General features: G+C 50.3%; 227 protein-coding genes, 9 tRNA genes, 1 other RNA gene, 1 pseudogene and 1 other annotated feature (2 of these 239 running past the window's edge). Of the genes and pseudogenes, 58 read left to right on the top strand and 180 right to left on the bottom strand.

Annotation, left to right across the window (positions count from 1 at the left end; all coding sequences use genetic code 11):
* The 45 genes from rsgA to BN6471_RS08870 all read right to left on the bottom strand — a co-directional run.
* Nucleotides 1–264 carry the start of a ribosome small subunit-dependent GTPase A gene (gene rsgA, locus BN6471_RS09090; RefSeq protein ID WP_082903418.1) on the bottom strand. The gene continues 606 nt to the left of window position 1, outside the view, so the window shows 264 of its 870 coding nt (coding positions 1–264); the start codon lies at nucleotides 262–264; its stop codon lies beyond the left edge, outside the window.
* Nucleotides 261–2165 carry a Stk1 family PASTA domain-containing Ser/Thr kinase gene (gene pknB / locus BN6471_RS09085; RefSeq protein ID WP_066648007.1) on the bottom strand — a complete coding sequence of 635 codons (1905 nt, stop codon included), beginning with the start codon at nucleotides 2163–2165 and terminating at the stop codon, nucleotides 261–263. The genes rsgA and pknB overlap by 4 nt, the downstream gene beginning before the upstream one ends.
* Entirely contained in the window at nucleotides 2162–2899 is a 738-nt protein-coding gene (locus BN6471_RS09080; RefSeq protein ID WP_066648004.1) for a Stp1/IreP family PP2C-type Ser/Thr phosphatase, read from the bottom strand. Before BN6471_RS09080 ends, pknB begins: the two co-directional genes overlap by 4 nt.
* Nucleotides 2900–2908: 9 nt before the next feature.
* A complete protein-coding gene (gene rlmN / locus BN6471_RS09075) occupies nucleotides 2909–3937 on the bottom strand; it encodes a dual-specificity RNA methyltransferase RlmN (RefSeq protein WP_066648001.1) in 1029 nt (342 codons plus the stop codon).
* Nucleotides 3934–5229 carry a 16S rRNA (cytosine(967)-C(5))-methyltransferase RsmB gene (gene rsmB, locus BN6471_RS09070; RefSeq protein ID WP_066647998.1) on the bottom strand — a complete coding sequence of 432 codons (1296 nt, stop codon included), beginning with the start codon at nucleotides 5227–5229 and terminating at the stop codon, nucleotides 3934–3936. The genes rlmN and rsmB overlap by 4 nt, the downstream gene beginning before the upstream one ends.
* Complete coding sequence (gene fmt / locus BN6471_RS09065; protein WP_066647996.1) at nucleotides 5226–6191, bottom strand: methionyl-tRNA formyltransferase; 966 nt, start codon at nucleotides 6189–6191, stop codon at nucleotides 5226–5228. Before fmt ends, rsmB begins: the two co-directional genes overlap by 4 nt.
* Nucleotides 6175–6669, bottom strand: coding sequence for a peptide deformylase (gene def / locus BN6471_RS09060; protein ID WP_066647993.1), 495 nt, complete (start codon nucleotides 6667–6669; stop codon nucleotides 6175–6177). Before def ends, fmt begins: the two co-directional genes overlap by 17 nt.
* Before the next feature lie 13 nt (nucleotides 6670–6682).
* Nucleotides 6683–8890 carry a replication restart helicase PriA gene (gene priA / locus BN6471_RS09055; protein WP_066647990.1) on the bottom strand — a complete coding sequence of 736 codons (2208 nt, stop codon included), beginning with the start codon at nucleotides 8888–8890 and terminating at the stop codon, nucleotides 6683–6685.
* Nucleotides 8891–8933: 43 nt separating this feature from the next.
* Nucleotides 8934–10127, bottom strand: coding sequence for a bifunctional phosphopantothenoylcysteine decarboxylase/phosphopantothenate--cysteine ligase CoaBC (coaBC, locus tag BN6471_RS09050; RefSeq protein ID WP_407919472.1), 1194 nt, complete (start codon nucleotides 10125–10127; stop codon nucleotides 8934–8936).
* Entirely contained in the window at nucleotides 10124–10330 is a 207-nt protein-coding gene (gene rpoZ, locus BN6471_RS09045) for a DNA-directed RNA polymerase subunit omega (protein ID WP_066647986.1), read from the bottom strand. The genes coaBC and rpoZ overlap by 4 nt, the downstream gene beginning before the upstream one ends.
* A 33-nt stretch (nucleotides 10331–10363) precedes the next feature.
* The gene (gene gmk / locus BN6471_RS09040; protein ID WP_066647984.1) at nucleotides 10364–10924 is read right to left on the bottom strand and encodes a guanylate kinase; all 561 of its coding nucleotides are present in this window, start codon (nucleotides 10922–10924) and stop codon (nucleotides 10364–10366) included.
* A gap of 35 nt (nucleotides 10925–10959) precedes the next feature.
* A complete protein-coding gene (remA, locus tag BN6471_RS09035) occupies nucleotides 10960–11223 on the bottom strand; it encodes an extracellular matrix/biofilm regulator RemA (RefSeq protein ID WP_066647979.1) in 264 nt (87 codons plus the stop codon).
* A gap of 13 nt (nucleotides 11224–11236) precedes the next feature.
* Nucleotides 11237–12103 carry a YicC/YloC family endoribonuclease gene (locus BN6471_RS09030; RefSeq protein ID WP_242861879.1) on the bottom strand — a complete coding sequence of 289 codons (867 nt, stop codon included), beginning with the start codon at nucleotides 12101–12103 and terminating at the stop codon, nucleotides 11237–11239.
* Between the two features lie 66 nt (nucleotides 12104–12169).
* Entirely contained in the window at nucleotides 12170–13168 is a 999-nt protein-coding gene (locus tag BN6471_RS09025; RefSeq protein WP_066647973.1) for an AIR synthase family protein, read from the bottom strand.
* Nucleotides 13165–14592, bottom strand: a complete 1428-nt coding sequence (gene gatB / locus BN6471_RS09020) for an Asp-tRNA(Asn)/Glu-tRNA(Gln) amidotransferase subunit GatB (protein ID WP_066647971.1) — start codon at nucleotides 14590–14592, stop codon at nucleotides 13165–13167. Before gatB ends, BN6471_RS09025 begins: the two co-directional genes overlap by 4 nt.
* Nucleotides 14593–14605: 13 nt before the next feature.
* The gene (gene gatA / locus BN6471_RS09015) at nucleotides 14606–16060 is read right to left on the bottom strand and encodes an Asp-tRNA(Asn)/Glu-tRNA(Gln) amidotransferase subunit GatA (protein WP_066647969.1); all 1455 of its coding nucleotides are present in this window, start codon (nucleotides 16058–16060) and stop codon (nucleotides 14606–14608) included.
* A 10-nt stretch (nucleotides 16061–16070) separates the two neighbouring features.
* Nucleotides 16071–16358 carry an Asp-tRNA(Asn)/Glu-tRNA(Gln) amidotransferase subunit GatC gene (gene gatC, locus BN6471_RS09010; RefSeq protein ID WP_066647967.1) on the bottom strand — a complete coding sequence of 96 codons (288 nt, stop codon included), beginning with the start codon at nucleotides 16356–16358 and terminating at the stop codon, nucleotides 16071–16073.
* Nucleotides 16359–16436: 78 nt separating this feature from the next.
* A complete protein-coding gene (gene ligA / locus BN6471_RS12920) occupies nucleotides 16437–18404 on the bottom strand; it encodes an NAD-dependent DNA ligase LigA (RefSeq protein WP_066647963.1) in 1968 nt (655 codons plus the stop codon).
* A gap of 9 nt (nucleotides 18405–18413) precedes the next feature.
* Nucleotides 18414–20594 (bottom strand): ATP-dependent helicase, encoded by a 2181-nt coding sequence (locus tag BN6471_RS13095; protein WP_187118774.1) that lies wholly within the window; start codon nucleotides 20592–20594, stop codon nucleotides 18414–18416.
* A 2-nt stretch (nucleotides 20595–20596) separates the two neighbouring features.
* Nucleotides 20597–20896 carry a YerC/YecD family TrpR-related protein gene (locus BN6471_RS08995; protein ID WP_066647958.1) on the bottom strand — a complete coding sequence of 100 codons (300 nt, stop codon included), beginning with the start codon at nucleotides 20894–20896 and terminating at the stop codon, nucleotides 20597–20599.
* Between the two features lie 92 nt (nucleotides 20897–20988).
* A complete protein-coding gene (gene gyrA / locus BN6471_RS08990; protein ID WP_066647955.1) occupies nucleotides 20989–23430 on the bottom strand; it encodes a DNA gyrase subunit A in 2442 nt (813 codons plus the stop codon).
* Nucleotides 23420–25384: a DNA gyrase/topoisomerase IV subunit B gene (locus BN6471_RS08985; RefSeq protein WP_066647953.1), complete on the bottom strand. Its 1965-nt coding sequence runs from the start codon at nucleotides 25382–25384 to the stop codon at nucleotides 23420–23422. The genes gyrA and BN6471_RS08985 overlap by 11 nt, the downstream gene beginning before the upstream one ends.
* Before the next feature lie 114 nt (nucleotides 25385–25498).
* Complete coding sequence (gene clpX, locus BN6471_RS08980; protein WP_066647950.1) at nucleotides 25499–26797, bottom strand: ATP-dependent Clp protease ATP-binding subunit ClpX; 1299 nt, start codon at nucleotides 26795–26797, stop codon at nucleotides 25499–25501.
* Between the two features lie 16 nt (nucleotides 26798–26813).
* Nucleotides 26814–27398: an ATP-dependent Clp endopeptidase proteolytic subunit ClpP gene (gene clpP, locus BN6471_RS08975; protein ID WP_066647948.1), complete on the bottom strand. Its 585-nt coding sequence runs from the start codon at nucleotides 27396–27398 to the stop codon at nucleotides 26814–26816.
* A gap of 47 nt (nucleotides 27399–27445) precedes the next feature.
* Entirely contained in the window at nucleotides 27446–28921 is a 1476-nt protein-coding gene (gene tig, locus BN6471_RS08970) for a trigger factor (protein ID WP_066647946.1), read from the bottom strand.
* A 107-nt stretch (nucleotides 28922–29028) separates the two neighbouring features.
* On the bottom strand, nucleotides 29029–30792 hold the full coding sequence (locus BN6471_RS08965; RefSeq protein WP_147554008.1) for a YgiQ family radical SAM protein: 1764 nt from the start codon (nucleotides 30790–30792) through the stop codon (nucleotides 29029–29031).
* A 58-nt stretch (nucleotides 30793–30850) separates the two neighbouring features.
* Nucleotides 30851–31186, bottom strand: an RNA gene (rnpB, locus tag BN6471_RS08960) — RNase P RNA component class A.
* A 5-nt stretch (nucleotides 31187–31191) separates the two neighbouring features.
* Nucleotides 31192–31920 (bottom strand): zinc ribbon domain-containing protein, encoded by a 729-nt coding sequence (locus tag BN6471_RS08955; protein ID WP_066647944.1) that lies wholly within the window; start codon nucleotides 31918–31920, stop codon nucleotides 31192–31194.
* Between the two features lie 12 nt (nucleotides 31921–31932).
* Nucleotides 31933–33042 (bottom strand): Nif3-like dinuclear metal center hexameric protein, encoded by a 1110-nt coding sequence (locus BN6471_RS08950; protein WP_066647942.1) that lies wholly within the window; start codon nucleotides 33040–33042, stop codon nucleotides 31933–31935.
* Nucleotides 33030–33722, bottom strand: coding sequence for a tRNA (adenine(22)-N(1))-methyltransferase (locus BN6471_RS08945; protein ID WP_066647939.1), 693 nt, complete (start codon nucleotides 33720–33722; stop codon nucleotides 33030–33032). Before BN6471_RS08945 ends, BN6471_RS08950 begins: the two co-directional genes overlap by 13 nt.
* A gap of 139 nt (nucleotides 33723–33861) precedes the next feature.
* Nucleotides 33862–35808, bottom strand: coding sequence for a sensor domain-containing diguanylate cyclase (locus tag BN6471_RS08940; protein ID WP_066647937.1), 1947 nt, complete (start codon nucleotides 35806–35808; stop codon nucleotides 33862–33864).
* Between the two features lie 149 nt (nucleotides 35809–35957).
* The gene (gene mutM, locus BN6471_RS08935; protein ID WP_066647934.1) at nucleotides 35958–36785 is read right to left on the bottom strand and encodes a DNA-formamidopyrimidine glycosylase; all 828 of its coding nucleotides are present in this window, start codon (nucleotides 36783–36785) and stop codon (nucleotides 35958–35960) included.
* A gap of 133 nt (nucleotides 36786–36918) precedes the next feature.
* On the bottom strand, nucleotides 36919–38010 hold the full coding sequence (rpoD, locus tag BN6471_RS08930; RefSeq protein WP_082903504.1) for an RNA polymerase sigma factor RpoD: 1092 nt from the start codon (nucleotides 38008–38010) through the stop codon (nucleotides 36919–36921).
* 61 nt (nucleotides 38011–38071) lie between these two features.
* Complete coding sequence (dnaG, locus tag BN6471_RS08925) at nucleotides 38072–39847, bottom strand: DNA primase (RefSeq protein WP_066647931.1); 1776 nt, start codon at nucleotides 39845–39847, stop codon at nucleotides 38072–38074.
* A 116-nt stretch (nucleotides 39848–39963) separates the two neighbouring features.
* On the bottom strand, nucleotides 39964–41706 hold the full coding sequence (locus BN6471_RS08920) for an NADH-dependent [FeFe] hydrogenase, group A6 (protein ID WP_066647928.1): 1743 nt from the start codon (nucleotides 41704–41706) through the stop codon (nucleotides 39964–39966).
* A gap of 18 nt (nucleotides 41707–41724) precedes the next feature.
* Entirely contained in the window at nucleotides 41725–43515 is a 1791-nt protein-coding gene (nuoF, locus tag BN6471_RS08915; RefSeq protein WP_066647924.1) for an NADH-quinone oxidoreductase subunit NuoF, read from the bottom strand.
* 31 nt (nucleotides 43516–43546) lie between these two features.
* Entirely contained in the window at nucleotides 43547–43924 is a 378-nt protein-coding gene (locus tag BN6471_RS08910) for a (2Fe-2S) ferredoxin domain-containing protein (RefSeq protein ID WP_066647920.1), read from the bottom strand.
* Nucleotides 43925–44217: 293 nt separating this feature from the next.
* Entirely contained in the window at nucleotides 44218–44769 is a 552-nt protein-coding gene (locus BN6471_RS08905; protein ID WP_066647918.1) for an ATP-binding protein, read from the bottom strand.
* A 21-nt stretch (nucleotides 44770–44790) separates the two neighbouring features.
* The gene (locus BN6471_RS08900) at nucleotides 44791–45276 is read right to left on the bottom strand and encodes an NADH-quinone oxidoreductase subunit NuoE family protein (protein ID WP_066647915.1); all 486 of its coding nucleotides are present in this window, start codon (nucleotides 45274–45276) and stop codon (nucleotides 44791–44793) included.
* A gap of 102 nt (nucleotides 45277–45378) precedes the next feature.
* On the bottom strand, nucleotides 45379–46071 hold the full coding sequence (locus BN6471_RS08895) for a PHP domain-containing protein (RefSeq protein ID WP_066647912.1): 693 nt from the start codon (nucleotides 46069–46071) through the stop codon (nucleotides 45379–45381).
* 4 nt (nucleotides 46072–46075) lie between these two features.
* Complete coding sequence (locus BN6471_RS08890; protein ID WP_066647909.1) at nucleotides 46076–46414, bottom strand: hypothetical protein; 339 nt, start codon at nucleotides 46412–46414, stop codon at nucleotides 46076–46078.
* Complete coding sequence (locus BN6471_RS08885; RefSeq protein WP_066647907.1) at nucleotides 46411–47739, bottom strand: [Fe-Fe] hydrogenase large subunit C-terminal domain-containing protein; 1329 nt, start codon at nucleotides 47737–47739, stop codon at nucleotides 46411–46413. Before BN6471_RS08885 ends, BN6471_RS08890 begins: the two co-directional genes overlap by 4 nt.
* A gap of 30 nt (nucleotides 47740–47769) precedes the next feature.
* Nucleotides 47770–48183, bottom strand: coding sequence for an ATP-binding protein (locus BN6471_RS08880; protein WP_066647905.1), 414 nt, complete (start codon nucleotides 48181–48183; stop codon nucleotides 47770–47772).
* 2 nt (nucleotides 48184–48185) lie between these two features.
* Nucleotides 48186–48539: a DRTGG domain-containing protein gene (locus BN6471_RS08875; protein WP_066647903.1), complete on the bottom strand. Its 354-nt coding sequence runs from the start codon at nucleotides 48537–48539 to the stop codon at nucleotides 48186–48188.
* Nucleotides 48540–48558: 19 nt separating this feature from the next.
* Complete coding sequence (locus BN6471_RS08870) at nucleotides 48559–49008, bottom strand: deoxycytidylate deaminase (RefSeq protein ID WP_242861855.1); 450 nt, start codon at nucleotides 49006–49008, stop codon at nucleotides 48559–48561.
* A 304-nt stretch (nucleotides 49009–49312) separates the two neighbouring features.
* Between BN6471_RS08870 and BN6471_RS08865 the strand changes: the two genes are divergently transcribed.
* Nucleotides 49313–49597: a co-chaperone GroES gene (locus BN6471_RS08865; protein WP_066647898.1), complete on the top strand. Its 285-nt coding sequence runs from the start codon at nucleotides 49313–49315 to the stop codon at nucleotides 49595–49597.
* Between the two features lie 18 nt (nucleotides 49598–49615).
* A complete protein-coding gene (gene groL, locus BN6471_RS08860; protein ID WP_066647891.1) occupies nucleotides 49616–51250 on the top strand; it encodes a chaperonin GroEL in 1635 nt (544 codons plus the stop codon).
* Nucleotides 51251–51310: 60 nt separating this feature from the next.
* Here the strand turns inward: groL and BN6471_RS08855 are convergent, their stop codons facing one another.
* Together BN6471_RS08855 and aroQ are read right to left on the bottom strand one after the other, a co-directional pair.
* Nucleotides 51311–52168: an aldo/keto reductase gene (locus BN6471_RS08855; RefSeq protein WP_066647888.1), complete on the bottom strand. Its 858-nt coding sequence runs from the start codon at nucleotides 52166–52168 to the stop codon at nucleotides 51311–51313.
* Entirely contained in the window at nucleotides 52165–52605 is a 441-nt protein-coding gene (gene aroQ / locus BN6471_RS08850) for a type II 3-dehydroquinate dehydratase (protein WP_066647885.1), read from the bottom strand. Before aroQ ends, BN6471_RS08855 begins: the two co-directional genes overlap by 4 nt.
* Nucleotides 52606–52686: 81 nt before the next feature.
* Between aroQ and BN6471_RS08845 the strand changes: the two genes are divergently transcribed.
* Nucleotides 52687–53511, top strand: coding sequence for a shikimate dehydrogenase family protein (locus BN6471_RS08845; RefSeq protein ID WP_066647882.1), 825 nt, complete (start codon nucleotides 52687–52689; stop codon nucleotides 53509–53511).
* Here the strand turns inward: BN6471_RS08845 and BN6471_RS08840 are convergent.
* The 18 genes from BN6471_RS08840 to pduL form a co-directional block, all read right to left on the bottom strand.
* Nucleotides 53485–53985, bottom strand: a complete 501-nt coding sequence (locus BN6471_RS08840; protein WP_066647879.1) for a shikimate kinase — start codon at nucleotides 53983–53985, stop codon at nucleotides 53485–53487. The genes BN6471_RS08845 and BN6471_RS08840 overlap by 27 nt on opposite strands.
* Nucleotides 53982–55106 (bottom strand): bifunctional chorismate mutase/prephenate dehydratase, encoded by a 1125-nt coding sequence (locus BN6471_RS08835; RefSeq protein ID WP_066647876.1) that lies wholly within the window; start codon nucleotides 55104–55106, stop codon nucleotides 53982–53984. Before BN6471_RS08835 ends, BN6471_RS08840 begins: the two co-directional genes overlap by 4 nt.
* A complete protein-coding gene (gene aroC, locus BN6471_RS08830) occupies nucleotides 55099–56175 on the bottom strand; it encodes a chorismate synthase (protein WP_066647873.1) in 1077 nt (358 codons plus the stop codon). The genes BN6471_RS08835 and aroC overlap by 8 nt, the downstream gene beginning before the upstream one ends.
* Entirely contained in the window at nucleotides 56172–57416 is a 1245-nt protein-coding gene (gene aroA / locus BN6471_RS08825; protein ID WP_066647870.1) for a 3-phosphoshikimate 1-carboxyvinyltransferase, read from the bottom strand. The genes aroC and aroA overlap by 4 nt, the downstream gene beginning before the upstream one ends.
* Nucleotides 57413–58432 (bottom strand): 3-dehydroquinate synthase, encoded by a 1020-nt coding sequence (gene aroB / locus BN6471_RS08820; RefSeq protein ID WP_066647867.1) that lies wholly within the window; start codon nucleotides 58430–58432, stop codon nucleotides 57413–57415. Before aroB ends, aroA begins: the two co-directional genes overlap by 4 nt.
* An 11-nt stretch (nucleotides 58433–58443) precedes the next feature.
* Nucleotides 58444–59445 (bottom strand): 3-deoxy-7-phosphoheptulonate synthase, encoded by a 1002-nt coding sequence (gene aroF, locus BN6471_RS08815; protein ID WP_066647864.1) that lies wholly within the window; start codon nucleotides 59443–59445, stop codon nucleotides 58444–58446.
* A gap of 448 nt (nucleotides 59446–59893) precedes the next feature.
* Nucleotides 59894–60163 carry a EutN/CcmL family microcompartment protein gene (locus BN6471_RS08810; protein ID WP_066647856.1) on the bottom strand — a complete coding sequence of 90 codons (270 nt, stop codon included), beginning with the start codon at nucleotides 60161–60163 and terminating at the stop codon, nucleotides 59894–59896.
* 17 nt (nucleotides 60164–60180) lie between these two features.
* Complete coding sequence (locus BN6471_RS08805) at nucleotides 60181–61578, bottom strand: aldehyde dehydrogenase family protein (RefSeq protein ID WP_066647853.1); 1398 nt, start codon at nucleotides 61576–61578, stop codon at nucleotides 60181–60183.
* A 250-nt stretch (nucleotides 61579–61828) separates the two neighbouring features.
* Nucleotides 61829–62128, bottom strand: a complete 300-nt coding sequence (locus BN6471_RS08800; RefSeq protein WP_066647850.1) for a EutN/CcmL family microcompartment protein — start codon at nucleotides 62126–62128, stop codon at nucleotides 61829–61831.
* Nucleotides 62129–62147: 19 nt separating this feature from the next.
* The gene (locus BN6471_RS08795) at nucleotides 62148–62426 is read right to left on the bottom strand and encodes a BMC domain-containing protein (protein WP_147554048.1); all 279 of its coding nucleotides are present in this window, start codon (nucleotides 62424–62426) and stop codon (nucleotides 62148–62150) included.
* Nucleotides 62427–62470: 44 nt separating this feature from the next.
* The gene (locus tag BN6471_RS08790; RefSeq protein WP_066647845.1) at nucleotides 62471–62749 is read right to left on the bottom strand and encodes a BMC domain-containing protein; all 279 of its coding nucleotides are present in this window, start codon (nucleotides 62747–62749) and stop codon (nucleotides 62471–62473) included.
* Between the two features lie 38 nt (nucleotides 62750–62787).
* Nucleotides 62788–63333, bottom strand: a complete 546-nt coding sequence (locus BN6471_RS08785; protein ID WP_066647842.1) for a BMC domain-containing protein — start codon at nucleotides 63331–63333, stop codon at nucleotides 62788–62790.
* Entirely contained in the window at nucleotides 63330–64664 is a 1335-nt protein-coding gene (locus BN6471_RS08780; RefSeq protein WP_066647838.1) for an SLBB domain-containing protein, read from the bottom strand. The genes BN6471_RS08785 and BN6471_RS08780 overlap by 4 nt, the downstream gene beginning before the upstream one ends.
* An 11-nt stretch (nucleotides 64665–64675) precedes the next feature.
* Nucleotides 64676–66103 carry an aldehyde dehydrogenase family protein gene (locus BN6471_RS08775; RefSeq protein ID WP_066647835.1) on the bottom strand — a complete coding sequence of 476 codons (1428 nt, stop codon included), beginning with the start codon at nucleotides 66101–66103 and terminating at the stop codon, nucleotides 64676–64678.
* A gap of 43 nt (nucleotides 66104–66146) precedes the next feature.
* Nucleotides 66147–66665: a EutN/CcmL family microcompartment protein gene (locus BN6471_RS08770; RefSeq protein WP_066647833.1), complete on the bottom strand. Its 519-nt coding sequence runs from the start codon at nucleotides 66663–66665 to the stop codon at nucleotides 66147–66149.
* Entirely contained in the window at nucleotides 66656–66994 is a 339-nt protein-coding gene (locus BN6471_RS08765; RefSeq protein ID WP_066647830.1) for a EutN/CcmL family microcompartment protein, read from the bottom strand. The genes BN6471_RS08770 and BN6471_RS08765 overlap by 10 nt, the downstream gene beginning before the upstream one ends.
* A 9-nt stretch (nucleotides 66995–67003) precedes the next feature.
* Nucleotides 67004–67690, bottom strand: coding sequence for a hypothetical protein (locus tag BN6471_RS08760; RefSeq protein WP_066647827.1), 687 nt, complete (start codon nucleotides 67688–67690; stop codon nucleotides 67004–67006).
* Nucleotides 67691–68275, bottom strand: a complete 585-nt coding sequence (pduL, locus tag BN6471_RS08755; RefSeq protein WP_066649996.1) for a phosphate propanoyltransferase — start codon at nucleotides 68273–68275, stop codon at nucleotides 67691–67693. It abuts the gene before it with no gap.
* 322 nt (nucleotides 68276–68597) lie between these two features.
* Here pduL and BN6471_RS08750 point away from each other — a divergent pair, with 322 nt between their 5' ends.
* The gene (locus BN6471_RS08750; RefSeq protein WP_066647824.1) at nucleotides 68598–69200 is read left to right on the top strand and encodes a hypothetical protein; all 603 of its coding nucleotides are present in this window, start codon (nucleotides 68598–68600) and stop codon (nucleotides 69198–69200) included.
* A gap of 55 nt (nucleotides 69201–69255) precedes the next feature.
* Here BN6471_RS08750 and BN6471_RS08745 read toward each other — a convergent pair whose 3' ends face one another.
* The 7 genes from BN6471_RS08745 to BN6471_RS08715 form a co-directional block, all read right to left on the bottom strand.
* A complete protein-coding gene (locus BN6471_RS08745; protein ID WP_066647821.1) occupies nucleotides 69256–70272 on the bottom strand; it encodes a sensor histidine kinase in 1017 nt (338 codons plus the stop codon).
* Nucleotides 70269–70928, bottom strand: coding sequence for a response regulator transcription factor (locus tag BN6471_RS08740; protein ID WP_066647819.1), 660 nt, complete (start codon nucleotides 70926–70928; stop codon nucleotides 70269–70271). Before BN6471_RS08740 ends, BN6471_RS08745 begins: the two co-directional genes overlap by 4 nt.
* A 63-nt stretch (nucleotides 70929–70991) precedes the next feature.
* On the bottom strand, nucleotides 70992–72380 hold the full coding sequence (locus tag BN6471_RS08735) for a sensor histidine kinase (RefSeq protein WP_330384470.1): 1389 nt from the start codon (nucleotides 72378–72380) through the stop codon (nucleotides 70992–70994).
* 55 nt (nucleotides 72381–72435) lie between these two features.
* Nucleotides 72436–73107 (bottom strand): response regulator transcription factor, encoded by a 672-nt coding sequence (locus tag BN6471_RS08730; protein WP_066647814.1) that lies wholly within the window; start codon nucleotides 73105–73107, stop codon nucleotides 72436–72438.
* A gap of 102 nt (nucleotides 73108–73209) precedes the next feature.
* A complete protein-coding gene (locus BN6471_RS08725; RefSeq protein ID WP_066647812.1) occupies nucleotides 73210–74691 on the bottom strand; it encodes a rhamnulokinase in 1482 nt (493 codons plus the stop codon).
* Between the two features lies 1 nt (nucleotide 74692).
* Nucleotides 74693–75325 carry a class II aldolase/adducin family protein gene (locus BN6471_RS08720; protein WP_066647810.1) on the bottom strand — a complete coding sequence of 211 codons (633 nt, stop codon included), beginning with the start codon at nucleotides 75323–75325 and terminating at the stop codon, nucleotides 74693–74695.
* Nucleotides 75326–75351: 26 nt separating this feature from the next.
* A complete protein-coding gene (locus BN6471_RS08715; protein WP_066647807.1) occupies nucleotides 75352–76278 on the bottom strand; it encodes a 1-phosphofructokinase family hexose kinase in 927 nt (308 codons plus the stop codon).
* Nucleotides 76279–76372: 94 nt separating this feature from the next.
* On the opposite strand from BN6471_RS08715, the gene BN6471_RS08710 reads away from it, so the two are divergent.
* Nucleotides 76373–76461, top strand: a tRNA-Leu gene (locus BN6471_RS08710).
* Nucleotides 76462–76602: 141 nt separating this feature from the next.
* On the opposite strand, the gene BN6471_RS08705 is transcribed toward BN6471_RS08710, so the two are convergent.
* The 4 genes from BN6471_RS08705 to BN6471_RS08690 all read right to left on the bottom strand — a co-directional run bounded on the left by BN6471_RS08705 (nucleotide 76603) and on the right by BN6471_RS08690 (nucleotide 80750).
* Entirely contained in the window at nucleotides 76603–77844 is a 1242-nt protein-coding gene (locus BN6471_RS08705; protein WP_066647805.1) for an oxidoreductase, read from the bottom strand.
* 78 nt (nucleotides 77845–77922) lie between these two features.
* Nucleotides 77923–78705, bottom strand: a complete 783-nt coding sequence (locus tag BN6471_RS08700) for a DeoR/GlpR family DNA-binding transcription regulator (protein ID WP_066647799.1) — start codon at nucleotides 78703–78705, stop codon at nucleotides 77923–77925.
* A gap of 120 nt (nucleotides 78706–78825) precedes the next feature.
* Nucleotides 78826–80397 (bottom strand): recombinase family protein, encoded by a 1572-nt coding sequence (locus BN6471_RS08695; protein WP_066647795.1) that lies wholly within the window; start codon nucleotides 80395–80397, stop codon nucleotides 78826–78828.
* The gene (locus BN6471_RS08690; protein WP_046444706.1) at nucleotides 80394–80750 is read right to left on the bottom strand and encodes a helix-turn-helix domain-containing protein; all 357 of its coding nucleotides are present in this window, start codon (nucleotides 80748–80750) and stop codon (nucleotides 80394–80396) included. The genes BN6471_RS08695 and BN6471_RS08690 overlap by 4 nt, the downstream gene beginning before the upstream one ends.
* A 98-nt stretch (nucleotides 80751–80848) precedes the next feature.
* On the opposite strand from BN6471_RS08690, the gene BN6471_RS12910 reads away from it, so the two are divergent.
* Nucleotides 80849–81154, top strand: coding sequence for a hypothetical protein (locus tag BN6471_RS12910; protein ID WP_147554007.1), 306 nt, complete (start codon nucleotides 80849–80851; stop codon nucleotides 81152–81154).
* Nucleotides 81155–81221: 67 nt separating this feature from the next.
* Here the strand turns inward: BN6471_RS12910 and BN6471_RS08685 are convergent, their stop codons facing one another.
* The 10 genes from BN6471_RS08685 to BN6471_RS08640 all read right to left on the bottom strand — a co-directional run bounded on the left by BN6471_RS08685 (nucleotide 81222) and on the right by BN6471_RS08640 (nucleotide 96309).
* Complete coding sequence (locus tag BN6471_RS08685; RefSeq protein ID WP_235843846.1) at nucleotides 81222–82004, bottom strand: ImmA/IrrE family metallo-endopeptidase; 783 nt, start codon at nucleotides 82002–82004, stop codon at nucleotides 81222–81224.
* On the bottom strand, nucleotides 82001–83641 hold the full coding sequence (locus tag BN6471_RS08680; protein WP_052740621.1) for a restriction endonuclease subunit S: 1641 nt from the start codon (nucleotides 83639–83641) through the stop codon (nucleotides 82001–82003). The genes BN6471_RS08685 and BN6471_RS08680 overlap by 4 nt, the downstream gene beginning before the upstream one ends.
* A complete protein-coding gene (locus BN6471_RS08675) occupies nucleotides 83638–84687 on the bottom strand; it encodes an HsdM family class I SAM-dependent methyltransferase (RefSeq protein WP_242861854.1) in 1050 nt (349 codons plus the stop codon). Before BN6471_RS08675 ends, BN6471_RS08680 begins: the two co-directional genes overlap by 4 nt.
* A gap of 83 nt (nucleotides 84688–84770) precedes the next feature.
* Nucleotides 84771–87122, bottom strand: coding sequence for a DUF262 domain-containing protein (locus BN6471_RS08670; RefSeq protein WP_066647792.1), 2352 nt, complete (start codon nucleotides 87120–87122; stop codon nucleotides 84771–84773).
* Nucleotides 87123–87149: 27 nt separating this feature from the next.
* Entirely contained in the window at nucleotides 87150–90290 is a 3141-nt protein-coding gene (locus BN6471_RS08665) for a type I restriction endonuclease subunit R (RefSeq protein WP_066647789.1), read from the bottom strand.
* A gap of 18 nt (nucleotides 90291–90308) precedes the next feature.
* Complete coding sequence (locus BN6471_RS08660) at nucleotides 90309–90866, bottom strand: restriction endonuclease subunit S (protein WP_242861878.1); 558 nt, start codon at nucleotides 90864–90866, stop codon at nucleotides 90309–90311.
* 13 nt (nucleotides 90867–90879) lie between these two features.
* A complete protein-coding gene (locus tag BN6471_RS08655) occupies nucleotides 90880–92127 on the bottom strand; it encodes a restriction endonuclease subunit S (RefSeq protein WP_066647783.1) in 1248 nt (415 codons plus the stop codon).
* Nucleotides 92120–93700 carry a type I restriction-modification system subunit M gene (locus tag BN6471_RS08650; RefSeq protein WP_066649993.1) on the bottom strand — a complete coding sequence of 527 codons (1581 nt, stop codon included), beginning with the start codon at nucleotides 93698–93700 and terminating at the stop codon, nucleotides 92120–92122. The genes BN6471_RS08655 and BN6471_RS08650 overlap by 8 nt, the downstream gene beginning before the upstream one ends.
* A 16-nt stretch (nucleotides 93701–93716) precedes the next feature.
* Nucleotides 93717–93923, bottom strand: coding sequence for a helix-turn-helix domain-containing protein (locus tag BN6471_RS08645; RefSeq protein WP_066649992.1), 207 nt, complete (start codon nucleotides 93921–93923; stop codon nucleotides 93717–93719).
* A 16-nt stretch (nucleotides 93924–93939) separates the two neighbouring features.
* Nucleotides 93940–96309, bottom strand: coding sequence for an NACHT domain-containing protein (locus BN6471_RS08640; protein ID WP_066647780.1), 2370 nt, complete (start codon nucleotides 96307–96309; stop codon nucleotides 93940–93942).
* A 491-nt stretch (nucleotides 96310–96800) separates the two neighbouring features.
* On the opposite strand from BN6471_RS08640, the gene BN6471_RS08635 reads away from it, so the two are divergent.
* The 36 genes from BN6471_RS08635 (at nucleotide 96801) to BN6471_RS08465 (ending at nucleotide 125533) form a co-directional block, all read left to right on the top strand.
* Nucleotides 96801–97436: an RNA polymerase sigma factor gene (locus BN6471_RS08635; protein ID WP_066647776.1), complete on the top strand. Its 636-nt coding sequence runs from the start codon at nucleotides 96801–96803 to the stop codon at nucleotides 97434–97436.
* A 70-nt stretch (nucleotides 97437–97506) separates the two neighbouring features.
* Complete coding sequence (locus BN6471_RS08630) at nucleotides 97507–97839, top strand: DUF7768 domain-containing protein (RefSeq protein WP_066647773.1); 333 nt, start codon at nucleotides 97507–97509, stop codon at nucleotides 97837–97839.
* On the top strand, nucleotides 97836–100187 hold the full coding sequence (locus tag BN6471_RS08625; RefSeq protein ID WP_066647770.1) for a virulence-associated E family protein: 2352 nt from the start codon (nucleotides 97836–97838) through the stop codon (nucleotides 100185–100187). Before BN6471_RS08630 ends, BN6471_RS08625 begins: the two co-directional genes overlap by 4 nt.
* A 263-nt stretch (nucleotides 100188–100450) precedes the next feature.
* The gene (locus tag BN6471_RS08620; RefSeq protein ID WP_066647767.1) at nucleotides 100451–100972 is read left to right on the top strand and encodes a hypothetical protein; all 522 of its coding nucleotides are present in this window, start codon (nucleotides 100451–100453) and stop codon (nucleotides 100970–100972) included.
* Nucleotides 100969–101259 (top strand): VRR-NUC domain-containing protein, encoded by a 291-nt coding sequence (locus tag BN6471_RS08615; protein ID WP_066647764.1) that lies wholly within the window; start codon nucleotides 100969–100971, stop codon nucleotides 101257–101259. Before BN6471_RS08620 ends, BN6471_RS08615 begins: the two co-directional genes overlap by 4 nt.
* On the top strand, nucleotides 101256–102626 hold the full coding sequence (locus BN6471_RS08610) for an SNF2-related protein (protein ID WP_066647762.1): 1371 nt from the start codon (nucleotides 101256–101258) through the stop codon (nucleotides 102624–102626). The genes BN6471_RS08615 and BN6471_RS08610 overlap by 4 nt, the downstream gene beginning before the upstream one ends.
* Nucleotides 102613–102831 (top strand): hypothetical protein, encoded by a 219-nt coding sequence (locus BN6471_RS08605; RefSeq protein WP_066647761.1) that lies wholly within the window; start codon nucleotides 102613–102615, stop codon nucleotides 102829–102831. Before BN6471_RS08610 ends, BN6471_RS08605 begins: the two co-directional genes overlap by 14 nt.
* Nucleotides 102828–103256: a sigma factor-like helix-turn-helix DNA-binding protein gene (locus BN6471_RS08600; protein ID WP_066647759.1), complete on the top strand. Its 429-nt coding sequence runs from the start codon at nucleotides 102828–102830 to the stop codon at nucleotides 103254–103256. The genes BN6471_RS08605 and BN6471_RS08600 overlap by 4 nt, the downstream gene beginning before the upstream one ends.
* A gap of 164 nt (nucleotides 103257–103420) precedes the next feature.
* Nucleotides 103421–103792 (top strand): HNH endonuclease, encoded by a 372-nt coding sequence (locus BN6471_RS08595; RefSeq protein ID WP_066647756.1) that lies wholly within the window; start codon nucleotides 103421–103423, stop codon nucleotides 103790–103792.
* A 108-nt stretch (nucleotides 103793–103900) separates the two neighbouring features.
* A complete protein-coding gene (locus BN6471_RS08590; protein ID WP_066647753.1) occupies nucleotides 103901–104482 on the top strand; it encodes a P27 family phage terminase small subunit in 582 nt (193 codons plus the stop codon).
* A complete protein-coding gene (locus tag BN6471_RS08585; RefSeq protein ID WP_066647750.1) occupies nucleotides 104483–105733 on the top strand; it encodes a site-specific DNA-methyltransferase in 1251 nt (416 codons plus the stop codon).
* Between the two features lie 111 nt (nucleotides 105734–105844).
* Nucleotides 105845–106594: a hypothetical protein gene (locus tag BN6471_RS08580; RefSeq protein ID WP_066647748.1), complete on the top strand. Its 750-nt coding sequence runs from the start codon at nucleotides 105845–105847 to the stop codon at nucleotides 106592–106594.
* Nucleotides 106591–106815, top strand: a complete 225-nt coding sequence (locus BN6471_RS08575; RefSeq protein WP_066647746.1) for a DUF4314 domain-containing protein — start codon at nucleotides 106591–106593, stop codon at nucleotides 106813–106815. The genes BN6471_RS08580 and BN6471_RS08575 overlap by 4 nt, the downstream gene beginning before the upstream one ends.
* Nucleotides 106815–106994, top strand: coding sequence for a DUF5049 domain-containing protein (locus BN6471_RS08570; protein ID WP_066647744.1), 180 nt, complete (start codon nucleotides 106815–106817; stop codon nucleotides 106992–106994). Before BN6471_RS08575 ends, BN6471_RS08570 begins: the two co-directional genes overlap by 1 nt.
* A gap of 134 nt (nucleotides 106995–107128) precedes the next feature.
* A complete protein-coding gene (locus BN6471_RS08565) occupies nucleotides 107129–107563 on the top strand; it encodes a DUF7698 family protein (protein ID WP_066647741.1) in 435 nt (144 codons plus the stop codon).
* Between the two features lie 179 nt (nucleotides 107564–107742).
* Nucleotides 107743–107970: a DUF7678 domain-containing protein gene (locus BN6471_RS08560; protein ID WP_066647739.1), complete on the top strand. Its 228-nt coding sequence runs from the start codon at nucleotides 107743–107745 to the stop codon at nucleotides 107968–107970.
* 132 nt (nucleotides 107971–108102) lie between these two features.
* Nucleotides 108103–109704, top strand: a complete 1602-nt coding sequence (locus tag BN6471_RS08555) for a terminase large subunit (RefSeq protein WP_187118781.1) — start codon at nucleotides 108103–108105, stop codon at nucleotides 109702–109704.
* Between the two features lie 17 nt (nucleotides 109705–109721).
* Entirely contained in the window at nucleotides 109722–111059 is a 1338-nt protein-coding gene (locus BN6471_RS08550) for a phage portal protein (protein WP_066647736.1), read from the top strand.
* Nucleotides 110983–111831: a head maturation protease, ClpP-related gene (locus BN6471_RS08545; RefSeq protein ID WP_074025767.1), complete on the top strand. Its 849-nt coding sequence runs from the start codon at nucleotides 110983–110985 to the stop codon at nucleotides 111829–111831. Before BN6471_RS08550 ends, BN6471_RS08545 begins: the two co-directional genes overlap by 77 nt.
* Before the next feature lie 13 nt (nucleotides 111832–111844).
* Nucleotides 111845–113041 (top strand): phage major capsid protein, encoded by a 1197-nt coding sequence (locus tag BN6471_RS08540; protein WP_066647731.1) that lies wholly within the window; start codon nucleotides 111845–111847, stop codon nucleotides 113039–113041.
* Between the two features lie 69 nt (nucleotides 113042–113110).
* Nucleotides 113111–113380: a head-tail connector protein gene (locus tag BN6471_RS08535; RefSeq protein ID WP_066647728.1), complete on the top strand. Its 270-nt coding sequence runs from the start codon at nucleotides 113111–113113 to the stop codon at nucleotides 113378–113380.
* The gene (locus BN6471_RS08530) at nucleotides 113380–113712 is read left to right on the top strand and encodes a phage head closure protein (RefSeq protein ID WP_066647726.1); all 333 of its coding nucleotides are present in this window, start codon (nucleotides 113380–113382) and stop codon (nucleotides 113710–113712) included. Before BN6471_RS08535 ends, BN6471_RS08530 begins: the two co-directional genes overlap by 1 nt.
* Nucleotides 113709–114080: an HK97 gp10 family phage protein gene (locus BN6471_RS08525; protein WP_066647723.1), complete on the top strand. Its 372-nt coding sequence runs from the start codon at nucleotides 113709–113711 to the stop codon at nucleotides 114078–114080. The genes BN6471_RS08530 and BN6471_RS08525 overlap by 4 nt, the downstream gene beginning before the upstream one ends.
* On the top strand, nucleotides 114080–114397 hold the full coding sequence (locus tag BN6471_RS08520; protein WP_066647722.1) for a hypothetical protein: 318 nt from the start codon (nucleotides 114080–114082) through the stop codon (nucleotides 114395–114397). Before BN6471_RS08525 ends, BN6471_RS08520 begins: the two co-directional genes overlap by 1 nt.
* 1 nt (nucleotide 114398) lies before the next feature.
* Nucleotides 114399–115034 carry a major tail protein gene (locus BN6471_RS08515; protein ID WP_066647720.1) on the top strand — a complete coding sequence of 212 codons (636 nt, stop codon included), beginning with the start codon at nucleotides 114399–114401 and terminating at the stop codon, nucleotides 115032–115034.
* A 15-nt stretch (nucleotides 115035–115049) separates the two neighbouring features.
* Complete coding sequence (locus BN6471_RS08510; RefSeq protein ID WP_066647718.1) at nucleotides 115050–115424, top strand: hypothetical protein; 375 nt, start codon at nucleotides 115050–115052, stop codon at nucleotides 115422–115424.
* A gap of 14 nt (nucleotides 115425–115438) precedes the next feature.
* A complete protein-coding gene (locus BN6471_RS13090) occupies nucleotides 115439–115591 on the top strand; it encodes a hypothetical protein (RefSeq protein ID WP_187118772.1) in 153 nt (50 codons plus the stop codon).
* A gap of 57 nt (nucleotides 115592–115648) precedes the next feature.
* The gene (locus BN6471_RS08505; protein ID WP_066647716.1) at nucleotides 115649–118300 is read left to right on the top strand and encodes a phage tail tape measure protein; all 2652 of its coding nucleotides are present in this window, start codon (nucleotides 115649–115651) and stop codon (nucleotides 118298–118300) included.
* Nucleotides 118301–118669 (top strand): hypothetical protein, encoded by a 369-nt coding sequence (locus BN6471_RS08500; RefSeq protein WP_066647714.1) that lies wholly within the window; start codon nucleotides 118301–118303, stop codon nucleotides 118667–118669.
* 15 nt (nucleotides 118670–118684) lie between these two features.
* Entirely contained in the window at nucleotides 118685–120814 is a 2130-nt protein-coding gene (locus tag BN6471_RS08495) for a hypothetical protein (RefSeq protein WP_066647712.1), read from the top strand.
* On the top strand, nucleotides 120811–122199 hold the full coding sequence (locus BN6471_RS08490; RefSeq protein ID WP_066647709.1) for a hypothetical protein: 1389 nt from the start codon (nucleotides 120811–120813) through the stop codon (nucleotides 122197–122199). The genes BN6471_RS08495 and BN6471_RS08490 overlap by 4 nt, the downstream gene beginning before the upstream one ends.
* Nucleotides 122196–122990, top strand: a complete 795-nt coding sequence (locus BN6471_RS08485) for a hypothetical protein (protein ID WP_066647706.1) — start codon at nucleotides 122196–122198, stop codon at nucleotides 122988–122990. Before BN6471_RS08490 ends, BN6471_RS08485 begins: the two co-directional genes overlap by 4 nt.
* Entirely contained in the window at nucleotides 122980–123840 is an 861-nt protein-coding gene (locus BN6471_RS08480; RefSeq protein ID WP_066647703.1) for a hypothetical protein, read from the top strand. The genes BN6471_RS08485 and BN6471_RS08480 overlap by 11 nt, the downstream gene beginning before the upstream one ends.
* Before the next feature lie 17 nt (nucleotides 123841–123857).
* Entirely contained in the window at nucleotides 123858–124184 is a 327-nt protein-coding gene (locus BN6471_RS08475; RefSeq protein ID WP_066647700.1) for a hypothetical protein, read from the top strand.
* Nucleotides 124185–124188: 4 nt separating this feature from the next.
* A complete protein-coding gene (locus BN6471_RS08470) occupies nucleotides 124189–124458 on the top strand; it encodes a phage holin family protein (protein WP_066647697.1) in 270 nt (89 codons plus the stop codon).
* Nucleotides 124459–124567: 109 nt separating this feature from the next.
* Nucleotides 124568–125533 (top strand): GH25 family lysozyme, encoded by a 966-nt coding sequence (locus BN6471_RS08465; RefSeq protein ID WP_066647695.1) that lies wholly within the window; start codon nucleotides 124568–124570, stop codon nucleotides 125531–125533.
* Between the two features lie 339 nt (nucleotides 125534–125872).
* On the opposite strand, the gene tet(40) is transcribed toward BN6471_RS08465, so the two are convergent.
* The gene (gene tet(40) / locus BN6471_RS08460; RefSeq protein WP_066647693.1) at nucleotides 125873–127093 is read right to left on the bottom strand and encodes a tetracycline efflux MFS transporter Tet(40); all 1221 of its coding nucleotides are present in this window, start codon (nucleotides 127091–127093) and stop codon (nucleotides 125873–125875) included.
* A gap of 38 nt (nucleotides 127094–127131) precedes the next feature.
* Between tet(40) and BN6471_RS12560 the strand changes: the two genes are divergently transcribed.
* Entirely contained in the window at nucleotides 127132–127269 is a 138-nt protein-coding gene (locus tag BN6471_RS12560) for a recombinase family protein (protein ID WP_242861853.1), read from the top strand.
* Here BN6471_RS12560 and BN6471_RS08455 read toward each other — a convergent pair.
* Nucleotides 127261–128028, bottom strand: a complete 768-nt coding sequence (locus BN6471_RS08455) for a class I SAM-dependent methyltransferase (RefSeq protein WP_002586626.1) — start codon at nucleotides 128026–128028, stop codon at nucleotides 127261–127263. The genes BN6471_RS12560 and BN6471_RS08455 overlap by 9 nt on opposite strands.
* A gap of 50 nt (nucleotides 128029–128078) precedes the next feature.
* On the bottom strand, nucleotides 128079–129998 hold the full coding sequence (tet(W), locus tag BN6471_RS08450; RefSeq protein WP_066647691.1) for a tetracycline resistance ribosomal protection protein Tet(W): 1920 nt from the start codon (nucleotides 129996–129998) through the stop codon (nucleotides 128079–128081).
* 874 nt (nucleotides 129999–130872) lie between these two features.
* Between tet(W) and BN6471_RS08445 the strand changes: the two genes are divergently transcribed.
* The 9 genes from BN6471_RS08445 to BN6471_RS08410 all read left to right on the top strand — a co-directional run bounded on the left by BN6471_RS08445 (nucleotide 130873) and on the right by BN6471_RS08410 (nucleotide 139295).
* On the top strand, nucleotides 130873–131190 hold the full coding sequence (locus BN6471_RS08445; protein WP_066647689.1) for a hypothetical protein: 318 nt from the start codon (nucleotides 130873–130875) through the stop codon (nucleotides 131188–131190).
* Nucleotides 131180–132313, top strand: coding sequence for a DUF2800 domain-containing protein (locus tag BN6471_RS08440; RefSeq protein ID WP_066647688.1), 1134 nt, complete (start codon nucleotides 131180–131182; stop codon nucleotides 132311–132313). The genes BN6471_RS08445 and BN6471_RS08440 overlap by 11 nt, the downstream gene beginning before the upstream one ends.
* Before the next feature lie 2 nt (nucleotides 132314–132315).
* Nucleotides 132316–132876: a DUF2815 family protein gene (locus BN6471_RS08435; RefSeq protein WP_066647687.1), complete on the top strand. Its 561-nt coding sequence runs from the start codon at nucleotides 132316–132318 to the stop codon at nucleotides 132874–132876.
* A gap of 18 nt (nucleotides 132877–132894) precedes the next feature.
* Nucleotides 132895–133158: a hypothetical protein gene (locus tag BN6471_RS08430; protein WP_066647686.1), complete on the top strand. Its 264-nt coding sequence runs from the start codon at nucleotides 132895–132897 to the stop codon at nucleotides 133156–133158.
* 74 nt (nucleotides 133159–133232) lie between these two features.
* Nucleotides 133233–135215 (top strand): DNA polymerase, encoded by a 1983-nt coding sequence (locus BN6471_RS08425; protein WP_066647683.1) that lies wholly within the window; start codon nucleotides 133233–133235, stop codon nucleotides 135213–135215.
* 90 nt (nucleotides 135216–135305) lie between these two features.
* The gene (locus BN6471_RS08420) at nucleotides 135306–135725 is read left to right on the top strand and encodes a helix-turn-helix domain-containing protein (RefSeq protein WP_066647680.1); all 420 of its coding nucleotides are present in this window, start codon (nucleotides 135306–135308) and stop codon (nucleotides 135723–135725) included.
* A complete protein-coding gene (locus tag BN6471_RS13085) occupies nucleotides 135722–135892 on the top strand; it encodes an SHOCT domain-containing protein (RefSeq protein WP_167836628.1) in 171 nt (56 codons plus the stop codon). The genes BN6471_RS08420 and BN6471_RS13085 overlap by 4 nt, the downstream gene beginning before the upstream one ends.
* A gap of 50 nt (nucleotides 135893–135942) precedes the next feature.
* Nucleotides 135943–137730 (top strand): recombinase family protein, encoded by a 1788-nt coding sequence (locus BN6471_RS08415; protein WP_066647678.1) that lies wholly within the window; start codon nucleotides 135943–135945, stop codon nucleotides 137728–137730.
* Nucleotides 137709–139295, top strand: coding sequence for a recombinase family protein (locus tag BN6471_RS08410; RefSeq protein WP_066647675.1), 1587 nt, complete (start codon nucleotides 137709–137711; stop codon nucleotides 139293–139295). Before BN6471_RS08415 ends, BN6471_RS08410 begins: the two co-directional genes overlap by 22 nt.
* Before the next feature lie 53 nt (nucleotides 139296–139348).
* On the opposite strand, the gene BN6471_RS08405 is transcribed toward BN6471_RS08410, so the two are convergent.
* The 3 genes from BN6471_RS08405 to BN6471_RS08395 form a co-directional block, all read right to left on the bottom strand.
* A complete protein-coding gene (locus BN6471_RS08405) occupies nucleotides 139349–139546 on the bottom strand; it encodes a SymE family type I addiction module toxin (RefSeq protein WP_066647670.1) in 198 nt (65 codons plus the stop codon).
* A gap of 170 nt (nucleotides 139547–139716) precedes the next feature.
* Entirely contained in the window at nucleotides 139717–139950 is a 234-nt protein-coding gene (locus BN6471_RS08400) for a cytochrome C (RefSeq protein WP_066647668.1), read from the bottom strand.
* A 54-nt stretch (nucleotides 139951–140004) separates the two neighbouring features.
* Nucleotides 140005–140718 (bottom strand): hypothetical protein, encoded by a 714-nt coding sequence (locus BN6471_RS08395; protein WP_082903413.1) that lies wholly within the window; start codon nucleotides 140716–140718, stop codon nucleotides 140005–140007.
* 614 nt (nucleotides 140719–141332) lie between these two features.
* On the opposite strand from BN6471_RS08395, the gene BN6471_RS08390 reads away from it, so the two are divergent.
* Together BN6471_RS08390 and BN6471_RS08385 are read left to right on the top strand one after the other, a co-directional pair.
* Nucleotides 141333–141569 carry a hypothetical protein gene (locus BN6471_RS08390; protein WP_014080336.1) on the top strand — a complete coding sequence of 79 codons (237 nt, stop codon included), beginning with the start codon at nucleotides 141333–141335 and terminating at the stop codon, nucleotides 141567–141569.
* Between the two features lie 375 nt (nucleotides 141570–141944).
* Nucleotides 141945–143165: an MFS transporter gene (locus BN6471_RS08385; RefSeq protein WP_002575857.1), complete on the top strand. Its 1221-nt coding sequence runs from the start codon at nucleotides 141945–141947 to the stop codon at nucleotides 143163–143165.
* Nucleotides 143166–143425: 260 nt separating this feature from the next.
* Here the strand turns inward: BN6471_RS08385 and BN6471_RS08375 are convergent, their stop codons facing one another.
* The 4 genes and pseudogenes from BN6471_RS08375 to hsdR all read right to left on the bottom strand — a co-directional run bounded on the left by BN6471_RS08375 (nucleotide 143426) and on the right by hsdR (nucleotide 148179).
* Nucleotides 143426–144502, bottom strand: coding sequence for a hypothetical protein (locus BN6471_RS08375; RefSeq protein ID WP_066647664.1), 1077 nt, complete (start codon nucleotides 144500–144502; stop codon nucleotides 143426–143428).
* The gene (locus tag BN6471_RS08370) at nucleotides 144502–145017 is read right to left on the bottom strand and encodes a helix-turn-helix domain-containing protein (RefSeq protein ID WP_066647661.1); all 516 of its coding nucleotides are present in this window, start codon (nucleotides 145015–145017) and stop codon (nucleotides 144502–144504) included. The genes BN6471_RS08375 and BN6471_RS08370 overlap by 1 nt, the downstream gene beginning before the upstream one ends.
* A 220-nt stretch (nucleotides 145018–145237) precedes the next feature.
* Nucleotides 145238–145801, bottom strand: a pseudogene (locus BN6471_RS08365) (type I restriction-modification system subunit M N-terminal domain-containing protein); the annotation flags it as partial.
* A 17-nt stretch (nucleotides 145802–145818) separates the two neighbouring features.
* Nucleotides 145819–148179, bottom strand: a complete 2361-nt coding sequence (hsdR, locus tag BN6471_RS08360; protein WP_046444704.1) for an EcoAI/FtnUII family type I restriction enzme subunit R — start codon at nucleotides 148177–148179, stop codon at nucleotides 145819–145821.
* A 224-nt stretch (nucleotides 148180–148403) separates the two neighbouring features.
* Here hsdR and BN6471_RS08355 point away from each other — a divergent pair, with 224 nt between their 5' ends.
* The 4 genes from BN6471_RS08355 (at nucleotide 148404) to BN6471_RS08340 (ending at nucleotide 151034) form a co-directional block, all read left to right on the top strand.
* Entirely contained in the window at nucleotides 148404–149258 is an 855-nt protein-coding gene (locus BN6471_RS08355; RefSeq protein ID WP_046444703.1) for an RNA polymerase sigma factor, read from the top strand.
* Nucleotides 149259–149324: 66 nt separating this feature from the next.
* Complete coding sequence (locus BN6471_RS08350; RefSeq protein WP_046444702.1) at nucleotides 149325–149756, top strand: cysteine-rich VLP protein; 432 nt, start codon at nucleotides 149325–149327, stop codon at nucleotides 149754–149756.
* A gap of 94 nt (nucleotides 149757–149850) precedes the next feature.
* On the top strand, nucleotides 149851–150807 hold the full coding sequence (gene mobV / locus BN6471_RS08345) for a MobV family relaxase (RefSeq protein ID WP_046444701.1): 957 nt from the start codon (nucleotides 149851–149853) through the stop codon (nucleotides 150805–150807).
* 47 nt (nucleotides 150808–150854) lie between these two features.
* Nucleotides 150855–151034, top strand: coding sequence for a hypothetical protein (locus tag BN6471_RS08340; protein WP_046444700.1), 180 nt, complete (start codon nucleotides 150855–150857; stop codon nucleotides 151032–151034).
* 206 nt (nucleotides 151035–151240) lie between these two features.
* Here the strand turns inward: BN6471_RS08340 and BN6471_RS08335 are convergent.
* The 84 genes from BN6471_RS08335 to murD form a co-directional block, all read right to left on the bottom strand.
* A tRNA-Leu gene (locus tag BN6471_RS08335) sits at nucleotides 151241–151327 on the bottom strand.
* A 32-nt stretch (nucleotides 151328–151359) separates the two neighbouring features.
* A tRNA-Tyr gene (locus BN6471_RS08330) sits at nucleotides 151360–151444 on the bottom strand.
* 206 nt (nucleotides 151445–151650) lie between these two features.
* The gene (locus tag BN6471_RS08325) at nucleotides 151651–151848 is read right to left on the bottom strand and encodes a hypothetical protein (protein WP_066647659.1); all 198 of its coding nucleotides are present in this window, start codon (nucleotides 151846–151848) and stop codon (nucleotides 151651–151653) included.
* Between the two features lie 16 nt (nucleotides 151849–151864).
* Nucleotides 151865–153154: a hypothetical protein gene (locus tag BN6471_RS08320; protein ID WP_066647657.1), complete on the bottom strand. Its 1290-nt coding sequence runs from the start codon at nucleotides 153152–153154 to the stop codon at nucleotides 151865–151867.
* Nucleotides 153155–153319: 165 nt separating this feature from the next.
* On the bottom strand, nucleotides 153320–153931 hold the full coding sequence (locus tag BN6471_RS08315; RefSeq protein WP_066647655.1) for an SOS response-associated peptidase family protein: 612 nt from the start codon (nucleotides 153929–153931) through the stop codon (nucleotides 153320–153322).
* 352 nt (nucleotides 153932–154283) lie between these two features.
* Nucleotides 154284–154359: transfer RNA gene (locus BN6471_RS08310), tRNA-Thr, on the bottom strand.
* Between the two features lie 8 nt (nucleotides 154360–154367).
* Nucleotides 154368–154443: transfer RNA gene (locus tag BN6471_RS08305), tRNA-Phe, on the bottom strand.
* Between the two features lie 3 nt (nucleotides 154444–154446).
* A tRNA-Asp gene (locus tag BN6471_RS08300) sits at nucleotides 154447–154523 on the bottom strand.
* Between the two features lie 62 nt (nucleotides 154524–154585).
* Nucleotides 154586–154662: transfer RNA gene (locus BN6471_RS08295), tRNA-Ile, on the bottom strand.
* 37 nt (nucleotides 154663–154699) lie between these two features.
* A tRNA-Glu gene (locus tag BN6471_RS08290) sits at nucleotides 154700–154774 on the bottom strand.
* Nucleotides 154775–154801: 27 nt separating this feature from the next.
* Nucleotides 154802–154878 (bottom strand) — tRNA-Pro (locus BN6471_RS08285).
* A gap of 167 nt (nucleotides 154879–155045) precedes the next feature.
* Complete coding sequence (locus BN6471_RS08280) at nucleotides 155046–157139, bottom strand: bifunctional 4-hydroxy-3-methylbut-2-enyl diphosphate reductase/30S ribosomal protein S1 (protein WP_066647653.1); 2094 nt, start codon at nucleotides 157137–157139, stop codon at nucleotides 155046–155048.
* Complete coding sequence (locus BN6471_RS08275) at nucleotides 157127–157723, bottom strand: lysophospholipid acyltransferase family protein (protein WP_066647651.1); 597 nt, start codon at nucleotides 157721–157723, stop codon at nucleotides 157127–157129. The genes BN6471_RS08280 and BN6471_RS08275 overlap by 13 nt, the downstream gene beginning before the upstream one ends.
* Complete coding sequence (gene cmk, locus BN6471_RS08270) at nucleotides 157724–158386, bottom strand: (d)CMP kinase (RefSeq protein WP_066647649.1); 663 nt, start codon at nucleotides 158384–158386, stop codon at nucleotides 157724–157726.
* Nucleotides 158386–159267: a polyprenyl synthetase family protein gene (locus BN6471_RS08265; protein WP_066647646.1), complete on the bottom strand. Its 882-nt coding sequence runs from the start codon at nucleotides 159265–159267 to the stop codon at nucleotides 158386–158388. The genes cmk and BN6471_RS08265 overlap by 1 nt, the downstream gene beginning before the upstream one ends.
* 2 nt (nucleotides 159268–159269) lie before the next feature.
* Nucleotides 159270–159464, bottom strand: coding sequence for an exodeoxyribonuclease VII small subunit (gene xseB / locus BN6471_RS08260; protein WP_066647644.1), 195 nt, complete (start codon nucleotides 159462–159464; stop codon nucleotides 159270–159272).
* Nucleotides 159464–160666: an exodeoxyribonuclease VII large subunit gene (xseA, locus tag BN6471_RS08255; protein WP_066647641.1), complete on the bottom strand. Its 1203-nt coding sequence runs from the start codon at nucleotides 160664–160666 to the stop codon at nucleotides 159464–159466. Before xseA ends, xseB begins: the two co-directional genes overlap by 1 nt.
* Nucleotides 160659–161507, bottom strand: coding sequence for a bifunctional methylenetetrahydrofolate dehydrogenase/methenyltetrahydrofolate cyclohydrolase FolD (gene folD / locus BN6471_RS08250; RefSeq protein WP_066647638.1), 849 nt, complete (start codon nucleotides 161505–161507; stop codon nucleotides 160659–160661). The genes xseA and folD overlap by 8 nt, the downstream gene beginning before the upstream one ends.
* Complete coding sequence (locus BN6471_RS08245) at nucleotides 161504–162433, bottom strand: tRNA (adenosine(37)-N6)-threonylcarbamoyltransferase complex transferase subunit TsaD (RefSeq protein WP_082903411.1); 930 nt, start codon at nucleotides 162431–162433, stop codon at nucleotides 161504–161506. The genes folD and BN6471_RS08245 overlap by 4 nt, the downstream gene beginning before the upstream one ends.
* Nucleotides 162433–162843: a transcription antitermination factor NusB gene (nusB, locus tag BN6471_RS08240; RefSeq protein WP_066647632.1), complete on the bottom strand. Its 411-nt coding sequence runs from the start codon at nucleotides 162841–162843 to the stop codon at nucleotides 162433–162435. Before nusB ends, BN6471_RS08245 begins: the two co-directional genes overlap by 1 nt.
* Nucleotides 162844–162868: 25 nt before the next feature.
* Nucleotides 162869–163087 carry a DUF2273 domain-containing protein gene (locus BN6471_RS08235; protein ID WP_066647631.1) on the bottom strand — a complete coding sequence of 73 codons (219 nt, stop codon included), beginning with the start codon at nucleotides 163085–163087 and terminating at the stop codon, nucleotides 162869–162871.
* A gap of 18 nt (nucleotides 163088–163105) precedes the next feature.
* Nucleotides 163106–163651, bottom strand: coding sequence for an alkaline shock response membrane anchor protein AmaP (amaP, locus tag BN6471_RS08230; protein ID WP_162270197.1), 546 nt, complete (start codon nucleotides 163649–163651; stop codon nucleotides 163106–163108).
* A 122-nt stretch (nucleotides 163652–163773) separates the two neighbouring features.
* Nucleotides 163774–164235 (bottom strand): Asp23/Gls24 family envelope stress response protein, encoded by a 462-nt coding sequence (locus BN6471_RS08225; RefSeq protein ID WP_066647629.1) that lies wholly within the window; start codon nucleotides 164233–164235, stop codon nucleotides 163774–163776.
* 80 nt (nucleotides 164236–164315) lie between these two features.
* The gene (efp, locus tag BN6471_RS08220; RefSeq protein WP_066647627.1) at nucleotides 164316–164873 is read right to left on the bottom strand and encodes an elongation factor P; all 558 of its coding nucleotides are present in this window, start codon (nucleotides 164871–164873) and stop codon (nucleotides 164316–164318) included.
* Between the two features lie 21 nt (nucleotides 164874–164894).
* Nucleotides 164895–165938: a M24 family metallopeptidase gene (locus BN6471_RS08215; protein WP_066647624.1), complete on the bottom strand. Its 1044-nt coding sequence runs from the start codon at nucleotides 165936–165938 to the stop codon at nucleotides 164895–164897.
* The gene (locus BN6471_RS08210; RefSeq protein ID WP_066647621.1) at nucleotides 165935–166786 is read right to left on the bottom strand and encodes a TIM barrel protein; all 852 of its coding nucleotides are present in this window, start codon (nucleotides 166784–166786) and stop codon (nucleotides 165935–165937) included. The genes BN6471_RS08215 and BN6471_RS08210 overlap by 4 nt, the downstream gene beginning before the upstream one ends.
* Before the next feature lie 18 nt (nucleotides 166787–166804).
* A complete protein-coding gene (locus BN6471_RS08205) occupies nucleotides 166805–168025 on the bottom strand; it encodes a peptidase U32 family protein (RefSeq protein WP_066647618.1) in 1221 nt (406 codons plus the stop codon).
* Nucleotides 168022–169275, bottom strand: coding sequence for an endolytic transglycosylase MltG (gene mltG, locus BN6471_RS08200; protein ID WP_066647616.1), 1254 nt, complete (start codon nucleotides 169273–169275; stop codon nucleotides 168022–168024). Before mltG ends, BN6471_RS08205 begins: the two co-directional genes overlap by 4 nt.
* 18 nt (nucleotides 169276–169293) lie before the next feature.
* Complete coding sequence (locus tag BN6471_RS08195; RefSeq protein WP_066647613.1) at nucleotides 169294–169647, bottom strand: YlbF/YmcA family competence regulator; 354 nt, start codon at nucleotides 169645–169647, stop codon at nucleotides 169294–169296.
* A gap of 13 nt (nucleotides 169648–169660) precedes the next feature.
* Nucleotides 169661–171412 (bottom strand): ribonuclease J, encoded by a 1752-nt coding sequence (locus BN6471_RS08190; protein WP_082903410.1) that lies wholly within the window; start codon nucleotides 171410–171412, stop codon nucleotides 169661–169663.
* A gap of 57 nt (nucleotides 171413–171469) precedes the next feature.
* Nucleotides 171470–172849 carry an ATP-dependent protease ATPase subunit HslU gene (hslU, locus tag BN6471_RS08185; RefSeq protein ID WP_066647611.1) on the bottom strand — a complete coding sequence of 460 codons (1380 nt, stop codon included), beginning with the start codon at nucleotides 172847–172849 and terminating at the stop codon, nucleotides 171470–171472.
* 8 nt (nucleotides 172850–172857) lie between these two features.
* On the bottom strand, nucleotides 172858–173388 hold the full coding sequence (hslV, locus tag BN6471_RS08180) for an ATP-dependent protease subunit HslV (RefSeq protein WP_066647610.1): 531 nt from the start codon (nucleotides 173386–173388) through the stop codon (nucleotides 172858–172860).
* A 13-nt stretch (nucleotides 173389–173401) separates the two neighbouring features.
* Nucleotides 173402–174727 (bottom strand): methylenetetrahydrofolate--tRNA-(uracil(54)-C(5))-methyltransferase (FADH(2)-oxidizing) TrmFO, encoded by a 1326-nt coding sequence (gene trmFO / locus BN6471_RS08175; RefSeq protein ID WP_066647608.1) that lies wholly within the window; start codon nucleotides 174725–174727, stop codon nucleotides 173402–173404.
* Entirely contained in the window at nucleotides 174708–176900 is a 2193-nt protein-coding gene (gene topA / locus BN6471_RS08170) for a type I DNA topoisomerase (protein WP_082903409.1), read from the bottom strand. The genes trmFO and topA overlap by 20 nt, the downstream gene beginning before the upstream one ends.
* Nucleotides 176901–176959: 59 nt before the next feature.
* On the bottom strand, nucleotides 176960–178066 hold the full coding sequence (gene dprA / locus BN6471_RS08165) for a DNA-processing protein DprA (RefSeq protein ID WP_066647606.1): 1107 nt from the start codon (nucleotides 178064–178066) through the stop codon (nucleotides 176960–176962).
* On the bottom strand, nucleotides 178059–179603 hold the full coding sequence (locus tag BN6471_RS08160) for a YifB family Mg chelatase-like AAA ATPase (protein ID WP_066647604.1): 1545 nt from the start codon (nucleotides 179601–179603) through the stop codon (nucleotides 178059–178061). Before BN6471_RS08160 ends, dprA begins: the two co-directional genes overlap by 8 nt.
* A 27-nt stretch (nucleotides 179604–179630) precedes the next feature.
* Nucleotides 179631–182840, bottom strand: a complete 3210-nt coding sequence (locus BN6471_RS08155) for a glycosyltransferase family 39 protein (protein WP_162270196.1) — start codon at nucleotides 182838–182840, stop codon at nucleotides 179631–179633.
* A gap of 16 nt (nucleotides 182841–182856) precedes the next feature.
* On the bottom strand, nucleotides 182857–183216 hold the full coding sequence (locus BN6471_RS08150; protein ID WP_204213239.1) for a YraN family protein: 360 nt from the start codon (nucleotides 183214–183216) through the stop codon (nucleotides 182857–182859).
* A complete protein-coding gene (locus BN6471_RS08145; protein WP_066647593.1) occupies nucleotides 183213–183848 on the bottom strand; it encodes a ribonuclease HII in 636 nt (211 codons plus the stop codon). The genes BN6471_RS08150 and BN6471_RS08145 overlap by 4 nt, the downstream gene beginning before the upstream one ends.
* Nucleotides 183849–184694 (bottom strand): ribosome biogenesis GTPase YlqF, encoded by an 846-nt coding sequence (gene ylqF, locus BN6471_RS08140; protein WP_066647590.1) that lies wholly within the window; start codon nucleotides 184692–184694, stop codon nucleotides 183849–183851.
* A 63-nt stretch (nucleotides 184695–184757) separates the two neighbouring features.
* Entirely contained in the window at nucleotides 184758–185099 is a 342-nt protein-coding gene (gene rplS / locus BN6471_RS08135) for a 50S ribosomal protein L19 (RefSeq protein ID WP_066647587.1), read from the bottom strand.
* 105 nt (nucleotides 185100–185204) lie between these two features.
* The gene (gene trmD, locus BN6471_RS08130) at nucleotides 185205–185945 is read right to left on the bottom strand and encodes a tRNA (guanosine(37)-N1)-methyltransferase TrmD (RefSeq protein ID WP_330384468.1); all 741 of its coding nucleotides are present in this window, start codon (nucleotides 185943–185945) and stop codon (nucleotides 185205–185207) included.
* Nucleotides 185932–186462, bottom strand: coding sequence for a ribosome maturation factor RimM (gene rimM, locus BN6471_RS08125; protein WP_066647585.1), 531 nt, complete (start codon nucleotides 186460–186462; stop codon nucleotides 185932–185934). Before rimM ends, trmD begins: the two co-directional genes overlap by 14 nt.
* The gene (locus BN6471_RS08120; protein WP_066647583.1) at nucleotides 186459–186686 is read right to left on the bottom strand and encodes a KH domain-containing protein; all 228 of its coding nucleotides are present in this window, start codon (nucleotides 186684–186686) and stop codon (nucleotides 186459–186461) included. The genes rimM and BN6471_RS08120 overlap by 4 nt, the downstream gene beginning before the upstream one ends.
* 15 nt (nucleotides 186687–186701) lie before the next feature.
* Nucleotides 186702–186941, bottom strand: a complete 240-nt coding sequence (rpsP, locus tag BN6471_RS08115; RefSeq protein ID WP_066647581.1) for a 30S ribosomal protein S16 — start codon at nucleotides 186939–186941, stop codon at nucleotides 186702–186704.
* Nucleotides 186942–187007: 66 nt separating this feature from the next.
* Complete coding sequence (gene ffh, locus BN6471_RS08110) at nucleotides 187008–188339, bottom strand: signal recognition particle protein (RefSeq protein ID WP_066647579.1); 1332 nt, start codon at nucleotides 188337–188339, stop codon at nucleotides 187008–187010.
* Nucleotides 188340–188585: a YlxM family DNA-binding protein gene (gene ylxM / locus BN6471_RS08105; RefSeq protein ID WP_066647577.1), complete on the bottom strand. Its 246-nt coding sequence runs from the start codon at nucleotides 188583–188585 to the stop codon at nucleotides 188340–188342.
* 218 nt (nucleotides 188586–188803) lie between these two features.
* Nucleotides 188804–189703 carry a signal recognition particle-docking protein FtsY gene (ftsY, locus tag BN6471_RS08100; protein WP_066647575.1) on the bottom strand — a complete coding sequence of 300 codons (900 nt, stop codon included), beginning with the start codon at nucleotides 189701–189703 and terminating at the stop codon, nucleotides 188804–188806.
* Between the two features lie 33 nt (nucleotides 189704–189736).
* Complete coding sequence (gene smc, locus BN6471_RS08095; protein WP_066647572.1) at nucleotides 189737–193288, bottom strand: chromosome segregation protein SMC; 3552 nt, start codon at nucleotides 193286–193288, stop codon at nucleotides 189737–189739.
* Complete coding sequence (locus BN6471_RS08090; protein WP_066647569.1) at nucleotides 193279–193725, bottom strand: SoxR reducing system RseC family protein; 447 nt, start codon at nucleotides 193723–193725, stop codon at nucleotides 193279–193281. The genes smc and BN6471_RS08090 overlap by 10 nt, the downstream gene beginning before the upstream one ends.
* Nucleotides 193722–194423 (bottom strand): tRNA threonylcarbamoyladenosine dehydratase, encoded by a 702-nt coding sequence (locus BN6471_RS08085; protein WP_066647567.1) that lies wholly within the window; start codon nucleotides 194421–194423, stop codon nucleotides 193722–193724. The genes BN6471_RS08090 and BN6471_RS08085 overlap by 4 nt, the downstream gene beginning before the upstream one ends.
* 1 nt (nucleotide 194424) lies before the next feature.
* Nucleotides 194425–196209 carry an aspartate--tRNA ligase gene (gene aspS / locus BN6471_RS08080; RefSeq protein WP_066647565.1) on the bottom strand — a complete coding sequence of 595 codons (1785 nt, stop codon included), beginning with the start codon at nucleotides 196207–196209 and terminating at the stop codon, nucleotides 194425–194427.
* A gap of 27 nt (nucleotides 196210–196236) precedes the next feature.
* Entirely contained in the window at nucleotides 196237–197490 is a 1254-nt protein-coding gene (hisS, locus tag BN6471_RS08075; RefSeq protein ID WP_066647563.1) for a histidine--tRNA ligase, read from the bottom strand.
* Between the two features lie 46 nt (nucleotides 197491–197536).
* Nucleotides 197537–197766 (bottom strand) — a binding site (T-box leader).
* 63 nt (nucleotides 197767–197829) lie between these two features.
* Nucleotides 197830–199302: a coproporphyrinogen dehydrogenase HemZ gene (hemZ, locus tag BN6471_RS08070; RefSeq protein ID WP_066647561.1), complete on the bottom strand. Its 1473-nt coding sequence runs from the start codon at nucleotides 199300–199302 to the stop codon at nucleotides 197830–197832.
* Nucleotides 199303–199305: 3 nt separating this feature from the next.
* On the bottom strand, nucleotides 199306–199935 hold the full coding sequence (locus BN6471_RS08065; protein ID WP_066647559.1) for an MBL fold metallo-hydrolase: 630 nt from the start codon (nucleotides 199933–199935) through the stop codon (nucleotides 199306–199308).
* A gap of 2 nt (nucleotides 199936–199937) precedes the next feature.
* A complete protein-coding gene (gene dtd, locus BN6471_RS08060; RefSeq protein WP_066647557.1) occupies nucleotides 199938–200387 on the bottom strand; it encodes a D-aminoacyl-tRNA deacylase in 450 nt (149 codons plus the stop codon).
* A gap of 7 nt (nucleotides 200388–200394) precedes the next feature.
* A complete protein-coding gene (locus BN6471_RS08055; protein ID WP_074025763.1) occupies nucleotides 200395–202539 on the bottom strand; it encodes a RelA/SpoT family protein in 2145 nt (714 codons plus the stop codon).
* A 24-nt stretch (nucleotides 202540–202563) separates the two neighbouring features.
* A complete protein-coding gene (locus BN6471_RS08050; protein ID WP_066647555.1) occupies nucleotides 202564–203076 on the bottom strand; it encodes an adenine phosphoribosyltransferase in 513 nt (170 codons plus the stop codon).
* A 16-nt stretch (nucleotides 203077–203092) separates the two neighbouring features.
* The gene (gene recJ / locus BN6471_RS08045; protein ID WP_066647553.1) at nucleotides 203093–205123 is read right to left on the bottom strand and encodes a single-stranded-DNA-specific exonuclease RecJ; all 2031 of its coding nucleotides are present in this window, start codon (nucleotides 205121–205123) and stop codon (nucleotides 203093–203095) included.
* Between the two features lie 36 nt (nucleotides 205124–205159).
* Entirely contained in the window at nucleotides 205160–206110 is a 951-nt protein-coding gene (secF, locus tag BN6471_RS08040) for a protein translocase subunit SecF (RefSeq protein WP_066647550.1), read from the bottom strand.
* The gene (gene secD, locus BN6471_RS08035; protein ID WP_066647543.1) at nucleotides 206110–207420 is read right to left on the bottom strand and encodes a protein translocase subunit SecD; all 1311 of its coding nucleotides are present in this window, start codon (nucleotides 207418–207420) and stop codon (nucleotides 206110–206112) included. The genes secF and secD overlap by 1 nt, the downstream gene beginning before the upstream one ends.
* A gap of 173 nt (nucleotides 207421–207593) precedes the next feature.
* Nucleotides 207594–211928 (bottom strand): PolC-type DNA polymerase III, encoded by a 4335-nt coding sequence (locus tag BN6471_RS08030; protein ID WP_066647539.1) that lies wholly within the window; start codon nucleotides 211926–211928, stop codon nucleotides 207594–207596.
* The gene (ispG, locus tag BN6471_RS08025; RefSeq protein WP_066647534.1) at nucleotides 211925–212998 is read right to left on the bottom strand and encodes a flavodoxin-dependent (E)-4-hydroxy-3-methylbut-2-enyl-diphosphate synthase; all 1074 of its coding nucleotides are present in this window, start codon (nucleotides 212996–212998) and stop codon (nucleotides 211925–211927) included. The genes BN6471_RS08030 and ispG overlap by 4 nt, the downstream gene beginning before the upstream one ends.
* A 2-nt stretch (nucleotides 212999–213000) precedes the next feature.
* Nucleotides 213001–214047, bottom strand: a complete 1047-nt coding sequence (locus BN6471_RS08020) for a M50 family metallopeptidase (protein WP_066647532.1) — start codon at nucleotides 214045–214047, stop codon at nucleotides 213001–213003.
* A 25-nt stretch (nucleotides 214048–214072) separates the two neighbouring features.
* Entirely contained in the window at nucleotides 214073–215215 is a 1143-nt protein-coding gene (dxr, locus tag BN6471_RS08015) for a 1-deoxy-D-xylulose-5-phosphate reductoisomerase (protein ID WP_066647529.1), read from the bottom strand.
* 13 nt (nucleotides 215216–215228) lie between these two features.
* On the bottom strand, nucleotides 215229–216152 hold the full coding sequence (locus BN6471_RS08010) for a phosphatidate cytidylyltransferase (protein ID WP_066647527.1): 924 nt from the start codon (nucleotides 216150–216152) through the stop codon (nucleotides 215229–215231).
* Between the two features lie 3 nt (nucleotides 216153–216155).
* Entirely contained in the window at nucleotides 216156–216911 is a 756-nt protein-coding gene (locus tag BN6471_RS08005; protein ID WP_278287582.1) for an isoprenyl transferase, read from the bottom strand.
* 46 nt (nucleotides 216912–216957) lie between these two features.
* Nucleotides 216958–217167 (bottom strand): hypothetical protein, encoded by a 210-nt coding sequence (locus tag BN6471_RS08000; RefSeq protein WP_066647525.1) that lies wholly within the window; start codon nucleotides 217165–217167, stop codon nucleotides 216958–216960.
* Nucleotides 217164–217727: a ribosome recycling factor gene (gene frr / locus BN6471_RS07995; protein WP_066649967.1), complete on the bottom strand. Its 564-nt coding sequence runs from the start codon at nucleotides 217725–217727 to the stop codon at nucleotides 217164–217166. The genes BN6471_RS08000 and frr overlap by 4 nt, the downstream gene beginning before the upstream one ends.
* A 123-nt stretch (nucleotides 217728–217850) precedes the next feature.
* Nucleotides 217851–218558: a UMP kinase gene (pyrH, locus tag BN6471_RS07990; RefSeq protein ID WP_066647523.1), complete on the bottom strand. Its 708-nt coding sequence runs from the start codon at nucleotides 218556–218558 to the stop codon at nucleotides 217851–217853.
* A gap of 65 nt (nucleotides 218559–218623) precedes the next feature.
* Nucleotides 218624–219271, bottom strand: coding sequence for a translation elongation factor Ts (tsf, locus tag BN6471_RS07985; protein ID WP_066647520.1), 648 nt, complete (start codon nucleotides 219269–219271; stop codon nucleotides 218624–218626).
* Between the two features lie 30 nt (nucleotides 219272–219301).
* Nucleotides 219302–220171, bottom strand: a complete 870-nt coding sequence (gene rpsB, locus BN6471_RS07980) for a 30S ribosomal protein S2 (protein WP_066647518.1) — start codon at nucleotides 220169–220171, stop codon at nucleotides 219302–219304.
* Between the two features lie 138 nt (nucleotides 220172–220309).
* The gene (locus BN6471_RS07975) at nucleotides 220310–220600 is read right to left on the bottom strand and encodes a DUF1292 domain-containing protein (RefSeq protein ID WP_162270195.1); all 291 of its coding nucleotides are present in this window, start codon (nucleotides 220598–220600) and stop codon (nucleotides 220310–220312) included.
* A 29-nt stretch (nucleotides 220601–220629) separates the two neighbouring features.
* On the bottom strand, nucleotides 220630–220983 hold the full coding sequence (ruvX, locus tag BN6471_RS07970) for a Holliday junction resolvase RuvX (RefSeq protein WP_407919471.1): 354 nt from the start codon (nucleotides 220981–220983) through the stop codon (nucleotides 220630–220632).
* 124 nt (nucleotides 220984–221107) lie between these two features.
* Complete coding sequence (locus BN6471_RS07965) at nucleotides 221108–221362, bottom strand: IreB family regulatory phosphoprotein (protein ID WP_066647511.1); 255 nt, start codon at nucleotides 221360–221362, stop codon at nucleotides 221108–221110.
* Between the two features lie 105 nt (nucleotides 221363–221467).
* Nucleotides 221468–222622 (bottom strand): cysteine desulfurase family protein, encoded by a 1155-nt coding sequence (locus BN6471_RS07960; protein ID WP_066649965.1) that lies wholly within the window; start codon nucleotides 222620–222622, stop codon nucleotides 221468–221470.
* A gap of 7 nt (nucleotides 222623–222629) precedes the next feature.
* Nucleotides 222630–223460 (bottom strand): peptidoglycan editing factor PgeF, encoded by an 831-nt coding sequence (gene pgeF / locus BN6471_RS07955; RefSeq protein ID WP_066647508.1) that lies wholly within the window; start codon nucleotides 223458–223460, stop codon nucleotides 222630–222632.
* Nucleotides 223461–223916: a transcriptional regulator NrdR gene (gene nrdR / locus BN6471_RS07950; protein WP_066647505.1), complete on the bottom strand. Its 456-nt coding sequence runs from the start codon at nucleotides 223914–223916 to the stop codon at nucleotides 223461–223463.
* Nucleotides 223917–224007: 91 nt separating this feature from the next.
* Complete coding sequence (locus BN6471_RS07945) at nucleotides 224008–224616, bottom strand: sigma-70 family RNA polymerase sigma factor (protein ID WP_066647496.1); 609 nt, start codon at nucleotides 224614–224616, stop codon at nucleotides 224008–224010.
* 214 nt (nucleotides 224617–224830) lie between these two features.
* Nucleotides 224831–226057 (bottom strand): cell division protein FtsZ, encoded by a 1227-nt coding sequence (gene ftsZ / locus BN6471_RS07940; protein ID WP_066647494.1) that lies wholly within the window; start codon nucleotides 226055–226057, stop codon nucleotides 224831–224833.
* Between the two features lie 27 nt (nucleotides 226058–226084).
* Nucleotides 226085–227266: a cell division protein FtsA gene (locus BN6471_RS07935; RefSeq protein ID WP_066647492.1), complete on the bottom strand. Its 1182-nt coding sequence runs from the start codon at nucleotides 227264–227266 to the stop codon at nucleotides 226085–226087.
* A gap of 179 nt (nucleotides 227267–227445) precedes the next feature.
* Complete coding sequence (locus BN6471_RS07930) at nucleotides 227446–228303, bottom strand: cell division protein FtsQ/DivIB (RefSeq protein WP_066647490.1); 858 nt, start codon at nucleotides 228301–228303, stop codon at nucleotides 227446–227448.
* Between the two features lie 13 nt (nucleotides 228304–228316).
* A complete protein-coding gene (gene ftsW, locus BN6471_RS07925; protein WP_082903406.1) occupies nucleotides 228317–229468 on the bottom strand; it encodes a putative lipid II flippase FtsW in 1152 nt (383 codons plus the stop codon).
* A gap of 1 nt (nucleotide 229469) precedes the next feature.
* Nucleotides 229470–230686, bottom strand: the 3' portion of a protein-coding gene (gene murD, locus BN6471_RS07920) for a UDP-N-acetylmuramoyl-L-alanine--D-glutamate ligase (protein WP_066647487.1). Its footprint extends 139 nt past the window's final position; only the last 1217 of its 1356 coding nucleotides appear in the window; its start codon lies beyond the right edge, outside the window; its stop codon occupies nucleotides 229470–229472.

The following is a 230686-nucleotide window of genomic DNA, read 5'->3' as shown; positions in this document are numbered from 1 at the left end:
CGGCTTGTCGGCAGATACCACGAGGATCACACTGTCGATGTTTGCGACAGCCGGACGAACCAGCTGGTTTTTGCGCGGCAATATCTCTTCGATCGCCCCGTAACTTTCGGACTGCGGCTCAAATTCCACATAGTCTCCCACACAGGGAACGATCCCCTGCTTGCGGAAACGGCCGCGCGCCTTACATTCGTATACGTTGCCTTTTGCGTCGCTGACATAATAGAATCCGCCGATTCCTTTTACAATCCTGCCCTGAATGATCAATTGCCTCCCTCGGCCCTGTTAAACGTCACGCTTTGGGCTGTCGCCTTGGTATCCAGCGTATCGTTTATGAATACGACCAGGTTCTTGTTCAGCGTATTATCCTTGGAATCAAAAGCTTTCGTTATATCGAGAGCAATTGACTGCATCCCTGCCGGAAGCGTCTGGTCGTATACAATATAATAAACCGAAATATCGTTGATCGAACCCTGGATTCCTATTTTTACGGAAGTATCGTCGCTGGGCACATTCACATCTATCATTCCCTGGTATGAATACATCGCGTAATCAAAACGCGATATCGCAAGGCTTACAGGGCGGCTGACAACCTGCTCTGTTCCCGGCTGTGGATTTTGCGTGAGGACGGTTCCGGCTTCCGTTTCGCTTTGTTCGTCATAGATAAAAAATTTTTCCAGTCCTTCCGCCTTCAGCTGTGTGAGCGCATCGTCGGCCGCTGCGCCCTGTACGTCCGGCAGTATGATCTTTAGCGTGTCCGGGGCTTTTTTAACTGTCAATACCACCCCGTTACTTTGTGAAACAGACTCCCCGGCTTTTGGTTCCTGGCTTACTACAGCGTTGATCGGGGCGTCGCCATCCGTTTGCTCCAATATCTGTTTTACCGTAATCCCCTGTTCTGCAAGCGCTTTTTTTGCCTGTTCGATATCCATTGTAAGGACATCCGGCATGACATCAGCGCCTGTCCCGTTGCTGACAATCAACGTCACGGGATCGCCTTTTTCGACCTCGGCTCCCGCTACCGGATCCTGACGAATCACGATATCTTTTTCAGCTTCTGAGGAATATTCGTAAGTAAAGGTGGGTGTGATATCAAAGTTACGCGCAGCTTCCAAAGCATTTTTCTGTGTCATGCCTACAAAATCGGGCAGCGGCTGCGGTTTTGAGCTGTTCATATTGATCAGGCCGCTCACCGCAAAAATGATCGCCACCACAATCGCTGCAGCGATTCCATAGGTGATCACCAGCTTTTTGAGGCTTTTCTTGGAACGGCGTGCGTGCATCTCCTCCATGTGTTGTTGGGTACGCTTGCTTTCAGTATATTTGATGTATGCACCATCCGGCTCACTTAAACAGCGCTGCAAATCCTCATACATGTTAAAAGCGGATTTATAGCGGAAATGCTTATCCTTTTGCGTCGCCTTCTGGATGATCTTATTAACGCTCTCCGGAACTCCCTGCACCATTTTGGTCACATCAGGCATCTCGTCGTTGATATGCTTTAATGCGATCGCGACAGAGCTGTCCGCGTCGAACGGGACTTTCCCGCACAGCATTTCGTAGATCAATATACCGAGCGAATAGATGTCCGAACGCTTGTCGGCACGTTCCCCGCGCGCCTGCTCCGGCGAAAAATAGTGCACGGAACCCATTACGCTGTTGTCTTCTACGGTAATCGTATTCTGGGCAAGGTTTTTTGCAATGCCAAAATCCGCGATATACGGTTCGCCAGTCATATCGATCATCACATTATGCGGCTTAATATCACGATGCACAAATCCTTTGACGTGGGCATATTCCAGCGCCAGGCAAAGCTTTTTTGCCACACTGATTACATACTTCAAAGGCAGCGGGCCATTGATATTGATCAGGTGCTTCAAGGTTTTGCCTTCGATCAGATCCATGACGATATAATAAGTACCCTGATCGTATCCCGCGTCATACGCACGGATAATATTGGCATGTCTCAATTTCAAGGAAGCTTGCACTTCTTTTTTAAAACGCTGGATGAATTCTTCGTTGTCCGTGAGCTCCGGCTTCAAAACCTTGACCGCAACCGTTTGCTTTGTCTTTTCATCGAACGCCTTATATATATAAGCGGAGCCGCCTGCATCGATCTGCTGGATCAGGCGGTACCTGCCCGCAAGTAGCATGTTCGGTTCAATCATACCGCATCCGCCCCTTCGTTGGTATATTGCGCGATAATGACGGAAATATTATCCTTCCCACCGCCGTCCAGCGCAAGATCTACAAGGTTATCCGTTTTATGCGCAAGCGTGGTGTTTGCGGAAAGAACTTGTTTTAAGATCGTTTCGTCCGTATAATTTGAAAGGCCGTCGGAGCAAAGCAACAGCATGTCGCCGCTCTTCCATTTGAATTCAAAGAAGTCGACCTTTAAATCCTTCATGCCGACCGCGCGGGTGATGATGTTCTTAAAAGGATATTCGGAAGCTGCCTTGCCCTTGATCACGCCGCTGTCGATCAGGTACTGCACATAGGTATGGTCGTCCGTTACTTTACGGACTGCATTGCCATTGAAATGATAGGCGCGGGAATCCCCAACCTGCGCGATAATGATTTCCTCGTCTTTTACCGCAGCGAATGTAAGCGTCGTACCCATTCCTTTGAGCAGCTCGTCTTTTTCCATCTCTGCACGCAGGGATGCATTGGCAAAGTCGATTGCACGCAGGATATCGTCCTTGCCAAGTTCTTCCAGATGGCGCTCGTCAATATAGCGGCGGATCGAATCACACGTGATCCTGCTGGCGACCTCGCCTGCCGCGTGGCCGCCCATTCCGTCTGCTACCATCATATAACACGGCTTCTGATCCGTATGTACAAATAGCGTATCTTCGTTGACCGTCCTGACTTTACCAACATGGCTTTTTGCTGCCGTTTTCATGGATACTCCTTATTTTTCCGATTGATATTGCTGCTTTAACTGACCGCATGCGCCTGCGATATCGCTGCCCATGGATTTGCGTACTGTTGCAGACAGTCCCGCTTTTGAAAGCATATCGCAAAAGGCATATACCCTGCGCTTAGCGGGCGCTTTCAGGGCGACGCCGCTGTTATCGTTGAGCGGAATCAGGTTGACGTGGCAATTGAGCCCCAAAAGAAGTTCCCTGAGCAGCTCCACATCTTCTGTCCCGTCGTTAAACCCATCGATCACTGCGTATTCTATTATAATACGTCTGCCGCTTTTTAAAAAGTAGTTATTTGCCGCAGAGATGATTTCCCGCAGGGAATATCGGTTGGCAACAGGCATAACCTGCGCGCGCTTCCCATCGCTTGCCGCATGCAACGAGATGGACAGCGTAACGGGAAGTCCCTCCTGTGCGAACCGATCGATTTTTCCTGCCAGGCCGCAGGTGGAAAGCGATATATTGCGCATACCGATATTAAGCCCGTCCCTGGCGTTTACAAGACGCAGGAATTTTACGACATTGTCGTAATTATCGAGCGGTTCCCCCATACCCATGAGCACGATATTAGTGATGGCGCGGCCTTCTCCATTATCCGCATTGACAGCAATTACCTGTGCCAGGATCTCGCCCGCAGTCAAATTCCTGACAAACCCGTTTGCGCCGGAGGCGCAAAACACACAGCCCATACGGCAGCCGACCTGTGTAGATACGCAAATGGTATTTCCATAATCCTTTTGCATAAAGACGCTTTCAACCATGCACCCATCTTCAAAAGCAAATAAATACTTCTTGGTACCGTCCTTTGAGGCCAACACCCTGACAATTTCCGCATACCCCTCCGTATAACGCCCTTTCAATTTCCGGCGCAGCGATAAAGACAGGTTTGTCATTTCGTCAAAACGTTTCCCCTGCACAAGCCACTGCATCACCTGCTTGGCGCGAAATGGTTTTTCGCCGGTATCTTCCAGTAACGTTTTTAGCTCGTCAAGGCTGTAATCAAGCAGTTTTCTCATATTCTTTCCATTCTTGCCATAAAAAAGCCGTCGATCCCATCCCGGTGCGGGAAAAGCTGCAAGGTGCATCCCTTAGCATACTGCGCCAGTTTTCCAGGCAGGTATGATTTTAAATCCGCCTCACGGAATTCCTTATTTTCTTTCAGGAACCAACGGATATTATCTTCATTTTCGTTTTGATCGATCGTGCAGGTGGAGTATAGGAGGACGCCGCCGCTTTTCACATACTTTGCGCACGCTTTCAGGATTTTCCGCTGCAAAACCACAAGGGTTTCAATGTCATCTTCATTCTTGGATATTTTGATATCCGCTTTACGGTACAAAAGGCCCAGCGCAGAACACGGCGCATCCACAAGCACCACGTCGTATTCGCCCAACGAACGATCGTACCTGGAAGCGTCGGCAACGCGGATATCGGCGTTTTCCGTATGCAGCCGCGCAAACGTCTTGCCGATCAGCTGCGCCCGGTGTTCATGGATATCCAGCGCGCTGACATGTCCGTCCGAAGCGATCTTTGCCGCATAGGCGCTCTTTCCGCCCGGCGCAGCGCACGTATCGAGTACCCGATCCTGCTGCGCGATCCCTGCCGCGCGCACGCATAACATGGAAGCCTCTCCCTGTACAGTGATAATGCCGTCCAAAAACATAGGCATATTTTCGATGTTAGAAGCGTTTTTGATATAATAGGCATCGTCGCAATACCTGCCCGGCAGATATTGATCCGTCACTGCAAAGCTTTCCCGCTCCTGTACGCGAATACAGGTAAGAGAATTGTCCGCGCGGTAAGAAAGCATCTGTTCCGTGAAATCGACGCCATATTCGTTCATATATTTTTCGCACAGCCATTTAGGGTAGCTGTAGAATACATGCAGGAACCCAGCCGGGTCTTTTTTCCTGTCCGGATAATCGATCTTGCCGAGATTTTTGGATATATTGCGCAGCACCGCATTGACAAAGCCTTTAAGCTGCGGTTTACTGCTCCTTTTAACCAGCTTGACGCTCTCGTTCACCGCCGCCGAAACGGGTACTGATTCAAAAAACGCGAGCTGGCACACGCCCAGCCGCAAAATATTACGGATCACCGTATGCAGGCGTTTTCCCTGCGTAAACTGCTGCAAAATGTAATCGATGCGGTATAGGTTCTCGATCGTCGTATTGACGAGCGCAGTAATAAACCGCCTGTCCTCGATCGTCCATGACGGTTTTAAAGTGTGTTTTAATTCCAGATTCAGATAACTTTGGTTTTTCAGTACATTGGATAGGATATCCAGTGAAACCTGCCGTGCATTCAATTAACGCCCTCTTCTTCTTTTTGGAAAATGTATCCTGCATCGATCTTTTTCCCGCGCAAGCTGTCTTTAGCGGGCATACGCTTAGCGCCCTGCCGCTGCATCTCCTCGACCCAGACCAATCCGTCTTTCGTTTTGATGCCCAATCCCTGCCTGTCGTTGGCGACAACAACGCTGCCGCAGGGTTCCTCTCCTCGGTATTCGTCGGCACATACACGGAACACCTTGATTTTTTCGCCGTGGTAACGCATATATGCCCCGGGCGCAGGATTTGTTCCCCGGACAAAATCCACGATAGTATGGGATGGCTTGCAAAAATCGATTTCGCCAAATCCTTTCTTGAACATCGGAAAATAGGTCGCTTCTTCTTCGTTTTGCGGCTTGCGCCTGAGCGTCCCGTCCGCCAGCTTTTCCAGCGTGCGCTTTAGTACCCGGGCGCCCATTTCACTCAACACATTATATAGCTCCCCCGCCGTCATATCGGCAGGGATACCTGTTTCCTCCTGTTCCAAAATATCGCCGGCGTCAAGAGCGCGCACCGTGTACATCGTCGTTACGCCTGTTCTTTTCTCGCCATTGATGATCGCCCACTGGATGGGCGCCGCGCCGCGCAGCCTGGGAAGCAGCGACGCATGTACGTTGATACACCCATACTGCGGGATAGCCAGTACCTCCTCCGACAAGATATGCCCATATGCCGCCGTAACCATAAGATCCGGCTCCAATTCCTTCAAGGCAGCCACCCCGTCGGGTTTGCTTACCTTTTCAAACTGAAAAACCGGGATCCCGTATTGCTCCGCCAGGACCTTGACAGGCGGCGGGGATTCCTTATGCCCTCTGCCGGCCTTCCGGTCGGGCTGCGTGAACACTGCCGCAACATCATATTTCTCATCAATCAGCATCTTAAGAACGGGAACGGCGAAATCCGGCGTTCCCATAAATACGATCTTAAAGTTCCGTTTCATGTTCGTCCTGTTCCCCGTCATGGTCGTCGTCCGTGATACGTTCCACCATTTTGTCCGTAAATAAAACGCCGTCCAAATGGTCGATCTCATGGGCGAATGCGCGCGCCAAAAGACCTTCGCCTGTGTATTCCTGCGTATCGCCATTGCGGTCGAGTGCGCGCACGACGACTTTTGCCGGACGGATCACATATCCATTGTCCTCCGGCAGCGAAAGACAGCCTTCCTCTTCCCGCTGCGTCCCCTCGGTTTTTATGATCTCCGGGTTGATGAGCTCCACAAGACCGTCGCCTACGTCGATCACGACTACGCGCCTCAAAACGCCTACCTGCGGCGCCGCAAGTCCCACGCCGCGCGCCTCATACATCGTCTGCGCCATATCGTCGAGCAGGTCGATGATTCTCTTGTTGATCGCCCCGACCGGCCTTGAAATTTTCCGTAACCTGGGATTATCCCCCTCTAATATTGTCCTTGTAGCCACGTTTGTCCTCCGTTTAAGCCATATTGACCGGATTGATGTCGATACCGGTCAGTACATTTTGATAATGGAATTGGTTGAATACCTGATAGATCGAATAGATCAGTCCATCTTCCCCATTTTTCAGATGGATCAGTATGTTATAACGTTCCATATTCCTGATCCGCCTGATCGCGGCTTCCGCCGCCCGTATACTTATTATATCATGTTTATGCGGCAATAACACGGTTTTTAATCGCCTGATAAATTCTTTTACCGCCAATACGACCTGCCCGTTTTCCTCTCCTGAAAACTGTATCTGCACATAAGTGGAAAAAGGTGGGAGCATGGCCATCTCCCGCATCCTGATCTCATATTCATAAAAGCCGTCATAATCATGCCTGCTCGCGTATTGTACGGCGTAATGCTCCGGATTATATGTCTGCAGGATCACCTTTCCGGCTTCTTTGCGCCCCGCGCGCCCGGCGATCTGTGTAATATGCGAAAAGGTGCGCTCCGCACTGCGGTAATCCGGGATGTTGAGCATCGTGTCCGCCGCCAGAACCGCCGACAGCGTTACGCCCTCAAAATCCAGTCCCTTGGTGATCATCTGCGTACCGATCAGGATATCCGCTTCATGCGCGGCAAACTGCCTGAATATCTTCAAATGTGCATCCTTCGTTCCTGTCGTATCCAGATCCATCCGCAATATCCGCGCCTGCGGGAACAAGTCCCGGAGCTGTTCCTCGATCTGCTGCGTACCTACGCCAAAATACTTCAGATGCGGCTTGCCGCACTCCGGGCAGATATGCTCGGGCGTCTTTGTACGGCCGCAATAGTGGCATTTCAGCATATCCTGCGATTTATGGTAGGTCATCGTCACGTCGCAGCTGTCGCATTTGACCACATATCCGCACGAACGGCACATGACAAAGGTCGAATATCCCCTGCGGTTCAAAAAGAGCATAGCCTGCTTGCCCCGCGCAAGCGTATCGTCCAGTGCTTCGTAAAGGCTTCCGCTGATGGCGCTGCGGTTCCCTTTGCTCAATTCGGCGCGCAGGTCGACAACCTCCACAGTCGGAAGGGAGAGGCCAAACAGCCGCTGCGGCATTTTCAATATCTGCATTTCCCCCTGCCGCGCCTTGTAATACGTTTCGACCTGCGGGGTAGCGCTGCCGAGGATCAATATCGCGCCGCTTAATTCACATCGCTTTTTTGCAATTTCATGCGCAGTGTATTTAGGGTAATTATCCGCCTTGTAGCTCGTTTCGTGTTCTTCGTCAATGATGACGACGCCAAGGTTTTCAAGCGGCGCAAATACGGCGCTGCGCGCCCCTAAGACGATCTTTGCCTGTCCACGCTTCACCTTCATCCATTCGTCGTAACGCTCGCCGGCCGAAAGCCCTGAATGGAAAACGGCGATTTCTTCTGTAAACCTCTGCTTTAAGAACAGGTATGTCTGCGGCGTCAGGGAAATTTCCGGAACAAGCATCAATGCCGTTCTTCCTTGTTCCAATGCATCGCGGATCACGCGGATATAGATTTCTGTTTTTCCGCTGCCCGTCACGCCATGCAGCAGGAAAGACCTTTGATCCGAAGTGCGGATCGTATCCAGTATCTTTTGCTGTGTATCCGTGAGTGTATAATCTTCGATCTTTCCGACAGGCTGCTTAAAAGGGATGCGCGATACTTCTTCTTTTCCCGTTGAAACAATCCCCTTGCGCTGCAGAGACTTTACGGCAGATGCATTGAGCGCGCTTGCGGGAAGCGCTCCTTCCTTTTCCAGCCTTTCAATAACTTCCAGCTGCCTGTGGAACCTGACTTCCCCGTTTTGCTTAAGCATCGCTTTTTTCGCTTCACACAGCGCTCTGCCGGAAACGGCAAGCCGCACTATGCTTTGCGTTTTTGCCCCAACTTTGCCCCCCCTAAGCTGCGCGGGGATCATGAATCGCAAGGCAGAGGCAAGCGTTGTATTGTATTTCTCCTTGATGAAGCACGCAAGGTCGATCTGTTCCTGCGTAAGCGCACAAAAATCTTCCAGCGCCGAGAGGATAGGCTTAATCTTCTCCGGCGGGAATTCAGGCGTCTGCGCCAGGCCGATCACGATACCTTCCGTCTCTTTGCTTTTGCCAAAAGGTACGCTGACGCGCATACCGGGCTCGATATGCAGTTCCTGTGGGATACGGTACTCAAACACCCGGTCGACCTGGGTATGTGTGATATCCACGATCACTTTTGCGTACAAATGAACCTCCGTGTTCTAAGAAAAAAGCGTACTATGTACGCTTTTAGCCGATGCTTTTGATGATTTCCCGTATGATCGATACCGCGATATCGGCTTTGCGCCCTTTTGGAAGGTGCACCACGCTGCCGTCGCGCCGGTATACGGAAACCGCATTGTAGTCGCTGTCAAAGCCCGTTTCTGTCCCGGATACGTCATTGGCGACGATCATATCCAGGTTCTTTTTTTCAAGCTTCCCCTTTGCATATTGCTCTATGTTCTGCGTTTCCGCGGCAAAACCGACCAGATACGCCTTTTTTTCTTTGCCCACTTCCGACAGGATATCGTGCGTTTTCACCAGCTCCAAGCTAAGGGTATCCTGTTTTTTCATCTTGTGCTCTTCACGCAGCTTCGGGCTGTAATCTGCCACCGCCGCGCACATGATGATAATATCCGCGCTGTCTTTGAGCTCCATGACCTGCTTATACATCTGATGCGCGCTTTCCACAGGGTACAAACTGGCACCCTGCGGAGGCGAGATACTCACCGGCCCGCTCACAAGCATGACCTCTGCCCCTTCGCCCAGCGCACCCGCCGCAAGCGCATAGCCCATCTTACCGGACGAACGGTTCGTGATATAGCGTACCGGATCGATGGCTTCACGCGTAGGGCCCGCCGTGATCAGGACTTTTTTACCTGCAAGGCCGTTCCCCTTTTCCATTGGGAGCTCCTGCAAAAAATCAATGATCTCCTGCGGTTCGCGCATGCGCCCCGCACCCGATGTCCCGCAAGCAAGCGCCCCTTCCGCCGGGTTCATTACGATGAATCCCCGATCCTTCAAAATTTGCAGGTTGACCTGTGTCGCGATATTTTCGTACATCGCCGTATTCATTGCCGGAACGACCACAACCGGGCATGTACACGCGAGAATGGTCGTGGCGAGCATATTGTCCGCAATACCGCAGGCAAGTTTGGCGATCGTATTCGCCGTTGCCGGGGCGATCACCGCCAGGTCAGCTTTTTGTGCCAAGGCAATGTGTTCCACTTCCCACGGTTTTTCGCGCGAAAACATATCTGTCGTTACCGGAGCCGCGCTCAACGTTTCAAACGTCAGGGGCGTAACAAATTTTGCGGCGGCTTGTGTCATGACCACATCCACCGCAGCGCCGGCTTTTTTGAGGCCGCTTGCAAGATATGCGCTTTTATATGCGGCAATCCCGCCCGTTACACCAAGCAGTACATTTTTCCCGTTCAGCATTATTTGATACCGTCTGTCACCCTGATGTATGTTACTTTGTCGTTCAGCACTTCGTTTACAGCCTGCGAAACAGGGTTGGGGTCGACCTTTTCCGTCAGCGGCTGCGCCCCGTCGATCAGCTGCCTTGCACGCTTCGCCGTTTCCACGATCAGCGTATATCTGCAGTCGACTTTTTTCAATAGATCATTCAATTCCAAATGTATCATTTGCTTCCTCCTGCGCCCATTGGGCGTTATTCATTATGATGCGTGGTCTATAATATTTTTCACTTCCGCAACAGCCGTGTCAAGATCGTCGTTCACGACCCTGTAACCATACTGCTGCGCATATTCCATTTCCGCTTTCGCTTTGCCAAAGCGTTTCATGATCTGTTCTTCCGTTTCGGTGCCGCGGCCTTTGAGTCGGCCGAGCAAGACTTCCTCCGAAGGCGGCAGGATGAAGATCGTCACTGCCTCCGGATAATTTTTGATCACCTGCATAGCGCCCTGTACGTCAATCTCAAGGATAACATTTTTGCCCTGCTTAAGCTTGCCGAGCACATACTCTTTGGGCGTTCCGTAATATTTCCCAAATACATCCGCATATTCCAAAAAGGCCTGGTCTCGTATCATCTGTTCAAACTCTTCCTCCGATTTGAAGAAGTAGTTCACACCGTTTTCCTCCGTGCCGCGCGGCATACGCGTCGTGGCCGAGATGGATAGCTGCAGCGAGCCGTCCTGCTGGAGCAGCTTATCGACGATCGTACCTTTACCGCACCCGGAAGGGCCTGAAATAACGATTAATTTTCCTTTTGTGTCCATGCGCCTTATTTTTACCCCCACTGGCTATTTTTATCTTAGTCGTCCTGTTCGTCGTTATCCTTGGATACGATCCTGTGCGCTACCGTTTCCGGCTGCACTGCCGACAAAATCACGTGATCGCTGTCCATAATGACCACGGCACGCGTACGGCGTCCGTAAGTTGCGTCGATCAGCATGCCCTTTGCACGCGCTTCCGAAATAATACGCTTGATGGGCGCAGATTCCGGACTGACGATCGCGATCAGCCTGTTGGCTGAAACAATATTACCAAAACCAATATTGATCAATTTGATAGCCATTCTTTCCTCCTGTTTATTCGATGTTCTGTATCTGCTCCCGTATCTTTTCCACTTCACCTTTTCCGGCAATCACCATTTTCAGTATCTCGCCATCCTGTGTTTTGGAGCCGATCGTGTTAAATTCGCGGTTCAATTCCTGTACGATGAAATCCATATTGCGCCCCTGCGGCGTCGTTTCCTCCCCGCTTGCCTTCATCTGCTTGACATGGCTTTTAAGGCGCACCAGTTCCTCCGTGATGTTGCAGCGGTCGGCGTAAAAAGCAACTTCCTGCGCGAGCTTTTGCTCGTCGACCTCCGCGCCGTCCAAAATATCCTCGATCCTGTCTTGCAGCTTTTTCTTATATTCTTCAACGATCACATGTTCTTTTCCCGCAATCGTTTCCACATAAGAAAGGATCATATCCAGCCTTGCATCGATATCCTTTTTCAACTGCGCGCCTTCTTTTTCGCGTGCCGCTGATAATTCCCTGAGCGCCGCTTCGAGGTTTGTGAACAACAGTTCACGCAATGCATCCTGATCGGAATTCTCATCTTCATAGGTGACCGCGTCCGGCAGCCTCATCAGCTGCGAAACCGTAAGGTCGTCCGCAACGCCCGTTTTGGCGCAGATTTCCCTGGCCGCATTGAGGTAAGCGTGCAGCAGCGGCATATCCGCGATCACTTTTTTAGCATCCAGGCGCTCCGACGAATAATTGATGAACACCTCCACCCGGCCGCGGCTCAAGGATTGCTTCAAAAATTTGCGGGCATCCTCTTCCAAAAACATCATGAAGCGCGGCTGGCGGATGTTGATATCCAGAAAACGGTGGTTCACCGTCTTGATCTCCACACGCATCCTTCTGCCATCGATCGCAATTTCGCTTTTTCCAAAGCCTGTCATGCTTTTCAAAATGATAATCCCTCTTCCCTAAATCGCTGCCCTATAGTATATCATAAAACGGCCCGTTTAAAAAGCCCGTCTTTTCAAGACCTCATATAATTCGTCCGCCCGGTAAGGGGTGAGTTCCCTGCGTTTCCCGCCGGATATATCGAAAACCCCTCGCGTGGTCACCTTGCCGATCACAGCCGCTCCTACGCCCGCTTTTGCAAGCGCTTTCACGACTTCTTCGCCGTTTTGGGCAGTGATCAGCATACTGCCGCTCGATATCAGCCCAAAGACGTCGATCCCGTAGTGTCCGCATATTTTACGTGTCACAGGGTATATAGGAATCTTCCCAAAATCAACGTCCGCACCCGTACCAGAGGCGCCGCACATTTCGCACAGCGCACCGATCACGCCCCCCTCGGTCACATCGTGCATCGCAGAAACCCCTGCGACGCTCGCCGCAACTGTCCCATCCGTGACAACGCTTAAGGAATCCTTGATCTGCGCAAGCTGCTCTTGATCTTCCTGTGTCAGGAGCCCATCCAGCTCGCTGGCAAAATCACTGGCAATGATGCTCGTTCCCTCCAGCCCCGCGTACTTGGTCAGGATAATATCTTCCCCCATCTTCATATCTGCGGTTTTGAATATCCTGCCTGGCGCCACCGGCTTACCGATCATCGTGACGGAAACGATCAGGCGGTTTACGCTGTCCGTTACCTCCGTATGCCCGCCGATGATATCGATCCCGAGCCCCTCGGCCGTCTGGATCAGTTGCTGCATTACCTTGGAAACACGTTCTTCTGTCGCTGACGGCGGGATCAGCAGCGTTACCAACGCCGCAAGGGGTCTCGCCCCTGCGGCAGCGATATCGTTTGCGTTGATATGGATCGCCAGCGTTCCTGTTTGCTCACTCGCAGCAGTGATCGGGTCGGTCGATACGATACACAACCCGCCTTCCAGGCGCACCGCACAGCAATCTTCGCCCACGCCTGCACCAACTACGGTTTCTGCGTTCCTGGGCGTAATTTGATCGATGATGAATTCCTGCAGTTTCTCGTTGGTCAATTTTCCCTGCTTCATGCCTTTTCCAGTTCTGCCTTTACCAGCTCGTTTACCGTTTTGGGATTTGCTTTCCCTTTGGTCGCTTTCATGACCTGTCCTACAAAGAAGGTCATTGCCTTTGCGTTGCCGCCTTTATAATCCGCTACCGGTTTTGGATTGTCCTGAATGATCTGCTGGACAATTGAAAGGATCTCATCTGCATTATCGGTCTGCTTCAAATCCTTTTCTTCCACGATCTGTGCAGGCTTTTTGCCTGTTTTGAACATTTCTTCAAAGACCTGCTTACCCACGCTCGAATTGATCACGCCCTCGCTTACCAGCTTCAAAAGGTCTGTGAGATCCTGCGGGGATACCGGGATATCCTTGGCGTCCACATTGTTTTCCTTCAAAAGCCGCGCGAGGTCGACCATGATATAATTACTGACCGCCTTGGCTTCCGGATAGATCGCCACACAATCTTCAAAGAGCTTCGCCGTATATTTGGACATTGTCAACACGCCCGCATCATACTCCGGCAAACCAAATTCCGTCACATACCTTTCGCGCTTGGCGGCCGGAAGCTCCGGCAAGGAATCCTTAATTCGCGCGATCCGCTCATCTGTCAGATAGACGGGTACCAGGTCAGGATCAGGAAAATAGCGGTAATCATGCGCTTCTTCCTTATCACGCATAGGGAACGTTTTTCCTTTGCCATCGTCCCAGCGGCGTGTTTCCTGTACGATACTGCCGCCGTCCTCAATCACTTCGATGTGACGCCTAGACTCATACTCGATCGCCCGCTGCGCCGCGGAAATACTGTTGATGTTTTTAAGCTCGCTGCGCGTACCATATTCTGCAGAGCCTTCCGGACGCACGGAAATATTGATGTCACAGCGCATGGAACCCTCTTCCATCTTGCAATCCGAAACGCCGATATACTCCATGTTGGCGCGTACCGTATCCAAAAAGGCTTTGACCTGTGCAGCGTTGCGGAAATCCGGCTCCGTAACGATCTCCATCAGCGGAACCCCGCCGCGGTTATAATCGACAAGGCTCTCCGATCCCTGGTGTACAAGCTTGCCCGCATCCTCTTCAATATGGATACGCGTGATGCCGATCTTGTGCTTTTCCCCGTCGACGTCAAGCTCCACCTCCCCGTGTGAGCAAAGCGGATAGTCAAACTGCGAAATCTGGTATGCCTTGGCAAGGTCGGGATAAAAATAGCCTTTCCTGTCAAGCTTGGAAAAATTGGGGATCTCGCAATTGAGCGAAAGCCCCGCGCGCACGCCGTATTCCACCGCTTCCTCATTCAATACGGGCAGCGTCCCCGGCATGGAAAGGCATACCGGGCATACGTTTGTGTTGGGCGCACTGCCGAATTCATTCTTGCATGAACAAAATATTTTTGTTTTGGTAGCCATTTCAACATGGACTTCAAGGCCAATGACTGTTTCGTATCTCATCGTTTTCCTCTCATCATAACGTCGGTTTTTTATCAAATTTCACTGCCTGCTCGTAGTTCCAGGCCGCGCGGAACATCGTGTTTTCGTCAAACGCTTTTGCGATCATCTGCACGGAAACCGGAAGCCCTTCCTTCGTTGTGCCCGACGGCACGGAAATTGCCGCCATGCCCGCGATATTGACCGGAACCGTAAACAAGTCGTTCACATACATTTCCAGCGGCGTAGCCTTTGCGCCGATCGTAAAGGCCGGCGTCGGCGCCGTGGGAGACAATAAAACATCATATTTTTCAAACAGGCGGTCAAAATCGTTTTTGATCAGTGTCTTGACCTTGAGGGCTTTCAGATAATAAGCGTCGTAATAGCCGGAGCTAAGCACATAATTTCCCAGCATGATGCGGCGTTTTGTTTCGTCTCCGAAGCCCTCGCTGCGCGTATTTTTGTACATTTGCTTCAAATCGCCGCAGTGCTCGCTGCGATACCCATAGCGGATGCCGTCAAAGCGCGACAGGTTGGAGGCTACCTCCGCGGACGCGATCACATAATACGCGGAAAGCGCATAATCGAACGTAGGCAGCGAAGTTTCCTCCACGATCGCACCCATCTTTTCAAAGGTTTTGATCGCATCCAAGTAGGACTGTTTTACCTCAGGATCGATATCCTGCGCCAAATACTCCTTGGGGATACCCACTTTCATCCCCTTGATATCCTCTTTCATACCCTCGCCATAGTGCGGGTAGCCCATGATCGCCGATGTGGAATCCCGTTGATCGTTTCCTGCGATGATATCCATCACAAAAGCCGAATCTTCGACATTCTTTGTAAGCGGGCCGATCTGGTCAAGCGAAGAAGCAAAAGCCATCAGGCCATAACGCGAAACCGTCCCGTATGTGGGCTTTAAACCCACCACGCCGCAAAAGGCCGCCGGCTGGCGCACGCTGCCGCCCGTATCGGATCCCAAAGAGAATATCGCCTCATCTGCCGCAACGCACGCCGCGCTGCCGCCCGAAGAACCGCCGGGCACGCGGCTCGTATCCCATGGATTTTTTGTCACGCCAAAGTACGACGTTTCCGTAGAAGAACCCATGGCAAATTCATCCATGTTCGCCTTGGCCACCATGACATAATCTTCTGCCTTAAGCTTTTCTATTACAGTCGCGTCGTAAACGGGCTTGTAATTGTAAAGCATTTTCGAGGAAGCCGTCGATAGCACGCCTTTCGTACACATATTATCTTTGATGATCGCGGGGATTCCTGCCAGCCTGCCGAGCTTCTCACCTTTTGCACGCTTTTCGTCCACTTTTTTTGCTGCCGCCAGCGCTTCGTCCGCACACACGGTCACCAGCGCGTTGATCTTCGGTTCTACTGCCTCGATCCTGTCGATACACGCCTGGGTGAGCTCTTGCGAGGAGGCTTCCTTTGTTTCAAGCAGCTCTGATGCCTGCCTGATGCTTAATGAATTCAGTTCCATGGCTTCCTCCTCAGTCCATGACTTTGGGTACAACGAAGCACCCTTCGTCTGTTTCCGCTGCGTTTTTCAGCATATCGTCCCGATCCCAAACCTTGCCGGGCACATCCTCGCGCATGACGTTTTGCTGTTTCAAAATATAACTCGTCGGTTCGACGTCCTTTGTATCGAGCTCATTCAATTTTTCCGCATGCTCCAGGATATCGTCTAAATTCTTTTGCAGCATTTTCTTTTTGTCATCGTCTAAACTCAGCATCGAAAGCGATGCGATTTTTTCCACTTCTTCCATCGTTACACGCATATGCAATCCTCCATGTCCGTTTTAAAATTATGAATAATTCATTATATCATAAAACAGGTCTTTTCTGGGTATCCTCCATCAATTTTCGGAAGTCATTTTCTCGAATTCTTCTTCCGTCAATATCGTTACACCCAGCTTTTGGGCCTTAACGAGCTTGCTCCCCGCGTTGTCACCTGCGATCACATAGTCTGTTTTCGCGCTGACAGATGAATTTGCGCGCCCGCCCAGCTTTTCGATCAGCTCCTGCGCCTGCTTTCTCGTAAACCGTGTGAGCGTTCCCGTGAGCACAAAAGTCTTGCCTTCAAAGATACCGCCCTGCGGCATACCTTCGTCATCCATAGGCACGACACCCGCGTCGAACAGCTCCTGCACCACCCGCATATATGCCTCGTTGTGGAAGAAATCGATGATATCCTGCGCGACCACACCGCCGATATCGTCTATGGCAACCAGCTCGTCATAGGTCGCGTTCTTGATTCCTTCGTACGTGCGGAAGGTACGTGATAAGTCCTTCGCCGTTTTCTTCCCCACATTTTCGATCCCCAGCGCATAAATAAAATGGTTAAGCGGCGGTTTTTTACTCGCCTCGATCGCAGCCAAAATATTATCCGCACGTTTGTCCTTGAAGCCCTCCTGCTCCAAAAGCTGCTCGCGCGTCACCGTGTAGATGCCTGCAACATCCTTGATATCCAGCTTCTCGAACAGAAGCTCAATCGTCTTGTCGCTCAGGTGCTCGATATCCATCGCGTCGCGCGACGTAAAATGCACCATGCGCGAGGTAAGCTGCGGCTTGCAGCTCAAGGAATTGGGGCAAAACAGATTGGGGCCGATTTCTTCGAGCTTCGTGCCGCACGCCGGGCAAAATTCCGGCTTTTCGATCGGGATCAATTCCTTCTCCTGCAGCGGCGACGCCCCCAATATTTCAGGGATCACATCGTTGGAACGTCGAATGAACACCGTTGCGTGCAGCGCAACATTTTTGCGCTGGATATCCTCAAAATTATTGAGCGTCGCGCGGCGGATCGTCGCGCCAGCAAGCTCCACCGGCTCTACGTGCGCAAGCGGCGTCAGTTTGCCCGTCCTGCCGACGTCCCACGTTACGTCCAATATTTCCGTTGTCATTTCCTCCGCGGCAAATTTATAGGCGATCGCCCAGCGCGGGAATTTCTGCGTATACGAAAGCGCCTCGCGCGTCGCAAAATCCGTGATCTTGATCACCATCCCGTCGATCAGGAAATCGAGCTTACTGCGCGTTTCCTCGACCTCGTCAAGCGCGGCCTGGATTTCCGTCACATCCCGGAATACTTTTTCATAGTCGCTCACATGGAATTTGTTCTCCCGCAAAAAGGAGATCATTTCCATATGATCGGCAAACTCCCTGCCTTCAATATAACCGACATTGTAAATAAAGGCGTCCAGCCTGCGTTTTGCCGTCTGTGCCGGATCTAAGTTGCGTATGGCGCCCGCGGCGGCATTCCGCGCATTTTTCAGCGGTTCTTCCGCCGTTTTGTTATACTCCTCCAAAGTGGAGAGATGCATGATCGCTTCTCCCTGCACTTCCATTTTGCCCTTAAAATCAATTTTAAGTGGGATAGACTGTATCGTTCTGACTTGTTCTGTGACATCTTCCCCCACTTCACCATTTCCGCGCGTTGCCGCGCCTACAAACAGCCCGCCGTCATACGTCAGGTTGATGGTGAGGCCGTCAAATTTGTATTCCAACGAATAACTTGCCGGCTTGAGCCCGAGCTGCTCGATCTGTTTATTGGTACGCTGCTGCCACAAAGTCACTTCTTCCAGGCTCTGCGCCTTATCCAGGCTCCACAGCGGCGCGAGGTGCACATGCTTCGTAAACCCTTCCAGCAGCTTTCCGCCCACACGCTGCGTCGGCGAATCCGGCTCGATGTGCCCGCTTTCCTTTTCCAGCTGCACTAGCTCGTCATACAGCCTGTCATACTCCGCGTCCGCAACAGCGGGATCGTCCAGTACATAGTAGCGGTAGGCATAATCATTCAGTTGGTCGATCAATTCTCTCATGCGTTCCATACAAGACACCTATTTCAAAATTTTAAGGGAAGCAAAGGCAAGGAACATCTTTTTTTCGCCTACCTCGTAAAAATCAACGACCGCGACCTGCGCCTGCCCTGCGCCTGCAATGGATTTGATTTTCCCGCGTCCAAACGTTTTATGCTCCACGACCGTGCCGACCCGGTAATCCCCACTCACCTTTTGCGGCGCCTGCTTTTTACCCGGAAGGATACCGCTGAAAAGTGGTTTTACAGGGGAACGTTCCTGTTTATGCTCCGCGATCACAGGCCTTCTCCCCTTATTGACGTGGTTGATCATTTCTTCATCGATCTCGTCTAGGAAGCGCGAAGGTACGGAGGGCTGCGTACGGCCGTACAACGTACGCATTTGCGCATGTGTCAGGTAAAGGTTCTTTTTGGCGCGCGTCACCGCAACATAGCATAGCCGGCGCTCCTCTTCGATATTATCCTCGTCGATCGCACGCTGGCTGGGAAATATGCTTTCGTCCATGCCCGCCACAAAGACCACGTCAAATTCCAGTCCCTTGGCCGCATGCATGGTCATCAGCGTTACGCCGCCCTTATCGTCCATGCTGTCAAGGTCGGTGATCAGGGCGATGTTCTGCAAGAACCCTTCGAGGCTCGCCCCTTCTTCCTGGCCGTAGGTATAGGCCGAGTTGATCAGTTCGGCGATATTCTCCATCCGCGCTTCGCTTTCGGGCGACTGGTCGTCTTCCAGCATCGCTTTATACCCGGAGAGGTCGTATGCGCGCTCCAAAACCTCGTGCACCGGCAAATCGGCATAACCTTCGCTGATTTGCTCGTACATTTCATAAAACTCATTCGCTTTTTTATTGAGCGCCTTATCCGTCAGCAGCACATTGGCATTTTGTATCGCTTCCAGCATGGAAATACCGTTATACGCCGCCGCTTGCGCGATTGCCGTTACCTTGGCCTCGCCGATCGCACGTTTGGGCGTATTGATGATGCGCATAAGCTGCAAGTCCGCCGCCGGGTTGGCGATGATATTGAGATAGGCCACCATATCCTTGATTTCTTTGCGCTCGTAAAAGCTGATGCCGCCATAAATGCGGTATGGGACAGCGTACATGCGCAGCTTTTCTTCCAATATCCTCGAAAGCGTATGGATGCGGTACAGTATCGCCATATCCGCATAACGGACGCCCTCGTCCGATAAACGCTGTATCTCGCGGGCGATGGTTTCCGCTTCCTCAAATTCGCTGTTCGCCGTATAAAGAACGGGCTTATCCCCGCTCGTTATCTCGCTCCACAGTGTCTTCCCCTTGCGCCCCTCGTTGTTCTTGATCACGCAGTTCGCTACATCGAGGATTTTTTTATCCGAACGGTAATTCTGCTCGAGGCGTATGACCGTCGCCCCCGGAAAATCCTTTTCAAACTCCAAGATGTTGCGGATATTCGCACCGCGAAAAGCATAGATGGACTGGTCGTCGTCACCTACAACAAAGATATTGCCATAACCTTCCGATAATATCTTGACCAGTTTATACTGCACCATATTCGTATCCTGGTATTCGTCTACCAAAATGTAACGGAACTTGTTCTGGTAAAACGTACGCGCTTCCTCATCCGTTTCGAGCAGCGTCAATGTATTCAAAAGCAAATCGTCAAAATCCATCGCGTTCTGCTTTTTCAGCTCGCTATGGTATTTTTCATATATTTCCCCTGCATGTTCCGCGATAAAGGGATTTTTCATTTCCGCGTAAGTATCAAAATCCAGCGTCGTACTGTCGTTCTTATATTTGCTGATCAGGTTCTTCATGTAGCGGTCGGAATACATCTTGTCTTCCTTGAGCCCCATGTTTTCCAGTATCTTTTTGATAATGCGCAGCGAATCGTCCGTGTCATAGATCAAAAAACTGCTCGTATAACCGATCCTGTCCGCATATTTGCGCAGCATACGCATACACATCGCATGGAACGTGCTGATCCACATATCGCGCATATCCGCAACAATGATACCCGCGATCCGGTCTTTCATCTCCTGCGCAGCTTTGTTGGTAAAGGTGATCGCTAAAATCTGCCATGGCGCAACGCGTTTTTCATTGATCAAATGAGCGACGCGCTCCGTAAGTACCCTTGTTTTTCCGCTGCCCGCCCCCGCAAGTACCAGGACTGCACCCTCTGTTGTATTGACTGCCTTAAGCTGCTTATCGTTTAATCCCTGCAAAATCATTCTCCCCGTTTTTTGTCTCTTTCCAGTACCAGGTCATAACCGCCCGTCCCATAGTTGAGGCTGCGGTTGACGCGCGAGATCGTCGCGGTCGATGCTCCTGTTTTTTCCGCGATCGCGTGGCATGTCGTTTTGTCGCGCAGCATCTGGGCAACCTTATAACGCTGCCCGATCGCTGAAAGCTCGGCCACCGTGCACAGATCCTCAAAAAACATGTAACATTCTTCCTCGCTTTTGAGCGATAAAACCGCCTTGAAGAGCGTATCCAGTTCCCTTGATTTCAATTTCGATTCATACATCAATAAACACCTCTCAATGCAAAAATGCAGGTATTGTAATTATACCTACATTTTAACACATTACTACGCGAAAAAAAACTATCCCGCAACTGTTATTCAAATATATTCCTGTAAAGCTTCACCGCATCGTTGCCCATGATCGCCAGTACGACCTGTTCGCCCTTGGTGTTGCGCGCGTCCTGCGGTATGCTGTCAGTCTGCAGCTTGTGCATATCTCCGGATTTTTGCAGCACCGTCACCGTCGCGATATTGTTCAAAATCAAAGCCCCGACGACCGCCCTTCCGGTACTGTCGTTGAGCAGGTAGGCTTTCAAACCTTTCCCGTTCCTGCCCTGCTCGTCAAATTCGCTGACCGGCGTACGCTTTGCGTAGCCCTTGTCCGTCATCAGCAGCACTTCGCCATCCTGTCCGTTTTCAATTTGTTCTGTAAAAATGACTTTAGCGTTTTTGCCCAGCTTGATCGCTCCCACGCCTTTCCCGCTGCGGCCCATCGTGGAAATCTCATCCTTTTTGATATTGATGGACATCCCGTCCGAGGTGATGAACAGCATATTGCGCGCCGACGGATCATCCGGCTTTGCATAGATCAGCTCATCCCCGTCCTTTAAGCCACAGGCCATGATCTTGGATTTTTTCACGTCAAATTCGTTCATATCCGTCGCTTTGACCAATCCTCCCGACGTTGCAAAGTACATCAGCTTCTTCTCAAAATCAGTTTTGGTGATGATATTCAAAATCTCTTCGCCTGCATCGATGCCGCTCATCAGCGCATTCAAAGATTTGCCCGCTTCCTTCATACGCGCCTCCGGCACGCTTACCGTTGGCATCATCATCATATTGCCCTTGTTGGTAAAGATATACAGTTTGCTTGCCGTATCCGTTTGCAGCAGCGTGACGGGCTGCAGCTTCTCTTCCAACTCTCCCGCTTCGATCCCCTTTTGCAGGGCTTTGGGAGACATACGCTTCAGGTTCCCGCCGCGCGTCAAAACGATCGCACAGTCCTCCACGACCATGAATTCGCTTTCATCCACCTCGATATTCGCATGTTCCTCGTTCATCAGCTGCGTACGGCGCTTATCGGCATATTTATCGCCGATCGCAACGAGCTCGTCCTTGATGACCTCCAGAAGCTTTGCCTCGGAGCCGAGGATGGAACGCAGGTACTTGATGAGCGCGACCACTTCCTTGTATTCGTTTTCCAAAAGCTCCACTTCAAGATTGGTAAGGCGCGCAAGACGCATATCGAGGATGGCCTGTGCCTGGATCCCGGTGAGGTTGAATTCCTGCATCAGGGACTTTTTCGCTTCCTCCGTATTTTTTGAGGCGCGGATGATCTTAATCACGCGATCGATGTTTTTCACGGCAATGATCAGGCCGAGAAGGATATGCTCGCGTTTTTCGGCTTTTTCCAAATCAAACTGCGTACGTCGCGTGACCACATTTTTCTGGTGTTTGATATAGTAGTCGATGATCGGCAAAAGCCCGAGCTGCCTTGGCGAACCGTCTGCAATGACCATCATATTGATACCGAAAGTCGTTTGCAGGTCCGTGTATTTATAAAGCAGGTTCAGTATCTTTTCGGGATCGTGTCCCTTTTTGATCTCGATGACCGCCCGGATGCCCTCCCTGTCGGATTCGTCACGGATATCGTCGATTCCCGCAAACAATTCCTTTTTGTTTTCGCTGACCGATAATATTTTCTCCAGCATTGCGGATTTCTTGACCTCGTACGGTATTTCCGTCACTACGATCAAACTCTTGCCGGAATTGGTTTTTTCGATATGTGTTTTCGCGCGGATCAATATCTTCCCGCGGCCTGTCTCATAAGCCTGCTGGAGTCCTTCCCCGCCCACAAGCGAGCCGCCTGTCGGAAAATCGGGCGCTTTGATATGCTTCATCACATCCTTTAGGCTGCATTCCGGATGATCGATACGCGTCACAACGCCTTTGATGACCTCTCCTAAATTATGCGGCGGTACATTTGTCGCAATGCCGACCGCGATCCCGGAGGCACCGTTTACAAGAAGGTTCGGGTAGCGTGCAGGAAGCATATCCGGCTCGCGTTCCGTATCGTCAAAGTTCGGCCGGAACGGTACCGTATCCTTATTCAAATCGCGCAGCATTTCGAGGGCAAGCGGAGAAAGCCGTGCTTCCGTATAACGCATAGCGGCGGCGCTGTCGCCGTCCATCGAACCAAAATTCCCGTGGCCGTCAACAAGGGGCATGCGCATCGCATATGGCTGCGCCAGCCTCACCATTGCGTCGTATACGCTGGTATCGCCATGCGGATGGTACTTGCCAAGCGCCTCCCCAACGATCCGTGCCGATTTTTTATACGGCTTGTCCGGCAAGATGCCAAGGTCGTACATCGTATACAAAATACGGCGCTGTACCGGCTTTAAACCATCCTCCACACGCGGCAGGGCGCGTTCCATCGTGACATACTCCGCATACGTCATAAAGGAGGTGTGCATCACCTCTTCCAGCGCTTCTTCTATGATCTCCTCGTTGAATACAATTTGCTTAGTCTTCATATTGCGCTACCTCAAAATTATCCTGTTTATTGAAATTCGCATATTCCGCGATATATTGCTTGCGCGGCTCGACATTGTCCCCCATCAGAGTGGTAACGATATTTTCCACGTCCGCAAGGTCTTCGATCGTTACGCGGATCAGCGAGCGCTTTTCAGGATCCATCGTCGTATCCCACAACTGCTCGGGATTCATCTCGCCGAGCCCTTTGTAACGCTGTACCGTGTAGCCCCGGCCGATTTTTGTCTTGGCCTTTTCCAGTTGTTCCTCATTATAGGCATAAAGGACTTTATTGCCCTTTGCGATCTTATAGAGCGGCGGGCGCCCGATATACAGGTGTCCGTCCGTGATCAGGTCTTTGAAATAGCGGTAGAAGAAAGTAATCAGGATCGTGCGGATGTGTCCGCCGTCCTGGTCTGCGTCGGCCAGAATAATAATTTTATTGTATTTCATGTTTTCGAGCACAAAGCTGTCGTCAAAGCCTGCGCCAAGGGCTGTAATGATCGAGCGGAATTCTTCATTCGCCAGCACCTGGTCAACACGCTTCTTTTCTACGTTGAGCGGCTTGCCGCGCAGTGGCAGGATCGCCTGGAAACGCCGGTCTCGTCCTTGCTTTGCGCTGCCGCCCGCGCTGTCGCCCTCCACGATAAACAGCTCGTTGAGCTCTGCTTTCCTGCCTGTGCAAGCGGAAAGCTTCCCTACCAGCGGCGCGCTTTCCAGCTTGTTCTTTGCGCGTTCCATTTTCTTGGCTTTACGCGCGGCGTCGCGCACCTTTGCAGCGGAGATCGCTTTTTCCAGTATCTTCGTACACATTTGCGTATTATTGAGATCCGACATGAATGCGGACAATTTTTCCGTTACCACCGACTCCACCGCCACACGCGCCTCTGCGTTGCCCAGCTTTGTTTTTGTCTGTCCCTCAAACTGTACGTCTTTCATTTTAATATTGACGACGGCGCAAAGCCCCTCACGAAAATCGTCCCCCGTGAGGTTCGCTTCTTTTTCCTTGAGCAGGTTATTGGTACGGGCATAGTCGTTCATCACCTTTGTGATCGCTGTCTTGAATCCCGTTTCGTGCATCCCGCCTTCGGTGGTAGGTATGTTGTTTACATAGGAAAAAATGCTCTCCGTGTAACTCGAATTGTACTGCATCGCAATGCTGACAAGGATATCCCCGCGCTGCCCCTCCAAAAGGATGGGCGCAGCGTGCAGCGGCGTCCTGTCCCTGTTCAGGTAGAGGACAAAGTCCACGATGCCGCCCGTATATTCAAATGTTTCCTTTTTGGGGCGGCCGCCTGTGAGCTCGCGCTCGTCGACCAGGATGATCTTGAGCCCCTTAGTCAAAAAAGCCAACTCGCGCAGCCTGCGCCGGACCGTATCATAGCTGAAATTTACTTCGTCAAAAATCGTATCATCCGGCAGGAAGGTAATCTTTGAACCGTGTTTCCTGGATTCGCCGATTTCCTTCAAAGGCGAGACAGCCTGCCCGGTGTGCAGCTTGCCCTTCGCGTCCACCTCGGTCACGTAGCGTTGGAAATATATTTTCCCATTCTGGTAGACCTCGACCTCCAGCCACTTGGAAAGCGCGTTCACGACCGAAGCGCCCACGCCGTGCAGCCCTCCCGAATAGGCATAGTTCTCATTGTTGAATTTGCCGCCTGCATGCAATTGTGTGAACACGACTTCAACGCCGGAAATTTTGAGCTCCGGATGCAGGCCAGTCGGAATCCCGCGGCCGTTATCCTCTACCGATATCGAATTATCAGGATGGATCGTGACCGTCAGCTTGTCCGCAAAACCGTTTGCGGCTTCGTCGATCCCGTTGTCCACGATCTCCCATAATAAGTGATGCAATCCCTTGATACTCGTCGTACCGATATACATACCCGGACGCCGGCGTACCGCGTCCAGCCCCTCTAAGACCTGTATATCTCCGGCGGTATATGATTTTGACATGTCCCATCCTCCGAAAGCACTATATTCTGTAATAAATCCTGTATAATTATATATCAAACCACAAAATATAGCAAACAAAAAGAGCGGATACTTGATCCGCCCTTTGTTTTTGGCTTAGGAAACCGATTCGTGCTCGCTGTCCGTATTGGTCATGGGCCCGAGTTTGTTTGGTTCCGGTTTGTCGCCCACCACGAGCATCGGTTTTTTATTGTCTATCGTGTCCTTGGTAATGACACATTTCAGGATATCGTTGCGCGATGGGATATCGTACATAATATCCATCATCGAACTTTCGATGATCGTCCGCAGCCCGCGCGCACCCGTCTTTCTTTCGATTGCCAGCTTCGCAACCTCCTCCAGCGCTTCATCGTCAAACTCAAGCTCTACGCCGTCGATCGCAAACAGCTTCTTAAACTGCTTGGTCAAAGCGTTTTTGGGCTTTTTCAGAATATCCACAAGCGCTTTCTGGTCGAGTGAATGCAGGTTGACTACCACCGGCAGCCGCCCTACGAACTCCGGAATCAGGCCGTAGTTGAGCAGGTCTTCCGACTCGATCAGCTCGAACAATTGCCCGACATTCTTATTTACCTTGCTCTGTATGTCCGCGCCAAAGCCCATCGATTTCTTGCCTGTCCTGCGTTCGATCACGCTGTCAAGGCCGTCAAATGCGCCCCCGCAGATAAACAGGATGTTCGTCGTATCGATCTGCAGGAAATCCTGATGCGGATGCTTTCTGCCTCCTTGCGGCGGCACGCTGGCAACCGTCCCCTCCAGGATCTTAAGCAGCGCCTGCTGCACGCCCTCGCCCGAAACATCGCGCGTGATAGACGGGTTATCGCTCTTACGGGCGATCTTGTCGATCTCGTCGACATAGATAATCCCTTTTTGCGCGCGCTCGATATCGAAATCCGCTGCCTGGATAAGCTTCAAAAGGATATTTTCCACATCCTCGCCCACATAACCGGCTTCCGTCAGCGACGTCGCGTCCGCCATGGCAAACGGTACGTCGAGGATACGCGCCAGCGTCTGCGCAAGCAGCGTTTTGCCGCTTCCGGTCGGCCCGAGCATCAGGATGTTGCTCTTTTGTATCTCCGTACCGTCTTCCTGCGTATCCGCATTGATCCTCTTGTAGTGGTTATACACCGCCACAGCGAGGTACTTTTTTGCTTTTTCCTGTCCGATGACATAATCGTCGAGCATCCTGACGATTTCCGGCGGCTTCGGAACGTCTTTCAGTTCAAATTTTGCCGCTTCTTTGAATTCTTCGTCAATGATCTCGCGGCAGAGCTCCACACACTCATCGCAGATGAACACGCCGGGCCCTGCGACCAAACGCTTTACCTCGTCCTGCGGCTTGCCGCAGAAAGAGCATTTGATCTGCTTCTTATCATCGTCATTAAAATTATCGTACATGTTTCACCTCTAAACCTTATCGTTTCGCAGGTATGATCTCGTCGATGATACCGTATGCGAGCGCTTCATCCGCCCCCATAAAGTAATCACGCTCCACGTCCTTCTGGACTTTTTTCAGAGACTGGCCTGTCCTTTCGCTTAAGATCTTGTTCATCTTGTCTTTGATGTCCAAAATCCGCTGCGCATGGATGGCAATATCCGTCGCCTGGCCCTGCGTACCGCCAAGGGGCTGATGGATCATGATCTCGCTGTTCGGCAGGGATTTACGCTTGCCTTTGGCGCCGGCCGCCATCAAAAATGCGCCCATGGACGCCGCCATCCCAATGCAGATCGTGCTGACGTCGCACTTGATGTACTGCATCGTATCATAAATTGCCATACCGGCCGTAATGGAACCACCGGGGCTGTTGATGTAAAGGTAAATATCCTTGTCAGGGTCTTCCGCTTCCAAAAAGATCATTTGCGCCACCACAAGGTTTGCGGTAACGTCGTCGATCTCGCCCGTCAAAAATATAATTCTATCTTTCAGCAACCTGGAAAAAATGTCATACGACCTTTCTCCCCTGTTTGTCTGTTCTATAACCATAGGTACTAAACTCATAAAGGATCCTCCCTTCGTAAAGCATGCACCCTTTTGCATACTTCACATTATGCTTTTTTTGTAGTTTCTTTCTTTGCCGCCGTCTTTTTAGCAGCGGGCTTCTTTTCCGCTGTTTTTTCAGCAGTCTTTGCTGTTTCCTTTTTGGCAGCAGGTTTTTTGGCCGTCGCTTTTTTGGTCTCCTTTTTTTCGGATTCCTTTTTCGCTTTTTCAGCCTGTTCTTTTTCCCATGCCTTCGCATCTACTTCCTGCACTTCGGCCTTGGAAACCAGATAATCAAACAACTGCTCCATAGCAACGCGGTCTTTGAAGTAATCAAGTTCCTGCGCGCCCATCATGTCCTTATATTCCTGGACTGTCTTATTCTCCGCTTTTGCAAGCTCTTCGTACTTTGCTTCGATGTCTTTTTCCGTCGGGTCGATCTTCAGCTTATCGAGCAGGGCTTCCACCGCAAGGCGCATTTTCACCTGCTGTGCGGAACCTTCGCGATACTCGTTGCGCAAATCATCCATCGTCATGCCGATATACTGGAGGTAATCTTCCAGCTTCATCCCCTGGTACATCAGCTGGTAAGACATCTGCTGAACCTGGTAATCGATCTGGTTTTCGATCATGACGTCCGGGATATCCGCTTTGATGTCGTCTGCGATCGCCGTCAGCAGCTGGTTTTCCATTTCAGCTTTCGCCTTCATATCGGCGCGCTCCTGCATCTTTTTCTTGATATCCTTTTTATATTCTGCCAGCGTATCGAATTCCGATACGTCCTGTGCAAAATCATCATCCAATTCCGGCAGTTCTTTTTCCTTTACCGTATGCATCGTGATCGCAAACACTGCGTCTTTCCCTGCAAGCTCCGGCGTATAACCTTCCGGGAACTTCACATTGATATCACGCTGCTCGCCGGCTTTCATGCCGACGATCTGTTCTTCAAACCCGGGGATGAAACGTCCTTCCCCCAAAACAAGCGACTGTTCTTTTGCCTCGCCGCCTTCAAACGGAACGCCGTCAACCGAGCCTAAAAAGTCCACGATAACTGTATCGCCGTCTTTGGCCGCACGATCGACTTCGACCCATCTTGCATTCTGTTCGCGTGTCTTCTCAACTTCCGCGTCCACATCCTTCGCCGCGATCTTCTCCACCGGCTTTTTGACCTTTAAGCCTTCATATTTACCAAGCTTTACTTCCGGTTTTACAAAAACCTCCGCCGTTAGCACGACGCCATCTTTCTTGTCGATGCTCAATACGTCATATTCCGGTCTTGAAACCACGTCCAGTTTATTCTCTTCGACCGCTGCACGGTAAGCTTCCGGGATGATCTCATCAAGCGCATCTTCGTAGAACACCTGCGGCCCGTAGAAGTTTTCAACGATCCCCCGCGGAGCCTTTCCTTTTCTGAATCCAGGGATGTTGAACTTCCCCTTCAATTTCTGATACGCCTTCTGAATACCTTCTTCAAACTGATCCCCAGAAACGGTGATTTCCAGTTTTACTTTATTGCCATCCAGCTTCTCCAGTTTTGCAGTCATATCTTTCCTCCTAAATTGCTACAATACTTACAAATTCGTAGAACAATACAGGAAACAGTATACTATATTTATACCCCGCACGCAACCATTATTAACACATTCCGCAATTATTCCCGCACCAGGGAATTCCTGGAGTTTCCAATCAAATCATCGCGTTCCGCCTGGCGCAAAGCCCTCTTTACGGCCGCCCTGTTTTTCGGGCTCTTATATTGGATAAGCGCCCTCTGCATTTCCTTTTCCGCCGGTGATTTCGGAATATATACTTTTTTCCCTGTGACCGGATCAAAGCCCGTGTAGTACATACAAGTCGCAAGCGTGCCCGGCGTTGGATAAAAATCCTGCGCCTGCTCCGGCATAAAACCCGTATCCCGTATGAATTCCGCAAGCTTTACCGCATCCATAAGCGTACTCCCCGGGTGGGACGACATAAAATAAGGAAGGATATACTGCTTTTTTCCCGCGCGCCTTGACGCCGCTTCAAACTTTTGGCAGAAGCGCGTATATTTTTCGATATCGGGTTTTCCCATACATTTCAACACGTCGGGGCTGACGTGCTCGGGCGCAAGCTTCAGCTGCCCGCTCACATGGTAAGCCGCCAGCTCCCGTATGAATTCACCGCTTTTATCGAGCAAGGCGTAATCGTGACGGATCCCCGAGCGGATAAATACCCTTTTGATGCCCTTTAACGAACGTAGCCGCCGTAAAAGATGCAGGTACTTTGTATGGTCTTCCTTTAAGAAGCGGCATTTTTCGGGCGTCAGGCAGCGACGGGTGTCGCACCGGCCTTTGGGATTGGTGCACGTAAGTCCATAGAAATTCGCAGTCGGCCCGCCTACGTCATGAATATACCCCTTGAAGTTCTTATCGTGCAGGAAGCTTTCCGCCTCGCGCACGATACTTTTTTCGCTGCGCCATGCAACATCCTTGCCCTGGTGGTAATAAAGCGCGCAAAAGGCGCAGGCCCCCGCGCATCCGCGTGTGGCGGTAATGCTGTATTCCACTTCAGATAAGGCGGGGATCGCCTGCGTATACACCGGATGCGCCTTCCTTGTATATGGCAGTGAATACACAAAGTCAAGCTCCTGCTGCCCAAGCGGGCGCGCCGGGATGTTTTGCACCACGTATTCTTCTCCGTGCCGTTGCACAAGCACGTGCTTCCTGTCGTGCATCTGTTTTAAAAAGGCCTTCGCATACGCTTCCTTATCTCCTTTTACCTGACGATAGGAAGGCAATGCTTCATATTCATAGACGCGTGAAAGGCTGGGGGCACGGTACATCGTTCCTTCCACATAAGTGATATCCCCTGCGGCAAGTCCGCCGTCTAGCGCCTCTGCAATCTCTACGATCGCACGTTCCCCCATTCCATAAACGAGGATATCCGCTCCGCTTTCCATGAGCAGCGACGGTTTTACATGATTATCCCAATAATCATAATGCGCAAACCGGCGCAGGCTGGCTTCGATACCTCCCACGATGACCGGGATATCCCCGTAAGCCTCGCGTATCTTCCTTGTATACACGATCGTTGAACGCTCCGGGCGTTTACCCGTCTTGCCGCCGGGCGTATATAGATCCTGTTTCCTCCGCCGCTTGTTCACCGTATACAGGTTGACCATACTGTCCATGTTTCCGGCGCTGATCAAAAAGCCGAGCCGTGGCCGCCCCAGCACCTCAAAAGCCGTCGTTTTTCGCCAGTCAGGCTGTGCGATAATACCTACGGAATAGCCATGTGCAACAAGGTAGCGTGAAATAATCGCATGGGCAAAAGAAGGATGGTCCACATAGGCGTCGCCCGTCACCAGCACAAAATCCAACTGCGCGATTCCCGCTTTTTTCATATCGCCCTTATTGATGGGCAGAAAACCTTCCATATTGCTCCTTATACGGTATTATGAGAAAAGCCTCCTGAAAAGAGGCTTTTCCGAAACGTTTTTGAGACAGGCCTGTAAGCCGGGTTCTGTCTTGATGGTCATCTATCTAGGCCATACGTTACCGCATGGCTCATGCGATTACAGAGGACTTGACGGGCCGCCATTAAATGTCCCCATATCAATCTTGCACCAGACGGGGTTTACATTGCACGGTAAGTTACCCTACCGCCGGTGAGCTCTTGCCTCGCCTTTTCACCCTTACGCCAGAAGGCGCGGTATATTTCTGTTGCACTTTCCTTGGAGTCGCCTCCACCGGGTGTTACCCGGCGCCCTGCCCTGTGGAGCCCGGACTTTCCTCACGCCCTTTCAGGCGCGCAACCATCCAGCCTGCTCAAAAAATTATTCTTCCACCACGTAAAGTATCCTGCCGCAGTTTTCACATTCCACGACATTGCCCTCCACTTTCAGGCTTTGCAGCACGCCGGAAGGCAGCTGCATCTTACATCCTTCGCAGCGGTCTCCTACGAGTTTTGCCATCGGGTTCGGCCTGTGCTGCTTGATCTGCTTATATTTTTCCATCAATGCGGCGTCAACACCTTTGGCAGCCTTCGCTACATTGGCACGCAGTTTTTCCAGATCGTCCTTGCCTGCTTCCAGCTCCTTGGTATGCGCTTCCTTCAACTGGTCGAAAAGCTTCTTTGCGTTGCTCATTTTTACGAGGGTTTCCTTAATTTCTCCCTCGGACTTTTCAAGCCGATGCATCACTTCCACAACCTTGCGCTTATTGAGCTCCACGGCGGATTTGATGTTTTCACATTCCTTGATCATTTCGCGGACGTCTTCCAAAAACAGGTCTTCCAAATCATAATCCGCGATCTCGGCGATCTCTTCCTTTTTGGATTTCATCTGCTTTTTCAGGATTTCAACCTGCCCTGCTGCTTCCGAAAGCTTATTCTGCAACAGCACAGACTCCTGCTCCAATTGCTTCAGCTTGTGCTGGTTGTTTTGGAAAATCTGCTGCTGCTGTACCAATTTTTTCCTTGTTTCCGTATTCCTAAGCGCTTTCTCGTAGTTTTCCAATTCTATCTCCGCGCCTTGGTAATCCCATAAAGCTTTTAAATTACTCAACAATAATCCTCCTCAAATGTTTACATACGGTCTATGTAAACTCGCAATATAAACAGCTACATTATAGTTTACATCATCAAGCAATTTTTGTAAACCTTCCGCATATAGTTTGCAAAAGCACTTTTCGGTGTCGTAATGCCCTGCTTCTATAAGCACCATGTCCTGCGCTTCCATATAAAAATTATGCTTGATTTCGCCTGTCAGGTAAAGCTGCGCGCCTTTTTCTTTGGCGAGTCCTTCCATATCTCCCGCAGCGCCGCCGCATACTGCTGCCCTGCTGATCTTGCGTCTTAAATCTCCCGCAGCCCGCACACAATCTAAATCCAGCTTCTCTTTGATTTTGAGGATTACGTCGGAAGCGGCCATCGTTTCTTCCAGATCGCCTACGATCCCCAATCCTGCATTTACCGACCTCGGCTCCGCAGCAACAAGTGCGCTGATGGCCGGTTCCTCATAAGGGTGTACGTTGCGTATTTCCTTAAGAACCGCCGCAAGCCGGTATTCCGGACATACGGCGCTCACGCGCACTTCATCCACGATTTCTAAACTACCGCTGCTGCCAATATAAGGGTTTGCCTGATCGTTTGGCCGAAAGGTTCCTTTGCCTGCAATATTATAAGTACATTCGCTGTAATCCCCAATATTTCCGGCGCCTGCCTTCGACATTGCACTCCTTATCTTGCCCACATGGCTTTCGGGTACGTGCACCGCTACCTCGAAATAACGCCCGACGTTCGTCTCTTCCAAATATTCCTGGTTCCTAAGCCCAAGCATATCCGCCAGATACCTGTTGATGCCTTGCGGCGCCGTATCCATACTGGTATGCGCGCAATAAAGGGAAATGCCGTGCTTGATAAGGCCACTTAAACATTGCCCCTGGTAGGTACCTGCATCGATGCATTTTACCGCATGAAACAGCAAGGGGTGATGGGAAATGATCAGGTTGCAATCCTTCTTTATCGCCTCGCCGATCACTTCGCCTGTTACATCGAGGCATACCATGATCCCTCTGACTTCTTGATTGTCCAGCTTTACATTAAAACCGCTGTTGTCCCAATCGTAAGCATATTCCGTGGGCGACAACTGCTCCAGAAGTTTTCCTATTTCTTTTAATTCCGGCATATAAGCACCTCCCTGATCCTCTCACGCAAAACGCTGAGCTCTTTCCTGTATGCTTCCGTGTTTTTACCTTGCCGCGCATTTTCAATGATATTTTTGAATTCGCTATCCCTGTTTTTGAGGTATTGCCTGAACAATGGTTCATTTTTTTCAAGCAATCGCCTGCCAAACATGAGCTGTAATTCATCACCACAGTATTCCCTTCCCTTTGCCGCGCAGATCAATTGATAATAATGATCGCCTTCCCTGACGATATCCTCATCCACGATCGTAAAACCATTGCCGAAAAGAAAGCTCCGAAGCTCGTATTCGCTGCCATGGGGAACCAATACCAGTTTTTTTGCAGATTGCGCCACCCTGATATTTTGCGCAAGGATTTGCCGGATCAATAAGCCGCCCATACCCGCAATGATGATCACATCCGCTTCGTCCTCGGTAAGGCGGGATAGGCCGTCCCCACAGCGGGCATCCAGTTGATCGCTCCAACCGTTTTGCCGCGCAAGGTCGATCGTTTTTTGCAGCGATTTTTCGCTGATATCGCAGGCGATCACCCGGTCTGCCAACCCCTCCCGGATCAGGGCCTGTGCAACCATGCCGTGGTCACAGCCAATATCAGCTGCCGTTTTCCCTTTGCCAGCCATCTCAATGATCGCGCGCATCCGCTGCGACAGTTTCTCTTTCATAACCTTAAACCAGACAAGGCGGCATGCGCCGCCTTGACCATATCTCCAGTACTTGATTTCTATCTATTGCTTTGTTTGTGCTATTATATCAAATTGCTATTTTCCTTTCAACATGATTTTACTTTCTCATCTTGTTTCGTCAGTGTTTCCCTTCTTCCATATCGTCATGATACAGCGTAAAACCACCCCTGCTGCGCTTCTTTGTCTCATATAGCGCGGTATCCGCGTGCCGGTAAAGCGTATCGAAATCAGCCCCGTCACGGGGCGCAAGCGCAATGCCAATGCTGGCTGATACATGCCAGCCCGTGCCGTTCCAAGTATGGGTATGACTAAGGGCAGCGCACAATTCACGCGCTTTCTTTTCCACGAACGCATACTCCCTGATTTGCATAAAGGCCGCGAATTCGTCGCCGCCGATCCTGCCGACAATATCCCCGTTGCGGAAATGTTCCTGCAGTGTTTTTGCAAACGCCTGAATCACCGAATCGCCATAAATATGTCCATATAAATCGTTCGCCTGCTTAAAATGATCGATATCGAAGATAAAGAAGGCGAAGGATTCTCCCGGCTCGTCCGCCAGCATCCTTTCAATGCGGCGTTGGGTCGCTGTTTTCGTCAGCAAACCTGTCATTTCATCCGTTTGGGCAAGTTGAAGCATTTTCTGCTCCTGCCGCTTTTCTGCATCTATATTCTGTCGATAGACCAGCATATGAAGCGTCTGGTCCGATTCCCATTTTACAAGCCGCGCAGTGATGCGCATCCAGTAATAATGTTTTCCGTCACGCGTGATCTGGAACTCATACTGCAGGCTCTCCTTGCCTTGTTCATACGCTTGCAGCACCTTTTCCGGCAGGAAAGTATCAATGTACCCCTGACGGAATTCTTCCTTGATCTGCTTTTCCGCGATAATGCGTAGAGCCTTATCGTAGAAGGTTCCGGGAGGCGCGCCGAGTTTTTCAAAGTATTCCTCCGTAGCGCGGTTGGCCGGACGATTGTGGGTAATATCCAGCTCATAGATATCTTCAAAAAGCTGTCCGGTCGCTTTCTCAAAAATACTCTGGCGTTCCTGTTCAACGGATTTCGCTAATTGAACGACCCGCATATTGAATCTGCGGATCACGCGGGTGATCAACAGCAAGATCAGGGCAAGGATCACTATGATGATCGCTACCGTGATGGCTAACTGTTTGTTCAGGCTTTCTATCAATGCGCCCGTATCCCGCTCCACCACCAAATGCCACTGAAGCTCCGGCAGATAGCGTGCGACAATATATTCCTGCTCCTGTCCACCTTGTCCTGAATTCCAAAAGCTAAGGGCGGATCCTTCTTCCTTCCAGCTCAATATCTGCTGCTTTTGCCCTTGTTCGTCACAGCCTATTTCAAACAAATTGACCTGCTCATATCCGGAATAGTCAGGAGAAACCTCGATTATTCCCGTGCTGTCGATCAGGTAAGCACTCATATTGAAATCATCCTGGTAGGTTTGCAAGATATCCTGCAGTGTCGTAAGCCGAACCCCCACACCGACGACGCCCAGCAGGCTTCCGCCGTCGTCCTTTATTTTGCAGTTCACAAAGACGGTGATGGCGTTTTGCGCGCCGTCCACTTCGTCATTGTCCACATTCATACTACATTCTTCCGCGGATTTCAGCATCCCGTCATAATACCAGAAATTTTCAGGGTCACCTTGCTCAAGCACCCGATCCAGTCCATTGAAATTATAATACCTGCTCGTAGCGGCAGAAACCAAAAAAACCGAATCGTATTGGTATTTTTCCTTATAGGTATTCAAATATTCCTGAAGCGTCTGCGTATATTCCTGATCGTCCAGATGGGAGTTCTCCCCAATCAGGAAGTCCTTGAGCAGACTGTCGTTTGCCATGGTAAGGGAAATGTTGACCGGCTTTGTCAGAATGGAGTTGATCTGGTAATAGATGTCTTCCGACGTGAGGGCGGATACCTGCTCTATATTTTCGATGGATGCACTGTAATTCGCCCGGTAACTAAGGACTGCAGTCATCAGGAAGCCGGCTACAATAACCAAACACACCAATAAATTTGTTTTTAGCAGAATCCGCTCTTTCATTCTATTTCACCGCGTTATAAAAAACAGCCGTTTCCTTTAATCCGGCTTTCCTTCCACTCTTCCTCAGATGTATCCAATGGTTACCTTCTACTACATCATTATAGCAAATTTTATTTTTAGCCACAATACAATACCTGACTTTTATGATTTTATTTATCTTGGCAATGTGCACAGAAGACACTGCTTCTTCCTGCAAGTACAATTTTTTGGAGCTCCCTCCCGCATATCGGGCACGGCTTCTTTTCCTTCCCATAAACCCTGAGATATGGGGTGTTACGATAGGTTTTACCTTTCCCGGCCAAATAATCCTCCGCCGGGATAACGTTTTTCTCAATAAAATATTCCATCGTTTCGTGTATTTGTTTTACCAATCTTTCATATTCACACATCGTCAGGTCTCCTGCGGGGCGCGCTGGATGTATCCCTGCCGCAAACAAAATTTCATCGCCATAAATATTGCCGATACCAGAGACTATACTCTGATCGAGCAGGCATTCCTTGATCGGTTTTTTTCTTTTTAACAAACGTTCCCGCAGATATTCTGCAGTCAGCGCCTCATCAAAAGGCTCCAGCCCCAGTTTGTCCATTCCTGTAACGTTGTCCTCTTCCCCCTTTTCCAGCAGCCAAAGCCTGCCGAATCTTCTGGCGTCGATGTATCGGAGCTCTTTGCCATCCCCCAGCGAAAACACGACATGCGTATGCTTCTCCTGCGGATATTCCGGCGGCGTGACAAGCAACGAACCCGTCATCCGCAAATGAACGACCATAGAGTCTCCGCCGGCAAAACAGAAAATCAAAAACTTTCCACGGCGTTCCATATGACTAAAAGCCTGTCCTATGATCCGGTCACAAAATAATTCTGCAGACGGATGCGCGATCACCTGCTTATGGGCGATACCGATCCCCATTATTTTTTGCCCTTTGATTTGCGGCGCAAGCACACGCCTTATGGTTTCAACTTCCGGCAATTCAGGCATACGTCAACCTTCCTTTTTCATATATCATTACCATAATATCATTTTTCAGCCTTATTTGCATGCTGTTTGTCCCTTTCGCAATAAAATAGCAGCACCCCTTTTTGGCATGCTGCTATTTTTGAAATCCAGTTATCTATTCGAGAAAATCCCTCAGCTTTTTACTTCTGCTGGGGTGGCGCAGTTTACGAAGCGCCTTTGCCTCGATCTGCCTGATGCGCTCGCGCGTCACCTGGAATTCCTTACCCACTTCTTCCAAAGTTCTCGCACGGCCGTCTTCCAGGCCGAAGCGAAGCTTCAAAACCTTTTCTTCCCGCGGCGTCAAGGTATCGAGCACGTCGATCAATTGTTCTTTTAAAAGAGTAAACGCCGCAGCCTCCGCCGGGGCGGGAGCATCGTCATCCGGGATAAAATCGCCGAGGTGGCTGTCTTCTTCTTCGCCGATCGGCGTTTCCAAAGACACCGGCTCCTGTGCGATCTTCAATATTTCCCTCACTTTTTCTTCGGGAATGTCCATTTCCTTGGCCAATTCCTCCGGCAGCGGATCGCGTCCATACTGCTGCAACAACTGGCGGGACACACGGATCAGCTTGTTGATCGTTTCCACCATATGCACGGGTATCCGGATCGTCCGCGCCTGGTCTGCAATGGCACGCGTGATCGCCTGCCTGATCCACCATGTCGCATAAGTACTGAACTTATACCCTTTTTCATAATCAAACTTTTCAACAGCCTTGATCAATCCCAGGTTCCCTTCCTGGATCAAATCGAGGAAAAGCATACCGCGCCCGACATAACGCTTGGCAATGCTGACAACAAGGCGCAGGTTGGCTTCCGCAAGTTTGCGCTTCGCCTCCTGGTCTCCCTCGCCCATGCGCTTTGCAAGCTCGACTTCCTCTGCCGCCGACAGCAGCGGAACCTTGCCGATCTCTTTCAAATACATACGGACTGGGTCGTCGATGTTGATGTTTTCCGGCATGGAAATATCAAAATCGCTGACTTCCTCTTCCGCTTTTTCCGTTTCTTTTTCCGTTTCTACTTCTTCGTCTATAACGTCGATATTCTGTTCTTCCAGCGTTTCGTACAGCTTTTCGATCTGATCCGGGCGTAATTGCACATCGTCCAAAGAGCCCATGATGTCCTGGTATTTCACCATGCCCTTCGCCTTGCCCATCTCGACGATCTTTGCAATACGCTCGTCCGCCTGTTTTGCCTGTGCCTGTGTCACGTCATTCGACGCTATGATTTCTTTTTTGTCTGCCAAATCAACTTCACCTACTATATAATTTTTAAAAACTGGTCTTGAGTTTATGTATCTCTTTCGTAAGCGCACTGATCTTTGTCACCAGCGCCTTCTTTTCTTCCGGGTCTGTCTCGCTTTCATATTTCACATTTGCGATTTTGAGATCCGCTTCCAGCCTGCCCAGCTGGATACGGTGCACGCAATCGTCAAAGAAGTCGTCAAAATTCTTTAGTTCTCCCAGCACCTCTTCCGGCATACTGAACAGCTCGGTCGCATGCCGTAAATCCTCTTCACTTTGCAGTACGGATAATATTTCGGCATTGGTGGGCGAAAACCCTTTTTTTGCACACAGTAAAGTATATGAAAATATTTTTTTGTTTGCCGGGTGCCTGAAATCCCCTTCATCCAGCTTACCATCCAGCTTGAGCGCGGTCTGCGGATTGGTCGCGAGCAGGCGTATCAGGCAATTTTCTGTCTTGAGGTCGGCGCTCTCCGTTTCCGTCTCCCTCGCAGGCAGTTTCCAGGAAATCTCCTGTCCCTGCTGCGCGCCCGCGTCCTGAGCGATCGCATTGACGGAAAAGCCGGTCAGCTCGGAAAGCTTTTTCATATACTTTTCCCGCACCATCGCGCTGGTAACCCCTTTTAAGAGATGGACACATTCTTTTGCAAACTTCTCTTTCTGGTAACTGTCGTTTAAATCATATTGCTCTGCCGTCACCCTGAATTTATAGTCCATCAGCGGCAGCGACGCTTTCATCAGCTTGATATATCCGTCTTTCCCATATTGCTTTAAAAACTCATCCGGATCCTGCCCTCCGGGGATGCTGACCACACGGGATTCGATCCCTTCACGCGCGAGGATATCGAGTGCGCGCAGCGTCGCTTTTTTACCTGCGCCATCGCCATCATAAGAGACGTACACATTGTTTACATAACGTTTCAAAAGCCGTGCCTGGTCCTGCGTGAGAGCTGTCCCAAGCGTAGCCACACATTCGGGGATCCCATAAGCATGCATCGCGATCACGTCCATATACCCCTCCACCAAAATCAGGCGCTTGAGGTTTTTCTGCTTACGGATCATGTTCAGGTTGTACAAGTTCTTACTCTTATTAAAAGCCGCCGTTTCCGGTGAATTCAAATATTTGGGCAAGCTGTCGTCCATCACCCGGCCGCCAAAACCGATCACGTTTGAAAACGTATTGATGATGGGCATCATGACGCGGTTACGAAACATATCGTAGCACTTTCCGTCGTTGATCTTTACAAGTCCTGCCAGCTGCATATCCTGCTTGGTAAAGCCTTCCTTGCCCAGAAGGTTTAAAAGGCTGTCCCACTTGTCCGGCGCGTACCCCATCCCGAATATTTTGATGATCCGGTCGTCAAGGCCCCTGCCATGCAGGTATGCAAGGGCATCCTTGCCTTGCGGTTCATACAGGCACTTATGGAAAAACTGCGCCGTGATTTTATTCATGGCAAAGATCTTTTCCCGCTGCTGCTTACGCTTTTCATAATTGGAATCATCTTTTATATCAGGCACAGGCAGCTTGACCTTATCCGCTAGGTAGCGGCACGCTTCCGGGAAGGTCATCTTCTCCTGTTCCATGACAAAATGGATCGCATTACCGCCCTTTCCGCAGCCAAAGCAATGGAAAAAGCCTTTTTCGGGCGTCACAGAAAAACTGGGCGTTTTTTCGTTATGAAAAGGACAACAAGCCCACCACCTGCCGGACTTGTTTTGCAATGTCACATATTCACCGATCAAATCCACAAGATTTACTTTTTGCAGTAACTCCTGTATCCATTCCTCCGAAAAATAAGGCATTCAGAACCCCTCGTAAAAACTTTCTTATATATAATATTACACACGCCAGCCTCAAAATCCTTTTATCCGAAGATGAAAAAGGCGGCTGCCATAAGCAACCGCCTCGTTTTTCCTGATTATTGTTCCCTGTATTTGGGCTTCTGTTCATAGAACGTGTGCAAAAGCGTATGCGCCTTATGGCTGTTCGGCTCCCCTAAGAAATCCTTATAAAGCATCTGGATATCCGGGTTTTCATGCGATTTCCGCAATGGCTTATCGCAATCTTCGTCGTACAGGCCCTGCGCCCGCACTACGCGCGGATCCAACACGTTCTTGATACGCGCCGATACGATAGGCTGTCCGCCGCCATTCACGCAGCCGCCCGGACAAGCCATGATCTCGATGAAGTGGTATTCCTTTTCGCCGCGGCGAACCGCTTCCAAAAGCTTCTTCGCATTGGCTGTACCGCTTGCGATCGCTACTTTCACCGCCAGGTCGCCGATCTTTACTTCCGCTTCCTTGATACCGGAAATACCGCGCACATCACAGAAATCAACATTCTGGAGCTCTTCGCCCGTCAGTACCTCCGCTACGGTACGCAGCGCAGCTTCCATAACGCCGCCCGTTGCGCCGAAGATAACGCCGGCGCCGGTAGAAGTCCCAAGCACCTCGTCAAAATCCTCGTCCGGCAAGTTGGCAAAATCGATATTCGCTTCCTTGATCATCTGCGCCATTTCACGCGTCGTCAGCACGGCGTCGACATCCTGGTAGCCTGTGCCTGCCTCGCCCGCACGGTCTTTTTCATATTTTTTCGCCGTACACGGCATGACGGAAACCGTGAAGATCTTCGCCGGATCGATCCCGTTCTGCTCCGCATAGTAGGATTTGATGATCGCGCCCAGCATCTGGTGGGGCGATTTACATGTGGAAAGGTTATCCAGCATGTCCGGGAAGAAATATTCCGCATACTTGATCCATCCCGGCGAACAGGACGTGATCATCGGCAGCGTCCCGCCGTTTTTCACACGGTTGATAAACTCGTACCCCTCTTCCATGATCGTAAGGTCTGCGCCGAAATCGGTATCGAATACTTTGTCAAAACCGATCTTACGCAGCGCAGCGGCCAGCTTGCCCGTTACGCGCGTGCCCATCGGCATACCGAATTCCTCGCCGATCGCCACGCGAACCGCCGGAGCCGGCTGTACTACAACGTGCAAATTGGGGTTATGCAGCGCAGCCCACACATTGTCGATCTCGCTTTTTTCCGTAAGCGCCCCCACCGGGCATGAAACGATGCATTGTCCGCAATTGATACACGGTACGTCCACTAAGGATTTGCCCCATACAGGCTCTATCATCGTCTTAAAGCCACGGTTTGTAGCGCTGATCACGCCAACGCCCTGCTGCTTTGCACAAGCGGCGACGCAGCGCTTACAGATCACGCATTTATTCGGATTGCGCACGACGGACACAGATTCCTCGTCCACGTCTTTTTTGATCTTTTCGCCTTCATAGCGAATGGTGCGCATGTTGAATTCTTCCGCCAGCGTCTGCAATTCACAATTTCCGTTACGCGCGCAGGTCAGGCATTCGCGGTCATGGTTGGAAAGCAACAGGTCAAGGCTGACCTTCCTTGCTTTCAATACCTTTTCCGACGAAGTCAGCACCTCCATGCCTTCCGAAACGGGCAGCACGCAAGCCGCCTGCAGGTTCGGGTTGCCTACTACCTCAACAAGGCAGATACGGCATGCGCCGATCGCATTTACGCCTTTCAAATAACAAAGCGTCGGAATATCAATATTTGCTTTTCTGGCAGCGTCAAGCACGGACGTATTGTCCGGCGCTTCCACTTTAATGCCATCTATTGTCAATGAAACCATATCACATTATCCCCTTTCTTATCTCTTGATCGCGGCAAACTTACATTTTTCCACGCACGCGCCGCATTTGATGCACTTATCCGGATCGATGTGATACGGCTGCTTCTTTTCTCCTGTGATAGCGTCTGCGGGGCATACCCTCGCGCACATTCCGCAGCCGATACATTTTTCAGGAATGATCTCGTATACGAGCAACTGCTGGCACTGGCCCGCAGGACAACGCTTATCATAAATATGCGCTTCATATTCATCCCTGAAATATTTGATCGTGGAAAGAACCGGGTTCGGCGCCGTCTTGCCAAGGCCGCACAATGCGCCTGCCTTGATACTTTCGCCAAGCTCGATCAGCTTTTCGATGTCGCCCGGTTTCCCCTTGCCATCCGTGATGCGCTCGAGGATCTCCAGCATGCGCTTCGTACCGATCCGGCACGGCGGGCATTTCCCGCACGATTCATCGACAGTGAAATCCAGGAAGAATTTCGCGACGTCTACCATACAGTTATCTTCGTCCATGACGATCAACCCGCCCGAGCCCATCATAGAGCCGATGGACATCAGCGTATCATAATCGATTTTCAGGTCGAGGTGCTCCGCCGGGATACAGCCGCCCGAAGGGCCGCCTGTCTGCGCCGCCTTGAACTTCTTGCCGTCCGGAATACCGCCGCCGATCTCGTAGATGACCTCGCGCAGCGTCGTCCCCATCGGGATCTCCACAAGGCCTGTATTGTTGATCTTGCCTCCTAGCGCAAATACTTTCGTCCCTTTGGATTTTTCCGTCCCCATCGAAGCAAACCATTCCGCACCCTTTAAGATGATCTGCGGGATATTTGCCAGTGTTTCCACGTTATTGATGATCGTCGGTTTGCCAAACAAGCCCTTGTTTGCCGGAAACGGCGGTTTGGGCCTCGGTTCGCCGCGGCGGCCTTCGATGGATTCCATCAACGCCGTTTCTTCCCCGCATACGAACGCGCCTGCGCCCAAGCGAATCTCAATATCAAAACTGAAATCCGTATCAAAAATCTTTTCTCCGAGCAGGCCATATTCTTTCGCCTGGTCGATCGCAATCTGTAAACGCTTTACAGCGATCGGATATTCTGCACGCACATACACATAACCGGTATCCGCTCCGATGGCATATCCTGCGATCGCCATCGCTTCAATAACGGCATGCGGGTCGCCCTCCAAAACGGAACGATCCATAAACGCGCCCGGGTCGCCCTCGTCCGCATTACAGATAACGTACTTCTTATCCCCCTTCGCATCGGCGCCAAACTGCCATTTGAGGCCGGTCGGGAACCCGCCGCCCCCACGGCCGCGCAGCCCGGACTGTTTGATGATGTCGATGACTTCCTGCGGTTTCTTTTCGGTCAGGCAGATGCCTAAGGCCTTATAACCGTCAAAAGCGATGTATTCGTCGATCACCTCCGGATCGATCACACCGCAATTCCTAAGGGCCACACGATTTTGTTTTTTATAGAACTCGATATCGTCAAGCGTCGTTGCCACGCCGCTCTCATCTTCTTCTTTATGCAAAAGACGTTCTACGATGCGCCCTTTTAAAAGGTGCTCCTCAACGATCTCTTCCACGTCGTCAGGCTTTACCCTGCTGTAAAAAGAGCCTTCCGGATAAACGATCACAATCGGGCCTGCCTCGCACAGCCCAAAACAACCGGTTCTGACTACTTTGACTTCCTTTTCCAATCCGTGTGCTTTCAGACCATTTTCAAACCTGTCAATGATCTCCCCCGATCCGGAAGAAGTACATCCGGTACCTCCGCACACGAGTACATGTGAGCGATAAAAATCCATTTACCTGTTAACCTCCCCAAAATTCTGTCGCTTAAGCGTTGTTCTGTTCCGCATACCCAATCGTATATTCCGTAACGATCCTGCCGTTAACGATATGCTCTGCAATGACTTTCTTGGCTTTTTCCGGCGTCATTTTTACATAGGTCACTTTCTCCTGTCCCGGCAGGAAAACCTCCGCGATCGGCTCCAAACGGCATACGCCGATACAGCCTGTCTGCGATACGGATACGTCGTTTAGGCCGCGCGTCGCGACTTCATCAACAAACGCCTGCAGTACCGGGCGCGCACCCGCCGCGATCCCGCATGTCGCCATACCGACGACGATACGTTTATCCGCATCATTTTTACGGACGTCGACCTTGTCCTGCATTTTCTTCCTGATTGCTTCCAATTCCTGAAGTGATTTCATTACCTCTCCCCTTTAGTAGCCTCTTTATGCCCGGATGGATATGCCGGCATATTTTCCGGCTGCCGCTTCTTTTTTCGGTGAACGGCGTACCGTAATAATTCAAAACATAAGCCGCTTGCGCGGCTTTTTAAGCGCTTTCCTTCTCACATAGTGAAAAAAAACACAAATTATACTTCTTTATTATATCAACATAATAAGGCCAGCGCAACTGCTTTTGTGAAAAATTAACCATATTATCAATTCCGAAAAACCAAGCAATAAAAAACAGGCCAAGAGCCTGTTTTTATTGCCATTCAAAAATCGATATATTCCGGTTTGAACATTTCATCCAGGTTTTCCTTCAGCCAGATCGATATATCCGGCGTGTCCAGCGGGACATCTGCGCCAAGCACCTGCTTTACTTCCCGCGTATCGAGCACATCCTCCGATTCATCCACCACGACCGCCACCAAAAAATCAATGTCAGGGTTGCTGACGATCAAAGTGTGCAGCGTGCCCGCAAAATCGCCGATCGGCGGCCTGTCCAGATGGTCAAGAGCATACACGGCGCGGACAACCGTTCCCACGCCTTCCGTAGAATCGATACTGAACTCCCCGCCGGTTGCCTGTGCCCCCGCCTGGAAAAGGGATATCCCCAAGCCTACCCTGCGGGTGGTGCGCGTCGTGACAAACGGGCTGGTCACATGCTCGAGCATTTCTTTGCTCATGCCGCGTCCATTGTCCCTGATCGTCACCGAAACTGTATTTTTTGCATATTGGATATCCAAACGGACTTCGACTAGCGTTGCATTGGCCGTGATCGAATTCTGGACGATATCCATGATATGCAGTGAAATCTCTTTCATTGCCGCGCCCGCAAAAAAGTATTATTGCTTCTTTCTGTAAATGTCCAATATCCCCGGGATATCTTCCGGTTTCAGCCTGCCATACACCTGGTCGTCGATCATGATGACCGGCGCTAACCCGCAGCATCCCAGGCAGCGTGTAGCTTCCAGCGTAAACAGTCCGTCCGGCGTCGTATTGCCGGGCGCGGTCTGTAAATCGTCTGCCAGTGCATTGAGAACGCCTTCCGCTTTCTTAACATAGCAAGCCGTACCCATGCATACGCCGATCACATGCTTGCCTTTCGGTTCAAGTGCGAACTGCGAGTAAAAAGTCGCCACGCCGTATACGTCCGTCATTGGGATGCCCATTTCTTCCGAGATAAAACGCTGGACATCGAACGACAAAGCGCCGAAAATATCCTGTGCTTTCTGCATGATCGGCATCAGCGGGCCCGGTTTTTCCATCATTTCACTGATATAAACCTTCAGTTCGTCATATTTTACCTGGTTCTCTGCTGTGTTGGTCATCAAAAAAGTGCCTCCTTCATCCATACCCTTAATTTATTGGTTGTTCTTCACACAAAAAATATTTTACCATATTATCAATCGCAATGCACGCCTTTTGTGAATTTATACACATAATTTTTTCAGGATCGCCCGGACGGAATTTCCTTCCGCCTCGATCGTATTCTCCGCCTCTGATATTTGCCACAGGTTATGCGCGTCTGATGAGTGGATCTGCTGGAATCCTGATATATCGTTTATGATTGCAAGCCCTTTGGTGACTTCAATGGTTTTAAAGCTCAGTTGGGGTGGAAAAAAGCCAAGGTTTGCAAGTATGGAATTTGCCCCTTTGTTGATATGCGCCGGAACAGAATAGCCGCCGTATTGCGCAATCAACGCGCAACATTCGTCCATACCGAACGGCAGCGCGGAAATGAGCAGCTTATCCAGGCGTCCCGTCACCTCGTCATTTTCATCCATCAGCAGCTGTTCCCCGAAAAAATCCGGTTTGTTGGGGATGTCAGGGAGTGCTTCATAAACCATATCGCCAAAGGCGAGCGCCGCAGGAACATCTTCAAAAAGAGCCAGCACATGTACTTCCTCTGCCGTCGTCATTTCCATTGCCGGCAAAAGGGTGATACCGGCTGCCTCGGCGACTTTGGCCACCGCAGGCAGGTTCTTCGTGCTGTTATGGTCGCATACCGCGATCGCATCAAGCCCCTTCAGCTTTGCCATGTTGACAATGTTGTTGGGGGTCATATCGTTTTCCGCACATGGCGAGAGCGCAGAATGGATATGGAAATCGTAGGCAAGCCGCATAAAGCTATTGTCCTATCCCAAGCTTACACAGCCCGCAGCACAAGTCATACGCCGTTTTCGCCGAAGAATAGATCGCGATCCCTTCCTCCGCCGCCTTATCGACCGTCGCTTGCGGCACCTCGATCCCTTCCGGGATGATCACACATGCAAAATCATGCAGGCAGGCGACGGCGACGACATTCAGGTGCGTTTGCACGGTGATCCATGCCATACCGGCTTCGCCGCGCGCCATCACCCAGCTAAGCAGGTCGCACACGCAACCGTCAGTCACTTCTGCCTTTTCGTCCACCCCTGCCGTAAGCAGTTTCAGTCCCAATTCCTGTGCCAATTGCGCATTTGTCATTCCTCTTCTCCGTCCCCTCTTACTTTATCCTTACTGGCGAGATCCACCATTTCCTCCGCCAGGTAACGCACCTTTTCTTTGAGCATGAAGACGCAATCCATCTCCGTTGCATGTCCCCTTACGATATCTTCCGCAAGCGCCCGGCAGCTCGGCGCGCCGCAGCTCCCGCAATCCATACCCGGCAGCTTTTCCAGCAGTTCGTCGATCTGCTGTATTTTTTTGAGTGCGACCATCCTGTCGTCGTCCAGCTTCATAACATCCAGCGGCTCGATCGTCTTGACCGTTGAAGCAACGCCTTCTTTTGCATACTCTTCGGCATGGTTTTCCACCCCCTGGTCAAGCCCTACGATATCGCATATCGTATTGACGCGGGATTGTGCGACAAATGAACTTTCAAATACCAGCGGGCCGCCGACGCAGCCGCCGATGCACGCCAGCCCTTCAAAATAATCCAGGTCTTTCAGTTTGTCGTTCTCGATATCCTCAAGGGCACGCGCGACATTTGCGATGCCGTCCACGGAAAGCGCGTTCTTTTCGCCGATCGCGAACGCCTCCCCGCCGCTATTTGCCCATCCGATACCTTTGGCGGAGGCTTTTTCGCCCTCAAAGCGTTTGGTTTCAACGGTTTTGAGCTGTCCCGCCAGCAAACCATATACTTCAAGGATGGAGATCGCGCCGTCGACGTCGCTTTTTTCCTTTGCCAAGGGTGATTTAATACTTGTCATCTTTGCCGGACACGGCGTAATGAAATAAGCCCCGATCTCCGAAATATCCACATTATTCTTTTCGGCAAATTCACGTTTTGCGACCTTAGCGGCTACTTCCACAGGCGCGTCCACGTTGACGACATTGTCAAGAAGCTCCGGAAAATTGACTTGTATCAAGCGCACCACGGCGGGACAGGCGGACGAGATCAGCGGCCGTTTGTTCCGCGTCCTCAATTCTTCCGCAATCGCCTTGGAGCAGATTTCCGCCCCGCGCGCCACTTCAAACACATCGTCAAAGCCCATTGATTTTAAGGCCGTCAGGATGCGCTCGACCCGGTCTCTGTTATCGAGCAGCTTGAACTGCGCATACAGAGCAGGAGCGGGCAGCGCAATTTTATATTTGTAATTATTGATACTGGAAAGCGGATCCGTCACCGCATTTTTAGCATGGTAAGGACAAACGCGGATACATTCGCCACAGTCGATGCAGCGCTCGGCCAATATCTTTGCCTTTCCTTTTTGTACCCTGATCGCTTCCGTCGGGCACCTTTTGATACAATTGGTACATCCGGAGCACTTTTCTTTTTCCAGACGCACCGAATGAAAATATTTTTCCATAACAACCCTCTTCTTCAGAGTATGTGCAAGCTACATCAGGAACTTGAGCGTCAGCTTTGTCCCTGCCGGGCTCGACTCGATGTTCATATGGTCGCTGTTCTTGTTGATGTTCGAGAGCCCCATACCTGCGCCAAAACCCATCTCACGCACCGTATCCGACGCCGTGGAATAGCCTTCCTTCATCGCAAGCTCGATGTCCGGGATGCCCGGGCCTGTGTCCTCGCATATGATCTCAATTCCATCGTCGTCGATGTTCAACTTCATCTGCCCGCCATAGCTGTGTATGATCATATTGATCTCCGCTTCATAACAGGCGATCGCTATTTTGCGGATCAGCATGGGATCGATGCCCATTTTTTTCAGCTTGCTCTTGATCCCCGCGGACACCTCGCCCGCTGCGACAAAATCATCTTTTGCCACATCGTATTCCTGGGAGTAGATCATAATTATACCTCCCGCATCCCGCCCTTGATACCGCTTGAATAAAGTACCCCGCAGGCCGAAAACATCGGCTTCTCTGTGGCCAGAAGAACCATATCACGATCCTTTGCCATATCTATGATCTCCTCCGGCGGTCGCTTTCCGCGTACAAACAGGACGCATTGGATATCCATCATTTCCGCTGTCCTGATCACATGGTTGTTGACGAGGCCCGTCAGCAAAATAGCATCGTGCTTTGTAAAAGCAAGCACATCGCTCATCATATCCGCCCCGCACGCGCATATGATCTCCATTCCAGCTTTATCTTCCCCACAAAGGAATTCAGCATCCAATAAGCCAGCAATTTCTTTTACGACCATAAAAACCTCCCTATATCCCCTAATCCTGATATTGCTCGATCTGCATATCCACCAGTTCAAATATTTTCTTTGCGAAGTCGTCCGGATAGGGATATTTATAAACGACACGGAGGATTCCCGCATTGACGATCATCTTGGCGCAAATCGAACACGGCTGGTGTGTACAATACATGGTCGCGCCGTCGATCGCAACGCCCAGCTTCGCTGCCTGGATGATCGCGTTCTGCTCCGCATGGATCGCATAGCAAAGCTCGTGACGCTCACCGGAGGCGATCCCCAGGTTGTTGCGCAGGCATTCGCCGCGTTCCTTACAGCTGTCGATTCCCGCAGGCGCACCATTGTACCCTGTCGTAACGATCCGCTTATTCTTCACGATGACCGCCCCTACGCTGCGGTTCGGCTTATAGCAGCTAGACCAGTGTGCGATCTCTCCCGCGAGATCCATAAAACGTTTATCCCACTTATCCATATTAATCCCCTTCATATTACATGATAAAAATAATAGTCGATATGATTTGCCGTTATACATTATTTTACATGGTTTCATCTTTTAACGTCGAAAGCATTTTCATAAGAAATAAAGAGATTTTAGCAGTATTCAAGAGATATACATCATTATTCTTCAATAACATTAAATTATGGTATTTTTGTTTTAATTTCGTTATTTGATTTATTTCATGATTATATATATCATAAGGATAGCAATATTAGCACTCACCAATTTCGAGTGCTAACAAGAATTTTAAAAAATATGATTTACAGGAGGCATGGATATGACTATTAAACCTTTAGGCGACAGAGTTGTCATCAAATCTGTCGAAGCGGAAGAAACAACAAAGAGCGGTATTGTATTGCCTGGTTCGGCACAGGAGAAGCCCCAGGTCGCAGAAGTGGTCGAAGTCGGCCCCGGCGGCGTTGTCGACGGGAAAGAGATCAAAATGGAAGTTAAAAAAGGCGACAAGGTTCTGTATTCCAAGTATGCCGGTACAGACGTGAAGCTAGATGGCGAAGAATTGGTGATCGTCCGCCAGTCTGACATTCTCGCTATTGTAAAATAAGAAGGAGGCAAAACAATTATGGCAAAGCAATTGAAATTTGGAGAAGAAGCGCGCCGTGCTCTTGAGAGCGGTGTCAATCAGCTTGCTGATACAGTCAAGGTAACATTAGGGCCAAAGGGAAGGAACGTCGTTCTCGATAAGAAGTTCGGTTCCCCGCTCATCACAAACGACGGCGTTACCATCGCAAAGGAAATCGAACTGGAAGATCCTTTTGAAAACATGGGCGCACAGCTCGTAAAAGAGGTTGCTACAAAAACAAACGACGTAGCCGGCGACGGCACGACGACAGCTACCCTGCTCGCACAGGCGATCATCCGCGAAGGACTTAAGAACGTCGCCGCAGGCGCAAACCCGATGGGCATCAAAAAAGGTATTTTGAAGGCTTCCGAAGCAGCTGTTGCGGGCCTCAAGGAGATGTCCAAGCCGATCGCGGACTCCAAGGCGATCTCGCAGGTTGCAAGCATTTCCGCTGCTGACGAAGAAATCGGTTCCCTGATTGCACAGGCAATGGAAAAGGTCGGAAACGACGGCGTCATCACTGTTGAAGAATCCAAAACGATGCAGACAGAGCTCGCAGTGGTCGAAGGTATGCAGTTTGACCGCGGTTATGCTTCCGCTTACATGGTAACGGATACAGATAAAATGGAAGCGGTTTTAGACGATCCGCTCATCCTCATCACAGATAAGAAAATTACGAATATCCAGGATCTGCTCCCCGTTCTGGAACAGATCGTACAGCAAGGCAAAAAGCTCCTCATCATCGCGGAAGATGTCGAGGGCGAAGCGCTTGCAACTTTGGTTGTCAACAAGCTGCGCGGCACATTTAACTGTGTTGCGGTCAAGGCTCCGGGCTTTGGCGACAGGAGAAAAGCAATGCTGCAGGATATCGCTATCCTGACAGGCGGCACGGTGATTTCCGAAGAAGTGGGCATCGACCTTAAGGATGCTACGGTCGATATGCTCGGCCATGCAAAACAGGTCAAGGTCGACAAGGAAAATACGGTTATCGTGGAAGGCATGGGCAACAAGGAAGACATCGCTGCACGCATCAAGTCCATCCGCTCACAGATCGAAGAAACGACTTCTGATTACGATAAGGAAAAATTGCAGGAAAGGCTTGCAAAGCTTGCCGGCGGCGTAGCGGTTATCCGCGTTGGCGCTGCGACGGAAACAGAGATGAAGGAAACGAAATTAAGAATCGAGGACGCGCTTGCGGCTACGCGTGCGGCTGTTGAGGAAGGGATCGTTCCCGGCGGCGGTACCGCCCTGCTGAAAGTGAGCGATAAGATTTCCGCATTGATCGACCAGCTCGAAGGCGACCAGAAGACAGGCGCTAGGATCGTGCTGCGCGCTTTGGAAGAACCTGTTCGCCAGATTGCTGCGAATGCGGGTCTTGAAGGCAGCATCATCGTTGAAAAAATCAATGCTGAAAAATCCAAAACATATGGCTTCGACGCTGCAAAGGGCGAATATGTCGACATGATCAAGGTCGGTATCATCGATCCTACCAAGGTAACGCGCAGCGCTGTCCAGAACGCTGCTTCCGTTTCCGCGATGCTGCTGACAACGGAAAGTGTGGTAACGGATATCCCTGCTCCGGAACCGGCTATGCCTGCCGGCGCTCCCGGCGGAATGCCCGGTGGAATGTATTAATTCCATTCCCAGACGCAAAACAAAAACTGCGGTGCATGAGCACCGCAGTTTTTTTATCGATTAGTTTTGTTTTGAACGTTCCGCGTCTACATCGCCGTCAAAGGATGTAGCGTCAAAAGAATAGCTTCCCTTTCCGTCCAGCGCGTCGATAGCGCGCATATCTTCATCAGAAATCGTGAAATCAAAAATATCCGCGTTTTGGATGATCCGCTCCCTTTTGACCGATTTTGGGATGATGACGATATCCTTTTGCAGCGCCCAGCGCAGCGTTGCCTGTGCCGCGCTTTTGCCATACTTTTCGCCGATCTCCGCCATGAGCGGTTCTTCGCTCAAATGCCCGTGGAACATAGGCCCCCATGCCGTCACGACGATCCCCCGCTCCTTACAATAACCGCACACCTCCCGCTGCTGATGCCACGGGTGAAATTCGATCTGGTTGTTCGCGGGTACCGTCCCTGTTTTTTCCTCCAGGCCCTTAAGATGCGGGACAAGGAAATTAGATACCCCTGCCGACCGGATATTTTGCTTCTCCACCTGACCCTGGATAAAGTCCCATGCCTTTAAACGCCGCGTTTCTTCTTTGCCCGGCCAGTGCAGCAAATACAGGTCAAGGTAGCCGCAGTCCAGCTTGCGCATGCTCAAATCGAAGGCCTGCTGCGGGTCGTCAAAATCTGTCGGCCATAACTTTGTCGTCAAAAATATCTCCTCACGCGGCAGGCCGCAGTCGCGTATCGCACGGCCCACATCCTGTTCGTTTCCATAAAGCGTGGCTGTGTCGATATGGCGGTAGCCCGCGTCAAGCGCATAGCGAACGGCGCGATAAACTTCCTCCCCTGCCGCATTGAATACCCCCAGCCCAAACCCGGGGATGCCCTGTCCATTGTTCATCCTTACCTTTTCTGCCAAATCATGTATCATTTTTCTTCCTCCAACAGGATTTTTAAGGCTTCGATATACCCTTTTACGCCCATACCGCAGATTTGCGCCAAACAAACTTCTTGGATGACGGAAACGTGACGAAATCCTTCCCTGGCGTGGATATCGGAAAGGTGCACCTCCACGCACGGGATCCCGATCGATGAAATCGCGTCCCGGATCGCATAGCTGTAATGGGTGTAGGCTCCGGCATTCAATACGATACCGTCTTTCCTGCCATAACATTCATGCAGCTTGTCGATCATTACCCCTTCATGGTTGGACTGGAAAAATTCCAGCTCAACATTATACGCCTGCTCCTTCGCTTGCGCCTGGATAAAATCGTTCATATCCCCAAGGGACATGCTTCCATATACGCCCGGTTCCCTGATGCCCAGCATATTCAGGTTCGGCCCGTTCATGATCAATATCTTTTTCATCTTTTTACCTGACTTCAAAATTGTGTTATAATTTTTTTGAATCGTTTTCATTATAGCATAACTGAAAGGATCATTGATAGTATGACAAAAAAATACTGCGTCATCGGCCAACCGATCGCACACAGTTTATCGCCCGCAATCCATAACGCATTGTATGAGCGTTACGGCCTGGACTGCAAATATGACGCCTACCCCGTCGACCATAACGGCCTTTCCGGGTTCCTTTCACAAATCCAGGAGCGCGGCATCTGCGGTTTTAATATCACCATGCCATTAAAGCAGGACATCCTGCCCCATTTGGCATATGTCTCACCGGAAGCGCGTACCGGCGTGAATACCGTCGTCGTAGGAGAAAACGGCCTTTCCGGATACTCTACGGATGCACAAGGGTTTTATTCCTCCCTGCAACAGCTGGGTGCAGGCTATAGTGGCCAAAACATCGTTTTCATCGGTGCGGGCGCTGTGACAGGCTTGCTGTGTGCAGACGCTGTGCAAAAAAACGCAAAAAGTATTTGTGTGGTAAACCGCACCCTTGAAAAGGCACAAGCTATGGCACGCCCTTACGGCGCTGCTTCCGACTCCCTTAGCAACATCAGCGAGTATATGCCACAATGCGGCCTGCTCGTCAACACGACGCCGCTCGGTATGAGCGGCGCCGGCCATGACTTTGAAACGCTTGATTTTATTGACCTGCTGCCCTCTTGCGCCGTGGTGTGCGACCTGATCTACAGCCCTCCCCAAACAACGTTGCTAAAACATGCAGGCGCGCGCGGCTTAAAGACAATGAATGGCCTTGGCATGCTGATCTGGCAGGCATTCTATGCTTTTGAAAAATTTTGCGGGATCATGCCCGGACAAAAAGACTATGCGGCTGTCCTCTCACAGCTTGAGCTGCGCGATCAATAGATCCGCAGCCTCTTCTATCGATGCGTTATTCAGGATACTGCGGTCGCAGGATGATTCATAGCGCTGCCGCCTTGATTCAAATACCCTTTTTATATTATCCCTATCCTGCCGCAAAACGGGCCTGTTTTTGATGCTGACGCTCCCCGCGATCTCTTCGATATCCCGCTCGATATAAATAATCACGCCGCTTTGCTTCATCAAATCGATATTCTCATCCGATAATATGATCCCACCGCCGCACGAAACAATGGCATCCTTTTCTTTCACGGCGATCCTGCGCAGCATATCCGTTTCCATTTTACGGAACGCCGCTTCCCCCAGGGTTTCAAAAACATGCGTGATCGTACTGCCCGTTTCTTTTTCGATGCATGCGTCAATATCTAGGAATTTTCTTCCGGTCTTGCGTGCTGTTTTGCGCCCTATCGCTGTTTTTCCGCAGCCCATCATTCCCGTCAGGTAGATATTTCCCATCATTCCTGCTCCCCGTTCTTATAGACGCCGAGCAGCCGCAGCTGCGCGCAATACGGCTTGATCTCCTCCAATGCATGGTCGAGCTGCTGCGCGATCCCCGCGCCCGCAAAGTCAACATAAAAACGGTATTCAAAATTCTTATCTCGCAGTGGTCGCGATTCGATCTTTACCATATTGAGGTGCAAATGTGCAAATGCGTTGAGTACGCGCGCAAGGGCGCCCGGCTTATGCTCCAATACAAAACCGATACTCGCCTTGTTTGCCGCGGCATCTTTCAGAAGCTGTGCCCCGATCACAATAAAACGCGTCGAATTTTCCCCGCTCGTACTGATGGAGGGCTCCAACACCTCCAGCCCATAAATTTGCCCGGCATATTTGCTCGCAATCGCCGCTTTTGCCTTGTCCCCGCATTCCGCTACATACCTTGCGCTTGCGGCGGTATTATAATAGGGTATCTGCTTCCAGTCCGGGTGGCGTTTCAAATATTCCGCACACTGCAAAAAGGGCTGGTCGTGTGAATATACTTCCCTGATCCCATCGATCGCCGCTCCCGGCACGCCCAGCAAAGCATTTTCGATGTGGATCATCTGCTCGCCAACGATTTTTACGTCATATTGGTTCAGAAGGTCGTAAACCTGCTGCACGCTGCCCGCATACGAATTTTCGATAGGCAGCACGCCATATTCGATTTCTCCATCCGTTACCGCTTGAAAAACGCCTTCAAAGGAAGGAAAGCTCCTGCTGCGCACACCATCCGCAAAGTAGCGGTGCTGCGCCAGATCGGAGTAGGCCCCGCGAACGCCCTGATAGCCGACAATACCTTTACAATCCACTTTGGATCGGGCAGGTTTTTGCTTTTGCATCTGTCTCGCCTGGTGTTCCCTGCTGATTTTCATCAGCAGCTCAAACAAGCGGTCAATATCCGTATCAAGCGACGCACCGTGCGCCATTTCACGCCTTTTTTTGAGCACGTCCCGCTCGCGTGAACGGTCAAGCACGGGCAAGCCCTGCCTGATTTTGTATTCCGCCACCCCCTGTGCAATGCCCAGTCGTTCTATGAACGCGTCAATGATCCTTTGATCTACCGCATCGATCTGCTTACGCAATTTTTCCAGTTCAGTCATGCTGCGCCTCCAAAAAAAGGTCGGCGGCCACCAAGGCTGCCGCGCATTTGACTGCTTCCACCGCGCGCAGTGCAATGCATGTATCATGTCGTCCATGTATTTGCAATGTTTCATTTTTCATCGTTTTGATGTTGAGGGTTTCCTGCGGTTTAAAGATAGAAGCGGTCGGCTTTACAGCCACGCGGAACACGATGGGCATACCGTTACTGATCCCGCCGTTTATCCCGCCGTTATGATTGCTTTGGAAGGTAACTTTTTCGTCTTCCATGGCCGGAACGTCATTGGCCTTGCTGCCGCGCATGACCGTGATGGCAAACCCATCGCCAAATTCAATTCCCTTGATTGCAGGAATGGAGAACATCATGTGCGCCATCCTGCTTTCCATACTGTCAAAAAACGGTTCCCCCAGTCCTGCCGGGACGCCGCCGATCACACATTCAAGCACGCCGCCAACAGAGTCGCCTTCAAGGCGCGTCTGCGCGATCACTTCACGCATTCGTTCTCCAGCCGTGTCGTCCACTACCGGGAAATCTTTTTTTTCAACTTGTTCAAACAAACCGGGCGCAAATTCTTTTTGATCCGCTACATCCGCAATGGAACGGATACGCACCCCCACCTTGATCCCTTTTTGATCCAGAAACTGCCGGGCGATGCTGCCTGCAAAAACGAGCGGCGCAGTCAGCCTGCCGGAAAAATGGCCGCCGCCGCGATAGTCGTTTGCGCCGTTATATTTTACGATTCCCGTATAGTCCGCGTGTCCCGGGCGCAGCAAGGCGGCGGTCTTTTCATAGTCTTGCGAACGCGTATCCTTGTTCCTGATGATCGCGCACAGCGGCGTTCCCGTCGCTTTGCCCTTGAAAAAACCGCTCACGATCTCATAGAGATCCGGCTCGCTTCGTTTAGTCGAAGCGTCGCTCTTATTGGGTGCACGCCGTCTCATCCCTTCCCGTACAAGCGCCTCGTCGATTTCCATCCCCGCCGGCAGTCCGTCGATCACCACGCCGATCGCCGCAGAATGAGATTCGCCAAAGACCGTCGTTTTTAATATCTTTCCAAAGGTAGCACTCATCGCACTTTTCCCCCCACGATTTTCCATTCTTCAAAGAAATCCGGCGCCGATTTGCTGACGCTGCCTGCACCGCCGAGGATAATATCGTCCCGCGCGATGCAAGAGGCCACGGTAAGCGCCATTGCGATCCTGTGGTCGTTGTGGCTGTCCACTTCGCCGCCGCTTAACTTTCCGCTTCCGTTGATGACAAGGCTGTCCTGGTATTCGATAATGTCCGCGCCCAGCTTCTCAAGCTCCGTTGTAATAGCATGCAGGCGGTCGCTTTCCTTATAACGAAGCCGGCCCGCATTGTATATCCTTGTTTTCCCCTCTATCGCGCAGCCTAAAACCGCGAGCACCGGCACCAGGTCCGGGATCTGTGATACATCGATTTCTATCGGCTTGAGCATGGCTTTTTCGATCGTGACCTCGTCTTCATTCTCCGAAATTTCCGCTCCCATACATTTCAGTATTCCCATGATTGCTTTATCGCCCTGCTTGGAATCCTGTTTGAGTCCCCGGATTGTTATTTTTCCGGTAATCGCTGCCGCCGCTGCGAAAAAAGCGGCATGGGAATAATCGCCTTCTATTTCCATGTCATTGGGGACATAACCCTGCCTTCCCGATATCTCGATACTGTTCCCCACCCAACGGCTTCGGATCTTGAAGTTGCTCTGTACATCCTGTGTAATATCGATGTACGGCCGCGATTCCGGCTCGGTCGTAATATGAATCCCGGAATCATCGAACAGGGTCGGGAGCTTGAACAAAAGGCCGGAAACAAACTGCGAGGATACGTCCCCCGGCAATGCATATTCCCCGCCCGATAATTCCCCGCAAATCTCGATCCTCTGTTCATTTTTTTCAAAAAGCACATGATTGCGCACAAAAATCTTGTCGTACCCGTCCATTGGGCGCCGCAAAAGGCGGCCATGCCCGGTAAAACAGTGTTTTTTTCCATCGAGGGCCAACGGCAGTAAAAAACGCAGCGTCGATCCGGATTCCCCGCAGTCGATCACCTCTTTACATTCCTTGTGCAGCCCGCCGGAAACGACACAAATATTGTCCACCACGTCGTATTCGCAAAACCCCATGTCGCAAAGGGCCTGTGCAGTTGCCTTGATATCGTCGGAAAAAGCAATATTTTTCAACGAGGATATCCCCGGGGCAAGCGCCGCACAAATGAGCGCGCGGTGAGATATGCTCTTGGAAGGGATCACCTTGATGCTGCCGGATAATACCGACGGTGTGATTTGCTTCATACTTTCATTTCCTTTATTGTTTTTTGTATCCATTCTGCCGGCAGTTTTTTCAGAACCGCATGTCCGATCTGATCGATCAGTACAAAACGGATATCCTTGCCCTCTGCCTTTTTGTCTTTTAACAAGATCTGTAACGCATGCTCCAAAAGTTCCTGTTTCAGCATAACAGGCAAATCGTATTTTCGCAACAGGGATATCGTATCGTGCATCAGGCCCTTGGGCGAAATGCCGAGCCGCTCTCCGAGGTAGGCCGCGCATACCATACCGATAGCGACAGCCTCGCCGTGTAAAAACGTACCATACCCGGCTACCGTTTCGATCGCATGGCCGATCGTGTGGCCATAATTGAGCTGCATACGGATCCCCGTATCGTACGGGTCTTCCTGTACATAATCCGTCTTGATCTCGCAGCAGCGCTTTACAACTGCGGTTACGTTTACCTTCTCCTGCAACAGCGTGCGGTGTAGTCCGGCATCTGCGATATACGCATATTTAATGACTTCGGACATTCCTGCCGCGTATTGCCTTCCATCGAGCGTATGCAGCGCGGCCGTATCGGCAAAGACGGCGCAAGGTTGGTAAAATGCCCCCACCATGTTCTTTCCGCTTTTCAAATTGACCGCGACCTTTCCGCCAACAGAGCTGTCTACCTGCGCAAGCAGCGTAGTCGGGTACTGTACGAAACGGACGCCCCGTTTGAAGGTTGCGGCCGCAAAACCGCAGATATCGCCCACCACACCGCCGCCTACTGCGGCAAGCACGCTGTTCCTGTCCAGTCCGAAATCCATAAGGCGGTCGTAGATCATCTCCAGATTCTGCATGCTTTTGGATTCTTCCCCTGCTTTCAGCACAATCACATCCGCGCCGGAAAAGCGCTCACCATATAAATCATAGACGACGTCGTCCGTAACGACGGCATATTTTTCAAATTGCTTCAGGTATTCGTCGTTTAAGACCCCATCGCCGATCAGGATATCATAGCTGCCGTTGTCGGCATGCACCTGTACCTTTTCCATATTCCCTCCGTTTACATTACACCTTTCAGTATATTGATTTTAGACATGATACCGTCGAACTGCTCCGGCGTCAAGGACTGCGCCCCATCGCACAAGGCGTGTTTGGGATCGTTGTGCACCTCGATCATAATACCGTCGGCTCCGGCGGCAACAGCCGCAAGCGCCAGAGGCTCCACCATGTAAGGCAGCCCTGTCGCATGGCTGGGATCTACGATGATCGGCAGGTGCGACATCTTCTTGATCGCTGGGATCGCGCTCAAATCAAGCGTGTTACGCGTATATGTTTCAAAGGTGCGGATGCCGCGTTCACACAAGATGACGTTTTCGTTTCCGCCCGCCATGATGTATTCCGCACTCATCAGCCATTCCTCTAGCGTGTTGGAAAGCCCGCGCTTCAAAAGAATGGGCTTGTTTGTCTGTCCGATCTCCTTCAGCAGGTCAAAATTCTGCATGTTGCGCGCGCCGATCTGTATCATATCCACCTTTTCCGCAAACAATTCCACATACCGGGGCGCCATGATCTCCGTTACGATCGGCATATGTACTTTATTGCGTACATCCACTAAGATATCCAGTCCCAACTCCCCCAGTCCCTGGAACGCATAGGGGGAAGTGCGGGGTTTAAACGCACCGCCGCGCAGGATCTGTGCCCCGGATTTCCGGATGCTTTGGGCGACGCTTGCCAGTTGATCCGCAGATTCCACCGAGCATGGCCCCGCGATCACCTTCACCTCCCCGTCGCCTATTTTCACGCCGTTGACGTCGATGATGCTGTCTTCCGGATGGAATTTCCTGTTTGCTTTTTTAAAAGGCTCCTGGACGGACACGACCCGCTCAACGCCGCCCATCAGGCCAATACGCTCCTTGTCTACCGTATAAGTATCTCCCAAGACGCCGAGCACCGTACAATCGACGCCATGGTTGATCTGCACCTGCATCCCTTTCTGCTCCAGCCTGTCCGATACCTTCACAATCTCCGCTTGTGTCGCATCACTTTTCATTACTACAATCATGACCTTAATACCTCTTCTCAAAATTTGCCGATAAAATAAAAATGCTGTAAACACTTGCCGGTGCTTACAGCATTCGATTTCGATTCTTTAAGAACACATACGCACACCGACAGATTAACACAAAAACAAGCCATAGCGGTAAAGGCCGCTAAAGCTAAATGTGCTAAAAAATCGTTTCGATGTATGCGCCATATTTGTACTCCTTTGTGGCATTACCTGTATTATAGGAGATTTTTCCTCTCATTTCAACTTATTTTTGAGTTTTTCAAAAAAAATATCACTTATTACGATAATATTACAAAAAAGACTTTACAAGCACTTTTTTGTATACCTTTTCGGTCATATTCGTTTAATTCCGAATACACTGTATTTGCACCCGAAAGGGTGTTTTTTTTTTGCCCTTTTTCCAGCGACCGAAAAGGTATTCCTAATCATTCGTAACGTATTACTACATTACCTCGTTATAATCATCTATAAAACCGACGATCGCCACATCGACGGGAGGTTCCGGTTTGATTCCAAACATCAATGCCGCTTCCTTACGGCCGATCATGTATACCAAATCGCCGATCCCCGCCTGCCTTGTTGCATCTCCCGCCACGATCAGGTTCTTATCCTCACCATTTTCTATCAGGCGCACGACTAAGAGTTTGATTCCTGTAAGCCGTTCATTCTTTACGGTAGACACCACCGTGCCTTCTACTCTGCCTGTATACATCTGACCAGATCCCCTCGCTAAATAAAATTCAAATCCCCATAGAGTACGCACCGACGCGCGCGGGTAAAGGATTTTGCGCTGGTAAGCCCTTCACCGGTGGGCGTTGCGATCGTGAATGTCGTATAACCTTCGCCGCCTACGCCGAAGCCAGCGGATGACGGCCCGTTTTTTACAAAAATCGTTGTGTTGAGCGCCTTTGCCGCCATACTCAAATGATGCACATTTGTCGAATGGATCATGGCGGAATGTTTGCAGCCAGCTTCCGCCCTCACTGCCTCACGGATCGCCTCGTCGATCGAATGAACCCTTACGATCCCCATTACAGGCATCAGCATCTCCACCGTCACAAACGGATGCTCCGCCGGAACGTCCGCAATAATCAGCCTGGGCTCCCCGCTGAAATCCACTCCGCTTGCTTTGAGGATCACCGATGCGTCTTTTCCCACCATTTTACGGTTGATCACATACTTACCGTCTTTGCACTGCAATGTCGCACCGACGATCTTTTGTATCTCTTCACCACGCGCCCGGAAAGCCCCGCCTTGCTCCATCGAGCCCATCAGCTGTTCCGCCACGTTGTCAAATACAAATACTTCCTTTTCAGCGACACACAATACGCAATTATCAAAGCTTGCTCCATCCACAATGTCTTTGGCCGCTTTTTCGATATCTGCCGTATCGTCTACAATCACCGGCGGATTTCCCGGCCCTGCGGCCACTACCTTTTTTCCGGTACCCATCGCTACTTTGACGACCGCTTCGCCGCCCGTAATAGACAACAACTTGACGTCCGGATGCTTCATCACCGCAAGGCTTCCTTCCATACTCGGTTCCTTTAAGGCGGCCACCAGCGAAGCCGGCCCTCCGGCCGCTACGATCGCTTCATGTATAATCCGCAATGTTTCCTGCGAACACTTTTTTGCCCCCGGATGCGGATTGAAAACCACCCCGTTCCCCGCGGCGACCATGCTGATCGCGTTATTGATAATCGAAGATGTCGGGTTTGTGGATGGTGTTACGGAACCGATCACGCCAAACGGCGCCTGTTCCACCAGTGTCAGGCCGTAATCCCCCGTATAAGCAACTGGCGTAAGGTCTTCCGTTCCCGGCGTCCGTACAGCTGCCACCGTATTCTTTACGATCTTATCCCGCACTTTGCCAAAGCCGGTTTCTTCCCACGCGAGCCTTGCCAAGTATTCCGCATTTTTCTTTGTTTCTTTTCTGATAAAATGGATTATTTTCTGCCGCTCTTCCAATGCCATTCCCGCCAGGATATGCTGCGCTTTTTTTACTGCCGCAACCGCCTGGTCTGCTGTGTCAAACAAGTAACCAGATAAAACGCCGTCTGGCTGCTGCCCGATTCCTGCAAGAACTTCCTTTACAATATATTCAATCGTTTTTGTATCTATATTCATGCGTAACCGCTTTCCTGTACAATTCTTACAAGTTCTGTCATTTTTTTATGCAGTTTTTGTTTATTTGTGTGGGTTTATGTGGTTTGTTAATTATATTGTAAGCGCAGACTTTCATTTTGTCAATCTTTAAAAACAAAATTATGATAAAAGTTTTTTGTTATCAAAACTCCCTTATTTAAGGGTAAAACAATACGGTATCCAAACAAACCGGATACCGTATTCTTACACATGTTTCAGGCAAAAGAAAAGATCAATACAAATCCTTTGCTGTTTTCGTACAGCCATCGACCGTATAGTAATCGATCACACCTGCAATCGTATCGTCAGCAATCAGCTCCTTGTCTTCCATGACCATGACCGCCGCTCCGCCGTCATTATTGGTCAGGACAATGTCTCCGATACCCGCATTTGCACCGTCAAGGGCAATATGGCGGACGCCCTGCGGTTTGCCGTCTAGATCAAGATACTCTACGATCATCAATTTGTAGCCCTTGAACCTTCTATCCTTGATCGTTGAAACTACATTACCGACAACCTTTGCGATTTTCAAAGCAATTTACCCTGTCTTTTTATTCCATATGCGGCAGGATACCCTCTACGTCGTTGTGCGGTCTCGGGATCACATGCACGCCGTACAGGTCTCCTACCCTCTTCGCTGCCGTCGCGCCAGCGTCTACTGCTGCTTTGACCGCGCCGACGTCGCCGCGTACCATGACCGTTACGAGTCCGCTGCCGATCTGCTGCTTGCCGATCAGCTTGACATTCGCTGCTTTTACCATCGCATCCGCCGCTTCGATCGCACCGATCAAACCTTTTGTTTCCACCATTCCCAAAGCTTCTTTTTCCATCATTTTTCTCCTTACACGTTTATACTGTACAATATTCTTGTTCGTTACCCAATGTGCGGCAGGATACCTTCCACATCATCATGCGGATGCGGGATCACATGCACGCCGTACAGGTCTCCTACCCTCTTTGCTGCCGTCGCGCCAGCGTCTACCGCAGCCTTGACCGCACCGACGTCGCCGCGTACCATAACCGTTACGAGTCCGCTGCCGATCTGCTCTTTGCCGATCAGCGTGACGTTGGCAGCTTTCACCATTGCGTCAGCCGCTTCGATCGAACCGATCAAGCCTTTTGTTTCCACCATTCCCAAAGCTTCTTTTGCCATTTTTCGTATCCTCCGTTTACTTAACTATTGATTACTTATTATACAATTGCATTTATGATATCAGGATGGGGCGAGGGGATCACGACGCTTTTCGACATCAGTCCCTGTACCTCATCCGGACTCTCGCCCGCCTTGACCGCCGCTTCCACGGCCGCCACTTCACCAGTCAGCAGCACAAACGATTTTCCACCCATACCACGTCCCAAACGAACTTCGATCAGCCGTACATCCGCTGCTTTCACGCTTGCGTCGGCAGCCATCACTGCCGCTGCCAAAGAAAACGTTTCCAATATCCCGATCGCACCTACGTTTCCGATGTCGCTGCACGCATTGATTGCCGTGAATACATCAGGATGTACATGCGGGATCACAATGCTGTCGACAAGCGTATCCTGCGCGCATACCGTACCAGCCTCCACACTTTCCTTTACCGCTGCAACTTCACCGCCCACAATGACAATAAACTTGCCGGCACATACCGTCTGCGCCGTAATGAGCTCTACCTGTGCCGCCTTCAGCATAGCATCGCCCGCCTCGATCCCCTGCGGGATGCTCAATACCTCCAGCATACCTAATGCATTCATCTTACTCCTCCGTTTAAGCGGATTTCAATATAAGTATCCGTAATATCCGTTACCGTACCACTGATACTTGCGTGGATCTTCGCCCCCAGCGCCCCTTCCGGGATGTCGGCGACCAATTGTCCCTTGCTCACTGCGCTGCCCTGTCCAACCACGGGAACAGACGGAGCGCCGATATGCATCTTCAACGGGATTTTAACGCTTCCTGCCCGTGTCACACCGCTTGCGAGCGGCGCAGGCACGTCGTATTGCTTGACGCCCATCCTGCTGATCATGCGCGAAACAGGAACTTTTTTTAAATCGAGTCCGGGATCCACCCGTCCGTATACTTCCTTTTTGGGCTTGACGCCCGCAGCACCCAGGGATTGCTTGAACATCCCCATCATTTTGGACGGCTTCAGACCAAAGTTACATGCAAAATAAGTACAAATACCGCAATCACAGCAAGAGAAAACGCCGTTGATATCCCCTAAGAGCGATCCTTGTGCGTTTGCCGCCGCCCGCATCGCCTTATGCGGTTCTACACGCAGTCCCAATGCGTTGCGCGGGCATAACTGTGTACACATCGAACATTGGCAGCAAACCGCCTGTGCCAGCTTGATATCTTCCTTGCTGTTATTCCCTTTTTTGGCGATCAGCGGATGGTCTTTTTTGAACACCAGCACGCCGCCCGTGGTCTTTGTAACCGGCGTTTCCCAGTCCTCCGACAACGCGCCCATACAAGGGCCGCCTAAAATCAAAATATATTCGCTTTTATCTGCCGGGCCGCCCGCAGCCGCGATGATCGCGCTGACCGGCGTCCCGATGGGCACACAGAACGTCGCTGGGTTTTCCACCTCGCCGCCCACCGTGACGAATTTATCCGTTACGGGTTCACCATACATCGCATGGGCGATATTGACAAGCGTACTCACATTGCATACCACAGTCCCAACATCGAGCGGCAGCCCGCCCGTAGGCACAACGCGCCCTGTAACCTCGTAAACCATTTGCTGTTCGTCCCCGGCAGGATAATAACTTTTCATCTGGTGCAGGCTGATCTTATCATCCCCCCGCAGCACAGCGCTCAAAGCGTTCACCGCCTCATGGTAATGGGATTTCAAACAGATAACGCCCTGTTGCGCCCCCGTCTGCTCCATGACCGCGCGCATCCCGTCAACCAGATCCTGCGCATACACCGCCATGACCTGCTGATCCACCCGCAGCAACGGCTCGCACTCTGCACCGTTGGCGATCACATATTCCGCTTTGCAATTGATTTTGACATGCGTCGGGAACCCAGCGCCACCCGCGCCGACGATCCCGGCATCACGTACTTTTTCAACGATATCCATTCAATTTATCCTTATACGATCCTGAAGTCTCCCTGGAGCACACACCGCCTGGAACGCGTAAACGATTTTGCGCTGGTCAGCCCTTCCCCTGTCGGCGTGGCGATCGTCAGTGTAGCATATCCCTCGCCGCCAAAACCCAGTCCTGCATAGGAGGGCGCGTTCTTTACAAAAATCGTGGTGTTCAGTACGGACGCCGCCTTCGACATATTATGCACATTTGTCGAGTGGATCAGCGCCGAATGCTGGCAGCCGCGTTCCGCGATAAACGCTTCCTCGATCGCTTCGTCAATATTTGACACACGTACCATGCCAAGGACAGGCATCAGCATTTCCACAACCACGAAAGGATGGTTTTTGTCCACCTCCGCAATGATCAGGCGCGGCTGTCCGCTGTAACTGATCCCGCTGTCCGTAAGGATGCGCGTCGCATTGCTTCCCACATATTTTCTATTGATCACATAACGACCGTCTTTGTTGACCAATACCGTATCGATGATTTTCCGGATATCGTCCCCCTGCGCCTTGTAGCAGCCAAGCGGCATCATAGCGGAAACCAGTGCGTCAAAAATGCCGTTCATCGCAAATACTTCCTTTTCCGCGACGCACAGTACATTGTTATCAAAGCTTGCCCCATCTACGATCGCCTGTGCGGCATGCTGGATGTCCGCCGTATCGTCAACGATAACCGGCGGATTTCCCGGCCCCGCCGCAATAACTTTTTTGCCAGTCTTCATTGCGACGCCGACAACAGCCTCCCCCCCTGTGATCGAAAGGATCGGAATATCCTTATGCTCCATGATGGTCTTACCCGATTCGAGCGACGGTTCGTTCACGGTCGCGATCAGCGCCGGAGGGCCGCCCGCACCGACGATTGCCTCGTTCAAAATACGCATCGTTTCCTGTGAAGCGTGCTTTGCCGACGGATGCGGGTTAAATACGACTGCATTTCCCGCAGCGACCATACTGATCGAATTGTTGATAACCGTAGAAGTCGGGTTCGTCGAGGGTGTGATTGAGCCGATCACTCCAAACGGCGCGCCTTCGATCAGCGTCATTCCATTGTCCCCCGTATAAGCAACCGGCCTTAAGTCTTCGATTCCGGGTGTCTTTTCTGCGGCCAGCCTGTTTTTGAGGATCTTATGTTCATATCTTCCATAACCGGTCTCTTCGTTCGCCAATTTCGCAAGATACTCCGCATTTTTCAGAGCTGCCTGGCGCATTGCCGCAATCAATAATCCCCGCTTTTCCAGCGTCATGCCCGCGAGCTGTTTCTGCGAAGCCTTCGCGGCGGCAACCGCCTGGTTTGCATCGTCAAACATCCACGCCGAACCAAAGCCGCTACCCGCACATCCACATGCAGGACTGGCTGCCGCGCCTTTCAAGGCGCGTTCCACCGCTTCCTTAATCATTTCCCTCAACTGAATATCCGAATATTCCATGCCTTCAACACCCTCTCTATCTTTTCAATCCCGATCGATTTATTCACTTGTTTTTCTTTTTGCTGCGTTCCTTGCGCGATCCCTGCACGCGTTCAAACCTGGATTCATTCCCGCTCCCAGGTTCTTGCGGCACCTCAGCGACAACGGTTGCGGCCGGTTCCACGAACTCCCGTACCATTTCTGCACCTTGTTTTTCTTCGATCTCCACCACAACCGTTTCTTCCTGCCCTGCGGCAATCCCCGGTTCTTCTTTCAGGCTGCCGGCGTCTTCGGCCTTGTCAAACAACCTTTTCCCCTGTACATCCACACTGTCGATGATCGCCACGATCGTATTATCGACCGGCTTGCCGTCTGTCAGGTCTGTCTGGCGCGAAGAGCTTCCTCCTACGCACATCACGACTTCCCCTTCGCCGGCGCCGATTGCGTCGATCGTCACAAAAGGCGCGCCTTTTTCTTCAAAAGTGTCCATATCCACAGGAACCGCTACCAATATTTTCATTCCCTGCAGCTTATCGGATTTCCTTGTGCTGACAAGACTGCCGACCACCCTCGCTAATTGCATGATTCCTTCTCCTTTTGTGCCGTACCATAATCGTCCTTCGCCTTATCATATGTCTGTTTCTCTTTGATCGTAATGTAATCCACGATCCCGTAAATGCTGTAATCGGACGCATACTTCTTTGAGGTATCCGTCTGCCGGGCGGAACTTCCGTAAGCGCACATCACGATATCTCCATCTCCCGCGCCCACATCGTCTATGCAGATCACATATTCGCCCTTTTCTTCAAAAGTTTCGATGTCGACGGGCTGGACGATCAGCAGCTTTGAACCCGTAAGTTTATTTACTTTGTTGGTACTGACAACCGTTCCTTTTACCCTGCCTATCAGCATCTTTGCCTCCTATCGGTCAATGGTGATGTTAAGCTCTGCCGCACGCTCGCGCGCCAGCGGCGTTATGATCGCGCCTGCGGCGCATAAAACGGAATGCTTCCCCGCTTTGCGCGCCTGTTCGATCTCATTTTCCGTCACCAGTGTGAGCACAGCTGTTTCCTTTTCCCCCGCGCAGTTATATTGCGCTACCTGTATCCCCATCGAGGTCAGGGAATCGATGATCGAAGCGATTTTTTCAAAAAACGTCCCCCGTTTGAACTTCGGTGTATCAAAATCCAGCAGGATACATACCTTTCTTCCCCACAAGAGCGAACGCAGCACCACATGCTCGATGAATCCTTCATCGTCACCGTCCGCAATCCGCTGCAAAAGATTAATCTTCGGCGTTACCAGTACGATCCTTCCCTTGGAAGCGGCTTTTTGCAGCAGCAGTTTCTCGTCCGTTTTATCCTCTATGCGCATGGACTCGAAGCCGAACGGCTCAAAATCCGCCTCTTCGCTCATAGCGCACTCAATATCTTCCCCATACAATGCAACCAACTTTTCATTCGCGGTCTTAGGCGAGGGGACATATGTCGTAAAAAGCGCAAGCGTCCCCACGACATGTTCATCGCGCGGCATCTCCCGCTCTATCCGATTCAATACGCTGTCCACAATACTGCGAACCAGCTCATCCCAGTTATCCGTCTGCGCCATTTATCCTATGATCTCCATATAGTCGCCATTTTTGACCAGGGCGGCGTTCGCTTCATCCATATCCAAATGCACTTCCAGTTCATGGCCGTCGCCTGCGCGCACCAGTACATCCTCAAAAACCATCGGGCGCGAACCACCAAAGCGCAATTTGACCGTATCGCCGTTTTTCAGGTGATATTGATCGGCCTGTGCAGCCGACATATGCAAATGGCGTTTGGATACCATCAATCCCTGCGCAAGCTCAACCGTCCCTTTGGGGCCGGAAATCCTGCATCCCGGCGTTCCCGCTACCTCGCCTGACATATGTACGACGATCGGCACACCCAACTTAAAAGAATCGGTAGCGGATATCTCGATCTGTGTATCAGGGCGCTCCGGCCCCAGCACCCTCACCTTCTCGATCGCTCCCTTGGGCCCCTGGATCGTCACCGTTTCTTCGCAGGCAAACTGTCCCGGCTGGGACAGCGGTTTGATTGGTGTAAGCTGGTATCCTGCTCCAAATAACCGCTCAACATGGCTGCGCGACAAATGGATATGGCGATTGGATACGGCAGCAGGCACAATACGCCTGCCGGTTTGTTCCATCAACCTAGATACCACTTCAGCTTCAACAATTTTCCTGATCGCGCTTTTATCCATTTGACCGATACCTTATTTTTATTCAAAAAAATTAATTTCCAAAAAATTCAAAAGATTCCACAACGTTACAGAATCAATAGTAAAACAGCATTGTTTGATACTTTTATATTAATCGTTTGCCGGGACGTTGTCAATTACTTTTTTGTGTTTTTGTTGTTTTATGTGGTTTCTTTCGTTGTTTTATTACAATTCATGAAATATTCATTTGTCTGGGGATATTCTATTTGTTATAATAATGCTAATCCTACAATAAGAAATGGAGCAAACCATGAAAAAAATCATTTTGTTTACAATACTATTCCTCATGTTTCCTGTATTGCTCATGGCAGCATGTGCCGCTCCTTCCGCTCCCTCTGCGCAGCCGTCTTCCCCGGAAACCACTTCTTCTGCTTCTGATAAGAACGTTGCAGTACAGATCGATTCTTCCCTGCTGGCCGATCCATGGAAGCTGGAAGATTTCAGCGATATTGCCGATATGAAGAATTATCTCTTTTATTATTCCAATCCCGATGCCAAAAACGCTTACATCACGATGACACAGGCCGATCATTACGACGACCGCAGCGACGACCTGAAACAGGAACTGGAACGCAATGTCGATACCTACATTAACCAAACGTTAAAAGGTTCCATGAAAGAATCCGCGGCAACTGAACCGTCTTATTATGAAATCGATGGGTATCCCGCCGTCGCCTTTGACGTAACAGGGAGGCTGCAGGACGGCAGCGAAACTTTCACTGCGCGGACGGTCTTTGTAGCGACCGACAAAAAGATTTATTGCTTGCAGTTGCAGGATAGCGCTGACCACTTTTCTCAGTCTGCCGGGCTGTTCGATCGGGTCAAGGACAGCTTGCACATCGCAGAAAGCTGACGAACATCAAAAAGGCCGTCCGTTATGGGCGGCCTTTTTCTGATCCTTTCAGGAGCTATAATACCATGGTCATAGAACTTTTAGGGAAAACAATCGTAACCGCCGTACCCCGGCCTTCTTCAGACTCAATGCGGATCCCGTGTCCCAGTTTTGCGCATAGTTTCTTGCAAAGGTAAAGCCCCAACCCGGTTGATTGCCCTTTTTTCCTTCCGTTGCTTCCCGTAAATCCCTTATCGAAAACGCGGCCTAGTTCGTGAACGGATATCCCCACGCCATTGTCAACGATTTTGAGCAGCACGCAATCTTTTTGCGTTTTTCCCGTCACACAGATACATGCATCCTTTTTATCGCTGTACTTGATCGCATTCACGATCAGCTGGTTTAAAATGAACTCGATCCATTTCGCATCCGTGAACACCTTCAGTCCTTCCACATCCGTTTCCAACCGGATATGCTTTTCAATAAAAAGCTGCGCATTTCTGCGGGCGACCGAGAATACGATTTCCTGCAAATCCGTTTTTCGCAGCATATAGTCCTTTTCCACAGTGTTACTACGGGAATAGAACAATACCTGCTCGACAAGATCCTCCATTTTATCAATGTCTTCTTCTATCCCTGCCGCGACATGCTCCCTGTGGTTTTCCACGGCAAGCTTGGACGCGGCAAGCGGTGTTTTGATTTCGTGTACCCACATTTCAATGTACTCACGGTACTCTTCCTGTGCATGGCGGTATTCCGCGATCTTTTCGAGCATCGCGCGGTTCGTCCCTTTCAGCAGGTCATAGAGGATCATCCCTTCCCGCAGGGAAACCGGCCGCTCCAGCACTTCAGCGATCAGGTTTTTATTCTCCAGCGAATCGAAAAGCGACAGCAGCCCGCTGTAAAAACGGTTGCGCTTCAGATAATCCAACACCAGCGGAAGTACGATGCCTATTGCCAGTACCGCTATAAAAAACAGGATCAGGGTAATGTCCGCCTGAAGTAAGCCGAGGATCAGCGGAAGCCCAAAGAGGATCAGGCAATCGCAAATCAAAAACCAAACCTTGTCCTTGAGGTAATCGCTCAGCTTCATCGCAGCAGGTACCCCTGTCCGCGTTTTGTTTCGATCACATTGATAAGTCCTTCTTCTTCCATCTTCCTGCGCAGCCTGTTGACATTGACGTTTAAGGTATTGTCGTCCACAAACATATTATCGTTCCAAAGGTCTTTCATCAGCTCTTCACGCGTCACAATGGTTCCGCGGCGCGTTGCCAGCGTATTTAAGATACGCAGCTCGTTTTTGGTCAACTCGATTTCCTTTTCCGTAACCTCGATCACGCCGCGCGCCAGGTTCAGCGCGAAGGAGCCGCAGTCGATCCTGTCGACGCTCTTGTTCACACGCTTTAATACGGAATTGATGCGTGCGAGCAGGATCTGCGTATTATAAGGCTTGGTTACAAAATCATCCGCTCCCAGGTTGATGCTCATCAGTTCATCCATCTCCGTGTTCCTGCTTGTCACGATAATGATGGGCATATCCGATGTTTTCCTGATCTCACGGCAAACAGAATAGCCGTCCACCTCCGGGAGATTGATGTCTAAAAGCAGCAGGTCTCCCTTTTCTGCAATGATATCCTGCACGATCGTATCGAATCGCTCGATGCCTGCCGTCTGGTACCCGTACTTTTGCAAAAAACTCTGCAGTTCGTTTCTAATTTTGCAATTATCTTCCGCAATCACTATTTTCATACTCTTATTATAATCAAAAGGGACAGCCGCTACAATGCGAACTGCCCCCCTGTTTCTTAAAAATCACTTAATTTTCAGGATAAACCAGAATATACTGCCCTTGCCTTCTTCGCTGCTGACCCCATATTCCGTCCCATGCATATCCAGTATGCCTTTCACGATGGAAAGTCCGAGTCCCGTTCCCATTGCCGCACGTTTATGCGTTTTGCTTGCCTTATAGTAGCGCTCCCAGATATACGGGAGTTGCTCCCGCGGGATCCCTTCCCCATCGTCGCACACTTCGATTTTCACCTTATCATCGTATATCGTCTGCCTGACAATGATATTCTTCCCCTCTCCCGCATAGGTGAGCGCATTGTTGACCAGGTTATAGATGACCTGCCCGATGCGCGTTTCGTCCGCCTCTACCATGACATCTTTTTTATAATCAAAGGATATCCGGTACCCCTCCTGCTCCTTCAGCTTGGTATACCGCGTCAGGATGTCGCGTATCATCTGCGTCAGGTTAAAAGTTGACGTATTCAATTCCTGCGTTCCCGATTGCAGCTTGGAAATATCCATCACATCGTTTACAAGGGTCGTCAGCCTCCGTGCTTCGTCAATGACGATCTGCACATTTTCCGGCGTATTTTCACCCGGCAGGTCGCGCATGACCTCCGCATATCCTATGATCATCGTGAGCGGCGTACGCAGGTCGTGGGAGATATTCGCGATCAGCTCCTTGCGCAGATTATCCACCTTGGAAAGCTCATGCGCCGCATAATTGAGCGTCTCGGCCAGTTCCGCGATCTCACGGTAGCCTTCCCCATTAAACCGGACATCATACTGCGCTTTCGCCAGCTTTTTCGCCGCTTGATTGATCTGAATGATCGGGTTTGAAACACGCCGTGCAATCATGAGCGCGATAACAAGCGCGCAGGCAATCAGTATGACCGTAATATACAGAAGCTGTATACGCAGCGTTTCCACCGTAGAATTGACTGGCGTGATCACTGAATTCAAGGCCAGCAGCAACGTCTGTCCGTCAGCTGTCGTCAATGTACTGGTATAAATCATGCTTTCTGTGATTCCGTTGTCCGGCGGCGGCACATTTCCCATAAAATACCGCTCGTCGTATTCGGCTTCGGAAAATTTCTTTTGCGGCAGGATCCGAAGCATGCTTCCGCCGTTTTCCTGTGTATCCCTCGCGAGGATCGAGAATTCAAACGCCGGCATCTTATGGATCACACAGTCCGGCATGATATCCGAAGAATAGACGTTCTCCCCATCTACATCCGCAATACGCACGCACACGTCGTAACGGTGCGCGATCCGCTCGATCAGCGTATCGACATTCTCATTGTCGATATTCTGTTCAATCACCTGCGCTGCATCCCTGATCTCTCCTTGCTTGATCGCCCGATAAAAGTCATTGAGGAATACGATCTGAAGCAGCCATAACAATAAAATCATTACAGCCGCAAAAATCAGGATATAAATAAAAATTTTCCATTTGATGCTGAGCCCATCACGCTTCAAACCGGTATCCCACTCCCCTTAGCGTTACAATGTAATCACGGTAATTGCCGAGCGCGCTGCGCAGCAGTTTGATGTGCGTATCAAGCGTCCTGTCATCCCCATAGAAATCATATCCCCATACTTCGGTGATCAGCTTTTCACGTGTCAGTGCGATCCCTTTGTTTTTTGCCAAATAATACAGCAGCTCATACCCTTTTGGGGAAAGCTCCGCCTTTTGTCCATCCACATAAACGACCATGGCGGAAACATCGATCACCAGGCCGCCGAATTCCAGCAATTGCTTTTCCCGCTCGCCTTTTCCCGCCCGCGACAAAATTGCGCGTACGCGCATCATCAGTTCCTTGGGGGAAAACGGCTTCACAACATAATCGTCAACCCCCAGTTCAAATCCATGTATCTTGTCATATTCTTCGCCGCGCGCCGAAAGCATCAATACCGGCGTATTCTTTCCCGTTTCCCGTATTTTGGCGCAGGCAGAAAAACCGTCCAGTTCGGGCATCATTACATCCATGATAATAAAATCGAAATCATGCTTCCTGCATAACTCGACCGCCTCCATGCCGTTTGCCGCCTCCGCGATCTCATATCCTTCAAATTCGCCATATTTCCGGATCAGCGAGCGGATATTTTCTTCATCATCAACTACAAGGATTTTTTCCATAGCATTCCCGCCATTTTTTCTTTTATGATACTATAATAAAGCATGAATGTGAACATCAAGTGAAAAGGAATAAAAAAACAGCCTGCAAGCAGGCTGTTTCTATTATTTTAATTTGGTAGCTTGTAAGAACAGTTTGTACTGTGCGCCTGCATCCTGCTGGCAGGATGGGATATATTCCTTGATTTCACACGAACGCGCACATACCTCCCGCGCTTCCCGCAGATCCTTTAAATAACCGCGTCCGATCCACTGTGTCAGGATATTTCCGATCCCTGTCGCATCCGCGGGGCCCGCCCATATCCTCTTGCCGGTAAAATCAGCCGTCAGCTGGTTCAGGAACCCATTCTGGCTGCCGCCGCCGATCACATGTATCCCGTTATAGCAGCGCTTGGTCAGCATTTCGATCTTTTCGACCACATAACGGTATTTGCATGCCAGGCTTTGCGTGACAATGCGTACCAGCTCCGCGTCGCTTTGCGGGATATAGCCGTTTTCCCGGCACATCTGCACGATCACGGCCGGCATATCCGCCGGTTCAAAAAGCCTCTCGTCATCCGGATCGATGAACGCCCCGTCGCATCTCACCTTGCTCGCCATGTCCGCAAGTCCGGCAAAAGTATATTCCTTGCCCTGCTGCTTCCATACGCGCACACATTCCTGCAATATCCAAAGCCCCATTACGTTACGGATATACCGCACACGGTTTTGTACGCCGCCTTCATTTCCGAACCCAGCCTCCATGCTTTCTTTGGTCATAATCGGCTTTTTGAGCTCCGCGCCCACCAAAGACCATGTCCCGCTCGAAATAAACAGGAAATCATCGTCTCCCTGTACGGGCGTCGCCGCTACTGCCGAAGCCGTATCATGCGCACCTACCGCGTAAATATCGGCCGGCTCTGTATGCAGCTCCTCACATATCTCCCGGGAAACGCGTCCCACCTTGTCTCCCGGATGGACAATAGGCGAAAATAAGTCCTGCCGCAATCCATAAGCCTTAAAGATATCATCATCCCACTTGTTTTCGAGGATATTGTACAGGTTGGTTACACTGGCGATCGTATATTCCGTATACTTCTTAGCCCCCATCAGGTAAGACAGGTAGTCCGGTACAAACAGCAGATCGTGCGCAAGGGCAAGGATATCGCCATCCTGTTCCTTTTGCGCCAGAAGGTGATAACAGGTCTCGAAACGCGCAAACTGCTGCCCCGTCTTTTGGTAGACCTCAAACTTAGGTATCAGCTTGTCCGCACGCTCGATCCAGCCTTCCGTCCTGCTGTCTCGATAGTTGCGCGGCGTTTCCAGCATCGTACCGTTCTTCGTCAGCAGCGCATAATCATTGCACCACGCGTCGATCGCCATGGACTGGATTTGTCCGCCGAATTCCCGCTGCGCCGCTGCATATCCCATTTTGATCTCGTCGAAAAGATGCAGGAAATCCCAGTAAGCACGTCCCTTTACGGGCACGATACGATTTTTGAACTGGTAAACCGGCGTAAAGGTTGCTTTTCTATTTTCGAGCGAGCCGACAAACAGCTTTCCGCCGCTTCCCCCAAGGTCGACCGCTAGAGCCAGGCTGTTGTCCATCTTAGTCCTCTATTTTTGCTGCCGCCATCCGAACCGCGCTTTCAAAAATATTGGCCATCGCGTCACATTCTACGCGCTCCACGATGCTGTATGCCTTGTTCAGCGTCGGACCTGCCGCCACGATACCGTGCTGCGGCAAAATACCTTCCAGGCCCATTTTCTGCGCCCGTTCCCTGTTCGCCATAAAGTATTCGTTCGTCTTGATGGCGAGGTCTTCCGTATACGCCCATGCCTGGTGGATGACGCCGCAGTCGCCCATTTTCATCGTTGCTTCCGTTACAGACGGGATCGGCTTGCTGAATGCCGCAAAACACATCGTAAACTGCGGATGCGCATGGATAACCGCTCCGAATTCCGGGAAATTCCTGAGAAGCAGGGTATGCATCCTGCTTTCGCGCGAAAGCTTCTGCGTCCCCTCGATAATGTTGCAGTCATAATCGATGATCATCAGATCCTCCGGATTGATGCAGCAGCGGTGGTGCTCCGACATCATGGACGGTGTGATCAAGACCCTGTTGTCCGCAACGCGCATAGAGACGTTGCCTCCCGCAGCATTGGTGAGTTTGCGGTCGTACAGATATTTGATGATTTCCAGCATTTCTTTTCTCTGTTCCATATAAGACAATTCGCACATTTTGATTTCTCCTGTTCTAATAAAAATTATAATTCTTCAATCATGACGTCTTTTTGCAGTTCTTTGGCTTTTGCTATATCAAAGCCCACCGTCTGGTTGCTCATCGCGCACGTTGCCGACAGCGCCGTGGAGAATGCAAGCATTTCCAGCACCGGCATTTCAGTATATTCCAGGCAATAAACCAGCCCTGTCAGCAATGCGTCGCCGCAGCCTGCCGTATTTCCGACGGGTACTTTCAGTCCATGCCCGCGGTAAGTTTTTCCCTGATAACGGAATACCCAGCCATCGCCTCCCATGGAGACCATGATCGCCGGGATATCCGGCAGTTCATCCAATGCCGTTGTCACGCCTGCGACGTCGCAGATTTCCCGTCCGGCCAGTTCGGAAAGCTCTTCCAAATTCGGCTTGATCAGGTACGGATGGTACTCGATCCCTTTTTTCATGAATGCCCCTGAGCTATCCAGATAAAGCTTCAATCCCATTTTTTTTGCGATCTGCAGCAGCTTGACCTGTACTTCCTTATCTTCAACGTTGGAAGCGTCGCCCGCAATGACCAGAATATCGCCCTTCGCCATATTTTGTTCCATCATAGCAAGGAGCTCCTGCGTCATTTCTGCGGTCAGCGTCGTGCCGCGTTCCGCCATAAAAGTACAATTCCTGTCGTTATCGACCACCAAATAGTTGGTGCGCGATTCGGGGGTTTCATACCACAGGTATTTCGTTTCAACGCCCGATCCCTCCAGAATGTCGATAATCTCTTTGCCCGTACCGCCAAAAGCGACGCCGAACGTACGATTTTCTACGCCAAGCAGGGAAAAGTTGTACGCAAGGTGCGTTCCCTTTCCGCCCATACATTTTTCCGTTTTTTGTATCCGGTTCATACAATCGATGTTGAGCGCATCCAGATAAATGATTTTATCCATTGCCGGATTCAATGTCACTGTATTGATCATATTTGCTCCTAGTTCCCTGCAAAACTTTTGTTTCGCATATTGTATTGCGCCTGCCGATGTGATAAAATATGTAAGCAGTTTTTAATCAGGCTGCGCCGAAGTGGCGGAATTGGCAGACGCACAGGACTTAAAATCCTGCGGGAGTTAAACCCCGTACCGGTTCGATCCCGGTCTTCGGCACCACGTCGCAGCGCACTACGCTGTGCTCAAGCCCTCGCTGGTTGCGAGGGCTTTTTTGCATGCTCCTTCGCTTCGCGGTTCCTTTACGTTTCCGCTTTCCCCAAAAGCCCGATACATTTGCACCGGGCTTTCCTTGTTTTACTATCAGGTATGGTTCTGTGTCAGTCTGCCTTTTTCCTTACGCAAGTTTACCAGCACATCCGTATAATACTTATTGTAGGTGCAGCAGCCAATGCGTTCCTGCCTTATCAACAGCTCGAGGCAATTGTCGCACAGCGTGCAGAAGTGGATATCGTCCTCTTTGCCCTGTTCCAGCTTTTTGGGCAGGAGCGGATCAGCAAACGACTGGCGTCCAAGGCCGATCATGTCCACGATGCCGCTTTCAATGTTCTTAGCGCCAACCTTAAACATGGTGTTTTCCTTTGGATCAACCATCTGCAGGTTCTTATTCCCCTTTCCCCATACGGAATAATTGGAGCCAATCAGCACTGTCTCCGGCTTCAGGACTTTCTTGAATTCCTTCTGCCAGTACGGGTGCAGGTATGCGATATAGGGGAAGTTCTTTTCCGCCTGTGTCAGCGTGACTGTAATAGACGGGCTTCCCGCCGACTGCACGATAAATTGCGCCCCGCGTTCTTCAAGGCCCTTGATCAGGTCAAGCGGCTCTGTCAAATCCATGATCGGGGAATCCGGGCCTTCCGTACCAAAACCGCCCGGGAATCCTTCCCATGCAGATACCTTAGAACCGATCAGGAAGTTCTTATCATTGATTTCCTTTGCGATCCTCTCATAAAGATCGAACGCAAAACGCCTTCTGTTTTCCCAACTGCCGCCATATTTCCATTTGCGTGTGTTGAACGGACGCAGGATCTGGGAACCAAGGTAGCCGTGGCACAGCTTCATATCGATACCGTCTGCCCCTACGTCGTGCGCGATCTTTGCAGCCAGTACAAAGTCGTCCATGATCTTATCCACTTCTTCTTCGGAAAGCAGGTCTCCGCCGTATGTATAGGACGGACAAACCGTGACCCTCCTGGAAAAATTCGGGTTGCTCAGTTCACCCGAATGCGTCAGCTGGAACACGCACAAGGTATCTTTGTTTACTTCCTTTAACTTTTTCATGAAGTTTGTGAGCGCCGGAACGTTCTTCTCCATGATCATCAACTGGTTCGCCCGGGAGCGGCTCTCCTGTGTGATCGAGATCGCCTCAAGGTCAATGAGGCCCCAGTCGCCTTTGTACAGGTTCTCATACCTTTGGTATGTAAGGTCGGTCGGATTTCCGTCCGCATCCGCATCGGTACATTCCATAGCCTGTACGAAAAACCTGTTCTTACATTCTCTTTCGCCGATTTTGACAGGTGCCAGCAAGGTTTCCTTATAACTCATTTTTGATTCCTCCTATAATTGATCGTCACAACAACTTGCCTTTTGATTTTCATTGAAAATCAGTACCTTTTATATAAATTACTTTTTATAGTCGCAGCAAATGATATCCATCCCTTTATTTGCCTCGCATAACAGATCCAGATAGTGTGGATCGGGGATACGGTCACAAATCAGTACGTCGCATGTATCGAGCCCTGCAAGCTTCACAGGCCCGGTCTTTTCAAACTTGGAATGATCCACCACACAATACGTTTTCTGGCTGACGCGCATCATATTGCGCTTAAAGGCAGCCTCGTTCATGCTGCCGTCCGTCAGCCCGTATTCGACTGAAAGCCCATGGCACGATACGAACGCCTTGTCCGGGATGAATTCCATGCACATATGGTTTGCCAGAGACCCGGAAAGCGACATGTTTTTCTTATTGAAAGCCCCGCCGCTGCAAATCACCGTCACATTGTTATCGATCGACGCCGACAACTGTAATATACCAATGGAATTCGTAAGCAATGTGACATTCATATCTTTCTCGATGTAACGCATGATGTTGATCAGCGTGGAGCTGTTATCGATATAGATCGTATCGTTCTCTTCCACATACTGCGCAGCCTTTTTACAAAGTGCCAGCTTTGTCGTATAATTTTGCATTTCCCGGACGAAAACAGGATATTCGAGCTCCTTCTTCTCCCCCATGACCGCACCGCCGTGCGTACGTACCAAAAGCCCTTGCAGCTCAAGCTCACGCAGGTCACGCCGGATGGTTTCCGGTACAACGCAAAGCATGTCGGCAAGTTCATTCACTTCCGCTTTTCCATTGGATTCCAGGAAATCGATGATTCTGCTTTTCCGTTCTGCTGCCAGCATGCCTCTGCCTCCGCGCCAGGTTGAGATATCAATTCAGTAGTTTCAATCATTCGCCCGAAATTGTTTGTTTCGGTTTGTTTTTGCCCGTTTACATTATAATATTCTAAAAACAAAAAAATGTCAATAGGTTTTACACCTTTTCATCAATTCTTTTTTAAAAGAAACTGGAAATATAAAAAAGACAAAAGCATTGATTACTTTTGTCTTTTCTGGTGCCGTTAAGCAATCCAAATCCGAACCCATAATCTTCCCGTCCAGCGCCGCTTTTAGGTCGTCAAAGGTGATGGCGGTTGTCCCTTCCTTGTAGTTGAAGGTAATCACCATTTTATCGTCATAGAGGAAAATGGCGTTGACGAAAGTATCAATCAACATCTTGCGGTGGGACTTATGCCGCACGTCCAGCTTACGGAAGCGGTGGAGCCAGAAGGTCATAAACTCGGCGCTCACCTTGGGCTTCGCCAGCTTTTCACAGGCTATCCGGATTTCCAGTTCCTCCCTCGTGGCCTCCAATTCCTCCAGCCGTCCTTTGGTGGACTTGGTTAGAATACCCTGTTGGATGGCGTTGAGCAGGTTTTGAATGGCAGTGTCGGCCTCCCGTAGCTGTTGCTCATACAGCGGCAAGTTCACATTCTCCCTGTCCTGCAACTCCATCAGCATGGACACGATGGCCTCAATGGCGGTATCGTCCATCACCAGCTTCATGGTTTCGCTGACTACCAAATCCTCAACCCATCCCTTCTTGACGGACTTCTTGTGGCACTCGGTACGCTTCTTTTTCACAGATACGCACTTGTAATAGTGGTGCACATTCCCTGTGCGGCTGGTGCCGCTCTCGCCGCAGAGATACGCCCCGCAATAGCCGCAGAACAGCTTGGTTGTCAATAAGTAATCGTCCTCGGCCTTGTGACGGGCCGGGGCCTTTTTGTTCTTCGCCAGCTTTTCCTGCACCCGGTCAAAGAGGTCTTGGGGGACGATGGCGGGTATGCCCTCCGGGACTACTATTTCCCGGTAGGTATACTCCCCGATATAGCGGCGGTTGTTCAAAAGGTGCTGGACGCTATTATAGGTCAGCTTTTGGCCCCTCGTATTCTTCACGCCTTGCTCGTTGAGCCAGTCCCGGATTTGGGTCATGGTGTCCCCCTCGTCGTAACGCTGGAAGGCTTCCAGTATAAAAGGGGCGGTCAGCGGGTCAGGCTGGAAATGCCGCTCGCTGTCGATTAGATAGCCAATAGGGAGGGTGCCACCGTTGTACTTGGTCTTTAAGGCGTTCTCCGTCATGCCTCGGACTACCTTCTCGGACAGGTCGGCGGAGTAGTATTCGGCATACCCCTCCAACACGCTTTCCAAAATGATGCCCTCGGCCCCGTCTGAAATGACCTCGGTGGCGGACACGACTTTCACGCCGTTCTTTTTCAGTGTGGCCTTGTACCGGGCGCTGTCGTAGCGGTTCCGGGCGAACCTGTCCAGCTTCCAGACAATAACCATATCGAACAGGCGTTTGCCGCTGCCTTTTATCATGTTCTGAAACTCCGGGCGGTTGTCCGTCTTAGCGGAAAAGGCCCGGTCTATGTAGTGGCGCAGGATGGTGATGCCGTTCTTCTCGGCAAAGGCGGTACACTCCCGGATTTGGCCCTCGATACTTTCTTCCCGCTGGCTGTCGGAGGAATAGCGGGCGTATATCACAGCTTTCATTTCTTACCCTCCCGCAACATCGTCAACAGGGTTTTCTTCAAGCGGTCGTTCATGGGCGATTTAGGGTCAAAGCACATCTCCACAAACTTTTCCATCCCCGGGTCGCTTTCCTCAAACTTGGGCTTGCACTCGTACAGCTTGCCCTGTGGGTCATCGGTGCGCCCCATAATATAGTCCAGCGACACATCAAAATAATCTGCATAGCGCACAAGGGTTTCATAGCTGGGAGAGGACTGGTCTTGCTCGTAGCGGTTTAGGCTGGACTGCCTTACACCTACAATTTCCCCCATCTTTACCTGTGACAGCCTTGCACTTTCCCGCAGGCTTCGTATTCTTTCTGCAACTACTTTCAAGCAAATCGCCCCCTATCTGATACTATAATTATACCACAATACGACATATATTCCAACATCAAAATCGCATAAACAAAACGCATTTTTTGCGTCTCAAAGTGCAACCGCAATCCCTCGTCCCGGCCCGCAGGCCGAACAAAGAAGCGGCGCACATCGGCCCGTGGGGTGGGCTGATGTGCGCCGTTTCTTTGGGTTTTGGAGGGGTGGGGACACAGGCGCAGAGATGCGATCTGTGGCCACACGCCGACAAAACCGGGGTTTCCAAAGGGGTACCCTTTGGCACACGACTTTGCAAAGCAAAGTGTAGTGTGTTATACCTGCTGGCGCGGCTGACGAGGGAAACGGGGGTGTCGTGTATGGACACGCCCGTTTTCACCGGCAGGAAAGCGGACAGGTTTTTGTGAACGGAAGTGAACAAAAATCCTGTTCGGTTTCAGAGAGCGGCGGCAGGTATACTTGCTTGTGAGCCGCTTACCATCTCAAAATTGTCATCGCCACGCCGTGTTCCCAATCGCCCCTTGTCCACTCATAAAGTTGAATAGATGAGTTGGGCCTCAAGAACCATTTTGTAGAATCACTTACTTCAAAAGCATTTTGATTTCGCTTTGCTGTGATTGCCTCGTAGGACACAGTACCCGGCGGAACCTGTTTCAGTGCTGGCAATTTGCGGCGGGCCGCTGCGGAAGCTCTTATTTCTGTAATCAGATAGCCTTGACTGCGAATCACAATACAAGGCTCTTTTGTGAATTCAAGCAGACGATTACAGCAGGCGTGCTTTGAAACATAGAACTGTCGGGCAAGGTTGTTGATGAGGGTATAGTCTAAAACCGCGCCCGCCATGCTAAGGTAAAACTGTTCTTCCGGCATCAGTAAAGCCGATGCAAAACGATTGGCTTCTGTTTCTTTGGAATGAATGCCGGTTTGCATATCCTCCGGCGAACAGCGAAAACCTTGCTGCCCATCAGAGAAATAAGTTGGGGAATGCTGCAAAAAATGGTGCCCTAACTCATGGGCAAAAGTAAAATTGATGCGTCCTGTGTTATGGATAAATGTATTGATGAGTATGGCGCGCTTCTCGCCGCGAAACAACAGTAGACCGCTGAGATTCGGATCATCGGGAAGTTCTTTTTTGCCCACACGAATGTTTTGTGATTTTGCTATCTCATCTAAATGGAGGGCGGGTGGATCGGTGATTCCCATACTTGCCAAAACCTGTTCTACTTTTGCCGCAGGAGTTGGGACAACGTTCATCATCCATCCTCTCCAAACAAATCTTCAATCGCTTGCTTTGCCTGGTCGGACATACCCTCCACTTCCCCGCGAGCGGCCATCGCAATCGGTTCATCTTTTTCTTTTGGTACCTCTGGAAACGGTATCACATTATCATGGCAGATCGGCGGTTCGGCAACATGCTTTAATTCGTCGCACATAGCCATCAGCTCATTTACTTTGGCAACTATGCGTTGCTGTTCTGCAATCGGAGGAAGTGGATATAATGTATTTTTCAATATTTCATTATTGATGTTCGCAATGTTGGTTGTCTGAGTGGACGAAATATTGAAGGCTCCAGTAGCTTGCATATACTTAAAAGCATAATAAGAATAGGCAGCTATTATTTCGCCCAATGGACGGAGTGTGGTAAGAAATCCTCCAAAAGTTCTTTTCTTGTTTTCACGCCAAATACATGTTTTTCCGACAAGTTCTCTCGAATTTGCAGTCGACATAATAATGTCGTTTTCCTTTAGCCACTGGTCTTCACGCTTAACGTATTCGATTGGAATGAATACATCTGCGGCTTCATTGTATTCCTTTTGAACCGATCCCGTCGTTGCACAACGCGCCAATCCAGCACCGATTTGGTTATGTTTAGCAGCAGACGGAAAAGTTATACCTCGAATAATTTGATGAATGTCACCAATATGACACCACACCCATCCATCTGGCAGGTCATACGGTATTTCATCTTCCGAAATCGGTGGCAGGGGCTTTTCTTTTTTGAGTTTGCCCTCTTTGATAAGTATAGCCTTTTCAGCCTGTATCCGGTTGAGCAATTCGGATGCAGGCTCATCGTTTTTATCCTGCGGCACCAGCTTGCCTTGTACTGCCGCCTGCAAAATGGACTTTGGCAGATAGTCAAAAAAGTGTTCTTCCAGAGCATCCAATTCTTTTTCAGCGGCCTCTAACTCGTCACACATGGCCATTAACTCGTCAACTTTAGCGACAATGCGCTGCTGTTCGGCAAGAGGTGGAACGGAAAATGGAAACATTTTAAGATAGCTGGTAGGCACACGCTGCTGTCCAGCTGTGCCAGTCATGTTCTTGGCAGCGACCGTGATAAAAACTGGACTTTTCAAAAATAAAAGCAGATACTGAGAATCTACCAAGATACTTCTCAAAACATGAAGCTCTGTTGTGCCTGCTCCGTATCCAGATAAGAGATTATGTGCAATGCAAGATTTCCCGTTTTGAAAACATGGCGTAATCTTAGCAAGCAAAACATCGCCTTCCGCAAAATGAGAAAAATTACTTTTTACTTCTTCCCAAAATCTAATTTCCTGCTGATGCCCACCGAAGTATTCCTGAGAAATCAATGACATGGGGAGAAAGGAAACTTTTATCTCATCGCTTAAAGAATTTCTTGGATTAATTACCGTTATATCACCGACATGACACCATGTCCAGCCATTTGGCAAGTCATATGGAACTTCATCCTCTGTAATTGGCGGCAAAGGCTTTTCTTTTTTTAGCTTACCATTTTTAACAAGTGCAGCTTTTTCAACCTGTATCCGTTTGAGCAATTCGGATGCAGGCTCATCGTTTTTATCCTGTGGCACCAGCCTGCCCTGAACTGCCGCCTGTAAAATTGCCTTTCTCAAATCTGCGGCTTTCATAGCATGTCCTCCTGCGTCATGGCAGCAGAAATGCGCCCTAAGATTTCCTCAATGCGGGCGGAAAGAACGGCCTTTTCATTTAGATACTGCGGAATAAACTGCTCCGGCGGCAAGATTTCTTCTGTATCATGCGGGAAACCGCAGAAATCCAGATTATAGTCAGCGGCGGCGATATCTTCCGCTGGCACAAACTGCGACACATCGCTTTCCACTTTGTTTTTCCACCAATCACGTACCGGCTGGAAGTGCTCATCCAACATGGGGCGGGTTTTGGAAAAATGTTTATACCCCTTTGGCGTTTCCAGTCGGTAGTACCAGATGCCCTTTGTAGGAGTTCCCTTTGTGAAAAACAGCAAGTTAGTGTTGATGTTTGTATAGGGAGCAAATACGTCCTTGGGCAAGCGAACAATGGTGTGTAGATTGCATTCTTCCAGCAACTTCTTCTTGATGGCAGCTTTAACACCAGTCCCAAACAGAAAGCCATCTGGCAAAACGAGGCCACAGCGTCCACCGTCTTTTAGGAGTGCCATCATGTGCACCAAAAACAAATCGGCAGTTTCAGAGTTGCGCAGCTCTGCGGGAACAGACTGCGAAATCGCTTTTTCCTCTGCGCCGCCAAACGGCGGATTGGTGACAATAACATCCACCTTGTCCTTCGCTGTATAATCTGTCGTAGGGGTGCGCAGGGTATTATCGTGGCGAATATCGGGCACATCAATGCCGTGTGCAATCAGGTTGGTGACGCAAAGCAGATACGGAAAAGGCTTTTTCTCAATGCCCTTAATCGTGCGTTGCAAGGTTTTATATTCCTCGGTTGTGTTGACAGTAAAACGATCAATTACGCTGGTCAAAAATCCGCCTGTTCCACAGGCCGGGTCTATCTTCATACCGTCTTTGATACAATGCCTATCTGTGACAGTGCGGTCAAAAGTAGCCGGGAAAGCCTGAAATAAAGGCTTTTCTTCGGTTCCGGAAGCCCGGCTTGCGACATTCAGATACACAAAAAGAGGAAATGCTCCTCTCTGTAATGTTGCTGCTGTTCCCAAAGTGCACCCCCTCCTTTCTGTGAAATCCTGTAATCGTTAAAAAGTGTATATATCGTTAAAAGGTTTGATAGTCGTTAAATGGTTCAATTCTCCTCCTCGTAGCCAAAATGTTCTCTTACCCTATCGTGTGTGGTTTTATCGCTGAGCATATAGGCGACCAATGGAACACTGGTCATTCCCTTCTCCCAGTAGCCGTCTGCAGGGTCAGTGACATACTTCTTCCAAGCAATTCCTATAAAGACCTCTTTATTGGGATCCAGCTGTTTCTTGGCTTCTTCTGAAATCCACGGTGTATCGCTTATTGGTGTAGATACGCCGTCGACCTGAACCGTAAAGTTCTTCATAGGCACAGCTGTCGAAGTGCACTCACCGATACCGACAAAGCCAGATCCAGCAATATGGCAGAAAACCGTATCACCGACCTGTACGTTATAGATTGACTTTCCACTTCCACCAAGGTTAGCGGAGAGGAACCCGTACTTCAGAGCATCTGCCCAGCTCCGGTTCGCATAGCCTACAGTAAACTCACGGCCTTTGACATTTTTGAAGAGCTGCTTCTCTTCTTCGTCGGACCATCCTCCAGCCAGCTTTTTGATATCATCTGCGTTCCAGATGTCGCTGGCCATCTTCATATAGATTTCCGCACGGTCCGAGATACTTGTCTTGCTAAATACAGGAATTGAATGCATGCCATACTCGTTCGCAACCTCAAGGAACTTCGGATTATTGTGGTAGGCATTGTCGTTCAAGGCCTGTGCTAGCACATTGTCCCCGGCATACTTCTGCACTTTGTCAGAATAATTCATTGCTTGATAGCTGCGGTTCTTATCTCTGGTAAGGAGGATCAGGTTACCGATCTGATTCCTCGTCTCCTCAAAATCCTCATAATCGATAAAAGAATCCTTGTAGTCCTCATACTTGTCCGGAAGGATGTGCTCAATATCGTATGTATTACCCTGCCGCTTCCGATCTACATACTCCTCAAAATGTGACGGATTGCCCATCCTCACGTTGACGTAAGAGGTGAAGCGGGCAAGGATATGGAGCATATACCGTCCGGAGAACTGGTTCAGACTGAACTTTGTAATACCCTCCACACCGATATCCATCTGACGAAGTGTCCGCACAAAAAACATGCCAATCGTCTTGATATCCTCGTTACGGATAGCCTGCATCACATGGAAGAGCAGGTATTTATTGGTATTCCAATTGACCTTGCGGAAATTCAGAATACGGATCGTAGCAAAGTCATCCACGAATTTTGTGACCATCTGGATCTTTGTTTTCACGAGATCGTCGGTATCGTCATTCTTCACAGCCGCAATAACCAGCATCGTCTGCCACGAGAGATCACGGTTCGTGTTATAAAAAGCCTCTTCATATCCGGCAGTGAGCTTCTCTCCATACTGCTTCATCCGAAGGTAGAGATTTGTAACCCGCGTCATCTCCGTGAGCACAAACTCTTTGAAATCTTTCGGCTTCTCAAGCCCCATCTTCTGCTTGGCATTGTTTCTCACCCAGGTGTGAAACTTCTCACCTAGCAGCTCATAGTCCTCGTCTTTAGCGCCTTTCTTTGTCTCGCGGAGGGAGTTTGCATACTTGGCCCTAAGCCAGACTGAGATAAAGTCCACGTCCTCGGTATTCACTACTCCGCTGGTGTCATAGGACGAGGCATCCTTGATCCTGTTGATGTTATCCTGCCATACATGATTAACAGAAATTCTGTCTTCCTCTGCCACCTGCTGAATGATATAAGCCTTCAGCATCTCAGCGCTGTTCAGACTAAGGCCGCGATCATTCATTGTCAAAAAGATCGTGTGTGCTTCATCCTCAGAGGGTGTATCGATCTCAAGAAGCAGCACTTTCTCGATCAGCCAGTAGATAAAATATGGTAGAGCCTCTCCTTTCAGGTCATCCGGGAAGTAATCCACAATGTCCTGATAACGGTCGACCATGGTCTTGGTACTCTCATTTACAGGAGTATATGTCGAATCCTCCTGAAGAAGCGCCTGCATACAGGCCTCACGTTCCTTCACATCAACATTGAAGCTCTTCTTCCCGAAGTGGTCCGAATAGATCAGGGTATCCAACTTCACAATTCTGTCGGGGTCCGCTGCCGTCTTTTTCTGAAGATTATTCAAGTAAATCAGGAGCAGCGTCAATGACGTCAGTCGCTGCTGGCCATCAATGATTTTCTTTACAGAGCCACCAGTGCAAATGATGCAGCCCATGTAATAGAAGCCATACCGCATGACCTCTTCTGGTGTATCATGGTCATCCGGATTATAGAACTCCTCAAAGGTGCTCTGAAAATCGTCAAGCATCTGAGTGATCTGCTTCTGCCCCCAGCGGTACTCTCGCTGGAAATAGTCAACAGTATATTTTCGCTCATTCAGAATCGTCTTGAGCGTATCTGTTTTATCTATTTTCTGCATTGCTATACCTTTCTATCACAGCTCTTTCTACTGGTCCTGCTTGCTCTTAAACATTGTCCCAATACCGAAATACTTCTCAAAGAAGGTCTTCAGCTTATCGATAATGGTCTGCTTCTTCGCGTCACGATTTGAATTACCAAATCTGGAGATAGGCGGCATCAATTTATCAATGTCTGTTCCTGACGTCTTCACCTCGCCGTCACGGAATGCGTTCTCAATAAAGTCCCTAGTCTCCTGCGGCTTCAGTCTCTCGTCCTTAATGATTTGGGCTAGATCCTCCTCGCGCTGTTTGGAAACATACTCATTCCACTCATTCATCACGTCATCGACTTCGTTAAGGCCATCAATGAAGTTATCAATCAGCTGCTTTTTACTTCTGAGTTCAGGGCTAGAATCAATCGCCTTATTGATGGAAACCAGAATCTCTTTATCCTCACAATGTGTATCGTGATACTTTTTGACAAGCATCAGGATGTAATCGATATTGATTTCGATCTGCTTTACCAGCTCAATTTCAAAGACAATATCATCCGTGATGTCTGTACTCTTTTCATTTTTCCTACGTCTTTCCCACTCATCATGCAGGTCCTGATACCTTCCCAGATAGTCCTGCATGTCTCGCTCGGAAATAATCTCCTTGCCAGCGAAGTCATCAAAAGATGAAAGTAGGTTACGCATACGAAGGATTGCGCCAAAAAGACTAATAAAATCCTTCTGGTTTTGTTCGCCTTCAATTCTTGGCTCTTCGACTGGGAATTTGCTGGTCAGCTCCTCAATCATGTCCTTGTAACCCGGCATCTGCTTCCCATCTGTGGATTCATAGCCGAAGTAGTAATCTTTAAAACTGCGGAGCAGTACAATGCCACCTGCATTCTTATCTCCGAAAAGAGAAATAGCTGCGTCAACACGTTTCTGCAATGGCCGGAAACACACAATATTTCCGAATGTTTTAATGCTATTCAGAATTCTGTTTGTACGGCTGAATGCCTGAATCAAGCCGTGCATCTTCAGGTTCTTATCCACCCATAAAGTATTAAGCGTAGTGGCATCGAATCCGGTCAGGAACATATTCACTACAATGAGCATGTCAAGCTCTTTATTCTTCATCCGGAGGGATACATCCTTGTAGTAGTTCTGGAATTTATCGCTGGATGTATCATAGTTCGTATGGAACATCTTGTTGTAATCTGAGATAGCAGATTCCAAGAAGTCCCGCGATGACTTATCAAGATTGGATGTATCCTCGGAATTCTCCTCTCCAAGCAGGCCATCGATTTCCTCTTCATTTGCTGCATAACTATAGATAACGGCAATCTTCAGATTCTTCGTAGGATCCTTTTTCATGATCTTACGAAATTCTTCATAATACATTTTAGCCATCGGAACAGACGCAACTGCAAAAATGGAGTTAAATCCACTGAGCCTCTGCTTCTGTTTTATTTCCTCGACCTTCCCTCTGTCTGCAGATGCCACTTCGGAAATATTCATTAGCGAGTTATAGATGTAGGTTTTATTTCCTCTGTATGTCTTCTGGTCAAAATGATCAAGAATATAATTCGCAACAAGAGAAATCCTCTCCGGGGCCTCAAATGCCTTCTGTCTATCGATATCCCAGACTTCTTCATCATCAATGTCATCATCCTTATCCATCGTCTTGATATAATCCACTCGGAAGGGGAGGACATTTCTGTCATTGATGGCATCAACAATCGTATAGGTGTGCAGGCAATCGCCAAAGGTCTGTGCCGTTGTTGCGAACTTGGCATTCTTTACACTGTTTCCGGCATTCACTGGAAAAATTGGTGTCCCGGTAAATCCAAACATATAATACTTCTGGAAATAGCGTACTATGGCAGCATGCATATCGCCAAACTGACTGCGGTGGCACTCATCAAAGATGATGACGATCTGCTTATTGTAGACGTCGTGCTCTTTATTTCGCTTAATGAAGGTTGAGAGCTTCTGGATCGTCGTAATGATAATATGCGACTTCCTGTCAGAGAGCTGCCGTTCCAGAACCTTGGTGGACGTGTTACTGTTAGCGGCTCCTTTCTCGAAACGGTCATATTCCTTCATGGTCTGGTAGTCCAGATCCTTACGATCAACGACAAACAGCACCTTATCTATAAAAGGAAGCTGTGACGCAATTCGGGCAGTCTTAAAGGAAGTAAGAGTCTTACCCGACCCCGTCGTATGCCAGATGTATCCTCCGGCAGCGATATCGCCATATTTCTTATAGTTGTGCGCAATCTCGATTCTGTTGATGATACGCTCGGTAGCCGTGATCTGATATGGCCTCATGACCATCAGCATGTTCTCTGATGTGAAAATACAGTACTTGGTCAGGATGTTCAGAATGGTGTGCTTAGCAAAGAAGGTCTTAGCAAAATCAATCAGGTCCGTAATAGGCTTATTATTGGCATCAGCCCAGAAGGATGTGAACTCGAAGCTGTTGCTGGTTTTCTCCTTCTTCGTAGTTCCTGACTTGGCATCCTTAATGGCATTGAACCGGGTGCTATTAGAATAGTACTTGGTGTTCGTGCCATTTGAGATCACAAAGATCTGAGCGTACTCAAATAATCCACATCCTGCCCAGAAGGAATCTCTCTGATATCGGTTTATCTGATTGAACGCTTCCCGAATCGGAACTCCACGCCGTTTTAGCTCAATATGAACCAAAGGCAGACCATTCACCAAAACAGTCACATCATAACGGTTATCATGCCTTGCACCCTCTTCTGTGCTCACCTCATATTGATTGATTACCTGCAGGATATTGCTATGAACGTTCTTTTTATCGATGAGGGTAATGTTCTTTGACATACCATCATCGCGCTTTAGGACCTGAATATTATCTTCCTGTATCTTAGCAGTCTTCTCTACGATTCCTTCGTTCTTATTTGCAATGACATCATTGAAGAAACGATCCCACTCGCTGTCGCTGAACTTATATGAATTCAGTTCCTCCAGCTGCTTACGGACGTTCCTGATCAGATCCTCCTCTGTATGGATAGGAAGATATGTATATCCTTCCTCACAGAGAATTCGAATGAACTCCTTCTCAAGAGCGGCCTCGCTCTGATAAGCATCGGAACGCTGCCGTACTGGCTCATATTCTGTTACAACCGTGTTTTCATTTGTCTCGGCGACTATATTAAAGTACGGCATAATCATCACTCCTTTTCTTTACGCTTGTTTTTCTCTAAAGGTAAGCAGCTGATCCCTGTAATATTCGTATTGCTTCTGGCGAGCGCTTATCTCGGCAGGAAGGCCAGAAGAAAGATCGTTGCAAATTCTTTCAAAATCATCCAGTTTCTTCGAAATCTCCTTTTGTTTTCGAATAGGCGGAAGCGCTATAACAATACTCCCCATTACATTACTCATAAGCTTGGCGTTTCCCATTCCCGCACTCACATAAGATCGTGCTGTAACAGACAATGCATGGAACAAATAGTGAATATCTACCTTCGTTGTATCTGGTTGTAAAAGGCCACATACGTTCGTGATGTTAAATTTCCCATCTCTCAAAAATACCGTACCAGCATTTGCCCCATCTGTAGTCCATGTAAGATATTCTCCGTCATACATGTACGAATCAATCTTCCCTAATTCGCCATTGTTCTCTGTCTGTGAAGAATACACTGGATAATTTCCAGGATGTGCCTCTATATCCTTTTTTGAGATCACCTTTCCTCTAGCGATTTTACATATTTGATCTATCCTCATCGGTGCATAACCAAACACATACTGCAAAAGCTTAATCAGCGCCTGTCTGTCTGTCTGTCTGTCTGTCTGTCTGTCTGTCTGTCTGTCTGTCTGTCTGTCTGTCTGTCACGAGCGTGTTGCCGGTCTCAGCGAATGTCAAGAGCTGATCACGGTAATATTCATATTGCTTCTGACGGGCATCAATTTCAGTAGGCAAGCCTATGTTCAGATCTGTACAAATTGCCTCAAAATTATCCAGGACATTCACAAGCTTTCTCTGAACTTCCAACGGAGGAACCGGTACGGGAAAAGAATCTAGCATCGGACGCCTTATAGACGCAACAGAACCCTGGTACATCGTTTTTTCAATGTATGGTAAAAATGCTGACCTCATATAATGAAAATAATACCGAGGTATCACATCAGGCGACGTTATATGGATACGATATGCTCTTTGATGCAACGCATATTTACCTTCCACATAGTGATAGACCTTCCCTACACCAACACCATCACCTGCAGTTATTATCGCGGTCTCATCATATTCGTACTTGTTCATCCTAAGAGGTTCTTGAGACCGAACAAAGAAAGGATACTTGCCGTCTTCTACCGCTTCATTTGTGTTGCTGCTTCCAGTCCCGATTTCAGCAATATCCTTTAATTCAACAGTTCTTACATTATTACCAAATGTAAGAAGACCATTTCTATAGTATTCATACTGCTGTTTTCTCGCGGTAAGCTCCTCGGTAAGCTCCTCGGTAAGCTCCGTGAAATTGTCCAGAATACGGACAATTTCACGTTGTACCTCTATAGGAGGTATTGGAATCACAATATCGTTTAGCTTATCTGGAGTGACTTCTATCACCTTTGTACCATGAACAAGCTTAAGTTTCTGAGAATAAAACATTGAGGATCTAAAATAATATACTAAGTATTTAGTATCTAATGAGCTATGAATAATGGCCGAATGACCGCTCACTGCGATTTCGGTATTCCCAAGCCACGCTACACATTTACAAACATCCTCTATGTTTTCACTTGTCACAGCCATAATCACATCACCTGGTTGTGCTTTCTTCTGTTTTGATGCTTTTTCTTCGGTAATATATGTTAATGGCTTATACACAAACAAACCTAGTGTAGTGTATATCTGACCATAATGAATGCACGGAAAGCCATTGCTTATATAGTCCTTTTTTTGAAAATTTCCTCCACGACTTACATCTGCAACAGCGCCAAGTTTTTTATATTCTACGCCATTCGGGCAAAGTTCTTTGATAAGCTCATCTAACTTACTCATCTACTTTACCCCCTTCTATCTCAGCAACAATCTGGTCAATGGACTTTCTGAGTTCATCTTCCCTTTTCACAATGTCTGCAATCTCAGCATTCAGCTTATTGATATCAATCTTCTCCCTTGTATCAACTGGTTCAACATAAGTTGATACAGATAGGTTATAGTCATTTCCCTTGATTTCATCATATGTGGCAAGATGAGCGAAGTGCTCCTGCTCTTCACGACCTGTAAATGCCGCTACAATCTTGTCGATATTTTTATCTTCGAGCACATTATTATTCGTTGCCTTTTTATATTCATTCGATGCGTCAATAAAGAGAACCTTGTTGTCCTTCTTCCCCTTCTTCATGACCATGATGCAGGTAGCAATCGATGTTCCGAAAAATAAATTGCCCGGAAGCTGGATGATACAGTCTATGAAGTTATTATCGATCAGATATTTTCTGATTTTCTTCTCCGCGCCACCACGATACATGATGCCGGGGAAACAAACTATCGCCGCAGTCCCATTAGGTGCAAGCCAGGAGATGCTGTGCATGATAAAAGCCATATCAGCCTTACTCTTTGGTGCCAGCACTCCAGCTGGAGCAAAACGCGGATCATTGATCAGCAGCGGGTTATCATCTCCTGCCCATTTAATTGAGTATGGAGGATTTGAAACAATCAGCTCAAATGGTTCATCATCCCAGTGTTTGGGATTGGTAAGCGTATCCTCGCAGGCAATATCAAATTTGTCGAAATCAATATCATGAAGGAACATATTGATTCGACAAAGGTTATAGGTAGTGATGTTGATTTCCTGACCGAAGAAGCCAGTTACCACCCCATCTTGACCTAGCACCTGTACAGCCTTCAGTAATAGCGAACCACTTCCACATGCTGGGTCATAAACCTTATTCACCTTCGTCTTTCCAACCGTGCCAAGTCGCGTAAGAAGCATAGAAACCTGAGACGGAGTGAAGAATTCTCCTCCTGACTTACCAGCATTGGAGGCATACATTCCCATCAGGAATTCATATGCATCACCAAAAGCATCTATACTGTGGTCCTGTACTGGTCCAAGCTTCATCAAAGCAATACCGTCAAGAAGCTTTACCAGACGCTCATTACGCTTAGCAACTGTACTTCCCAACTTATTACTATTAACATCGAAGTCATCGAAGAGACCCTCGAAATCCTTCTCAGACTCGCTACCCTTTGCAGATTCCTCAATGTGACGGAAAACGCCTTCCAGTGTCTCATTCAAGTTTTCGTCATTCTTAGCTCTCGCCTGCACATTGCAGAATAATTCACTCGGAAGAATAAAGAAGCCTTTCTCCTGAACCAGTCCTTCACGGGCCGTTTCAGCTTCTTCGTCGGACATTTTTGCATAATCAAAGCCCTTGTTCCCGGCTTCCCATTCTCCCTCATTGATATAGTTCGTCAGATTCTCTGAGATATAACGATAAAACATGGTTCCCAAAACATAGTTCTTAAAGTCCCAGCCGTCCACGGCTCCACGGAGATCATCTGCAATGGCCCATATTGCGCGGTGAAGCTCCTCGCGTTCTCTATCATTACTTACATCTGCTGCCATGATTACATCCTCCGTTTCATTTATCTGCATCTGCACTTTTTCCGCTCTCAACCCAGGCATCTACCTCAGATAGGCGGAACTTATACTGGCGACCAATTCTGTGGTAAGGGATTGTTTTCTTTTTAATCCATAGCCTTATTGTATCTTTGCTGACACCAAGATGAGTTGAAATCTCTTCAAGGCTTACCCACCGCTCGGTCCCATTTACGATGTTGTTTTCCATGCTCATACCTCGCATCTTATCTGAAATCATTTTCTTTCTGCCGATCTAACATCCGTCTGTAGAAATCCTCTACCTTATTAAAAGCCTCTATAAGTCCAGATTCCCTTGCCATTCCCATAAATTCATCAAGCTGTTCCTGATCTGACAAGAGTGAGATTGGACTAACAGAGCAGACATAGCCAAGCACAATAGGCTTCCCACTATCGTTCAGAAGTGGCGTTCCGTTAACTTTCATATTACGGAAGAAACCCACATCGTCAATGTATCGAAGTTCATATGGAAAGGCCTTGATCACGTTTCCTTTTCCGGGATTATCATCATGCATACAGCCATCAAGGATACCGGCCAGAAAATGGGTCGCATTTTTATTCTGCCTTACAGCCTGCACATGGGCTTTGATTGTAAAAGTATTACCCAGATCAAGGGCTGAAAACACCAAAGCCATCACCACGTTCTTTACGCTATTTGAGTCCGGCAGCCAATCAAATTTGATTAACCTATTTCCTTGTATCGCTTCATTTATCTGCGTATCATCAAGGACGGTATAGGTTACATCTCCAAAACCGTTCTCCAGAAAACGTATGAATCCTTCCTCGGAATTTGCACCTGTAAAACCTGTAAAAATAGACCGTAGGTATGGAAGAAGGACGCATACTTCCACTTTATCAGCAGACATCCGGTACAGCATCTGAAGACCATCGAGATTCCTGAATGACCTTACCGATTTATGAGCAAGAACTTCTCCTATCTTCTTTGCCTCATCGGTGTCCGAGAAGTAGTAGTATTCTGCAAAGAAATAGTCCTGAAACCCGGGATCAATGTAATAAATCCCCGATTCCTGCTCATACATCATGCAGGCAGTAGCGCAAACGTCATATTGGAAATTCGCCAGTGTGAAAATCTTTGGATTCACTAAGGCAATGTCTTTCTGCACTTCTTTAAAATATTTTTCAAATGTGCGTCGGTCAAATTCATACACGCCATTCATATAGGTCTTGGCACAGAATTCTCTAAATACTTCTGTGAACTCGCTATCATCTGACACGCTATGGAAGAGTCGCTTAAAAGCTTCTTTCTCTTCATCGTGTCCTCTGATCAGCTCATCATAAAGCACCTCATAAAAGCGAGCCCTGTTATCGGCTGAATCTTTTAGCTCATTGTGTTTTCTGGCAATTACAGTCAGAAGCATTGGATTCGTCGCAATGAATCCGTCTTTCCTTGCATACCCGTTGGAACTGTCGAAGAACGATAGAATATCCGCTTTTGCTGTGGTATCACTTTCCAAAGCAGATAGCTTATCCAACAGACAATCTACCTGCTCCTCCTCAAGTGGATGCAGGTACAGCTGATTAAAGCCCGCAATCCCCTTAATGATTGGACTCTGTCTTGATGTCACAACGATCTGGATGTCGGGATATTTGTGCCATAGTTCCTTCAGGCGTTTCTGGAAATCAACTCCCTCGCTGGAGTTCAACTCATCCAACCCGTCAAGAAGTAGCTGAACCGTACCCTTGCGAAAAAGTTGTTTAGCCGAATCCGTAGAGAAGGAGTCGTCATACTCCTGAACTGTAGCGACAATAAATGACAGTAGGTCTTGCTCAGCAGGTGAATAATTCCTGAGCTCCGCAAAAATTGGAAGGCATCCTGTCTCATCCGTTTGCGCAGCGGCTTCGAGAAACAAATGTTGAAGCATCAGGGTCTTTCCATACCCACAGCCTCCAACCAATAAAATTCTTTTTGTCTCGCCACGTCTGTCATAAGTCCTCAATTTCTGTAAAGTAGCGTTCTCAATGACGTTACCAACAATCCTGTGCGGAAACACAGCTGCGGAGGTTCCTATATTATTGCAGACGTATACCTCGTCTAGTTGGCAATCTTCCTCTCCCGGAAGCTTGATCCATTTATATCTTTCTACAGCACCCCGGAGATAGGTTTTAAAGCCTATCGGTTCGGGGAGCTTTTTGTATTCTGCAGGAACAATATTTTCCGCTGAACCACATCCATGAACAATTGCTTCAAACTGGGCAGCGATTGCTCTGGCAAACGCTCTTTTATCAGTAGACTCGCCTATTGCAAGAGGAACCTCAAAGCTCTGAAGCATACTCCTTAGATTTCTCTCACTCAGCACAGACATCAGCTTTACTAACAAGTGATCCGTCGAAAGATGCTTTTCTGCTTCACTCCATATTTGACTTTCAGGTCTACGAGTTCCAGTCAGCCATTTCTCATAGGTGCTATCTGAGGGGCAGATGATATTAGCGTCATACATGCCGTCCAGTCCATTCTCAAAAAAGAAAAGCGCCGTTCTGCATTTTGACTTATATCCCTCAAGTCCTCCCCCAGATTTTGGCAGGTAGAACTTCTTTAAAAATTCACTGTATTCCAAGTCCTATCCTCCCTTCTACCGCTCATGTCCGAATGTGTCCGAACAATGTCCAAGTATGTCCGAACAATGTCCGTCTCCATGTCGGCGAATAAAAAAGCCCCAAAACCTATACTCATCTTAGATGATTGATAAAGCCATTTGCCTTCTGTATTTGCATTAATTTCGAACAATTCATAGCTATTCCTACTAATTATACAGATTTACAGATGGCGATACAAGAGAACATAGGCAATCCGTGAGTTCAATTTTCTGAGCTATCATTGATCGCCTTGTTCACTGATAGAGTGCTTTACCATCATCTCCCATCACATCCGTTCACCCGGTGCACAGAGTGGCTCGAGCGAATGTGATGGTCAACAAGTAAATATGTAAGTCCGGCTACGAGCATGGCGGACCAGCAGAACGAGTTTTTTACCCCGTTCCGATGGTACCGCCATGCTTTTTTCATGCCTCCGGTTCTCCTCGGCAACGGGAAGAACAGGAGGTTTTTTATGAAATTACACAAGACCAGACGCAGTCAGCGTGAGACCTACAAGTATTACGACGCCAACGGAAAGCTCGTAATCGAACTGAAGCCCGGAGAAAACGATGTGACTGTGGCAAACATTCGCACTCTTCACCTTCAGGACGACAGTGAAGTCAGAAGCAATCTTAAGTATCTGCACGGGGATCAGAAGGAACAGAAAGCCATGGTCGAGAAATGGAAAAAGGACTATGTCACATGGTTTGAATCCGCCTATCACCGCATGCCGACTGAAGACGAACTTGCCGTCGCCATGGAAGAAGCTGTACCGAAGAACTGGCTCGGCTCCATTGAAGAGATGATGGGTGACGGCGATGAGGACGGCGTCGGTGACAAGGCAAGATTCCTCTACACTCTCGATGAACATGACAGGGAGCTGCCTGCTGACGTTGAGAGGTTGAATGAGATTGCTGCCGCAATGCCTGAAAGCTGGCGGGAAATCTATAAAATGAAATTCATCGAAGGATACAACAACTGCGAAATTGCAGACAAGCGTGGTGTGTCCGAAAGCGCGATTCGAAAGACTCTGAGCAAAATCACTGAGACGATCAGTAAAGATCCCGTGCTGAGAAAAATATATAAGAAGGGTGCGATTTCGGACTGAAAACGAGGACGGAAGACCTGAGGAGAATTAACTCTCCCCAGGTCTTTCTTTACAGATTAAGGAGGTTTTTATGGAACACAGCTATATGCCTGTCATCTACATCTGCGCTCCTTATGCAGATGATCCAGAAGGCAATACGGAAAAAGCCAAAAAGTATGCCCGGTTTGCAACGGACAGCGGGTACATTCCGATCTCGCCTCATCTCCTGCTCTCCTTTATGGATGAAGCAACAGAGCGCAGGAAGGCGATGTTCATGGATTTGGTTTTGCTTGGCAAGTGCTCGGAAATCTGGTTCTTCGGAGACCGGATCACTTCCGGCATGGACATCGAACTGGAACGCGCCAGAAAGCGCCGCATGAAGATCAGGCACTTCACTGAGGACTGCCGGGAGGTGACGTTATGAGGGATCTTGCCATTGCTTACGGAAATTCCCGTCAGGCAAAAACATGGACCAATAAAACAACAACCTTTGATGACCTGAAGGCGCGTCTCAAGACACCGATCCGGACAACCGAGACTGTTGAGGAATATTCGAAAATGGCCAAGTCAGCCCGCGATGCTGCCAAGGACCACGGCGGCTTTGTCGGCGGCTCCCTGATCGGCGGACGCAGGAAGATCGACACGGTCGAGAAGCGTTCCATGGTGGCTCTGGACGGAGACCGCATCACGCCTGAGTTTCTCGATAACTATGAGAATCTATGCCCGTACACTTCTGCCCTCTACACCACACATAGCAGTACTCCCGACAATCCGAGAGTCCGTCTGGTTTTCCCTTTGACCCGCGATGTGGCTCCGGAGGAATATGTCGCGGTCGCAAGATACCTCGCTCAGTCCCTGAACATTGAGTACTTCGACGAGTGCAGCTATCAGCCTAATCAGCTGATGTACTGGCCTTCGTGCCCGTCAAACGGAACGTTCGTCTTCAAGGAGACGGACGGCGGATGGCTGGATCCGGATGTGATTCTCTCCGCTCACCCGGAGTGGCAGGATCCGACAAGACTGCCCACCTCATCGAGGGAAAGCAAGGCCAATACCACCCAGCAGAAAAAGGTGCAGGATCCGCTTACGAAGTCCGGCGTCGTCGGGCTTTTCAATCGTACCTACTACCCCATTACGAAGGCTCTGGAGACTTTTCTCTCAGATGTATATGAGCCGACGACAAATCCAGAACGCTGGCACTTAATCGAATCGAACTCCATGGCAGGCGTCGAGATCAAGGAGGACAAGTTCGTCTACTCCCACCACGCCAAGGATCCCGCCTACTTGCAGCTCTGTAATGCTTTCGACATTGTGCGGATTCACCGCTTCGGCGACCTGGATGAAAAGAAATCCTTCAGCGCGATGTGCGACTTTGCCATGCAGCAGGACGACGTAAAGCTGGCTGCTTCCGAGGAACGCATGAAGGATGCCCAGTCCGATTTTACCGATGCCGGGGATGAGAACAATGACTGGAAGAAAAAGCTCAAGTACATGTCCCGTTCCACGCTTCTCCAGAACACCGTGTACAACCTCAATCTGATTCTGGCCAATGATCCGGATTTCCAGAACTTTGCCTTCAACGAGATGGCAAACCGCATCCAGGTAACCGGGCCGCTGCCGTGGGACAGACCCGAAGGAAATGAGTTCTGGAGGGATGCCGATACGGCGCAGCTGAAGTCCATCATCGACATCCGCTATCTGCCCTTCTCCAGCAGAAACTACGATGTTTCCTTTACAAAGACTGCAGACGACCGCCACTTCCATCCCATCCGCGACTATCTGGACAGTCTGCCAGAGTGGGATGGGATCGAGCGCGTGGAGGATCTCTTCATCCGCTACCTTCTGGCTGATGATACGGAATATGTCCGGACCGTCACCAGAAAGACCTTCGCTGCTGCAGTCGCAAGAATCTATGAACCCGGAACGAAATTTGACTGCGTGCCTGTTCTGGACGGCGATCAGGGAATCGGAAAATCCTCCATCGTAAAAGATCTCGTGACTTCGGACTACTACAGCGAGACGCTCTCCCTCACTGATATGGACGACAAGTCCGGCGCAGAAAAGCTGCAAGGATTCTGGGTCGTCGAGATCGGAGAACTTGCCGGAATGAAGAAAGCCGACATCGAGAAGGTCAAGGCCTTCCTCTCAACATCCGACGACAAGTACCGTCCTTCTTACGGCAAGGTCGTAGAAAGCCATCCGAGGCAGTGCGTCATTATTGCGACCGTCAACGGCGAGCGCGGATACTTGCGTGATATCACCGGAAACCGTCGTTTCTGGATCATCAAATGCCATCAGAAAAAGCAGAGGAAGGCATGGAACTTCGACGAGAACTACCGTGCCCAGTTCTGGGCGGAGGCAAAAAAGATCTGGAAGGCTGGCGAAAAGCTGTACCTCGAGGGTGACGTACTGGAAGCCGCCGAGAAAGAGCAGCGCGGCGCTATGGAGGCGGATGAGCGTGTTGGCATGGTCGAGGAGTACCTGAATACCCCTGTTCCCGCCAACTGGGACGACATGGACCTTTATGCCAGAAAGAATTTTCTTCAGGGCTCTGAATTCGGAAATCCGGATCATGGGGAACTTCATCTTCGGAACGAAATCTCCAATGCGGAAATCTGGTGCGAGTGTTTCAACAAGAACCTGCCGGAACTCAAATCATCCGACAGCTATCTGATTGCCGCCCTCATGACACAGGTCGATGGCTGGGAACGCACCAATGACAGGAAAAAGCAGGCCTTCTACGGAAGGCAGAGGCTCTATCGCAGGATTTGATTGGGACAAGATACGTGGACAGGACAAGATTTCTATATATATTCGAAATCCTTGTAACAAAAAGGAGTAGGTAATAACAACACACGCGTAAGGGTATATAGGGAGTTCTTGTCCTTTCTGTCCCCTTGTCCAAAAGAAAATTTGAATCCCCTATGGCATGAAAACAATTGATTTTAGCGGCTTTCCGGACATTTGGCTCCCTATGAAAAGACTCCTTTTCACGGGGACAAGCTCCGGACAGGCTATGGAAAGGATGATTTTTTATGAAAGAACTTGATGAAAAGTATATCGCCCGGTGCCACCGAAAATTAAAAGAATATGGTGCGCCTCTCTCCGGTTGGTATTGCGTAGAGGTGATCGACATTGCAGATGAAATGGATGACGAGGATGCAACAACCGAATGTGAACTCTGCGGCTGCAAGAAAGTGCGCTACATCCATGTAATGCGCCATGACGACTACTTCGATGATTTCCGTGTTGGCTGTATCTGCGCCGGAATCATGGAAGGCGACATTCTTGAGGCCAAGGACCGTGAGCGCCGCTTCAAGAATCGTCAGAAACGGAAGCTGAACTTTCCGAGACGGAAATGGAGAACTCTCCGGAACGGAAATTACTACCTCAGCTATCACGATCATGCCGTGTTCATCAACAGAACAGGAAATGGCAGATTTTATGTCAGATGCGGAGATAACACAAGTTACCGCTACAAGGGAAGACCCATCGACAACTTCCTCTCCGCTGCTTATGCTGCCTTTGATCTGGCAGACCCGAAGGAGGCCTTATGAGAGAAAAAGATATCGAACAGAAACTGGTGCAGGCAGTGAGTGCTGCCGGCGGGAAGGCTTGGAAATTCACCTCTCCTGGTACGGCAGGCGTGCCTGACCGCATCCTGCTTTTCCCTTCCGGGCGGATGGCCTTTGCTGAACTGAAGGCACCGGGCAAACACCTCCGTCCGCTCCAGAAACGGAGAAAGATCCAGCTCGAACACCTTGGCTTTACCGTATTCGTCATTGACGACCCGGAACAGATCGGCGAGGTCCTCCGGAAGATGGAAGGAGGTACTGGCCATTGAAATTCGTACCGCATGACTACCAGAAATTCGCCATTCAATACATCATCGACCACCCCATTGCTGCGGTCCTGCTTGATATGGGTCTTGGCAAAACGGCGATCACGCTCACTGCCATCGAAGAGCTGATCCATGACCGCTTCGAAGTAAGATCCGCTCTCGTCGTAGCCCCTCTTCGGGTAGCCCGGGATACCTGGCCATCTGAGATTGAAAAGTGGGATCACCTGAAGGACCTCACCTTTACGGTTGCTGTCGGAAACGAGAAGCAACGACTCACCGCCCTGAAGAAATCTGCCGACATCCATATCATTAACCGCGAGAACGTTCCGTGGCTCATTGAGAAATCAGGCATTCCCTTTGACTACGACATGATCGTAATCGACGAGCTCTCCTCTTTCAAAAATCATCAGGCGAAACGCTTCCGTGCACTGATGAAGGTCCGTCCGAAAGCCAGCAGGATTGTCGGGCTGACCGGGACTCCTTCTTCCAATGGACTCATGGACCTGTGGGCCGAGTACCGGATTCTGGATTTCGGAGAGCGGCTCGGAAGATATATTTCCAGATATCGCCTTCAGTATTTTAGACCAGACAAATACAACGGCCCTGTGGTCTACTCCTACAAACCACTACCCGGAGCGGAAGAACAGATTTATAGCAAGATCTCCGATATCACGATTTCCATGAAGAGTACCGACTACCTGAAGATGCCGGCGAAGATCATGAACGAGGTCAAGGTGAAGCTCGATGAAAAGGAACAGAAGCTCTATGACACGATGAAGAAGGAGCTGACCATCTCTTTAAAGGACAAGGAGATTGATGCCGGAAATGCCGCTGCTCTCTCCGGAAAGCTGATCCAGATGGCTGACGGTGCTGTCTATGACAACGACGGCGGAGTCGTGAAGATCCATGACAGGAAGCTCGATGCGCTGGAAGATCTGATCGAAGGTGCTAATGGAAAGCCGGTGCTGGTGAGCTACTGGTACCGCCATGATCTGGACCGCATCAAAGAGCGCTTCTCTTCAGCAAGAGAACTGAAGAGTCACGAGGACTTTACAGAATGGAACAAGGGACAGATTCCCGTAGCCCTGATCCATCCGGCTTCCGCAGGACATGGGCTTAACCTTCAGTCCGGCGGCAGCACCATCGTATGGTTCACTCTGACCTGGAGTCTTGAGCTTTACGAACAGATGAACGCCCGCCTCTGGAGACAGGGACAGAAGTCCGAAACCGTGGTCATCCATCACATCATTACCGAGGGCACCATCGACGAGAACATCATGAAGGCGCTCCGGACTAAGGACAAGACGCAGTCCGCACTGATTAATGCAGTGAAGGCAAACCTGAAAGGAGATGCGAATGGATCCTTATGAAAAACTCGCCAACGCCATCGTCCTTCTGGCAGCGAAGGATTACCGGAGTGCTCTAAAGCGTCTGAAGAAAACTCCGAGGAACCGGGAAGCCAAGGCTGCTGCCTCTGATCTGGAGCGGTTCTTCCGCTCCGGATGGTATTCGGCTCTTACCTCTGTAGATGGAGAGTACCTGATAGAAAACATAAGAAAGGAGGTTCTCGAATGACCCCAGAAGAATATCTCCAGCAGGCATATCGCCTCGACCAGCGCATACGTCTGGACACCGAGGAAGTAAAACGAATCCGGGAGCTGTCCTGCAGCGTTTCTGCGATCTGCTATGACAAGGAACACGTGCAGGCCTCCCATCCATCGGATGCACCTTTCGTGCAGGCACTGGAACGGTTGGAAGAACTAGAAGGAAAGATTGCGGATGAACTGAATCTCCTTTCCAAGCTGAAAAAACAGATCGGCGAAATGATCCGTTCCCTTCCTTCCACGGACGAGCAGTTGATTCTCTCCTACCGCTATCTCTGCGGGATGACCTGGAAAGAGATCGGAACGGAACTTCACATCGACCGGACCACTGCCTGCCGTTGGCATGACAACGCACTCGATCACCTGAAGGTACCTGAAAATCCTGTAATGATTTAAAAGTTGCACGCAATACCACACGTTGCAACAAGACGCACACGCCCCTATATGTTATAGTAGAATCAGCAAAAATGAATGATACAAAGTCGCGCAGGCGGCTGAACCGAAGCCTCGAAGGAAGAATCCTCCGGGGCTTTTGTTATGCCAGAAAGGAGGCGACAGGCATGCCAAGGAAGCCCAAACGTCCCTGCCGGTATCCGGGATGCAGAGAGCTCTGTGAGGACGGCGAACAGTACTGCCCCACGCATAAGAGACTGATGGAGAAGCACTACGATGACTTCACCCGAGGCTACAACGGACACAAGCGTTACGGCAGCCAGTGGAGAAAGATCCGGACACGCTACGTTCACAAGCATCCTCTCTGCGAGGAGTGCTTAAAGCATGGGCGATTCGTTCCGGTCGAGGAAGTCCACCATATCGTTCCGATCTCCGAGGGAGGAACCAACGACGAGAGCAATCTCATGAGTCTTTGCCGGAGCTGTCACGAAAAAATCCACGAGAAACGTGGTGACAGGAAACCGGGAGGGGCGGTCTGAATCTCTAAAACCAAAAGGCTAAAAGACCGCCGCCCCCTCTCGTGTGCGTTTTTTCCGGTTCAAACAGGGGATAAAACCCAGCCGCCTGCAGGAAAGGAAGTGTAACCCATGGCAAAAGACGGAACATACCGTGGCGGCAGGCGAATTAAAGCCGGTGGCAAGCCCACTCCTGCTGCGGAAAAGATAGCAAATGGAAAGCCGGTTCAGATCATGAGAAATGACATTCCTGATCTGGAGCCGGATGAACTTGAGGCAGTGGATCTTCCGGAGGGAGCTGTGCTCGAAGGCGCAGATATGCCGAAGCCGGATGAATATCTCTCTGCCAAACAGAAGAACGGCAAGCCTCTCGGGGCCGACGTTATCTACAAGGAAACCTGGCTCTGGCTGAAGCGCCGCCACTGCGAAAATCTCGTAAACAAGCGTCTCATTGAATCCTACGCTCAGAACTTCGCTCGTTACATTCAGTGCGAGGATGCGATCAGTACCTACGGCCTTCTAGGCAAGCATCCGACGACCGGCGGTGTTGTGAGCTCTCCCTTCGTCCAGATGGCCAGCCAGTTTCAGAAGGCTGCCAATCTCATCTGGATGGAAATCTACGACATTGTGAAACAGAACTGCACCGAGGAGTTTGAGGATGGAAATCCGAATGACACGATGGAGCAGCTTCTTCGTTCAAGGAAAGGACGATAAATGGATACCGTAAAACTCGAGCAGGTACCAATTGATAAGCTGGTGCCTTATGCAAGGAATGCCAGAACACATTCCAAGGAACAGATCGCACAGCTAAGAGCAAGCCTTCGTGAATTTGGCTTTGTCTCCCCTGCCGTGATCGACAGTAAATACAACATCCTCGTCGGCCACGGACGTGTGCAGGCAGCACGCGAGGAAGGATATAAGACTATCCCCTGCGTCTTTGCCGAAAACCTGACCGACGCTCAGAAGCGTGCCTATATCCTTGCCGACAATCAGCTGGCTCTGAATGCAGGATGGGATGAAGAGATGCTCTCTGTGGAACTGTCCGATTTGAAAGATGAATCCTTTGATCTGTCACTCCTCGGCTTTGACGAAAAGGATCTGGAAAAGCTGATGGCAGGCCCAGACGATGGCGGCGCACAAGATGATGATTTTGATCTCTCCGCTGCCCTTGAGAAGGCATCCTTCGTCGAAAAAGGTGATCTCTGGACGGTCGGAAAGCACCGACTGCTCTGCGGCGATGCTACTTCTCCTGAAGACGTCGAGCGCCTGATGGGAGGCAAGACCGCAAACCTGATCCTTACAGATCCGCCTTATGGAGTTTCCTTCAAAGCATCCGACGGGCTCACGATTGAAAACGACAGCCTGAAGGGCGATGAATTCTATAAGTTCCTGCTTTCTGCATTTACCAACATGGCCGCTCACCTTGAGAAAGGTGGTGCGGCTTATGTTTTCCACGCAGATACCGAGGGGCTTAACTTCCGAAAAGCCTTCATTGATGCCGGCTTCCATCTGGCAGGAGTTTGTATCTGGGTAAAAAACTCTCTGGTTCTCGGTCGTTCCGATTACCAGTGGCAGCATGAACCGATCCTCTACGGCTTCCTTCAGAATGGAAAGCATCCATGGTATTCCGACCGAAAGCAAACGACCATCTGGAACTTCAATAAGCCGAAGCGTAACAAGGATCACCCGACCAGCAAGCCGCTCGATCTTCTCTCCTACCCGATCAAGAATTCCAGTCAGGAGAATGCCATCGTGCTTGATACATTCGGCGGATCCGGATCCACGATGATGGCCTGTGAACAGATGAACCGCATCTGCTACATGTCAGAACTTGATCCGAAATACGCCTCAGTTATCCTTCGACGATACGTTGAGGATACTGATGATGCCAATAATGTGTATGTAGAACGAGCCGGTAAGAAGATCCCCTACTCCGACCTCGTGAAGGAAGTAGAAACTACATAAATTGCTTCGTTTCAGGAGCCTTTCTTTGGTAGATATTTCACGCCGGATTTCCTTGCTATATTCCCGGCACAGAGTGATGTATGTACTACCAAAACAAAGGAGGTACATACCATGAAACTTACATTCAACGTTACCAAGGAAAACAAGAAGGCTTTCGCCAATGCGATCAGCGGGATCACCGGTGAAAAAGCCATCTACCAGTTCACACCAACCTACGCTTTTAAGATCGGCGATCTTACCGTAAATCGAGATGCCACCCTTACCGCTCCGGATGGCAAGGACCTCAGAGCCCTGCTCGAAGCTTTGAAAGCAGAAGGCTATGAGCTTCAGAATACGGATACCGAAAGCCCTGCAGCTGAAGAAACAACGGAGCAGAGCAAAGAAGCCCCTGCCACAGCGCAGGAAGAAGAACCTGCTGCAGACGAGCAGCCGGAAGCGGATGAGGAAGCGCCGGAGCTTACGGTAAGCCTCCCGCTTGATGCCGCAAACGTCGGAACACTCACGAACATCCTCTCCTCCAAGGGAGACCTGATCCGGCACGCCCTCGGGGTCACAGACCTTCGAATCAACGTCACCGACGACAAGATTGAATTCCCATGGTTTGACCGGGAGCTTACCGCAGACGAGGCCAAGGCCTACACCACTTTCCTTTCCCTGCTCTGCAAGTTCTCGAAGGAACTGAAGCACGCCAGCAGCAGGCCAGTGGAAACAGACAATGAAAAATACGCCTTCCGCTGCTTTCTCCTCCGCCTCGGCTTTATCGGACCGGACTACAAGGAAGCGAGAAAGATCCTGCTTCAGAACCTGACCGGAAGCGCAGCCTTCCGGAACGGCGCTCCGGCAAAGGAGGTCAAGGCATGAGAATGATAAGCGAAAAGGCGCTCAAGGCTCTGCGGGAGAATTACCCGCAGGGCACACGAATCGAACTGATCCAGATGGATGATATTCAGGCACCGCCTGTCGGAACCCTCGGAACCATTATCGGAGTCGATGATACAGGATCTCTTCTGGTGAACTGGGATAACGGCTCCGGCCTCAACGTGATCTACGGCGAAGATGTCGTGAGAAAGGTGGTGAGATGATGGATCCGAAGATCAGAGAGCAGATCCTTCTGATCCGCGATACGGGACTTACGAACATGTTCGATCTTCCGATGGTTCAGCGCCTTGCCTACGAGAGAGGCTACTTCGAGCTGGTCCTCTACCTCGAGGATCACCGCGATGAATATGCCCATTTCATCCTGCACGGCGATGCCAGATAATCACAGTAATTCCGGCGTATCTTTGTGCACATTATGAGTCTATTCTCCTTGCTATATATCCGGCACAGAGTGATATATGTACATGCCAAAGGGAAAGGCAAACAAGACAAGCACAAAGCAAGGAGGACAAAGCCATGACGAACATTTTTGAAGAAACCTACAACCGCATCGCAGAAGCAAAGAAAGCCTACAAGGCAGCCACCACCGCCGAGGGCAGGGACGCCGCAAGGGAAGCTGCAAAGGCAGCCGAGGACAAAATCGATGAGATGGGCGACATCGCCTGGAAGATCTGGAGAGCCTACGAGAAATCAAGGGACAATGAGAACGAGATCCTGGACTTCGACGACATCATCTGGGACCGGGATGTGGAAGCCCTCACCGCCTGCATGAGAGAGAACGGCATCAAAGCCTTCACCTACTCCTGCCAGGCAACGGACGCAATTGAAACCTTATGGCTTTTCAAACAGGCCGGCTGCACGATCGGCGAGATGGTCGAGGTCAACCTTCGGAAAGACCTCTGGGGCAAGGACTACGAAAAGGGTCATGCATTCAAGATGAACATCAACTGAAAAGACTCAGGGAGGAAGCCCCGAAGCGGGGCCTCTTCCTCGTACAAATATACACAGATCCTCCTGCTGATATTTGTGACATATATTCTCCGATTCTCCTTGCTATAAAACGGCTTCGGAGTGATATATGTACATGCCAAAGGAAAAGGGCGCAAAAAGAAAAACGGAGGATAAAAACCATGTGGAAAAACGGAAGCCTTAAGATTGGAAACCAGATTTTCACCTACTGCGCAAAGGTATACGGAGAGCCGAGCGAAGACTACGGCATCGAAGGCGGCAAGGTGAGTAAGCTCGAGATTCACCTGAGCGATTACCCGGTTGCAAGATACGACCGCGGCTGGGATATCGAGCCGGAGACAGAAAACGCACAGCTTGCGGTTGCCGCCATCCTGCACAGCCTGAACTAAACAGGAAAGCAACTTCCGGGAGGGAGCCGGGAACGGCTCCTTCTCTCGTACAGATACAACACATGATTACAAGGATCACTCCGGCGGTCCTTTTGTTTTGCAAACAATCAGGAAGGAGGACGCCAAATGGCAATGCGAAAACTGAAAAACTATAAGCCGACCCGATTTATGGCGGAGACCTCCCACTACAGCAAGGAGGCTGCCGATTATGCCGTGCTCTTTATCGAAAGCCTCCGACATACCAAAGGCAGCTGGTACCGGAAGCCCTTTGATCTGATTGACTGGCAGGAGCAGATCATCCGAGATCTTTTTGGTATTCTGAAGCCGAACGGATATCGTCAGTTCAACACCGCCTACATCGAGATCCCGAAGAAACAAGGCAAGTCCGAGCTTGCCGCTGCGGTCGCCCTGCTTCTTACCTGCGGTGACGGCGAGGAACGTGCAGAAGTCTACGGTTGTGCCGCAGACAGAAATCAGGCCAAGATCGTGTACGACGTGGCCGTTGATATGGTGCGGCTCTGCCCCGCTCTGGATAAACGAGTGAAGATTCTGGAATCCCAGAAGAAACTCATCTATCTTCCGACGAACAGTACCTATCAGGTGCTCTCTGCAGATGTCGCCAATAAACACGGTTTTAATACGAGCGGCGTGATCTTCGATGAGCTTCACACCCAGCCGAATCGGAAATTATACGACGTTATGACAAAAGGTTCCGGCGATGCCAGAACCCAGCCGCTTTACTTTCTGATCACGACTGCAGGAACGGATACGAATAGCATCTGCTACGAGGTCCACCAGAAGGCACTCGATATTATCGCCGGAAGAAAGATTGATCCGACCTTCTATCCTGTGATCTACGGCGCAGCGGAATCCGACGACTGGACAGATCCGGAGGTCTGGAAGAAAGCGAATCCGTCGCTTGGCATCACGGTCGGCATCGATAAGGTGCAAGATGCCTGCAACTCCGCCAAACAGAATCCCGGCGAAGAGAACGCCTTCCGGCAGCTGAGACTGAACCAATGGGTAAAACAGGCTGTCCGCTGGATGCCAATGGACAAATGGGACGCCTGTGCCTATCCTGTGGATCCGGATGAGCTGGAGGGCCGTGTCTGCTATGGCGGTCTCGACCTTTCGTCCACAACGGATATCACAGCCTTTGTCCTCGTCTTCCCGCCAAGGGATGAGACGGATAAATATGTGGTTCTCCCCTACTTCTGGATTCCGGAGGACAACGTTGATCTTCGTGTGAGGCGTGATCACGTTCCTTACGACCTCTGGGAGAAGGAAGGCTATCTCGAAACGACCGAAGGCAATGTCATTCATTACGGATTTATCGAGAAGTTCATCGAGAATCTCGGGAACCGGTTCAATATCCGTGAGATTGCCTTTGACCGCTGGGGAGCTGTCCAGATGGTACAGAACCTCGAGAGCATGGGCTTTACCGTTGTTCCTTTCGGCCAGGGATTTAAAGATATGTCTCCGCCTACCAAGGAGCTCATGAATCTGGTCCTTGAGAAACGGATTGCCCACGGCGGGCATCCGGTGCTCCGCTGGATGATGGATAACATCTTCATCCGTCGTGATCCGGCAGGAAACATCAAGGCAGACAAGGAAAAGTCCACAGAGAAGATCGATGGCGCGGTCGCTATGATCATGGGCCTCGACCGGGCAATCCGGTGCGGCAACGATAGCGGCGAATCCGTCTATGACAACCGCGGCATCCTCTTTCTCTGATCATGCAGGAGGTATGAATGAGCATCTTTTCAAAACTATTTAAATCCAGAGATAAGCCGCAGAACTCCACGAACGGGTCCGGCTATCGCTACTACTTCGGCGGCACGACTTCCGGCAATACCGTAACGGAACGATCTGCCATGCAGATCTCAGCAGTCTATGCCTGCGTCCGTGTTCTCTCGGAGGCCATCGCAAGCCTGCCGCTTCACCTCTATGAATACACAGAGGAAGGCAGCAAGGTGAAAGCTGTGAAACATCCGCTTTACCGGCTTTTACATGATGAGCCGAATCCGGAAATGACATCGTATATCTTCCGGGAAACTTTGATGACGCATCTGCTCCTCTGGGGCAACGCTTACGCACAGATCATAAGGAACGGACGCGGTGAAGTCGTAGGGCTATATCCTCTGATGGCAAACCGGATGCGTGTGGACCGTGATGAGAACGGCCACATCTACTATGAGTACCAGATGAATACCTCGGATGCTCCCACGATGAAAACCGGAACGGTCCGGCTCTCCCCGGAGGAAGTGCTGCATGTTCCCGGTCTTGGCTTTGACGGCCTTGTCGGTTACTCCCCTATCGCGATGGCGAAGAACTCCATCGGCATGGCAATGGCAACCGAAGAATACGGCGCGTCCTTCTTTAAGAACGGCGCGAATCCGTCCGGCGTGCTTTCCATGCCCGGGACGGTAAAGGATCCGGAGAAGATCCGCTCCTCTTGGGAAGCGGGCTTCGGAGGAAGCCACAAGGCCAACAAGGTCGCGATCTTAGAGGAGGGCATGACTTATACCCCGATCTCCATCTCGCCCGAACAGGCGCAGTTTCTGGAGACTCGGAAATTCCAGCTGGATGAGATTGCAAGGATCTTCCGGATTCCACCCCACCTCATCGGTGATCTGGAGCATGCAACCTTCTCAAACATTGAGGAGCAGTCACTGGAATTTGTCACTTATACGCTGGAGCCGTGGCTCGTCCGCTGGGAACAGTCGATGCAGCGCTCTCTCCTGCTTCCGCAGGAAAAGGAAAACTACTTCATCCGCTTCAACGTGGACGGCCTGCTTCGAGGAGATTACGGCAGCCGGATGAGCGGCTACGCCACCGGCATTCAGAACGGCATCTACTCCATCAATGATGTGAGAGAGCTTGAAAACATGGACCTGCTTTCTGATGAGGAAGGCGGCAACCTTCACGTCCTGAACGGAAATGTCGTAAAACTCGCTGACGCAGGATCCGCGTATGAGAAGAATACAGAATCAGAAAATAAGGAGGACTCAGATGAATCCACAGAAGAAGTTCTGGAAATGGGTAAGAAACAAAACGCCCGTACCGGAAAATCCAAGCGAAACAACTGAATCAAGAACCTTGTTCTTAAACGGAACAATCGCTGAAGAGTCGTGGTTTGACGATGACGTCACCCCGGCTCTTTTTCGTTCCGATCTTGAGAACGGAACCGGCGACATCACCGTCTGGGTAAACAGCCCCGGAGGCGACTGCTTCGCGGCAGCTCAGATCTACAACATGCTCCGTGACTACAAGGGAAAGGTCACCGTCAAGGTAGACGGTCTTGCTGCATCGGCAGCGTCCGTCATTGCAATGGCAGGCGATACGGTTCTCGTCTCTCCTGTCTCGATGATCATGATCCATAACCCGAGCACTGTTGCGATGGGTGACACGGCAGAAATGCAGAAAGCCATCCAGATGCTCTCCGAGGTGAAGGATTCCATCATCAATGCCTATCAGGCAAAGACCGGTCTTTCGAGAAACAAGCTCTCGAAACTCATGGATGAGGAGACCTGGATGGATGCCGGCAAGGCTGTGGAGCTTCACTTTGCAGACGGCATGATCGAGCGCGACGAACTCTACGGTACCAAAACAGTACCTGAGCCTGACGAAGAGGATGAGCCATCCGAGGGCGATGAGAAACCGGACGAGTCGTCAGAGGAGAATGAAGAGCAGCCTTCCGGCATGCTTTTCTCCCGCTACCAGGTGGCAGCAGCGATCAATAAGAAACTCTGCGACTACGCAAGGAACCACCCTGCAACCCCGCAGGCCAAAGATACCACTCACTTACACAGGGTCGATGACCTCGAAAAGAGACTCGATCTCATGAAACAGTTCATCTAAGGAGGAAAATATTATGACTTTACAGGAGCTTATGAACAAGAGAGCAAAGGCATGGGAAGCTGCAAAAGCCTTCCTTGACTCTCACAGAAACACCGACGGACTTCTCTCTCAGGAGGACGGTGAAACCTACGACCGCATGGAGAAGGAAATCACCGACTACACCAAGGAAATCGACCGTCTGAACAGACAGGCAGCTATTGAGGAGCAGATGGGAAAGCCGACCGCTTCTCCCCTCACTGGAAAGCCGGGAGCCGGCGTAAAGGACGAGCCGGAGAAAAAAGGCCGTGCTTCTCACGCATACGCCAAGGCAATGATCGCTGCCATGCGTACCGGATTCCACCAGGTATCCGATGTTCTGGAGGAAGGCAATGACGCGAACGGCGGCTACCTTGTTCCGGAGGAATGGGATTCCCGTCTCATCGATAAGCTGGAGGAAGAGAACATCTTCCGTGGACTTGCGACCACCATTACCACTTCCGGTGAGCACAAGATCAACATCGCAGCCACCAAACCTGCAGCAGCGTGGATTGAGGAAGGTCAGGAGCTTACCTTCGGTGATGCCACCTTCGATCAGGTGATCCTCGATGCCCACAAGCTGCACGTAGCCATCAAGGTAACGGAGGAGCTGCTCTACGACAACGCCTTCAATCTTGAGAACTACATCATCGATACCTTCGGAAAGGCCATCGGCAATGCCGAGGAAGATGCTTTCTTGAACGGTGACGGCAAGGGCAAGCCGACCGGCATCTTCGCTGAGACTGGCGGCGGTCAGACCGGCGTCACGCTTTCGGGAACCAAGCTTACTGCAGATGACATCATCTCCCTCATCTACGCTCTTAAGCGTCCGTACCGCAAGAATGCCCGCTTCATTTTAAACGATTCCACACTTGCAGTTCTCCGCAAGCTCAAGGATTCGAACGGCGCGTACATCTGGCAGCCTTCCTACACTGCCGGTGAACCGGATCGTCTCTGCGGATATTCCGTTCTAACCTCTGCTTATGCTCCGGCGCTGGAAGCTGGAAAGCCTGCCATCGCATTCGGCGACTTCTCCTACTACAACATCGGAGACCGTGGCACTCGTTCCGTTCAGGAACTCCGTGAGCTTTTCGCAGGCAACGGAATGATCGGCTACGTCGCCAAGGAGCGTGTTGACGGCAAGCTCGTGCTGCCGGAAGCCGTGCAGATTCTGAAGGCTGGAGCATCCGCCTGACGGATTCCCTCTTAACTAGTAACGGGGCCGGAGCCAATCACTCCGGTCCATATCATTATGGAGGTGCTTATGGTAAAGCTTGAGGACGCCAAGAAATATCTCCGGATTGATTATTCGGATGAAGATGCACTCCTGCAAAGCGAGATCTCCGCAGCAGAACGCCTGGTAGCTGATGTGCTGAGGAAGGACTCGCTCGACGACAGTGACAGCCCTCTCGTCATGGCTGCTGTTCTCTATGCCCTCGCTTACTTAAATGAGCACCGGGAGGAAGCAGACCATCACGCACTGATTCTTACCCTCCGCGCCATTCTGTTTGGAGAAAGGAGCCCTGGATTCTGATGAACATTGCAGGCATGAACATCCGCATCACGATTCAGAAAAATGAAATCGTGAAGGACAAGTACGGAAACCACACCAATGCGTGGACGGACTTTTTCACCTGCTGGGCAACGCCAGTTCAAAGCGACGGCTCAGAGAAACAGGAAGCTGGAACCACGAACAGTACGGAGGCACTTGATTTCACGGTCCGGTATGCGGAATGCCTCGAAGGGCTCGACTCCACGAAGCTCAGGATCCGACACGACGATGATCTCTACAACGTGACGGCGATAGACCCGATGGGATTCCATCACCGAAGTCTGAAATTCCGATGTGAGAAGGTGAAGCGATGAAGATAAAAGCAGACGATCTTGCTGCAACGGTTGAGAAGACACTCTCCGACTACGTGGAGGATGTGAACGATGTTGTAAAGCAGGAAATCAAGGATGCCGGCAAGGAAGCTGTAAAGGAACTGAAGGAAAAATCACCCAAGCGCAGAGGCAAGTACGCCAAGAGTTGGCGATCCACAGTTCAGAAGGAAACGGCTGTCGGCGCTGAAGTCGTCGTTCATAACAAGATCTATGGACTCACCCATCTTCTGGAAAAAGGTCATGCCAAGCGTGGCGGAGGTCGTGTTGATGGGATCCCGCATATCTCGACCGTGGAGGAAGACATCACCGGAAAGCTATCTGACGAGATTGAGAAGGAGTTGAAAAGCTGATGGACAAGATCATCACCATTCTGGAGGAGCTGGGTCTTCCCTTTGCCTACGATCACTTTACCGAGGGTGAAGGACCGGATCCACCTTTTCTCTGCTATCGCTGTCCGAACAGTGATAACTTCGTTGCGGATGGAACCGTGTATTTCCCGATTACCGAGATCGATATCGAGCTCTACACGGATAAGAAGGATCCAAAGATCGAAAAGAAACTGGAAGATCTGCTCGTGAAAAGCGGAATCTTCTTTGATAAAACAGAGACCTGGATAGAGTCGGAAAAGCTCTACGAGGTCCTGTATTCATTTGAACAGGAGGCCTGAAATGGCAAATAAAAAGAATAAGGTCAAGTACAACCTTAAAAATGTACATTATGCCATTGCGACAATCGCGGAAGACGGCACTGCCACTTTCGCAGACCCTGTAGCGTGGCCGGGTGCTGTATCCCTCTCTCTGGATGCTCAGGGAGACCAGACTATCTTCTGGGCAGACGGTGTGCAGTACTTCGTCACCACTGCAAACAGTGGATATAACGGGGACTTTGAGTCTGCAATGGTACCCGAGGACTTTCGGGAGAATGTGCTCGGAGAGATCAAGGACGGCAACGGTGTCCTGATTGAAGACGCGGATGCGCAGCCGATTCACTTTGCCCTGCTCTTTGAGTTTGACGGCGATGTGAATGAAATCCGTCACGTCATGTATAACTGCACGGCGACGAGACCTTCCGTAGCATCTTCCACGAAGGAGGATTCCATCGAGGTCCAGACCGAGAGTCTTACCATTAATGCCACCAGCATCAAGGATGCAACCCTTGGCAAGAACATCGTCAAGGCTAGGTCTGGAGCAGATACAGCCGATGCCACTTACCAGAACTGGTACAGCAAGGTGTACACGCCTGCCGCAGTAAAGGCAGCCAGCACAACGAGCACCACTACTTCGACATCTGGTTCCAGTAAGTAATAAGGAGGAACGATCATGTATCAGGAGATTTCGCTCCGGCTCAGTGATGGGTCGGAGCAGAATTTCCCGTTTCTCGCAACGGGAACAACAGCCTACCGCTTTAAGCAGGTATTCCATCAGGATCTGATGATCCTCTTGAACAAGATGGAAAACAGCGAGGATGATCAAACCGATATGACAGTCGGTGACAAACTCGCTTTCATCATGAATGCACAGGCAGAAAAGAAGGATATGAATCATCTGAGCGTAGATGCTTTCCTTACCTGGGCAGACCAGTTCGATGGCGCAGAACTCTTCCTTCACATGCAGGAGTTCGTTACTCTCTACCTTGGCTCCAGAAGGACAACCTCAAAGCCAAAAAAAGAAGTCGCCCAACTGAACGGGAAGTAAACACGGCTGTGTTTATGCTGCGTGCCAAACAGCTGGGCTTTTCCTTAGAGGAACTCGACAACGTGGAGGAAGGACTCGTGATGGATATGATCATTGAATCCGGAAATGATCTCTGTGATGACGAGTACAGGCAGGTTGCAACGCAGCAGGATTTCGATTCGTTTTAATCAGCATCGGTAAAAGCCGGTGCTATTTTCATGCCGTTTTTCAGGAGGTGATGAGCTATGGCAGATCGTATCAAGGGCATAACGATTGAGCTGGATGGCGATACTACCAAGCTCTCCAACGCCCTGAAAGGTGTAAACAAGGAAATCCGTGATACCCAGAGCAATCTGAAGGATGTAAACAAGCTCCTGAAGATGGATCCGGGTAATGCCGATCTTCTTGCACAGAAGCAGAAATATCTAACTGACGCCATCGATGCCACGAAGAGGAAGCTGGCTGAGGAGAAGGAAGCCTTAGCTCAGCTCAAGGCAGGGCCGCAGACCGAGGAGACGCAGAAACAGCAGGAAGCGCTCACCCGGGAGATCGAAGCGACAAAGCAGTCCCTCGAAGGTCTGGAGGACGAATATAAGAAGTTCGGCTCTGTCGCCAGTCAGCAGTTGCAGGTCGCCGGTGACAAGATGAAGGAAGTCGGCGGCAAGGTCAGTGATGTCGGGGAAGGACTTACCAAGGGCATCACGGTTCCGGTCGCTGCCGCTGCAGGCGCTTCGGTTGCAGCATGGAAAGAAGTCGATGAAGCTCTCGATACAGTCACCGAGAAAACCGGAGCTTCAGGTGCTGCCCTCGAGGACATGCAGAAACGCGCCAAGTCCATCGCCGAGACGATCCCGACTGATTTTCAGACTGCTGGTGATGCCATCGGCGAAGTGAACACGAGATTCGGGCTTACCGGAGATGCACTCGAGGAGCTCTCCACAAAGTTCGTAGAGTTCGCCACGCTGAATTCGACGGATGTATCCACCTCGGTCGATAACGTCTCGTCCGTCCTCAATGCTTTCGGGCAGGATTCTTCCGATGCCGGAAACCTTCTCGATGCTTTAAACCAGGTCGGGCAGGCAACTGGTGTATCGATGGATACACTCTCGCAGGATCTCTCGAAGAATGCCGGACAGTTTCAGGCGATGGGACTTTCGGCAGAACAGGCAGCAGGCTTCATGGGCGCCGTCGAGATGTCTGGTCTGGATACCTCGACAATGCTCACTGGCCTCACCAAAGCGCAGAAGGTTGCAACGAAGAACGGTCAATCCCTCAGTGATGCATTGAAGGACTTCTCCAAAACGATGAACAGCAATCAGAGTGACACGGAGAAGCTACAGGCAGCATACGACCTGTTCGGCTCTCGTGCTGGTGGTGCCATCTATAACGCTGTGCAGAGTGGCAAGCTCTCCCTCGATGACCTGTCCTCTACTCTCGGAGATTATGCAGGATCCGTAGAGAATACCTTCAACGAAACTCTGGATCCTCTGGATCAGATGACGGTTGTGATGAACAACCTGAAAGACCTCGGCGCAGAAATCGTCGATGCTTCTGCACCGATGATCACTGAAGCCATGACGCAGATCAAAGACGTGGTGACCGGACTCAAGGATGCATGGGACGGATTATCCCCGGGCATGCAGGAAGCCATCGTAAAAGCAGCGCTCATCGCTGCAGCTGTTGGTCCGGTCGTCGTCGGTGTCGGCAAGGTTGTCACCGCTGTGGGTTCCGTCACAAGTGTGGTCGGAAAGCTGGCCGGCTTTCTTTCCACAACAGCGATCCCGGCGATCACAGCAGTTTCCGTTCCGATTCTTCCGATCATTGGAATCATCGCGGCGGTGGTGGCTGCTGTAGTTGCGGTGATTGAGATTGTGAAGCACTGGGGAGAAATCTCTGAGTGGTTCGGCGGCGTCTGGTCTACCGTTTGCTCTGGTGTACAGAGCATTGGTGAAGGCCTCGGCGACTTCTTTTCCGGGCTCTGGGATGGAATCCAGTCTGTGACTGAGACTGTGTGGAATGGGATCAGCGGCTTCTTCACAGGACTCTGGGAAGGGATCAGCACGACAGCTACCACGGTCTTTACTGGCATTTCGGATTTTCTCGGAAATACCTGGACTACAATCAGTGGAGCAGCATCTTCTGCTTGGAGTGGAATTACCACTACCCTCTCCGGTGCATGGAACGGCATTAAATCAACAGCCAGCACTGCCTTTGAGAATGTCAAAACGACCATCAGCACTGCATGGGATACGGTAAAGACCAAAACCGGGACCACTTGGGATGCCATTCAGTCTTCCGTTGAATCACATGGCGGCGGCATCAAAGGCATCATCGGGACAGCTGTGGATGCTTATAAATCGATCTGGGAAGCAGGATTTTCCAAGATCAATGATCTGACTGGCGGCAAACTCGGTGATGCTTTATCTGCTGCCCGAGGCAAACTTGGCGATATCAAGGGAGCCTTCTCCTCGATGATTGAAAACGCCAAGGGCATCGTAAGCGGCGGTCTTGACCGAATCAAAGGATTCTTCGCCGGATGCCATCTCCAGCTTCCGCATATCAAACTTCCACATTTCTCCATCAGTGGCAGTCTCTCTTTGAATCCTCCTTCTGTGCCGCATCTGTCAGTTGACTGGTACAAGAAGGCCATGGACGATGCCTACATCTTAAACAGCCCCACCATCTTCGGCGCTGCAGGTGGCAGACTTCTCGGTGGTGGTGAAGCCGGGCAGGAAGCGGTCGTCGGTACTGACAAACTGGCTGAGATTGTGCAGGGAGCCCTTGTCGGAGCTGGCGGGGGAGATATCGTGATCCCGGTTTATATCGGGAATGAACGAATCGAGGAACTGGTCGTAAAAGCACAGCAGCGAGTGAACTACCGGTCAGGAGGGAGATAAATGCTGAGCGAATATCCGATTTATTTCGATGACGTTAAGCTCTTCACTCCGGAAAGCTGGGAAGAAAGCTACGCTGTTATCGAAAATACCAATCAAACCGAGGCAGGAACGGATCAGGTGATTGTCACAAGATATGACAAGCTCTCCGTTTCTGCTTCTTTTAAATGTTCCAGCCGCTGGGCTGCAAAGTTTGCTGAGTTCCGGGACAAGGATTCCATTCAGGTGAAGCTATATGACCTGAAAACACAGGACTATAAGACCCGGACAATGCGGATGCGAAATTTCAAAACCGGTCCTGAGAAGAACTCGGAAAAGACGAGAGGAACGAATGGACTCTACACCGTAAGCTTCGATCTGGAAGAGTTCTAAGAAAGGAGGCGCTTCATGTACGCTGTAAGTGAACAATACAAGACTGCCATGAAGCAGCCCGTTCAGAGATTCCGGATGACTGGAAAAGTCGGGAGGGTGTCCTTTACGGATGACAACATCCTATCCGGATCCTTCTCCATCACGAACCAGTGCTCGGATGATTCTTCCGTTCAGATCGGACAGGTCTACATCGGGGAACTAGATGTGACGCTCATGAACCTGCAGATTCCTCGGTATAGCTGGAAGGACCAGGAGATCGCACCGGTTTTCGGAATGCGGCTTGCAGACGGAAGCTTCGAGGATGTGCCGCTTGGCGTGTTCACCATAGACTCTGCGAAACATACTGCTTCCGGTGTGGTGATCAAAGCCTACGATCACATGGCAAAGTTCGATAAGAACTGCTCCGTCACGTCCATCAACGGTACCGCCTACAACCTGATGCTGACAGCCTGTACAGCCTGTGGTCTTTCTCTTGGAACTACCAGTGAAGCGTTTGCAGCAATGGCAAACGGCTCTGATGAGCTTTCCCTTTACAGCGAATCCGATATCGAAACCTGGCGGGACTTTGTTTCGTGGGTTGCTGCATCGATAGCTGCGAATGTTTATGCCGGACGGGATGGGAAGATCTATGTCAAATCTTATGGTCAGACTGTGATTGATGAGATCGACACCGAACATCGTTTTACCGGATGTGAGTTCTCCGATTTCTCAACCAGATACACCGGCCTCTCCGTTGTGAATATCGATGCGAAGAGCACATCCTACTATGCCCTCGATACGGATGACGGCCTTACCTACAACATCGGCTCGGATCCCTTCCTCCAGTATGGTGTGGAGGAGAAAAAGGACGCACAGAGAAGGGCAATCCTCACCGCACTTTCGAAGGTTGACTACGTGCCGTTTAAGGCGGAGCTGATCGGGAATCCCGCCTATGATCTCATGGACGTGTTCCGCTTTACCGATGGGCTTGCCGATAAAGACAAGCTCTTCTGCATGACAAAGTTCACGTTCCAGTACAACAAGTCCTTCACGATGCAGGGCGTGGGGCAGGATCCGGCTCTGGCATCGGCAAAGTCTAAGACGGACAAGAACCTGCAGGGCATCCTGTCCTCCAATGAGAATCAGGACTATATTCGCTACTACGATTACCAGAACGCCGCTGATTACGACATCGCGGATACAGCAAAAGCCAAGATCATTGATATCCGCTATGTCACGGTGAAGGATACCCACATCGACTTCCATGCGGAGATCAAGCTGACGCTCGACACGACAGAGACAGAAGCGGAAGAAATAATATCGGATACCGACGCGGTGATGGTCGTTACGTACTACCTGAACGGGGAGGAGGTCAAGGATTATGTTCCGGTGGAAATGCTGCCGGATGGGACGCACCTTCTGCATCTTCTCTTCACCTGGAACAGCACGGCAAACCTTACGGGGAACTTTGAAGTTTGGCTCTCAATGGCCGGTGGCAGCTGCCACATCGCACGTGGAGATGCAAGAGCCTACATGGCAGGACAGGGTCTTGCCGGAAGCGGCGCTTGGGACGGAACCATTTCCGTTTACGATACGGTTCCGGAGATGAACCTGTTTCCAGTGTATCGCAGTTTTGATGCCTCAGTAACCGTTGGCCTGCTCTCGCCTGAAACTACAGGCTATTCCGATATCGTTCCATCCATGCAGTTATCCAGTGTGCTGCAGCCGATCGCTGGGACCATCGGTACGGTGAAGTTCCTGCACCGGTTTGATACGGAGCATCTCGATACCGTCACCTACAGCAGCGATGAGATTGAGATGAAGGATGGCACATGGAAGTTAAAGGATGGTGTGACGATCGCGGAACTTGTGACATCTGACTGTACTGCAGATCAGATCCTCTCCGTTACTTCGAACTGCGACAGCAATAACGTGAACTTCCTCGCCTCCTTCGATCACGGCAGTACCTGGTGGGAATATGCAAATGGCTGGATCACGCCGGATACCACGAAGGAGTCCTATGGCATGTTTGCTCCGGCAATGAAGGAGATCACCAAAAAGCAGTGGGAAGAAAAGCTCAATGGCTCCATTCAGCTGAAGGCAATCATCCACGAGAAAGGAACACTTACGGACATCCAGATCTTTACGAAAGAGGTGGAAGAATGATCAAAGGACATACCACAATCGAGCTCTTTAATGCCAAGACCGGGGAGCGCGAATTTCAATATGAGAAAGACAACCTTGTCACCAATGCGGTGCAGGAGCTGATTGCTTTCCAGACCATGATCGGAAGATCAATGAACAACAATGTCTTTCCCATCGCAAAGAATGCGCTCGGCGGCATCCTGCTTTTTGATGGAAAGCTCACTGAGGACGTGAACAACACGAACTTCCCGACGGAGGCAAAACTGGTGGGCTACGCTTCCCGGGATACCAACACGGATGATGCGATGCGGGGATCCCTGAATGCGATTGAGACACATAAAACGGATACCGGCTATGTTTCCGTTTGGGACTTCGGCACTGCGCAGGCAAACGGAACCATCCAGTCGGTTGCCCTGACGAGTGCCTATGCCGGGGTGAATCCTTTCCAGAGACAGGTTTGCGGGGATTTCTACTGTGACATGGATACCATCGAGAACAAAGAGCATAACGGAAGACCATTCCTTGTTCAGGATGAGTTTGTCTACTGGCTGAATTCGGATGGTGTGACGGTGCAGCGCGGCAGATTTGATCCCTATGCAGTGAAGGTCGCAGACCAGACCTATGGTTCCTTTACTCTCCCGTATGAAACGGTGACGACGCTTAAGCTTCCGGATTACCAGAACTTTAGCAATATCGGCCCGGCAAAATACTGGATGCCCGGCACAGACGGCTACCTTTACCTCATCACGCAGAACAACCGGATCAGCAGCTACACCTCTTACGGGAACACCTACTACAACTATTATTACGATGAGGGGAACGAGAAGGACGATGCGAAGCTCTATCTCACGAAGTATAAGATGTCCGATCTTTCTTTTGAGAAACAGCCGGAGGAAGTGATCACATTAGCCGGGGTACATCTGGCCTCACGGAATGACTATTCGATTGTGGTCAACAAGGGCTATCTCTATGCCAAATCTTATGACGAGCACAGTATCTACATCGTGAACCTGTCCAATCCGGTGGACATCAAGACTTTTACCTTTGATAACAGCGGGACCTTCGATAGAATGACGCCGATGCTCTATAACGGAGGCATTCAGTACCAGTATCGATACGAGAAGGACGGGAACAGCTACTACAAGACAGGCTTTCTTTATCCTGATGCGTCTCACTCCGAGGAGGCGGTTGACGGAGCTGCAATCGAGATTCCACCGATCCTTCATTCTGATGGGAAACTCCTCGCCACCTATCACTACGATGGGTATTACGACAACGACCGGATCCGCACCGCACTCCGATGCGCCTATCTTGGCACGATCAACAACTTGTCGTCTCCCATCACAAAGAACGCCTCGCAGACCATGAAGATCACGTATACGCTGACAGACAAGGAGGACGCATGAAGAAGCAGTATGAACTCCCTTACAACTTTTCCTACGACTTTATTCCGAAGCTCTCGCGAAAACGGGAGCTTTTTTCGTACATCCGCTGCATTTATCTTCCGGCATGGAAGGAGGATGCTGTGAGCACACGACAGGGCATTGAGAACAGAGAGGAGTATCCAAAAACCTATGAGGAGTATGTTCTTCGCCTGAAATGCCTGCAGCAGTTGGGGCTTCCACTCTGCGTGCTGATGCAAAGAGATGCGACACTGGACGCTCTGGAGAAGTATTACAACCTTGGTATTCGGATCTTCACGATCAGCGAGGATGCGCTGGCGATTGCCGCAAAGAGCAGACATCCGGAGATCTCGGTCACACTTTCGATCACAAGTGTTCTTACAAAAGAAGACATTCAGAGCCGGGACCTCTCCATGTACGACCACATCGTGCTGTTCTACTGGTTCTCCCGCCACCTCGATGCGTTGAGGAATCTGCCAAAGAAGTACCGCTATATCCTGATTCCGAACACGGACTGCTACTGGAATTGCAAATGGCATGATGCACACTGGTTTGCCACAAGCCGGGAAGAAGAGAGGGCAGCCACGAGCCTGTGCCGGAAGTGCGTTCATGATATGCAGGACACTTCGTTTATCGAGCCGGAGAATCTTTCTTACTTTGATCCGTATATCGACAGTTACAAACTGGTGGACCGCCTCAATACTACGGACCAGATCCTCACTGATCTCGAGCGGTATGCCTCGCGGAACACCGGTGCACAGAAGCGGGAGGAGGCGTACTTCAATGTCGATTAAGAAGATTCAGTATGGTGGAGCGCACAAGGTGATCAAGCGGCTCTGCGAGGCAGTGAACCAGCTGATCGATGAGGTGAGACAAGTAGCGGAGTTCGATGCCGACGGAGACGGAGTTGTGGACAATGCTGCAAAGGTGAACGGACACACGGTGGCCTGCGACGTACCTGAGAATGCGGTCTTTACGGATACCGCTTATGACGATACGGAAATCAAAGCTGCCGTGAAGGAAAACACCGATGCCATCCAGAAAAATACAGAAGCTCTTGGCGGGCATACCGTAAAATCCGATGTCCCGGAAGGAGCCGTCTTTACGGATACGACCTACACCTTTGAACTAAGTGACGGCAAGCTCACCATCCGCTCCTCGGAAGGAACCAAACAGGTGCTGACTCTTCCGGTATCCGGATCTGGAGGATCTTCCGGGGAGGTCACGGAAGTAGGCAAGCCCTCCTTCGATCACATCAAGAACGTCGCTGCGGTGACAAAGCTTGCGCTGGACGTGGATGACGGGAGGGGCTTCATTACCTATCCCGCAAACAGCGCTGTGCATTTGAAGAGATCCTCAATCACGAAGAGTGATCCGGATATCCGCCTGAAAGTCGTGGAAGTACAGCTTTCGGACGGAACCCTATCAACGGACATGGATACCTATAACGGATTCCGGTTCTACGCCACAACAGGAAAGTGCATCATAGATAGCGAAGATAACGGAACAAGAAGTTATCCAGATGCGGATCAGATCGGGCATTTCAAGTTTGCCGATGGTGTTGCTAACGATGAGACAACTCTGATGGCTTATAACCAAGCAACGCTTAAGTACAAGTACCTGATGGTATATGTGGAGGATTAAGGAAGGAGGTGATTCCATTGATCGACTTTATCTTGAAATACTGGATTCAGGAGCTCTTTGCCCTGATCCTTGCCGTCCTCACGTGGCTTTGGCGGACGCTGCTCCGGCGAAAACAGGAGAACGATGAAATTAAAGAAGGAATGATGGCACTGCTGCACGACCGGATTTATCAGGCCTGCAGCTTTTTTATTGCTCGGGGATACTGCACTCCGGAAGATCGGAGCAATCTTGAGTACCTGTACAAACCATACAAGGCACTTGGCGGCAACGGAACCGGAGAAACCCTGTACAAAAAGTGTCAGGAACTGCCCCTCTCGGCAGACAGTAAAGAAAAGGAGGAATGAAGCTATGGACTTTGGAATCGCTAGTGTGGCAGCAATCACGGTGATCGCCTATCTCGTCGGTATCGGCTGCAAGGCGGCTGGCTCCGTGAAGGATGAGCTGATCCCGGTGATCTGCGGTTGCGTCGGTGCCGTGCTCGGAATCGCCGGGCTGTATCTCATGCCGGACTTCCCAGCCAAGGATATCATCAACGCCCTCGCAGTCGGCATCGTGTCTGGTCTTGCAGCGACTGGTGTGAACCAGATCTACAAGCAGCTGACAAAGACCAATCAGTGAGAGGAGGTGATCCTCACATCCCGGCTGTCCCTTCCGTAAATGGGACAAACGCTTTGAAGCTCTCCGGCTCATTACCGGAGGGCTTTCTTTATGAAGGAGGAATAACATTATGGAAGTCAGAGGAATTGACGTCAGTCACTGGCAGGGAGCCATTGACTGGGCAAAAGTAAAAGCGTCCGGTATTCAGTTTGCGATTATCAAGTCTGGTGGATCCGATGCTGGATTCTATACAGATCCCAGATGGGAAGAAAACTATAGAAACGCCAAGGCAAATGGAATCGCTGTCGGAGCATATTATTTTGTCGGGCCTGGCTGCACTTCCGCAGCAGACGGAAAGGCAGATGCAGAACGCTTCCTTGCACAGCTCAAGGGAAAGCAGCTCGAATATCCTGTCTTTATTGATCTGGAAGCCACTGCTCCTTCTGCCAAGGCAGGCGCTACGGAAGCTACGATTGCATTCTGCCGAGCACTGGAAGCGGCTGGATATTTTGCAGGGATTTACAGCTCCACCGATTCCGGCTTCCGTGAGAGACTGGATGATTCCAAGCTCACGCCATTCACACATTGGGTCGCTCAGTATGCTTCCAAATGTACCTATTGCGGGGCTTACGGGATCTGGCAGTATTCTTCCACCGGCTCAGTAAACGGCATCAGCGGAAACGTCGATATGGATATTTCCTACATCGACTATCCGTCCACTATTAAGACCGGTGGATTCAACGGGTTTGCAAAGCAGCAGGCTCCTGCTCCCACTCCGGCACCAGCGCCGGCAAGAAAGAGCGTGGATGAAATCGCGCATGAAGTTCTGAGCGGTTCATGGGGAAACGGAGACGACAGGAAGAACCGTCTTGCTGCCGCTGGATACAGCTATGACGCTGTTCAGACCAGAGTAAATGAGCTGATGGGGGCCCATAGCCAGCCGCAGGTGATCTATTACACCGTGCGTTCCGGTGATACGCTCTCTGCCATTGCAAGGAAGTACGGCACATCTGTCGGCACAATCCAGAAGCTCAATCCTACGCTGATCCGAAATGTGAACCTGATCCAGGTTGGATGGAAAATCCGCGTAAAGTAAGAAATGGCCAGAAGACGACTCTTATGAGCTATCCTCTGGCCTTATTTTTTTCTCTACAAACTGGAATTGGTCATTCTTCTTTTTCTTCAGGAGTATCTTCATTTGGCTTGGAACTGATTTTTGAAACAATAATACCTGTGCAAGTAACAACTACCACACAAAGATACATTCCTATTCCTAATGCTCATGTACGGTAAAGTATCACAAGAAAATTATGTCGAATTGACAGCCGCCTCCGCTATACCGAATAAGGAAATAAAGAGTCCTCAAATTTTGCGCTACTAAATGAAGACGAGCGGAAGTAATCTCCCGCTCGTCAGTAAACTTAACTATGCCATATCAATCCCGCTTCTTTCCCGCCACCGGCACTAAGAACAGCGCGGGCAACAGCAGGAAAGCGGTACAGACCAGCCCCCAGGGTATGGACACCTGCTGGGCTACCAGCCCCACAATAGGCCCGCCGATGATCTGCCCGAAAGAGTCCAGCTGTCCGCTGGTGGAAAAGACTGTGGCGCGCATTTTCTCATCCACATGGTCGTTCATCCAGGCGGCCAGCACAGGCTCCTTGATGGTGCGCATAAGCCCCGCCAGCAGGAACATCAACAACATGAACCAAAAGCTCCGCCCCACCGCGAAGAGAACCAGGCACAGGATATACCCGGCGCTGGTGGACATGACCACACTGGTTCGGCTGACAGTCCCTTTTTTCTCCATGCGGGCGATGAGCAACTGAGAAGCCAGAATACCTAAGCCGCTGCCGATAAGACTGATAACACCGAACCAAGTGACGCTGTTCAGCGGCCCGATAACGGGTATTACCGTGTCATCCAGAAAATGAGCGGTGGAGAGCCGGTCAAAGCCTTCACTGGCAAGTCCCCCGCATAGTGTGATTGCTAAGAGCGCCAGCAACACAGGTGAGCCTTTCACAAAGCCCAGGTTGAGCTTGAACAGGCAGACAAAGTCTTTAAGCAAGCCCTGCCGTTCCTCAATAGCAGGGGAGAAGTTGGTTTCTGGCATGATGCGAACCAACACCAGCCCCAACAACAAGCACAAACTGCCCCCCAAGATGACAGGCATTTGCAGGTTTATGTTTCCCAGCAGTGTGCCCAGCACCACGCCCAGAACGCCGCCGATTTGCCCCATTTGACTGCCCCGCAGGAACACCTTGTCTATGGGTTTGTCCTCTTCCTCCGAGGCAATCCACGCCTCCAGAGCGCCGGTGATGAAGGTATCACCGCAACCCCAGACAACCTGGGCCAGCAGAACCGGCGCGAACCACGGTAGCGCACCCTCCATCAGAAAGCCCAGGCCGTAGAGGAACATTCCAATCAGCACCGAGCGCCGACGGCTATACAAATCCGCCACCACACCGGTGGGTATCTCGAACAGAAAGCAGGAGGTCTCCAGAACCGTCCCTACCAGGACAAGCTGGAAAGCATCCAGCTGCACCACCTCCAGTTGGTACACGATGGAAAGCACTGTGGACATAGAAACCGCCAGGGAAAAGACAAATCGGAACAGCAGGTAGACAGAATATGCCTTTGAATTTTTAGCAAACATGAAGTTACATTCTCCTTTACGAATCAGTGGGTTGTTTTGTGAAACTCCAGCGGCCCGGCTTCACCGAGATGATGGACGCTGTGGAGAGCGGCGCGGTCAAGACGGTCGTGACGAAAGACCTCTCACGCCTGGGACGGAATTATCTGCAAGTGGGCCTATTTCTGAATTTATTTTAAGCTATCACGTTTTACCTTCTTAAGCCTTACTATCATTACCATAGGAATTTCTTTGTTGGTTTTAAAACATTCTTCATAAAATCCATCAATGACAAATCCAGCTCTAAAACAAAGGTTAAAAATATCTTGTATGGAACGATGATAATAAATCTGCTCTTTCGGTTGCCCTTCAATCGCTATATCATAGTAACTGTGCGGTGTCATATATTTTTCAGTCAACGTGACAAAACAAGGGTGTTGCGTTGCAAAGACAAAAATTCCGCTTTCCTGCAACAGTTCATAAACAGCCATAAGAAGTGGTTCAATGTCCGTAATATCCATAATTGCCATATTAGAAACTGCTTTCGTAAAGGCTCGATTTCTTTTTAATTCTAATATACTTTTTCTATCGGTCGCATCCGCCACACAAAATTCAATTTGTTTTGCATATTGTGATTGCCGTCTTTTAGCCAATTCTATCATTTTTTTGCTGTAATCAAAAGCGACAACCGAAGCGCCTCTTTGTGCAAGATACGAAGAATAATTTCCATTGCCACACGCAATATCCAAAATGTAATCCGCAGGATTAGGAGATAGAAGTTCCGTTACTTTGGGACGCACTACCTCTCTGTGAAATTCATTAGATTCGTCACCCATTGCATTATCCCAAAATTGTGCGTTCTCCTCCCAGATTTTTTTACTTTCCTCTGTTCCCATGTTCTCTCCCACTCCCCAAATTTGCTTTTTTGCTTCCATTAAATCTTCCTTACTATATTCCATTGTTACCCTCCATAACTTCTGATTGTTGCCGTCTTGACGATTATGTATCTTTACATTACCTTCTGAAACATATGGCGCACCTTGTCCAGGCGGCTGTTTGGACGGCGGGGCTGGATGACTGGCTTGCCGACAGCGGCCTGATACCCTTTCAGTTCTGTAAGGCATACGCTCTGCCCGTTGGTGTAAAAGGCCAGATCAGTACGGTATGCCTGTATACAGCGGGCGGGAATCTCGCCAGTAAAGACAACTTCATCCTTTTTTTCCTGGACCGTTTCGATGGTGGCACAGTATTTCGGTGCATCATGATAAGCCCTGGAAAGGTATTCCTGGGGCGCATAGAGGATGAAGGAGAGATAAGGTTCCAGCAGCTGCGTCCCCGATTCCTTCAATGCCTGTTCCAATACAATCGGGGCCAATGAGCGGAAGTCCGCCGGCGTGCTGACCGGACTGTAATAAAGCCCGTATTCAAAGCAAATCTTACAGTCCGTTACGTTCCAGCCGAACAAGCCCTGCTCCAGCCCGTAACGGATACCATCCCTGACAGCGTTTTGAAAACTCTGGTTCAAGTATCCCAGCGAAACCCGGCTCTCGTATTGTACACCGGAGCCAAGCGGGAGTGGTGTAACAGACAGTCCGATGGATGCCCAAAACGGGTTGGGCGGCACCTCGATATGGATGGTGTGGCTGGCTGCTTTGAGCGGCCGCTCCATATAAATGACGGTGGGTTCCTTTACCACTGTTTCAAGCTTGTATTTTTCCGACAGCAAAGCGGAAACAACCTCCAACTGCACCCGGCCCAAAAAAGAAAGAATGATCTCATGGGTGATGGAATCCACTTCGCAACGCAAAAGCGGGTCAGTATCCGCAAGTTGCGTAAGAGCGTCCAGCAGCCGTTCTCTTTGCGCTGCCGTTTTCGGCGCAATCGACGTCCGCAGCATGGGGAGGGGGTCCTCACGCCACCTTTTACGAGGGAGCCGGGTTGGGTCCCCTAATACATCGTTTAACCTCACGCTGTCGCTGGGAAGGATAACAATTTCACCCGGATAAGCGGTGTCTGTCCGAACAATTTCCCCTTTGGATGGAATACGCATCTCTGTGATTTTCAGCTTTTCTCTCCCGGCCAGGGCCACCGTATCCCGCAGGCGCAGCGTTCCGCTGTATAGCCGTAGATAGACACGCCGCTGGCCGCAATCTGTATACTCCACCTTGAAAACGCTGCCGCATAGGGCGGCGCTCCCCTGTTCCCCAATCGGTTGGAACAGCCCTGTCACCGCATCCATCAACGGTTGAATGCCAAGGCCCTTTTTGGCGCTGCCATAATAGACCGGGAACAGGGAGGCGTCTTGAACCCGCCGCTGTTCCTCCCGCACAAGTTTTTCCCGGCTGATTGGTTCTCCTGCGATATACTTTTCCAATAATTTATCGTTATTTTCGATGACCGCATCCCATGCTTCTATGTCGGTATTTTCCTCCAGGACTATTTCCGGGGACAGCGACACCGTCTGCTTGATGATAATATCGGCGGAGAGCTTATCCCGAACAGACTGAACCACGCTCTGCAAATCAACGCCAGCCTGGTCGATCTTGTTGATAAAGATAACGGTGGGAATGTTCATTTTCCGCAGGGCATGGAACAGAATACGGGTCTGGGCCTGCACGCCATCTTTAGCGGAGATCACCAAGATGGCCCCATCTAAAACAGCCAAAGAGCGGTACACCTCCGCCAAAAAATCCATGTGGCCGGGCGTATCCACAATGTTAACTTTACATCTGTGCCACTGGAAGGAAGTGACTGCCGCTTGAATGGTAATCCCACGCTGCCGCTCCAAAAACATGGTGTCCGTCCTCGTTGTCCCTTTTTCGACGCTCCCCGGTTCTGAAATGGCTCCGCTGGCATATAGCAGGCTCTCCGTCAAGGTCGTCTTTCCAGCGTCTACATGGGCAAGAATTCCAATATTGATTATTTTCATGTGATTGTCCTCCCTTTACAGCCCCAAAGGGCATAAAAATCCCCAGCAGTAAAATACTTTTACCACTGGGGATTATAAGTTGCGGACATACACATATACAGCATACACCTGTTTGTGATTGCTGTTTTTGGGGATATGTCAAAATTGATAAGGCAAAAGTATTCTTAAATTGGGTACAAAAAACTAAGCCCCTACAAAAGGAGCTATCATAATCCTTTGTTCCCACTATTTGATTATAGTTTTATTTAAGAATACCTTGCCGCATATTTTTTACTCCTTTTCTGGATTAAATCATTGTATCACATCAGTTTTAGGAAAGCAAGTACCTAAAAGAAATTTTTCTTCCCCTTATATGTAACAATCATACCGGCTTCCTAGCGTTCAGAATGTTTTCTGCTGTCTGCTGTGGTGTTTGGTTGGAATTGTCCAACCAAAAGCCGATCCGTGGTGTTGTCTGCATTTTACTAAATACAAACTCCGATTTGTTGTTCTCTAATCTGATTCTATACCACTCTGATCTATACCGTTCAATAAATATCTGTTCCTTGCCTGAAGGTATCCTCTTCGAATGCCCGCAGGCTTTTTTTTATTTTTTCTCATTCAGGGGTGCGTTTCTCCCCTCCTTTCGAGGACGGAAGACATGAAGGGAGAACAACAAAGAATCGAGGTGATGACATGAAACTCAGACACAGAATCCGCATCAACGTCACGGACAGCTCCGGACGCAGGACAAAGGTAGTAAGCGGCGGTGTCCGCCACCTTCCGATGAAACTCCTCACAGCTCTCTTCGGGGAAAACACGGAAGTACTAATCCTCTCTCCTGGTCAGAGCGTCCAGTCAGTAGAAATCCATGAAATGAAAGGAGGCGAAACAAATGACTCAGGAAGAACTGCTTAAGGCAATCGCAGAAGATTTCCGCAGAACAGCCGACCACATTGAAAAGCTCACAGGTATAGAAAGCCCCGCCGATCCTAAAGCGGAAACGGCCCCGTCTGCAGAAAACGTACCGGATGAAAAGCCGGTGACACTCGAGGAAGTTCGCACGGTTCTCTCTGCAAAGAGCAGCGAAGGCTATGGAAGCCAGGTCCGCGATCTCATCCACTCATTCGGTGCAGAGAAGCTCAGCGCGGTCGATCCCTCGCACTACAGGGAAATGCTGAAGAAAGCTGAGGTGATCGGGAATGCCGGTTAATCACGCAATGCTCTCTCCTTCCAGTGCACACAGGTGGCTTCACTGTACGCCTTCCGCACTGCTCGAGAAGTCCTTCAGTGATACCAGCTCTCCTGCTTCAGCGGAAGGAACTGCCGCTCATGCCCTTGCTGACCACAAAGTAAAGCGAGCTCTCAAGCGTCGCAGCAAACGTCCGGTGTCTGATTACAACACAGACGAGATGGAGGAATGCACTGACGATTACCGCGACTTTGTCATGGAGCAGCTTGGCAAGGAAAGACAGACCTGCAGTGATGCTCAGGCTTACACGGAGATCGAACTTGACCTTTCAGCTTACATTCCGCATGGCTTTGGGACCAGCGACTGCATCATTGTTTCCGATAACAAGATGCATGTCATTGATCTGAAGTACGGTCAGGGAGTGCTCGTGGAGTCAGAAGAAAACCCGCAGATGATGCTCTATGCACTCGGCGCACTGGATCTCTTCGGAGATCTGTATAACTTCGAGGAAGTATCGCTGACCATCTTCCAGCCGAGACGAGACAATATTTCGACCTGGAACACCACGGTATCACACCTCAGGGAATGGGCAGATGAAGTCTTAAAACCTAAAGTTGCTCTGGCCAATGAAGGACTCGGCGATTACTGCTCCGGCGACTGGTGCCGCTTTTGCAAAGCAGCAGTCAAGTGCCGTGCAAGAGCCGAAAAGCAGCTCGCTCTCGCAAAGTACGAATTCCAGAAGCCACCCCTCCTCTCGGATGAAGAGATTGATGAGATCCTTCCCGATCTCGATCCACTGATGAAATGGGCTGAAGATCTGATGCAGTATGCCACAGATGAAGCTGCCGAACATGGGAAGAAGTGGAAAACCTACAAACTTGTCGAGGGACGCTCAAAGAGAAAGTACACAGATGAGCAGGCTGTATCAGAGGCCGCGAAGAATGCCGGCTATACCGACATTTACAGGAGAAGCCTCATCCCCATCACGGAAATGGAACGCCTGATGGGTAAGAAAACGTTCCATGAAGTCCTTGGCGGACTTGTGATGAAGCCGCCGGGTAAACCAACGCTCGTACCGAGATCGGACGGGCGACCGGAAATAATGGCAAATGATGTTCATAACGAATTCAAGGAGGAAATTTAATTATGCCTACTAACAATCATTCTACAAAAGTCGTAACCGGTATCGTAAGACTCTCTTATGCAAATGTATGGGAACCGAAGTCCATCAACGGCGGCAAGGAAAAGTACAGCGTTTCGCTGATCATCCCGAAGTCCGACAAGAAGACGATTGACGCCATCAACAAGGCAGTCGATGCCGCTATCGAGGACGGCATCAGCAAGTTCGGCGGCAAGAAGCCGAACAAGGCTGCGATCAAGCTCCCTCTCCGCGACGGTGATATTGAGCGTGATGACGAGGCCTACAAGGACAGCTTCTTCGTCAATGCCAACAGCACCACTCCGCCCCAGATCGTTGATGCTCATGTTCAGCCGATTCTTGATCGCAGCGAAGTTTACAGCGGCTGCTATGCAAGGGTATCTGTCACTTTCTACGCTTTCAACTCCAACGGAAACAAGGGCGTGGCCTGCGGCCTTGGTAACATTCAGAAGATCAGGGACGGAGAGCCTCTCGGCGGTCATAGCAGTGCTGCTGATGATTTCTCCGACTTCTCCGATAACACCGGCGATGATGATTTTCTTGGCTGATAGCAGAAAGGCAACGATATGAAAGACATTCTTAATACAGTTCTCTACATCATCTACGCCCTCTTCGGGCTCGGCGGACTGGGCCTCACGATCTCCATGGTCGTGATCTCCATCCGGAATACCAAGCGCGATGATGCGTATGAGAAGGAACTGCACGATCAGAAGATGAAAAATCAGGCAGCCGCCGCAGAGCGTGACAAGGAATTCGCAGTGCAAAAGCAGCAGTGGGATAAAGAATACCACGAAAGACGCATGGCTGCTCTCGAAGATCTGAAGCACTGACAACTGAATAACGGCAACATGTAACGGCGGCGGGAGGCAGAATTCCCGCCGCTCATTTTTTATGGAGACACATTATGAAATCACTTAGTATCGATCTCGAAACATTCTCAGATGTCGATCTGAACAAGTCTGGTGTGTACCGGTACACGGAAAGTCCGGCCTTTGAGATTCTTCTCTTCGGATTTGCCAGAGATGATGATCCGGTAACCGTCCTGGATCTGACTGCCGGCGATACTGTTCCTGAAGATGTTCTGGATGCACTAACAGACGAAACAGTGACAAAGTGGGCATTTAATGCAAGCTTTGAACGCATCTGCCTGTCAGCATATCTCCGGAAATATTATCCGGAGCGCTTCGTTTCCTACAGCATCCCGGAAGACGCTGTCGGGAATTACCTGAATCCTGCGTCCTGGCGCTGTTCCATGATCTGGTCCGCCTATCTGGGGCTTCCGCTCTCCCTGAAAGGTGTCGGCGAAGCCCTCGCCCTTGAGGAGCAGAAAATGACTGAAGGCCGTGATCTCATTCGCTATTTCTGCATGCCATGCAAGCCGACGAAATCAAACGGCGGCAGGACACGGAATCTCCCCTCTGACGCACCGGATAAATGGGAGGTCTTTAAGAAATACAACCGCCGCGATGTCGAGGTGGAAATGTCCATCAAAAATCACCTGCGTAACTTCCCTGTCCCGGAATCGGTCTGGGAGGAATACCACATCGATCAGGAGATCAACGACAGGGGCATTCTTGTAGACCTTGAGATGGCAGAACAGGCCATTGCAATTGACAGCCGGTCAAGAGCCTCTCTTACCGAGAAGCTCAAGAAGCTGACCGGTCTTTCCAATCCGAACTCTGTCGTGCAGATGAAGGACTGGCTGAGTGCCCACGGCCTTAAGACAGATACCCTTGGCAAGAAGGCTGTGGCATCCCTTCTGGAAACTGCTCCGGATGATCTGAAGGAAGTGTTAAAGCTCCGTCAGCAGATTGCCAAATCCTCTGTAAAGAAGTATCAGGCCATGCAGAACGCTGCCTGCCGGGACCACAGAGCAAGAGGAATGTTCCAGTTCTATGGGGCAAACCGCAGCGGACGATTTTCCGGGCGGCTGATTCAGTTACAGAACCTTCCTCAGAATCACATGCCGGATCTGGCGGAGGCAAGAGCCCTCGTAAAAAACGGTGACTATGACTCTCTTGATCTTCTCTATGATTCCGTTCCGAACGTTCTGTCCGAGCTGATCCGGACTGCTTTTATCCCCCGTCCTGGCATGAAATTCATCGTCAGCGACTTCTCTTCCATCGAGGCAAGAGTCCTGGCTTATCTCTCTGGTGAACAGCATACGATGGACTCCTTTGCCAGAGGAGAAGATATCTATTGTGCTACGGCATCAGCGATGTTCCATAAGCCGGTCGTCAAACACGGCATCAACGGTGAGCTCCGGCAGAAAGGTAAGATCGCGGTTCTCGCCTGCGGCTATGGCGGCTCCGTCGGCGCTCTGAAGGCGATGGGAGCGCTCGACATGGGACTGCAGGAAGAGGAACTTCAGCCGATTGTGGACGCATGGCGTGCCGCCAATCCGCATATTACAAAGTTCTGGTGGGACGTCGACCGTGCTGTGAAGGAGGTTATCCGGACAAAGGGAACCCGGGAAGTCAGAGGAATCCGGTTCTTCTACAAAAGCCAGCTGCTCTTTATCCATCTTCCTTCCGGCAGAGATCTGGCCTACGTGAAGCCGATGATCCAGCCGAATCAGTATGGCGGCGAATCCATCACATACATGGGCATTGGATCCACGAAGAAGTGGGAACGCATCGAATCATACGGTCCGAAGATCGTGGAGAACATTACCCAGGCGATCAGCCGCGACATTCTCTGCTACGCCATGCGGACGCTCTCCCACTGCTTTATCTGCGCTCATGTGCATGATGAGCTGATCATCGAATGCGGCATGGACGTATCCGTCGACGCGGTCTGCGAGCAGATGGGCAGAACTCCTCCGTGGGCACCCGGCCTTCTGCTCCGTGCGGACGGCTACGAATGCGAATTTTATAAGAAAGACTGACGTTTCTGACGGGCAGACGCACTTTTTAATCCGAAGGGGTGCGTTTTGCCCGTCTTTTTGAGGACGGAAGACATGAAGGAGGTGCTCATCATGACCGATGAACAGAAAACCCGTATCTTCCGTATGAGAGAACAGGGAATGAGCTATGACGCGATTGCCGAAGCCCTCTCCCTTTCCAAGAATACCGTCAAGTCTTACTGCCGCAGAAACGGCTTCGCCGGAAAGCGTGTCCCGGCGCAGAAAACCGCTGAAGAACCCGCTGAGTTCTGCCCGAACTGCGGAAAGCCTGTCCGGCAGATTCCGGGAAGAAAACATATCCGGTTCTGCAGCAGTGCCTGCCGTCAGGAATGGTGGAACAGCCATCTGGACCAGGTGCATCGGAAAGCGGTATATGACTTCACCTGCGCATGCTGCGGCAGACCCTTTTCCGCCTATGGCAACGCACACCGGAAATACTGCTCTCACGCATGCTACATCAAAGCGAGATTCAAAGGAGGCGCTGAGCAGTGAATAAAGAAAAATGCGAAGCCGAGCGCCACTACCAGGCGAGCCTGTCGGCAGCAAAATCCATGCTGAAATCCGGCATCATCACCCGGAAGGAATACGATGAAATTGATACAATCCTGCTCCGCAAATACCGCCCTGTTTTCGGCACTTTATTCTCAGATAACGCTTGATACCATCGGCGGGTCTGAGTGATGAATAGACACGGAAAGGAGCTGATTTCATGAAGAAAATTACAGAAATCAAAAAGATGAAACCGGTCCTGCCGGAGCGGAAAAAGGTCGCTGCCTACTGCCGTGTATCCATGGAAACAGAACGGCTGCACCATTCCCTCTCGGCGCAGGTATCCCGTTACAGCGAACTGATCCAGAGCAATCCACAGTGGGAGTTCGCCGGGATCTACGCCGACGAGGGCATCAGCGGAACGAAAGCCGGATCACGACCTGAGTTTATGCGGATGGTCGCCGACTGTGAATCCGGAAAAATTGACATCGTCCTGACGAAAAGCATCAGCCGTTTCGCCAGAAACACTGTCGACCTTCTGGAAACCGTCCGCCACCTGAAAGACATCGGCGTTGAGGTGCGGTTTGAGAAGGAAAACATCCGATCCCTCAGCGATGACGGGGAACTGATGCTCACTCTCCTCGCTTCCTTCGCTCAGGAAGAATCGCGTTCCATATCCGAGAATGAAAAATGGAGCGTGAAGAAGCGCATGGAACAGGGCATCCCGACAGCGAAGCCCCCGATTCTCGGATACAAATGGGTCGGCAATCACCTCGAGGTAGTACCGGAAGAAGCCGCTGTCGTAAAGCGCATCTTTCAGAACTTCCTGGACGGAAAGTCCCGGCTGGAGACAGAACGTGAGCTTGAAGCGGAAGGCATTCGCTCCGTGAACGGAAACGTCATGCGAGACTCACAGCTCAAGCACATTCTCAACAACATCACTTATACGGGCAATACGCTCCTGCAAAAGGAATTCGTCGAGGATCCGATCACGAAGAAAAGGCGTAAGAACAGGGGGCAGTTGCCTCAGTACTACATCGAGAATACGCATGAAGCTATCATCGATATGAAAACCTGGCAATACGTGCAGGATGAAATGGAACGGCGCAGAAAGCTTGGGGCTCTTGCCAACAAGAGCCTGAATATCTGCTGCTTCACCGGCAAAATCAAATGCCCCTACTGTGGACTCAGCTATATGCACAATCGTCGAAAAAAGAATGGTCATGAGCAAGAATTCTGGGTTTGTGGCAGTAAAAAGAAAAAGAGAACGCCCGATAATAATTGCCCGGTCGGCGGTACAATCAGTGAAAAGGCTCTCGAGAAAGCCTGCTGCGAAGTGCTCGAAATCCCCGAATTTGACGAGGCTGTATTTCTTGAAAAGGTTGACCATATCGAAGTGCCGGAGAAATACACGCTCCAATTCTTCTTAAAAGATGGAACGGAGATCACCCGTCCTGCTCCGAATACCGGCCATCAGGACTGCTGGACAGCGGAATACCGGGCTGAGACTTCAAAGAAACGCCGCGAGCATCCCTACGCCAAAGGCACAACAGAGCTTTCCGGAAGAATCAAATGCGCTGCATGCGGCTGTAATTTCCGTCGCTGCACGCAGCCTGCTTCCAATCCGAAAAAGCCGAAAATGCACTATTGGCGCTGCTCAGCTCATGGTAAAGGTTGCATAACTGTTGGATTACGCGAGGACGTCCTGAAGACGCAGATCGCCGAGGTGATGGGAATTCCTAAATATGATGCGGAACTTTTCAAACAGCGGATCGAGGTCATCTATGTGAAAGACAAGGATCTTCTTGAATTTCATTTCAGGGATGGCCGGATTCAGACGATGCATTATATCCCACCGGAAAAGACCTTCAAACCCCGGAGCGAAGAAGCCAGGGATCATATGAGGAAGCTCATGCAGGAACGTTGGACGCCGGAAGCCAAAGCGGAAATGTCAGAGAAGATGAAACAGATAAGGAGTGAGAAATTTTGGAACAGCAGCGGAAAGTAAAAACCATACCGGCCACGCTGAAGCAGTTCACCTCGGCACCCATCGGTGAGACGAAAAAGCGCCGTGTCGCTGCCTACGCCCGGGTTTCCACCGACCACGACGAACAGTTCACGAGTTACGAGGCGCAGATCGACTACTACACAAAATATATCAAAGGCCGCGATGACTGGGAATTCGTCAAGGTTTATACCGACGAGGGCATCACTGGAACGAGTACCAAGCACCGTGAAGGTTTCAAGCAGATGGTCGCGGACGCGCTGGACGGAAAGATCGATCTCATTGTCACAAAATCCGTCAGCCGGTTTGCCCGGAACACGGTCGACAGCCTTACTACGATCCGGGAACTCAAGGAAAAAGGCGTCGAGTGCTATTTTGAAAAGGAGAACATCTGGACCTTCGACGGCAAGGGAGAACTGCTGATCACAATCATGTCGTCCCTTGCTCAGGAAGAATCCCGCAGCATCTCCGAGAACTGCACCTGGGGTCAGAGAAAACGGTTCGCCGACGGCAAGGTGACGGTTCCGTTCAAACGGTTCCTCGGCTACGACCGGGGACCGAACGGCGAGCTGATCGTAAATGAAGAACAGGCCAAACTTGTGAAACGGATCTACCGGATGTTCATGGAAGGCATGACACCGCACGGAATTGCATCAAAGCTCACGAAGGAAGGCATACCATCACCTGGCGGTAAGGAGAGATGGTGGGAAGGAACTGTAAAAGCCATGTTATCCAACGAAAAGTACAAAGGAGACGCCCTTCTGCAGAAGTCCTTCACTGTCGACTTTCTTACCAAGAAAACAAAGGTTAACGAAGGAGAGATCCCTCAGTACTACGTCGAACAGGATCATGCGGCAATCATCGAGCCGGAGATCTTCGACCAGGTTCAGGACGAGCTGAAACGCCGCTTCCCCGGCAAAAACCGGCACAGCGGTGTTCATGTTTTTTCAAGCAAGATCAAATGCGGACAGTGCGGAAGCTGGTACGGCTCCAAGGTCTGGCATTCCAATGACAAATACCGCAGGATGATCTGGCGGTGCAATCACAAGTACGACGGCGGTGAGAAATGCACGACTCCGGTTCTCACGGATGATGAGATCAAGGGAAAATACATCTCGGCAGTGAACACGCTGTTCAAGGACAAGGATTCCATCCTTTCCGACTTCGAGGAGATTCTCGCCGGACCGCTCTACAGCACCGATGCCCTAAAGGAAAAGGAACGCGAGTACGAAGACGAGATGAACGTTGCCGCCGACCTTGTCCAGAAAGAGATCCGGCAGAACGCCGTTGCCCCGCAGAATCAGGAAGCATACCAGAAACGATACGATTCCCTTACCGAACGATTCAACACAGCGAAGAAGAATCTCGCGGAAGTTGAAAACGAGATCTCCAGAAAGGAACTCACACGCTCGTCAATCAGGCAGTTCCTCGATACCCTGCGGAAACAGACCGATCTTGTAACGGAATTCGATGCGGCGCAGTTTCAGAGCCTTGTCGATTTCATCACCGTCTACAGCAAAAACGACATCCGAGTTACATTCCGGAACGGGATGGAAATCAAAGCATAACCATACAAAATACGCCGTCTTCGATTCGATATGAGTCGAAGGCGGCGTTTTTCTTATTCTGAAAATTGTCCTTGTTCTTCTCTCGGCACGATAACCAGCCTGCCGTTCTGGCACTGCACATCCACCTTCGTACCGGCAGGGAAGCCATACTTCTCAAGCCATTGTCCCTTCAGAATAATTGTCGAGGTCGGCTTATAATGATAGCCGCCGCTCTCGCATACAGTCAGTTTCCGTACGTTGTTCTGCTCCATAAACTCTCCTATCCGCGCATAGAAAAAGCGCTGTCACAATATAATTATTCCGGGGGGAGGAATCATCATGTCCGAAGGACACGACTGGCATCGAGAAGAAAATCATGATGCCGATACGATTTGTTAATTACAGAATAATGCTGTAACAGCGCCGGAGCAAGTGTTTTTTCTCAGTTCTTATCCTCTTCCGCTTCAGGATCGCTTTCGCGGTCGTACGTATACACCGCGCCGGACGCCTGAAACTTTGCGAGATTCTCCAGCATGATCTTACCGATCTCCGTGGGATCATAGTCGCAGGCAGAGCAGATCAGCCGCAGTCCGTCCGGAGTCAGTATACGGCCATGCTCACGGTCATAGATAAGCCTGCGGTATTCTTCGTACTGTTTGTTTGTAATCTTCTGCATTTTGTTTTCCTATACGCCATCCGTAGTTTCTGGAAATACGCTCATAGCTGTTCATCAAAACATATTCTTGGCAATTACAGCCGCATTGTTTCTGCCTTCGCGATGATCAGAGCCTGTCTTGGCAAATGTGGTCTTGTACCTTCCGTCCCCATAATATGTAAGCCTATAATGCTTTCCTTCTTCTGTAATCACAAAGCCAAGATCCATCAGCTGCTGCCGTAAAGTTCCACTCATTGTTTTATAGTCTTTCAACAGGTTTTTAATCGTTTCAATCCGCTCAGCAGTCAATCCTTGGTAATGATTCTTTTTAAGGATATCCCTATACACATCGTATCTGCGCGTCTTTTCTTTTGTATTTTTCAGTTTTTCATCAACGGCATCCAACACCATCTCGCGAATTTCGCCTTGATAGAATTCCTCTTCGTCACCGAGAAAAATAATAGGAACATCCTCAGTATCGCTTAATTTTGCTCTTAGTCCCTGGTTTTCCTGCTGAAGCGAATAAATGTCCCTAGTCAGTTCTTCAATCCTGTTATGCAGATCATCGTTCTCGCTTTGAAGTTTAACGTTTTCTTGATCAAATGTTTCCTGATATTCCTGGAACTCTGCTTCAGCGTGTTGCCGTGCGGTTTCGGCAGCCATCTTTTCTGCTCGGTTACTGCTCCATTTGTCTCGAAGCAAAGAGTTATTTACTCCAGCCCACGTATAAAGTGGTGGAATGGTCTGCACGTTCATATAGCGGAATACAGCATTAGCGACTTTATTCATCAATATGCTGGCTTCGTTGGCATATTCCCGGTATATATACCGTCTGTGGTTGCCATTCGGGAAATAAATGCCAATCCCACCGAAATATTCATTACTGTCATTGCAACGTGTACGGATCGCATAATTATCCGATTTGTCCTGTTGAAGCAGGACATGCGCAGCACCCTTCAGTTTAGGTCAGTTTACAAGGAACTACACGCAGACCGTGAAACGGGCTGCTGACAACAAACGGCGCTATGCTCCCGGCTGGGTGCATAGCACCTGTTTGTTGCGGGGGTTTCCAAAGGGGGCAGCGCCCCATTTGGCACACGACTTTGCGGAGCAAAGTGTAGTGTGTTATACGCTCTGTCGGCGTTGCCCTGAAAATACCGTTGCCGCCGGGGAGGGCAAGGGCATTTGACGCGGCAGGAAAGCAGGGCTTTGTTTGGGGCTGGTAAGCCGGAAACAAAGGGCTGATTTCAGCAGCAGACAGGGCGTATTATGAAAGCCCCCGTCCCTCGTCCTCCGCCCCCGGCCTATGGGACAAAAAGTCCCAAAGCTCTGGACACCGTGACCAGATGTGTGGCCACACTCCGGGAAAAGTAGCAGGACGGCAGGAAACCGTCAAGGCTGAAATGAATGGGCTGACGCCCGGCCTTGACCGTTCCCCGCCGCCCCGCTGGATGGGTGGACAAGGTGGCCAATCCCTAAAAGTGTTTGGCCGCACTCGTTCATTTTGGGGCCTTTCTTCTCCCAAAATTGAAATGGGCGGGAAAGCCCTAAAATGGCTTTCCCGCCTTGATTACCCATTAGCAAAGACGGGCGAGACTGTCAACGGCGGCGCTGAAAGCGCCGTTCATCTTGACCGTTGACTGGCTCGCCTGGCTTTGCTACTGCCCGTAAGAGATGGAAAAACAAGATGGAAAACAAGGTTAAAAATGGTTGACAAGTCTATCGGATGTGTGTTATACTGTGCGACAGTTTGAGATTGGAAGGAGGCTTACGTGTGTTAATTTGTGTACGCTAATAAGCAATAAAAAGTAGAAGTACCTTTCCACATGATGGTGGGCTTTTTTTGCGTGCGTATGCAAAGGAACACGTAGGTTTGACACGAGCAGTCTTTGAACTGTATCGTGGTGTTTTTTCGTGCTTTGTTGTTATGCAGGCGTCTGCCCTCTCTGTGGGACAACGCCTGCTTTTTATTGCAGAAACAAAGGAACAATGCAATAAAAAAGGAGGTTCGCATTATGACCCAAAACAACAATTCATGGAGAAAAACTTATTTTACACTTCTTGCCGGACAAGCAATATCCTTTATTAGCAGCGGTATTTTGCAAATGGCCATTATCTTTTATTTGGTTGCGAAAACTAATTCTGCAATCATATTGACGGCGGCAACACTGATTGGATTTTTGCCGCAAGCCTGTTTAGGCCCGTTTGCAGGTGCTTTTGTTGACCGGCACAGCCGTAAAAGCGTAATGATTGGTGCGGATTTGATAATTGCCGCCGCTGGCGGTATTCTGGCGCTGGTGGCGTTTTACATGGAATTGCCCGTATGGTCTATTATGGTTGTCCTGTTAATCCGAAGTGCGGGAACTGCTTTTCATTCTCCAGCATTCAGCGCAGCAACACCTATGATTGTGCCAAAAGAGGAACTTACAAAATGCGCTGGTTACACGCAGACCATGCAAGCAGTAAGTGCGATTATCAGTCCAGCTGCCGCAGCGTTTTTATATGCTGTTTGGCCTCTTAATGCAATTATATTGTTAGATATTGTGGGCGCAATCCTTGCCTGTGTGACTGTTGCGATTTCGTCCATACCAACGCCTGAACTATGTCCAGAAACGAAAAGACAACAGTTTTTACAGGATATGAAAGAGGGGTATGTGGTATTAAAGCAAAACAGGGGCCTCTTTGCTCTGCTCTGGATTGGTGTAATTTATATGTTCTTTTATATGCCAATCAGTACGCTTTTTCCTCTCATCTGTATGTCATACTTCAAAGGAACACCGGCCCATGCCTCTGCCGCTGAAATTGCTTTTGCGGTTGGTATGCTGCTTGGCGGAGTCATTCTGAGCATTTGGGGCGGTTTTAAGAAACGGCGGTACACCATCGGTCTTTCCGTTCTCCTGATGGGCGTTAGCAATATGCTCTCCGGGCTTTTGCCGCCAGACGCATTTCTTGTCTTTGTTGTGTGCTGTACTGTTATGGGAATTTCCGCTCCATTTTACGGTGTGCAAGATGCGATTTTTCAAGAAACGGTCAAACCAGAATATCTGGGGAGAGTTTTTTCTCTACTGACAAGCGCCGCTTCCCTCGCCATGCCGTTTGGCCTTGTCATTTCCGGGCCTCTGGCGGAGCGGCTGGGAGTTGAGAAATGGTTTGTCATTTGCGGAATTGGCATTATCATCGTTGCGCTTGCCGTATTTTTACTACCCGGTTTGAGAGAGATTGACAATACGCAATAATCAACTGCACCTTTTTCTATTACTAAACAAAATGCCTGGATGGTGGTTGTCCCCGGTCAGACTATCATTGATCTTTAAAGTGGTTGAATAAAGCAACATATTATGAGTCCTCCCCGCATCAAGCTTTTAAAATTGACTTAACCCCCTTTAATAACTTTGGGCCATATTTCTTTAACGCTAGACCAGCCGGAACAAGGAATGCCGCTAATTTCATACCGTTTTTGAGTGTTTCCGCTCCGTCCTCTGTTTCTTTGTAATCGTCACTGTTCAGTGTCTGATTCTGGAATCTCTTCTTTTCGGACATTTCCAAATACCTCCAATAATTTCTGACCTGTCACTTCCACATCAATGACATCGTAATCTTTTGCATCAGCCATACATACATCTTTTTCAGCCTCGATATATTCTTCCGGACAATTATAGAAAAGTTCCTGAGTCTGCTTGTGAATATAATCAATGGTCTTTATGGAATCGAATCTGATTTCACTCATTTCAGTTTTTGCTATTTCAAAGACCTTTTCCGCCTCATCCATATCGCCGGAAATTGCATAGGATGCAGCTAGGAGCTGAGTTGCCTCCAGATAAAATCCATAGTATTCCTGGATATCCGAGAATTCTTTATCCTTTTCTTGCAAAATTCCTCCATGCCTGAATTCAAGCCAGAATCGATCCCATTCATCTTTCGGTATCGGTGTAAATCCTTCCACTTGGCTCTTGAAAGTCTGAAGTAACTTTTTCTGAGCAGATAAGATGTGACTTCTCCCTTCAGCAATTTCCATGCTGCGACGTTCGGGATCAAGTTTCAAAGCCAACAGGATCTGATCCCTGCCTGCCTTTAATTCACCGATACGATCATCCATCTGACCACGCTCAATTCGTTCTACCGCCTTATAAGTACGATTGATCATTTCAGACAGCTCATTCATCTGTTCCTGCATGTAGATATTGTGGTAACCCATTGCAATCGCATCAAACGGATTACCCTTTACAAGCGCCTCCTCTTTGATAGGAAGATTATCTACAAACTGTCTTTTTCCGTTTTCAGCAGTTTTGTATAATGTCGGCCACAAAACACCAGTTTTCGTGTTCTGATTAAGGAAAAGCTCACCGGCATTAAATGCTTCCTGATCCTTGAGAGGGATCTGTACCACATACTTCATCTGCCGTTCAACGTGAGCCAGAGCATCGCCGATATTCACATATTGCGTAAGCCTAGCAAGGAGCCCATTGAAATCCACGCCTTCCGTTTCAGCGGTAATATGTAACACTTTTGCATGTAATGTTTCACCCGGCACAAGGTCACTGTCCTTTTTTACAACAACATTCTTTTCCGCCATTAGTCTGACTCCCTTTTTCCGTTCGGATTACGCTCAACCGTATTAACTGCATCTGACAGATGTTCAAGAGCAAGATTACAGTCCTCAATTTTTTGCTGCTCTCTATTGATTTCGGCCTGTAATTCAGATATCGCCGACTTCTTACTCTCTATTATTTTCTTGCTTTCGGAAATATTATCCTCGAGGGTCTTTTTGACATCGTCTGAAAATATCTCAATATTCTCATTATTTTTCTTTAATCCTGCCGAAGCCAAGGCGGCCACCACTCCAACGCCCGCAGTTGCAATTAGCGATGTAACGGCGAGCAAAGGGCTACCCAATACCATACCGGCAGCAACTCCGGCATATTTAGATGTGCCCCGCAAATATTTGTAAAGGTCATCCTCCTGGATTACATTTCCATCTTTACGCGAACTTTTCTCTGCTTTCAGTTTTCCGGAGCGGATCCATCTCCGGACTGTTTCGGGGTTGGTATCAAGCATTTCTGCAACTTCCTTCACAGTATATGTCTTCACTTGACTGCCTCCTTATATCCTTATGTTATCACTTTATTACTACATTTACAACGATATCATTTGTAGTATTAAAATTGACAAATATTTCCTCAAGGCACAAAAAAAAGCTGGTCATCTACATGGCCAGTTGATCCTGTTGCACCCTAATTTTTGACCTTGCACCCTTTTTTTACGCGCACATTTTGGAAGCGTTAAATTGTATCATTTTCGGTCGGATGTTTTCGAGGACTGTTTCGCCCAGCTTTGGATTGACCTGCTCCACAATAAAGCGGGTAACAGGGCGCGGCGTATAAAATTCGCCGGATTTGCCCGCGCTTTGCAAGTCTTTCAGCATGGTTTCGTACAGACCGTTAAACAGGTGGCCGGAAGGCATTGCGTCGAAATCAATATCAGCATTGATTTTATTGATGACTTGGCGCAGCAGGGTACCGGACTTCATAAAGTTGTTGACGCCTTCCATAATGCTTCTAATAAGCCATTTGCGGTGCTTTGGGTCGTCGCTGATATCAAGGCCACGCAAAGCGGAGAACATAGCGTCAATGTGCGCAAGCAAAGCGTCGCCGGTTGTCCCTTCGGCGTCGGTAGCCCAAGTGCCCCAACGATATTCCGTTGGAACAATGGGATAGTAGTCATCCTCTGTCAGTTCCCATTCCTGTTCTTTATAGTCAAAAGCCTTTAGAAACAGCATCCATGTTATCTGCTCAATATACTGTGCATCGCCATTGATACCAGCGTCTATGCGCATGATATCCTTGAGCGCTTTTGTAGTGCCTGAAACGGCCATCGTGGTTTCCTCCTATGTCAAGCGACGTACAGTTCGCTTTCTAATTCGCGTAGGGCGGCGGTAAAATCAGCCTTTCCCTTAAAAATCTTGTTCACGATGAATTGCGGCGTGCCAAATTCCCTAATGGGATTTACCTTCAACACATCCATGCTTTCCAAATTAACAACGCCAGAGTCCGCATACTTTTCCAATAGAGCATTTAAGACTGCTTGCGCCTGTTCGCCATACTTAGTAAAATAGTTGCGTTTTTTCACGTTGTTAGCGCGTTCTTTTCTGGTAAGCGGCGGTTGGTCGTAGGCAATATGACACACCAAATCAAAGGGGTCAAACTCTCGGCCGATTTGCTCCTGCAATTCTTCCAAAAGCACGCCTTGGCTTGCAAACTCATCAAGGATTACCTGTTTGCGCTCCGCACTGTGCCATGCGGTGAGGAAATCCTCTAAGGTCGCATACTGGTCGAGGACATTGCGCTTGGTGTAATCAGTGAGGGATTCTGTAATCAGCTTGCCGTCCTTGTCAATGTATTGAACCCTTTGTTTGAGTACGGTCACTTCTACATTGTCAACAAAGTATTTCATACGGCGCTCGTGCTTGTGTTCCTCGTCCCCTGCCCCAGGATATTCCGGGTCCTCAGGAAAATCTGGTTCTTCTGGGTCCGTTGGCGGATCGCCGGGCAGGTCGGGGATTTGTCCATCCTCTGATGGCGTGAAAGAATCGTCCTGCTCAACTGGGCCGTCAAAGTCCGGGTCAGCAAAAAGTCGTGTAGAATCTCTAAAATCGAAAATAGTAAAAAACATTTTGCCGAGGTCTTCGCGCACACGGGTTCCTCGACCAATGATCTGTTTGAACTCCGTCATACTGTTGATATTGGCATCAAGCACAATAAACTTTACCATCTGCACATCCACGCCGGTGGTAAGTAATTTAGAAGTGGTCACCAACACAGGATAACGGCTTGAAACATCGCGGAAGGCATCAATCTGCTTTTTGCCGATGTCATCATCGCCGGTGATGCGCATGACATAGCGCTCGTCTTCTTTTACAAGATCGGCGTTTTCGTTGACAAGCGCTTGACGCATACGGTCAGCATGTTCGGTATCGACACAGAAGAAAATGGTCTTGTCATAGCGCAAATTATGCTTTTTAAGATAGTTGGACACAACTTTTGCAACCATGCGGGTTCGTTGTTCCAACACCAATTCGCGATCATAGTCTTTCGTGTTATATTCCCGGTCAAGGATTTCATTTCCATATTTGTCAGTTTGACCTTTGTAGGGGCGAAATCCTTCTGCATCCTTATCTAGCAAAACACGAATGACACGATACGGCGCTAAAAAGCCGTCCTCTATACCTTGCTTGAGAGAATAGGTATAAATCGGCTCTCCGAAGTAATCAACATTAGAAATGTCCTTTGTTTCTTTCGGTGTTGCGGTCAAACCGATTTGCGTTGCTGCGGTAAAGTAGTTTAATACAGCGCGCCATTCGCTATCTTCCTTTGCACTGCCGCGGTGGCACTCATCAATGATAATCAAATCAAAAAATCCCGGAGAGAACTGCTTGAAAATTTCCTTGTCGCCATCCCCGGTTAAACCTTGATACAATGCCAGATAGATTTCATAAGATTTATCAACCTTGCGATTGCGAACAATCGTCATTTTGTCCTTAAACGGTGAAAAATCGTTTACATAGGTTTGATCAATTAAAGCGTTGCGATCAGCCAAATACAAAATACGCTTTTTCACACCAGATTTCCACAAGCGCCAAATAATCTGAAATGCTGTGAACGTTTTACCTGTGCCAGTTGCCATCACCAACAAGACACGGTTCTGCCCACGCGCAATCGCCTCAACAGTTAAATTGATGGCATTTAACTGGTAGTACCTTGGCGTTCGGTCTTCCCGTGCCGTATAGTAGGGTTCTGTAATGACTGCTTCCTGCTGCGCGGTAAGCCCAGTACCCTCTCGATACATCGTCCAGAGTGTTTCAGGGGATGGAAATTGTTCAAGGGTCAAGAATGTTTCTCTGTCGCCTCCGCCGCTCATGCGGTTATGAAAAGTAAACCCGTCACCATTGGATGTGAATACAAACGGAATCAACAGCCGCTCCGCATAATCAAGGGCTTGTTGCATTCCATCAGAAACAGCATGATTGTTGTTCTTTGCCTCAACAATAGCCAGTGGAATATGCGGCTTGATGAATAAAGCATAATCTGCAAATTTAGCTTTGTCGCGCTTATATGTACCACCTCTGGCAATGATGCGGCCTTTCGTAATAGGATATTCTTCCCGTATCTGAGAAGCAGACCAACCCGCCTTCGATATTGCAGGGGTAATATATCTTGTGCGGATTTCTTGTTCTGTCAATTTTTTCTTATCCATGCACATTCCCCTTTGCCATACTGTTATGGGCACAAAAACTCAAAATAATTGTAGCATAAGTGATGGCAATTTCCAACATAATTTTGCACTGAACACATCAGAGTGAAGCACTGCTACACAACCTCCAAAAAATATTTTTGCAATACAGGAACAAAAAGTATATACTTATGTCGTAAATTAATAGATGAACTTCATCTGATTTCAAAGGAAAGGAGGTTCACCCCATGAACGACCCTTCGCTTGTCCAGTTTCCCTATGACAGCAACATCCGCTATCTGCCTTTGGCCTATTTCCTGCCGGAAGATTTATTCGCCCAATGCCCTACCCTTCGTAGGCTGCCGCGTGATTTGGCTGCTTTAGCCGCTTCGGAGGAACTGATCTCGCTGATCGACAGCGATCAATTTCTTAAGGAAATCATGGACGCCGCCGCTTCCCTTGCGTTTCCCCACTTCGGTTTCGGCGGCTGGAAGGAGCATTATACCGGCTGGTGTCCCATTTGGCGTCTGTCCTACGCCCTGCCGCTGTGGGTCAAGGGCGTGGAGCAGATCACCGGCTGGGGAGTGCAAGCCTTGTTTCGTTTGCCGCCCCATACGCCCATCCCTTTCTTCCAGCCGGAATATGTTTCGGAGGTTTTCTCGCTGGCGGTCAAACGTGTTGTCGAGGAACAAGGTTGGCAGCCTGTTTTAGACGTGGTGCGGGAGATACCTTGCGACGAGGACTTTGAATCGTGGGACACCAATGTTCGCAAGGACTTCTTGCGGAAATGGTATCACACCCGTTCCAAGAGGGTGCAGACGGTTTCGCTGGAAGCCTGCATAGAGGACGAGAACAGCGGCATCCATGAGATCGCAGAGGCTTCCGGCGATTTTACGGAACAGGTAGAGGCGGAGGACTTCTGCCAACGGTTCAAGGCCACCTTATCCGAAAAGGACATGGCGATTTTGGAACTGCGGGTGGAGGGCCATACCTACGAGGAAATCGCGGACAAGCTGGGATACAAAAATCACAGCGGGGTCGTGAAGCGGATGGAGGCCATCAAAAAGCGGTTTATCCAATACGAGAAAGAAGCAGGGTGCTAAAGCCACGCAAGCCGAGATGGCAAGCGTGGCTTTTCTGCGCCCCAAATAAGAGGAAAGAAGGTGCGAATGTTCAACATCAAAGATTTTCCGCCCATTGAACGCAGGCCAGACGGCTCCCTATACCGCATGGATGCCAAACAGCGGCGGGAGGCGCTGCGGCTCATCAAGGGCCTGTGCAGTTACTACGACAGCGGGAATTGCCTCTATCTGGACAGAGGCGAGGAAGTGACCTGCCCCCAGAGCATTTCCTATTCCGTCTGCTGCAAGTTTTTCCGCCATGTGCTGTTGAAGGACAAGGAAGGGAAAGGATTGGAAGCGGCGGTTTTCCAGCACGACGCCTTGAAGCACTGTAAACGGTGCGGCAAGGCGTTTTCTTCGTCCTCTAACCGGGCCAAATACTGCGAGAGCTGCAAAGCGGAAGTACAGCGGCGGCAGAAGGCCGAACACGCGAGGAAGAAGCGGGCGGAGAGTAGAAAAATGGAACCCGAAAAAGGCTGATATATCAAGACTTTTCCAGCGAAAAACAAGCAGGGCAGTATAAATCCCTTTAAGACCCCGGAAACGGGGTTCTATCTTTCTACAAGGAGGTACAATGGCGCAAAAGGCACAACACGCAATCCTACGCTTCGCCAAACACAAGGCGGGGCCAGCCGGGGCGCTGGAAGCCCACCACGAGCGCACCAAAGAGCAGTATGCCAGCAATCCCGACATTGACACCAGCAGGAGCAGGGACAACTTTCACATTATCCAGCCCGCCCAAAAGTACCGGCGGGAGATCGACAGCCGGATCAAGGCGGCGGGGTGCCGCACACGGAAGGACAGCACCATATTCGTGGACACGCTGATAACCGCCAGCCCAGAGTTTTTCACGGGTAGGAGCAAGAAAGAGGTGCAAGCCTACTTCACCGAGGCTGTGACCTTCATGGAGAAGAAGATAGGCCGGGGCAACATCTTCTCCGCTATGGTACATATGGACGAGAAAACGCCCCACCTCCACCTGTGCTTCACCCCCATCACCGAGGACGGGCGGCTGTCAGCAAAGGAGATTTTGGGCAACCGGGCGCAGCTTTCCCAATGGCAGGACGAGTTTCACGCCCATATGCAAAAGGCGTTCCCCGTCCTCAAGCGGGGCGAGAGCGCCCTTGTCACCAGAAGAAAACATATCCCCACATGGCTGTTCAAGCAGTCGGTTGACTTAACGAAACAGGCGGCGGCAGTTCAAAAGGTGTTGGCAGAGATTACGCCGCTGAACGCCGGTAAAAAACGGGATGAAGCGGCGGCACTGCTGAAACGCTTTTTCCCCCGGCTGGAAAGCCATTTGGGGCAGATGAAAAAGTATCAAGCCACAATCGACTTTCTGACGCAGGAGAATGAAGGATTGAAAGAAAAGGTCAAGGATGGCAGCAGCATCAAGAAACAGTTGGAGGCCGCGAGGCTAAAACAGGAAAACGAGCAGCTTCGGCGGTTTGTGGAGAGCATTCCGCCGGAGCTGCTTCACAATTTGCGGGAACAAGGGAGGGACGGCCATTCAAAAGACCAGCAGCGGTGACACGGCTTTGCACCTTGAAAATTGAATATGCTAACGGGAGGTAGCACTTGGGCAGAAGGAAAAAACTAATCAACAACACCGACATTCCACAGCACAAGATTGAAGCAATTGCCCGCTGTCTTTTGCCGGACATTCTCGCTTTCTACGAGAGCGAGGAGGGCCAGCGGGAGTTTGCCGAATGGAAAAAGCAACGGGAGGCGGAGAAGCAGGAGGCCAAACAAGAGTAAGGACGAAAAGGGCGGGCGCACCGTGAAAACGGTAGCGCCCGCCCTTTTTGCGTTTACGGGGTCTGCTTCTTCTTGCGTGGGCCTCTCGGCTTGGAGGTGGGCTTGCGCTCCAATCCGTTGCGGAAATGGGTCGCTTCGTAGCGGTCAAAGAAAACAATAAATCCGAACCCGTCCCCAATTGGGAATAGGTTCGGATTATATTGGTTTGGTGCGGATAACAGGAGTTGAACCTGCATGAAGTTGCCTTCACACGGACCTGAACCGTGCGCGTCTGCCAATTCCGCCATATCCGCGATGATAAAAAAGCGCGTTTGCGCTTTTTATTTGGTGGAGAGAGATGGATTCGAACCATCGAAGGCGTCGCCGGCAGATTTACAGTCTGCTCCCTTTAGCCACTCGGGAATCTCTCCATATGTACAACTGCCGGTAGATATTATGCGCCTTTACAGTACACTATTTCTTCCAGTCAGCGATATTTATTATAGCATAGCGATTTCTTGAGGTCAATAAAAATTCTTATAATCCATAAAAGATTTTTAATAAAATAAGCACCTTTTCCATAGGATAAACGCCGTTGTCTATTCGGTGTTTATCCTATGTAGGTGCCTTTATCTGCTTATGGTTCAGCAAACAATGCTACAAAACCACAATTTGTACACTTTGCGCAGGCAACCATTACGTTTCCCCCGCCTTCTGATTCTTCCAGGATATACGTCTCTTCACCAATGTCCCATTCGTCATTACCGCATATCGGGCACTTCCTGCCTTCGGTCTCTTCCTGTGCATTCTCAATTAATTTTTTCTTGTCGTTCATTTGGTTTCCTCCTTATTTATTGAACGCGGCCCAATGTCGTGTTATCTTTTGTCCTGTCGCGCAATTCTTTCCTTGGGTTTTCCTCGTCCTCATAACGGTAATCTTCGCTATTTTCCTTCTGGTAGCGCTCGATCACCATATGGCCTTCCACCTGATTTAAGTCGTCGTTTCCTACCAACTTCTGATATTTGAAAAACTCATGGTTTTTAGGAATATCTGCAATATTTTTGAAATCCTCTTTATCGGCCGTCAGTTCTGCCTGGTTTTTCAACACGTCCCGCACATAATCCTTGGTATCCTGAAATTCCAGTATTTCCGGGAATTCTCCCGTAACGACCTCTTGCCAGCTTGTTCCTTCATATTTTTCCAAAAGCTGTGCAGCCGCATGCAAATGGGCGATTTCCTGTTCTAGGAACAGTTCCCAAATCTGCTTGATTTCTTTATCGACTTCCGTCTCGTAGAAGGAATAGTACAAATAACATTCCGTGTAATCATGCAGCAACATGTTTTCAAGCCATGTGCAGTTGGGATCCAGCAACGCTCCATAATGCGTGACATGCTGTTCCTCTACCATGCCAATCTGCTGATACAGCTTACGACCCGGATCGTTTTCATAGGTTGGGCCGATATTCATATAATAGTTCATCGTCTGCTGTTCGCCGGCCGTAATGATCAATGTATTCAGCTTTGTCCTGTCCGATGCCTTTTTGAAATCGCAAGGTTTCTTTACTGATTCAAACGGATGCCTGTAATGGGATATCGTAGGCCGTCCGGGCGTGATTTCAACGTACTTCTTTACCAATTCATGCGCCGCGATATCTTTGTCAAACTTCAGCAGGTCTGCGTAGCGATAAAGATGATCGAAATCTTCAAGCAAGGCAAAATCCAGGCACTGCTTTACATACTGATCCGGTTCATGCTGGGCCAGCCATGCCGTTAAGTCTACTGCGACGTGTTCATAGCCAATCGTCAACTCCAGCTGGGACTCGTCTGCCGGGCTCAGCCAGTTAATCATTTTTTGCTGTTCCTGCTCCATACGCCGCGTCATAGCAAGCTGCCTGCGTAATTCCTGGTCTTTGCACTGGCGGTGGAAGTTATGCATAAACATTACTGCTTCTACTTCGATCCCATTCATTAGGATGACACGGCATTTTGTCCATGGATCGACCTTTTTTTTGTCATACGGCTTCGGATAAAGCGTTTTCCAGTCGATCATTAAATCTTCCATTTTCTTTGGTTTTTGTTCAAAAGGCTTAAATGTTGCTCTTTCTTTTTTCACTTCTTCGGTTTTATTATTGTTTTTCATGTCACAATTCTTCCTTTCACTTTCTGGAGACTCAATATTGTATACAAGTCTCATGGTAAGCATGCTCGTTTTTCCGGATGTCATTATTATTTCCGTTATCGAGACTTCTTAAACATTAAATCGTGGATAGTGGCGCCGCATCCTGAACCATATCCTAAATGATTGTCAGCTTTCCCCCGCTCGGCAGGATACCTGCTCGATTTTGACGTGGTACGGCACCCTATGCAAAAAATATTCCAGGCAGCTGCCGTTCAGCCATGCCAGGATCTCATGTTGATTCAATAGTATGGGCATCCGGCATTGGTATGGAAGCATATACTTATTGGCTAATGTTGTGAGCACCGCTGCCCTCTTGACCACACTGCCGTCTTTTTCCCTGTATTCCTTATAAAAACCCGCAAGGTATATCGGCGCTTTTTTACTTTTATAGCATTTATACTGGTTTACTACATCCTTTTTTACGACCTTGCTCTCATAAAAGCTGGATGCCGGCAACACTACAGGATGTTCCAATAGCTCCCTGCGATAAAATCGCTCGTACAATACATGTTCCTGGCAAACATTATATATCAATTTGTCATATTCCACCTGACGATCGCTGTTGAGGCCCCAAATCATTGGCAGGCATAGAATCTTTTTCCTTTGCATTGTCAATGCAGGTACTGTCTGCCTGGGTTGTTTGTCTCCCGGCTGTACAAAATCCTCTCTCTTATTAATGATTTTCAAGACAGAATGAATTGCCGGCATATTTTTGTCTATGTTGTATTTTTCGCACATTATGTCTTCCTCCATTCTTTATAATATAAAGGGGGGTATGAAAACAAATTGTTTTCATACCCCCCGTGTATTCAATCCGGATTTGCCATGCGTTTCGGACTACGATACGTTCAGTGTCCGCTCGCCACCTTTCATTTAAGTTTTGATAATAAATATATCATTGACTTTCACGTTCTGAAAAATAAACAGCACATACCTTGCCTAAACCAAAATCGTGGAATTAGAAAATTTAATGTTTTTTCCGTTTATCCAACCGCCTGCGTGTGTAGAAATCATGCTAAGAATGCCAAAGCATGGCATAAGATTACATATGAATAAAACAAAAAACCGCATAACCATGCGGCTTCTGACGTGGAGCTGGTGATGGGACTTGAACCCGCAACCTGCTGATTACAAATCAGCTGCTCTGCCAATTGAGCTACACCAGCAGGAATAATGGTGCCTCCGGGCGGAATCGAACCACCGACACGGGGATTTTCAGTCCCCTGCTCTACCGACTGAGCTACAGAGGCAAATGGCGACCTGGAAGAGACTCGAACTCTCGACCTCTAGCGTGACAGGCTAGCGTTCTAACCAACTGAACTACCAGGCCATACCTGCTCTTGAACCAACACATTGCTTGTTTTACCCTATTCTTCGAACCTTGTTGCTCTGTGGTGGGCCCTCAGGGACTCGAACCCCGGACCAATCGGTTATGAGCCGACCGCTCTGACCAACTGAGCTAAGGGCCCGCAAGCAAATAAGAGTAAACCCTGCTCAAAGAAATAATGGTGACCCCACCGGGAATCGAACCCGGGTTACCGCCGTGAAAGGGCGATGTCTTGACCGCTTGACCATGGGGCCATCTGCAAATATCGGGTATGTGTTACTTGGTCGGGGTGGAGGGACTTGAACCCCCGGCCCCATGCTCCCAAAGCACGTGCGCTACCAAACTGCGCTACACCCCGAAGCATACTCTTTTTATTTGCGACGCTTTATAATATACTGTATTTGGGATGAAAAGTCAATGATTTTTCACAAATTCGTCCTCCATTTTTTCGCTTTTTTATGAAAAACCTTCCTCCACTATAGATAACAAAAAAAAGCCGTTAAAAACGGCTTTTTATCGCTGTTATTATTTGTCGTCTTCGCTGTCGTCCATCTTGGGAAAGAAGTCTGCAAGAGAAGATGTCGCGCCCTCTACCGGCGGGATTTCATAATGGAACTTTTCTTCCCTCTCTTTTCCATCGGCTTCCTTCTTGGCAGCCTTTTCAGGCTCGTCCATCAACGCCCTGATACTAAGGCTGATCCGCTTCTTGGCAGGATTCACTTCCATGATCTTAGCGGTTACCTTATCGCCGATCCTAAGCTCCTCTTCCACTTTCTCAAGCCTTCTGTTTGTGACTTGGGAAATATGGATCAGACCGTCGATCGTCGGCTCTAAGGACACGAACGCGCCAAACGGCATGATGCGTACGACAGTGCCCTCCACCGTATCGCCTACGATATACTTCTCGGGCGCCTTGTCCCACGGCTTGGGCTCTAACTGCTTGAGCCCCAAAGAAATCCTCTTCTTTTCCGGGTCGACATTCATGATCAGCACTTCGATATCGTCTCCAACGTTCAAGACGTCGGAAGGATGTTTTACCTTGACCCAGGAAATATCCGTAATATGAAGCAGGCCGTCTACGCCGCCAATATCGACAAATGCGCCGAAATCCGTGAGGCGTTTGATCTTGCCCGTTACTTTATCGCCCTTTTTGAACGTCTCGTACAGCTTCTTTTCTTCCTCTTCGGCAGCAGCCTTCAGGATGTTCTTGTGCGAAAGCACGAAACGTCTCTGGCGCTTGTCCGCCTCGATAATATTCACCTGGAGCTCCTGGCCGACAAATTCGCTTAAATCTTCCACATATTTCAGCGAAAGCTGCGAAGCCGGAATAAATGCGTCATAGCCCTCCAGCTTTGCAAGTACGCCGCCTTTGACTACCTTATCTACCTTAACCGTATAAACAGCCGTTTCGTCGAGGGATTCCACCAGTTCTTTCCATTTCAGTTTGGATTCAATGGATTTTCTGGAAAGGACTACGTTTCCTTCGCCATCGTTTAAGGCAACGACCTCCGCCTCGATCTCGTCCCCTACTGAGAACATATCCTGCGGATTGACATCACCACCGGCGGTAAGATTTTCTTTTTTGATGATACCGTCAGATTTATAACCAATATTGACACATATCTCGCTGTCGGAAATCTGAACAACCGTTCCGGTCACAATCTGCCCTCTCTTAATATATACAAACGATTTCTCGATTTCAGCCATGAAATCCTCGTTTGCCTGTGATTGTTCTTCCATGGATACGTCCTTCTCCTCCGCAGTTTCAGTATCCATTACTTTTTCGACATCGCTCATAAGTGTCTTTACCTCCCTAATTAACCAATCCGGTGTCGATGCACCGGCGACAATACTTATTATATCATGAATCGACACATTTTCAAGTGGAAGTTGCTCGATATTGTCGATATAATAGGTTTTTTCGCAATTATTTTTACATAGGTTATACAATTTTTCCGTATTGGAAGAATGTCGTCCCCCCACGACCAGAACGATATCCGATTGTCGCGCCAGCTCCACGGCTTCCTTTTGCCGTTTTTGCGTCGTATCGCAAATCGAATTGAACAGGTCAAGTATTGCGACCCGTTCCTTTAGTTGATTGACCGCCTCATCCCACAGCGCGTGTGTGATCGTTGTCTGTGCCACCACCAGCGCACGCTCCATCTTTGGCACTTTGGCAGCGTCCTGTGCATTGTTGACCACATACACCGTTCCCTGCGCCCAGCCTTTGATGCCGATCACTTCCGGATGGTCGCTTGCACCGATGATGATCACAGGCATATCGCCCGCCTCGATCACGCGTTTATGGATACGCGTAACAAACGGGCATGTAAGATCCAGCGTTTCAAATCCCCGCTCCTTGATCTTTTCATACACATCGCGCGAAACCCCATGGGAGCGTATAATGATCAATGTGCTTGCAAGCTGCGGCACACTGTCTATATCTTCCGTGACGAGAACGCCTTTCCCGCTCAAGGACTCCACCACGTCCTTATTATGGATCAGCTCCCCATATGTGTATATATGGTCGTATGTGCCGATGATGCCGTTGACTGTGTCCACCGCACGCGCAACTCCAAAACAAAAACCAGCGTGCTTTGCGACGATTATTTTTGACATGCTTTTACGCTCATTTCCTGCATCACGTTTTGCAGATATTCCGTTGCCTGCGCAATGGTTTTACTGTTTGTTTTACCGCCGACGACCTCCTTCAGATCGATCGCCGGATGTGCATACACCCTGACCGGATGGAACAGCTTATAATTCCCGCTGATATAGACGGGCACGACCGGCACATTCGCGCGCAGCGCCATCAACGCGGCTCCAGGTTCAAAAGGCAGCAGCTTTCCATCCTCGCTGCGCGTCCCCTCCGGGAAAATCCCCAATATCTTTCCGTCCTTTAACGCGGCCATTCCCGTCTTTACCGCTTTCATATCGCTTTTCCCACGCGCCACCGGGATCGCGTGCAAGCGGCGCAAAAAGAAATTCGCAACTTTATTCTGGAACAATTCCTCCTTGGCCATATAACAGATAGGCTGGCTCATGATGCTGTGGCCCAAAACGATGGGATCCCAGTTTGATTTGTGGTTGCATATCACCACACACCCATTCCTGATCTTCAGATTTTCTTTGTGGATACGCCTGACAAAAAAACAGGGAATCAAAACGATATAAGCAAGTACACGCGCTAAAAAATATACCATTTAGCTTTCCACTCCTGTTATATCCCCAATGATCCAATCGATCACCCGTTCTTTATCCATATCGGTCGTATCTACCAAAATTGCGTCCTCCGCCTGCTTGAGCGGTGCGAATTCCCTGTTGGAATCTGTTTTGTCCCGCGCGACGATCTCGCGTTCGATCACATCGATGTCCGCTTCCTGTCCGCTTTGGCGGATCTCTTCGCAGCGCCTGCGCGCACGCTCATGCGCCGAAGCGGTAATAAAATATTTCTTGTCCGCATCCGGCAGGACATACGTGCCGATATCCCTGCCGTCCATGACGATGTCATATTGGTTGGCGACTTCGCGCTGGATATCGACCAGCTTCAAACGCACCTCCGGAATCACCGCAATATCGCTCGCGCCTTTGGAAATACGCGAAGTACGGATGTAAGGCGTTACGTCAACACCGTTCACCAGTACCTTTTGCAACCCGTTTTCATAACAGATCGCCATATCGAGTTTGCTAAGCGCAGGAACCACCTTTGCCGCGTCAGCAGGCTCGATCCCTTCTTCGATCATAGCGTAAGCTGTCGCGCGGTACATGGCTCCCGTATCCAGATAATTCATATGCAGCTTTGCCGCGATTGCTTTCGCAACAGTGCTTTTCCCAGCGCCTGCAGGCCCATCGATTGCGATCTTCATTATTTCTGCCGCCTCAAGATCACTTCCGCAAGTTCCGCCAGGTCTTTGCCTTTATCGCCGAATATCTGCAGCGCATCGATTGCTTCCTGGGTCTTGCGTTCCGCGATTTGCATCGATTTTTCCACACCGTACAGCGTAACAAAGGTAAATTTCTCTTCTTGGGCATCCTTCCCTAACGTCTTGCCGATCTTCTCCGCATCGCCCGTTACATCGAGGATATCGTCAATGATCTGGAACGTCAGGCCGATATCTTCACCATAGGTATCGATCGCCTCCAGATATTTTTCATCCGGATGGCAAAGCATCATGCCGGAAGTAAGCGCAGCTTTCATAAGCGCCGCCGTCTTGCGCCTGTGCACATAGTAAACGTCCTTTGCATCCAGTTTTTTCCCTTCGTTTTCCAGGTCTCCCGCCTGTCCGGAGATCATCCCATAGATCCCGGCACTCAGGGCCACCTCCAGCATTGCCTTCAAATGTGCGTCAATGTTGTTTTCATAGCGCATGGCATTTTTCAACATGACTTCATATGCATAGTTTAAAAGGCCGTCACCCGCGAGGATCGCCATGCCTTCTCCATAGACCATGTGGTTTGTCGGTTTACCACGGCGCAATTCGTCATTGTCCATCGCCGGAAGATCGTCGTGGATCAACGAATAGGTATGGATCATCTCGATCGCGCAGGCGATGTCCAGCGTTTCTTTCATATTGCCGCCAAGGAGCGCGTTCGACATGATATTCAGTGTAGGGCGCAGGCGCTTGCCCCCTGCGGACACGCTGTAGTTCATCGCTTCCTTGATCGTAGCATTGGTATCTGCCGCATCCAATAATTCAGTAAGCCTCAAGTCGATTTCCTTTGTGTACTTCGTTACAACATCAGACATTTTCAATCCCTCTCGCTTTCCTCAATGATTTCCAGTTCACTCTCGTACTTTTTCAGCAGCTTAGACGCCTTGTCCGCCGCCGTCACCCCTTTTTTATAAAGCGCTACCGCCTCCGCCAGTTTGATGTCTTCCTGCGAAATCTTTTCCGAAATTTCTTTCAGTTCTTCAATATAGGCTTCCAAATCTTTTTCCGGCATTACTGTACCTCTTTATCCTTTACTGCAGCGAGTATGCTGCCGTCCCTTAAAAGTATCCTGACCTCATCCCCGGCCGATACGTCGTTTATGCTGCGGATTTCGTTTTCTCCATGCATAGCCACGGAATAGCCGCGGTCAAAAGCGCTCATCGGGCTCAAATTATCAATTGCCGCTTTATAATTATTATACTGCAAAAGCGAGCGATGATAAAGATGCTTTATTCCGGTTTTTATTTGCGCATCATAATTCAGCAGCTTATCGTTCATCCCGCTTACACGCGCCATCAACACTTCCCGATTTAGCCTGCGCTTAAAATCCTCAACCTGGTCCTCCTTTTCGCAGATCAATTCCAAAAAACGCCGCTGGATATCCTCTTTTAACAGCAGCAGGTTATTTTCGATCTCATCTCCCAGCGGGATTACCAGTTCTGCCGCCGCAGACGGCGTCGGCGCCCTCAAATCAGCCGCCATATCCGACAGCGAATAATCCGTTTCATGCCCGACTGCGCTCACGACCGGTATATGTGAACGGTACACGGCCATCACGACCCCTTCGTCGTTAAAAGCCGCCAGGTCTTCCGCGCTGCCGCCGCCGCGTCCGACAATGAGTACATCCGCGTCCGAATACTCATTGAAGTATTCGATCCCCCGCACGATTTCCGAAGGTGCGTCCAGTCCCTGCACCCTGACCGGGTACAGTACCAGCCTGATTGCCGGGTTTCTCCGCTGGGCAATATTTTTGATGTCCTGTATTGCCGCTCCTTGTGCAGAGGTCACGATCCCGATCTTCTTTGGATATTTGGGGATCGGCCTTTTCCGTGCCTCGTCAAATACGCCTTTTTCCTGCAGCTTTTCTTTTAACAGGAGGAATTGCATGTAAAGCTCCCCCATGCCCGCCATCTGCAGCTCGCGTACGATCAAGCGGTATTTTCCGTTTTTTCGGTAAATGGAAATATCGCCGCGCACCAAGACCGTCTGCCCTTCCGCTAAGATTTCCGCATAACGCTGGGCATCCTCGCAGTCAAAAAGCATACAATCGATGGCAGCCTGCTCGTCGCGCAGCACAAAATAAATCGTACTCATGCGCATACTAAAGTCCGTCACTTCCCCTTTGACCCAAATTTCTTCCAGGAAAGGATCGCCGGAGAGCCTATCGGCCACGTAGGTATTCAGTTCCCCTACGCTCAATACAAGTTCATCCATACATTTCGCCTGCGTCCACCGTATTTTCCATGAGCATCGTGATCGTCATCGGCCCAACGCCGCCCGGTACCGGCGTGATGTATCCCGCCACTTCGCTCACTTCGTCAAACTTCACATCGCCTTTGAGCTTTCCGTCCACGCGCGAAGTGCCCACATCGATGACCACTGCCCCCGGCTTGACGAACTCCTTTGTCACAAATTCAGGCCTGCCGATCGCCGCCACCAGAATATCTGCCTCAGAGCACACGCCGGGCAAGTCCTTCGTCTTTGAATGGCAGATCGTCACCGTGGCATTTTCGTTGAGCAGCAAGATCGCTACAGGTTTTCCAACGATGTTGCTCCGGCCGATCACCACAGCATTTTTCCCTGTGATATCGATCCCCGTTTTCTTGATCAGCTTGATGATGCCCTTGGGCGTACAGGCCACCAAACCCGGCAATCCCGTAAACAGACTGCCTGCATTTTGCACATGGAAGCCGTCCACGTCCTTCTTCGGATTGATGCGTTTTAACACCTCGTCCTCATCGATATGCTCCGGAAGCGGAAGCTGCACGAGCAAGCCGTGTATCTTTGGATTATCGTTATACTGCTCCACCATTGCAAGCAGCTCTTCCTGGGTCGTTTCCTCAGGCAGGCGGTTCACTTCAGAGTAAATCCCGACCTCCGCGCACGCCTTTTCCTTATTGTTCACATAAATGGTCGATCCGCCGTCGTCGCCCACCTGGATGACCGCCAACCCCGGCGTGATCCCACGTTCTTCCTTGAGCTCCCTCACTCGTTCCTTAAGCTGTTCCCTGATCTCTGCCGAAAGTTCCTTCCCGCTGATGATTTGTGCACTCATACTTCACTACCCCTTTCAAAATCTGACGCCAACACTGCGAGTCCTGCCGCATTGTCGGCGGAATATTCTATTTTAGCAAATTGCGCTTCCGGTATGCGTTCCGCAAGGTAGGCCCGTATCTTACGGTTGCTCATCACCCCGCCGAAAAACAAAACATCACAAAGCCCGCTTTGCTTTACAGCCTCTTTCACGGAGCGTTCCAGCGTCTTGGCGACCGCCGTCAGTACCGAAGCACACACCGTCTCCGCACTATGCGTTTTAAGGGCGCGGCCCATCTGTGCTTCAACGCCCGAAAAATTCATCTCCGTACCATTTGTACTGACCTTGAATCCCAGCTCCCCCGTACTTCCCTGCGCACACTCCTCGACATACCTTCCCGCCGGGAACGGCATTGCCAACATCTGCCCCAAACGGTCTATGACCTGTCCCGCCGCGATATCCTTTGTTGCGCCTGCTACCTCGATATCAAAGCCCGTTTTCTGCGCGGCTACTTTCAATATCTCCGTCGTTCCGCCGGATACATGCACCGCCAAAAACTGTTCCGGTTTCCGGTTCCCGATCAACGCCGCCGCAATGTGCCCGTGCTGGTGCGTCGCATAAAAAAGCCCTGCTCCCGTCACGCTGGACGCCAACGCCCCCGCCATAGCGCTCACTGTGAACACCGGCATGTAAGAACCTTCCTGCGGACGGGGCGCGGCACTGACACAGACCGCCGCAATATCCCCATAGCTTGCCAGGATATTTCGCTCAAACATCGTCCGCAAATTCCTGATATGAAGAAATACAGCCTGAGACTGCTGCAGGCCTTTTTTTCCCTGCGCAACCTCAAGCGGTATTTTCAAATTACATACTATGTTTTTGTCCTCGTCCGCCAAAGCAGCCGACGTCGTGTAGCAGCTTGTATCGATACCCAGAAAAACCTTCATCAGGCTTCCCCTTTTTTCAAATATCCGCCCAACAGCCCGTTGATGTATTTATAGGACTTATCTGCCGAATACTTCTTTGCAAGCTCCACCGCTTCATTGATGGTCACCTTATCCGGGATACCCATATACAATATCTCAAAAAGCGCCAGCCGCAGGATCGCCAGGTCGACCTTTGCGATCCTGTCGATCTTCCACGAATGTGAATTTTCTGAAATAATCGTATCGATTTCCTCCCGCTTTTCCGGGAACTGCTCTACAATGCTGTCAATATAGCGCATATTGTCTTCATCCAGCGTATCCGCTTCCAGCACATCCGGCGCTTCCTTGATCGTATCCTTGCTCAAAATATCCGTAATGCTGTACTCATATAAAAGCTTCATCGCTGCTTCGCGTGCGCTTCTTCTGCTCATTCCATACCCCTTACACTAGCACCATTTAATTCTTCTTGCTGAACAAATTAACAAACCATTCGCCGATCAAGGCCCGGATATCCGGCCTCGATCCCAAAAACGCGCCGACTCCTACGCAAATCGCGATCAAAAGCGTTGCCCAGAATCCGATCGTGAGGAACAGGATCGCAACCAAAAGGCCGATCACAATACCCCAGAACAGTCCTTTGTTTTCGCCCAGCCATTCTAAAAACTTCTCTTTCATCCCTATGCCTCCCGATCGTCAGGACGCTTTGATCGAATTTTCCTTCAGGCCGGTAACCATGATTTTCGTCTGCTTTACCGTGATGCCTGTATGCTTCTGGATATAGTCCGCAAGTCCTGCCTGCAGATCCTTTGTGACTTCCGGAATATCGACATCCGGCAATACGGAAACATCGATATTGATGTCGATCGCGTCATCGTAGGAAATCACATTGGTTTTCAGTCCCTTGATCTCCTTTTTCTCGTGTACAAAACGTTCCACCAGCTCTTCGATCGCTTTCACCGTGATCAGGATACTGCCACTGTCAAACACAGCTACCTTAGCCGTCTTGGGCGTCACTTTTCCCGTCCCGAAGAACATTAGCATAAAGCTGACGATAATGACGACGATACCGATGACCGCGTACAGTACCTTATACCAGATCATTCCGTTCTGCATGGTGTAGATAAAATCCGATAGCGAATCCGGCCGGAATATCCCCGCAAGGATTCCCAGGAGAAATACGCATAATGCAATGACTGCAAACAAATAAACCGTAAAAACAATGCGGGTCCCTGTCTTCATTTTCATGGAAGCTTCCTCCTCGTAAGCGCGCACCCCCACCCAGTCAGTAAGTTCACGCGATGATTGAAGATACCCGGCCTCCTGTTTGAAAGGCCGGGTACTGTAAAAACTTTATTCTTCTGTCATTTTACTCTGGGCGCCTTGACCGGCTTCGCTTCTTTTTCTTTGTCCTTGTCTTTCGGCTCCGCCGTACGTGTTGATTGTTCTTTGAACTTGATTCCCTGCACGTTGACGTTTACTTCGACGACTTTAAGGCCCGTCATCGTTTCCACGGCCTTCATCACGCTCATCTGGATATTTTGAGCAATTTCAGGAACCGGCATACCGTATTCCACGACAATGGCGATATCCACCGCAACTTCTTCCGTACCTACTTCGACCTTGATCCCCTTGGAAAGATTTTTTCTGCCGACCAGTTCCGTGATACCATCCACAAAACCGCCGCTCATTCCCGCAACACCGGGAATATCAACTGCCGCAAGGCCTGCGATGGTCGCGATCACTTCGTTTGCAAACGTAATCGTACCATTACTTTCTTTCTTGATTGCCGTCGTATCCTGTGTGGATAAATTTGTATCTGCCATTTTTAAATCGCCTCCGATTCTTTTTTAATAAAACATTTATACCCAGTATTTTCAAGGAAAAACACTAATTTACGAATGCCTTACACTCTTTCCATATAATCCCCGGTGCGCGTATCGATCCTGATTTTGTCCCCCGCATTGATAAACAGCGGGACCATGATCTTGGCACCGGTTTCCATGATTGCCGGTTTATTGCCTGCGGTTGCCGTATCCCCCTTGAATCCGGGTTCTGTTTCCGTTACTTCGAGCTCTACAAAGTTCGGCGGTTCCACGGAAAAAGCCTCTCCCTTGAAAAACTTGATCGTCACATTCATATTTTCTGTAATATACGGAAGCGCACCTTCCACCTTGTCAAAGTTGAGCGGCAGCTGTTCGTATGTTTCCGTATCCATGAAATGATAAAGCTCACCGTCATTGTATAAATACTGCATCTCTTTCCTGTCCACACGCGCCGGCGGAAATTTTTCCGTGGGGTTGAACGTTTTTTCCAGCACGCTTCCCGTCACGACGTTTTTGATCTTCGTGCGGACGAATGCCGCTCCCTTTCCGGGCTTTACATGCTGAAAATCAACAACCACCCAAACTTGTTCATCGATCTCGATCGTCATGCCTTTTCTGAATTCTCCGGCTGAAACCATGAATACCGTACCTCCTGTTTCTTATAACAAAATTAATTCTTTACTGAATTCATACACGCTGCCGCGTCCTGCGACCAACGTATCTTCTATGCGCACTCCACCCAGGCCCGGCACGTAGATTCCCGGTTCCACGGTGAACACCATATTCTTTTGCAGGATATAACTGGAACGCGGATTCAATACCGGCAGCTCGTGGATCTGCCGCCCTACGCCATGCCCCGTACCGTGGTCATAGTAGGCGCCATAACCATTTTCCGCGATATAACTGCGCGCCGCCTCATCCACACGGTAAGTATCTGCCCCGATCTGCGCTTCCTGCTGGGCGCGCCTTTGCGCTTCATTAACTATATCATATATTTTTTTTGACTCTCCGTCAATATTTCCAATGCCAAAAGTCCGCGTAATATCCGAGCAATATCCATCGTACCGGCATCCAAAATCGAGCGTTAAGAAATCCCCGCTTCGTATCCGGTACCCTGACGGCGTCGCATGCGGGACAGCAGAATTCAGCCCTCCTGCCGCGATCGTGGGAAAAGCAAGGTCCATCCCCTGTTTTTTCATGCGGTACTCCAGCTCCGCCCGGATATCCAGCTCGCAGACTCCCGGTTTGATATATGGCAGCAGCTCGTTAAGCGCGACCTCATTTGCCCTGGCCGCAGTACCAATTTTCTCCAGTTCTTCTTCCGTTTTGACCATACGCATCAGGAGCATATCGTCTGAAATATCAGTATACTCTTTGGTGGGAAACGCTTTCTTGAATTCACCAAACTCCCTGACCGTCACATTCCCCTGCTCGATCCCCAGCCTCGCGATCCCGCTTAGGCGCTTCGCGATAGACGGCAGCCTCTCCTGTCCTCCGGTGCAGATCACTTCGGCACGGCTGCCGATCTCTTCGCGCGCCATTTCCACAAAACGTGAATCCGTAAAAAAGAAAGCGCCTCCCGGCGTCACCAACACCTGCGAGCTGTCCCCGGAAAACCCTGTGGCATAAGCCACGTTTTCCACAGAGGTAAGCAGGTACGCTTCCGCGCTGTCCAGTTGCCTGATTTTTTGTATCATCGTCATTTTTTTGCCGCCTCGTACATTTCTTTCATCGCAAGGGCATCCCTGGCCTGTGTCCCTTTGGACTCACAAATGATAACCGGCTCCATATTTCTTTCCGCCAATATTTCCGCCAGCGGTTCAAAGAACGGCCCCCACTGCTTATCTTCAAAGGTCAGGTGCATCTTCTCGCCCTTGTCCGTATATTGGATATGGGAAAAGTGCACATGCATATGATTCGTTTTTTCTTCGCCCGCACTGTTTTTCAGTTTCTCGATGATCGCCCGGTAATCGTTTCCCGTCCTGATCCCGCCCAGGGTACGCGCGTTCAGGTGTCCAAAATCGATTGCCGGATAAATACAGTCGTCGACCTGCGACAGCTCGCCCACTTCATCCAGATCAGCGATCTGGTTCAATTTCCCCATCGTTTCCGCACAATAAATATAGTTTTGGAAGCCCTCGTCTTTTAAAGCCCCGATGATACGCTTCAAATTCTTTTTTACGTTTTCAAAAGCGACCGACCTATCGCATTTCGCACACGATCCCGGATGAAAGACGATCCTCTGCGCCCCCAGGTAGCCTGCCGCGACCGTCGATTCGCGGAAATAGGTCAGGTTCTTTTCAAATTTTTCCTCTGTATCGTTGGCCAGATTGATATAATACGGCGCGTGCACGCTCATGGCAACGCCGAATTCCCCTGCCTTTTCCCGGATCGCCGCGCCGGTCTCTTCCTTAAGCTTCACACCCCGGCCAAACGAATACTCAAATGCGTTGAGGCCCATATCATGGATCCACTTTGGCGCATCGACCGTATGCTTGTATCCTTCCTCATAAAACGCGTCTGAATTCCCCGCCGGGCCAAATCGTATCATGCTCCTGTTTCTCCTCTGTCAGTCGTGCCTACGCAACAGATCGCCCGGTTTCAATGGATAGGGGCAGTTGATCCGCAAGGCCTGCTGCGGGTGCGGCGCGCTTTCCTGCATTTCTCCCGTAAGCGTTTCGATACGCTCCACCTTAAAAGTCGCCCCCTGTATCTCCGGCGACAATACCTCCAGCATTTCTCCCGTGCTGAATTTGTTCCTCTGCTCTACGTGAACCATACCGCCTGCCATATCACCTGTTATTTTGGCAACAAAGGTATATTTGCGCAAATCGACATCCCGCTGCGTATCCTGTCCTGCCTGCCGCGGATTACCAAAAAAGAAGCCGGTCGTAAACCCACGCGTCGCGGATTTGACCAGTTCCTCTTCCAGCCTGTCGTCAAAGGCATAGTTTGCTCCCTGCTCATAATAGGCGTCTATCGCGCGCCGGTAAGCACTGACGACGGAAGCGACGTAATAAGCGGATTTCATCCGTCCCTCGATCTTAAAAGAAGTCACGCCCGCTTCGACCAGCTGCGGAATATAGCGGATCATCATCAGGTCGCGCGAATTCATGATATACGTTCCCCGCTCGTCCTCCATGATGTTGAAATACTGTCCTTCATACCCTTTTTCATACAGGTAATATTCCCAGCGGCACGGCTGCGCGCAGGCTCCCTTATTGCCGCTGCGCCCCGTCAGCGCAGAGCTCAAAAGGCATCGCCCCGAATGCGCAACACACATCGCCCCATGCACGAAGGCTTCGATCTCAAGCGACTGCGGCGTATTCTCACGAATAGCCCTAATATCTTCAAGCGGCACCTCGCGCGACAAAACGATACGCTTTATACCCTGCTCGTGCCAAAAAGAAGCAGACAAATAATTGGTCGTATTTGCCTGCGTACTCAGATGGACTGTGATCGGTATTTCATCTTGCCTGACAACCTGCAACACAGCCGGATCAGAAACAATGATCCCATCCGCGCCGATTTCGGCAAGCAGGGAAATGTACCCCGGCAGCGCGGCCAGCTCGTGGTTGAAAAGCACTGCGTTCACTGTGATATATATCTTTTTACCAAGCGCATGCGCATACGCCACGCTCATGCGCAGCTCTTCCTCCGTAAAGTTGTCCGCGAAAGCACGCAAGCCAAAATCCTTGCCTGCCATATATACAGCGTCCGCGCCGAAATAAAACGCGGTCTCCATACACTCCCTGTTTCCCGCAGGTGCCAACAGCTCTATCCTGCTCATTCGGTTCCCGCCTTCGCAGCGTTTTCCGCATCCGCTTCCGCATACAGGTGTCCGTATTCCGCCACATTGGCATCATGCTCTTCAAGCGTCTTGGCAAACACCATTTCACCTGTTTTGGGGTCTTTCAAGGTGAAGTAGAAGTATTCTTCATAATCTTCATCTGGATAAAGCGCCGCCTCGATCGCCGCCTTACTCGGGTTACAGATAGGCCCAATGGGCAGCCCCATGATCTTACGCGTGTTATAAGGCGAATCAGTATCAAGCTCTGCGTCCGTAAGCGCCAGCTTCTTTACGCCCAAAGCATATGCCAGCGTCGCGTCCGAATCCAGGCGCATTTCATGATCAAGGCGGTTATGGAACACCATCGATACCTTCTTGAAGTCGGGCGTTTTGGCTTCCTTTTCGATGATGGAGGCAAGTGTCACAACCTCGTGAATGGACATTCCGATCTCTTCGGCGCGCTCACGGTAGGTCTGCTCCTTGCCCTCCGCTTTCATATCGAGTATCTCGTTAAAACGGTCGAGCTGCTTTTTGATCGCGTCGGAAGCAGAGGCATTGGTATAGAAATCATAGGTGTCCGGGAACAAATACCCTTCCAGGACATATAGCATGCCGTTGCCGTTTTCTTCGTTTTTCGCGACTGCCTCCGCGATAAACGGATAATCCGTAAATCCTTCCCCTGTTTTGGCAGCTTCAAGGTATTCCGTCGTGTTTTTAAGTATACCGCTCGCGACCAGGACGTTCGCATAATCCGTTACGCCCAACCCCTCGATAAACTGGATGCGCAATGTTCCCGCGGAGGATTTTCCCTGCTGCAAAGCATAGATGAGATCGTCAAAATCCATATTTTTGGAAAGCTCATACGTACCTGCCTTCAGCTTGGAGGACATGTCTGAAAAATCCACATAAAACTTAAATACTTGCTTGTTCTGGATCAGGTCATTGTCGTATAATATCTCTGAAATCTTGCTCAAAGAAGAACCCTTGGGGATCGTTACCGATATCGGCGTCGTATCGTTTACATCGACCGGGTCGAAGTAATGGCCTTTCACATAATCCACGACGCCGTAAACGATTCCCCCGACGATCGCCAGGCTGACCACCACCGCAACGACCGGGCGCAGCTTATTCCACACCGAAGAAGGCCCTTTTTTCTTCTTTTTGGGCGGCTTTTCGCTGTCCACTAAAATCTTATGCGTCTCCAGTTCCTTATTCTCTTTCAGGTAAATGTCGTTCAGTTTTTTTGCCAAACTTCGCTTCTCCTGTCGTTAGTCCTCGTCAAACATATTCGCGCCCACGTCGCACGCTTCGCCGATAATCTTGTAAATATCAGATACCAAAGAATTGAAACGGTATTCCGCTGTGAAAAACTCCGTAATCTTCGGGTTGAACTGCAGCACCTCTCCCATCTTCTGTATCTTCTCCATCAGCTCCGGCTTCGGCTCCTGCCCCGTCATATAGGCCGCCTGTGCTTCAAACTGCAGCTTCTTATAGTCTTTGATCATGCGCTTATTCTGTTCATCTTCATAGACTTCATCCTTAATTTTCAGGTATTCCTTGTATTCTTCGCTCTGCTTGATGATAGCCGCCAGCTCATTTGCCTTATCGTAAACGTTTACCATTTCCACTTCTCCTTTATACTTCAATGATGATGGGCAGGATCATCGGATTACGCTGCGTCATGTCGTAAAGGTAATTTGACAGATCCTTTTTGATGAAATTTTTGAGCGTCGACCAGTCGCTTGTCCCGTTGTCCTTACACATATCCACAATATCTATCACGATATTTTTCGATTGCTCCAGAAGGTCTTCCGATTCTTTCATGTACACGAATCCGCGCGACACGATATCCGGCGCAGAAATCAGTTCTCCCGTTTCATTCGAGATCGTCACTACCACAATGAACAGGCCATCCGACGAAAGCTGCTTCCTGTCGCGCAGTACCACGTTTCCGACATCGCCTACTCCCAGTCCGTCGATCAGCACGCTGCCCGACTGTACCGTGTCCTTCTGCGTTCCCATGCGGCGGTTCAGTTCGATCACCGAACCGATTTCCGGAATAAAGATATTTTTCTTTTTGATACCCATCTTTTCCGCCAGTGCCGCATGCTTATATAAGTGCCTGTATTCCCCGTGTACCGGGATAAAATATTTCGGCTTCACGAGCGAGAGCATCAGCTTCAGCTCTTCCTGGCAGGCATGTCCCGAAACATGCACCATGTCCACCGCATCGTTGATCACACTTGCCCCCTTGCGGTAGAGCATGTTGATAACGTCTGAAACATACCGTTCGTTCCCGGGGATCGGGGATGCCGATATGATGACAAGGTCGCCTTCCTTGATGTTGATCTTCGCATGCTGGCCCATCGCCATACGCACAAGCCCGGACATCGTTTCCCCCTGGCTTCCTGTCGTCAGGATGACGATCTGGTTGTCGCGTAAGTTTTTCAGTTCGTCAAAGGTAACGAACATGTCGTCTTCCACGTTTAAATAGCCAAGCTCGCGCGTCACATTGACGATCTTCAGCATGCTCCGTCCGGAAAGGCAAATCTTCTTATTGAAGATTTTCGCAACATCGATGACTTGCTGTATCCGGTGAACGTTGGATGCAAACGAAGCCACGATCACCCTGCCCTTTGCCTGCCGGAAGTAGTTGACAAAGGTCTCGCCTACCTGGCTTTCCGACATGGTAAAACCGCTTCTTTCAGCATTGGTGCTGTCCGACATCAACGCCAGCACGCCCTTTTTCCCCAGCTCAGCGAAGCGGCTCAATTCCATCACTTCCCCGCACGCCGGCGTCAGGTCGATTTTGAAATCGCCCGTATGCACGAGCGTACCAAGCGGCGTCGTGATCGCCAGGCCCATCGCGTCGTCAATGGAATGGCTGACCTTGACAAATTCTACCGTGAAAACGCCCGCCTTGATCTTATCGCCGTTCCTTACCACATGGATCTCCGGCTCAACGCCCGGATGCTCGGTCAGCTTTGCTTCGATCAATGCCATGGTCAGGGTAGACCCGTACATCGGCACATTGATCTTTTGCAGGATGTAAGGCACGCCCCCGATATGGTCTTCGTGGCCGTGCGTAAAAAAGATACCCCTGATTTTATCGATGTTCTTCTGCAGGTATGTCGTATCCGCGATCACATAATCGACGCCCAACATTTCTTCCCGCGGGAACATCATGCCCGCGTCGATAACGATGATGTCGTTTCCGTACTCTATCACCGTCATGTTTTTTCCGATCTCGCCGATCCCGCCGAGCGGTATGATTTTCAAGGAAGGAGCCGTCTTCTGCTCGTTCTTTTTCTTTTGCTGCTCCGGTTTCCTAGTCCTATTATTCTTTTGTTCCAAATATTTTTCTCTCTTTCTGTTGTTCTCGCTCATTATAGCATAAACACTTCCCAATTCACATTTTTTAGTTTGCCAGAATCCAGCGGCCGTTTACAGGATAAACTTCTGCAGGTTCTGGTATTGTTCTTCGTTTTTCAGGTGCTCCACCACATAGTTTTCGTCAATGACGACCTCAACGGCCGGTTCGATCCCGTTTGCGTTGAAAGAAATATCGTTCAGGAGATTCTCCATGATGGTATGCAGCCTGCGGGCGCCGATATTCTCCGTGCTTTCGTTGACGATCTGCGCAAATTCCGCGATTTTTTTCAGGGCGTCCGGTGTAAACACAAGGTTCACGCCATCTGCCGACAAAAGCGCTTCATATTGTTTGGTGATCGCGTTTTTCGGCTGTGTCAAAATTTCTTCAAATTCTTTTTTCGTCAGGTTTTCCAGCTCCACCTTGATCGGGAAACGTCCCTGCAGCTCCGGGATCAGGTCGGATATCTTCGCCACATGGAATGCGCCCGCCGCAATGAACAGCATATAATCCGTCTTGACCGGGCCGTATTTGGTAACGACCGTGCTGCCTTCTACGATGGGCAGGATGTCCCGCTGTACGCCCTCGCGCGATATATCGGGGCCGCTTCCCATTCCTTTTCCGGCAACTTTGTCGATCTCATCCAAAAAGATGATGCCGTCCTGCTCCGCACGCTCGATCGCCGTCTGCGTTACCTCGTCCATATCGATCAGTTTTTCCGCTTCTTCCTGTTCCAGTATCTTGCGCGCTTCCGGCACGCTCACCTTGCGCTTTTTCGTTTTTGACGGCAGGATACCCGAAAGCAGGTCTCCCATGCTTTCACCGCCCATCCCGGGGATTTCCATGCCCATGTTCTGCGTGACTTCGACTTCTATCTCGATCATCAGGGTATCAAGCTTACCCGCGCGCAGGTTTGCACGCACTTCGTCCCTTCTCGACATCCTTTTTTGTTTTTCTTCATCCGATTCCGCCGGAGGCGCCTCGATCTGCGGCGCGCCAAACAGCATCCCCAGCGGATTGCTGTTCTGCCGTGCCTGCTTATTGGGCACCAGGATATCCACCAAACGGTCTTCCGCATTTTGCGCGGCGCGATCCTTGACCGTCTCAAAACGGTTCTGCTTGACCATGCGGATGGAAGCTTCCACAAGGTCGCGGATCATAGATTCCACATCACGTCCCACATAACCGACCTCTGTGAATTTCGTCGCTTCCACTTTCACGAACGGAGCATCCATCAATTTGGAAAGCCTGCGGGCGATCTCCGTTTTGCCCACGCCCGTAGGCCCCATCATGATGATGTTCTTGGGCGTGATCTCCTCACGCATTTCCTCGTCCAATTTACTTCTCCTGTAACGGTTGCGGAGGGCGATCGCTACAGCACGCTTGGCCTTGTCCTGTCCTACGATATACTTATCGAGCTCCGCTACGATTTCTTTTGGCGTTAAATATGACATATGATCACCTACACTTCTTCCACTTTGATATTGTCATTGGTATATACGCATATCTCGCTGGCGATTTTTAAGCCCTTATATGCGATCTCCTTTGCAGAAAGCTCCGTATTCTGCATCAGCGCACGCGCCGCCGCCAGCGCGTAATTCCCGCCGGAGCCGATCGCGCAGACGCCGTCGTCCGGTTCGATCACTTCGCCCGTACCGGAAATGATCAGCAGGTTTTCCTTGTCTGCCGCGATGAGCATCGCCTCTAACTGCCGCATCGCCTTGTCGCTGCGCCATTCCTGCGCAAGCTCTACGGCCGCGCGCTGCAGGCTCCCGCCGTATTCTTCCAGTTTTGCTTCAAATTTCTCGGACAGGGCGAAGGCGTCCGCCACACTGCCCGCAAAACCGATCACGACCTTCTCGCCAAAAATCCGGCGCACCTTGGTCGCGCTCTTTTTCATGATAACGCTCTCGCCCATCGTGACTTGCCCGTCACCGGCGATCGCGCAGCTGTCCCCTTTTTTTACTGCCAATATTGTCGTTGCTTTTAACATCATTGTCCTCCGCTTAAATGATTGAAAATTCCTCGATCGTTTGCCTTACCCGATCCAGCGCCCGCTGTGCGATGCGCGTATTCTTCTCTTCCTTTTTCCGAACCTTTTCCGAAAGCGGCCGTATGATCCCGAAGTTGATGTTCATCGGCTGGAAATCAGGGGTCACCGCCCCCGAAACATGGTTGCACAAGGCGCCGCTCGCCGTATCGTCAGAAAATTCAGGCAGCGGCTTTCCCAGCATCTCATAAGCTGTAAAGATCCCTGCCATCAGGCCGCTTGACGCGCTTTCCACATATCCTTCCACGCCCGTGATCTGTCCCGCAAAACGGATGTTCGGCTGCTTTTTAAACCGATAATATCTGTCCAGCATTTTAGGCGCATTTAAAAACGTGTTGCGGTGCATCACGCCATAACGTAAAAACTCCGCATGCTTTAGCGCCGGGATCAGCCCAAACACACGCGCTTGTTCCGAAAACTTAAGGTGCGTCTGGAACCCCACCAGGTTATACATGCTTCCGCTCTCGTCCTCGCGCCGCAATTGTACCACGGCAAAAGGTTCCCGCCCTGTCCTGGGATCCGGGAGCCCTTTGGGCTTCAACGGCCCAAACAGCATCGTATCGTGTCCGCGGCCGGCCATCGTTTCGATAGGCATACAGCCCTCGAACACACCGTCCTTTTCAAATCCGTGCATCTGTGCGCACTGCGCCGCCACCAGTTCACGGTAAAAAACCTCATATTCTTCGCGCGTCATCGGGCAATTGACATAGTCGTCCCCGCCATGCTCATAGCGTGAAGCGAAGAACGCATGTTCCATATCGATGCTGGCCGCCGAAACGATAGGCGCCGCCGCATCGAAAAAGTGCAGGTACTCTTCCCCGCTCATCGACCGTATTTCTTCTTCCAGGCCCGCCGAAGTCAGCGGCCCGCTCGCGACCACGACGATTTCATCCCCAAAACGTTTTAGATCCGTAACTTCTTCTGAAAGCACTTCAATATGGGGATGGCCGGAAATCTCTCGCGTCACCGCCTTGGAAAAAGCCTCCCTGTTTACCGCAAGGGCACCTCCCGCCGCAACGCTGTTTTTGTCTGCCGCGCGCATAATCAGGCTGCCTAAGAGCCGCATTTCCTGCTTTAGCAATCCCGCCGCATTGTGGATCCTGTCCGAACGCAGGGAATTGCTGCATACAAGCTCCGCAAACCCATCGCTGCTGTGCGCCGGCGTTTTTTTATGCGGTTTCATTTCGTAAAGCCGCACGCCGATCCCGCGCTTTGCCAATTGGTACGCACACTCGCAGCCCGCCAGCCCCGCACCGATTACATTAACTGTCTTGTTTTGCATCGGTCTTCTTTTTCTGGTTCGTTTCACATTCTGGATTTGAACACTTTTTGTACGCTTTCCCGTACTTGTATTTTGCCTCTACCATGTAAGAACCGCACTTTTCACACTTCTCGTCGAGCGGTTTATCCCAGGAAACAAAATCACAGTTCGGATAATTTTCACAGCCGTAAAAGCTCTTGCCGGACTTTCCGGCGCGTTTGATAACAACATTCCCTCCGCATTTTGGGCAGGGAACGTCCAGCTTTTTGACGATCGGCTTCGTGTTTTTGCAGTCCGGGTAATTGGGACACGCGAGGAATTCACCAAACCGTCCCGTTTTATATACCATGTTCGCGCCGCATTTTTCGCAGATCACGTCCGAAACCTTCTCCGGCAGCTTTACACGTTCGATATTTTTCTCGCCCAGCTCCAAATCCTTTTCAAACGGGCCATAGAAGTTGCGGATCACGTCTTTCCAGTCCGCGCCGTCCTGCTCCACATTGTCGAGCTTTTCTTCCATATCCGCCGTAAACGTGATATCCACGATATCCGCAAAGTTCTTTGCCATCAGGTCTGTCACGATCTCGCCCAGCTCCGTCGGTACAAAGGACTTCGCTTCCTTGCGTACATATCCCCTGTCCTGTATCGTCGAAATGATAGGAGCGTATGTGCTCGGGCGCCCGATCCCGCGTTCTTCCAAAAACTTGATCAGCGCCGCTTCCGTATAACGCGCGGGCGGCTGCGTAAAATTCTGCTTCGGGTTGATGGAGATGAGCTCCAATACGTCCTTGACTTCCGCTTTGGGCAGCATCCTCTGCTCGTCGTCATCTGTTTTGGAATCATATACGGCAAGATGCCCCTTAAAGAGGATGCGCGAGCCGCTTGCCTTGAACGTCTGTCCGTTCGCATCGATGTCATAGCTCAATGTCTCGAACAGGGCGGGCGTCATCTGGCTCGCCAGAAAGCGCGTATAAATCAGCTTATAAAGCTTATACTGGTCGTTCGTCAAAAATTTCTTGATCTCGTCCGGCGTATTTGTAACATACGTCGGCCGGATCGCCTCATGCGCGTCCTGCGCATTTTTGCGTCCACGGTACGTATTCGGCTTTCCAGGCACAAAATCCGGCCCGTATTTTTTCTCTACATATTCGCGTGCGGCAACCTGCGCTTCGCCCGATACGCGCGTGGAATCCGTCCTCATATACGTGATGAGGCCCGTCGTGTTCCCATCGGCAAGCGGCACGCCTTCATACAGCATCTGCGCAAGCATCATCGTCTTCTTTGCGGTAAAACCAAGCTTTCCCGCAGCAGCCTGCTGCAAAAAGCTTGTCGTAAACGGCGGCAGAGCATTTTTCTTTCTCGTCCCGCTGTTCACCTTCTGAACGACAAAATCCGCGCCCTTCACAGCGTCCAAAACTGCCTGCGCGTCCGCTTCTTTTTCCAGCTTTGTTTTTTTGCCGTTCGGCCCGTAATACTTCGCCTCAAATTCCTGGTCATCTTTTTTCAGGTTGGCTGAAATAGTCCAGAATTCCTCCGGTTTAAAACCACGTATCTCGTTTTCACGGTCAACGATCACCTTTACCGCCACGCTCTGTACGCGCCCGGCGGAAAGTCCTTTTTTGACCTTTTTCCACAGAAGCGGGCTTAACTTATATCCCACCAGCCTGTCGAGCACGCGGCGCGCCTGCTGCGCGTCCACGCGGTCCATATCGATCTTGCGCGGCTTTTTGATCGCGCTGGTGACCGCGTCCTTCGTGATCTCATTGAACTCGATCCTGCACTCGTCCCCGACGTCGATCCCCAGCATATTCGCAATGTGCCAGGAGATCGCTTCCCCTTCGCGATCCGGGTCAGTCGCCAGATATACCATTTTCGACTTCTTTGCTTCATCCTTCAGCCCCTTGATCAGCTGTGCTTTTCCGCGGATCGTCGTATATTGCGGTTCAAAATTATTTTCCACGTCTACACCGAACGTGCTTTTCGGCAGGTCGCGCAAATGTCCGTTCGATGCCCTGACAATGTAATTCTTCCCTAAAAACTTCTCGATTGTCTTCGCTTTTGCCGGCGATTCCACGATCACCAGGTTTTTATTTGATGCCGCACTCTTCGTTGTCCTTTTGGCGGCCGTCTTTTTCTTAGCCACAGTTTTTTTTGTTGCTGCCTTCTTTTTCGCGGCAGCCGTTTCGTTTGCCATTCTCTTCCTCCAAAATCCTTCTATCTATTATAACCCACATCCCATGTGTAAGCTGTAAATTAACTGTTAATTCTGAACTTATCGCCCGGAATTCCGTCCACCAGTCCGTTAAGCTCCATCACTGTCAGGACGGTATTGGCCTCCCGCAGCTTTATATCGAGCTCCTGCGCGATCTGCTCCGCGCTCAAAACTTCCTTTAAAAGTAAATTGTATATCTGCGCCTGTAATAAATCAAGCTTATTTGTCTCTTTTTGTTCTTTTCCGGCCCCCAACCCAAAGGACATCTCCCATCCCTGGTCGTTCATTACGTCCGTTGCGCTATGCACGGCCATGGCCCCGGAGTCCATCAGGTAAAGCGGTAGCTTGGCCATCGGCGATTTCAAATCACAGGCCACCGTATATACCTCGCGCCCCTGCAAAAGCGCGTCGTCCACCGTAATGCGCGCGCCGCTCCTTTCCCCGCCTTCCCCCGCGATCAGTACGCGCGACAGCCCCGATACGATCCGGTTCCTCTGCGGAAAAAACTGCGCCTTTGGTTCTGTCCCCGGCAGAAACTCAGAGAGGATCGCCCCGTTTTCGACGATCATATCATAAAGCTTGCGGTTTTCCTTCGGGTATACGACGTCCGCCCCGCACCCAAGGACGGCCACCGTTTTGCCTTTGGCATCGAGCGCGCCCAAATGTGCGGCTGTATCGATGCCGAGCGCCATACCGGATACGATCACTACGCCCTGCGCAGCCAGCCCGCCGGAAAGCTCCCTTGCCATATCAAAACCATTACGCGTCGGACGGCGGGAGCCTACGATGCCGCAAGACATCTCGTCAAATTCCGGCATCCTGCCCTTATAATAAAGGACAGGCGGCGGATTTTCGATCTCTGCCAGCGTATGCGGATAATTCTGGTTCAGCCGCGTCAAAATGCGGATGCCTTTTTTCTCACACAGCGACAATATCCGCTCGATATAAGCGTCATTCGCATTCTGGGCAAGAATATCCGCAAACTTTGCGTTGATCCCCGGAACAAGCCGCCGAATGTCGCCGCAATTGTCCCATGCGTTCTCCAGGTCTGTAAAAGCGTTCAGTATACTGTAAAAACGCACTGGGCCGATCCCCTCGGAGGAAGCCAGCCACACCCAGTATTTTTCCTCGCGCGTGATCTCAGTCATACGAAAATCCCCAATATTTTTTATCCAGCGACCGGTATTGCACCGCCTCTGCAATGTGCACCGTGCCCACCGTTTCGCTTTCATCAAGGTCGGCAATGGTTCGCGCCGCCAGCAGGATCCTCGTATAAGAACGCGCACTCAGCTTCATCTTCTCAAATGCCACGCGCAGCAGCTCCTGCGCCTGCTTTTCGATCGCGCAGTATTCCTTGGCCTCCGCAGTGTTCAATTGGGCATTACAATGCTTTCCAATGCTGCGATACCGCTTTTCCTGCATCTTGCGCGCCGCATTGACCCGTCCGCGCACTTCCCTGCTGCTCTCCTGTTTTTCGTTACTGCGCAATTCGTCGTATTTCACCCTGCTCATTTCCACATGCAGGTCGATCCTGTCAAGGAGAGGCCCGGATATCTTGGACAGATAGCGGCTGATCTGCGTGGGCGTACACCGGCATTCCACATCTTCCGAGCCAAAATTGCCGCACGGGCAAGGGTTCATGGATGCAACAAACATCACGTCCGCGGGATACGTCACCTTACTGTTCGCGCGGGAAACCGTAATTTTTCCATCCTCCAGCGGCTGGCGCAGCGCTTCTAAAATATCGCGCCGGAACTCCGGCAGTTCATCAAAATAGAGTACGCCGCAATGCGCAAGGCTGATCTCACCTGGGCGGTTCTTGATGCCGCCGCCTGTGACCGCCACTGCCGAGCTCATGTGGTGCGGGCTGCGGAACGGGCGCGTCCTGATGATGCCATTGTCATCTTCCAGTTCACCCGCAATGGAATGCATTTTGGTCACTTCCAGCGCTTCCTCAAACGTCAGGTCGGGCAATATCCCCGGCAACGCTTTTGCCAGCATGCTTTTTCCCGATCCCGGCGAGCCGATCAGCAGGATATTATGCATGCCAGCCGCCGCGATCTCCATCGCGCGCTTTGCCTTTTCCTGGCCCTTGATATCCTTGAAATCAACATCCGCATCCTTGCTGTCCTGCGGCGCTTTCCAGGCAGACGGCGGAAAAAATTCCGGCTGCCGCGTTTTATTGAGGATTTCCGTCAGTTCCAATAAATTTTTGACCGGTAATATCTTTACATCCTGGATATAGCTTGCTTCCTGCGCATTTCCCTCCGGTACGACCATAAAATTGAACCCGCGGCGGCGCGCCTCGATCACCATTGGCAAGATGCCGTTCACAGGCCGTATGTCGCCGTTTAAGGAGAGTTCGCCAAATACGACCATATACTTGAGCAGCTCAGGCAAAACCTGCTCGCTGGCCGCAAGAAGCCCTACAGCGATCGCAAGGTCATAGAGCGGGCCTTCCTTTTTCAGATCCGCCGGGGCAAGGTTTACCGTGATACGCTTTGACGGGTATTCAAAACCCGAATTTTTGATCGCGCTGCGTACCCGTTCCTTACTTTCCTTGATCGCCGTATCGCCAAGCCCCACCAGCTCATAGGCCGGCAGGCCGTTATAGACATCCGTTTCAACAAGCACCGGATATCCTTCGATCCCCTTGAGCCCGAAGCTCAATACCTTCGCCAGCATCCCCCATCCCCCTTATAAAAGACGCTATCAGCCATAAAACGGCCATGTCGGCAGCCACCTTAAGGCCGCCAGATAATCCGGGTTGGCCGGGATCCCCGTGATCACCGGATAAAACGCGATGAACATCCCCACGCACGCCGCGACAAAGATCCATCCGAATTGTTTCCCATATTTATAATCCTGTTCCATGTTTTGCAGCCAGTACACGATCAGCAGGATCAGGAACGGTACGGTTGCAAAATAGTGGTAGATAAATACTTCGCGTGAAATAAACCACCATGGCATGAACTGCGAAAGTGCCGCGACCGCAAGGAACGTGATCCCCCAATGCTTGTGCTTTCCTTTTGCGCTGTCCACGATCAGCCAGATGCACGCCACTACGCCTGTCCACCAGATGAGCGGGTTCCCCATGGTGGAAAGCGTCGATACCGTGCCCGTTACATCATTATGCCCATTAAAGAACAACACGGGCCGCACGTCCGCCGGCCAGGAATACCACATCGACGAGAACGGATGCACCGTCGCCGGATCCAGCGTGGAATGGTAATTGAGCATATAGAACTGGTTGCCCACCACACTATAATGGTATTTCAGGTCGTCGGTATTGATCCATTCATAGGCCTTGCCCGTCGTCACCTGCGTATACGGGATATACGAAAGCAGGTAGATACCGACCGGGATCAGGATGAAGAAAAATACGCAGCTCGCAAGGATAATTGCAACATTGTATTTATATGTTTTGACGATCCTTTCATAATCCGGGGCGCGGCTCTGCTTCGCGAAGCGGTATTCCCTGCTTCGCTTCCACATGGTAATGAGGAAAATCACAAGCAGTCCTGCGCCCGCGTACATACACAGCCATTTCGTAGCGGCGCCGATCCCGAAGAACAGCCCGCTCAAAAACAGCGGCACAATACTCTTTGAGAGCTTTTGCTTGTTGAAATTCGCCTGTGTAAACTGGAACATGAAGAAATACATCAACATGATCCACAGGATACTATAGCTGTCGATCGTACCGATCCTGGTTTGGGCGAAATGCATAAAATCAGCCGCAAGCAGGATCGTGGCAAACGCCGCATATTTTGTCTTTTTAAACAGCATCTTCCCAAACAGGTAGATGACAGGCAGCATGATAACGCCCGTGAGCGTCCCCATAAACCGCCACCCGAACGGATTCATGCCGAACAATTGGATACCCAGCGACAAAATCAGCTTCCCAAGCGGCGGATGCGTGATCTCGTAGGGCTGTAATTGATGGATGTTTTCATACGCCGTGCGCACATGATAGATTTCATCAAAGTAAAAATCCGTCATGTAGGTAGATTCTTCCGGGATCAACTCCTGTTCATCAAACAGGTTCTGCGCGTCCGGCGAATCGGAAACGATCTTTTCAGGTACGATCCACTTCCCGGCCGCATCTTTGACGGCGAGCTCCAAAACAGGCAGCTCTCCCTCGTCGATCGGCTCCAGCCTCAAATATTTTGCGGCGATGTCCGTATTATATACCTGCCAGCGATACATGTTCTTGAACTGGTGATCAACCGAGTTCTGTGTTTCCGTCCCTTTTTTTAACTCGACAGGCGCAAAAGTCACCCCGTCTGTCGAATATTGGATGTCAAATTTTTCCTCGCCGTAACCCGCATAATACTTGATTTGCGATATCTGCTCGACCTGAGAGAATTCCATCGTTACAGGCTCGGTCAATACATTGGCCGTTTCCGGTATTTGGAATGTCCCCAGATTGGTAAAAGCCACGACAGCATAAATAACAGTGATCAGCAGCATGACCCACGTATCTTTTCTTGTCATACCGACCTTCTTTTCGCGAAAGCCGTCCAGCCGCATCTGCTCCGGGCATTTTTGCTTTTCCCCAGCCGCTTCTTCGGGTACAGGCTGCTTATATTTCACACGTCCGAGTGCGATTTGCGTGATCACAAATGCAGTAAAAATGAAAATTGCCATATTGAGTGCCGAAACCGCCACGACCCATCCCTGCGGAATGACGACCTGATAATAGTAAAGCGTCAGGCTTTGGTTCAGCAGCAGCGCAATAAACGTCAGCGACGTGCACAGGATCAGCCGCCTGTCGCGGATGAAGATATAAGCAAAAAGCAACAGGATCGGCACCGGGAACAAATAGCGCTCATGCATCCCATGCCCCAGTGCGAACACGCCCATGATGATAAAAGCTGCGATGGCAAAGAGAAATTCTTTTTTGGGATTTTTGATATACATCCAAAGCGCATAGAGGCAAACCGCCACGATCAGGATGAAGCCCCACACGTTTGCGCTTAAGCCCAGGAACACGAGGCTGGAAGCGTCCGCAAAATTGACGCCCAGCATACCGTACAGGTTAAAAGCATTGAGTGTCACCTGCGGGTATTGCCCGATCGTCCCCAACATCCGGCTCACAAGCCACATCGGTTCCTGGCCTGTCCCAAACGGAAGCGGTACCAAAAAGAACAGCGCCGCCATCACACCGATAGAAGCCAGAAGCGTGGCCACGCCTTTTTTCCTGTTCTCACTGCGTACAATATTGCGTATCAGCACATATAAAAGTACGGGAGCGATCATAATGGCCTGCGGCTTCAATAAGAACGCCAGCATAAAGGCAGCGGAGGAAAGCACCAGCTTGTCCTTCACCATCAGCCAGACCGTAAGTACCATCATCATCGTCACGAGGATATCCACCTGTCCCCATGCGCTGGAATTGAAAATAACCGCGGGGTTCAGGAGCAGGAACATACTCAAAAACAACGCCGAGCCATTGCCGAATTTTTTGCGCGATATCCGGTAAACGGCGTAAGCGGCCACGATATCGCAGATCATCGCGGGCAGCCGTATCATCATCGCGAACAACTGGGAATTGATATCCACGGAAAACGCATCCCGCAGGAACCCCAGGAAAGAAAGCGCATATACATAGAGCGGCGGATAGTCCGCAAAAAAATCGCTGGTGTAGAAATGGGCAAACCCGCCTTCATAAGAGTAGTTCGCCCAGGCCTTAAAGCAGTCCATATCCGTCATATAGCCCGGGAGCGAATACGCAATGGCGATCCGTATCAAAAAGGCGACCGCCGCAAATACGACAAAGGCGCCCACCGAAGAAAGCTGCTTTTTAAAAGGATTCGGTTGTTTTTTCGCATGGTACAAATATACCATCAGCATCAAAAAAATCACACCTAAAACGGTGAACCAAACAATGAATTCATTCTGTATTTTCAATTGTGCTTCCATGCCTGTTCCGCTCCGCTCAGACGCCAAACGCATTCCTTAAATAATTTATGGAAAAACCCACATCTCCTGCGGATACCTCTGCCACGTCAAAACGAAAATTTGACTCCTTTATGTTATTTTGCATAATGTACCACTGCGCTGTTTTGATAATCATCTGTTGTTTCCTGTAAGTCACAGCCTCCCCCGCCGTTCCGTACGCATTGGAGGAACGCGTCTTGACTTCCACAAATACGATCGTATCCCCATCGCGCGCGACCAGGTCTATTTCGCCCTTTTTTGCCCGATAGTTGCGGGCAAGCACCCGCATACCACATTTTTTCAGATATTCACAGGTAAATTCTTCTCCTGCCCTGCCCATCGCCTGCCGGTCCATCATTCCCCCAGGATCTTCTTCAAAAAAGTCTTTCTGTGGATATCGAGTATCCCATATTCGCGGATCGCCTCATAATGCGCCTGCGTACCGTATCCCTTGTGCCTTGCGAACAGGTATTGCGGATACTGCGCATCATATTCACGCATGATCCTGTCACGCGTTACCTTGGCCAGGATAGATGCGGCAGCAATGGTATACACCTTTGCGTCTCCTTTTACAAGCGGCGTATAGGGAATATCCGTTTTGATCGTCATTGCGTCCGTATACACATGCTCCGGCCTGACATGCAGGCTGGCAAGGGCATCCTCAAACGCCAGTCGCGCCGCGTTCAGGATATTGATCTCGTCTATTGTTTTATTATCTATCACACTCACCGAATAATCAACCGCTTTTTCGATAATCACCTCATATAACGCTTCCCTGCGCTTTTCGGATATCTTTTTGGAATCGTCGATTCCCCAAATCAGGTCATCCTTTGGCATGATCACACATGCGGCGACGACAGGCCCTGCAAGAGGCCCGCGGCCCGCTTCGTCAATACCGGCGATCAAGTATTGCCCCTGCGTCCAATGAAGCTTTTCATATTCCGTCATCACGGCGAGTTTTTCCCTTTGTCGTTCTTCCCGCTTCCCCATCTAAACGCGCTCCGGCTTTTCTAAGGATATCCTGCCCATTTTCCCGTTCTTAAATTCGTCGAGCAGCGTTTTTGCGCCGCGCTCCGTATCAAAATTGCCGCCTTTCAAGAGGAATCCGCGCGACTTACAGATATCACAGAGTATCTCATACGGAGCTTTGTCGATATCCTCAAGCTTATAACGCTCCAAAAGCATTTTTGGCGCGGATACCTTAAGCAGTGCAATCAAATGGAAAGCAAGCGCTTCTTCATCCAGGATATCCAGTTTGACACTGCCGATCAGGGCAACGGCCGCCCCGGTTTTTTCATCCTTGAATTTTGGCCACAAAAGCCCCGGCGTATCCATGATCTCCAGATATTCGTCCACCTTGGCCCATTGCAGCGAACGCGTCACACCCGGCTTGTTCCCTTCCTGCAGCCTTTTTCCGCCTGCCAGACGGTTGAGGATCGCCGATTTGCCAACGTTCGGTATCCCCGCCACCATGCAGCGAAGCGTTTTGTTCATGCCGCGGGCCTTGTATTTTTCCAGGATGTCCTGCGCACAATCCAGAATGCTCTTCTTTAATTGCTTCGTATTACCCTTTGTCGCAGAAAAAGCGACTGCACGGATTCCCTGCTTTGAAAAATAGGAGAGCCAGTTTTTTGTGATATTTTCATCCGCCAGATCCGCCTTGTTGAGGATATAAAAGCGCGTCTTTGAAGCAAACATATCGTCAAAATCCGGGTTCAGCGAACTCTTGGGCGCACGCGCGTCCAGCACCTCGATGACCAGATCGATCGCCTTCAGTTTGTCCTTTAGTTGCCTGCGGGCCTTGGTCATGTGCCCCGGATACCATTGAATATCCATTTCTGTCTCCTCCGGATAAAAAAACAAGGGCTTAAATGATTTTAAGCCCCCGTTTTGCAATGCTTATTTCTCTCTGATCCTAGCGGCTTTACCCACTCTGTCACGCAGATAGAAAAGCTTCGCCCTGCGAACCTGTCCATGACGCAGCACTTCGATCTTATCCACACGGGGCGAATGGATCGGGAATGTTCTTTCTACGCCAATGCCATAGGATAACCTGCGGACTGTGATCGTCTCCGAAAGGCCGCCGCCTTTTTTGGCGATCAGGTATCCCTCAAAAGCCTGCAATCTTTCCCGCTGTCCTTCGACAACCTTTACATATACTTTGACTGTATCGCCAACCCTTAATACCGGCACATCGCTCTTTAACTGTTCTGCTTCTACCGCCTTGATAATATCATTCATTTTCAAAAGCCTCCTTCCCCTACAGACGTTCTTACCCGCATATTCGGGCAGCGGACCATCCTAATTCAAAAAACATTAAAAGTTTACCATAACCTGATAAAATAATCAAGTTCGATTTTGTGATTTTTCCAGAAAAGCCCTGTCACTGTCGCTAAGCTCCGCCTGCTGAAGCAGTTCCGGCCGTTCCCGCAATGTCTTCAGGAGGGCCTGCTGCCGCTGCCACGCGGCAATATTCTTGTGGTGTCCCGATAACAATACCTCCGGTACCTCCAACCCACGAAAGGAAGACGGTCGCGTATACTGCGGATATTCAAGCAGGTTCCCGCTGAAGCTTTCCTCGCTGACCGATTCGTCATTGGAGAGCACCCCCGGCACATAGCGCATCACGCAATCCATCAACACCATTGCCGGCAGCTCCCCACCGGTCAGGACATAATCCCCAATGGAGACCTCCTCGTCGATGCAATGGTCGAGCACGCGCTGGTCAACGCCTTCGTAGTGGCCGCACAGGATATTAAGTACGTCATATCCGGCAAACCGTCTTGCGGCCTCCTGCGTCAATGTTTTCCCCGCAGGCGACATATACACATTCAGGCACCTTTTTCCCGCATACTTTTTTTCCAGCATATCAAAGCTGTCGAAAAGCGGCTGCGGCATAAAAAGCATACCTGCCCCGCCGCCGAAGGGATAGTCGTCCACACGGTTGTGTTTATCCTCCGTATAATCGCGGATATTCACCATACCTATCTCAACCAGCTGCTTTGTGATCGCTTTTTCGCAGAGGCTCGTCCCCGTAAAAGCCGAAAACATCTCCGGAAAAATCGTGAGACAATTAAACGTCATCATAGATCGAAACCTCGCCGAGCCGCTGCTCATCTACCACAATTTTTCCATGGGCCAAATCTTTTTCGAGTATCACGCCGGGGATCGAAGGAAACATGCAATTTCCTCTTCCTTCGGTTTTCACCACGTAAACGTCAGCCGCCCCGTTTTGCAGGATATCCGCAAGCTTGCCGACCACGCTGCCGTCCTGTGTCTGTACGCAAAGGCCGATCAGGTCGCGTATATAATGGGCCCCTTGCGGAAGCTGTGCCGCGTGTTCCCTGTCGACATACAGCATCGCGCCGCGCAAAGCGTCTGCCGCGTTACGGTCGTCATATCCTTCGAGCTTCAAATACGCATACCGTGCGTCCACCCTCGCGGAGTGCACACGGACGCCCTCATAGCTTCCATCTTCTCGCCGAAAAAAAACCTGCTCAAGATAGGAAAAGCGGGACAGGTCGTCCGTATAGGCGTCCATTTTGATTTCGCCCCGGATGCCCTGCGGCTTTAAAATGCGCCCCAGTTCAAAAAAATCCGTCATATGATCTCAACGATATATTTTTTTGACGCCTTGGATGTCGCCGCCTTCACAACAGTGCGGATCGCTTTGGCGATCCTGCCCTGCTTGCCAATGACCTTGCCCATATCATCCGGCGCAACGCTCAATTCCAGAACAAAAGCATTGTCTTCCTCGCGTTCCACGACTTTCACGGCATCCGGATCGTCCACAAGGTTTTTGGCAATGTATTCTACCAATTCACGCATAAGTCCTCACCTTTATTAGTTGATCGCGCCGCTCTTTTTCAGCAATGCGCGCGCCGTCTCCGTCGGCTGTGCGCCGTTGCTGATCCAGCCCTGCGCTTTTTCATTGTCAAGCTTCAAGTCTTTTGTAAGCGGATTGTAGTATCCAAGTTCTTCGATGTAACGTCCGTCACGGGGCGCCCTCTCGTCTGCAACGACCATCCTGTAAAAAGGATTTTTCTTGGAACCCATTCTCTTCAATCTGATTTTTACTGACATACTAACCTCCAAAAATACCATTCATAAAATAATTATTATCTACCGCTGTGCGGTTATAATCTGTCTTTACATGCCAAAAGGCATCCGCCCCATCATGCCGCGCTTCTTTCCTCCCTTGCCGGAAAACTGCTTGAGCATCTTTTTCATCTGGTCAAACTGGTTTAAGAGCCTGTTGACCTCCTGCACGCTCGTACCGCTGCCCGCGCTGATACGCCTTCTTCTCGAGGCATTGATCACCTGCGGATTGCGCCGTTCCTCTGTCGTCATGGAGCGCACGATCGCTTTTGTCCGCTCCAGCTGCTTCTCATCGAGCGTCATACCCTTTAATTTGTTGCCGCCCGGCATCATGGCCATGATATCGCTTAATGATCCCATATCCTGCAGCTGTTCCATCTGGTCAAGGAAATCCTCCAGTGTCAGCTGGTCTTTGGATATTTTCTTTTGCAGCTCTAATGCGCTCTTTTCCTCAAACGCTGTTTCCGCTTTTTCGATCAGCGTCAGCACATCGCCCATACCGAGTATCCTCGAGGCCATGCGATCCGGGTAAAAAGGTTCGATATCCGTCAGCTTTTCGCCCACGCCTACAAATTTGATTGGCTTGCCCGTCACCGCACGTACGGACATCGCCGCGCCGCCGCGGGTGTCGCCGTCGATCTTGGTTAAGATCACGCCGTCGATCCCAATATTGTCATTGAACGTTGTCGCGGCGTTCACCGCGTCCTGTCCGGTCATCGCATCCAGAACGAGCAGCGTTTCCGTGGGCTTCGCCGTCTGCTTCAGATCCCTAAGCTCTGCCATCATCTCGTCGTCGATGTGCAGCCGTCCTGCCGTGTCCACAATGATGATATCGCAGCCGAGCTTGTTTGCCTGCTTCAGCGCTTCCTTATAAATTTTGGAAGCGTTGTCTTGCCCCATATCGAAAACATCCACGCCGACCTGCTCGCCTACTACGTGCAGCTGCTTGATCGCGGCCGGACGGTAGATGTCGCACGCCACCAATAAAGGTTTTTTCCCTTGCTTTTTATAATATCCAGCCAGCTTTGCGCAAAAGGTTGTCTTACCCGCCCCCTGCAAGCCCATCATCATAATGACGGTCGGCGGGCTGCCGGCCAGCTTGATCTCCGATTGTTTGCCGCCCAAAAGCTCCGTCAGTTCGTCACGGACGAGTTTGATGACCTGCTGTCCCGGCGTGAGGCTTTCCAGGATCCCGGAACCCACTGCCTTTTCCGAAAGCTCCTTGATGAATTTCTTGACCACCAGAAAGTTGACGTCAGCTTCCAAAAGCACGAGCTTCACCTCGCGCATCGCCGTTTTGATATCGCCTTCCGAAAGCTTGCCCCGCGCGGTCAATTTTCTAAAAACATTTTGTAATTTTTCCGCAATTCCTTCAAATGCCATTTACTTCTCCTCGCCCAGCTGTTTTTCGACCAGGCCGAGCTTACGCTCCATGTCTTCCAATTTCACCTGTGCACGCCTTAAAGTATCGAGCACGCCCTGCCTTGATATCCCGCATTCCTGCGCGATCTCCGCCAATGAATAATCATCGTTGTAATATAATGCAAATACGCTTGCCTGCTTTTGCGTCAGGAATTCGCCATAAAAATCATAATACAGACTCAGTTTCAGATCCTTCTCGCGTTTCATAGCGTACCGCCTATCCCAAAAAACAGGTGTAAAGCTACACGCCTTTACACCTGTCTGATTATACTTGTTTTTTCCATATCTGTCAAGCAAAAAGCCTTTACACCTACAGCCTGATCAGCCGCTCCCGCGAAACCGGCTTCCCATGTCCCGGATAAAACCAGTCCGCCCATATTCATGACCGTGATTGCCGCCAAAACGCAGCGGAATAATCTTTGTCATCAATCCAAAATCGCCTCCGCGAATTCCCGCGCGTCAAATGGCTGCAAGTCGTCTACGCCTTCCCCGACGCCAATAAAGCGGACAGGTACGCCCGTCATGTCCTTGACCGCGCACACAACGCCGCCTTTTGCCGTTCCGTCGAGTTTGGTCAGGATGATCCCCGTGAGCCTCACGCTTTCATTGAATACTTCCGTCTGGGAGATCGCGTTTTGTCCCGTCGTTGCGTCCACCACCAAAAACGTTTCCCTCGCTGCCTCCGGATAGGACTTATCCACCACGCGGTTGATCTTCTCCAGCTCACTCATCAAATTCTTCTTATTGTGCAGCCTGCCGGCAGTATCGATGATCAAAAGGTCGATGTCCGCGTGCTTGCCTGCGTCGATTGCATCATATACCACAGCCGCAGGGTCAGCGCCCTCCGCATATTTGATCACGCGCGTATTCGTCCGTTCCCCCCAGATGGAAAGCTGTTCCGCCGCCGCCGCGCGGAAGGTATCCGCCGCTGCCAGCATCACTTTTTTCCCTGCCTGCCCATAATAGTTTGCAAGCTTGCCGATCGCCGTTGTCTTTCCCACGCCATTGACGCCTACGACCAGCATCACCGTCGGTTTTTTGACCTCCAGCGGAGGCGCGCTCATATATTCCGCTAAAATGCCGGCCAGCACTTCCTTGATCTCGGAAGAATCCGAAATCTTGTTTTCTTTGACGGTATCGCGCAACGATTCGATAATCTTATCCGTCGTCGCATACCCGATATCCGATAAGATCAACGCTTCTTCCAGCTCCTCAAAAAACTCCTCGTCAACTTTCCTGAAATTTTTGATGACATTGTTTACCTTTGCCGAGATATTGTCCCTCGTTTTATTGACACGTTCTTTTAATTTATCAAAAAAGCCCATATTTATCCTCGCTCTCTCTTTTTCCTGTTCATGCTAAAATTGTACGGACACGATATCCGATACTCCCTTTTCCTGCATTGCCACACCGTAAAGCGTATCGCAGATCGCCATAGACGGCTTCCTGTGCGTGATCACGATGAATTGCAGCTCGCTCGATAACTTTTTCAGGTATTCCGAGAAACGGATCACGTTTGCATCGTCTAATGGCGCGTCGATTTCATCCAGCAGGCAGATCGGCGACGGATTGATGTTCAGCATCGCAAAAAGCAGCGCGATCGCCGTCAGCGCCTTTTCACCACCGGACAACAGCTGTATATTCTGGAGCTTCTTGCCCGGCGGCTCCGCAATGATCTCCACACCGCACTCCATGATATCTTCTTCATCCAAAAGTTCAAGCTGCGCATACCCCCCGCCGAAAAGCTCCTGGAACACCTGCTTGAAATTTTCGTTGATTTGCGTAAATTTCGCACGGAAGCTTTCCTTCATGCCGGAAAGCAGATCGTCGATCACCACCTGCAGGTCGTCCCCAGCCTTGACAAGGTCTTCGCGCTGCACGACCAGTCCGTCATAACGCTCACGCACCCGGGTATAGTCCTCGATCGCATTGGGGTTGACCGCCCCCATGTCGCGGATACGTCCCCTGATCCCGTCGATTTCACGGGACGCGGACTGGAACGAAAACTCACTCTTGAAAGCAAGTGCGTTTGCATAGGTCAGGCCATAATCGTCCCACAGCTTATTTTGATACGTTTCCTTGGAAACCTCCAGCTTTTCCTTGCTTGCGATCAGCTTGTATTTATTCTCGATCAGCTCGTCCCTCCGCGCCGAGATCAGCTTTGCGCCCTGCTCCGTTTCTTCAAGCTGTTTGTTTAAATCGTCACGCAGAGAAAGTTTTTCCTGCGACGCCTCCCCCGCTTGCTTCACACGACCCAAAATCCCGTCGAGCTGTGCACGCAGCTCCGCCTTATCATGCGTGATCCCTTTTAATTCCGCAGTCAAAATCTCATTTTGACGCAGCATATGATCCAAATCCTGTTTGGCTTGCGCCGCAGCATTCCTCACATGCTCCGCTTCATTGAGCAGCATGTTTTTCCGATTGTTATATTCCGTTTGCTCAAGCTCCTGCGCCGAAAGGCTATCCTTGATTTCAGAGGTTTCGAGCGCGCTTTTGGCGGCCGTCCCTTCCATCTCCTTAAGCTTTTGCGTCCGTGCGTCAAACTCTGCGCGCGCCTTGATGATATCCTTCTGCAATGCATCGATATCCCTGCGGGACGCTTCGATCTCCGATGAAAGGCTTTGTGCGTTGTCGCTCAATTCCGAAGCCACACGGTCGCGGTCGCCAAGCTGTTGCTGTGCCGACTGCAGCGCTTGCTTCGCTGCCGCCGCGCGCACTTCCAGCGCGCGCAAATCGTCAAGCGCCTGTTTTTGCGTCGCAAGCGCCTCTTCGATTTTGGGATCCAACCCCGCCAGCTCCTGATTCAATTGTTCAAATGCTTTTTTGTTGGATGCAATGTTTTCTTCCAGCTCCTGCGCCATACGCTTACGCGACAAAAGCCCTGTTTTGGTATTTTTTAGGCTGCCGCCCGTAATCACACCGCCCGGCTTGATGAAATCCCCGTCCATCGTGACTGTACGAAACGCATAATCGCTCGCCCGCATCAGGGAGATCGCACTGTCCATATCGCGTACGATCACTGTGCGCCCCAACAGGAAATCGACCGCCGGCCGTATCTCATCGCTGCACACGATCGCCTCGCTCGCGATACATTCCACCCCGTCCATGGAGAGGTATTTCTTTTCGTCCTGCTGCAAGCGGCGCACTTTGAGCGCTTCCGTGGGCAAAAAGGTAACGCGTCCGAGATTATTTTTCCGCAAATGTGCAATCAGTTCCTTCGCGTCCGTATCGCTGCCAACAACGACGTTCTGCAGCGCATTGCCCAAAATCACCTCGATAGGCGTTTCATACTTTTTGGGCACCTCGATGACTTCGGCCAGCACCCCCTTGATCTTGCCGCTGACTTCCGGCGCATTTTTGGCGCTTTTCAAAAGTGACCGCACGCTGTCAAAGTATCCCTCATACTCCTCGCGCATGTCGTTTAACAATTTCATACGCGATTCGTCTTCGCTCAATTTCCTGGCGATTTCCGCCAGTTTCCCGGATTGCCGCTGCTTTTCCGCCTGCAGGCTGGAAACGGTCTGCGCGCTTTCGTTCATCAGGCTGCGCAGCTTTGCGCCCTTTTCTCCGTATTCCCCGACTTCCTTTTCCAGGGCCTGCGTCGTATCCTTGATCTCATTGATATATTGGTTATGCTTTTCGCGCTGCCGCTCCGCTTCCTCAAGCTTCTGCACCAGCACCTCTTCCTTGACCTGTTTCTCGCTCAAAGCGATGGTCATGGTCTGGAAATCAGTCCGTGCCGTCTCGACCTCCCGCTTCAAGCCCTCGATCCCGCTTTGGACGTCGCCGCTGCGGCCTGCGATCTCTTCAACGGATTGGCGCAGCCGGCATATCTGTGCATATTTTTCATCGATCACTGTATTCAGCTCGCTGATCTCGGCGTTGATCGCCTCTGCCTTTTGCGTACTTTGTTCAATAGACTCACGCAGCGCATCGCGTTTTTCCGCATTTTCGTTGAGCGTGTTCACATGCGTCTGTTCCTTTTCCTCCAGCAGGTTCAGTTGCCCGCGCAGGCGTTCCTGCTCGCTCATCTGCTGTCCAAGCTCCACGTTCTGCCGTTCGATCGCTTCCTGGATGGATTGCAACTGTTTTTTGATATCCGAAACCAGCGCGGCTTTGTCCGCCATCTGTTCGGTCATATCCTTAAATTCCTGCTCGTTTTCCAAAAGCTGTCCCTCGAGCCTAGCCATGCGTTCATCCGTCCTGTCGCACTGGTACAGGTACAGGTTGATCTCCAGCTCTTTCAAACGGTCGCGCAGGGAAAGATAATCCTTTGCCTCGTTCATTTGCTTTTCCAGCGGCTCGATCTGCGCGGAAAGCTCCGAGAGGATATCGTCGATGCGCGTCACATTCTCTTTTGTCTTTTGCAGGTTGCGCTCCGCCTCTTCCTTGCGTACGCGGTACTTCATGATCCCGGCCGCTTCCTCGAACACTTTACGGCGCTGGGTCGCTTTACTCGTCAATAGCTCATCGATTTTTCCCTGCCCGATGATCGAATATCCTTCCTTGCCGATGCCCGTATCGCGGAACAGCTCCAGGATATCCTTTAGCCGGCAGCCGCTGTTGTTGATATAATATTCACTCTCCCCAGAACGGTACATTTTCCGCCGGACGGATATCTCCGTATAATCGGTTTTAATGCGCATATCAGAGTTATCAAAGATCAGGCATACCTCGCAATAATTTTTTTTACTGCGGCTTTGCGTACCGTTGAAAATGACGTCCTGCATCGTGCTTCCACGCAGGTTTTTGGAACTCTGCTCCCCCAAAACCCAACGCAAAGCATCGGCGATATTGCTCTTGCCGCTGCCATTGGGGCCAACTACGCCCGTGATCCCTTTATTGATAATGATGTCCTTCTTGTTACAAAAGGATTTGAAGCCGTTTACTTCGATTCTTTTTAAGAACACTTATCCCCTGGCTCACTTTCATCCAATATTCTCACCATCGTATATACCTTGGCAAATTTCTTCTTGAAATAAGGATTCAATAACTTCAAAATCAAAAACGCCGCTGCCGCAAAAGCGATTCCCAAAATCGCGGCGAACGCGTCTTTTACCGGAAATACATCCTGCGGGATCACATACCCAAGCCACACGCCGGCGAACAGCATAACCAACGGGAAGATGTATGCGATCGCGGACGACAACAGTGCATTTTTCGTGGTGAAATGTACTTCCACCCGGTCGCCTAACGAAGCGTGCAGCGAGTTGTCCACACTCACGGTGATATCGCTTTGCCCCGCGACCATCCCACATGCGCCGCATTTGGCGCAGGCCGACGTCCGATTGAATTTCAGGTATGCCGTATCCCCTTCGATTTTCGTGACCAGACCCGCTTCTTTCATTCCTTCACTCCTGCAAGGTAGCGCACGACCACGCCCGCCATCAAAAGCCCGCATACGGACGGCACGAACGATATGCTTGCCGGAACGCGCTTTCCGTCCTCTTCCGCCGCCGATGGGAGCGGCGGCTCGTCCGAACATACGACCGTGAGGCTGTCTATCCCACAATGCCTCAATTGCTTGCGCAATATCTTAGCGATCGGGTCGTATGTCGTTTGAAAAAGATCCATCACGCCAAACCGTTCCGGGTACAGCTTGTTGCCCGCACCCATAGAAGAAACGATCGCTATGTTCCGCTTTTTACATTCACAGGCCAGCTTTACCTTGGAAGGAATACTGTCTATCGCGTCCACAACATAATCAATACGCTGTCCTTCAAAAATATCGTCCGAAGTTTGTTCGTCGTAAAACACGTCATGGACGACCACCCTTGCGTCTTTATTGATATCCAAAATGCGCTCACGCATGACGTGCGTCTTACGCTGCCCGACCGTAGATGTAAGGGCGACCAGCTGACGGTTGCAGTTGGATGGTTTGACAACATCGTTATCCACCAGGACAAGCCTGCCAACCCCGGCGCGGGCGATTGCTTCCGCCGCAAACGAACCGACGCCGCCCACGCCAAAAATGGCTACCGTGCTGCTTTTCAGCTTATCTACCGCCTGTGTCCCGAGCAGCGCGACCGTCCTTGATTCATCCATTTTAGTTTTCTTCCACCCGGATATGCAGCTCGCGCAATTGTTTCTTGTCAACCACATCCGGTGCTTTGGACATCAAATCCGATGCATTCTGTACCTTGGGGAACGCGATCACGTCGCGGATAGAATCCACGCCCGCCATCAGCATCGCAAGGCGGTCAAGCCCATATGCGAGCCCGCCGTGCGGCGGCGTCCCATATTTGAGCGCTTCCAGCAGGAAGCCAAAACGGTTCCACGCTTCTTCTTTGGAGAACCCGAGCGCTTCGAGCATCTTTTCCTGCAACTCCGTGCTGTGTATCCTGATACTGCCGCCGCCGATCTCGTTACCGTTCAGCACGATATCATATGCCTTCGCGCGCGCGTTCGCCGGATCGGAAACCACCTTGTCCACATCCTCGTCCATCGGCGAGGTGAACGGATGGTGCTTCGCCACGTAACGTTTTTCTTCCTCGCTGTATTCAAACAGCGGGAACTCCGTCACCCACAAAAGATCCCATGTGTTCGGCTGGATCAGCTCGAGCTTTTCCGCGAGCTTTAAGCGCAATGCGCCCAGCGAATCGTATACGACCGAGTTCTTGTCGCCTACAAAGAACAGGATGTCTCCAACCTGGCCATCCAAACGCTGCATGATCGCGTCGATCTCTTCGCTTGTCATGAACTTGGTGATGGGCGAATTGAGCCCATCCTCGCGGATGGATATCCACGCCATGCCCTTCGCACCGTAAATCTTGACAAAATCGACCAGCGCGTCAATCTCGCGGCGGGCTAAGATGTTCGCACAGCCCCTGGCATTGATCGCACGTACGCTGCCACCGTTCTTGACCACTGAACTGAACACTTTGAATTCGCTGCCGGCAACGATATCGCTGACATCCTTAAGCTCCAGCCCGAATCGCGTATCCGGCTTGTCGCTGCCAAAGCGATCCATCGCCTCCTGATAGGTAAGGCGCTTTAGGGGCAGCTTAATATCGACATCCATCACATCCTTGAACACGCGCTGCATCAAGCCCTCGTGCATGCTCATGACGTCGTCTGCTTCCACAAACGACATCTCCGTATCGATCTGTGTAAATTCCGGCTGGCGATCCGCGCGCAGGTCCTCGTCACGAAAACATTTCGTGATCTGGAAATACCGGTCATAACCGGAAATCATTAATATTTGTTTGAAAAGCTGGGGAGACTGCGGCAGTGCATAAAAGCAGCCCGCATGGATACGCGACGGCACAAGGTAATCACGCGCGCCCTCCGGCGTGCTCTTTTGCAGCATAGGCGTTTCAATATCCAAAAATCCGTTTTCCGCAAGATAATTACGCGCTACGTTTGCGATCTTATTCCTAAGCATCAGGTTTTTCTGCATCTGGGGGCGGCGCAGGTCAAGGTAACGGTACTTAAGGCGCAGCTCCTCGCGTACCTTGCTCCCATCCTCTAACTCAAACGGCGGCGTTTCCGCCTTGCTCAAAATTTTAAGCTCGCGCACCTTTACTTCGATCAACCCGGTCGGCAGTTTCGGATTGACCGTATCCTCCGAACGCTTGACGATCTCGCCTTTCACAGCAAGTACGAATTCGCTGCGGATACTTCCGACCTTGTCAAAATCCCCCTCAAAGGCCGATTCGTTGAATACCACCTGCATGATGCCCGAACGGTCGCGCAGGTCGACGAATACCAGCCCGCCTAAGTCGCGGCGTGTGTCCGCCCATCCCATCAGCGTCACTTCCCTGCCAATGTCGTTCGTGGTAAACTCCGCACAAAGCGCTGTCCTTTTCCAGTCCTGTAAAAACTCTCCCATTGCTTACTCTCCCATCAATCTAAAAAATCAAATTAAAAATATTTTTATTTCGTCCTGTCGCACGGCCCGCTCTTCGCCTGTCTCCATCGTCTTTAAGACCGCCGTTCCCTTTTCCATCTCTTCTTCGCCGAGCACGATCACCGTTTTTACGCCTATCTTGCCCGCATATTTAAATTGTGCTTTGATACTGCGCGCACAGTGGTCCATGTCCGCCTTGATCCCGCCTTCACGCAGGTCGCGTACGAGCCGGATCGCTTTTAAACGCGCCGCATCGCCATGCGTACACACGAACACATCCGTGACAGACGGCTCCGGGATCTCGATCCCTTCGCTCTCCATTACAAGAAGCAGGCGCTCGATGCCCATGCCAAAGCCGATGCCCGGCATATCCGGGCCGCCGATCTGCTTTAACAGCTTGTCATAGCGTCCCCCGCCGCATACCGTGCCCTGCGCGCCGATGCTGTCCGAAATGATTTCAAACACTGTTTTTGTATAGTAATCGAGCCCGCGTACGATGAGCGGATTGACCGTATATCCGATTTCCAGCGCTTCCAAATACTTTTTCAGGTCGTCAAAATGTGAGGAACATTCCTCGCATAGATGATCGATCATCTTGGGCGCGCCGGCAACGATCTTTTGGCAGCTCTCCACCTTGCAGTCAAGCACACGCAAAGGGTTGCGCTCCATACGCTGCTTGCACGTTTCGCACAATTCGCCCTCGTGTTCCTTTAAGTAAGCCCGTAGCGTTTCGTTATATTGCGGCCTGCATTTGTCGCAGCCAATGCTGTTGATATTGAGCTTGAGCTTTTTGAGCCCCGCTTTTTTGACCATCGCGAGCGCAAGGCCGATCACCTCTGCGTCGATACTCGCGTCCGCCGCGCCAAACACCTCTACGCCAAACTGGTGATGCTCGCGTAACCGGCCGGACTGCGGCTTTTCATAGCGGAATACAGGCGCACTCAGATAATACATCTTCGTGGGTTGCGCGTTGGAAGGCAAGCCCCCTTCGATGAACGCACGTACAACGCCTGCCGTTCCTTCCGGCTTCAGCGTGACCGAGCGGTCGCCTTTGTCCGTAAACGTGTACATTTCTTTCTGTACGATATCCGTCGTATCGCCAACGCCGCGCAAAAAGAGCTCCGTATGCTCAAAGACAGGCGTACGGATCTCGCGGTACCCCGCTTCCTCCGTCAATTCGCGTGCAATGTCCTCAACATAATGCCACTTATAGCTGTCCTGCGGCAAAACATCCTTTGTACCCTTCGGTGCTTTTACTGCCAACTTTATTTCCTCCAAACTGATCTAAAAAACAAAAACCCCGCCCACAAAAAGGGACGAAGTTATAAAAAACCCGCGGTACCACCCACATTGAAAGCGAAACCGCTTTCCACTCTCGCCCATAACGCAGGCCTGCGCCCATAGCTAATCACAGCCGTTTTCGCCATAAGGGCTCTCCGGTGTTCTTCCCCATATCTTGAACGCACGGCCGCTTTCAGCCACGGCAGCCGCTCTCTTATCCGCAAGGCACATGGGTACTCTCCGTGTCATCGCCTTTTCCATTAGCTATATTATATCCGCAAAACAAAAACGTGTCAACAAACCACATCCCGGTTATATCCTTTAAAACAGCTCTTTTTTCCTATCCGCCATCTCGCATGTACGCTCGATATAATTTGGAATGTCTTTGACGTTTGCCGCGCGCTTCAAAAGGTTTTGCTCCGGGTACAGTTTTTTGGAGATGCCGCCTGCGCCAAACGCCAGCACGCTCACGGTTTCCTCCATGATGTCGATGTTGTAAACAGACTCTTTCCCCGGCTGCGAAAAACCTACGTTTTCCATATTGCCGCTCATATATTTCTGACGGTACAGGTAATAGGGCAGATAGCCTTTTTCGCTCAAAAATTGCTGCGAGAGCTCCACCATCTCCGTAACCATCCGGCTATCGAGCAAATCCTGGTTTTCCAGCGCAAAATCAGAAGAATTTTTCAACGCCAGCGTATGCACCGTAACATTTTCCGGCTCAAACCGCGTCACATCCATAAGCGTACGCTTGGTGTCCTCCGTCGTTTCCAGAGGCAGCCCCAATATGATATCCGTATTGATGCTGTCGAACCCATATGTTTTCGCCAGCTCAAACGCGCGGAAGAAATCCCCCGCGTCATGCCTGCGGCCAATCCGCAAAAGCGTATCGTCATTTGTTGTCTGCGCATTGATGCTGATACGCCCCGCGCCTGCGGCTTTTATCATATCCAGCTTTTCGCGCGTGATCGTATCCGGGCGGCCGGCCTCCACGGTGAATTCGCGCGGCTCCTTAAAGTATTCGCTTACCGCGCGAAGCAGCTGTGCAAATTCCTCATCGCCCAGCGCAGTCGGCGTACCGCCGCCCACATACACCGCACGTACGCGATATTTTTCCAGCGTATCCCGCATCAGCTCAAATTCATGGAGCAGGCACGCCATATATTGATCCTTGAGCTTCGTATTGAACTTGATATCCCGCGATATGAACGAACAATATTTACAGCGCGATATACAAAAGGGAATCCCCACGTAAATATCCACGTCCGTTTCCTCGATATCGCTGCGATAGGGCTCCTGCCGGGTCACGATCGTTTCCGCCAGCGATATTTTAGGCTCCGTCACAAAATACGTTTCGCGGAATATCCGTTTTGCTTCGCTGATGCCCCGTTTTGCAGCAAGCTCGTGCATCAGCTTGGTCGGACGGATACCGGTCAGCGATCCCCACGGCTTATCCTCGCCATAATACCCATGGAGCGCTTCATAGACGATCCCTTTGACATGATGCTTGCGCAGCTTCTTTGCCAGCAGCGTATCCTGCGCCACATCGACCGCTTTCCCGTCCTCCGTAAACTCCGGCGCCGTTTCCACTTTCCGCTTGAGGTCACTGTCGATATAATATTCCGCCCTGCCGTGCCAGCCGTTTTCATCGCGCCAAAAAAAATGCCGCAGCAAATGACCGGCACTCATTACGTCTTTTTCGACTTGGGCTATCTTCTTTTCGTTTACAAAAAGACGGATTTCGTCACAAATGTCATTATAAAATTCCGGCGTATCGGTATATAAAGAAAACATACGTTATCCCTGCATAAACGGGTTGCTCCGCTTTTCACGCCCAAGCGTCGTCGCTTCGCCGTGCCCCGGATAAACGGCATAGTCCCGTTCCGTCCCTTTTAACAGCGCAAGTGACTGCGACATCTCTTCCCAGTCGCTGCCCGGGAAATCCGTCCGCCCGATCGATCCTGCAAAAAGCGTATCGCCTGAAAACATAACGTCGCCCGTTAAATAACACACACCGCCGCACGTATGCCCCGGCGTATGCATCACCTTAAACGAAAGCCCTGCCGCGTCGATGGTATCGCCATCTTTCAGCAAAATATCCGCTGGGGCAAGCTTACATTCACGGCCTAAAAAAGCGGACAGGTTCCGTGAAGGATGCCCCAGCATTTCCGCGTCCTTTTCATGGATCGCGACCTTTGCGCCATACTTTTCACGCAGGTCGTCCGCAGCCGCGATATGGTCGGCATGCCCGTGCGTCAGCAGAATATGCGAAACGCCGAGGTTCAGCTTGTCAAGCTGCCTGATGATCTCCTGCGCGCCCTCGCCCGGGTCTATGACGACCGCCTCATTTTCACCTTCCGCACGCACGATATAACAATTTTCAAAAAGCCCGCTCTCTCGGCCCGTGATCACCGGATCAATCAACATATCTAAAATTCCTTTTTACTGTCAAGCAGGATCGTCACCGGCCCGTCGTTTATGAGCGACACATCCATCATTGCCCGGAACTGTCCCGTCTGTATTTTAGGCCATTTTTGCCTGAATATTTCCACACACTCCGCAAACATATCGCGCGCAACATCAGGAGGCGCGGCGTGGATATAGCTTGGCCTTCTTCCCTTACGCGCGTCGCCGTAAAGCGTGAACTGCGAAACGAGCAGCAACTCTCCTTCGATATCCATAAGCGACAGGTTCATGATATCGTCCGCGTCTTCAAACACCCGCAGATTCAGGCATTTGTCCGCAATGTATTCCATATCCCTGCGCGTATCGTCGCGGCTTATCCCCACCAGCACCAAAAGGCCCGTGCCGATGCTGCTTATGGTATTGCCTTCCACCGTGACGGAAGCATTTTTTACCCGTTGTACGACTGCCCTCATATTGCTTCTAGTAATTGACGCGGAACACGTCTTTTACACCTTTCAAATTTCGCAGCTTATTGATCAGGTCATTCAGATCATCCACCGAGGTGATGTTTGAGCGAAGCGAGATATTGGCCATACCGTTCTTCGCCGAATGTGCGTTGATTGCCGTGATATCCTTGTTGGCGTTGTACATCGCCTGCGATATCTCCACCATCAGCCCCGGCCTGTCGCTTGCTACGATCTGTACTTCCACATTGTAGCTCGCAGTTTGATCCGCTACCCAGGCAACGTCGATCAGCCGGTCTTTGTCTACTCCCATTTCCTTAAGGTTTTTGCAATCCTTCGTATGGACGCATACGCCGCGGCCGCGCGTGATATAACCGATGATGTCGTCGCCCGGCACCGGGTTGCAGCACTTTGCAAACCTCACCGCCAATCCCGTACTGCCTTTGACGGTGATATCGCCTTCCGAGCCCTTGCCCGTGCGCTTTACAATTTTTAGCTCATCGCTGCCCGTATCGATATTATTGGCGATCTTATACTGCTCGATCAGCTTCAGGAGGATCTGGTTGACCGTAATCGATCCATACCCGATCGCCGCAAACATATCGTCCTGCGAATTGAGCGTAAAACGCTTATAAAGCACGCTCAGCCAATCGGTGTTGAGAAGCTCATGCAGCTGGTAGCCCTGCCGCTTGGCTTCCTTTTCCAGCATCTCTTTGCCCTTGACGATATTTTCTTCTTTCAGCTGTTTTTTGAACCACTGCTTGATTTTGCTGCGCGCCTGCGTGGTCTTGACGAATTTCAGCCAATCCCGGCTGGGGGTCGCCGTATTCGAGGTCACGATCTCAATGATGTCGCCTGTACGCATCTTGTAATCCAGCGGGACAAGCTTGCCGTTTGCCTTCGCTCCCACGCACTTGTTACCGATCGCGCTGTGGATACTGTAAGCAAAGTCCAGCGGCGTAGAACCATTCACAAAGTCTTTTACATCGCCCTTGGGTGTAAAGACGAACACATTATCCGCAAAAATATCGACTTTTAAAGTCTCCATAAATTCCTTGGAGTCCTTCATGTCGTTCTGCCACTCCATCAGCTCGCGCAGCCATGAAAGCTTCGCGTCCATATCGTTGCCGGCTTTGGTGCCTTCTTTGTATTTCCAGTGCGCAGCGATACCATATTCCGCCGTACGGTGCATATCGTACGTCCGTATCTGTACCTCAAACGGCTTGCCGTCGTCGCCCAGAAGCGTCGTGTGCAGCGACTGGTACATATTCTGCTTGGGAACGGCAATATAATCCTTGAAACGAAGCGGTATCGGCTTCCACATGGTATGCACGAGCCCCAAAACACCGTAGCAATCCTTCACGCTGGAAACGATAATGCGGATCGCGATCAGGTCGTACACCTCTTCAAAGACCTTGTTTTTGTTTTTCATCTTTTTATAGATGCTGTAAATGTGCTTGGGACGGCCTTCGATCTCCGCCTTGATTTTCATTTCAATCAGCTTGTCTTCCAGCTTCGCAATCACGGAATTGATCTGTTTCTCACGTTCCACGCGCGTGGAAGCAATCTTGTTGGCAATCTCGAAATAATCGTCCGGATGCAAAAATTTAAGGGACAAGTCCTCAAGCTCCCACTTGATCGCGCTGATACCCAGCCGGTGCGCTAGCGGGGCATAGATTTCCAACGTCTCCGTCGCTTTTTCAATCTGCTTGTTTTCCGACTGGTATTTTAATGTCCGCATATTGTGCAGGCGGTCGGCAAGCTTGATGATGACCACGCGGATATCCGATGCCATGGCAAGGAACATTTTGCGCAGGCTCTCCCACTGTTGCTCTTCGCGGGTCTTAAAATCATAATTTTTCAATTTGGTCACGCCGTCGACCAGTTTGGCGATTTCAGGGGTGAACTCCTGCTCGATCTCGTCGATCGTCAGCAGCGTATCTTCCACCGCGTCATGCAATATCCCGGCGATGACCGTCGTATTGTCAAGCCCAAGGTCCGCGATGATGTCGGCGACTGCCAGCGGGTGCGTAAAAAAGGGTTCGCCGGAATGGCGGAACTGTCCTTCGTGCGCTTTCTCCGCCATGGCAAACGCTTTTTCTACGTCTGCGTCATATTCAAGTTTATGCCGTCTCACAAAATCCTGGTAATAACCCGACACCCAAACTTCCCCTTTTTTTCTGTCCTAATACTGTACCAGAGAGAATACGTTATATCCCTTGAGGACGTCACGCCCGCCAAGGTCTGTAAGCTCAATCACAAAGTTAAGCGATGTTACTTCCGCACCTGCCATTTTCACCAGGTCGCACGCGGCTTTCGCCGTACCGCCCGTCGCGAGCAGGTCGTCAAAGACCGCCACACGCATACCTGGCTGGATCGCGTCCGTATGCATTTCAAACTTATCCATACCATATTCCAGATGGTATTCCACATGGAATGCGTCCGATGGCAGTTTCCCCGCCTTTCTGACCGGTACGATCCCTTTCCTAAGTTTATACGCAACGGGAGAACCGAACAAAAAACCACGCGCATCCAGTACGACGATGATATCAACATTTTCATCCTTTACGCGGTCGGCAAACGTGTCCGTCACATATGCAAACGCATCCGGATCCTTGACCAGGGTCGTGATATCCCTGAAAACAACCCCCGGTTCCGGAAAATCCATGATATTTCTTATTTTCGCCTTCAGATCCATTGGCCTTTTCTCCCTCTCAAGAAAATTTCTGGTAAACAGCGCTTTCCATAAGGTCGCGTTTTCCATTTTTTATCATAATGTGTATTCTATCACTTTTTTTTATTTCTAGCAATCCAATTTGGCGCAGTACCAGCGTCGCAAAAGCAATTTTTTCCACATCTATGCCATCCACATACTTTTCAAGGAAAGCCGCCATTGCCCCCTCGTCTAAAAACGATATCTTCTGGTCGCTGACGCCTTTCAGGATCACATATATCTTGAGCAGCGTTTCCCGCCCACAAAAATAGGTTTCCTTTTCCAATGCGGACGGCTGCCCACATCTCTCAATGTAACTTTCGGCTTTCTGGTATTGCCGCTTTAATGTCTCGTCAAACGAAAAAGTGTTCACGATCATCTGCGGCTTATTGTCAAACGTATTGACATTGAGTACGCCCACAATGTCCGCTTGTGAAGGCACGTCTGCCGCCTGCATGCCAAACACTACGCCATTCACGGCGTGTCCGCCTTCCCCGATGCGGAATTTCGCGTGCCTGTCTTCGCCGATCGGCCGTATATCCCTGACCTGCACCTTTCTGACCAACACTTCTATCTGTTCATTTTTATGCCCGAACGGCCTCAAACGGTCAAATTCGCCGATCAACCGGTTGTTGATATCACCCGTCCCGATCTCCATATCGTAATATTTGACCGGACGGAAAATTTCTTCCGTATAATGTTCGTTCATATAAGAGTCCAGGCGGCTTGTGAGCTGCTCCAGATGCTCCTGCCTGATCGTTAGTCCTGCGGCGCCGGCATGGCCGCCGAACTTCTCATAAAACTGGGCCTGCGACTGCAGCGCTTCATAAATATTGACGCCGTCAATACTGCGCGCCGAGCCTGTAAATATACCATCCGTTTCCGTGCCGCCCAATAGCACGGTGGGCCGCATGAAAGCTTCCGTAACCTTGGAAGCCGCAAGCCCTACGATCCCAATATCCCAGTCCTCCTTGTAGAGTAAAATGATCTTCCTGTCATCAGGATCACCCACCATCTCCATGGCCTCGTTTACGACCTTTTCCTGTCGCTTTTGGCGATCCGTATTGAGCTCGCACAGCTTTTTTGCAAGCTGCTCCAATTTGCTTTCGTTGGTGTCGCTCAAAAGCTCGAAGGCGATCCTCGCCGTGGATATCCTGCCTGCGGCATTGATGCGCGGCGCTAAAACGAACGAGACTGTCTGTGCGTCGATCTCATTCCTTTTTGGGCAGGCCTGCGCGATCAGCGCAGCAATCCCCGGGTTGGGGTCGCTATTGATCTTCTGGAGGCCCAATGCCGCGATCGCGCGGTTTTCCCCCTGCAGCGGGACAATATCCGCAATGGTCGCGAGGGCTGCCAGGTCGATATAAGCAAGCGCATCTTTTCCCAGCAGCGCCTGCGCGATCTTGAACGCTACGCCTGCGCCGCACAGGTCATGGTAAGGATATGTCTCCCCCGGGCATTTGGGGTTAATGATAAAATCCGCCTTCGGCAAAACCGGCGGACATTCGTGGTGGTCTGTCACGATCGTTTTCATGCCCAGCTCTTTTGCACGCGCGATCTCCGCCACATTGGTGATCCCGCAATCCACGGTGATGAGCAAGTCCGTCCCCTGAAGCTTTTCTATGCTGTCCGAAGAGAGCCCATAGCCATGCTCCATCCTGTCGGGCAAAAAACATTCCACCTTTGCCTGCAACTTTTTCAGTACCTGGTACAAAATAGCGCAGGCGGAAGTCCCATCCGCGTCATAGTCCCCATAAACGCATATCTTCCCTTTCACGGCGATCGTATGCCTTACCATACTCACAACGTCGTGCATATCACGGAACAAATAAGGGTCGTTAAGCTGGGAAACGCCGGGATTCAAAAACAAGCGTGCCGCCTCTACGCTGGTAATGCCGCGGGCACACAAAAGACGGGCCGTCAACGGAGAAATCTTCAGCGCGCTGCTCATTTTGCCAATCGCGGCCTCATCATTGCTGATCTGCGGTTTTTGTTTTAAGACATATCTCATTTCATAAACCCTTGCTTTCAAAAAAGACCTCCTTGTTTTAAGAAGGTCTTTTCCCTATTATGCTTTTACCGCTTTCTTCTTCGCCTTTTGCTGTGCTTTCTTATTGCTTCCCGCCTTGCTTTGCGTTTTCTTCTTCTTGTCGAATTTATCCGCCATCAGCGCCCAAAGCGGTGCCGAAATCAGCACGGACGAATATACGCCCGCCAGCAGGCCGACAATGATCGGGAAAGCGAATTCCTTGATTGCCTCGACGCCGAAGATATAAAGGGCTAAGATCATGATCAGCGTCGTCACCGACGTGTTGACCGTCCTTGTCAGTGTTTCCTTGATACTCTTGTTCGCAATTTCGCTGCGCGTATGCTGCCTTAAGCCCATGATCTTCAGGTTATCGCGTACCCGGTCAAAGACAACGATCGTATTATTGATCGCGTAACCGATGATCGTAAGGCAGGCCGCGATAAACGCACTGTTGATTTGTATCCGCATGATACTGACGATCGCGATCATGATCGCAACATCGTGCACCAGCGTAATGACCGCGCTGATCCCGTTAAACAGCTCAAAGCGGATCCAGATGTATATAAGCATCAACACACACGCCACCGCAACCGCCAGGAACGCGTTCCTGACAAGCTCGCTGCTGGTCACTCCGCCCACGCGGTCAACAGAGGCGATCGTAGCATCCGGATAGGTCTCTTGGATCTCCGCAATGATCGCCGAGTTCACATCCGCCTGCTGCTCCTCATCCGGCAATAAGCGCATACGGATCTGTGCCTGCGTATAGTTTTCCCCCGTCTGGACGATGGGAGAATCCCCCATACCATTGTCATCCAGCGCTTTTTTCACAACGCCCGTATCAAAATCGCCGCCAAACTCAATCGTTGTGATATTACCGCCCGTAAAATCGATACCCAGGTTGAGGCCGCCGTTGACAGCGCCAAAGATCACGCCCAGAATAATGATTACAATTGGCAAGATCACAAACCATTTAAAGTTTTTCGTAAACATTATGCCACGCCCCCTTCCTTTTTGGCCTTGGCCGCGGCGCGCAATTCCTTCGCCTTAGCCATAAATACATTCGGGTTCTTGATGTTCAGGTTCACAAACATTTTCAGGATGCCCCTCGTGATCAGCAGCGCAGAGATCATGGATACGATGATACTGATGATCAGCGTATACGCAAAGCTTTTCAGCGTCCCCGCGCCGAAGATCGCCAGTACGATCGCACAGATCAGCGTCGTAACGTTGGAATCCAGGATCGTGACAAACGCCTTTTTGAACCCTGCGTCCACAGAAGTCCGCAATGTTTTTCCCGTACGGAACTCCTCTTTAAACCTCTCGAATATGATAACGTTCGCATCCACGGCCATACCGATACCTAAAACGATACCGGCTATACCCGGCAAGGTGAGCTGTACCCCCGGGACGCTTCCCAGCAATAACAGGACGAAGCATACATATACCGTAAGCGCCATGCAGGCAACGAGCCCCGGCAGCCGGTAAACGATGAGCATGAATATGAACAATATCGCAAGGCCGATCAAGCCTGCCATAATACTGTTCTGCAGCGCGCCGACGCCGAGCGTCGCGCTCATCGAGCGCACTTCTATCTCCTTTAAATCCAGAGGGAGCGCACCGCTCTCGATCTGCAATGCAAGGTTTTCCGCTTCTTCATAGCTGAAACCTTTCCCTGTCCCGCCGGTGATGATACCCTCTCCATTGGGGATCTGTTCGTTGACTTTTGGGGAAGAAATGGTTTCTCCGTCGATGGTGATGGAAATAACCTGGCCCACAAACTCTTTGGTGGCTTCCGAAAAAGCCTGCGCACCTTCATCGTTCAATTTGAACGATACCGCATATTGTTTATTGCTGTCCTGCGTCACATGCGCCTGTTCGATCTGTTCGCCTTCCAGGATCGTATTTCCATCCGGGTCGACAAACGCAAGCTTGGCCGGCGTCCCGATAAACTTCGACACCTCATCGGGATCCTTGACCTCGCTGCTCTCGTTGATCGGTATCTCTACCCTGATTTTATCAGACCCCTGTTTGGTGATGGTTGCCTCCGTATATCCCTTGGCGTCGAGGCGTTGCCGCAGGACTAGCATGGCTCCGTCCATTTTCTGGTCAAAATTGTCTATCGATGTGTCATCCGCCTGGTAAACGACATATACGCCGCCCGTCAGGTCGAGCCCCTGCTGGATTCCGCTTAAAGGCTTAACATCATAAACCCCGGCAGAAAAGCCGTTTACAACAAAAACACACAGCAAAGCAATTAAAACAAAAGTGACAATAATGCCAATTACGCTTCGCTTCCTCATTTACTGTTCCTCCCAATTCTATTATTACCACCCGCCCCCGGACATACCAAAGCGCAAATGATGAAAAACGGAACTGCCCGTGCCGGAACGTTTGCACAAAGCAATTCCACAAGAAAACTCACTCATATATTATATAGCCGCAGCCAGTAATAGTCAATTGAAAATCAGGCGGGTCATAAATCGAACAAGCTCAGCTGGTTTGTCTCCGTGAGGCCCGTCAAAGTCCCCATTTTTTGCATTTCCTCTATCACGGATGCAGAAACTTTTGCACGCTTCCGCAAGTCTTCTATGGAAAGAAAATCCGCCTGCTCGCGCTCCTCCACAATCTTTGCCGCCGCGTTGCCGCCCAGCTTGGGCACAGATAAGAACGGCAGCCGGATCCCGCCCTTTTCGATCAGGAATTTATCCACGGCGGATTTTTTCAGGTCGACAGGCAAAAAGTGGATGCCGCGCAAATACATTTCGCAGGCCACTTCCAGCATCGTCGCCATATTTTTTTCATTTGCCGTTGCGCTTTTGCCTTTGTTTTCAAGCATCTGCCAGTTCTTCTTGATATCGTCCAGCCCGCCCGTTACATAGGAAGCGTCGAATTCGCCCGCGCGCACCGTAAAGTAGGAAGCGTAAAACGCTTCCGGATGATGTACCTTGCAGTAAGCAATACGGTAGGCCATGATCACGTACGCCGCCGCGTGCGCTTTGGGGAACATATACTTGATCTTCTTACAGGACTCGATAAACCATTCCGCAATGTGCGCATCATCCAGCGCTTTTTGCATGTCCTCAGAAAAACCGTTTTTTGCGATCTTCCCTTTTCTGGTCGCCTCCATGATGAAGAAAGCCATGCGCTTCTCCACCCCCTTGTCCACCAGATAGTTCATGATGTCGTCGCGGGTACATATCGCCTCGCGCAGGGTACAGGTTCCCGCTTTGATCAAATCCTGCGCATTTCCCAGCCATACGTCCGTGCCGTGGGAAAGTCCGCTGATACGGATGATCTCCGCCATGCTTGTGGGTTTGGTGTCCATCAGCATCTGGCGCACGAATTTCGTGCCGAACTCCGGGATGCCCAGCGTCCCCGTCTGTATGCCGAGCAGGTCTGCCGGCTTTAACTTAAGCGGCTTGAGTCCCGAAAACAAATCCATCGTCGGCTTGTCGTCCAGCGGGATCGTCAGCGGGTCGATGCCCGTCATATCCTGCAGGAGCCTGATAATGGTCGGAACATCGTGCCCCAGGATATCCAGCTTGATCAGGATATCATGCATGGAGTTGAAGTCAAAGTGCGTCGTCACCCATTCCGCATCCGCGGCGTCTGCCGGACGCTGCACAGGCGTAAACTCATAGATTTCCCTGTCCGACGGGACGATTACGATCCCGCCCGGATGCTGCCCCGTGGTCTTTTTAACGCCTGAAACTCCCTGCACCAGGCGGTTGATCTCCGCTTCGTTTGCATACGTTCCCGTTTGTTCAAGGAATTTTTTGACATAGCCATAGGCGATCTTGTCCTTAACCGCGCTGATCGTCCCCGCACGGAACACATGCCCTTCCCCAAACAATACCTCCGTGTACTTATGCGCGACCGGCTGGTATTCGCCGGAGAAATTGAGGTCGATATCAGGCACCTTGTCCGCATCGATCCCCAGGAATACCTCGAACGGGATATCATAACCGTCTTTTAAATACTTCGTACCGCACACCGGGCAATCCTTGTCCGGAAGATCGACGCCCACGGCATAGCTTTCCTTGTCAACGTCAAAATCCGAGTGCTTGCAGTTTGGGCAGACGTAGTGCGGCGGCAGCGGGTTTACTTCCGTGATCCCCGTCATCGTCGCCGCGAGGCTGGAGCCGACAGAGCCCCTGGAGCCGACCAGATAACCATCTTCGTTTGACTTTTTGACCAGCCTGTGCGCACTGTAATAGAGTACGGAGAACCCATGCCCGACGATCGAATCCAGCTCGCGCTTCAATCTCGCCTCGATGAGCTCGGGCAGCGGATCCCCATACTTTTCCTTTGCCGTCCGAAAAGCAAGCTCCGTGATCTTTTCCGCCGCGCCCTCGATGGTCGGCATCGCCGTTTCCGCCTGGAACAGCTCGATCTCCTCCGTCATATCCGCGATTTTGTTGGAATTGGTCACAACGACCTCATATGCGGTCTTTTCACCAAGATAGGCGAATTCTTCCAGCATTTCGTCCGTCGTACGCAAATAAAGCGGCGCCTGCTCCGTATCGTCATATCCTTGCACCTGGAAAATAATACGCCTGAAATATTCGTCCTGCGGGTCTAAAAAATGGACGTCGCATGTCGCCACCACCGGCTTACCCAGCTTCTTACCCAATTCGACGATCCTGCGGTTGCACGTCCTGATATCGTCCTCGCTGGCAAGGATGCCCTGCTTGACCATAAATGCATTGTTACCGACCGGCTGTATTTCCAGATAATCGTAAAATCCTGCGATTTCCTCCAGTTTTTTTTCCGAAGCCCCGGCAAGCAGCGCCTGGTAAAGTTCGCCCGCTTCGCACGCGGAACCGATGATGATCCCTTCCCTGTGCTCTTCGATCAGGCTTTTGGGCATACGCGGCTTCCTGTAGAAATGATCCAAATGCGCATGTGAGATCAGCTTGTATAAATTCCTTAAGCCGCGTTTGTTTTTGCACAAAATGATCGTGTGGTAAGCCCTCGCGTTTTTCCCGCCGGCCTGTCCGGCAAACAGTTGGTTTACGTCCTGCATATCCTGTGCGTCGTTTTTGCGGAATTCTTCAAAACAGCGCAGCATGATCCCCGCCGTGCAAACTGCATCGTTTACCGCCCGGTGATGGTCGAGCGGGATGCGCAAATGCGCGGCCACCGTGTTCAGTTTATGGTTTTTGAGCTTTGGGAACGCCAGCCGGCACAGCGCAAGCGAATCCACGACTTTGTTGGAGTATGTGATGCCAAATTCTTTGGATTTGTGAAAAATAAACTTCGTATCGAAAGCCGAATTATGCGCCACCAGCACGCAGTCTTCGCCGCAGAACTGTTTGAACGCCAAAAGAGCTTCTTGCGGCAACGGCGCATCCTTCACCATATCGTCCGTGATCCCCGTAAGGGAAACGATCTTGGGCGGGATGGGCTTTGACGGCTTCACAAAAGTCTGGAACCGATCCAGCGCCTCTCCGTTTTTCACACGCACCGCACCGATTTCGGTAATGTCGCAGTTGATGTGCGAAAGCCCTGTCGTTTCGATGTCAAAAACGACATATTCCTCGTCAAAACTCTTTTTCTCGTTGGAATCATATATCTTTTTGGAATCATCTATCATGTAGGCTTCCACGCCATAGATTACGCGGATCCCGTTTTGCTTGGCAGCATTCGCCGCATCCGGGAAAGCCTGCACCACGCCATGGTCTGTAATCGCGATCGCCTTGTGCCCCCACTGCGCCGCGCGCTTGATGATCTTGCGCACGTCGGAAACGCCGTCCTGTGCCGACATCTGGGTATGTGTATGCAGCTCTACGCGCTTTTCTTCGGCCGTATCTTCCCTGTCCTTGTGGCTGGAACGCTCGATCCTCTGAGCCTTGATCGTCTTTTCATGCTCATAAGGATCGTCCGTGCACATTCCGGATAGCACGATCCACTGACCCACCTTGGGTGCGGCCAGCTTTGTTTTGTATTTACTGCTTTCCAGGAAAAAGCAGGTGACGCTTGCGCTGTAGTCGCACACCACGAATTTATGCTTTACCAGCTCGCCGTCTTTCAGCTCCTTATCCTCTGTAAAAACGACTTCGCCTTCGATCGTACATTTTTCATCCGCGCGAAGGTTGCATATCTGTGTGGTAAAGGCCGGTGCCGCCGCACCCTCCGCACGCGCCTTTTTAGGGGCCGCAGCGGGCCTGTCCTCCCACGGCGGTGCATCATCGTTCCCACCCGTTGGGCGCACTGCCGGATGTGGTTTCAAAGGCTTGTTTACGTTCGCTGTTTCCGGCTTGCTTTGCTGCGCAAGGATCCTGCCGATCTCTTCATCCGGCTCATATTCTCCTGCGGCCTCCTGCGAAACCCCGGTACGCACGACTCCCTGTATCCCGTAAGTTCCGCGCAGGTAGGCTTCTACCTTCTCCTGTACGCCCATGGACAAAAAAACACCTTCGCCCATATCGCTGTCAAAATCGATATGCAGAAGGTTATCTTTCAGCCTGATTGCCGCACTGCGGATAAAGGGGATCACCGTAGGCTGCGTCAGCGCTATAAAATCCTTGATATATTTTTCCAAGGTCTCCTTGTTATCGCAAAATTCCTGTTTGAAATCCGATTGATCCAGCAGGATGCACAGCCCTGTGCTGCACGATTCCGCAAGCGCTTTTTTGAGCTTTAAAAAATGCGCGGGCGCCAGATGCTTTGAAGTCTTGAAAAAGACATCCAGCAGTTCCTGTTCTTCCGAATATTCCACGCGGTCAAAACGGATCGCGTCGCCAAAACGCGCATCACTGTTTATTTTTTCCAGGATTTGTGCAAGGTTTTTGATTTGCGCGTTCAATTGCTTTGCTCCCTCTCTTCTGCCAACTCAAGTATCATACGCCGCAATTCAGGCAAAATATCGAACTCATCCACTTTCCGCAAAACTTCGCCATGCGCGAACAACAGTCCTTCGCCGCGTCCGCCCGCGATTCCCAGATCGGCTTCCCGCGCTTCCCCCGGGCCATTGACCGCACAGCCCATGACCGCGATCTTCATGGGAACCTTGATATCTTTTGTAAAACGCTCTATGCTCGTCGCGATTTTTTCGATATCGATCGTACACCTGCCGCACGTGGGGCAGGAAATGATTTCCACGCTGTTTTGCAGGAGCCCGCAGCTCTTTAAGATGTCACGCGCCGCATGTACCTCTTGCACCGGATCGCCGGTGATCGATACACGGATCGTATCGCCGATCCCGTCGAGCAGCAACGACCCCAGTCCGACCGCTGATTTGACGACCGCGCTGTTGTATGTCCCCGCTTCCGTCACACCCAGGTGGAGCGGATACGGCACAAGCTTGGAAATACCGCGGTATGCCTTCACGCAAACGGGCGCGCTTGACGATTTGATCGATACGACGATATTATCGAATCCTGCCTTTTCTAAAATGCGGATATTGGCAAGCGCGCTCTCGACCAGCGCTTCGGGCGTTGGCCCGCCGAATTTATCCAGCATGTCTTTGGAAAGCGATCCTGCGTTCGCTCCCACACGGATCGGTATGCCCGCCGCTTTGGCCGCATCCACAACCCGCATTACCTTTTTTTCATTTCCGATATTTCCCGGGTTGATGCGTATCTTGTCCACACCGTTTTCAATGGCGGCTACAGCGATATTGGCGTCAAAATGAACGTCCGCCACAAACGGGATGTGTATCTGGTCTTTGATCTTGGGAATATACCGCGCGCACTCCTCGTCATAGACCGCGCTGCGCACGATCTCGCACCCCGCCTGCTCCAGCGCCAAAATCTGCGCCACCGTTTCCCGTACCTTTTTGGTATCGGTATTCGTCATAGACTGGATCGCGATTTTGTTGCCTTCGCCAATATTTACACCACCGATTTTGACCGTTTTGGTTTTCATCCCATACATCCTCACATAACCATCCTGGAAACGTCCTGGAATACCAGGAAAATCGCCAGTCCAAAGACCAGCACCATACCGATCAGGTTCAATATCCCTTCCACTTTCAGGGGCGCAGGCTTCTTGCGTATCCCTTCCACCGCATATAATACGATCTTGCCGCCGTCCAGCGCCGGGATCGGCAGCAGGTTAATGATTGCCAGGTTCACGCTCAACAGCGCTGAAAGCGTCAATATACTCACCAATCCATACGGGATCACCTGCCCGACGATTTGTACCACGCCGACGATACCCGCCATATTTTCGATTCCCTGTCCCATAAAGAACAACTGGCCGAGCGCGGTAAACATTTGACCCACCATTAAAAACAGCCATTGGAAGCTCATGCCGACCGCCTCAAAAAAATGATACTTCACAGGCTCCGCCTGCACATTCATCCCAATCAGCTTGCTGCCATCTTCACTCGTCCCCGAAAACGGTACTTCCAGTTCGATCTCCTGCCCGTCACGGAGGAGGACGATGCTTCTTTTTTCTCCGCTGTCCGCATTGATCGCTTCGTTCCAACTGGCATTATCGTGTATTTCCACACCATTCATACTTTTGACGACGTCGCCCGGCAGGATCCCGCTCGTTTCCGCGGGCGACCCCTGCACTGTTTCCTGCACCTGCACGCTGAACTGCGGATTCGGATTGATTTGGAAATCCCCGGCCGTCATCAAAATCACAGTAGATAAGATGACCGCTACGATGATATTCATTGCCGGGCCGGCAATGATCGTCAGGAAACGGCTTTTCAGCGAAGCCGCACGAAAATCCCCCGGTTCCGGGTCTTTTTCCTCATCATCGGCGAATTTGTTGAACCCGCCGATAAAAAACGGCCGGATCGAAAATTCCGTCCCGTTTCTATACCACTTGACCAGCTTAGGCCCAAACCCGATCGCAAACTCGGTCACTTTGATCCCGTTTTTCTTCGCCACAATATAGTGCCCAAACTCGTGCGCGACCACAAGTCCCGTCAGTACCAGCAGCGTAATGATAATACTAAGAAATATCTGCAATTATGTTCCTCCAAAACCGTACATCCTAGAGCAGGCCTTTCACATACTCCCGGATTTCGGCGTCCATAGACAGTATCTCATCTATACTCTGCGGGTTCCTTCCACAAAATTTATGCATACTGTCTTCTATTATTTCCGGTATCCTGCCGAAGCAGATCCGATCATTCAGATACAGATCTACCGCAGCCTCATTGGCTGTATTGAATACCGCCGTCGTTTTCGTTTCCATTGCGTCATACGCAAGCCGCAGGCAGGGGAACCGCTCCATGTCCGGTTCAATAAAATCAAGCCTGCTGATTTCATAAAAATTAAGCGCTTTCGTAAGACGGCTCTCCTTCATCTGCGGATAGAGCAACGCCTTCTGTATCGGCATACGCATATCCACCGGCCCCAATTGTGCCAGCAATGAACAATCTTCAAACTCCACCATCGAATGCACCATACTCTGCGGGTGCACCAGAACCTTGATATCCTGTGGTTTCATGTGGTACATATAATGCGCTTCGATCACTTCCAGCCCCTTGTTTGCAAGCGAAGCCGAATCAATGGTGATCTTCCTGCCCATGTCCCATCTTGGATGTTTCAATGCGCTTTCTTTGGGCGCATGATATATTTTTTCTTTTTCCCATTTCAAAAACGGGCCGCCCGAAGCCGTCACCCACAGCCTGCGTACCTTGCGTACCTTATATTTCTGTCCCAGGCACTGGAACAACGCCGAATGCTCGCTGTCTACGGGAAGGATGAGCGTTCCGGTCTCCTCTATCATCTTCTTCGTGACTTCACCGCCGCAAACAAGCGATTCCTTGTTTGCAAGCGCCACTGCCGTATGGGTTTTGAGGCACTCCTCAAACGCCGGCAATCCTGCGATCCCCAAAACGGAAAGAGCCACCAAATCAGGATCGCCTGCGCCGCATGCCAGCTTGAGCGCATCTTTCCCACTGATGATTTTTGCTTCATATGTAAGCAAAGACTTCAGCTTAGCAACGTCTTGCAGCCCCGTCAGCGCCACATATTCCGGGCGGGCCCGGTTTGCAAGCTCTGCCAACTCCTCCGCATGCGTATGGGCTGACATACATACGATTTCTATTTCTTCAGGATACGCGAGCGCCACATCCAGCGTCTGCCGTCCGACCGATCCCGTTACTCCCAGTATCGTAACTTTTTTCAAATATTTTCTCCTGTCAGATTATAGCCGTCATCGACAAAATAAAAACCACGGGAATGCAGAATATAACACTGTCTATCCTGTCCATCACACCGCCATGTCCCGGCAGCAGCTTTCCAAAATCCTTGATGCCCAGCGCCCGTTTCAAAAACGATGCGGATAAATCCCCAAATTGCGAGATCGCTGCCAGGATCCCTCCCGCAGCCAGGTAATTCACAAGCGGCCCCATAACAATATAATGCCCGCTCAGATAGATCATATTGTCAAATACCAGCCAGATCAGCAGAGCCGCCACAACGCCGCCGATAATTCCCGCCACGCATCCCGCTACCGTTTTTTTAGGACTGATCTGCGGGCATAGCTTACGCTTTCCGAACGCCATCCCAAAGAAATAGGCAAACGTATCGGAGAACATCGCGGGAAGGAATACCATAAGCAGCATAACCAGCTGTCCAGTATACGGCTCGTCGTAATGATGGAAAACATCAAACCAATCGTGCACATAATGCGGGTATGCAAAGGTCAGGATCAAAGCATAGAATAAGGCCAGGAGCATCTGCGGGTAAACGAGTGTCAGCACTGTGTTTCCAACACTTTCCGCCGTATGGCGTTTTGAAAACATGGCCGCAATAAAAGTGGTCATCGTCAATGCCACAAACAAAACCAGCACAGTTGTCGGCGTAAAGTACGACGCTGTAAATGGGCCCCATGCCTGTCTGTTCCCGAAATCGACCAAAAATAAAGCTGCCAATATCCCTGCAAACAGGAAGCTTACCGTTTTTACGACCGGCTTACCGTTTCCATCCATTGCACGCACGATTTCAAACTGGCTCATGCATCCGAGGACGACCGCAAAGACGGCCAATACCCAGCTCTGTACAAACAGTGCCAGCGCAACGATAATAACGATCGGTATCGCGACCAGTATCCTTTTTAACATACCCTACCCCTTCAGTCCGCCGTATCTTCTTTGCCGGCCCTGATATTCGACCAAGGCATTTTCATATTCCCGCTCATCGAAGTCCGGCCAATAAACGGGCGTAAAATAAAACTCGGCATACGCCAGCTGATACAGGAGATAGTTGGAAAGGCGCTCTTCGCCGCTGGTACGGATCATAAAATCCGGATCCGGCTGCCCGGCAGTTTCCAGGTGATCCGAAATCGTCTGCATATCGATATCTTCTACTGCGAGCCCACCATCCTTCACTTCCCCGGCAATCTTCCTCACTGCCTCCGCGATCTCTGCACGCGAACCGTAATTCAGCGCGATATTCAGCGTCATCCCCGTGTTGTTTTTTGTCTTTTCCTTCGCGTTTTCCAACACGGCGATCACTTCTTTGGGAAGTTTTGTAATATCCCCTATGGTATTGAATATTACATTTTTCTCATGCATCTCGTCAAGTTCTTTCTGTAAATATTCTATTAACAATCCCATCAGCGCCCCGACCTCTTCTTTGGGGCGTTTCCAGTTTTCCGTCGAAAACGCGTAAAGCGTCAAATAACGGATGCCAATGTCGCTGCTCATGCGAATGATAGTCTTTACCTTGCCCATCCCCGCCCTGTGACCTGCGACACGCGGCATCATACGCTTTTTTGCCCACCGCCCGTTGCCGTCCATGATGATCGCAACGTGCACGGGCAAGCTGCTCATGTCCAAAGCTTTTAATTCTGCTTTTCTCTTTTTTGAAAAAAGGCCCAAATCCCATTCCCTCCATACCGCTTAAAAAATGAAATCCCAAAGCCGGTCAGCTCTGGGATTCCTCATCAATTCCTGTTTTAAATTCACCGACGACAAGCTCATATACGCCATCCGTTTCCCGCGCGCGTATCACGCGAACAGAGTCGGCGTCTTCATATGGCTTATACGACCGATAATAGACGACCCTGTAGGGAATCGCTTCCCTTTCCAGCATCTTAGAAACTTGATCAAGAGGCAGTCCCAGAAGCTGCATCATATTTCGAGGATTTCCTTTTCCTTCGACTGCAGTATTTCTTCGACTTTCTTGACCTTTTTATCCGTCAGCTCCTGTATCTCCTTTTCAAGGATATCATAATCGTCTTCGGTCAGCGTACTCGTCTTTTTTTCCTTTTTAAATACTTCGTTGGCGTCCCGGCGGATCGCACGGATCGCGATCTTTGATTCTTCCGCTTTTTTCTTTGCCAGCTTTACCAGCTCTTGACGCTTTTCCCCAGTGACTTCCGGGAAAGCAAGCCGGATCACCTTGCCGTCGTTGGCTGGGTTGATGCCAAGGTCGGAAGCTTGTATCGCCTTTTCCACTTCATGCAAAATATTGGTGTCCCAAAGCGAGATCACGAGTAATCTCGGTTCCGGCGCCGAAATGTTCCCCACCTGGCTGATGGGCGTGGGCGTACCATAATAATCTACCATAATGCCGTCAAGGAGCTGTGCATTCGCCCTCCCCGCACGGATACTCACCAATTCTTTTTTCAAGACGTTAAGCGTCTTCTCCATCTTTTCTTCCGCTGTTTTCAGTGCCTCATGTTCCACTTGCATATCAAAATCCATTCCTTTCATCATTCTCAGATTGCATAAAAATGGTCTTCATTTTCTACATTATATTGTATCGCAAAAAGCCATAAAACACAATGCCCATTCCCTTGATTCTTACCGGCGGGTCTACTTGATCGTCGTACCGATTTGTTCCCCGCTGACCACGCGCTGTATACTGTCTTTCTCATTGACCCCAAAGACGATGATCGGGATATGGTTATCCATGCAAAGCGTGATCGCCGTGTTGTCCATAACCGCGAGGCCTTTGTTGATCACATCCATATAGGAGATATACTCAAAACGTTTGGCATCCGGGTTCGTCTTCGGATCGCTGTCATACACCGCATCCACGTTCTTCGCCAGCATGATAAGATCCACTTCCATTTCAGCCGCGCGCAGCGCCGCAGCAGTATCTGTTGAAAAATAAGGGTTGCCCGTGCCGCAGGCAAAGATGACGACACGCCCTTTTTCCAGATGCTTCATTGCCTTTCTGCGGATATAAGGTTCCGCGATCTGGCGCATCTCGATCGCCGTCTGTACGCGCGTCTGCAGTCCTTTTTCCTCCAGGGCGTCCTGCATAGCGAGCGCATTGATAACCGTTGCCAGCATGCCCATATAATCCGCGGTCGTCCGATCCATATGCGCGCCCACCCGTGCGCCGCGCCAGATATTCCCGCCGCCTACAATAATGCCGACCTCTACTCCCTGTTCCGCGATTGCAATGATCTGATCCGCCACATTCGCCACGATATCAAAATCAAGGGGATGGTTTTTCTCAGAACACAGCGCCTCGCCGCTGATTTTCATGATTACTCTTTTATATTTCGGTTCCATGCTTTTCTCCTCGCTATATTTTGCTAAAAAAAAGAGAACACGAATGTGTTCTCTTTTTTAAAGTCTTAAAGACCCGCTTGCTCCATAACTTCCTTCTGGAAATCATCCTGCCGCTTTTCCAAGCCTTCGCCCATCTCGTATCTTGCAAAACGACGGATGGAAATCTTTTCCCCAATCGTTGCAACCTGCTCGTTCAAAAGGTCTTGGATCGTCTTGTCCGGATCCTTTACAAAAGGCTGGTCCAAAAGGCAAATCTCTTTCTTGTATTTCTTGATCCTGCCTTCTACCATTTTTTCAACGACATTGGCAGGCTTCCCTTCATTGAGAGCCTGTGCCGTCAGGATTTCCTTTTCCTTTTCCAGTACTGCCGGATCCACCTCTTCTTCGGAGACATACAGCGGGTTCGCTGCTGCAATATGCATCGCGATATCCTTTACAAGGTCGTGGAACTGATCCGTTTTTGCAACAAAGTCCGTCTCGCAGTTTACTTCAACCAGCACGCCGATCTTACCGCCCATATGGATATAAGAACCGACGATACCCTCCGCAGCGATCCTGCCCGCTTTTTTTACAGCGGCTGCAAGTCCTTTTTCCCTAAGGATCTCACTTGCTTTTTCAATGTCGCCATTCGCTTCACTAAGCGCATTTTTGCAGTCCATCATCCCTGCGCCCGATCTTTCGCGCAGTGTCTTTACATCACTTGCTGAAACCATGGATAAACCCTCCAAATATTGATATCACTATTATTTTTCTTCCGCTGCTTCCGCTTCCACTGCTGCAGGCGCTTCTTCAACGGCTTCTTCCACAACAACAACTTCTTCGGGAAGAATTTCTTTTGCGATTTCTTCGGCGATCTCTTCCGCCGCAGCGACTTCGATCTCTGCCTCTGTCACGACCGCAGCAGCCTCCTGCTCCGCTTCTTCCATCTGCTCGCCCTGCTTGCCCTCCAGTACCGCGTCCGCCATCTTGGAGGCGATCAGCTTGACCGCACGGATCGCATCGTCATTGCCCGGGATCGGATAATCCACTTCATCGGGATCACAGTTCGTATCAACGATTGCAACGACCGGGATACCCAAGTTCCTGGCTTCTGCGATTGCAATTCTTTCTTTTCTCGGGTCAACGATGAAAAGCGCGCCCGGCAGGTCTTTCATTTCGCGGATACCGCCCAGGTTTTTCAGCAGCTTTTCTTTCTCGTGCATGAGCTGGATTACTTCCTTTTTTGGCAGAAGCTCCATATCTCCGTTTGTTTCCATATCCTCGATCTTATTGAGCCTTGCGACACGGCTTCTCATTGTCTTAAAGTTTGTGAGCATGCCGCCCAGCCACCTGTTAGCCACATAGAACTGGCCACAGCGTTTCGCTTCGGATTCGATGGAATCCTGCGCCTGTTTTTTTGTACCGACAAAAAGCACCGATTTATTGTCCATAGCGATGTCGCGTACAAAATAATATGCTTTTTCTACTTCCTTGACTGTTTTCTGAAGGTCGATGATGTAGATACCGTTTCTTTCCGTGAAGATGAACCGTTTCATCTTCGGGTTCCAACGGCGGGTCTGGTGTCCGAAATGCACACCTGCTTCTAAAAGTTGTTTCATTGAAATAACTGACATATTAAATAAACCTCCTCGTTTTATGCCTCCCTGTGCTTTACCTCCAGCGTCACCGTTTCCGGCACGAGTGCTGGAATCCGCTCCAGGTGCGTTATCGTCTGATATTATACCACAAAGAAAACAGGGAATGCAAGGATATTATTCCTCGCCGTCCTCTTCTTCTTCATCGTCTTCGTAATAAAGCTGCTGGAAGATGCCCCATAGCTCGTCCAGTTCCTGTTCCGTTTCGATCGGCACATAAACGTCTCCGTCGTCGCCCTCCTCGATCCGCATGATCAGCACTTCGCCCACATCGAATTCTTCCATCTTTTCGACCGGCGTAAAAGCGACATAAAAACTGTCGTCTACTTCAAATGTCAGCAAATGCTCAAATTGTAATACGTTACCGTCTTCGTCCTGCATTTCGATCAAATTCAATTCTTCACTCATCGTTTCATTTCCTTTCCGGATGCATTCTTTCATATCGATATACTGTCCATATACCCCTGAAGGATATAAACAGCAGCAATCTTGTCCACTACCTTTTTTCGTTTTTTTCGGCTTACATCCGCTTCCAGGAGCGTCCGGTGCGCACTTTTGGTCGTCAGGCGCTCATCCCAGTATACGAGCTGCTTCCCGCTCGCTTCTTTGAGCTTCTCCGCAAAAGCCTGTACCTTCTCCGCCTGCTCGCCGATCGTCCCGTTCATATTTTTCGGAAGGCCGCAAACGATTTTATCCACATCGTTCTTTTCCATCAAACCAACCAGATACTCAATATCCGATTGCTCCTCCTGCGTCCTGGTATATGTTTCGACCGGCTGTGCCGTGATCATCAGTAAGTCGGAAAGGGCGATCCCGATCCTTTTGTCCCCTACGTCCAGTCCTATGATTCTTGCCAAACTGTTCTCCTGTTCAAAAAATCACGCCCAAACACTCGAGGGCGTGATCTTCATTTTATTATATTTGCTTGATATAAAAGCTGACCAGTTCTTCCAAAAGCTCATCCCTGTCCACGCTCGCGATCAGGGAACGGGCATTTTTATATCCCGTGATATACGTTGGGTCACCGGAAACGATATATCCGATCAATTGGTTCACCGGGTCATAGCCCTTTTCACGCATTGCTTCGCTCACGATACGAATGATGCCGCGAACCGGGTTTTCCAGTTCCTTGTCAAAATTAAATTGCATGGTTTTATCTAAATCAGACATTTTTTCGCCTCCAACATGTTCCGCCCTACCCCAGGCCGTTCCTGTTTCATTATAACCTACTTCTTTTGATCTGTAAATCAATATATTCCCTTGTTTCGCCCTTTTTCAGCATTCTTCCAGCCGGTCTGCGCGGCAGTGCAGCTCTTTAAGCTGTCCAAGCACCCGGTCGATCTGCTCTTTGGTCGTCGTTTTTCCCAATGTAAAGCGCAGTGCGCTCCTGACTTCTTCCGGCGGCTTTCCCATCGCCAGCAGCACATGCGATGGCTCCAGCGATCCGCTGGTACATGCAGACCCGCTCGAACATTCGATGCCAGCCATATCGAGGCTCAAAAGCGCCGCCTCCGATTCGATCCCTTTGAGGGAAATGTTTACATTGTTGGGCAGCCTGTGTGTTCCATGTCCGTTGACCACTGCACGCGGCAAGCATTCCCTCACCTTTTCCATCATATAATCCCGCAACAGCGATATCCGCCGCATTTCTTCGTCCATCTCCTGCACGGCAAGCAGGAGCGCTTTTGCCATCCCCGCGATTTCCGGTACGTTCTCTGTTCCCGCACGCCTCTTGCGTTCCTGCGCGCCGCCGTACAGCAAAGGGGCTATCTTCACGCCCTCACGTACATACAATGCGCCGACGCCCTTCGGGCCATAAAACTTGTGTGCCGATAAGGACAGCAGGTCAATCCAGTCCTTTTGTACATCGAGCGGAATACTGCCCGCCGCCTGCACCGCATCCGTATGGAAAAGCACACCTGCTTCCCTCACGACCCGGCCGATCTCCCTGATCGGATTGACCGTTCCCACCTCATTGTTCGCATAGATTACGGATACCAGCACCGTGTCTGCCCGCAACGCATTTTTGACCTGTTCCGCGCTCACCGCGCCATATTCATCCACCGGCAGCACCGTCACTTCATACCCCAGCGTTTCCAAATGCCCCGCAGCATGCAGCACCGCATGGTGCTCCGCTGCGGTCGTGACAAGGTGCTTTCCCTTTTTTGCATTGGCCTCCATGATGCCACGCAGCGCCCAATTATCACTTTCCGTCCCGCAGGCCGTAAAATGTATCTCGTTTTTCGACGCCGCCCCCAGGCTCTTCGCCATACTTTTTCTCGCCGCATCGAGCACGCCCGCCGCACGCCGCCCGCTTTCATACAGGCTAGACGGATTCCCGAACCCCTCCTTGAAATAAGGCAGCATCTCTTCCAGGACTTCGTCCCTTACATAAGTTGTAGCGGCATAGTCCAAATATATCTTTTCCATCAGCGTATCAATCAAAAGCGATAAACGACCCCATGGCGCCCGTTTTTCCGCAATCCCTCCTATGTGAATAAAACAAATCTTCCCTGCAACAGGTGCAAAGGTCGGCACAGGTAATATGTTCAGGCAGCAGGCCGCATTGCTCCATTTGCCTGAGCAGCGCCAACTGCAGATCCACATATGTTTTTCCCTGCCTCGTCATTACTACAGCCTCGCCGAATTTTTCCATAAAAGGCTTCGCAACGTCTTCCTTCACCTCAAAGCAACAGCCCATGATGTGCGGGCCAATACCGACGAGGATATCTTTTGGGCTGCACCCGCACTTTTCCTGAAACAATTCAATGATATTCCCTGTGATCCCGTAATAGACTCCACGCCAACCCGCATGGCTCACACACGCTACGCGCTTTATAGGGTCTAAAAAAAACAGCGGCACACAGTCCGCGTGCAGGGTATGGGCGGTGATCCCGCTTTCCCTTATGACCAAAGCATCGCAGGGCGGCAGGTCTGTTTCCTTCGTGATCCCTTTGCCCGCATCATTGGCCCCTACAAGGTAAACACCGTCGCCATGCGCGTAATTGACCAGCGTGATGCTTTCATACGGCACACCAATAGCCCCGCATACGCGCATCAGGTTTTCTTTTTTATGTTCCGGATTGTTTTCTCTCGTCCGGCTCAAATTGAGCGTGGAATAGACTCCATCGCTCACCCCGCCGATCCGCGTCGTAAAACAATGCTTCGTCACACCTGCTTCCAGAAAAGACGGAATCACAAAATAGCGGACGCCTTCTGTCTCCCGCTGTTCAAATCCATGCCGCACCTTCCCTGAAAAAGCCGCCATCTATTCCTCCGTCAAAAGCTTATTGAGTTCTTCTTTGAATGTATTGATGTCCTTAAACTGCCGGTAGACCGATGCAAAGCGTACATACGCCACCTCGTCCAACTTGCGCAGCCCCTCCATTACGATCTCTCCTACCTCATGGGACGTGATCTCCTGTTTGGGTGAATTGTAAACCGTGCGTTCGATTTCATTGATCAGCGTTTCGATCTCGTCATACGAAACTTCACGCTTTTCACACGCCTTGACAACACCTTTTTTGATTTTTTCAATATCGAAAGCTTCCCTCTTTCCGTCCTTTTTCACGACGAAAACCGGAAGGCTCTCCACCTTTTCATATGTGGTAAAGCGTTTCCCACAGCTTAAACATTCGCGCCGGCGGCGAATGGATGTCCCATCGTCCACGGGCCTGGAATCCACCACTTTGCTTTCCGCAAAATCACAATAAATACACTTCAATCTTTTTTCCTCCATACATATTGAGAAGAATCCAACCAGAAATATGTATATTATACCATATTTAGTAAAAAAAAGCACCTTTTACGGTGCTTTAGCGTGCGTTTATTTTCTTTCTCATAGAGGACAATATTTTCTTTTCAACTTTGGAAATATATGACTGGGAAAGCCCCAGCAAATGTGCCAGCTCCTTCTGTGTCTTTTCCGGATATCCCTTCAGGCCGAAGCGGTAATTCACAATCTCCTGCTGCCGCGGTGGCAGATGTTGCAGCATCTCCTCCAGCAGCTTTCGGTTTTCCTGCTTCTCAACAACATCCCAGACCGCATCTTCCCCCGTTCCGAGCAGTCCCTCCAGTTTCAGGTCGTCATCCGCCCGGGCCATCGTTTCGTCTAGCGATATCTCTTTGGATGCATGCGCATTCCTGCGCAAAAACATAAGTATTTCATTTTTAATACACGCTGAAGCATAGGTGCTGAACTTCACCTTTTTAGCGGTATCATAGCTTTCCGCCGCCTTGATCAGTCCAATGCTGCCCACCGATACCAACTCCTCTTTACGAACCTGGCGGTTGGCATATTTACAGGCGAGTATCGACACCACGTCCAAATGTCCTTCGATCAGTTCCAATTTTCCCTTTCCTAAACCAGCTTCCGTACGATCCGGGCTATCGGCTCTATCAGAAACAGCGGGCATACCTTTCATTTCAAGCCTGCTCCTTTAGTCAACTTATCTTATAACATCATATCACGCGATATTTCTATTATTTTGTCGTTTCATGTCGCATGTTTTAATGAATATTTATTTATTATTAATGAAATCAATATTTTTTCGGTTTTCCACAATTTTACAGATGTTTTTTCTTAAAAGCCAACAAAAAACTCCCTGCCCAAAGCAGGGAGTTTCGCTTCATTCCCAATCAATAATCGCTTCTGTTCCTTCTCGGTTTCTTTTTCAGGAACGAAGGGATTTCCAGATCCTCATCGCCAAATACATCCAATCCGCTGTCTGCGCTGCCACTGCCCATACTCGGAGCCTCCGGGACGTCCAACGACGGTTTCTGCCTGCTCACAGGCGAAGCAAACGGCTCCACATCGAGAGGTTCTTCATCTGTAAAGCTGATCGTTTCCTTTAATTTCGGCTTACCGGAGGTATCGATCCGGTTATCCGCGGAACTTCCTGCAACAGGCTGCGCATCAAACCCGGTCGCAATCACCGTGATCCGGACTTCGTCATCCAGCGAAGGATCAATACATACGCCGAAGAACACATCCGCCTCCGGATCAGCGCTTTCCTGAATAATCTTCGCGGCTTCCTGTATCTCGTACATACCGAGCGACGGATCGCCGGTCACATTGAATATAATCCCGCGTGCGCCCTCAATCGTCGTATCGAGAAGCGGGCTGTTGATCGCCTGCTTTGCTGCTTCGACCGTCTTATTTTCGCCATAGCCGATCCCAATACCCATATGTGCAACGCCGCGCAGCGTCATCACTTTTTTAACGTCTGCAAAGTCTAAGTTGATCAGGGCCGGTTTACCGATCAGGTCAATAATGCCCTGTATCCCCTGGCGGAGCACGTCGTCCGCCACGCGGAACGCATCCACAAGCGGCGTATCCTTGCCCACGGTATTGAGCAGCTTATCATTGGGGATCGTTACGATCGTATCCACAACAGATTTCAGCGTTTCAAAGCCCACATCTGCCGCCTTTGCCCTCGGATGCCCTTCAAACCAGAACGGTTTTGTCACAAAGCCGATCGTCAGCGCATTGCTTTCTTTGGCGATTTCCGCAACCACCGGCGCCGCACCCGTTCCGGTACCGCCGCCCAAGCCGCAGGATACAAATACGAGATCCGAACCTTTGACGGCCTGTTCCAATTCTTCGCGGCTTTCTTCCGCTGCTTTCCTTCCCGTCTCCGGGTCTGCGCCGGAACCAAGTCCTTTGGTCAGCTTCTCGCCGATCTGTATTTTCTGGTCTGCCTTTGAAAGGAACAGCGCTTGCTTATCTGTATTGATAGCGATGAGCTCCGCTCCCTTCACCCCAAACTCTATCATACGGTTCACAGCATTGTTTCCTGCGCCACCTACTCCGAAAACCCTTATCTTTGCAAAGTTTTCACTGTTATTATCAAATTCAAGCGACATTTTTTTCCTCCTTGAGTGTGGATAAGTTTATTCAAACAGCACATCCTGCCCCTTACTGAAAAAGCCTTTCTTTCTGGTCGGGGGTTTGCTTTGGATATACCCATCGTACGCATATTGCAATAGTGCATATGCCGCATGCATATCCGGCGGCATAAGTTTTGTATTCGGCACCTTGATCAGGTTTGGCGTTCTTCCTGATATCGCGCGGTAAAAGCTGTCAAAGCCTTTCATAAAGGCCAGCCCGCCGCCTGTCATAAAAACCTCGATTTTCCTGCCGATGCTGCCTTCCAGTCGTGAGGTGATCTTATTGATGGTGAGCAAAAGATGCTCCACCCTCGAATCAATGATCTCCTTTAACAAATCGTACGGATACTTTTTCAATTTTCCGTCCGCGTCCTTGGCAAACAGCTGCGAAATACTGTTATTGTCCGAAAGCCCAAACGTATAGCGCCTTTTTAGCTGCTCCGCCGTATCCTTGTCCACCTTCATGACATAAGCAATATCATTTGTGATATGGCCGCCGCCCATCGGGATGGTTGCAAAGAACAAAATGGAGTCACCATAAACAAGCGATACATCTGTACTATAATAACCGATATCGACCAAAACTGCAAGGGAATCACGCTTGTCCTCCGGCAGGAGGTACAGCGCTTCCGCGAGCGGTTCCGGGATAAAATAGTCCACCCGTACACCCAGATGGTTGAGCAGATCCATTGCGTCGTTCAAGAAAAACTTGTTGGCAAGCGTAAAAGACGCACAGCCCCTTAAGCGCTTGGTGGGAATATCGTACGGCTCCAAATAGACGTTGTTATCATCCAGTAAAAACCACGCAGGCCATTCGTGCACCAATGTCAGGTCTGACATGATATCAAAATTCCTTGCCCGCTCGATCAAAAGATCGATATCCTTCTCTGTCACGCGTCCCTTCACGGGAACCTGCGCTTTGCGGTTCATAACCTTAATAAAAGACCCCGGAATCCCGACGTCTGCATTCCTGATACGGAAACCAGCCTGTCGTTCGCAGGATTCCAGCGCCTGCTCCACAGCACCTATTACTTCCTTGGAGTCTACCCAATTCGTTTTTTTGATACCTGCATAGGGAATTTGGGAATAGCCCAAAACTTCCAGCCCCATACGCTGTTTCTTTTCAGCAACCGCACATGCTATTTTAGAAGTTCCAAACTCAATAATTGTTTTGAAGTCTTTCATTCAAAAACCAACCTTCGGTGTTCTTTTCGTTATTCACAGAGCACTATTTGTATTATCATATCACAATTGAAAAAAAAACAAAACACTTTTATACAATATATGTCATATTTCCGTTGCATTTTCGCAATCTATGCACAAATATTACCAAAAGTGTTTTGAAAAATTTTCAGGGCGACTGGTTATTCCTGCGCCAGAGGTTCATCCGGTTCGGCCGGCTCCCCGCCTTCTCCCGGCTCTGCCGTGCCCGGGTCATCTTGCTGCCCCGGCTCGGTCGGCGCCTGCTGGGCGGCCGCGTCATCCGTCATCCGGTATGTGCCGCTCGTCCCGCTCGTTACGTCATAAACGCCGCTCGTATTCCCGTCTGCCGCCAGCTTGGGCAACATCTTCTTGATCCATTTCATTTTATCGGCTATCTTGTCCGATTGCCCAAATTTAATCATCATCCCATCATAAGACTGCATGCGGATATTGTTAACATCCGAAAGGTCGATGGTCGAGATCGTCGCATATAGGTCTTTGGTTTCCATTTCCGCCAGGATATCCGCCAGCACCGAAATCTTGAACGTATCTTCCGTATCGATGGCTTTCCCCAGGTTTACCGAATTGATCGTGATCCCGCTTACGACAGGATACTGCTGCTGCTCGGGCGGCGCGTCTAATATCTCCAGCACGTTGGCCGAGCCATCCACGAGCAGGTATTTGTCCGCATACAGGATAAGCGCTTTGGGCACCCGCTCCGTCACAGTGATCACCAAAGTTTTGGGATAGCTTTTTGCGATCCCGTCCACCTGCAAATATGGTTCCGTTTCGATATTTTCCTTGATCTTTTCCGTATCGGCCATAAACATATGTGTCTTTGGCGGGACATCGGCCAGCTTCACGATATAGCTCGCGTCATAGCTGGCATTTCCCTTGACATCAACATTTTCCACCTGAAAATAAACATAAACAAAATATCCCGCTCCCGCGAGCAGTAATATAATTAAAACAACCGCTAAAATTGTTTTTCCAACGCTGCGTTTGTGTTGCTTTTTCATTGTTCCCCCTTGCCTATTCCTTCGTTCTCTTCGCCATCATAATTCGTCGCGATTGTTTTGAAACATTGAGCATGATCCCTATCATACTCATAAAGATAACGAGTGATGAACTTCCATAACTGATGAACGGCAGCGATACGCCTGTAGGCGGAAGCGATGCCGTTACAACGCCTACATTGATGATAACCTGCAAGGCAATCACCGTGGTAACGCCGGTGGCAAGCATCGTCCCAAAAAGATCCGGCGCCTGCGCCGCCGTTTTGATCCCGCGGTAAATCAGGAAAATAAACAGGGCCAGCAGGACGATCACGCCGATCAGGCCCAGTTCCTCCGCGATGATCGAAAAAATAAAATCCGATTCCCCGTATGGAAGCCACGAGAGCTTTTGCGTCCCGTTTCCGATCCCCTGCCCAAACAGTCCGCCAGAACCAATACCATAAAGCGACTGCACGACCTGATAGCCGCCTTCTGTGGCATTCTGCCACGGATCCAAAAAGGTGGTGATACGATCCACGCGGTAATCCTTCATCATCATCAGCGCAAAACCGCCCACGACACCCACGCCGCCGAGCGCCAAAAGGTGCCATGCCTTTGCGCCTCCCACAAAGATCATGATAAAAGTGAGCGCGCACAGGACGATAATCGCCGAAAAATTCGGTTGGAAATACAACAGGATACAAATTGGTATCAGCGCCACAAGCGATGGTATCACGCCGTAACGGAAAGTGTTCATCCGGTTGCGGTTCACATAAATCACCGAAGCGATAAAAACGATGATGGCTACCTTAGCGATCTCTGCCGGCTGCAACTGCGGCAGCGGCCCCAACTGGATCCAGCGCGATGAGCCGTTGACATTCACGCCGATCCCCGGGATGAAAACAGCGACCAGGCATAGTCCCGCCAAAACCAGCAGCACATATTTCAGCTTGATCAGTTTCTTATAGTCAAAAAATATAAAGAAAACCATGAACACAAGGCCGATGGCCGCACCCACCAGTTGCTTTTTGAACAGTGCCAGGCCATCATAATTGTAGAGCTTTGAGGACTGCGCCATATAATAACTGGCGCTGAATACCATCAGCAAACCATATGCGATCAGTATCAGCGTCACGATCAGCAACGAATAGTCTATCGATCCCTTTTGCAGCAGGTTCGTTTTCCGCATCCTATAAGCCTTTCACGATTTCCTTGAACACACGTCCGCGCTCTTCAAAATTTTCAAACATATCCCAGCTTGCACACGCCGGGGAAAGCAAAACATTATCGCCGGGCTCTGCGATGCTGTATGCTTTGAGCACCGCGTCCTCGAAGCCGTTGGCCTTGATATAGTTTTCATACCCGCAGGCGCGCGCGGCGTCAATGATCTTCTGCGCCGTGTCCCCCAGCACCAAAACCGCCTTGATCATCGGTGTAAATTCCATGAATAAGGGAACAAAATCATTTTTCTTGTCATAACCGCCTAAAATGAGCACGGTCGGTTCCGTCATCGCATGGATCGCATGGATCGTCGCATCCGGGTTGGTGCCTTTGGAATCGTTGATAAACGATACGCCGTTCACTTTACGCACAAATTCGATGCGGTGCTCCACCCCCGGGAAGGTACGCAGCGTATCGGCCACCACCTCTGTAGGTATCCCGTAAAGGCAGGCAAGAGCAGTCGCCGCAAGTGCATTTTCCAGGTTATGCTTCCCCGGGATGTGTAAATCCTTCGCCGGCATGATCATCTTTTCCATCCCATCTACCGAAAAACAAATGCTTCCGTCGCGTACATAGGCCCCGTTTTCCAGTATCCGATCCGTGCTGAACCAGAAAACCTGCGCGTTGATCGCTCCTTCCAGCTCCCTTACGATTTCATTGTCATAATTGAGTACGCAAAAATCTTCCGCATTTTGGTTCTTGAATATTTTCGCTTTGGCGGCAATGTAGTTCTCCATCGTGCCGTAGCGGTCAAGATGATCTTCCGTGATATTTAAGATCGCGCTTTCCTTAGGACAGTATGTCTCGATCGTATCGAGCTGCAAGGCAGCCGTCTCCGCCACGACGACGTCCCCCGGCTGCGTGATGAGCGCCTCCTGCGTGATCGGTACGCCAATGTTGCCCAACACATGCGTATGTATCCCGGCATTCTTAAAAATTTCCCCCGTCAATGCCGTTGTCGTCGTTTTTCCATTCGTCCCCGTGATCGCAATAAAGTCCGCCTTGGAAACGTCAAATCCCAGCTCGATCTCCGCAATCACCTTTTTATTCAGCTCATAAGCGCGCCTGATGAAAGGCAAGCCCAGCGGTACGCCGGGGCTCAATACAAGGACGTCCATATCAGCAACCTGCTCTGTCGGGTCAGAGCCCAACATATCGTGATATTGGTACTGATCCAATTCCGCGA

The organism is Christensenella timonensis, from assembly GCF_900087015.1.
Classification (GTDB): domain Bacteria; phylum Bacillota; class Clostridia; order Christensenellales; family Christensenellaceae; genus Christensenella; species Christensenella timonensis.
Note: the sequence above shows the minus strand (reverse complement) of the source record. Positions and strands in the feature narration are given on the sequence as shown.

Bases quoted from the DNA above. Each gene is read 5' to 3' on its own strand.
- xseB (WP_066647644.1), bottom strand. From the start codon at position 159,464: ATGCCGGAAAAAGATTTGGAAGCCTATATTGAAGAACTGAAAGAAATT.
- BN6471_RS08480 (WP_066647703.1), top strand. From the start codon at position 122,980: ATGTCGATTAAGAAGATTCAGTATGGTGGAGCGCACAAGGTGATCAAG.
- BN6471_RS08275 (WP_066647651.1), bottom strand. From the start codon at position 157,723: ATGGTATATTTTTTAGCGCGTGTACTTGCTTATATCGTTTTGATTCCC.
- BN6471_RS08390 (WP_014080336.1), top strand. From the start codon at position 141,333: ATGAATGGGCTGACGCCCGGCCTTGACCGTTCCCCGCCGCCCCGCTGG.
- BN6471_RS08880 (WP_066647905.1), bottom strand. From the start codon at position 48,183: ATGATCTACTCCCAGGAATACGATGTGGCAAAAGATGATTTTGTCGCA.
- BN6471_RS08695 (WP_066647795.1), bottom strand. From the start codon at position 80,397: ATGAAAGCTGTGATATACGCCCGCTATTCCTCCGACAGCCAGCGGGAA.
- BN6471_RS07935 (WP_066647492.1), bottom strand. From the start codon at position 227,266: ATGAAAGACTTCAAAACAATTATTGAGTTTGGAACTTCTAAAATAGCA.
- BN6471_RS08735 (WP_330384470.1), bottom strand. From the start codon at position 72,380: ATGATTTTATTGTTATGGCTGCTTCAGATCGTATTCCTCAATGACTTT.
- BN6471_RS08945 (WP_066647939.1), bottom strand. From the start codon at position 33,722: ATGAAAGAGAAACTGTCGCAGCGGATGCGCGCGATCATTGAGATGGCT.
- BN6471_RS08910 (WP_066647920.1), bottom strand. From the start codon at position 43,924: ATGAAATCACTTCAGGAATTGGAAGCAATCAGGAAGAAAATGCAGGAC.
- BN6471_RS08395 (WP_082903413.1), bottom strand. From the start codon at position 140,718: ATGAATAAAGTCGCTAATGCTGTATTCCGCTATATGAACGTGCAGACC.
- rplS (WP_066647587.1), bottom strand. From the start codon at position 185,099: ATGAATGATATTATCAAGGCGGTAGAAGCAGAACAGTTAAAGAGCGAT.
- BN6471_RS08920 (WP_066647928.1), bottom strand. From the start codon at position 41,706: ATGGTTTCATTGACAATAGATGGCATTAAAGTGGAAGCGCCGGACAAT.
- BN6471_RS08050 (WP_066647555.1), bottom strand. From the start codon at position 203,076: ATGGATCTGAAGGCGAAAATAAGAAATATCATGGATTTTCCGGAACCG.
- BN6471_RS08490 (WP_066647709.1), top strand. From the start codon at position 120,811: ATGATCAAAGGACATACCACAATCGAGCTCTTTAATGCCAAGACCGGG.
- BN6471_RS08940 (WP_066647937.1), bottom strand. From the start codon at position 35,808: ATGAAAGAGCGGATTCTGCTAAAAACAAATTTATTGGTGTGTTTGGTT.
- BN6471_RS08245 (WP_082903411.1), bottom strand. From the start codon at position 162,433: ATGAAGGTTTTTCTGGGTATCGATACAAGCTGCTACACGACGTCGGCT.
- mobV (WP_046444701.1), top strand. From the start codon at position 149,851: ATGGCGCAAAAGGCACAACACGCAATCCTACGCTTCGCCAAACACAAG.
- trmD (WP_330384468.1), bottom strand. From the start codon at position 185,945: ATGATGACGTTTAATTGTCTCACGATTTTTCCGGAGATGTTTTCGGCT.
- BN6471_RS08765 (WP_066647830.1), bottom strand. From the start codon at position 66,994: ATGCTGATAGGCAGGGTAAAAGGAACGGTTGTCAGTACCAACAAAGTA.
- tig (WP_066647946.1), bottom strand. From the start codon at position 28,921: ATGACTGCAAAACTGGAGAAGCTGGATGGCAATAAAGTAAAACTGGAA.
- BN6471_RS08320 (WP_066647657.1), bottom strand. From the start codon at position 153,154: ATGAAAAACAATAATAAAACCGAAGAAGTGAAAAAAGAAAGAGCAACA.
- aroF (WP_066647864.1), bottom strand. From the start codon at position 59,445: ATGATTGTAGTAATGAAAAGTGATGCGACACAAGCGGAGATTGTGAAG.
- BN6471_RS08615 (WP_066647764.1), top strand. From the start codon at position 100,969: ATGAGAGAAAAAGATATCGAACAGAAACTGGTGCAGGCAGTGAGTGCT.
- BN6471_RS08720 (WP_066647810.1), bottom strand. From the start codon at position 75,325: ATGTGCGAATTGTCTTATATGGAACAGAGAAAAGAAATGCTGGAAATC.
- BN6471_RS07945 (WP_066647496.1), bottom strand. From the start codon at position 224,616: ATGAAAGGTATGCCCGCTGTTTCTGATAGAGCCGATAGCCCGGATCGT.
- BN6471_RS08235 (WP_066647631.1), bottom strand. From the start codon at position 163,087: ATGAAAGAGAAGTTTTTAGAATGGCTGGGCGAAAACAAAGGACTGTTC.
- BN6471_RS08565 (WP_066647741.1), top strand. From the start codon at position 107,129: ATGACGAACATTTTTGAAGAAACCTACAACCGCATCGCAGAAGCAAAG.
- BN6471_RS08500 (WP_066647714.1), top strand. From the start codon at position 118,301: ATGCTGAGCGAATATCCGATTTATTTCGATGACGTTAAGCTCTTCACT.
- BN6471_RS08150 (WP_204213239.1), bottom strand. From the start codon at position 183,216: ATGATGGACCGGCAGGCGATGGGCAGGGCAGGAGAAGAATTTACCTGT.
- BN6471_RS08875 (WP_066647903.1), bottom strand. From the start codon at position 48,539: ATGGTCGTAAAAGAAATTGCTGGCTTATTGGATGCTGAATTCCTTTGT.
- BN6471_RS08865 (WP_066647898.1), top strand. From the start codon at position 49,313: ATGACTATTAAACCTTTAGGCGACAGAGTTGTCATCAAATCTGTCGAA.
- aroA (WP_066647870.1), bottom strand. From the start codon at position 57,416: ATGAAGCAAATCACACCGTCGGTATTATCCGGCAGCATCAAGGTGATC.
- BN6471_RS08835 (WP_066647876.1), bottom strand. From the start codon at position 55,106: ATGACTGAACTGGAAAAATTGCGTAAGCAGATCGATGCGGTAGATCAA.
- BN6471_RS08950 (WP_066647942.1), bottom strand. From the start codon at position 33,042: ATGCCGGAATTAAAAGAAATAGGAAAACTTCTGGAGCAGTTGTCGCCC.
- frr (WP_066649967.1), bottom strand. From the start codon at position 217,727: ATGCAAGTGGAACATGAGGCACTGAAAACAGCGGAAGAAAAGATGGAG.
- hslV (WP_066647610.1), bottom strand. From the start codon at position 173,388: ATGTTAAAAGCAACGACAATATTGGCAGTAAAAAAAGGGGACAGCTGC.
- BN6471_RS08350 (WP_046444702.1), top strand. From the start codon at position 149,325: ATGTTCAACATCAAAGATTTTCCGCCCATTGAACGCAGGCCAGACGGC.
- BN6471_RS08570 (WP_066647744.1), top strand. From the start codon at position 106,815: ATGGATCCGAAGATCAGAGAGCAGATCCTTCTGATCCGCGATACGGGA.
- gyrA (WP_066647955.1), bottom strand. From the start codon at position 23,430: ATGAAGACTAAGCAAATTGTATTCAACGAGGAGATCATAGAAGAAGCG.
- BN6471_RS08495 (WP_066647712.1), top strand. From the start codon at position 118,685: ATGTACGCTGTAAGTGAACAATACAAGACTGCCATGAAGCAGCCCGTT.
- ruvX (WP_407919471.1), bottom strand. From the start codon at position 220,983: ATGATCACGGCACAGCCGGTCGAAACATATACCAGGACGCAGGAGGAG.
- BN6471_RS08455 (WP_002586626.1), bottom strand. From the start codon at position 128,028: ATGGAATATAGTAAGGAAGATTTAATGGAAGCAAAAAAGCAAATTTGG.
- BN6471_RS08560 (WP_066647739.1), top strand. From the start codon at position 107,743: ATGTGGAAAAACGGAAGCCTTAAGATTGGAAACCAGATTTTCACCTAC.
- rlmN (WP_066648001.1), bottom strand. From the start codon at position 3,937: ATGAGAAAACTGCTTGATTACAGCCTTGACGAGCTAAAAACGTTACTG.
- BN6471_RS08705 (WP_066647805.1), bottom strand. From the start codon at position 77,844: ATGAGTTATAAGGAAACCTTGCTGGCACCTGTCAAAATCGGCGAAAGA.
- BN6471_RS09030 (WP_242861879.1), bottom strand. From the start codon at position 12,103: ATGACAGGCTTTGGAAAAAGCGAAATTGCGATCGATGGCAGAAGGATG.
- gmk (WP_066647984.1), bottom strand. From the start codon at position 10,924: ATGGACACAAAAGGAAAATTAATCGTTATTTCAGGCCCTTCCGGGTGC.
- BN6471_RS08515 (WP_066647720.1), top strand. From the start codon at position 114,399: ATGGCAAATAAAAAGAATAAGGTCAAGTACAACCTTAAAAATGTACAT.
- mutM (WP_066647934.1), bottom strand. From the start codon at position 36,785: ATGCCTGAATTGCCGGAAGTTGAAACCATAAGGCGTGTGCTTGCGCCG.
- BN6471_RS08420 (WP_066647680.1), top strand. From the start codon at position 135,306: ATGACCGATGAACAGAAAACCCGTATCTTCCGTATGAGAGAACAGGGA.
- BN6471_RS09080 (WP_066648004.1), bottom strand. From the start codon at position 2,899: ATGAAAACGGCAGCAAAAAGCCATGTTGGTAAAGTCAGGACGGTCAAC.
- nusB (WP_066647632.1), bottom strand. From the start codon at position 162,843: ATGAGCAGAAGAAGCGCACGCGAAGCAGCGATGAAGCTTTTATATGAG.
- BN6471_RS08580 (WP_066647748.1), top strand. From the start codon at position 105,845: ATGAAACTTACATTCAACGTTACCAAGGAAAACAAGAAGGCTTTCGCC.
- hemZ (WP_066647561.1), bottom strand. From the start codon at position 199,302: ATGTTTTCTTTATATACCGATACGCCGGAATTTTATAATGACATTTGT.
- BN6471_RS08445 (WP_066647689.1), top strand. From the start codon at position 130,873: ATGACTCAGGAAGAACTGCTTAAGGCAATCGCAGAAGATTTCCGCAGA.
- BN6471_RS08655 (WP_066647783.1), bottom strand. From the start codon at position 92,127: ATGAGTAAGTTAGATGAGCTTATCAAAGAACTTTGCCCGAATGGCGTA.
- BN6471_RS08775 (WP_066647835.1), bottom strand. From the start codon at position 66,103: ATGGAATATTCGGATATTCAGTTGAGGGAAATGATTAAGGAAGCGGTG.
- BN6471_RS07930 (WP_066647490.1), bottom strand. From the start codon at position 228,303: ATGAAAAAGCAACACAAACGCAGCGTTGGAAAAACAATTTTAGCGGTT.
- amaP (WP_162270197.1), bottom strand. From the start codon at position 163,651: ATGAAGACAGGGACCCGCATTGTTTTTACGGTTTATTTGTTTGCAGTC.
- fmt (WP_066647996.1), bottom strand. From the start codon at position 6,191: ATGAAACGGAACTTTAAGATCGTATTTATGGGAACGCCGGATTTCGCC.
- BN6471_RS08190 (WP_082903410.1), bottom strand. From the start codon at position 171,412: ATGAGCGAGAACAACAGAAAGAGAGAAAAATATTTGGAACAAAAGAAT.
- ylqF (WP_066647590.1), bottom strand. From the start codon at position 184,694: ATGGATATTCAATGGTATCCGGGGCACATGACCAAGGCCCGCAGGCAA.
- BN6471_RS08585 (WP_066647750.1), top strand. From the start codon at position 104,483: ATGGATACCGTAAAACTCGAGCAGGTACCAATTGATAAGCTGGTGCCT.
- BN6471_RS08535 (WP_066647728.1), top strand. From the start codon at position 113,111: ATGGTAAAGCTTGAGGACGCCAAGAAATATCTCCGGATTGATTATTCG.
- BN6471_RS08385 (WP_002575857.1), top strand. From the start codon at position 141,945: ATGACCCAAAACAACAATTCATGGAGAAAAACTTATTTTACACTTCTT.
- BN6471_RS08540 (WP_066647731.1), top strand. From the start codon at position 111,845: ATGACTTTACAGGAGCTTATGAACAAGAGAGCAAAGGCATGGGAAGCT.
- BN6471_RS08785 (WP_066647842.1), bottom strand. From the start codon at position 63,333: ATGAATGCATTAGGTATGCTGGAGGTATTGAGCATCCCGCAGGGGATC.
- BN6471_RS08415 (WP_066647678.1), top strand. From the start codon at position 135,943: ATGAAGAAAATTACAGAAATCAAAAAGATGAAACCGGTCCTGCCGGAG.
- nuoF (WP_066647924.1), bottom strand. From the start codon at position 43,515: ATGGATTTTTATCGCTCACATGTACTCGTGTGCGGAGGTACCGGATGT.
- BN6471_RS08895 (WP_066647912.1), bottom strand. From the start codon at position 46,071: ATGCGGCTTGCCTACGATTTCCATATCCATTCTGCGCTCTCGCCATGT.
- BN6471_RS08485 (WP_066647706.1), top strand. From the start codon at position 122,196: ATGAAGAAGCAGTATGAACTCCCTTACAACTTTTCCTACGACTTTATT.
- tsf (WP_066647520.1), bottom strand. From the start codon at position 219,271: ATGGTTTCAGCAAGTGATGTAAAGACACTGCGCGAAAGATCGGGCGCA.
- BN6471_RS08810 (WP_066647856.1), bottom strand. From the start codon at position 60,163: ATGTATACAGGCAGAGTAGAAGGCACGGTGGTGTCTACCGTAAAGAAT.
- BN6471_RS08635 (WP_066647776.1), top strand. From the start codon at position 96,801: ATGAAATTACACAAGACCAGACGCAGTCAGCGTGAGACCTACAAGTAT.
- BN6471_RS08900 (WP_066647915.1), bottom strand. From the start codon at position 45,276: ATGACCAACACAGCAGAGAACCAGGTAAAATATGACGAACTGAAGGTT.
- BN6471_RS08605 (WP_066647761.1), top strand. From the start codon at position 102,613: ATGGATCCTTATGAAAAACTCGCCAACGCCATCGTCCTTCTGGCAGCG.
- BN6471_RS08985 (WP_066647953.1), bottom strand. From the start codon at position 25,384: ATGTCAAAATCATATACCGCCGGAGATATACAGGTCTTAGAGGGGCTG.
- BN6471_RS08085 (WP_066647567.1), bottom strand. From the start codon at position 194,423: ATGGATGAATCAAGGACGGTCGCGCTGCTCGGGACACAGGCGGTAGAT.
- BN6471_RS08120 (WP_066647583.1), bottom strand. From the start codon at position 186,686: ATGCGTGAATTGGTAGAATACATTGCCAAAAACCTTGTGGACGATCCG.
- BN6471_RS13090 (WP_187118772.1), top strand. From the start codon at position 115,439: ATGCTGCGTGCCAAACAGCTGGGCTTTTCCTTAGAGGAACTCGACAAC.
- gatA (WP_066647969.1), bottom strand. From the start codon at position 16,060: ATGGAACTGAATTCATTAAGCATCAGGCAGGCATCAGAGCTGCTTGAA.
- clpX (WP_066647950.1), bottom strand. From the start codon at position 26,797: ATGTACGATAATTTTAATGACGATGATAAGAAGCAGATCAAATGCTCT.
- aroC (WP_066647873.1), bottom strand. From the start codon at position 56,175: ATGAGTGCTACCTTTGGAAAGATATTAAAAACGACGGTCTTTGGCGAA.
- BN6471_RS08645 (WP_066649992.1), bottom strand. From the start codon at position 93,923: ATGGAAAACAACATCGTAAATGGGACCGAGCGGTGGGTAAGCCTTGAA.
- rpsB (WP_066647518.1), bottom strand. From the start codon at position 220,171: ATGTCAGTTATTTCAATGAAACAACTTTTAGAAGCAGGTGTGCATTTC.
- BN6471_RS08715 (WP_066647807.1), bottom strand. From the start codon at position 76,278: ATGATCAATACAGTGACATTGAATCCGGCAATGGATAAAATCATTTAT.
- BN6471_RS08010 (WP_066647527.1), bottom strand. From the start codon at position 216,152: ATGTTAAAAAGGATACTGGTCGCGATACCGATCGTTATTATCGTTGCG.
- BN6471_RS08145 (WP_066647593.1), bottom strand. From the start codon at position 183,848: ATGGGGAAGCGGGAAGAACGACAAAGGGAAAAACTCGCCGTGATGACG.
- BN6471_RS08680 (WP_052740621.1), bottom strand. From the start codon at position 83,641: ATGAAAGCCGCAGATTTGAGAAAGGCAATTTTACAGGCGGCAGTTCAG.
- BN6471_RS08730 (WP_066647814.1), bottom strand. From the start codon at position 73,107: ATGGAAAAAATCCTTGTAGTTGATGATGAAGAAAATATCCGCTCGCTG.
- BN6471_RS08065 (WP_066647559.1), bottom strand. From the start codon at position 199,935: ATGTTGATTGATCCGGTGATCACGGGCCGAGAGAGCGGGCTTTTTGAA.
- BN6471_RS08510 (WP_066647718.1), top strand. From the start codon at position 115,050: ATGTATCAGGAGATTTCGCTCCGGCTCAGTGATGGGTCGGAGCAGAAT.
- pyrH (WP_066647523.1), bottom strand. From the start codon at position 218,558: ATGGAACCGAAATATAAAAGAGTAATCATGAAAATCAGCGGCGAGGCG.
- BN6471_RS08210 (WP_066647621.1), bottom strand. From the start codon at position 166,786: ATGATACGATTTGGCCCGGCGGGGAATTCAGACGCGTTTTATGAGGAA.
- BN6471_RS08745 (WP_066647821.1), bottom strand. From the start codon at position 70,272: ATGAAGCTGAGCGATTACCTCAAGGACAAGGTTTGGTTTTTGATTTGC.
- BN6471_RS08700 (WP_066647799.1), bottom strand. From the start codon at position 78,705: ATGCTGGCAGCAGAACGGAAAAGCAGAATCATCGATTTCCTGGAATCC.
- dtd (WP_066647557.1), bottom strand. From the start codon at position 200,387: ATGAGGGCAGTCGTACAACGGGTAAAAAATGCTTCCGTCACGGTGGAA.
- BN6471_RS08840 (WP_066647879.1), bottom strand. From the start codon at position 53,985: ATGATGGGAAATATCTACCTGACGGGAATGATGGGCTGCGGAAAAACA.
- clpP (WP_066647948.1), bottom strand. From the start codon at position 27,398: ATGAGTTTAGTACCTATGGTTATAGAACAGACAAACAGGGGAGAAAGG.
- BN6471_RS08620 (WP_066647767.1), top strand. From the start codon at position 100,451: ATGAAAGAACTTGATGAAAAGTATATCGCCCGGTGCCACCGAAAATTA.
- BN6471_RS08750 (WP_066647824.1), top strand. From the start codon at position 68,598: ATGAAAAAAATCATTTTGTTTACAATACTATTCCTCATGTTTCCTGTA.
- BN6471_RS08315 (WP_066647655.1), bottom strand. From the start codon at position 153,931: ATGTGCGAAAAATACAACATAGACAAAAATATGCCGGCAATTCATTCT.
- BN6471_RS08890 (WP_066647909.1), bottom strand. From the start codon at position 46,414: ATGACAAATGCGCAATTGGCACAGGAATTGGGACTGAAACTGCTTACG.
- BN6471_RS08430 (WP_066647686.1), top strand. From the start codon at position 132,895: ATGAAAGACATTCTTAATACAGTTCTCTACATCATCTACGCCCTCTTC.
- BN6471_RS08355 (WP_046444703.1), top strand. From the start codon at position 148,404: ATGAACGACCCTTCGCTTGTCCAGTTTCCCTATGACAGCAACATCCGC.
- BN6471_RS07960 (WP_066649965.1), bottom strand. From the start codon at position 222,622: ATGGAAAAGATATATTTGGACTATGCCGCTACAACTTATGTAAGGGAC.
- BN6471_RS08225 (WP_066647629.1), bottom strand. From the start codon at position 164,235: ATGGCAGATACAAATTTATCCACACAGGATACGACGGCAATCAAGAAA.
- aroQ (WP_066647885.1), bottom strand. From the start codon at position 52,605: ATGAAAAAGATATTGATCATGAACGGGCCGAACCTGAATATGCTGGGC.
- BN6471_RS08470 (WP_066647697.1), top strand. From the start codon at position 124,189: ATGGACTTTGGAATCGCTAGTGTGGCAGCAATCACGGTGATCGCCTAT.
- BN6471_RS08725 (WP_066647812.1), bottom strand. From the start codon at position 74,691: ATGGACAACAGCCTGGCTCTAGCGGTCGACCTTGGGGGAAGCGGCGGA.
- BN6471_RS08195 (WP_066647613.1), bottom strand. From the start codon at position 169,647: ATGGTAAACGTTTACGATAAGGCAAATGAGCTGGCGGCTATCATCAAG.
- BN6471_RS08505 (WP_066647716.1), top strand. From the start codon at position 115,649: ATGGCAGATCGTATCAAGGGCATAACGATTGAGCTGGATGGCGATACT.
- BN6471_RS08405 (WP_066647670.1), bottom strand. From the start codon at position 139,546: ATGGAGCAGAACAACGTACGGAAACTGACTGTATGCGAGAGCGGCGGC.
- pknB (WP_066648007.1), bottom strand. From the start codon at position 2,165: ATGATTGAACCGAACATGCTACTTGCGGGCAGGTACCGCCTGATCCAG.
- ispG (WP_066647534.1), bottom strand. From the start codon at position 212,998: ATGTATGGGATGAAAACCAAAACGGTCAAAATCGGTGGTGTAAATATT.
- gatB (WP_066647971.1), bottom strand. From the start codon at position 14,592: ATGAGATACGAAACAGTCATTGGCCTTGAAGTCCATGTTGAAATGGCT.
- secD (WP_066647543.1), bottom strand. From the start codon at position 207,420: ATGAGGAAGCGAAGCGTAATTGGCATTATTGTCACTTTTGTTTTAATT.
- BN6471_RS08435 (WP_066647687.1), top strand. From the start codon at position 132,316: ATGCCTACTAACAATCATTCTACAAAAGTCGTAACCGGTATCGTAAGA.
- ftsZ (WP_066647494.1), bottom strand. From the start codon at position 226,057: ATGTCGCTTGAATTTGATAATAACAGTGAAAACTTTGCAAAGATAAGG.
- BN6471_RS08375 (WP_066647664.1), bottom strand. From the start codon at position 144,502: ATGGCGGAAAAGAATGTTGTTGTAAAAAAGGACAGTGACCTTGTGCCG.
- efp (WP_066647627.1), bottom strand. From the start codon at position 164,873: ATGGTTTCAGCCGGAGAATTCAGAAAAGGCATGACGATCGAGATCGAT.
- BN6471_RS08670 (WP_066647792.1), bottom strand. From the start codon at position 87,122: ATGCAGAAAATAGATAAAACAGATACGCTCAAGACGATTCTGAATGAG.
- BN6471_RS08595 (WP_066647756.1), top strand. From the start codon at position 103,421: ATGCCAAGGAAGCCCAAACGTCCCTGCCGGTATCCGGGATGCAGAGAG.
- BN6471_RS08885 (WP_066647907.1), bottom strand. From the start codon at position 47,739: ATGGAAAAATATTTTCATTCGGTGCGTCTGGAAAAAGAAAAGTGCTCC.
- BN6471_RS08995 (WP_066647958.1), bottom strand. From the start codon at position 20,896: ATGTATGAATCGAAATTGAAATCAAGGGAACTGGATACGCTCTTCAAG.
- remA (WP_066647979.1), bottom strand. From the start codon at position 11,223: ATGGCTATCAAATTGATCAATATTGGTTTTGGTAATATTGTTTCAGCC.
- BN6471_RS08770 (WP_066647833.1), bottom strand. From the start codon at position 66,665: ATGCAATTAGCGAGGGTGGTCGGCAGTCTTGTCAGCACAAGGAAATCC.
- BN6471_RS08550 (WP_066647736.1), top strand. From the start codon at position 109,722: ATGAGCATCTTTTCAAAACTATTTAAATCCAGAGATAAGCCGCAGAAC.
- BN6471_RS08665 (WP_066647789.1), bottom strand. From the start codon at position 90,290: ATGCCGTACTTTAATATAGTCGCCGAGACAAATGAAAACACGGTTGTA.
- ligA (WP_066647963.1), bottom strand. From the start codon at position 18,404: ATGGAACGCATGAGAGAATTGATCGACCAACTGAATGATTATGCCTAC.
- BN6471_RS09025 (WP_066647973.1), bottom strand. From the start codon at position 13,168: ATGAAGCAGGGAAAATTGACCAACGAGAAACTGCAGGAATTCATCATC.
- dnaG (WP_066647931.1), bottom strand. From the start codon at position 39,847: ATGCCTTATTTTTCGGAGGAATGGATACAGGAGTTACTGCAAAAAGTA.
- BN6471_RS08440 (WP_066647688.1), top strand. From the start codon at position 131,180: ATGCCGGTTAATCACGCAATGCTCTCTCCTTCCAGTGCACACAGGTGG.
- ffh (WP_066647579.1), bottom strand. From the start codon at position 188,339: ATGGCATTTGAAGGAATTGCGGAAAAATTACAAAATGTTTTTAGAAAA.
- ftsY (WP_066647575.1), bottom strand. From the start codon at position 189,703: ATGGGCTTTTTTGATAAATTAAAAGAACGTGTCAATAAAACGAGGGAC.
- topA (WP_082903409.1), bottom strand. From the start codon at position 176,900: ATGGCAAACGAAACGGCTGCCGCGAAAAAGAAGGCAGCAACAAAAAAA.
- BN6471_RS08160 (WP_066647604.1), bottom strand. From the start codon at position 179,603: ATGCTGGCGAAGGTATTGAGCTTCGGGCTCAAGGGGATCGAAGGATAT.
- pduL (WP_066649996.1), bottom strand. From the start codon at position 68,275: ATGGAACAAACCGGCAGGCGTATTGTGCCTGCTGCCGTATCCAATCGC.
- BN6471_RS08525 (WP_066647723.1), top strand. From the start codon at position 113,709: ATGAAGATAAAAGCAGACGATCTTGCTGCAACGGTTGAGAAGACACTC.
- BN6471_RS08855 (WP_066647888.1), bottom strand. From the start codon at position 52,168: ATGATACATGATTTGGCAGAAAAGGTAAGGATGAACAATGGACAGGGC.
- folD (WP_066647638.1), bottom strand. From the start codon at position 161,507: ATGAGTGCACAAATCATCAGCGGGAAGGAACTTTCGGCAGAGATCAGG.
- ftsW (WP_082903406.1), bottom strand. From the start codon at position 229,468: ATGCGGAAAACGAACCTGCTGCAAAAGGGATCGATAGACTATTCGTTG.
- BN6471_RS08155 (WP_162270196.1), bottom strand. From the start codon at position 182,840: ATGGAAGCACAATTGAAAATACAGAATGAATTCATTGTTTGGTTCACC.
- BN6471_RS08790 (WP_066647845.1), bottom strand. From the start codon at position 62,749: ATGGCAAAAGAAGCTTTGGGAATGGTGGAAACAAAAGGCTTGATCGGT.
- BN6471_RS08545 (WP_074025767.1), top strand. From the start codon at position 110,983: ATGAATCCACAGAAGAAGTTCTGGAAATGGGTAAGAAACAAAACGCCC.
- rpsP (WP_066647581.1), bottom strand. From the start codon at position 186,941: ATGTCAGTAAAAATCAGATTGAAGAGAATGGGTTCCAAGAAAAATCCT.
- groL (WP_066647891.1), top strand. From the start codon at position 49,616: ATGGCAAAGCAATTGAAATTTGGAGAAGAAGCGCGCCGTGCTCTTGAG.
- hsdR (WP_046444704.1), bottom strand. From the start codon at position 148,179: ATGGATAAGAAAAAATTGACAGAACAAGAAATCCGCACAAGATATATT.
- dprA (WP_066647606.1), bottom strand. From the start codon at position 178,066: ATGACTGAGATCACGCGCGAGGAAAAATACTGGGTGTGGCTGGCTTCC.
- pgeF (WP_066647508.1), bottom strand. From the start codon at position 223,460: ATGGCGGCTTTTTCAGGGAAGGTGCGGCATGGATTTGAACAGCGGGAG.
- BN6471_RS08280 (WP_066647653.1), bottom strand. From the start codon at position 157,139: ATGTCAAAAATAATCGTCGCAAAGCACGCTGGTTTTTGTTTTGGAGTT.
- BN6471_RS08650 (WP_066649993.1), bottom strand. From the start codon at position 93,700: ATGGCAGCAGATGTAAGTAATGATAGAGAACGCGAGGAGCTTCACCGC.
- BN6471_RS08000 (WP_066647525.1), bottom strand. From the start codon at position 217,167: ATGATGCAGCTTCTGGGACTGCCTCTTGATCAAGTTTCTAAGATGCTG.
- BN6471_RS08265 (WP_066647646.1), bottom strand. From the start codon at position 159,267: ATGTCTGATGTTGTAACGAAGTACACAAAGGAAATCGACTTGAGGCTT.
- BN6471_RS08600 (WP_066647759.1), top strand. From the start codon at position 102,828: ATGACCCCAGAAGAATATCTCCAGCAGGCATATCGCCTCGACCAGCGC.
- secF (WP_066647550.1), bottom strand. From the start codon at position 206,110: ATGTTTACGAAAAACTTTAAATGGTTTGTGATCTTGCCAATTGTAATC.
- BN6471_RS08425 (WP_066647683.1), top strand. From the start codon at position 133,233: ATGAAATCACTTAGTATCGATCTCGAAACATTCTCAGATGTCGATCTG.
- BN6471_RS08465 (WP_066647695.1), top strand. From the start codon at position 124,568: ATGGAAGTCAGAGGAATTGACGTCAGTCACTGGCAGGGAGCCATTGAC.
- trmFO (WP_066647608.1), bottom strand. From the start codon at position 174,727: ATGCAAAACAAGACAGTTAATGTAATCGGTGCGGGGCTGGCGGGCTGC.
- rimM (WP_066647585.1), bottom strand. From the start codon at position 186,462: ATGACGGATTTTTTTGAACTGGGGCGCATTTTAAAGCCGCAGGGCATC.
- BN6471_RS08590 (WP_066647753.1), top strand. From the start codon at position 103,901: ATGGCAAAAGACGGAACATACCGTGGCGGCAGGCGAATTAAAGCCGGT.
- aspS (WP_066647565.1), bottom strand. From the start codon at position 196,209: ATGGGAGAGTTTTTACAGGACTGGAAAAGGACAGCGCTTTGTGCGGAG.
- BN6471_RS08740 (WP_066647819.1), bottom strand. From the start codon at position 70,928: ATGAAAATAGTGATTGCGGAAGATAATTGCAAAATTAGAAACGAACTG.
- BN6471_RS08795 (WP_147554048.1), bottom strand. From the start codon at position 62,426: ATGGAAAAAGAAGCTTTGGGAATGGTGGAAACAAAAGGTTTGATCGGT.
- xseA (WP_066647641.1), bottom strand. From the start codon at position 160,666: ATGGATGAACTTGTATTGAGCGTAGGGGAACTGAATACCTACGTGGCC.
- BN6471_RS08215 (WP_066647624.1), bottom strand. From the start codon at position 165,938: ATGACGATGATACAAAAAATCAGGCAACTGGACAGCGCGGAAGCGTAC.
- BN6471_RS08575 (WP_066647746.1), top strand. From the start codon at position 106,591: ATGAGAATGATAAGCGAAAAGGCGCTCAAGGCTCTGCGGGAGAATTAC.
- BN6471_RS08685 (WP_235843846.1), bottom strand. From the start codon at position 82,004: ATGATGAACGTTGTCCCAACTCCTGCGGCAAAAGTAGAACAGGTTTTG.
- BN6471_RS08555 (WP_187118781.1), top strand. From the start codon at position 108,103: ATGCGAAAACTGAAAAACTATAAGCCGACCCGATTTATGGCGGAGACC.
- BN6471_RS08845 (WP_066647882.1), top strand. From the start codon at position 52,687: ATGACAAAAAAATACTGCGTCATCGGCCAACCGATCGCACACAGTTTA.
- BN6471_RS08520 (WP_066647722.1), top strand. From the start codon at position 114,080: ATGGACAAGATCATCACCATTCTGGAGGAGCTGGGTCTTCCCTTTGCC.
- BN6471_RS07975 (WP_162270195.1), bottom strand. From the start codon at position 220,600: ATGAGTGAAGAATTGAATTTGATCGAAATGCAGGACGAAGACGGTAAC.
- BN6471_RS08630 (WP_066647773.1), top strand. From the start codon at position 97,507: ATGGAACACAGCTATATGCCTGTCATCTACATCTGCGCTCCTTATGCA.
- BN6471_RS07965 (WP_066647511.1), bottom strand. From the start codon at position 221,362: ATGTCTGATTTAGATAAAACCATGCAATTTAATTTTGACAAGGAACTG.
- BN6471_RS08090 (WP_066647569.1), bottom strand. From the start codon at position 193,725: ATGAAAGAAGCGGGTCTGGTCACGAAAATCGAAGGGGATACGGCATAC.
- BN6471_RS08400 (WP_066647668.1), bottom strand. From the start codon at position 139,950: ATGCAGAAGATTACAAACAAACAGTACGAAGAATACCGCAGGCTTATC.
- BN6471_RS08965 (WP_147554008.1), bottom strand. From the start codon at position 30,792: ATGGAAGGTTTTCTGCCCATCAATAAGGGCGATATGAAAAAAGCGGGA.
- BN6471_RS08205 (WP_066647618.1), bottom strand. From the start codon at position 168,025: ATGAGCAGGATAGAGCTGTTGGCACCTGCGGGAAACAGGGAGTGTATG.
- cmk (WP_066647649.1), bottom strand. From the start codon at position 158,386: ATGAAGATCGCAATCGATGGGCCTGCAGGCGCTGGGAAAAGCACTGTT.
- BN6471_RS08905 (WP_066647918.1), bottom strand. From the start codon at position 44,769: ATGAAAGAGATTTCACTGCATATCATGGATATCGTCCAGAATTCGATC.
- BN6471_RS08870 (WP_242861855.1), bottom strand. From the start codon at position 49,008: ATGGATAAGTGGGATAAACGTTTTATGGATCTCGCGGGAGAGATCGCA.
- BN6471_RS08805 (WP_066647853.1), bottom strand. From the start codon at position 61,578: ATGAATATAGATACAAAAACGATTGAATATATTGTAAAGGAAGTTCTT.
- gatC (WP_066647967.1), bottom strand. From the start codon at position 16,358: ATGCGTGTAACGATGGAAGAAGTGGAAAAAATCGCATCGCTTTCGATG.
- hslU (WP_066647611.1), bottom strand. From the start codon at position 172,849: ATGTCATATTTAACGCCAAAAGAAATCGTAGCGGAGCTCGATAAGTAT.
- BN6471_RS08530 (WP_066647726.1), top strand. From the start codon at position 113,380: ATGAACATTGCAGGCATGAACATCCGCATCACGATTCAGAAAAATGAA.
- rpoZ (WP_066647986.1), bottom strand. From the start codon at position 10,330: ATGATACATTTGGAATTGAATGATCTATTGAAAAAAGTCGACTGCAGA.
- ylxM (WP_066647577.1), bottom strand. From the start codon at position 188,585: ATGAAACGCGAGAAGGATCTGAAACTGAGTCTGTATTATGATTTTTAT.
- BN6471_RS08780 (WP_066647838.1), bottom strand. From the start codon at position 64,664: ATGGATATCGTTGAAAAAGTACGTGATGCCGGGATCGTCGGCGCGGGT.
- BN6471_RS08325 (WP_066647659.1), bottom strand. From the start codon at position 151,848: ATGAACGACAAGAAAAAATTAATTGAGAATGCACAGGAAGAGACCGAA.
- aroB (WP_066647867.1), bottom strand. From the start codon at position 58,432: ATGGAAAAGGTACAGGTGCATGCCGACAACGGCAGCTATGATATCCTG.
- BN6471_RS08760 (WP_066647827.1), bottom strand. From the start codon at position 67,690: ATGGCGCAGACGGATAACTGGGATGAGCTGGTTCGCAGTATTGTGGAC.
- BN6471_RS08625 (WP_066647770.1), top strand. From the start codon at position 97,836: ATGAGGGATCTTGCCATTGCTTACGGAAATTCCCGTCAGGCAAAAACA.